At 61.9% G+C, this 230686-nt stretch carries 214 protein-coding genes, 1 tRNA gene, 1 other RNA gene and 1 pseudogene; 122 read left to right on the top strand and 95 right to left on the bottom strand.

What is annotated here, in order from left to right; genetic code table 11:
* Window positions 1-36: 36 nt before the first annotated feature.
* The 3 genes from EDD52_RS07305 to EDD52_RS07295 all read left to right on the top strand — a co-directional run bounded on the left by EDD52_RS07305 (window position 37) and on the right by EDD52_RS07295 (window position 5733).
* Complete coding sequence (locus EDD52_RS07305) at window positions 37-2568, top strand: ATP-binding protein (RefSeq protein WP_132243373.1); 2532 nt, start codon at window positions 37-39, stop codon at window positions 2566-2568.
* Window positions 2569-2704: 136 nt separating this feature from the next.
* Window positions 2705-4642 (top strand): coiled-coil domain-containing protein, encoded by a 1938-nt coding sequence (locus EDD52_RS07300; protein WP_132243371.1) that lies wholly within the window; start codon window positions 2705-2707, stop codon window positions 4640-4642.
* Between the two features lie 41 nt (window positions 4643-4683).
* Window positions 4684-5733: a TAXI family TRAP transporter solute-binding subunit gene (locus EDD52_RS07295; protein ID WP_132243369.1), complete on the top strand. Its 1050-nt coding sequence runs from the start codon at window positions 4684-4686 to the stop codon at window positions 5731-5733.
* A gap of 52 nt (window positions 5734-5785) precedes the next feature.
* Here EDD52_RS07295 and EDD52_RS07290 read toward each other — a convergent pair whose 3' ends face one another.
* The 4 genes from EDD52_RS07290 to EDD52_RS07275 all read right to left on the bottom strand — a co-directional run bounded on the left by EDD52_RS07290 (window position 5786) and on the right by EDD52_RS07275 (window position 11391).
* Complete coding sequence (locus EDD52_RS07290; protein WP_132243367.1) at window positions 5786-7948, bottom strand: AAA family ATPase; 2163 nt, start codon at window positions 7946-7948, stop codon at window positions 5786-5788.
* Between the two features lie 288 nt (window positions 7949-8236).
* Window positions 8237-9310: a tricarballylate utilization 4Fe-4S protein TcuB gene (gene tcuB, locus EDD52_RS07285; RefSeq protein ID WP_132243365.1), complete on the bottom strand. Its 1074-nt coding sequence runs from the start codon at window positions 9308-9310 to the stop codon at window positions 8237-8239.
* On the bottom strand, window positions 9300-10694 hold the full coding sequence (tcuA, locus tag EDD52_RS07280; RefSeq protein WP_132243363.1) for an FAD-dependent tricarballylate dehydrogenase TcuA: 1395 nt from the start codon (window positions 10692-10694) through the stop codon (window positions 9300-9302). The genes tcuB and tcuA overlap by 11 nt, the downstream gene beginning before the upstream one ends.
* 16 nt (window positions 10695-10710) lie before the next feature.
* On the bottom strand, window positions 10711-11391 hold the full coding sequence (locus EDD52_RS07275) for a GntR family transcriptional regulator (RefSeq protein WP_132243361.1): 681 nt from the start codon (window positions 11389-11391) through the stop codon (window positions 10711-10713).
* A 76-nt stretch (window positions 11392-11467) separates the two neighbouring features.
* On the opposite strand from EDD52_RS07275, the gene EDD52_RS07270 reads away from it, so the two are divergent.
* Entirely contained in the window at window positions 11468-12532 is a 1065-nt protein-coding gene (locus EDD52_RS07270) for an AbrB family transcriptional regulator (protein WP_243651868.1), read from the top strand.
* Here the strand turns inward: EDD52_RS07270 and EDD52_RS07265 are convergent.
* From EDD52_RS07265 to EDD52_RS07245, 6 genes are all read right to left on the bottom strand, one after another.
* The gene (locus tag EDD52_RS07265) at window positions 12501-13481 is read right to left on the bottom strand and encodes a D-2-hydroxyacid dehydrogenase family protein (RefSeq protein WP_132243357.1); all 981 of its coding nucleotides are present in this window, start codon (window positions 13479-13481) and stop codon (window positions 12501-12503) included. The genes EDD52_RS07270 and EDD52_RS07265 overlap by 32 nt on opposite strands.
* A 3-nt stretch (window positions 13482-13484) precedes the next feature.
* Window positions 13485-13646, bottom strand: coding sequence for a hypothetical protein (locus tag EDD52_RS23615; RefSeq protein ID WP_165907475.1), 162 nt, complete (start codon window positions 13644-13646; stop codon window positions 13485-13487).
* Between the two features lie 12 nt (window positions 13647-13658).
* The gene (locus tag EDD52_RS07260; protein ID WP_132243355.1) at window positions 13659-14474 is read right to left on the bottom strand and encodes a universal stress protein; all 816 of its coding nucleotides are present in this window, start codon (window positions 14472-14474) and stop codon (window positions 13659-13661) included.
* Between the two features lies 1 nt (window position 14475).
* The gene (locus tag EDD52_RS07255) at window positions 14476-15564 is read right to left on the bottom strand and encodes a 4-oxalomesaconate tautomerase (protein WP_132243353.1); all 1089 of its coding nucleotides are present in this window, start codon (window positions 15562-15564) and stop codon (window positions 14476-14478) included.
* An 11-nt stretch (window positions 15565-15575) separates the two neighbouring features.
* Complete coding sequence (locus EDD52_RS07250; RefSeq protein WP_132243351.1) at window positions 15576-17606, bottom strand: tripartite tricarboxylate transporter permease; 2031 nt, start codon at window positions 17604-17606, stop codon at window positions 15576-15578.
* 69 nt (window positions 17607-17675) lie between these two features.
* Complete coding sequence (locus EDD52_RS07245) at window positions 17676-18758, bottom strand: type 2 periplasmic-binding domain-containing protein (protein WP_132243349.1); 1083 nt, start codon at window positions 18756-18758, stop codon at window positions 17676-17678.
* Window positions 18759-18913: 155 nt separating this feature from the next.
* On the opposite strand from EDD52_RS07245, the gene EDD52_RS07240 reads away from it, so the two are divergent.
* Window positions 18914-19585 (top strand): response regulator transcription factor, encoded by a 672-nt coding sequence (locus EDD52_RS07240; RefSeq protein WP_132243347.1) that lies wholly within the window; start codon window positions 18914-18916, stop codon window positions 19583-19585.
* A complete protein-coding gene (locus tag EDD52_RS07235) occupies window positions 19582-20970 on the top strand; it encodes a sensor histidine kinase (RefSeq protein WP_132243345.1) in 1389 nt (462 codons plus the stop codon). The genes EDD52_RS07240 and EDD52_RS07235 overlap by 4 nt, the downstream gene beginning before the upstream one ends.
* A gap of 238 nt (window positions 20971-21208) precedes the next feature.
* On the opposite strand, the gene EDD52_RS23940 is transcribed toward EDD52_RS07235, so the two are convergent.
* The 5 genes and pseudogenes from EDD52_RS23940 to EDD52_RS07215 form a co-directional block, all read right to left on the bottom strand.
* The gene (locus EDD52_RS23940) at window positions 21209-21397 is read right to left on the bottom strand and encodes a hypothetical protein (RefSeq protein ID WP_243651867.1); all 189 of its coding nucleotides are present in this window, start codon (window positions 21395-21397) and stop codon (window positions 21209-21211) included.
* A 29-nt stretch (window positions 21398-21426) separates the two neighbouring features.
* A pseudogene (locus EDD52_RS24355) lies at window positions 21427-21591 on the bottom strand (hypothetical protein); the annotation flags it as partial.
* Between the two features lie 51 nt (window positions 21592-21642).
* On the bottom strand, window positions 21643-21867 hold the full coding sequence (locus tag EDD52_RS07225; protein ID WP_132243341.1) for a hypothetical protein: 225 nt from the start codon (window positions 21865-21867) through the stop codon (window positions 21643-21645).
* A gap of 142 nt (window positions 21868-22009) precedes the next feature.
* A complete protein-coding gene (locus tag EDD52_RS07220; protein ID WP_132243339.1) occupies window positions 22010-22903 on the bottom strand; it encodes a phosphotransferase in 894 nt (297 codons plus the stop codon).
* Between the two features lie 114 nt (window positions 22904-23017).
* Window positions 23018-24211, bottom strand: a complete 1194-nt coding sequence (locus EDD52_RS07215) for a BaiN/RdsA family NAD(P)/FAD-dependent oxidoreductase (RefSeq protein ID WP_132243337.1) — start codon at window positions 24209-24211, stop codon at window positions 23018-23020.
* Between the two features lie 237 nt (window positions 24212-24448).
* On the opposite strand from EDD52_RS07215, the gene ftsW reads away from it, so the two are divergent.
* From ftsW to recN, 12 genes are all read left to right on the top strand, one after another.
* Window positions 24449-25615: a putative lipid II flippase FtsW gene (gene ftsW, locus EDD52_RS07210; protein ID WP_132243335.1), complete on the top strand. Its 1167-nt coding sequence runs from the start codon at window positions 24449-24451 to the stop codon at window positions 25613-25615.
* 112 nt (window positions 25616-25727) lie between these two features.
* Complete coding sequence (murG, locus tag EDD52_RS07205; RefSeq protein WP_132243333.1) at window positions 25728-26825, top strand: undecaprenyldiphospho-muramoylpentapeptide beta-N-acetylglucosaminyltransferase; 1098 nt, start codon at window positions 25728-25730, stop codon at window positions 26823-26825.
* The gene (gene murC / locus EDD52_RS07200) at window positions 26822-28222 is read left to right on the top strand and encodes a UDP-N-acetylmuramate--L-alanine ligase (protein WP_132243331.1); all 1401 of its coding nucleotides are present in this window, start codon (window positions 26822-26824) and stop codon (window positions 28220-28222) included. Before murG ends, murC begins: the two co-directional genes overlap by 4 nt.
* Window positions 28223-28489: 267 nt before the next feature.
* Window positions 28490-28747 (top strand): DUF2484 family protein, encoded by a 258-nt coding sequence (locus EDD52_RS07195; protein WP_132243329.1) that lies wholly within the window; start codon window positions 28490-28492, stop codon window positions 28745-28747.
* Between the two features lie 88 nt (window positions 28748-28835).
* On the top strand, window positions 28836-29765 hold the full coding sequence (gene murB, locus EDD52_RS07190; RefSeq protein WP_132243327.1) for a UDP-N-acetylmuramate dehydrogenase: 930 nt from the start codon (window positions 28836-28838) through the stop codon (window positions 29763-29765).
* A gap of 93 nt (window positions 29766-29858) precedes the next feature.
* Window positions 29859-30773 carry a D-alanine--D-alanine ligase gene (locus EDD52_RS07185; RefSeq protein ID WP_207905982.1) on the top strand — a complete coding sequence of 305 codons (915 nt, stop codon included), beginning with the start codon at window positions 29859-29861 and terminating at the stop codon, window positions 30771-30773.
* Entirely contained in the window at window positions 30761-31624 is an 864-nt protein-coding gene (locus tag EDD52_RS07180) for a cell division protein FtsQ/DivIB (protein ID WP_132243325.1), read from the top strand. Before EDD52_RS07185 ends, EDD52_RS07180 begins: the two co-directional genes overlap by 13 nt.
* A 7-nt stretch (window positions 31625-31631) precedes the next feature.
* A complete protein-coding gene (gene ftsA / locus EDD52_RS07175) occupies window positions 31632-32966 on the top strand; it encodes a cell division protein FtsA (protein ID WP_132243323.1) in 1335 nt (444 codons plus the stop codon).
* Window positions 32967-33386: 420 nt separating this feature from the next.
* Complete coding sequence (ftsZ, locus tag EDD52_RS07170) at window positions 33387-35075, top strand: cell division protein FtsZ (RefSeq protein ID WP_132243321.1); 1689 nt, start codon at window positions 33387-33389, stop codon at window positions 35073-35075.
* 231 nt (window positions 35076-35306) lie between these two features.
* Window positions 35307-36227, top strand: a complete 921-nt coding sequence (gene lpxC / locus EDD52_RS07165; protein ID WP_132243319.1) for a UDP-3-O-acyl-N-acetylglucosamine deacetylase — start codon at window positions 35307-35309, stop codon at window positions 36225-36227.
* Window positions 36228-36344: 117 nt separating this feature from the next.
* A complete protein-coding gene (locus tag EDD52_RS07160; RefSeq protein ID WP_132243317.1) occupies window positions 36345-37199 on the top strand; it encodes an outer membrane protein assembly factor BamD in 855 nt (284 codons plus the stop codon).
* Window positions 37200-37343: 144 nt separating this feature from the next.
* On the top strand, window positions 37344-38993 hold the full coding sequence (recN, locus tag EDD52_RS07155) for a DNA repair protein RecN (protein WP_132243315.1): 1650 nt from the start codon (window positions 37344-37346) through the stop codon (window positions 38991-38993).
* A gap of 132 nt (window positions 38994-39125) precedes the next feature.
* Here recN and EDD52_RS07150 read toward each other — a convergent pair whose 3' ends face one another.
* The gene (locus EDD52_RS07150) at window positions 39126-40493 is read right to left on the bottom strand and encodes an FAD-binding oxidoreductase (protein WP_132243313.1); all 1368 of its coding nucleotides are present in this window, start codon (window positions 40491-40493) and stop codon (window positions 39126-39128) included.
* Window positions 40494-40616: 123 nt separating this feature from the next.
* Between EDD52_RS07150 and EDD52_RS07145 the strand changes: the two genes are divergently transcribed.
* Both EDD52_RS07145 and EDD52_RS07140 read left to right on the top strand, forming a co-directional pair.
* Complete coding sequence (locus tag EDD52_RS07145) at window positions 40617-42254, top strand: chloride channel protein (protein ID WP_132243709.1); 1638 nt, start codon at window positions 40617-40619, stop codon at window positions 42252-42254.
* A 64-nt stretch (window positions 42255-42318) separates the two neighbouring features.
* A complete protein-coding gene (locus EDD52_RS07140; protein ID WP_132243311.1) occupies window positions 42319-42588 on the top strand; it encodes a DksA/TraR family C4-type zinc finger protein in 270 nt (89 codons plus the stop codon).
* Here the strand turns inward: EDD52_RS07140 and EDD52_RS07135 are convergent.
* From EDD52_RS07135 to EDD52_RS07110, 6 genes are all read right to left on the bottom strand, one after another.
* Window positions 42581-42937: a YigZ family protein gene (locus tag EDD52_RS07135; RefSeq protein WP_132243309.1), complete on the bottom strand. Its 357-nt coding sequence runs from the start codon at window positions 42935-42937 to the stop codon at window positions 42581-42583. The genes EDD52_RS07140 and EDD52_RS07135 overlap by 8 nt on opposite strands.
* A gap of 94 nt (window positions 42938-43031) precedes the next feature.
* The gene (locus EDD52_RS07130) at window positions 43032-44846 is read right to left on the bottom strand and encodes a M3 family oligoendopeptidase (RefSeq protein ID WP_132243307.1); all 1815 of its coding nucleotides are present in this window, start codon (window positions 44844-44846) and stop codon (window positions 43032-43034) included.
* Between the two features lie 241 nt (window positions 44847-45087).
* Complete coding sequence (locus tag EDD52_RS07125; RefSeq protein WP_132243305.1) at window positions 45088-46677, bottom strand: ATP-dependent DNA ligase; 1590 nt, start codon at window positions 46675-46677, stop codon at window positions 45088-45090.
* Window positions 46674-47681: a ligase-associated DNA damage response exonuclease gene (locus tag EDD52_RS07120; RefSeq protein WP_132243303.1), complete on the bottom strand. Its 1008-nt coding sequence runs from the start codon at window positions 47679-47681 to the stop codon at window positions 46674-46676. The genes EDD52_RS07125 and EDD52_RS07120 overlap by 4 nt, the downstream gene beginning before the upstream one ends.
* Window positions 47682-47739: 58 nt before the next feature.
* Window positions 47740-48711 carry an alpha/beta fold hydrolase gene (locus EDD52_RS07115; RefSeq protein ID WP_132243301.1) on the bottom strand — a complete coding sequence of 324 codons (972 nt, stop codon included), beginning with the start codon at window positions 48709-48711 and terminating at the stop codon, window positions 47740-47742.
* A complete protein-coding gene (locus EDD52_RS07110; protein ID WP_132243299.1) occupies window positions 48711-49001 on the bottom strand; it encodes an SCP2 sterol-binding domain-containing protein in 291 nt (96 codons plus the stop codon). The genes EDD52_RS07115 and EDD52_RS07110 overlap by 1 nt, the downstream gene beginning before the upstream one ends.
* A 102-nt stretch (window positions 49002-49103) precedes the next feature.
* Here EDD52_RS07110 and EDD52_RS07105 point away from each other — a divergent pair, with 102 nt between their 5' ends.
* From EDD52_RS07105 to EDD52_RS07085, 5 genes are all read left to right on the top strand, one after another.
* Entirely contained in the window at window positions 49104-49631 is a 528-nt protein-coding gene (locus tag EDD52_RS07105; RefSeq protein ID WP_243651866.1) for a tetratricopeptide repeat protein, read from the top strand.
* A 20-nt stretch (window positions 49632-49651) separates the two neighbouring features.
* Window positions 49652-52618, top strand: a complete 2967-nt coding sequence (locus EDD52_RS07100) for a helicase-related protein (RefSeq protein WP_132243297.1) — start codon at window positions 49652-49654, stop codon at window positions 52616-52618.
* Window position 52619: 1 nt separating this feature from the next.
* Window positions 52620-53003 (top strand): RNA-binding S4 domain-containing protein, encoded by a 384-nt coding sequence (locus EDD52_RS07095; RefSeq protein ID WP_132243295.1) that lies wholly within the window; start codon window positions 52620-52622, stop codon window positions 53001-53003.
* Window positions 53004-53054: 51 nt separating this feature from the next.
* Window positions 53055-53393 carry a ferredoxin FdxA gene (gene fdxA / locus EDD52_RS07090; RefSeq protein ID WP_132243293.1) on the top strand — a complete coding sequence of 113 codons (339 nt, stop codon included), beginning with the start codon at window positions 53055-53057 and terminating at the stop codon, window positions 53391-53393.
* A 283-nt stretch (window positions 53394-53676) separates the two neighbouring features.
* On the top strand, window positions 53677-54189 hold the full coding sequence (locus EDD52_RS07085; RefSeq protein ID WP_132243291.1) for a CarD family transcriptional regulator: 513 nt from the start codon (window positions 53677-53679) through the stop codon (window positions 54187-54189).
* Between the two features lie 72 nt (window positions 54190-54261).
* On the opposite strand, the gene EDD52_RS07080 is transcribed toward EDD52_RS07085, so the two are convergent.
* On the bottom strand, window positions 54262-56142 hold the full coding sequence (locus EDD52_RS07080) for a monovalent cation:proton antiporter-2 (CPA2) family protein (RefSeq protein WP_132243289.1): 1881 nt from the start codon (window positions 56140-56142) through the stop codon (window positions 54262-54264).
* 88 nt (window positions 56143-56230) lie between these two features.
* Window positions 56231-56686, bottom strand: coding sequence for an Lrp/AsnC family transcriptional regulator (locus tag EDD52_RS07075; RefSeq protein WP_132243287.1), 456 nt, complete (start codon window positions 56684-56686; stop codon window positions 56231-56233).
* A 140-nt stretch (window positions 56687-56826) separates the two neighbouring features.
* Between EDD52_RS07075 and hppD the strand changes: the two genes are divergently transcribed.
* On the top strand, window positions 56827-57924 hold the full coding sequence (gene hppD, locus EDD52_RS07070) for a 4-hydroxyphenylpyruvate dioxygenase (protein ID WP_132243285.1): 1098 nt from the start codon (window positions 56827-56829) through the stop codon (window positions 57922-57924).
* 142 nt (window positions 57925-58066) lie between these two features.
* On the opposite strand, the gene EDD52_RS07065 is transcribed toward hppD, so the two are convergent.
* The gene (locus EDD52_RS07065; protein ID WP_132243283.1) at window positions 58067-60805 is read right to left on the bottom strand and encodes a hypothetical protein; all 2739 of its coding nucleotides are present in this window, start codon (window positions 60803-60805) and stop codon (window positions 58067-58069) included.
* Between the two features lie 164 nt (window positions 60806-60969).
* Between EDD52_RS07065 and EDD52_RS07060 the strand changes: the two genes are divergently transcribed.
* The gene (locus EDD52_RS07060; RefSeq protein ID WP_132243281.1) at window positions 60970-61665 is read left to right on the top strand and encodes an SIMPL domain-containing protein; all 696 of its coding nucleotides are present in this window, start codon (window positions 60970-60972) and stop codon (window positions 61663-61665) included.
* Window positions 61666-61804: 139 nt separating this feature from the next.
* Here the strand turns inward: EDD52_RS07060 and EDD52_RS07055 are convergent, their stop codons facing one another.
* Complete coding sequence (locus EDD52_RS07055; protein WP_132243279.1) at window positions 61805-63097, bottom strand: O-acetylhomoserine aminocarboxypropyltransferase/cysteine synthase family protein; 1293 nt, start codon at window positions 63095-63097, stop codon at window positions 61805-61807.
* 217 nt (window positions 63098-63314) lie between these two features.
* Here EDD52_RS07055 and EDD52_RS07050 point away from each other — a divergent pair, with 217 nt between their 5' ends.
* On the top strand, window positions 63315-63890 hold the full coding sequence (locus EDD52_RS07050; protein ID WP_132243277.1) for a hypothetical protein: 576 nt from the start codon (window positions 63315-63317) through the stop codon (window positions 63888-63890).
* 155 nt (window positions 63891-64045) lie between these two features.
* Here EDD52_RS07050 and EDD52_RS07045 read toward each other — a convergent pair whose 3' ends face one another.
* Together EDD52_RS07045 and EDD52_RS07040 are read right to left on the bottom strand one after the other, a co-directional pair.
* The gene (locus EDD52_RS07045; protein WP_132243275.1) at window positions 64046-65050 is read right to left on the bottom strand and encodes a hypothetical protein; all 1005 of its coding nucleotides are present in this window, start codon (window positions 65048-65050) and stop codon (window positions 64046-64048) included.
* A 111-nt stretch (window positions 65051-65161) separates the two neighbouring features.
* Window positions 65162-65854 (bottom strand): metal-dependent hydrolase, encoded by a 693-nt coding sequence (locus tag EDD52_RS07040; protein ID WP_132243273.1) that lies wholly within the window; start codon window positions 65852-65854, stop codon window positions 65162-65164.
* Between the two features lie 200 nt (window positions 65855-66054).
* On the opposite strand from EDD52_RS07040, the gene gatC reads away from it, so the two are divergent.
* From gatC to rnpB, 5 genes are all read left to right on the top strand, one after another.
* Window positions 66055-66342, top strand: coding sequence for an Asp-tRNA(Asn)/Glu-tRNA(Gln) amidotransferase subunit GatC (gene gatC, locus EDD52_RS07035; protein ID WP_132243271.1), 288 nt, complete (start codon window positions 66055-66057; stop codon window positions 66340-66342).
* On the top strand, window positions 66342-67829 hold the full coding sequence (gene gatA / locus EDD52_RS07030; RefSeq protein ID WP_132243269.1) for an Asp-tRNA(Asn)/Glu-tRNA(Gln) amidotransferase subunit GatA: 1488 nt from the start codon (window positions 66342-66344) through the stop codon (window positions 67827-67829). Before gatC ends, gatA begins: the two co-directional genes overlap by 1 nt.
* 21 nt (window positions 67830-67850) lie before the next feature.
* A complete protein-coding gene (locus EDD52_RS07025; protein ID WP_243651865.1) occupies window positions 67851-68573 on the top strand; it encodes a hypothetical protein in 723 nt (240 codons plus the stop codon).
* Window positions 68531-69274, top strand: a complete 744-nt coding sequence (locus EDD52_RS07020) for an N-acetylmuramoyl-L-alanine amidase (RefSeq protein WP_132243265.1) — start codon at window positions 68531-68533, stop codon at window positions 69272-69274. The genes EDD52_RS07025 and EDD52_RS07020 overlap by 43 nt, the downstream gene beginning before the upstream one ends.
* A gap of 11 nt (window positions 69275-69285) precedes the next feature.
* Window positions 69286-69731: RNase P RNA component class A (rnpB, locus tag EDD52_RS07015), an RNA gene on the top strand.
* A gap of 314 nt (window positions 69732-70045) precedes the next feature.
* On the opposite strand, the gene EDD52_RS07010 is transcribed toward rnpB, so the two are convergent.
* Genes EDD52_RS07010 through EDD52_RS07000 form a run of 3 tightly spaced genes read right to left on the bottom strand, consistent with a single transcriptional unit; the run spans window position 70046 to window position 71173 of the window.
* The gene (locus EDD52_RS07010; protein ID WP_132243263.1) at window positions 70046-70357 is read right to left on the bottom strand and encodes a YciI family protein; all 312 of its coding nucleotides are present in this window, start codon (window positions 70355-70357) and stop codon (window positions 70046-70048) included.
* Window positions 70358-70400: 43 nt separating this feature from the next.
* A complete protein-coding gene (locus EDD52_RS07005) occupies window positions 70401-70850 on the bottom strand; it encodes an SRPBCC family protein (protein WP_132243261.1) in 450 nt (149 codons plus the stop codon).
* Window positions 70847-71173, bottom strand: coding sequence for an ArsR/SmtB family transcription factor (locus EDD52_RS07000; protein ID WP_132243259.1), 327 nt, complete (start codon window positions 71171-71173; stop codon window positions 70847-70849). Before EDD52_RS07000 ends, EDD52_RS07005 begins: the two co-directional genes overlap by 4 nt.
* Before the next feature lie 215 nt (window positions 71174-71388).
* Here EDD52_RS07000 and rpmG point away from each other — a divergent pair, with 215 nt between their 5' ends.
* On the top strand, window positions 71389-71556 hold the full coding sequence (rpmG, locus tag EDD52_RS06995) for a 50S ribosomal protein L33 (RefSeq protein ID WP_007799108.1): 168 nt from the start codon (window positions 71389-71391) through the stop codon (window positions 71554-71556).
* Between the two features lie 217 nt (window positions 71557-71773).
* Here the strand turns inward: rpmG and EDD52_RS06990 are convergent, their stop codons facing one another.
* Window positions 71774-72556: a Bax inhibitor-1/YccA family protein gene (locus tag EDD52_RS06990; RefSeq protein ID WP_132243257.1), complete on the bottom strand. Its 783-nt coding sequence runs from the start codon at window positions 72554-72556 to the stop codon at window positions 71774-71776.
* A gap of 136 nt (window positions 72557-72692) precedes the next feature.
* Window positions 72693-72908, bottom strand: a complete 216-nt coding sequence (locus EDD52_RS06985; protein WP_132243255.1) for a DUF1127 domain-containing protein — start codon at window positions 72906-72908, stop codon at window positions 72693-72695.
* A 126-nt stretch (window positions 72909-73034) separates the two neighbouring features.
* Here EDD52_RS06985 and EDD52_RS06980 point away from each other — a divergent pair, with 126 nt between their 5' ends.
* A complete protein-coding gene (locus EDD52_RS06980; protein WP_132243253.1) occupies window positions 73035-73886 on the top strand; it encodes a LysR family transcriptional regulator in 852 nt (283 codons plus the stop codon).
* A gap of 11 nt (window positions 73887-73897) precedes the next feature.
* Here EDD52_RS06980 and hisN read toward each other — a convergent pair whose 3' ends face one another.
* Both hisN and EDD52_RS06970 read right to left on the bottom strand, forming a co-directional pair.
* Window positions 73898-74698, bottom strand: coding sequence for a histidinol-phosphatase (gene hisN, locus EDD52_RS06975; protein WP_132243251.1), 801 nt, complete (start codon window positions 74696-74698; stop codon window positions 73898-73900).
* 53 nt (window positions 74699-74751) lie between these two features.
* Window positions 74752-75117 carry a helix-turn-helix domain-containing protein gene (locus tag EDD52_RS06970; protein ID WP_132243705.1) on the bottom strand — a complete coding sequence of 122 codons (366 nt, stop codon included), beginning with the start codon at window positions 75115-75117 and terminating at the stop codon, window positions 74752-74754.
* Between the two features lie 284 nt (window positions 75118-75401).
* On the opposite strand from EDD52_RS06970, the gene EDD52_RS06965 reads away from it, so the two are divergent.
* Both EDD52_RS06965 and EDD52_RS06960 read left to right on the top strand, forming a co-directional pair.
* Window positions 75402-76364: an NADPH:quinone oxidoreductase family protein gene (locus tag EDD52_RS06965; RefSeq protein WP_132243249.1), complete on the top strand. Its 963-nt coding sequence runs from the start codon at window positions 75402-75404 to the stop codon at window positions 76362-76364.
* A 127-nt stretch (window positions 76365-76491) separates the two neighbouring features.
* Window positions 76492-77832, top strand: coding sequence for an 8-oxoguanine deaminase (locus EDD52_RS06960; RefSeq protein ID WP_132243247.1), 1341 nt, complete (start codon window positions 76492-76494; stop codon window positions 77830-77832).
* A 4-nt stretch (window positions 77833-77836) separates the two neighbouring features.
* Here EDD52_RS06960 and guaD read toward each other — a convergent pair whose 3' ends face one another.
* A complete protein-coding gene (gene guaD / locus EDD52_RS06955) occupies window positions 77837-79165 on the bottom strand; it encodes a guanine deaminase (protein ID WP_132243245.1) in 1329 nt (442 codons plus the stop codon).
* Window positions 79166-79288: 123 nt separating this feature from the next.
* Here guaD and mgtE point away from each other — a divergent pair, with 123 nt between their 5' ends.
* The 5 genes from mgtE (at window position 79289) to EDD52_RS06930 (ending at window position 84991) form a co-directional block, all read left to right on the top strand.
* Window positions 79289-80683 carry a magnesium transporter gene (gene mgtE / locus EDD52_RS06950; RefSeq protein ID WP_132243243.1) on the top strand — a complete coding sequence of 465 codons (1395 nt, stop codon included), beginning with the start codon at window positions 79289-79291 and terminating at the stop codon, window positions 80681-80683.
* A 2-nt stretch (window positions 80684-80685) separates the two neighbouring features.
* Entirely contained in the window at window positions 80686-81234 is a 549-nt protein-coding gene (locus EDD52_RS06945; protein ID WP_132243703.1) for a 5-formyltetrahydrofolate cyclo-ligase, read from the top strand.
* 218 nt (window positions 81235-81452) lie between these two features.
* Window positions 81453-82265, top strand: a complete 813-nt coding sequence (locus tag EDD52_RS06940) for a TIGR00282 family metallophosphoesterase (protein WP_132243241.1) — start codon at window positions 81453-81455, stop codon at window positions 82263-82265.
* A complete protein-coding gene (locus EDD52_RS06935) occupies window positions 82262-83185 on the top strand; it encodes a DMT family transporter (RefSeq protein ID WP_132243239.1) in 924 nt (307 codons plus the stop codon). Before EDD52_RS06940 ends, EDD52_RS06935 begins: the two co-directional genes overlap by 4 nt.
* 27 nt (window positions 83186-83212) lie before the next feature.
* A complete protein-coding gene (locus EDD52_RS06930; RefSeq protein WP_132243237.1) occupies window positions 83213-84991 on the top strand; it encodes an SLC13 family permease in 1779 nt (592 codons plus the stop codon).
* A 78-nt stretch (window positions 84992-85069) separates the two neighbouring features.
* Here EDD52_RS06930 and EDD52_RS06925 read toward each other — a convergent pair whose 3' ends face one another.
* Window positions 85070-86848, bottom strand: coding sequence for an SLC13 family permease (locus EDD52_RS06925; protein ID WP_132243235.1), 1779 nt, complete (start codon window positions 86846-86848; stop codon window positions 85070-85072).
* Between the two features lie 131 nt (window positions 86849-86979).
* On the opposite strand from EDD52_RS06925, the gene EDD52_RS06920 reads away from it, so the two are divergent.
* From EDD52_RS06920 to EDD52_RS06905, 4 genes are all read left to right on the top strand, one after another.
* Complete coding sequence (locus tag EDD52_RS06920) at window positions 86980-87720, top strand: YebC/PmpR family DNA-binding transcriptional regulator (RefSeq protein ID WP_132243233.1); 741 nt, start codon at window positions 86980-86982, stop codon at window positions 87718-87720.
* A 182-nt stretch (window positions 87721-87902) separates the two neighbouring features.
* The gene (locus EDD52_RS06915) at window positions 87903-88448 is read left to right on the top strand and encodes a LysE/ArgO family amino acid transporter (RefSeq protein WP_424449909.1); all 546 of its coding nucleotides are present in this window, start codon (window positions 87903-87905) and stop codon (window positions 88446-88448) included.
* Between the two features lie 54 nt (window positions 88449-88502).
* Window positions 88503-89435 (top strand): DMT family transporter, encoded by a 933-nt coding sequence (locus EDD52_RS06910; RefSeq protein WP_279389256.1) that lies wholly within the window; start codon window positions 88503-88505, stop codon window positions 89433-89435.
* Window positions 89436-89591: 156 nt separating this feature from the next.
* Window positions 89592-89828 carry an HP1242/YdcH family protein gene (locus tag EDD52_RS06905; RefSeq protein ID WP_132243231.1) on the top strand — a complete coding sequence of 79 codons (237 nt, stop codon included), beginning with the start codon at window positions 89592-89594 and terminating at the stop codon, window positions 89826-89828.
* Window positions 89829-89906: 78 nt separating this feature from the next.
* On the opposite strand, the gene EDD52_RS06900 is transcribed toward EDD52_RS06905, so the two are convergent.
* Both EDD52_RS06900 and EDD52_RS06895 read right to left on the bottom strand, forming a co-directional pair.
* Window positions 89907-91307, bottom strand: a complete 1401-nt coding sequence (locus EDD52_RS06900) for a helix-turn-helix domain-containing protein (RefSeq protein ID WP_132243229.1) — start codon at window positions 91305-91307, stop codon at window positions 89907-89909.
* A gap of 66 nt (window positions 91308-91373) precedes the next feature.
* The gene (locus EDD52_RS06895; RefSeq protein WP_132243227.1) at window positions 91374-92600 is read right to left on the bottom strand and encodes a multidrug effflux MFS transporter; all 1227 of its coding nucleotides are present in this window, start codon (window positions 92598-92600) and stop codon (window positions 91374-91376) included.
* A gap of 181 nt (window positions 92601-92781) precedes the next feature.
* On the opposite strand from EDD52_RS06895, the gene EDD52_RS06890 reads away from it, so the two are divergent.
* From EDD52_RS06890 to EDD52_RS06865, 8 genes are all read left to right on the top strand, one after another.
* Complete coding sequence (locus tag EDD52_RS06890) at window positions 92782-94314, top strand: acyl-CoA carboxylase subunit beta (protein WP_132243225.1); 1533 nt, start codon at window positions 92782-92784, stop codon at window positions 94312-94314.
* A gap of 84 nt (window positions 94315-94398) precedes the next feature.
* Window positions 94399-94566, top strand: a complete 168-nt coding sequence (locus tag EDD52_RS23610) for a hypothetical protein (protein WP_165907474.1) — start codon at window positions 94399-94401, stop codon at window positions 94564-94566.
* A complete protein-coding gene (locus EDD52_RS06885; RefSeq protein ID WP_132243223.1) occupies window positions 94563-94919 on the top strand; it encodes a hypothetical protein in 357 nt (118 codons plus the stop codon). The genes EDD52_RS23610 and EDD52_RS06885 overlap by 4 nt, the downstream gene beginning before the upstream one ends.
* A complete protein-coding gene (locus EDD52_RS06880) occupies window positions 94916-95482 on the top strand; it encodes a DUF6497 family protein (RefSeq protein WP_243651863.1) in 567 nt (188 codons plus the stop codon). The genes EDD52_RS06885 and EDD52_RS06880 overlap by 4 nt, the downstream gene beginning before the upstream one ends.
* A 226-nt stretch (window positions 95483-95708) precedes the next feature.
* Window positions 95709-95849, top strand: coding sequence for a hypothetical protein (locus tag EDD52_RS23605; RefSeq protein ID WP_165907473.1), 141 nt, complete (start codon window positions 95709-95711; stop codon window positions 95847-95849).
* 78 nt (window positions 95850-95927) lie between these two features.
* Window positions 95928-96287: a hypothetical protein gene (locus EDD52_RS06875; RefSeq protein ID WP_132243221.1), complete on the top strand. Its 360-nt coding sequence runs from the start codon at window positions 95928-95930 to the stop codon at window positions 96285-96287.
* A gap of 328 nt (window positions 96288-96615) precedes the next feature.
* Window positions 96616-96825, top strand: a complete 210-nt coding sequence (locus EDD52_RS06870; RefSeq protein WP_132243219.1) for a hypothetical protein — start codon at window positions 96616-96618, stop codon at window positions 96823-96825.
* 207 nt (window positions 96826-97032) lie between these two features.
* Window positions 97033-99033, top strand: coding sequence for an acetyl-CoA carboxylase biotin carboxylase subunit (locus tag EDD52_RS06865; protein WP_132243217.1), 2001 nt, complete (start codon window positions 97033-97035; stop codon window positions 99031-99033).
* A 179-nt stretch (window positions 99034-99212) separates the two neighbouring features.
* Here EDD52_RS06865 and EDD52_RS06860 read toward each other — a convergent pair whose 3' ends face one another.
* A complete protein-coding gene (locus EDD52_RS06860; protein WP_132243216.1) occupies window positions 99213-99707 on the bottom strand; it encodes a DUF4174 domain-containing protein in 495 nt (164 codons plus the stop codon).
* Between the two features lie 364 nt (window positions 99708-100071).
* Between EDD52_RS06860 and scpA the strand changes: the two genes are divergently transcribed.
* The 6 genes from scpA to EDD52_RS06830 all read left to right on the top strand — a co-directional run bounded on the left by scpA (window position 100072) and on the right by EDD52_RS06830 (window position 105571).
* A complete protein-coding gene (gene scpA / locus EDD52_RS06855) occupies window positions 100072-102210 on the top strand; it encodes a methylmalonyl-CoA mutase (protein WP_132243214.1) in 2139 nt (712 codons plus the stop codon).
* A gap of 112 nt (window positions 102211-102322) precedes the next feature.
* A complete protein-coding gene (locus EDD52_RS06850) occupies window positions 102323-102925 on the top strand; it encodes a VOC family protein (RefSeq protein WP_132243695.1) in 603 nt (200 codons plus the stop codon).
* Window positions 102922-103401: a GNAT family N-acetyltransferase gene (locus EDD52_RS06845; protein ID WP_132243212.1), complete on the top strand. Its 480-nt coding sequence runs from the start codon at window positions 102922-102924 to the stop codon at window positions 103399-103401. Before EDD52_RS06850 ends, EDD52_RS06845 begins: the two co-directional genes overlap by 4 nt.
* 44 nt (window positions 103402-103445) lie before the next feature.
* Window positions 103446-104132, top strand: a complete 687-nt coding sequence (locus EDD52_RS06840) for a molecular chaperone DjiA (protein ID WP_132243210.1) — start codon at window positions 103446-103448, stop codon at window positions 104130-104132.
* Entirely contained in the window at window positions 104132-105154 is a 1023-nt protein-coding gene (locus EDD52_RS06835) for an endonuclease/exonuclease/phosphatase family protein (protein ID WP_132243208.1), read from the top strand. Before EDD52_RS06840 ends, EDD52_RS06835 begins: the two co-directional genes overlap by 1 nt.
* Window positions 105155-105193: 39 nt before the next feature.
* Window positions 105194-105571 carry a hypothetical protein gene (locus tag EDD52_RS06830; protein WP_132243206.1) on the top strand — a complete coding sequence of 126 codons (378 nt, stop codon included), beginning with the start codon at window positions 105194-105196 and terminating at the stop codon, window positions 105569-105571.
* A 47-nt stretch (window positions 105572-105618) separates the two neighbouring features.
* On the opposite strand, the gene EDD52_RS06825 is transcribed toward EDD52_RS06830, so the two are convergent.
* The 4 genes from EDD52_RS06825 to EDD52_RS06810 are packed head-to-tail and all read right to left on the bottom strand — an operon-like array spanning window position 105619 to window position 111192.
* Window positions 105619-107169 carry a Ppx/GppA family phosphatase gene (locus tag EDD52_RS06825; RefSeq protein ID WP_132243204.1) on the bottom strand — a complete coding sequence of 517 codons (1551 nt, stop codon included), beginning with the start codon at window positions 107167-107169 and terminating at the stop codon, window positions 105619-105621.
* Window positions 107170-107220: 51 nt separating this feature from the next.
* A complete protein-coding gene (locus EDD52_RS06820; RefSeq protein WP_132243693.1) occupies window positions 107221-109395 on the bottom strand; it encodes an RNA degradosome polyphosphate kinase in 2175 nt (724 codons plus the stop codon).
* Window positions 109396-109437: 42 nt separating this feature from the next.
* Window positions 109438-110121, bottom strand: coding sequence for a P-loop NTPase family protein (locus EDD52_RS06815; RefSeq protein ID WP_132243202.1), 684 nt, complete (start codon window positions 110119-110121; stop codon window positions 109438-109440).
* Between the two features lie 3 nt (window positions 110122-110124).
* Window positions 110125-111192 carry an AI-2E family transporter gene (locus tag EDD52_RS06810; RefSeq protein WP_132243200.1) on the bottom strand — a complete coding sequence of 356 codons (1068 nt, stop codon included), beginning with the start codon at window positions 111190-111192 and terminating at the stop codon, window positions 110125-110127.
* A 149-nt stretch (window positions 111193-111341) separates the two neighbouring features.
* Here EDD52_RS06810 and proS point away from each other — a divergent pair, with 149 nt between their 5' ends.
* Both proS and EDD52_RS06800 read left to right on the top strand, forming a co-directional pair.
* The gene (proS, locus tag EDD52_RS06805; RefSeq protein WP_132243198.1) at window positions 111342-112685 is read left to right on the top strand and encodes a proline--tRNA ligase; all 1344 of its coding nucleotides are present in this window, start codon (window positions 111342-111344) and stop codon (window positions 112683-112685) included.
* 81 nt (window positions 112686-112766) lie between these two features.
* A complete protein-coding gene (locus EDD52_RS06800; RefSeq protein ID WP_132243196.1) occupies window positions 112767-113279 on the top strand; it encodes a DUF2937 family protein in 513 nt (170 codons plus the stop codon).
* Window positions 113280-113353: 74 nt separating this feature from the next.
* On the opposite strand, the gene EDD52_RS06795 is transcribed toward EDD52_RS06800, so the two are convergent.
* The 8 genes from EDD52_RS06795 to alr form a co-directional block, all read right to left on the bottom strand.
* The gene (locus tag EDD52_RS06795; RefSeq protein WP_132243194.1) at window positions 113354-113914 is read right to left on the bottom strand and encodes a CvpA family protein; all 561 of its coding nucleotides are present in this window, start codon (window positions 113912-113914) and stop codon (window positions 113354-113356) included.
* Between the two features lie 24 nt (window positions 113915-113938).
* Window positions 113939-115306 (bottom strand): DNA repair protein RadA, encoded by a 1368-nt coding sequence (radA, locus tag EDD52_RS06790; protein ID WP_132243192.1) that lies wholly within the window; start codon window positions 115304-115306, stop codon window positions 113939-113941.
* Window positions 115307-115370: 64 nt separating this feature from the next.
* Complete coding sequence (locus EDD52_RS06785; protein WP_132243190.1) at window positions 115371-116222, bottom strand: DNA repair protein; 852 nt, start codon at window positions 116220-116222, stop codon at window positions 115371-115373.
* 158 nt (window positions 116223-116380) lie between these two features.
* Entirely contained in the window at window positions 116381-116821 is a 441-nt protein-coding gene (locus tag EDD52_RS06780) for a paraquat-inducible protein A (RefSeq protein ID WP_132243188.1), read from the bottom strand.
* 67 nt (window positions 116822-116888) lie between these two features.
* Complete coding sequence (locus tag EDD52_RS06775; protein ID WP_132243186.1) at window positions 116889-117266, bottom strand: hypothetical protein; 378 nt, start codon at window positions 117264-117266, stop codon at window positions 116889-116891.
* Window positions 117267-117271: 5 nt separating this feature from the next.
* On the bottom strand, window positions 117272-118018 hold the full coding sequence (locus EDD52_RS06770) for an ABC transporter ATP-binding protein (protein ID WP_132243184.1): 747 nt from the start codon (window positions 118016-118018) through the stop codon (window positions 117272-117274).
* Window positions 118015-118797, bottom strand: coding sequence for an MlaE family ABC transporter permease (locus EDD52_RS06765; RefSeq protein ID WP_132243182.1), 783 nt, complete (start codon window positions 118795-118797; stop codon window positions 118015-118017). The genes EDD52_RS06770 and EDD52_RS06765 overlap by 4 nt, the downstream gene beginning before the upstream one ends.
* A complete protein-coding gene (gene alr, locus EDD52_RS06760; protein ID WP_132243180.1) occupies window positions 118794-119831 on the bottom strand; it encodes an alanine racemase in 1038 nt (345 codons plus the stop codon). Before alr ends, EDD52_RS06765 begins: the two co-directional genes overlap by 4 nt.
* A 118-nt stretch (window positions 119832-119949) precedes the next feature.
* Here alr and EDD52_RS06755 point away from each other — a divergent pair, with 118 nt between their 5' ends.
* Window positions 119950-120753, top strand: coding sequence for an adenosylcobinamide-GDP ribazoletransferase (locus EDD52_RS06755; protein ID WP_132243178.1), 804 nt, complete (start codon window positions 119950-119952; stop codon window positions 120751-120753).
* 14 nt (window positions 120754-120767) lie between these two features.
* On the opposite strand, the gene EDD52_RS06750 is transcribed toward EDD52_RS06755, so the two are convergent.
* Window positions 120768-123014 carry a molybdopterin-dependent oxidoreductase gene (locus EDD52_RS06750; protein ID WP_132243176.1) on the bottom strand — a complete coding sequence of 749 codons (2247 nt, stop codon included), beginning with the start codon at window positions 123012-123014 and terminating at the stop codon, window positions 120768-120770.
* A 146-nt stretch (window positions 123015-123160) separates the two neighbouring features.
* Complete coding sequence (locus EDD52_RS06745; RefSeq protein WP_243651862.1) at window positions 123161-124096, bottom strand: GlxA family transcriptional regulator; 936 nt, start codon at window positions 124094-124096, stop codon at window positions 123161-123163.
* Between the two features lie 90 nt (window positions 124097-124186).
* Here EDD52_RS06745 and EDD52_RS06740 point away from each other — a divergent pair, with 90 nt between their 5' ends.
* The 8 genes from EDD52_RS06740 (at window position 124187) to nadC (ending at window position 134249) form a co-directional block, all read left to right on the top strand.
* A complete protein-coding gene (locus tag EDD52_RS06740; protein WP_132243172.1) occupies window positions 124187-125347 on the top strand; it encodes an acyl-CoA dehydrogenase family protein in 1161 nt (386 codons plus the stop codon).
* Window positions 125347-127374, top strand: coding sequence for an acetate--CoA ligase family protein (locus tag EDD52_RS06735; protein WP_207905981.1), 2028 nt, complete (start codon window positions 125347-125349; stop codon window positions 127372-127374). Before EDD52_RS06740 ends, EDD52_RS06735 begins: the two co-directional genes overlap by 1 nt.
* Before the next feature lies 1 nt (window position 127375).
* Window positions 127376-128161, top strand: coding sequence for a carnitinyl-CoA dehydratase (locus EDD52_RS06730; RefSeq protein WP_132243168.1), 786 nt, complete (start codon window positions 127376-127378; stop codon window positions 128159-128161).
* Between the two features lie 55 nt (window positions 128162-128216).
* Window positions 128217-129134, top strand: coding sequence for a 3-dehydrocarnitine:acetyl-CoA trimethylamine transferase BcoG (bcoG, locus tag EDD52_RS06725; RefSeq protein WP_132243166.1), 918 nt, complete (start codon window positions 128217-128219; stop codon window positions 129132-129134).
* Window positions 129131-130519, top strand: coding sequence for a carnitine 3-dehydrogenase (locus EDD52_RS06720; protein WP_132243164.1), 1389 nt, complete (start codon window positions 129131-129133; stop codon window positions 130517-130519). Before bcoG ends, EDD52_RS06720 begins: the two co-directional genes overlap by 4 nt.
* Before the next feature lie 256 nt (window positions 130520-130775).
* Window positions 130776-131828: a quinolinate synthase NadA gene (gene nadA / locus EDD52_RS06715; RefSeq protein ID WP_132243162.1), complete on the top strand. Its 1053-nt coding sequence runs from the start codon at window positions 130776-130778 to the stop codon at window positions 131826-131828.
* Window positions 131829-131832: 4 nt separating this feature from the next.
* Window positions 131833-133404, top strand: a complete 1572-nt coding sequence (locus tag EDD52_RS06710) for an L-aspartate oxidase (protein WP_132243160.1) — start codon at window positions 131833-131835, stop codon at window positions 133402-133404.
* Complete coding sequence (gene nadC / locus EDD52_RS06705; protein WP_132243158.1) at window positions 133401-134249, top strand: carboxylating nicotinate-nucleotide diphosphorylase; 849 nt, start codon at window positions 133401-133403, stop codon at window positions 134247-134249. Before EDD52_RS06710 ends, nadC begins: the two co-directional genes overlap by 4 nt.
* 75 nt (window positions 134250-134324) lie before the next feature.
* Here nadC and EDD52_RS06700 read toward each other — a convergent pair whose 3' ends face one another.
* From EDD52_RS06700 to EDD52_RS06690, 3 genes are all read right to left on the bottom strand, one after another.
* The gene (locus EDD52_RS06700) at window positions 134325-135944 is read right to left on the bottom strand and encodes an MFS transporter (RefSeq protein WP_132243156.1); all 1620 of its coding nucleotides are present in this window, start codon (window positions 135942-135944) and stop codon (window positions 134325-134327) included.
* Window positions 135945-136100: 156 nt separating this feature from the next.
* Window positions 136101-136817, bottom strand: a complete 717-nt coding sequence (locus EDD52_RS06695; protein WP_132243154.1) for an FCD domain-containing protein — start codon at window positions 136815-136817, stop codon at window positions 136101-136103.
* Between the two features lie 27 nt (window positions 136818-136844).
* Complete coding sequence (locus EDD52_RS06690) at window positions 136845-138464, bottom strand: GMC family oxidoreductase (RefSeq protein ID WP_132243152.1); 1620 nt, start codon at window positions 138462-138464, stop codon at window positions 136845-136847.
* 143 nt (window positions 138465-138607) lie between these two features.
* Here EDD52_RS06690 and EDD52_RS06685 point away from each other — a divergent pair, with 143 nt between their 5' ends.
* The 15 genes from EDD52_RS06685 (at window position 138608) to EDD52_RS06615 (ending at window position 156294) form a co-directional block, all read left to right on the top strand.
* Window positions 138608-140074, top strand: a complete 1467-nt coding sequence (locus EDD52_RS06685; RefSeq protein ID WP_243651861.1) for an aldehyde dehydrogenase family protein — start codon at window positions 138608-138610, stop codon at window positions 140072-140074.
* 58 nt (window positions 140075-140132) lie between these two features.
* Window positions 140133-141107, top strand: coding sequence for an ABC transporter substrate-binding protein (locus EDD52_RS06680; RefSeq protein WP_132243150.1), 975 nt, complete (start codon window positions 140133-140135; stop codon window positions 141105-141107).
* A gap of 58 nt (window positions 141108-141165) precedes the next feature.
* Window positions 141166-142686 (top strand): sugar ABC transporter ATP-binding protein, encoded by a 1521-nt coding sequence (locus EDD52_RS06675; protein ID WP_243651860.1) that lies wholly within the window; start codon window positions 141166-141168, stop codon window positions 142684-142686.
* Window positions 142683-143657 carry an ABC transporter permease gene (locus EDD52_RS06670; RefSeq protein WP_132243148.1) on the top strand — a complete coding sequence of 325 codons (975 nt, stop codon included), beginning with the start codon at window positions 142683-142685 and terminating at the stop codon, window positions 143655-143657. Before EDD52_RS06675 ends, EDD52_RS06670 begins: the two co-directional genes overlap by 4 nt.
* Window positions 143658-143660: 3 nt before the next feature.
* A complete protein-coding gene (locus tag EDD52_RS06665) occupies window positions 143661-144656 on the top strand; it encodes an ABC transporter permease (RefSeq protein ID WP_132243146.1) in 996 nt (331 codons plus the stop codon).
* Between the two features lies 1 nt (window position 144657).
* The gene (locus tag EDD52_RS06660) at window positions 144658-145755 is read left to right on the top strand and encodes a mandelate racemase/muconate lactonizing enzyme family protein (RefSeq protein ID WP_132243144.1); all 1098 of its coding nucleotides are present in this window, start codon (window positions 144658-144660) and stop codon (window positions 145753-145755) included.
* Entirely contained in the window at window positions 145752-146786 is a 1035-nt protein-coding gene (locus EDD52_RS06655; protein ID WP_132243142.1) for a zinc-dependent alcohol dehydrogenase, read from the top strand. Before EDD52_RS06660 ends, EDD52_RS06655 begins: the two co-directional genes overlap by 4 nt.
* Before the next feature lie 2 nt (window positions 146787-146788).
* Entirely contained in the window at window positions 146789-147550 is a 762-nt protein-coding gene (locus EDD52_RS06650; RefSeq protein ID WP_132243687.1) for an SDR family oxidoreductase, read from the top strand.
* Between the two features lie 705 nt (window positions 147551-148255).
* Window positions 148256-149410: a mandelate racemase/muconate lactonizing enzyme family protein gene (locus EDD52_RS06645; RefSeq protein WP_132243140.1), complete on the top strand. Its 1155-nt coding sequence runs from the start codon at window positions 148256-148258 to the stop codon at window positions 149408-149410.
* Window positions 149411-149438: 28 nt separating this feature from the next.
* Window positions 149439-151358 (top strand): ABC transporter substrate-binding protein, encoded by a 1920-nt coding sequence (locus EDD52_RS06640; protein WP_165907472.1) that lies wholly within the window; start codon window positions 149439-149441, stop codon window positions 151356-151358.
* A gap of 78 nt (window positions 151359-151436) precedes the next feature.
* On the top strand, window positions 151437-152420 hold the full coding sequence (locus tag EDD52_RS06635; protein WP_132243136.1) for an ABC transporter permease: 984 nt from the start codon (window positions 151437-151439) through the stop codon (window positions 152418-152420).
* A complete protein-coding gene (locus tag EDD52_RS06630; protein ID WP_132243134.1) occupies window positions 152417-153562 on the top strand; it encodes an ABC transporter permease in 1146 nt (381 codons plus the stop codon). Before EDD52_RS06635 ends, EDD52_RS06630 begins: the two co-directional genes overlap by 4 nt.
* Entirely contained in the window at window positions 153552-154565 is a 1014-nt protein-coding gene (locus EDD52_RS23935) for an ABC transporter ATP-binding protein (RefSeq protein WP_132243132.1), read from the top strand. Before EDD52_RS06630 ends, EDD52_RS23935 begins: the two co-directional genes overlap by 11 nt.
* Window positions 154558-155544: an ABC transporter ATP-binding protein gene (locus EDD52_RS23930; protein WP_132243130.1), complete on the top strand. Its 987-nt coding sequence runs from the start codon at window positions 154558-154560 to the stop codon at window positions 155542-155544. The genes EDD52_RS23935 and EDD52_RS23930 overlap by 8 nt, the downstream gene beginning before the upstream one ends.
* A 78-nt stretch (window positions 155545-155622) precedes the next feature.
* The gene (locus tag EDD52_RS06615; protein ID WP_132243128.1) at window positions 155623-156294 is read left to right on the top strand and encodes a GntR family transcriptional regulator; all 672 of its coding nucleotides are present in this window, start codon (window positions 155623-155625) and stop codon (window positions 156292-156294) included.
* On the opposite strand, the gene EDD52_RS06610 is transcribed toward EDD52_RS06615, so the two are convergent.
* The 5 genes from EDD52_RS06610 to EDD52_RS06590 form a co-directional block, all read right to left on the bottom strand.
* Complete coding sequence (locus tag EDD52_RS06610) at window positions 156247-157227, bottom strand: DMT family transporter (RefSeq protein WP_132243126.1); 981 nt, start codon at window positions 157225-157227, stop codon at window positions 156247-156249. The two genes, EDD52_RS06615 and EDD52_RS06610, sit on opposite strands and share 48 nt — an antisense overlap.
* Window positions 157227-157850 (bottom strand): NAD(P)H:quinone oxidoreductase, encoded by a 624-nt coding sequence (wrbA, locus tag EDD52_RS06605; RefSeq protein WP_132243124.1) that lies wholly within the window; start codon window positions 157848-157850, stop codon window positions 157227-157229. Before wrbA ends, EDD52_RS06610 begins: the two co-directional genes overlap by 1 nt.
* Before the next feature lie 95 nt (window positions 157851-157945).
* Complete coding sequence (locus tag EDD52_RS06600) at window positions 157946-158842, bottom strand: LysR family transcriptional regulator (protein WP_132243122.1); 897 nt, start codon at window positions 158840-158842, stop codon at window positions 157946-157948.
* 226 nt (window positions 158843-159068) lie between these two features.
* Window positions 159069-159320, bottom strand: a complete 252-nt coding sequence (locus tag EDD52_RS06595; protein WP_207905980.1) for a DUF6552 family protein — start codon at window positions 159318-159320, stop codon at window positions 159069-159071.
* Complete coding sequence (locus EDD52_RS06590; protein WP_132243120.1) at window positions 159310-160014, bottom strand: SDR family oxidoreductase; 705 nt, start codon at window positions 160012-160014, stop codon at window positions 159310-159312. The genes EDD52_RS06595 and EDD52_RS06590 overlap by 11 nt, the downstream gene beginning before the upstream one ends.
* Before the next feature lie 98 nt (window positions 160015-160112).
* On the opposite strand from EDD52_RS06590, the gene EDD52_RS06585 reads away from it, so the two are divergent.
* Window positions 160113-160991, top strand: coding sequence for a LysR substrate-binding domain-containing protein (locus tag EDD52_RS06585; protein ID WP_132243118.1), 879 nt, complete (start codon window positions 160113-160115; stop codon window positions 160989-160991).
* Between the two features lie 165 nt (window positions 160992-161156).
* On the opposite strand, the gene EDD52_RS06580 is transcribed toward EDD52_RS06585, so the two are convergent.
* The gene (locus EDD52_RS06580) at window positions 161157-161585 is read right to left on the bottom strand and encodes a MerR family transcriptional regulator (protein ID WP_132243116.1); all 429 of its coding nucleotides are present in this window, start codon (window positions 161583-161585) and stop codon (window positions 161157-161159) included.
* A gap of 141 nt (window positions 161586-161726) precedes the next feature.
* Here EDD52_RS06580 and EDD52_RS06575 point away from each other — a divergent pair, with 141 nt between their 5' ends.
* Complete coding sequence (locus tag EDD52_RS06575; protein WP_132243114.1) at window positions 161727-163991, top strand: heavy metal translocating P-type ATPase; 2265 nt, start codon at window positions 161727-161729, stop codon at window positions 163989-163991.
* Window positions 163992-164143: 152 nt separating this feature from the next.
* Here the strand turns inward: EDD52_RS06575 and ftrA are convergent, their stop codons facing one another.
* Window positions 164144-165130, bottom strand: a complete 987-nt coding sequence (gene ftrA, locus EDD52_RS06570; RefSeq protein ID WP_132243112.1) for a transcriptional regulator FtrA — start codon at window positions 165128-165130, stop codon at window positions 164144-164146.
* Between the two features lie 98 nt (window positions 165131-165228).
* Between ftrA and EDD52_RS06565 the strand changes: the two genes are divergently transcribed.
* Together EDD52_RS06565 and EDD52_RS06560 are read left to right on the top strand one after the other, a co-directional pair.
* Window positions 165229-165639: a nuclear transport factor 2 family protein gene (locus EDD52_RS06565; protein ID WP_132243110.1), complete on the top strand. Its 411-nt coding sequence runs from the start codon at window positions 165229-165231 to the stop codon at window positions 165637-165639.
* Between the two features lie 45 nt (window positions 165640-165684).
* Window positions 165685-166065: a VOC family protein gene (locus tag EDD52_RS06560; RefSeq protein ID WP_132243108.1), complete on the top strand. Its 381-nt coding sequence runs from the start codon at window positions 165685-165687 to the stop codon at window positions 166063-166065.
* Window positions 166066-166415: 350 nt separating this feature from the next.
* On the opposite strand, the gene EDD52_RS06555 is transcribed toward EDD52_RS06560, so the two are convergent.
* Together EDD52_RS06555 and EDD52_RS06550 are read right to left on the bottom strand one after the other, a co-directional pair.
* Window positions 166416-167228, bottom strand: a complete 813-nt coding sequence (locus EDD52_RS06555) for a GNAT family N-acetyltransferase (protein ID WP_132243106.1) — start codon at window positions 167226-167228, stop codon at window positions 166416-166418.
* Window positions 167229-167573: 345 nt separating this feature from the next.
* Window positions 167574-167846 carry a hypothetical protein gene (locus EDD52_RS06550; RefSeq protein ID WP_132243104.1) on the bottom strand — a complete coding sequence of 91 codons (273 nt, stop codon included), beginning with the start codon at window positions 167844-167846 and terminating at the stop codon, window positions 167574-167576.
* A gap of 53 nt (window positions 167847-167899) precedes the next feature.
* Here EDD52_RS06550 and EDD52_RS06545 point away from each other — a divergent pair, with 53 nt between their 5' ends.
* The 3 genes from EDD52_RS06545 to EDD52_RS06535 are packed head-to-tail and all read left to right on the top strand — an operon-like array spanning window position 167900 to window position 169526.
* Window positions 167900-168187, top strand: coding sequence for a hypothetical protein (locus EDD52_RS06545; RefSeq protein WP_132243102.1), 288 nt, complete (start codon window positions 167900-167902; stop codon window positions 168185-168187).
* Window positions 168188-169324 carry a WD40 repeat domain-containing protein gene (locus EDD52_RS06540; RefSeq protein WP_132243100.1) on the top strand — a complete coding sequence of 379 codons (1137 nt, stop codon included), beginning with the start codon at window positions 168188-168190 and terminating at the stop codon, window positions 169322-169324.
* Window positions 169325-169346: 22 nt separating this feature from the next.
* Window positions 169347-169526, top strand: a complete 180-nt coding sequence (locus EDD52_RS06535) for a hypothetical protein (RefSeq protein WP_132243098.1) — start codon at window positions 169347-169349, stop codon at window positions 169524-169526.
* Here EDD52_RS06535 and EDD52_RS06530 read toward each other — a convergent pair.
* Entirely contained in the window at window positions 169523-170476 is a 954-nt protein-coding gene (locus tag EDD52_RS06530) for a hypothetical protein (RefSeq protein ID WP_132243096.1), read from the bottom strand. The genes EDD52_RS06535 and EDD52_RS06530 overlap by 4 nt on opposite strands.
* A 95-nt stretch (window positions 170477-170571) precedes the next feature.
* Here EDD52_RS06530 and EDD52_RS06525 point away from each other — a divergent pair, with 95 nt between their 5' ends.
* The 14 genes from EDD52_RS06525 (at window position 170572) to EDD52_RS06460 (ending at window position 187032) form a co-directional block, all read left to right on the top strand.
* Complete coding sequence (locus tag EDD52_RS06525; RefSeq protein WP_165907471.1) at window positions 170572-171816, top strand: RNA polymerase factor sigma-54; 1245 nt, start codon at window positions 170572-170574, stop codon at window positions 171814-171816.
* Between the two features lie 557 nt (window positions 171817-172373).
* Window positions 172374-174038, top strand: a complete 1665-nt coding sequence (locus EDD52_RS06520; protein ID WP_132243094.1) for an aromatic/alkene/methane monooxygenase hydroxylase/oxygenase subunit alpha — start codon at window positions 172374-172376, stop codon at window positions 174036-174038.
* A 76-nt stretch (window positions 174039-174114) separates the two neighbouring features.
* Window positions 174115-175173: an NADH:ubiquinone reductase (Na(+)-transporting) subunit F gene (locus EDD52_RS06515; protein ID WP_132243092.1), complete on the top strand. Its 1059-nt coding sequence runs from the start codon at window positions 174115-174117 to the stop codon at window positions 175171-175173.
* A 48-nt stretch (window positions 175174-175221) separates the two neighbouring features.
* Window positions 175222-176283, top strand: coding sequence for an aromatic/alkene monooxygenase hydroxylase subunit beta (locus EDD52_RS06510; RefSeq protein WP_132243090.1), 1062 nt, complete (start codon window positions 175222-175224; stop codon window positions 176281-176283).
* A 21-nt stretch (window positions 176284-176304) separates the two neighbouring features.
* Window positions 176305-176679 carry an MmoB/DmpM family protein gene (locus EDD52_RS06505; protein WP_132243088.1) on the top strand — a complete coding sequence of 125 codons (375 nt, stop codon included), beginning with the start codon at window positions 176305-176307 and terminating at the stop codon, window positions 176677-176679.
* Between the two features lie 82 nt (window positions 176680-176761).
* On the top strand, window positions 176762-177787 hold the full coding sequence (locus EDD52_RS06500) for an amidohydrolase family protein (RefSeq protein ID WP_132243086.1): 1026 nt from the start codon (window positions 176762-176764) through the stop codon (window positions 177785-177787).
* Window positions 177788-177791: 4 nt separating this feature from the next.
* Window positions 177792-178595 (top strand): iron-sulfur cluster assembly protein, encoded by an 804-nt coding sequence (locus tag EDD52_RS06495; protein ID WP_132243084.1) that lies wholly within the window; start codon window positions 177792-177794, stop codon window positions 178593-178595.
* Between the two features lie 66 nt (window positions 178596-178661).
* Window positions 178662-180293: a molecular chaperone GroEL gene (groEL, locus tag EDD52_RS06490; RefSeq protein ID WP_132243082.1), complete on the top strand. Its 1632-nt coding sequence runs from the start codon at window positions 178662-178664 to the stop codon at window positions 180291-180293.
* A gap of 71 nt (window positions 180294-180364) precedes the next feature.
* Entirely contained in the window at window positions 180365-181408 is a 1044-nt protein-coding gene (locus EDD52_RS06485; RefSeq protein WP_132243080.1) for an NAD(P)-dependent alcohol dehydrogenase, read from the top strand.
* Window positions 181409-181515: 107 nt separating this feature from the next.
* Window positions 181516-181911, top strand: coding sequence for a VOC family protein (locus EDD52_RS06480; protein ID WP_132243078.1), 396 nt, complete (start codon window positions 181516-181518; stop codon window positions 181909-181911).
* Window positions 181912-181936: 25 nt separating this feature from the next.
* On the top strand, window positions 181937-182461 hold the full coding sequence (locus EDD52_RS06475; protein ID WP_132243076.1) for a twin-arginine translocation signal domain-containing protein: 525 nt from the start codon (window positions 181937-181939) through the stop codon (window positions 182459-182461).
* 15 nt (window positions 182462-182476) lie between these two features.
* A complete protein-coding gene (locus EDD52_RS06470) occupies window positions 182477-184048 on the top strand; it encodes a GMC family oxidoreductase (RefSeq protein ID WP_132243074.1) in 1572 nt (523 codons plus the stop codon).
* A 418-nt stretch (window positions 184049-184466) separates the two neighbouring features.
* Window positions 184467-184958: a hypothetical protein gene (locus EDD52_RS06465; RefSeq protein WP_132243072.1), complete on the top strand. Its 492-nt coding sequence runs from the start codon at window positions 184467-184469 to the stop codon at window positions 184956-184958.
* A gap of 106 nt (window positions 184959-185064) precedes the next feature.
* Complete coding sequence (locus tag EDD52_RS06460) at window positions 185065-187032, top strand: sigma-54-dependent Fis family transcriptional regulator (RefSeq protein WP_243651859.1); 1968 nt, start codon at window positions 185065-185067, stop codon at window positions 187030-187032.
* A gap of 320 nt (window positions 187033-187352) precedes the next feature.
* Here EDD52_RS06460 and EDD52_RS06455 read toward each other — a convergent pair whose 3' ends face one another.
* From EDD52_RS06455 to coxB, 14 genes are all read right to left on the bottom strand, one after another.
* Complete coding sequence (locus EDD52_RS06455; protein WP_132243068.1) at window positions 187353-188531, bottom strand: IS5 family transposase; 1179 nt, start codon at window positions 188529-188531, stop codon at window positions 187353-187355.
* Between the two features lie 241 nt (window positions 188532-188772).
* Window positions 188773-188849, bottom strand: a tRNA-Met gene (locus EDD52_RS06450).
* A 296-nt stretch (window positions 188850-189145) separates the two neighbouring features.
* Window positions 189146-190006, bottom strand: coding sequence for a sulfotransferase family 2 domain-containing protein (locus EDD52_RS06445; RefSeq protein ID WP_132243066.1), 861 nt, complete (start codon window positions 190004-190006; stop codon window positions 189146-189148).
* 282 nt (window positions 190007-190288) lie between these two features.
* Complete coding sequence (locus EDD52_RS06440; protein WP_132243064.1) at window positions 190289-191704, bottom strand: FAD-binding oxidoreductase; 1416 nt, start codon at window positions 191702-191704, stop codon at window positions 190289-190291.
* A 64-nt stretch (window positions 191705-191768) separates the two neighbouring features.
* Complete coding sequence (locus tag EDD52_RS06435) at window positions 191769-192605, bottom strand: MBL fold metallo-hydrolase (RefSeq protein WP_132243062.1); 837 nt, start codon at window positions 192603-192605, stop codon at window positions 191769-191771.
* 89 nt (window positions 192606-192694) lie between these two features.
* Entirely contained in the window at window positions 192695-193279 is a 585-nt protein-coding gene (locus tag EDD52_RS06430; protein WP_132243060.1) for a GNAT family N-acetyltransferase, read from the bottom strand.
* A complete protein-coding gene (locus EDD52_RS06425; RefSeq protein WP_132243058.1) occupies window positions 193279-194541 on the bottom strand; it encodes a M16 family metallopeptidase in 1263 nt (420 codons plus the stop codon). The genes EDD52_RS06430 and EDD52_RS06425 overlap by 1 nt, the downstream gene beginning before the upstream one ends.
* Window positions 194538-195926: a threonine synthase gene (gene thrC / locus EDD52_RS06420; protein WP_132243057.1), complete on the bottom strand. Its 1389-nt coding sequence runs from the start codon at window positions 195924-195926 to the stop codon at window positions 194538-194540. Before thrC ends, EDD52_RS06425 begins: the two co-directional genes overlap by 4 nt.
* 4 nt (window positions 195927-195930) lie before the next feature.
* Window positions 195931-196608, bottom strand: a complete 678-nt coding sequence (locus EDD52_RS06415) for an SURF1 family protein (protein ID WP_132243056.1) — start codon at window positions 196606-196608, stop codon at window positions 195931-195933.
* Between the two features lie 98 nt (window positions 196609-196706).
* The gene (locus EDD52_RS06410; RefSeq protein ID WP_132243055.1) at window positions 196707-197507 is read right to left on the bottom strand and encodes a cytochrome c oxidase subunit 3; all 801 of its coding nucleotides are present in this window, start codon (window positions 197505-197507) and stop codon (window positions 196707-196709) included.
* 22 nt (window positions 197508-197529) lie between these two features.
* A complete protein-coding gene (locus EDD52_RS06405) occupies window positions 197530-198114 on the bottom strand; it encodes a cytochrome c oxidase assembly protein (RefSeq protein ID WP_132243053.1) in 585 nt (194 codons plus the stop codon).
* Window positions 198114-198275, bottom strand: a complete 162-nt coding sequence (locus EDD52_RS23600) for a hypothetical protein (protein WP_165907470.1) — start codon at window positions 198273-198275, stop codon at window positions 198114-198116. The genes EDD52_RS06405 and EDD52_RS23600 overlap by 1 nt, the downstream gene beginning before the upstream one ends.
* Window positions 198272-199213 (bottom strand): heme o synthase, encoded by a 942-nt coding sequence (cyoE, locus tag EDD52_RS06400; RefSeq protein ID WP_132243051.1) that lies wholly within the window; start codon window positions 199211-199213, stop codon window positions 198272-198274. The genes EDD52_RS23600 and cyoE overlap by 4 nt, the downstream gene beginning before the upstream one ends.
* 81 nt (window positions 199214-199294) lie before the next feature.
* Window positions 199295-200179 carry a cytochrome c oxidase subunit II gene (gene coxB, locus EDD52_RS06395; protein WP_132243049.1) on the bottom strand — a complete coding sequence of 295 codons (885 nt, stop codon included), beginning with the start codon at window positions 200177-200179 and terminating at the stop codon, window positions 199295-199297.
* A gap of 180 nt (window positions 200180-200359) precedes the next feature.
* On the opposite strand from coxB, the gene tldD reads away from it, so the two are divergent.
* The 6 genes from tldD to EDD52_RS06365 all read left to right on the top strand — a co-directional run bounded on the left by tldD (window position 200360) and on the right by EDD52_RS06365 (window position 208193).
* Window positions 200360-201781, top strand: a complete 1422-nt coding sequence (gene tldD, locus EDD52_RS06390) for a metalloprotease TldD (protein WP_132243047.1) — start codon at window positions 200360-200362, stop codon at window positions 201779-201781.
* Between the two features lie 218 nt (window positions 201782-201999).
* Entirely contained in the window at window positions 202000-203190 is a 1191-nt protein-coding gene (dprA, locus tag EDD52_RS06385; RefSeq protein ID WP_132243045.1) for a DNA-processing protein DprA, read from the top strand.
* 158 nt (window positions 203191-203348) lie between these two features.
* On the top strand, window positions 203349-206045 hold the full coding sequence (gene topA / locus EDD52_RS06380) for a type I DNA topoisomerase (RefSeq protein ID WP_132243043.1): 2697 nt from the start codon (window positions 203349-203351) through the stop codon (window positions 206043-206045).
* Between the two features lie 161 nt (window positions 206046-206206).
* Entirely contained in the window at window positions 206207-206764 is a 558-nt protein-coding gene (locus EDD52_RS06375; protein ID WP_132243041.1) for a L,D-transpeptidase, read from the top strand.
* A gap of 98 nt (window positions 206765-206862) precedes the next feature.
* Complete coding sequence (locus tag EDD52_RS06370; RefSeq protein WP_132243039.1) at window positions 206863-207567, top strand: CoA transferase subunit A; 705 nt, start codon at window positions 206863-206865, stop codon at window positions 207565-207567.
* Window positions 207567-208193 carry a 3-oxoacid CoA-transferase subunit B gene (locus tag EDD52_RS06365; RefSeq protein ID WP_132243037.1) on the top strand — a complete coding sequence of 209 codons (627 nt, stop codon included), beginning with the start codon at window positions 207567-207569 and terminating at the stop codon, window positions 208191-208193. The genes EDD52_RS06370 and EDD52_RS06365 overlap by 1 nt, the downstream gene beginning before the upstream one ends.
* 129 nt (window positions 208194-208322) lie before the next feature.
* Here EDD52_RS06365 and EDD52_RS06360 read toward each other — a convergent pair whose 3' ends face one another.
* Together EDD52_RS06360 and EDD52_RS06355 are read right to left on the bottom strand one after the other, a co-directional pair.
* Entirely contained in the window at window positions 208323-208853 is a 531-nt protein-coding gene (locus tag EDD52_RS06360) for an adenine phosphoribosyltransferase (RefSeq protein WP_132243035.1), read from the bottom strand.
* A 93-nt stretch (window positions 208854-208946) separates the two neighbouring features.
* On the bottom strand, window positions 208947-209822 hold the full coding sequence (locus tag EDD52_RS06355; protein WP_132243033.1) for an S-methyl-5'-thioadenosine phosphorylase: 876 nt from the start codon (window positions 209820-209822) through the stop codon (window positions 208947-208949).
* Window positions 209823-210005: 183 nt separating this feature from the next.
* Between EDD52_RS06355 and EDD52_RS06350 the strand changes: the two genes are divergently transcribed.
* Window positions 210006-211640, top strand: a complete 1635-nt coding sequence (locus tag EDD52_RS06350; protein WP_132243031.1) for a SulP family inorganic anion transporter — start codon at window positions 210006-210008, stop codon at window positions 211638-211640.
* Window positions 211641-211775: 135 nt separating this feature from the next.
* On the opposite strand, the gene EDD52_RS06345 is transcribed toward EDD52_RS06350, so the two are convergent.
* On the bottom strand, window positions 211776-212381 hold the full coding sequence (locus EDD52_RS06345) for a flavin reductase family protein (protein WP_132243029.1): 606 nt from the start codon (window positions 212379-212381) through the stop codon (window positions 211776-211778).
* Window positions 212382-212456: 75 nt separating this feature from the next.
* Between EDD52_RS06345 and EDD52_RS06340 the strand changes: the two genes are divergently transcribed.
* Window positions 212457-212942 (top strand): GNAT family N-acetyltransferase, encoded by a 486-nt coding sequence (locus tag EDD52_RS06340; RefSeq protein ID WP_132243027.1) that lies wholly within the window; start codon window positions 212457-212459, stop codon window positions 212940-212942.
* A 49-nt stretch (window positions 212943-212991) separates the two neighbouring features.
* Complete coding sequence (locus EDD52_RS06335; protein WP_132243025.1) at window positions 212992-213732, top strand: EcsC family protein; 741 nt, start codon at window positions 212992-212994, stop codon at window positions 213730-213732.
* 16 nt (window positions 213733-213748) lie between these two features.
* On the opposite strand, the gene ptsP is transcribed toward EDD52_RS06335, so the two are convergent.
* The 6 genes from ptsP to EDD52_RS06305 form a co-directional block, all read right to left on the bottom strand.
* Window positions 213749-215989 carry a phosphoenolpyruvate--protein phosphotransferase gene (ptsP, locus tag EDD52_RS06330; protein ID WP_132243023.1) on the bottom strand — a complete coding sequence of 747 codons (2241 nt, stop codon included), beginning with the start codon at window positions 215987-215989 and terminating at the stop codon, window positions 213749-213751.
* Between the two features lie 122 nt (window positions 215990-216111).
* Window positions 216112-217347, bottom strand: a complete 1236-nt coding sequence (locus EDD52_RS06325) for an aspartate kinase (RefSeq protein ID WP_132243021.1) — start codon at window positions 217345-217347, stop codon at window positions 216112-216114.
* Between the two features lie 211 nt (window positions 217348-217558).
* Window positions 217559-217993 carry a DUF1178 family protein gene (locus EDD52_RS06320; RefSeq protein ID WP_132243019.1) on the bottom strand — a complete coding sequence of 145 codons (435 nt, stop codon included), beginning with the start codon at window positions 217991-217993 and terminating at the stop codon, window positions 217559-217561.
* A gap of 61 nt (window positions 217994-218054) precedes the next feature.
* Window positions 218055-218525: an NUDIX hydrolase gene (locus EDD52_RS06315; RefSeq protein ID WP_132243017.1), complete on the bottom strand. Its 471-nt coding sequence runs from the start codon at window positions 218523-218525 to the stop codon at window positions 218055-218057.
* A gap of 111 nt (window positions 218526-218636) precedes the next feature.
* Window positions 218637-219842, bottom strand: coding sequence for a 3-deoxy-D-manno-octulosonic acid transferase (locus tag EDD52_RS06310; protein WP_243651857.1), 1206 nt, complete (start codon window positions 219840-219842; stop codon window positions 218637-218639).
* Window positions 219843-219951: 109 nt separating this feature from the next.
* The gene (locus EDD52_RS06305; RefSeq protein WP_132243015.1) at window positions 219952-220743 is read right to left on the bottom strand and encodes a phytanoyl-CoA dioxygenase family protein; all 792 of its coding nucleotides are present in this window, start codon (window positions 220741-220743) and stop codon (window positions 219952-219954) included.
* A 317-nt stretch (window positions 220744-221060) separates the two neighbouring features.
* On the opposite strand from EDD52_RS06305, the gene EDD52_RS06300 reads away from it, so the two are divergent.
* Window positions 221061-221477: a DUF1810 domain-containing protein gene (locus EDD52_RS06300; RefSeq protein WP_132243013.1), complete on the top strand. Its 417-nt coding sequence runs from the start codon at window positions 221061-221063 to the stop codon at window positions 221475-221477.
* Window positions 221478-221486: 9 nt separating this feature from the next.
* Here EDD52_RS06300 and EDD52_RS06295 read toward each other — a convergent pair whose 3' ends face one another.
* The 5 genes from EDD52_RS06295 to EDD52_RS06275 all read right to left on the bottom strand — a co-directional run bounded on the left by EDD52_RS06295 (window position 221487) and on the right by EDD52_RS06275 (window position 225818).
* Window positions 221487-222620: a glycosyltransferase gene (locus tag EDD52_RS06295; RefSeq protein ID WP_132243011.1), complete on the bottom strand. Its 1134-nt coding sequence runs from the start codon at window positions 222618-222620 to the stop codon at window positions 221487-221489.
* A 129-nt stretch (window positions 222621-222749) separates the two neighbouring features.
* A complete protein-coding gene (locus EDD52_RS06290) occupies window positions 222750-223166 on the bottom strand; it encodes a response regulator (protein WP_132243009.1) in 417 nt (138 codons plus the stop codon).
* Between the two features lie 321 nt (window positions 223167-223487).
* A complete protein-coding gene (locus EDD52_RS06285; protein ID WP_132243007.1) occupies window positions 223488-224561 on the bottom strand; it encodes a dihydropteroate synthase in 1074 nt (357 codons plus the stop codon).
* Between the two features lie 10 nt (window positions 224562-224571).
* The gene (locus EDD52_RS06280) at window positions 224572-225495 is read right to left on the bottom strand and encodes a methylenetetrahydrofolate reductase (protein WP_132243005.1); all 924 of its coding nucleotides are present in this window, start codon (window positions 225493-225495) and stop codon (window positions 224572-224574) included.
* Between the two features lie 26 nt (window positions 225496-225521).
* Complete coding sequence (locus EDD52_RS06275; RefSeq protein ID WP_132243003.1) at window positions 225522-225818, bottom strand: virulence factor; 297 nt, start codon at window positions 225816-225818, stop codon at window positions 225522-225524.
* A 278-nt stretch (window positions 225819-226096) separates the two neighbouring features.
* On the opposite strand from EDD52_RS06275, the gene EDD52_RS06270 reads away from it, so the two are divergent.
* The 5 genes from EDD52_RS06270 (at window position 226097) to EDD52_RS06250 (ending at window position 230329) form a co-directional block, all read left to right on the top strand.
* Window positions 226097-226759, top strand: a complete 663-nt coding sequence (locus EDD52_RS06270) for a sulfotransferase family 2 domain-containing protein (protein ID WP_341539835.1) — start codon at window positions 226097-226099, stop codon at window positions 226757-226759.
* Between the two features lie 77 nt (window positions 226760-226836).
* Window positions 226837-227949 (top strand): Ppx/GppA phosphatase family protein, encoded by a 1113-nt coding sequence (locus EDD52_RS06265; RefSeq protein ID WP_132242999.1) that lies wholly within the window; start codon window positions 226837-226839, stop codon window positions 227947-227949.
* A gap of 148 nt (window positions 227950-228097) precedes the next feature.
* On the top strand, window positions 228098-228811 hold the full coding sequence (locus EDD52_RS06260; RefSeq protein WP_132242997.1) for an RlmE family RNA methyltransferase: 714 nt from the start codon (window positions 228098-228100) through the stop codon (window positions 228809-228811).
* Window positions 228812-229187: 376 nt separating this feature from the next.
* Window positions 229188-229823: an SGNH/GDSL hydrolase family protein gene (locus tag EDD52_RS06255; RefSeq protein WP_132242995.1), complete on the top strand. Its 636-nt coding sequence runs from the start codon at window positions 229188-229190 to the stop codon at window positions 229821-229823.
* Window positions 229824-229888: 65 nt separating this feature from the next.
* A complete protein-coding gene (locus EDD52_RS06250) occupies window positions 229889-230329 on the top strand; it encodes a lipocalin family protein (RefSeq protein WP_165907469.1) in 441 nt (146 codons plus the stop codon).
* The last annotated feature ends 357 nt before the right edge of the window (window positions 230330-230686 follow it).

The raw sequence follows: 230686 nt of genomic DNA, 5'->3' as shown, positions 1-230686 counted from the left end.
GCGATTGTGGCGTCTTCCTGAGCGGAGCGTTCTGCAATGACGAAGTTGGATTTACCGTCCTTGCGGCCCCGCCTGCTTCTTTGGGTGTTGGCGGGCGCAATCATTGCGGTCATTGCCTTCATGGCGCTGAACGTGGCGCGGGATCTGCAACTGCTGAAATCCGCAAGCTCTGACAACGTGCAATGGACGCTGTCCCAGGCGGAGGTCGAGTTTCTGGAATACGAGCTTGATCTGGTCGCGGCCGAAGTCGATCCGGATCCGGATCTCGACACGCTCCGCCAGGAATTCGACATCTTCTACAGCCGCGTCAATACGCTCAGCCAGGCGGGCATCTATGCGGAGCTGCGCGAATTGCCGGAATTCTCCCGCAATCTGCGCATCGTCCGGACCTATCTGGACCGGACGGTGGATGCGATTGATGCGAGCGATGCAGAGATGCTGGCATTGCTGCCCGAAATGCGGATCCGTGCCGATGATGTGCGGCGCAACGTGCGCCAATTGTCGAATTCCGGCCTGAATTACTTTGCCGAGGAAGCGGACCGTCGGCGCAACAGCATTCGGGTCATGCTGATCCAGATGGCCGCGCTGGTGACGGTTCTGCTGCTCGCGCTGGTATTGCTTGCTGTCTACCAGGCCCATCTGAACGCCCAGAATATCCGCCGCCGCCGCGAGGCGATCGAGGCCAGCGAGCGTATGAACGTGGTGACGGGCACCGCGCTGGATGCTGTGATCGTCAGCGACTATTACGGCCGCATTCTTGACTACAACGCTGCAGCCGAAGAGATCTTTGGCTACCCGGCCGAAACCGCCATTGGGCAAAAGCTGGGCGACCTGATCGTACCGGACCATTTCCTCGAAGAACATGAAATCGGCATGGAACGGATGCACCGGACAGGTGAAAAGCGTTTCGTCGGCAAGGGACGGGTGAAGCTGGAGGCAAAACGCGCCAACGGGGATGTCTTCCCGGTCGAATTCGCTGTGCAATCGGCCGAGACCGACAAGGGCGAGATCTTCATCGCTTTCCTGCGCGACATCTCTCACCGGATGCAGGCCGAGCGGGAGCTTATGGCCGCACGTGACCGCGCGCTGGCAGGTGAGAAGGCCAAGACCGATTTCCTTGCCACGATGAGCCACGAGATCCGCACGCCGCTTAACGGGCTTCTGGGCAACCTGTCGCTGCTTAGCGATACCGAGGTTACCGATAAGCAGCTGCGCTACATCAAGAACATGGACACGTCCGGCAAGCTCTTGATGAACCATATCTCGGATGTGCTGGACATCACCAAATATGACGCGGGCAAGCTGCGCCTGCGGCCCGTACCGATGAGCATCAGCACGCTGTTGCAGGACATCGTGGACAATCAAAGCGGCGCGGCCTCGGCCAATCAAACCACGCTCAACTGGGGATGGGTCGGGACATCGACCGATTGGATCTCTGCCGATCGCGACCGCATTCAACACATCCTGATGAACGTCATCGGAAATGCCGTGAAGTTCACCCAAGGCGGCCACGTGACGGTGGAGGCAGAGTTGCGGGGCGCTCTCGACGATGCGCCGGAATTGCGCATCGCTGTCAAGGACACCGGGATCGGCATGTCGCCAGAGCTGCAGGAGCAGATCTTCGACGATTTCATGACCGGCGACAGCTCTTATGACCGGGATGTCGAGGGCACGGGGCTGGGGCTGGGCATCGCGCAGCGCTTCGTCAAGGCGCTGGGCGGCCAGATCGAGGTAGAGAGCGAGCCGGGCAAGGGCAGCACGTTCACGATCAGCTTCCCCATCCATCCCATCGACCCGCCCGAAGAGACCGAGAAACGCCAGCTCACCCCCCAGACCATACCAAGCTGCGACATACTTTTGGTGGAGGACAACGAGATCAACCTGGTCCTGGCCCGCGAGATGCTGACCAAGGCCGGTCATAACGTGCGGGTGGCGCGCAACGGTCAGATTGCCGTCGACATGGCCCGCGACTGCCGTTTTGACCTGATCCTGATGGATATCAGCATGCCGGTGATGGACGGGCGGGGCGCCACCCGTGCCATCCGCAGCGGCGACGGCGCCTGTGCGGACGTGCCCATCGTGGCGCTGACCGCAAATGCCGTGGCCGAGGAGCAGGAGGCGTTCCTTTCCGACGGCATGAATGATGTTCTGACCAAGCCTCTGACCCGCGACGGTCTGATCCGCATCGTCGCCGACCACGTCGTCCCGTCGGTGGATGCCGGTCAGGAAACGACCGAACCCTCTACCGCCGTGGCCGCGACCTATCTGAAAGAACTGCGTGAGGCGCTGGGGGCGGAAGCATTGCAGCCATTGCTTGACCGGTTTCAGGTCGAGGTCGAGGAAGCGCTCGTCTTCCTGAGCGACCACCGCCAGCACACGGCGGCCGAAATTGGCGCGCGGGCCCACAAGATCGCCGGAAGTGCGGCCACTTTGGGTGCGGTTGATCTGCGCGCCACCCTGGTCGATGTGGAACGGGCGGCAAAGGCCGAAGACCTGCCCGCGATGGAAAAGGCCATCCGAGCCCTGCCAAAGGTTTGGGAAGTGACGCGGCCGCTCTTGCGGGCATAGCGAGCATCCAAAGGGGTCAGCGGCGCCCGCGCAATAATCGTAAAAATTTCCGCCCCTTTACGCACGACTTGATTTTTGAACAGGACTGCGCCAACAATCGGTTAATTATTTTTTAACTTTGTTGGGGGGAACGAATTTGTTTCGTTCGATCGTCTTGGCGTCGCAATTATTCGTCCTTCTGAATGTCGCTGTACCGGCGGTCGGGCAGGAGGCCCAAACCGCTACGGCGGAAGAGGTCGACCAACTTTCGCAGAAAGCCGCCGCTTTCCGAAAAATCATCGCTACCCTCGAAACTGAATCTGCCGGGCTGGAAACGCAGCTGGAAGAGCGTCAGGCCACTTTGTCCGACCTTGAAGAGCAGGTTGGCACGGCGTCTTCGGCTGCAAAAGAGTTGGCAGAGGCGTTGACAGCCAGACAGGCAGAGCTGGAAAGCGTGACCACTGCGCTTGCAGAAAAGCAGCAGGAGCTGGAAGGTCTGGATGCCGAGGCCGAGGCCCGTGAAAGTACCGCTGCGGAACGGTTGCAGGGCTTGCAGGCCGAGATTGCGGCGCTGGAAGAGCAACAGGCAGCCCTTCAGGCCGAAGCATCCCAGATCACGGCACAGACGGAGACCGCGGCCGCGGAACTGGCCACGGCCCAGGCCGATTTGGAAGCAAAGACAGCCGAGGCGCTTGAGGCCGAGGCGGCGCTTTCCGCCGCAGAGGAGCAGCGGCAGGGCGTTGAAGCAGAGGTCGCCGCTTTGCGTGCCGAGGCGGACGAAATCGCAAGCGACAAGGCAAGCGCAGAAGAAGAGCTGACAGCCCTTCGCGCCGAGATCGAGGAGGCCACGCGCGCCAGAACGGAAGTTGCGCAGGAGCTTGAAGAGGCGCAGGCTGCGCGGGAGGCGGCGCTTGGCGAGTTGGAGCAGCTTCGCGCAGAGGCCGAAGCCGCCACAGCAGAGCGCGACGCGCGTGCCACGGAATTGACCGATCTGACCGCGCAGCTGGAGGCCGCTCAGGCCGATGTAGCTGCGGCAGAGGAGCGTGCGGCACAGCTTTCCCAACAGATGGAGGCCGTGGCCGGTAACGCGCAGGAAGAAGCCGGGGCGCAGATCGAAGCCGCCGTTCAGGAGGCGCGCGCCCAGATGGAGGCCGAGGCCGCAGAGCGGCTGGCAGAGCAGGAAGCCGACGCGCAGGAACGTATCGCGCAGATCGAGGAGGAGGCACAGGCCCAGATCGCACAGGCCGAAACCGATGCGCAGGCCCGGATCGCAGAGCTGGAAGCCGCGCTTGCCGACAAGGAAGCGATGGAAAGCGAAGCAGAGGATCTCAGGGCGCAACTGACGGCGGCAGAGGACCGTGCGGCGCAGGCAGAGCAGCAGGCCGAGGAACAGGCGGCAGAGCTTGATACGGCTGCTCAGGATCGCATCGCCGAACTTGAGGCCCAGACCGAGGCCCGCATAGCACAGCTTGAGGAAGACGCACAGGCGGACCGTGCGGCGCTGGAGGCCCGAACCGAAGAACTTGCGGCCCAGCTGGCGGCAGCTGAAGAACGCGCCACGCAGCTTCAAGGCGCAGCAGAGCAACGCAGCGCCGAGCTTGATGCGGCATCGCAGGAACGTGTCGCGGAATTGGAAGCCGAAGCAGAGGCCCAACTTGCCAAGGTGGCCGAAGAGGCCAAGGCCCGGGAGGCCGCACTGGCCGCAGAGGTCCAGCAGGCGCAAGAGGCACTAGCGGCCCGGCAGGCGGAACTGACGTCACGCGACGAGACGCTGGCAGCGCTGCAAGCCGATCTGGAAGAGGCCCGCGCAGCCCTTGCCGCGCGTGACGCCACGCCCGCAATGGCTGTTCAGGACAGTCCTGCGGCGGCTACACCGGCGGCACCTCAACCTCGCGGTACGGCCCGGCCAGCGCAGGTCGTGGCGAATGTCATCGCCACGGCGCCCGGTCTGGCAGGCGCGTCCCCGCAGGACATGCAGAAGCTGACAACCCTGCTGAGCGATGGCGTCTGCGCCCACGAAGCCCTTGCAAATGTCTTTGGATCCGTGAACCGCCAGACATTGTTGTTCTTCATCCGTGAATTGGGCCGTTGTTGATTGAAAAGATTGAATAGTTGGAAACAAAAAAGGGGATGGCGATGGCTGTCATGATGAAATGGCTGCAGCGCGTGTTGGGGACAGGAATTCTGCTCGTACTCGGCGTTGCTTCGGCACAGGCCCAGGAATTCGAAAAGAACATCCTCACCGGCTCGTCCACGGGAACCTATATCCAGTTCGGTAATGACATTGCCGGGCTGATGGCGGAATGCGGCCAGACGCTGAATGTTGTGGAAAGTGCCGGGTCGTTAGAAAATTTCCTGGGCGTGCGCAAGCGGCGGGCCACCCAATTCGGCATCGTGCAAAGCGACGTTCTGGAATATCTCAAGACCTATTCCGCAAATGACCCGGCGATTGCCCGCGCCGTGGCGGGTGTGCGGATCTCCTTCCCGCTATACAACGAGGAAGTGCATCTTCTGGCCTTCAGGGATGTCGCGTCGCCTGCGGACCTTGCGGGTAAGCGGGTCGCGATCGGGGTGCAGGACAGCGGAACCTTCCTGACGGCTTCGCTGATACTGGATCTGCTTGGCGTCGCTCCGGCAGAGGTGCTGCCCATCGGGCCGAACGAGTCGATGGAGCAGTTGCTGGCGGGCCAGATCGACGGGTTTTTCTATGTTGCCGGTGCGCCCACCAAGCTGTTTCTTGACCCCCAGATTGACGCAGAGCGTTTCCACCTCGTGCCATTCGACGATCCGCTTCTGCAATCGGTCTATGTTCCGACAGAAATCCCGTCGGGAACCTACCCATTTCAGGCGGACGCGACCCCTGTCGTGGCTGTGAAAGCCGTTCTGATGACCTATGAATACGAGCCGCGCCGCAATGCCTATCATCAGGCAAGCTGCAAGGCGGTGTCGGATGTCTCGCATCTTATCTTCACGCGGTTTTCCGAGCTTCAGCAAAGCGGCCACCCGAAATGGAAGCAGGTTGATCTGTCAGACATTCCGCCGGGCTGGGACATCGCCCAATGCGCAAATGCCGGGATTACCGCAAACTATTCCATGAGCTGCCCGGCGCGCGCAGCAGAGACGGTGCCTGACAGCGAAGCCAACTCCGCGTATCGGCAGCGTATCTGTTCCGTCATCGGCTGCTGAATGATGAATATGGGGTGCCCGGTCGCTCGGGCGCCCCGAAGCTGCGCGGATCCTATTGCAGGACGATGGATTGCCAGGCGAATGAGGCACCTGCATCCGTTGTCACACGCCAATAGGCGGCGTCTTCGGGCAGCTTCACGCATAGCGCTGTCAGCGGCGAGACCGCATAGGCGATGATCTGTTCGTTCTGATCCGCGATCTCCACCGAGAAAGTTCCCGCCGCACCGTCCCAGATGAACTCTGCCACGTCTTCACGGGCAATCGCCGCGAGGGGTTGCACGCTCTGTTGCCCCGCAGCGATCGGGGAGTGGTCGAATTCCGGAGCGCTCAACTGACCGCTATCCTTTGCCACAGCGTACCAACGCTGCGCCATCTCTGCCGCCAGCACGAGGCCATCACCTGTGTCGAAAAGCTGCCCCAGATATTCGGCGGCGCGAGGATGCCCTCTCAACGCGGCGCGTGCATAATTCACGGCCATTTCTGCAGGTTCCGTACTGCCGAGCGCGGCGAGGTAATAGGGGGCCGGGTCGTCGTTGATATGTAGCGGGGCAAGCTGCACGGCGGTGGAAGTCATCGCCGCGTTCTCTGTCACCACGTCCATGACCTTTTCCGGGGCGACAAGTTGCACTGCCGCGCGCGATACCAATTCCTGAGGCGCTGCCGCGGAATCAGTGTCCGTCGCAACAACAGGGATTTCGGCGCTTTGACCCGGGGCCTCGGCGGCGGCGATCAATTCCGGCTGAGCGGTGGATGGCATTTCGGCAGCCGTGGCGGCGCTTGCAGTTTCGACGGCCGAGGATGTCTGGGCCAGCTCCTGCAATTGCAGCGCCAGTTGCGCTTCGACCCGTTCACGCTCTGCGCGGGCGGCTTCGATGGCGCTGTTGAGCTCTGCAAGTTCTCTTTCGGCCATGCGCGCAAGCTCTTCGGCGGTACTGCCCGCTTTGTCGGCTGTACCGCCGGGGGTGATCGCCAGAACCGATGCTTCTTTCGGAACTGTATCTGAATCTGCGGCCGCGACAGGTTCGCCGACGGCGTTGCTTGGCGCGCTGTCCGGCAGGGGCGCGGGGTCGTCTACGGCGTTCAGCAAGAGCAACGCAGGCACCGCGCAGGCCGCGGCCGTCAGGCCACCCAAAAGCCGCAAGGGCAAACGGCGGCGCCGGGGCGAAGTCTCTTGTGGCGCTTCGGCCAACTCGGGGAGGGCTGGTGCTTCCTCCGTCGGTAGATCCACCACAATTGCTTGTGTGTCATCGGCGGCCGCAGGTGCGATGGGCGCTTCGGTCGGCGGCGATTTTTTCTGAACGGGGAAGGGCGTGACCGTTGACGCCGCGCTTTTCTCCGGCGGCTCTACGGGCGTTGTTTGGGCCCGCTCCTGCGCCGGAAGGGCCGTCGTTATCTTCGCGCCGCCAAGTGGCTCCCACTGCTGAACGACCTCGCGGATGAATTGCTGATCGATGGTCTTGAGGTTTTGCTTTGCAGCAGTGAACATCGCAAGATCACAGACCTTGTTGATCAATCGCGGTGTGCCCCGCGAATAAGCGTAAATCTCCGAGATAGCGCCGTCGGTAAACAGCTCTCCGCCAACATAGCCTGCGCATTTCAGACGGCCCTCAATGTAGCCGCCGATTTCTGCCTCGCCCAGACGCCCGACATGGACGCGGTGGCTGATCAGGTCCCGTAAAGGGGTCATTGAATGCCGTTCGATCAACTCGTCCAGCTCCGGCTGGCCAGAGAGGATCAGCGAGCAGGGCAAGTGTTTATCCCGACCTGCCTTGACGAGCTTTGCGACCATCAGCGCGGCCTCATCTGCCATCGATTGCGCTTCGTCGATGATGATAAGCGGCATCATTCCGGACGCGGCAGAACGGGCAAGCTCATTTGTCACAAGGTCGGGCAGCGCGTCCGGCGGCTGTCCGGACCACTCCTGTTCAAGGCCCATCAGAAATTGCTGTGAGACCTCCGCCGCAGAGTTCAGACGGTTGGAAATCAGCACGACCCGTCGATGTTCCTCGACCTCGGGCGACTTGATCAGCGCCTGAATGAGGGTGCTCTTTCCGCATCCGACCTCACCCGTAAGAAGCGTGGCCTTCTGCGCAGGGGCGGAGGCGCGCAAAAGCTCCTTGAAAGCAGCCCGGTGCTGCGCGGTCCAGACAAGAAAATCCGGGTCGGGCACGATTGCAAACGGGCGGGCCTGCAGATTGAAATTATCAATATACATAATATTTCTTCGGTAATTTCCTTTCAATTATGACGCATTGTACTGAATTTTGCTACCCGCATTGCATTGTCGGGGGAAAATCCCCCGTGGAATGCAACCAATTGGTGATTTTTTCCGCAATCGGTGGGGGCGATTCCTTGGCGTTTGCCGAAAGACAGGATGTGCCACGGAATCCGGGCGATACGGTCGGCGCCGGCGAGCGTTGCGAACCGCGGCGCAGCGATCTGGTTTTGGCGATTAGGCGCCTGATCTGCGGGGCTCGTTAGCAGGATCGCCGTAAACCTTGCGCTATGCAGCGTCCCCACGTTTGCGGGTCGCGTCGGCCACAAGGGCTGTCAGCCTGTAGAAACCATGCGCCATCTTGGTGAATGGGGTCAGCAGGAAGAACGCCAGTACGGCGCCCAGATGCAGAACCAGAATTGCGGGCATCATCGCTGTCTGACCAAGGGCGTAAAGCAGCAGCCCGCTCAAGCCCACAAATCCCAGAAGACCGATAGACCCGACCTCTCCGCCCCAGGCGTGAACCGCACCCAGCGCAGGGTCAGAGCGCAACTTCAGCCGGATCATCTCGACGCACCCGATAACAAGCAGAAGCCCCCCGGAAATCCCAAGGATCTTGGGCAGCGAGAACAGGCTGTAAGGCGCGGGCATGGCAAAGAAATAATGCATCAGCGTCGCAACACTGGTCGAGGCAAAGCACAGCAGGAACCCGTACATCACGGCCTGATGAACCATCCGCCGCGCGTTCGAGAACCGGTCCTCATCTTCGAAATTGCACCCGTCCCCGTGGCCACCGTCAAGGTTTCGCATCGTGGCAGCGGCGCGAAAACCGGCGACCACATCTGCCAGGGTGGGGCGCCCGGCATCAATGGCCCGCCAATAACGACGCAAGCTGACGGCGATGCTGGCAAGAGGGAACAGGAATGCCGGCAGGAAGATCGCGACCATCGCGTTATGCGACAGCACCGCATAAAACCCTTCGCCCCCCGCAGAGGCAAGCGCACGCGCGGCCCAGAAGAGCAGCGCAAAGCCCACCACGGTTGCCAGTGCGATCATGACGCCGTTTTTCTGGAACGCCCGCGCTGCGGACTGCGGGAATGCGAACTCCTCCCAGCTGTCCTGCCGGACATTTGCCAAAGCCTGCGGCAGGTTGAGGTCAAATTCATGCGGCGCGGTGTATTGGCAGGCGTAATAGCAGCCCCGGCAGTTGTGACACAGGTTGGCAAGCTGCGTGAGATCGCCGTCGCTGAAGGCGCGTTCAGCATGCAGCGCGGGAAAAACCGAACAATATCCTTCGCAATAGCGGCAGGCATTGCAGATTTCGGCCTGACGCCGCGCTTCGTTGAGGAAATCAGTTTGCATGGGCGGCGGCCTCCTTGCCTGCGATGCGGCCAAAGACCGTGCCGATTGTCATGCCGAACCCGGCCAGATATCCCTGACCAAGGATCGATCCCGCCATGGTCTCGCCCGCGGCCCAAAGGTTGGTGATGGGTTGGTTGCCGACGGAACATTGCGCGTTTTCGTCCACTTTCAGCCCCAGATAGGTGAAGGTAACGCCGGTGCGCAGCGAATAGCCGTAAAAGGGCGGTTCGGTGATGGGGCGCGCCCAGTTGGTCTTGGGCGGTGTGATGCCAGTGGTGCTGACGCCGTCCAGTTCGGTGGGGTGAAAGCCCGACGTGTCACCGCAGGCGGCGTTGAAGTCGTCAACGGTTGCGCGCAGACGATCCGGGGGCAGCCCCATCTGCCCGGCCAGCCCTTCCAGCGTGTCGGCCTTGATGGGCAGAAAGACCGAAGGCATGAACAATTCCAGCGACTTGGCATCGATGATGACATAGCCGACCTGATCGGGCTGCGCGGCCACGAGCCGCCCCCAGATGGCGTAGCGCTTGGGCCAGACATCCTCGCCCTCGTCATAGAATCGCTCGGCATTCTTGTTCACAACGATGGAGAAGGGCACGCAGTCCAGCCGGGTGACGATGCCGCCATCGTATTTCGGCGCCCGCCCGTCAATCGCGACGGCGTGGCATTGCTTGGGGTCGCCCACCTGCTCGACACCCTGATCCAGCAGATCCGCCAGGACGATGCCGCGATTATAGGGCGTGCCACGGATCAGAAAGTTCTTTGCCGCAGGCCCCCATGCACGCGCGAGCCAATCCGTGTCGGCCTGAAAACCACCCGACGCAACGACCACGGATTTCGGGATGATCCGCCGTGTCTGGCCGTCTTGCGTGTAGTCGATATGTCCAATCCGGTCGCCATCCATTTCCAGATGCGTGACCGCCGCTTCGTATTCGACATGCACGCCAAGCCTGTCAGCGGTGCGGTAATAGGCGTTCACCAACCCCTTGCCGCCGCCCAGAAAAAAGGCGTTGGTTCGGGCCAGCGAGAGCGTTCCCGACAATGATGGCTGGAACCGCACACCATGGTCCTGCATCCAGGGCAGGCATTCCTCGGACGACCGGATCGCCAGCCGCGCCAAGGCCACATCCGTCTTGCCATCCGTCACCTTCATCAGATCGGCGAGGTATTCTTCCTCGGTGTAGCTGTCGACAAGCGGCCCGAGCGGGCCGTGATGCATGCAGCGGAAGTTGCGGGTGTGGCGGGAATTGCCACCCCGGTAAGGTTTGGGCGCGGTCTCGAGGATGATGACGCGGGCGCCTGCCTCAGCTGCGGTCATGGCTGCGCAAAGGGCGGCATTGCCGCCGCCAATCACCGCCACATCCCATGTTTCGGGTGTCTTGCTCATGTCTGGGATGTCCTTCTTAACTGTCGTCCATGGCGCGGTCGCGGTCCCTGAACGCGCGGATGCGCAGGCGTTGCGAGGCTTCGATATGCGCCCGCATGGCCAGTTCGGCGGCATTGCCATCCCGGCTTTGCAGCGCGTCCAGAATACGTCGATGCTCGGCCACGGCCGCATCGGCGCGATCAGTGTCCGACAGCATCGTCGGGCCAAGGATCATGAGGGTTTTCTGAAGCGACAGCATGGACTTGCTAAGAAAACGGTTCTTCGCTGCATCCAGCAGAGTGGCATGAAATATCCGGTTGAGATGCGCGGCTTCGGCGCCGGTGCCGATCTCTGCCAGCGTGTCGTTGAGGGTGACGAGCTCCCCCAGTTCCACCTCTGACGCGGCCCTTGCGGCAAGACGGGCGGCGGTGCCTTCCAGCACAGCGCGCATCTCGTACAGCTCCATCACCTCGGCATAGTCCAGCTTGCGCAGGCTTGCGCCGTGGCGCGGCACATGGGTCACCAGCCCGTCCGATTCAAGCTGGCGGATGGCCTCGCGGATGGGCGTACGGCTGACACCAAGGCGCGCAGCGAGCTCTGTCTCGCGCAAGCGGTCGCCGGGCATCAGGTGGCCCGCGCGGATTTCGTCAAGCAGGCGCAGATAGGCCGTGTTTCCCTGCGGCCCGTCGTGAAGCTGTGGTTCTTCAGGGATGGTCATACGTCGCCTCTTGCATCTTGTATCCAGATGTATACAGTCGCGCACATGCCCCGTCAACGCCACGCGAGGTGACAACTTGCCGCTAAGCCGTATCCAGATTTCACCGACCCTCAGCCGCCTTCTGACCTTCGGGCTCGCCAGTGCGGGCGTGGGTGTTTTCGTACTGCTCGACCTGCCATTGCCGTTCCTGTTCGGCCCAATGGCCGCATGTCTGATCGCGGCACTGATGCATGCGCCGCTAAGAGGGTTCGGGCAGGTATCGGTGGGCGCGCGCACCATCCTTGGCGTGGCTGTCGGGGCGTCGATCACACCTGCGCTGTTTGCGCAGCTGCCCACGATGCTGGCGTCAATCGCGCTGATGCCGCTTTTCATCCTGATCATCGCGCTGTTCGGCGTGCCGTTCTTCCGCAGGATCTGGGGCTTTGATGCGCCCACGGCCTATTACGCGGCGATGCCCGGCGGGTTGCAGGACATGGTCATCTTCGGGACAGAGGCGGGTGGCGATACAAGAGCCTTGTCGCTGGTTCACGCCACGCGGGTGCTGATCATCATCACGCTGGCACCGATCTTCCTGACCCATCTCTATGGCGCAAGCCTGACCAACCCGATGGGGCCGCCCGCCACCGATATCCCGGTCGAGGAGTTGCTTCTGATGGTTGCTGCGGCGTCGATCGGCTGGAAGGTGGCAGAGCGCGTTGGCCTGTTCGGCGCGTCGATCCTTGGCCCGATGATCGTGGCCGCCGCCCTGTCGCTGAGCGACCTGATCCACATCCGCCCCCCGCGAGAGGCGATCATGGCAGCGCAGTTCCTGATCGGCTGCGGCATCGGCATTCACTTTGTCGGCGTCACCTTTGCAGAATTGCGGCGGGTGGTGGCGGCTGGCGTCACCTATGTCGTGCTGCTGGCGCTGCTGTCGGCCGCGTTCACGCTGACCGCCTCGCAACTGGGATTGGGAAACCCGGTCGAAATCTTTCTGGCCTTCGCCCCCGGTGGGCAGGCAGAGATGACGGTTCTGGCGATCGTGACCGGCGCGGATCTGGGTTTTGTCGTGACCCATCACCTGACACGGATCGTGCTGGTGATCCTGGGGGCACCCATCGCGGCGGGCCTTATCCGCCGCTGGTCAGGACCTCGGGATTGATCATGTGGATGGGTGCGCCCTCGGCATAGGCCTTCACCTGTTCGAAGATATCGGTGAATTGCAGGTCAAACTCGTCCTCGGTGACGAACCCGATATGCGGGGTGGCTATCAGGTTGGGATGCGCCAGCAAAGGATCGGACGGATCGGACATGGGTTCGGTGTCAAAGACATCAATCGCCGCCATTCCGGGCCGTCCGGTATTCAGAGCTGCCAGTAGCGCACCGGGTTCGATCAGCCCCGCCCGTGACGTGTTCACAAAGACGGCCCCCGGCTGCATGGCCGCGAAATCCGCCGCCGTGACGATGCCACGGGTGGCGGGCTTCAGCCGGACATGGATCGAGACGACATCGCTTTGCGCAAAGAATGCCTCCCGGCTTGCGGCGACGGTCTGCCCGTCGGCGGTTGCACGCGCGCGGCCTTCGTCGGAACTCCACCAGATCACATTCATCCCGAAGGCGCGGGCGTAGTCGGCCACCGCCCCGGCAATCCGGCCATAGCCATAAAGCCCGAGCGTTCGCCCCCGCAGCGTCTTGCCCACGCCCATCTGCCAGGTCCCCGCCTTGGCAGAGGCCATCTGTTGCGGGATCTGCCGCATGGCCGACAGGATCAGGCCAAAGGTCAGCTCTGCCGCCGCATAGGACGGTGTCCCGCCATGCATGTTGGAACACAGCAGCACGCCATTATCCGTGCAGGCGGGGACATCGACATGCGGATAGACGCTGCGTTGCGAGATCAGGCGCAGGTTCGGCAACCGCTCCAGCAGGCTGCGTGTCACCTTGGTGCGTTCGCGAAACAGCACCAGGGCTTCGGCATCTTGCAGCCGGTCGGCCAGTTTTGCCTCATCCGCGACATGATCTGTCCAGACCGTCACATCATGCCCGTCCAGCAGGCCGAAACACGGCAATCCGCGCAGCGTGTCAAACCAATCGTCAAGGATATGGACCTTCATCGCTCAGCTCAGCCCGGATAGTGCGCGAAGCGCCTTGCAGACCCGTTGATGCAGGTCGTTCAGCACCGGATCCTGCCCTTTGTCGCGGGCAATCTGGTCACCCAGATCGGTGCGCAGGGTTTGCAGGTCGCGGATGGTTGCGCGCAACTGGTCATATTGGGTCATTGATCGTTAACCTCAGTGAGAAAGAAGCACAGGGATGCGGATGTCCTGAAGAACCTTGGCGGTGACCCCGCCCAGGAAATCCTCGCGGAATTTCGAATGCTCATAGGCCCCCATCACCAGCAGGGAAGGGTCGTTGCGCTCGCAGAAGGCCAGAATCGTTTCGGCCACGGGGTGAGAGTCCGGAAAGTTGTCATGCAGGGCCTCGACATCGTGACGGGCAAGATGGGTCATCAGATCCTCGATGGGGAAACCCGACTTTTTGCCAACGGTCAGCACGCTGACCCTGCCCTGCACTTCCAGAAGCCGCAGGCTGTCGGAAAGCGCACGGGCGGCGGAGCGTCCGCCATCCCATGCCAGCGCCGCGTGGCTGTGGCGCGCCTCGATATCGTACCCGTCGGGCACGACGATCACCGGGCGCCCGGACAAAAGCGCGATCCGGTCGGGATGCAGCGCGACATGTTCGTCATCCTCGTCCAGCTGTCGCCCGACAATGATCATGTCGTAGTAGCGCGCCGCTTCTGACAGGGTGGCGTCCACCTTGCCGGGATGGGATTGGAACGACAGGGCATCGCCAAGATCCAGCTCGTCCCGCAATGCCTCATAGCGCGCTTCGATCTCGTGCAGGATGCCGGCCTTGGCCTCGCTCAGCAGTTTGCGCGCTTCGCTGGGGATCCAGCGCGATCTGGTGTCGAACACGTCATGGGTGGAATGCGCCATCATCGCCGTCACATGCGCATCGCGCGCCCGCGCCATTGAGGCCGCATAGCGCAACGCCGCAATAGAGGCCTCGGACCCGTTGAAGGCGACCAGCAGGTTCATGATGGGCATGTCAGTTGCCTTTCCAGATGCGGGAGGGAACATAGATATGGCCGTCTGCCAGCTTGCGGGCCGTGCGCAGGAGGCCCGCGGAGTTCAGCGCGAAACCGTCGTCTGTGTTGAAATCGACCAGCACTTCGATCGTGCCGGAGGCATGTTCCAGCACCACGTTGGCCGGGCTTTGCGTCGGTCTTTCCAGCATCCCCTCTGCCACCGTGCCGGGGGTCAGCGCGCAGGAGGCAAGGCATTGCGATCCGGTGACCGCCATGCTGGGATGGGTGTTCCACGGCATGAAATAGCGCGTGGCGATGGTGCCGCCGTTGCGGGCAGGGGCCAGCAGGCCAAATTTGGGTGTGACCGATTTGGTCACATCCCCCATACCCATCAACGCGCCGGCTTGCAGCCGTATGGCCTCCATCCGGGCGAAGAAGCCCTTGTTGGCATCCAGCTCAGCGGCGCTTTCATGTCCCGTCAGGCCAAAATCAGAGGCGCGGGCGATGGCGATGGGCATGGCGACATCCATGCAGGTCACCTCTATCCCGTCGATCGTGTCGCGCAGGTTTCCGGTGGGCAGAAAGGCCCCGGTGGACGACCCGACCACGCCCATGAAGTTCAGCGCGATAGGAGCTGCCATGCCCGGAACCCCTGCGATTTCGGCGTCGCCTTCATAGGTCAGCTGACCGCCCGGGGTTTGCACCCGTGCCACGACGCTGGCGCCGGTATTGACGGCCCGGATTCGGATTTCGGTCTCGTCCCCTTGCGGTGTGACAAGACCCATCTCGATGGCGGCGGGGCCGACACCGGACAGGATATTGCCGCAGGTGGGTTTGAAATCGACCAGGCGGTCCTCGACCGAGACCTGAGCGAAGAAATAGTCGACATCGGCCCAGTCATCATCGGATTTCGACAGCATCGCGACCTTGGTCGTCACTGCCGCGCCGCCGCCGATCCCGTCGATATTCAGCGGATGGCCGGAACCGACCGCCGCGATCAGAACCTCGGCCAGCGTCTCAAGGTCCTCCGGCAGATCCTCCCGCCGGAAATAAGGCCCGCGGGACGTGCCACCACGCATGAAGAGGAAAGGGATACCGGTTTGTGACATGGTTCTCTCCGTCACTTCAGGGGCCAGGGAAGGTCAACGGCGTCCTGCAACAGTCCCGGTGGGAAGTCGCGGTTCAGGGCCCCCGCCATCAGACACATGAAGCCGATGCCAGCCACGGTCAGGATCATCGTCTTGCCCCAGCTTGCGCCCGCACGTACCCGCAGGAAAGAGATCAGGAAACCGACCAGCGCGATGATGAAACCCACCACGAAGGTCGCCGCGATCAGCCCGCCGAACCACGCCAGCGTGGACCACAGACCATAGGGCGCGTCGGCATCCTCCCCGGCGACTTCCTTGTCGGCGAAGATGCTGTCACCTTCGGTGCGCAGCATCATCTGGATCATCAGGATCACGCAGCAGAAAAGGGCGATGCCACCAACGACCAGCGGGATGATCTTGTCGGTCATGTTGTAGTTGGGGATCATGCCGGCATTTGTCAGGGCAAAGGCAAGGTAGCCCATGAGCACCAGCAAAAACACCACCGGCGCGCGTTTCGAGCCGGACTGAACATCGCCCTCGGCCATGATCGATTTGGCCTGACGGATACCCAGCACCACAGAGACCACAGTGATGATCAGCAGCACGATGACGATGGGGCTGAAGATGTAGTCGATCCCCTCGGCAAAGCTCTTGCGGAAGCGGAAGGACGCGATCTGGAAGGCCTGGTTGGTGAATTTCTCGACCGGGTTGGACAGAACGAAACCGATCAGGAAGGCCGGGCGCGACCAGTCGAACCGGCGCAGGAAGATGCCGATCAGGCCGATGGCAAACAGCGCCAGAAGATCCTCGAAGTTCTGTCCCGACTGGAAGGCTGCAAAGCTGATCAGCATGAACAGGAACGGCGCGAGATAGGTAAAGCGAATCGTGGTCAGCTTTGCGATCCCGCCGGATGCCGCGATGCACAGGATCGTGCCGACAACATTCGCCAGCGCCAGAAGCCAGACGATCGCATAGGTGATGTCGAGGTTGTCTTTCAACATGTTCGGGCCGACTTCGATCTCGCCAGAGCCCAGCAGGGCGACAGCCCCGATGAAGATCGCCATGGAGCCGGAACCGGGAATGCCGAACAGCAAAGTGGGGACCAGCCCGCCGCCTTCTTTCGCGTTGTTGGAGCTTTCCGGCCCGATCACGCCACGCACTTCGCCCTTGCCGAAGTTGGATTTGTCCTTGGTGGTCTGGACCGAATGGCCATAGGCGATCCAGTCGACGACCGATCCGCCGAGGCCCGGAATGACACCGACGATCACCCCGATGATCGAGCAGCGGATCGACAGCCAGATATTGGCGAACCAGTCCTTGACGCCTTCCATCCATCCGCCGCCCAGCTTTGCGCCCTGCGCGATGGACCGGTCCTGCCGCAGCAGCGATACGATTTCCGGGATGGCAAAGATGCCAAGGCCGACAATCACCAGTTTCAGGCCGTCGGTCAGGTAGGGGATATCATAGGTGGCCATGCGCAGGCTGCCGCCCGCATCCGCCTCGCCAATGGTGCCGATCATCAGGCCCAGACCTGCGGCGGCAACGCCCTTGAGAGGGATGCGCCCGGCCAGAACGGCCACCATGGAGAGGCCCAGAATGGTCATCATCAGCATTTCGGGCAGCCCGAAGGCCAGCACGATGGGCCGTGCGATCAGGATGAACACCGTCAGGAATGCAGCACCCACCAACCCACCGAAGAGCGATGAAGCAAAGGCCGCAGACAGCGCCCGCGCAGCTTGACCCTTTTTCGCCATGGGGAACCCGTCAAGCACCGTCGCCTGAGAGGCCGAAGAGCCGGGAATGCCCATCAGAACAGAGGCAAACGTGTCCGAGGTTGGCACCACCGCGACCATGCCGATCATCAGCGCAAGCCCCAGGACCGGGTCCATTCCGAACATGAACGGCAAAAGCAGTGAAAGGCCAGCGATCCCGCCAAGGCCGGGGAAGACACCCACGGCCAGCCCCATGACGACACCCAGCACCAGATAACCCAAAACCACAGGTTGCAATATCAGTGCCCATGCCTCGCCTAGCGACGGCAGGGCGGTCGCGATCATCTCCATCGCACCAGCCTCTCGTAAATGAATGAGGAAAATGCGGCCCCGGGTCTGCCGGGGCCGCGGTTATCAGGCTTATTTCAGCGAAACGCCGTAAGCTTCCTGCAACCAGTTCTGAACAAAGGTCTTGGCATCTTCCGAAACGGTGGTGCCTGTCGTGGTGGCCTTTGCAGCACCTTCGCCGACGAACATCGGGTATTTGCCGACCTGTTTGGCCGCAAGCTCTGCAAAGTCGGGGCGGCTGCGCACGGCCTCGAACGCCTTCACGTAGGTTTCGGTCACGTCATCCGGTGTGCCCGCCGGTAGGAAAGAGATCTTCTGGACCGGGAAGCCTGCCACGAAGAAGGCTTTCCACGCATCCCACTGTTCGCCCTCGGTCGCGCAGCCTTCGGTCGCTTCGCAGACTTCCTTGAAGGTCGGGATATCGGGGAAGGTCGGGTCGCGAACGATGTTGCCGTCCTCGTCCAGCGCGCCCCAGGTCATCATCGGAACGGCTTTGCCGTCATCCACCATCGCCTGCGAACCACCTAGATAGCCAGAGGATGTCTGGTAGTCGATCGTGGCTTCGCCGCGTTCGAACATCAGGCGGCCATCGCCGCGCCCCTTGATGCCAAAGACCGGCTCCACGCTCATACCCAGCATTTCCCATGCCAGCAGCGGCACGAGGTCAAGACGCGTGGCGCCCTGAGAGCCATAGATGAAGTCGGTATCTTTCAGCGCGTTGGCAGAGCCGTCGAACTTGGCGCCATCCTCGGTATTGAGGTAGGCAACGCCGCCGGTGCCCGATGCCATGACCGGGATCCAGTCGGCATATTCATACCGCACACGCGGATCGCCCAGCAGGTAGGGGAACTGCGTGGAACCGGACGTGCCGAACATCAGCGTGCCGTCCTCGTGTTCCTGTTCCTGGAACCAGTTGGCGCCCTTGGTCGAACCCGCGCCGGGCATGAATTTCACCACGACGGTGGGGTTGCCGGGCAGCTCTTCGGACAGAAGAGGGGCAAAGAAGTTGGCCCATTTGGCAGAGCCGCCGGTTTCGGAGAACGGGATCACCCATTCGATTGTCTTGCCGGAAAAGTCGACTTCGGCGGCAGCGGGCATGGTCATGCCTGCAGCGATCAGAGCAGAAGCGGCAACAGTGGTTGCGAGTTTACGCATGGTCCTGGTTTCCTCCCATGGACGTTGGTTTCAGGCCGGACAAAGGTCCAGCCCATTAAAGCAAGTTTTTTTGGGGAACGAATCCCTCCTCCAACGTCGGTAACCTGACGGTACAACCTTGCGTCAAACTTGCGCAACGTTACAAAGATTTTGCCATGCGTATCGCCATCATCGAAGACAACACCGCCCTGGCCAAGGGTATTGCCTACCGGCTGCGGGACCGGGGGCATTCGGTTGACCTGTTGCATGACGGGCTGGAGGCTAATGCATTTCTTGCCCAGGACAGCCCTGATCTGGTCGTGCTGGATATCAATCTGCCCGGGATGGGCGGGCTGGACGTCTTGCGGGCGATGCGGCGGCGCGGGGATGGCACGCCCGTCATCCTGCTGACCGCCCGCAGCGAAACCCAGCAAAGGGTCGAGGGGCTGGATGCGGGGGCGGACGACTATCTTACCAAGCCGTTTGAACTTGACGAGCTGGAGGCCCGCCTGCGGGCATTGTCGCGCCGCAAGAACCTCGTTTACGCCTCGCGCGAAATGCTGGGGAGGCTGGTTTTCGACCGCACCAGCAGGCAGGTGCTGGATGGCGATGCCGCGCTGAACATCCCACGCCGGGAAATCGCAACGCTGGAATGTCTGGTGGAAAGCCGTGGGCGCATCGTTTCCAAATCGCAGCTGACCGCGCATGTCTACGGCACCGGGGCCGATGTCGATGACACCGCGATAGAGCCGCATGTCTCGCGCCTGCGCCGCAGGGTTGAAGGCTATGGGGTACGGATCAGGACGGCGCGCGGGTTGGGCTACATGCTGGAAGTCGAGGGACAATGACCGCGCGCACGATGTCGTTGCGGTTGCAGCTTTTCGTGTTGATCGTCACGCCCTTGCTGGTGGCGTCCGTCCTGCTTGGGTTCTGGCGGTTCAATGTCGCGCAGACAACGGCAGAAGCGTTGTTCGACCGTGGTCTGCTGGCCGCCGCGCTTGCCATTTCGCGCGATGTCGAGATTTCGGAAGGCGATGCGCTGTCACCGCGCACCCGCGATCTGATCTCGGACGCCGGGGGCGGCGAGGTGTTCTACCACGTCACCGGGCCGGGTGGGATCTATGTCACCGGCTATGCCTATCCGCCTGCGCAATCCAATCCCGTTCAGGACGCGCCCCCGCAATACACTTTTGCCAGCTACCGGGGCGAAGAAGTGCGCGTCTTGCGCATGTCCGAAACCACCACGATCGGCAATCTGACCGGGGCGACCGTGGTGACGGTCTGGCAAAGGATGAGCGACCGCAGTGCCTTTGCCGCCGCCTTGGCGCGACGTGCGGCGGCCCTGATCGCCGCGCTGATGGCAACATTGGTGGTCGTGGTCTGGTTCGGGGTAGAGCTGGGCCTGCGTCCGCTGAAAGGGTTGCAGGACGCGATCCAGAAACGCTCGCCCAACGATCTTAGCCGCATACAACGCCCCGTTCCGGCCGAGGTTTCAGGCATCGTGGAGACGCTGAACCGGCTTTTTGGTCAGGTCGAACGCAATATTCAGGCGCATCAGGCCTTCATCTCTGACGCCGCGCACCAGCTTCGCAACCCGGCCTCGGCCCTGCTGTCGCTGGCAGAGACTCTGCCGGATGTGCAAGACCCTCAGGAACGCGGTAAACGCCAGCAAGAGTTGATCCGCGCTGCCCGGAAATCGGCGCGACTGGCCGAACAACTGCTGTCGATGGAACGATTGCGCTATGGCGAACAGGGTCTCGACACACCGTTCGAGCTTAACGACCTTGCCCAGACGGTCTGTGCCGATCTCGGCCCCGAGGTTTTGCGGCGTGATCTGGCATTCATCTTTGAGCCCTGCGCGCAAGATTTGCCTGTCCGTGGCGATCCGGTGCTGATGGGCGAGGCGGTCGGCAACCTGATCGACAACGCCTTGCGTCATGGCGGTGCGTCGCTCGGCAGGATTTCCGTCAGCACCGGGCTGCGGGATGGCAAGGCGCTGCTCAGCGTGTCTGACGATGGGTGCGGATTGCGGCCCGAGGCCTCTGAGCGCGCGTTCCAACGCTTTGGCCAGCTTTCGCCCAGTGATGGCAGCGGGCTGGGGCTTGCCATCGTGAAAGAGGTGGTGACCGCGCATGGCGGCAGCGTTTCGGTGGATCAGGTGGCGCAGGGAACACGCCTGACGCTGACGCTCCCGCTTGCCCAAAACGCCGAAGAACCAGCGACAGGCGCTTAGGCTGCCGCGGAGAATTTGCCAGACTTGCGACACTTGGAGGGAGCCCGTACCGCCAGTTCGAGCACTCGCTGCTGCTTCGCTAAACAAGGAGAAGCGGATGAGTTGGCAGGCCCGAAGCCAGTCGTCAGGCGGGGCTCCAGAGAAAGGCAGCTGCGGCGACCTCTCTGCCGGGGCGACCAAGGATGATGACCCGACCTGCATCGGCAGGGCACTGCCGTGCCGACAGCACGGCTGCAGCCTATGGCCCGGCGGCAGCCTTTGCGACGTCGATCAGCCTGCCGCGCAGATCGCCCTCAATGACGATGCTCAGCGCCGCCGGTGGCCTCGCCTGCGTTTGCACGGCATAAGCCGCCCCCGCGCAGGCCACCGCATCGAGGTTGAGCGGATAGTCCGGCTGCGCAAGAAACCGGAGCCGATAACGAGGCAAAGCGGATCCGGCGGCACGCATCCGCCCTGAAAGGTGTGATAGAGGCCTAGCCAATGCCCCACCTCATGAACCGCAGTTATGCCCAGATTGTAACTCGCGGTCGACCCGCCTGGCATGGTCCCGTCCAGCATGACCACACCGTCCATCTTTGGGGCGCCGTCCATGTGATGGGGGAAGGTGGCCCAGCCCGGAATGCTTCCCGCCGGTCGGGCTGTGTAGAAATTCAGACCCCTCGTTGGATCGCTTTACTGATGCTGCTGCTTGCACTGTCGCTCTGCCGCAGACATGTGTCCCATTGCAAAGAATGTGGCATTGTCGACCTCGGTCACGTTGTCTTCGTCATAGGTGAACCGCACCCCTGCGGCCGAGAACGCATCGTTCATCACCCGCATCTGCTCTACGCGCTGGCCCTGGCTGACCACGCCTTCATTGCCAGACAGGATGTGGATGAAACGCACCAGGATGGTCACGCTCTGCGCGGCCCTCTGGAGCCGGGGCCGCATCATGTCCGCGGGGCGTGGCGGCTGCGATGAAGGACATCGCGGTCGGCTTCGCAAATCTTATAGTGTCAAGGCGTGGCGGAAATGGCCCGAAGGCTTTGCCTTCAGGCCGTCACAGGGCGCGGGCTGCGCAGATCAGGGCCTGTTCCTCGCGGGCCTTGTCGCGGCGAAGTCGTGCGAACCGGGCGTGGCGGGCTGCTGCGGCCAGATAGGCCGCGCGTCGTACCTCTTCCACGGATTGCCCGAGCAGTCTGGCCGCGATCGCGGTGGTCTCTTCGAACATCTCAAGCTTGCTGTCATCGGTCAGCTGTTTTGGAAGAAGGCGGTAATATTCCGCCCCTTGCAAAGACCAGCCGACCCCGCCGAAATCGATTGCGACAGGTGTGTCGTCGTTGCGTTGGCGGATGTTCGAACTGTGCAGATCATTGTGAACCACGGCGCGGGGCTGGGACATGGCGTCGGACAATCCCCTGCGCAGTTGATCTGCGTGCAGACCCGTGCGCTGCGCCAGTTTCGCGACAAAAGCCGGTGTGGAGAGGCTCTCCATCCAGGTCAGCCTGTCCTTCGGGGCGACCTGGCCCAGCACACGCGTTGCGACGGCAGAGAAATCGCTGGCCAGAGTGGCGTAAACCTCCGGGCTGACCGGGCGGCATTCCTCGCCCACGAATTCCTGGAAAATGTGCAGGATCGGCCCACGTGTGGCGCAAAGCAGCACACGAGGATGGCTCGCACTTTCGCCCGCGCTAGCCAGAACCTTTGCCATGCGGAATTCGCGGGTGTTGGTGGTGATCTTCTGAAAAACCGAGATGCCGGCATAGTCGATACGGTAAAGACCAAGGTTCCCACGCCCTTCGGATGGCAGGCGATGCGCCTCGAACGCCCCGACTTCACGCACCCCTGCAAGGCCAAGCGCGCGGCGGCGCAGAATTGGCATCCTTTCGAACCGAAAGCCGCGTTGGGCGGAATAGAGCAGGGCGCCAAAGGCGTCGGTCGCGGTAGTTGGCATGGCTTGGCCTTTGAGGACAGTGGGTGACGACGACCTGCACAGAACAATGCCCCGCCGCCATGTAACGGGAGTGTAACAGTGACATGTCGGAAATGTAACTGCGCGACGCCGGTTTCAACCCTGGCGTAGCGTCTTTGCAATAGCCTGCCCGGCCGCCCAGCCCGAGGACCAGGCCCATTGGAAATTGTATCCGCCCAGCCAGCCTGTCACGTCGACGGCCTCGCCGATCACGTAAAGGCCGGGGACGTGCTTTGCTTCCATCGTGCGCGAGGACAGGGCCTGCGTGTCGATGCCGCCCAGCGTGACCTCTGCGGTTCTGTAACCTTCTGTGCCCGAAGGAGACAGGTGCCAGCCATGCAGGGTGGTGCAGATGTCCTGCAAACGCGCGTCGCCTTGATCGGCAAGATTGCCAGTCAGGCCAAGCGGCGCCGCAAGGTATTGCACGAGCTTGGCCGGAAGCACCCCGGCAAGCTCCGTCGTCAGGTTGCGCCCGCCATGACTTTGGCGCCGTTCCCGGAGGTGGTCGTAAAGGCGCAGCCCGGGGGAAAGATCAACCTCTATCTGCTGGCCTTCGCGCCAGAATGACGAGATCTGGAGCATCGCGGGCCCGGACAGACCACGATGGGTAAAGAGCATCGCCTCGTCAAAAGAGGCGCCATTGGCGGTGGCGCGCACGGGCAGGGCGGTGCCGGACAGCGCAGCAAAACGTTTTTCGGGGAAGGTGAAAGGCACCAGAGCCGGTCGGATGTCGGTCACCGGCAAGCCGAACTGGCGCGCCACATCATAGGCGAAGCCGGTCGCACCCATGCCCGGGATGGACTTGCCGCCCGTGGCAAGCACGACATTGCGCGCAAAGACGCGTCGGCGGTGGCCCTTGGCGGGAACAAGCGTCGCGGTAAAGCCATCTGGACCGCGCTCGATCCCCTCGACCGCTGTTTCCAGCCGCAGCTCTGCCCCTGCGTCAGAGGCTTCGCGCAGGAGCATGCTCACGATCTGGGTCGCACTGTCGTCGCAGAACAGCTGGCCAAGGGTCTTTTCGTGCCAGGCGATGCCATGGGCCTCGACCAGCGCGATAAAATCCCACTGCGTATACCGGCTAAGCGCGGATTTGCAGAAATGCGGGTTGGCGGACAGGAAATTTTCCGGACCGGCATGCAGATTGGTAAAGTTGCAGCGCCCACCCCCGGAAATGCGGATCTTTTCGCCCGGTTTCTTCGCATGATCGACGAGCAGCACGCGCCCATCCGCATGTGCGGCACACATCAGCCCGGCGGCACCCGCCCCTATGATCAGCGTATCAACATCCATCCGCTGGCCATATCCAGAGCGCCTGCAACAGGCAAGTGCGCGGTCGTCGCCTGAGACCGCCCTTGCCCTGTGCCCGACGGAAATGTTGAGTTTCTGGCCAGACCTTCCCGCGCTCGCCCAATCTGAATAGTTGACCAAGGGTGAACGTCTTTACACTGGCCCGGTTCGGAAAAATTCGCTACACTTGCGCTCAGACCCCGAAAAGGGGCGCTTATGAGGCAGTAGTGGCGGTGTTCCATGACGGAAATGGTGTATGGCGCGGTCCCCGTTCGCGACGGGGAGCCGGTTTTGCCAAAATGGTGGCGGACGGTCGACAGATGGTCGATGTCCTGCATTCTGATGCTCTTTGGCATGGGCATCCTTCTTGGGCTGGCGGCATCCCCGCCGCTTGCGGCCAAGAACGGGTTTGATCCGTTCCACTATGTGCAGCGGCAGGCGCTTTTTGGCGGGCTGGCACTGACGGCGATGTTCCTGACCTCCATGATGGCGCCACAACTGGTGCGCCGTCTGGCGGTTCTGGGCTTTCTGGGAGCCTTCGTAGCACTGGCGCTTCTTCCCGTGCTGGGGACCGATTTCGGCAAGGGGGCCGTGCGCTGGTATTCGCTTGGCTTCGCCAGTGTGCAGCCTTCGGAATTTCTCAAACCCGGTTTCGTAGTGGTGGCGGCGTGGATGATGGCCGCCTCGCAAGAGATCAACGGCCCGCCGGGGCGGCTGTGGTCCTTCGTCCTGACGGTGACAATCGTGCTGATGCTCGCGATGCAGCCCGATTTCGGGCAGGCATGCCTTGTGCTCTTTGGCTGGGGCGTGATGTATTTCGTGGCAGGCGCGCCCATGGTGCTGCTGGTGGGGATGGCCGGTCTGGTGGTTCTGGCAGGCACCTTCGCCTATAACAATTCCGAACATTTCGCCCGCCGCATCGACGGCTTTCTGAACCCCGATATCGATCCGACCACCCAGATGGGTTACGCGACCAACGCGATCCGCGAGGGCGGTTTCTTTGGCGTCGGCGTAGGCGAGGGTCAGGTAAAATGGTCTTTGCCCGACGCGCATACCGATTTCATCATCGCCGTGGCGGCAGAGGAATACGGGCTGGTTCTGGTGCTGTGCATCATCGCGCTTTACGCAACTGTCGTTGTACGGTCGATGGTGCGACTGATGCGCGAGCGTGACCCGTTCATCCGCCTTGCAGGCACGGGGCTGGCCTGCATGTTCGGCGTGCAGGCGATGATCAATATGGGCGTGGCCGTGCGGCTGCTGCCCGCCAAGGGCATGACATTGCCATTCGTCAGCTACGGTGGGTCTTCGCTGATTGCCGGCGGCATCGCGGTCGGCATGCTTCTGGCGTTCACCCGGACACGACCACAGGGCGAGATCGGTGATATCCTGCGGGGGCGATTGAGATGACCCCCGTGCTTTTCGGCCTGAGGGCCATGACCGCCGCATACCGGGACATTCCGGTCTGCGGCGCCCGAATTCTGCGCAGCTCGCGCAACTTCCAGATTGCAGAGGCCGCGACATGAGCCAGCCACTTCTCGTCATGGCCGCCGGAGGCACCGGCGGGCATATGTTCCCCGCACAGGCGCTGGCCGAAGCGATGCTGCGCCGCGGCTGGAGGGTGAAACTGTCCACCGATGCGCGCGGCGCGCGCTATACCGGTGGCTTCCCGCATACGGTCGAGATCGACCAGATATCCAGCGCCACATTCGCGCGGGGCGGTGTGCTGGCCAAGGGCGTGGTGCCATTCCGGATCGCCGGAGGGGTCGCCTCTGCCGTGGCGGGGATGGTCCGCGACAAGCCCGATGTCGTGGTGGGCTTTGGCGGCTACCCGTCCATTCCGGCCCTGTCTGCCGCGACTTTGCTGAAACGTCCGCGCATGATCCACGAACAGAACGGCGTGCTGGGTCGGGTCAACCAGATCTTTTCCAAACGCGTCGACGTGGTTGCCTGCGGAACATGGCCGACCCAACTGCCCGAGGGCGTGGAGGGCACCCATGTCGGCAATCCCGTCCGTGCCGCTGTCGCAGACAGGGCAGCCGCCGCCTATATCATGCCCGGTGACTACCCGATGTCGATCCTTGTGATCGGTGGCAGCCAGGGCGCGCGCATCCTTTCGGACGTCGTGCCGCCCGCCATCTCTCATTTGCCGATGGATGTGCTGCGCAGCCTGCGCGTCAGCCATCAGGCGCGTGAAGAGGATATCGAGCGGGTCGCCACCTATTACGCAGAGCATGGCATCGATGCCGATGTGCAGACCTTTTTCAACGACATCCCGCGCCGGATGTCCGAAGCGCAGCTGGTTATCAGCCGGGCGGGGGCGTCCTCGCTGGCGGATCTGACGGTGATTGGCCGCCCGTCGATCCTGATCCCCTATGCCGCTGCGGCCGCAGATCATCAGGCCGCCAATGCGCGCGGGCTGGTGGATGCCGGGGGCGCGATCATGCTGCCGGAATCGCGCATGACGGTCGAAGATCTGGCCGATCAGATCAAGCTCGTTCTGTCAGAACCGCAGGGCGCGTCGCAGATGGCGCGTGCGGCGTTGCAATTCGGGCGTCCCGACGCGACAGAGCGTCTTGTTTCAATGGTTGAAGAGTTAGCAGAAAAGGGCAGGTCATGAACGCTGCAGCCACCAAGCTTCCCGGCGATGTCGGGGCCATTCATTTCGTCGGCATCGGCGGGATCGGCATGTCCGGCATTGCCGAGGTTCTGCTGAACCTTGGCTACACCGTGCAAGGGTCCGACCTGAAGGCATCAAAGATCACCGACCGGCTGAAAGGTCTGGGGGCCGTGATCTTCGAAGGCCAGCGTGCCGAGAACCTTGAAGGTGCCGAGGTCGTCGTGATCTCCTCTGCGATCAAGCCCGGCAATCCGGAACTGGACGAGGCGCGCCGCAAGGGACTGCCCGTCGTGCGCCGTGCCGAGATGCTGGCAGAACTGATGCGCCTGAAATCCAACATTGCCGTCGCTGGCACGCACGGCAAGACGACGACCACCACGCTGGTCGCGGAACTGCTGGTGGCGGGTGGGATCGACCCCACGGTGGTAAATGGCGGGATCATCCACGCCTATGGCTCGAACGCCCGGATGGGGCAGGGCGAGTGGATGGTGGTCGAGGCCGACGAGAGCGACGGCACCTTCAACCGCCTGCCTGCGACCATCGCCATCGTCACCAATATCGACCCTGAGCATATGGAGCATTGGGGCGATTTCGATGCGCTGCGGCAGGGCTTTCTGGATTTCGTCTCGAACATTCCGTTCTACGGTCTGGCCGTCTGCAATACCGACCATGCCGAGGTTCAGGCGCTGGTTGGCAAGATCACCGATCGCCGTGTACTGACCTACGGGTTCAATGCCCAGGCCGACATCCGGGCGGTCAACCTGACCTACAAGGCAGGGGTGGCGCATTTCGATATCGCGCTTCAGGCCGAGGGGCAGGTGATCGACGGTTGCACGCTGCCAATGCCGGGGGATCACAACGTGTCAAATGCGCTGGCGGCCGTCGCCGTCTCGCGCCACCTTGGCATGAAGCGTGACGAAATCCGCACGGCGCTGGCCAGCTTCGGTGGCGTAAACCGCCGCTTTACCCGCGTGGGCGAGGTGAATGGCGTGGCGATCATCGACGACTACGGCCACCACCCGGTAGAGATCGCGGCGGTCCTAAAGGCCGCGCGGCAGGCCTGTGACGGTCGTGTGATCGCGGTCCATCAGCCACATCGCTACTCGCGCCTGCATTCGCTGTTCGATGATTTCTGCGCCTGCTTCAACGAGGCGGACGTGGTGGCCATCGCCGACGTCTACGCGGCTGGCGAAGACCCGATCGCAGGTGCGGGCCGCGACGATCTGGTGGCCGGTCTGATCCGCCACGGCCATCGCCACGCGCGCGCGCTGCAAAGCGAGGATGATCTGGAACGCCTCGTGCGGGAACAGACACAACCGGGCGACATGGTCGTCTGCCTTGGGGCAGGCACGATCAGCGCATGGGCCAACAACCTGCCCGCGCGGCTGGGAAAATGATCCTTGCCCCCCGGCAGGGCTTCTTCCGGGGGCGTAACGATACTTCAGGCCGAATGAACCCGTCCGGGGTCAGGCCGACAAAGAAGGCGCCGCGGCTGCCACTGCTGCGCTGGACCATGACAGGACCACCCGTGCTTTCCGGCATGAATGGTTCTGTCCAAGCTGATCGGTCGGCGCTGCCCGCGCTGGCTGGTTTCAACTCGATGCTTCGCGAAGACAATGGTCCGACAGGCCATCCGCTCGCAGGCAAACCGTGGAGTTCATGCGATGACGACATCGCTTATGCTTGTTGGTATCTGGGCTGTGGCAGCAAACCTGGCTGTCGTGGTGTCGGGTCGCGACGATCAATGGGGGCGCGTCTATGCGCTCATAGCCTCGGGCGTTCCGCTTCTGGGGCTTGTCACCTGGCAGAACGGCCCGTTGGTCGGGCTTATCGTGCTGGCCGCTGGAATGAGCGTCCTGCTCTGGCCTGTCGCCCCGCGCGGTCGCTGGATTGACCGCCTCTTTGGCCGGGTGGCGAAGTGACGGGCCTGACTGGCGCGTTTTGGGCGGCCACAGGGCTCTGCCCGTCCCGCCCCTTGCCCTTGCCGCACCGAATTTGTAGCAGGGCGGCATGACACACATGCTTCCTTCTCCGCGCGGCAGGTTGACCGCTGATCGTCCGCTTGCCGATCTGACCTGGCTGCGAGTCGGCGGCCCGGCCGACTGGCTGTTTCAGCCCGCCGATACCGAGGATCTGCGCGATTTCCTGCGTGACCTCGCGCCGGATGTGGCGGTTTTTCCGATGGGTGTGGGCAGCAACCTGATCGTGCGGGACGGCGGTTTGCGGGCCGTCGTGATCCGCATGGGGCGCGGTTTCAACTCCATCACGGTCGAGGGCAATCGCGTGACGGCAGGGGCGGCGGCGCTGGATGCGCATGTCGCCAGACGCGCGGCAGAGGCGGGCGTGGATCTGACCTTTCTGCGCACCATCCCGGGTGCCGTCGGTGGGGCGGTGCGGATGAATGCCGGGTGCTACGGGTCCTACGTGGCCGATCATTTCATCGAGGTGCAGGCCGTGACGCGCGCCGGAGAGGTGATCACGCTGCACCGGGATGATCTCAACTTTCGCTACCGCCAGTCCGACCTGCCTGAAGGCTGCGTCCTGACACAGGCCGTTTTCGAGGGCGCGCCGGGGGATCCCGAACAGCTGGCCGCAAAGATGGATGCCCAGCTGAAAAAGCGCGACGAGACACAGCCCACCAAGGATCGCACCGCAGGCAGCACCTTTCGCAACCCAGCTGGCTTTTCCAGCACCGGGCGGGCCGATGACAGCCATGAGCTCAAGGCATGGAAGGTGATTGATGATGCGGGCATGCGCGGGGCCACGCTTGGCGGCGCACAAATGAGCCCCATGCACTCCAACTTTCTGGTCAATACAGGAGGTGCGACAGCCGCAGATCTGGAAGGTCTGGGAGAGCAAGTGCGAAAAAAGGTTTTCCAACACAGTGGAATAGAGCTACAGTGGGAAATCATGCGAGTGGGTGAACCCGCCGCAGAATAAACGCCGGAAAAACGGCGAGAGATGACATGGCCACAGGCAGGCCGTGACAATAACAAGGGCCAAAGGCCCGGTAAAATCGAGGCGGTTTTGGGGATGTCGAGCAGGGCAAACCCGAAAGTGGTGGTATTGATGGGCGGTCCCTCTGCCGAGCGCGAGGTGTCGCTTAGCACAGGACGTGAATGTGCCGCTGCTTTGAGGGATCAAGGATATCAAGTGGTCGAGGTCGATGCAGGCCCCGATCTGGCGCAGCAGCTGGCTGACGCCGCGCCCGACGTGGTGTTCAACGCACTTCACGGCCGGTGGGGCGAGGATGGCTGCGTGCAGGGCATTCTTGAATGGATGCACATTCCCTACACGCATTCCGGGGTTCTGGCCTCGGCCCTTGCGATGGACAAGGAACGCACAAAGCAGGTCTACCGCGCTGCGGGCTTGCCAGTCGTGGAAAGCGTTCTTGCCTCCAAGGCCGATGTCATGGCCCGCCACGTTCTGCCGCCACCCTATGTGGTGAAGCCCTATAACGAGGGGTCCTCGGTCGGCGTTTATCTTGTAGACGACGCGGCCAGCAGTCCGCCGCAGTTGTCGGATGAGATGCCGGACATCGTAATGGTCGAAACCTTCGCGCCGGGGCGCGAGATGACGACGACGGTAATGGGCGACAAGGCGCTGACAGTCACCGACATCATCACCGATGGCTGGTATGACTACGACGCCAAATACAAGGAAGGCGGCTCGCGCCACGTGGTCCCCGCCGAGATCCCGCAAGAGATTTTCGACGCCTGCATGTCCTACGCGGTGCGGGCGCATGACGCGTTGGGCTGTCGTGGTGTCAGCCGGACGGATTTTCGCTGGGACGAAGCGCGCGGCTTCGACGGGCTGATCCTGCTGGAAACCAACACGCAGCCCGGAATGACGCCGACATCGCTGTCACCCGAACAGGCCGATGTGACGGGCATGAGCTTTGGCGAGCTGTGCCGCTGGATGGTGGAGGACGCGTCATGCAACAGATGAACCGCCCCGATCCCGCACCCTCCAGACTGCATTACCGGATGCAGCGCCTGATGCTGACGCCGCTCTTCCGGGTTCTGTTGCGGGTGGGCTTGCCGGTGGCTGCGATTGCCGGGGCGGGGGCGATCTATTTCGCCGATCTTGACCGGCGCGAGGCCTTCTTTGCCACGTTCTACGAGCTGCGCCGCTCTTTCGAGGAGCGCCCGGAATTCATGGTCAAGCTGATGGCCATCGACGGGGCGTCCGACACCGTCGCCGAAGATATCCGCGAGATCGTTCCAATCGACTTTCCCGTCAGCTCTTTCGATCTGGACCTGGATGCCATGCGCGACACGGTCACCGGGCTGGACGCCGTGCAAAGTGCCAGCCTTCGCGTCCGTCAGGGCGGGGTGCTGCAAATCGACGTGATTGAACGCGTCCCGGCCCTTGTCTGGCGTACCGCCAACGGGCTGGAGCTGCTTGACAAAACGGGCGTTCAGGTCGGGCCGCTGACCAGTCGCAGCGCCCGGCCGGATCTTCCGCTGATCGCGGGGGCAGGGGCCAACGAACACGTGGCCGAGGCGCTTGATCTGATCGCCGCCGCCGGGCCGCTGGCCGCAAGGATGCGCGGGCTTGTCCGCGTGGGCGAACGTCGCTGGGACGTCGTGCTGAACCGCGACCAGCGCATACTGCTTCCCGAGGCAGGGGCCGTGCAGGCGCTGGAGCGGGTGATTGCAATGCATCAGGCCGTCGACATGCTGTCGCGCGATCTGGTGACGGTAGACCTGCGGCTGCCGGGCCGTCCGACAGTGCGGATGACGGATCTGGCAGTGCAGGAAATGTGGCGGATCAAATCGATAGAGTTTGGAGAATAGGTGAGCCATGATCGAGCTCTATGAAACCCAGCGCGCAATGCGCAACATGCGAAAAGTGGCCATGCAGCGGGGCGTTATCGCCATTCTGGACGTGGGTTCGTCCAAGATCGCCTGCCTTGTCCTGCGCTTTGATGGCAATGAGCGCATCTCTGACACTGACGGTGTCGGATCATTGGCCGGGCAATCCGGGTTTCGGGTGATCGGTGCGGCGACGACACGGTCGCGCGGGGTAAGGTTTGGTGAAATCAGCTCCATGGGCGAGACGGAGCGCGCCATCCGCACGGCCATTCAGGCCGCCCAGAAGATGGCAAATATTCGCGTGGACCACGTTATCGCCTGTTTCTCGGGCGCCGGACCACGCAGCTACGGGCTGGCCGGCAAGGTCGAGCTGGAAGGCCAGACCGTCAGCGAGCAGGATGTCGGGCGCGTGCTGTCGGCCTGCGAAGTCCCTGATTTCGGCGAAGGCCGTGAGGTGCTGCACGCGCAGCCTGTCAATTTCGCGCTGGATCATCGCTCGGGTCTTCTGGACCCGCGTGGGCAGATGGGTCAGGTGCTGACCACGGACATGCACATGCTGACGGTCGATGCGCTCGCCGTCCAGAACCTCGCATATTGCGTGAAGCGCTGCGATCTTGAGCTGGCCGGTGTGGCAAGCTCTGCATATGTGTCGGGAATTTCCGCGCTGGTCGAGGACGAGCAGGAACTGGGCGCGGCCTGTATCGACTTTGGCGGCGGGTCGACCGGCATCTCCATTTTCATGAAGAAGCACATGATTGCTGCGGATGCTGTCCGTCTTGGCGGGGATCACGTCACCGGCGACATTTCCATGGGGCTGCAAATTCCGATGGCGAATGCCGAACGGATCAAGACCTTTTATGGCGGCGTCGTTGCCACCGGGATGGATGACCGCGAAGTGATCGATATCGGCGGGGATACCGGCGATTGGGAACATGATCGCCGCACCGTCAGCCGCGCCGAACTGATCGGTATCATGCGGCCGCGCGTCGAGGAAATTCTGGAAGAGGTGCGAGCAAGGCTGGATGCCGCAGGCTTTGACCATCTGCCAAGTCAGCAGATCGTTCTGACCGGCGGGGCCAGCCAGATTCCGGGTCTGGATGGATTGGCCAGCAAGATCCTTGGCCAGCAGGTCCGCCTTGGCCGTCCGATGCGGGTGCACGGCCTGCCGCAGGCGGCGACCGGTCCGGGATTTGCCAGCGCGGTGGGGCTGTGCCTGTTCGCCGCCCATCCGCAGGACGAATGGTGGGATTTCGCGATCCCGGTCGAAAGATACCCCGCGCGGTCGCTGAAGCGGGCCGTGAAATGGTTCCGCGACAACTGGTAAGACGGCGAACAGACGTTGCGGCAGACCGCGGAAGACCAACAACAAGGCCCGCGCCCGAAAAAAGGGGCGGGCCATCGCTTTTCCGGCGAATTGCGGGTGACGCGCCTGATCTTATTTGCTAATTTCAGCTTGAGCCGCGCGTCAGATGCGGCCTCGGGATGTCGGGCAGGCTCCCACCAGTAAAACGAATTGATTCGCTGCGTTCAGACTCGCGGGCAGCGTTCCTTTAGTGGTGCGCTGTTGCCTTTCCACTGTATATGGGTGTATCGGCGAAATGCCGCGTATCGTGTCAATAGCGCCGCTATATTTTGCGGTATTTTCGTGTTTTTTGCGTGACGCGAAGCGCTTGGACCGATAAACTTGGCGGGAATAGGCGGAAAAAGGCCCGCAAACGGGCCAAAACAGCAGGCGGATGTATCAATGACATTGAACCTCACGGTGCCAGGGCACGACGAACTGAAACCCCGGATCACGGTATTCGGCGTAGGCGGCGCAGGCGGCAACGCAGTCAACAACATGATCCAGAAACAACTGGACGGCGTTGATTTCGTTGTGGCCAACACGGACGCGCAGGCGCTGCAGCAATCCATGTCCGAAGCCAAGGTGCAGCTGGGCGTCAAGGTGACCGAAGGGCTGGGCGCGGGTGCGCGGGCATCTGTCGGTGCCGCAGCGGCCGAGGAAAGCATCGAGCAGATCGTCGATTACCTGGCGGGCGCGCATATGTGCTTCATCACCGCAGGTATGGGCGGCGGCACCGGGACCGGCGCGGCTCCGATCATCGCTCAGGCGGCGCGCGAACTTGGCGTTCTGACCGTGGGTGTTGTCACCAAGCCGTTCCAGTTCGAGGGCGGCAAGCGGATGAAGCAGGCCGAGGACGGTGTCGAGGCGCTGCAAAAGGTCGTTGATACGCTGATCATCATTCCCAACCAGAACCTGTTTCGGCTGGCGAACGAGAAGACAACCTTCACCGAAGCGTTCAGCATGGCAGACGATGTTCTGTATCAGGGCGTCAAAGGTGTAACGGATCTGATGGTCCGTCCGGGCCTGATCAACCTCGACTTTGCCGACGTTCGCGCCGTGATGGACGAGATGGGCAAGGCGATGATGGGCACCGGCGAGGCCGAGGGCGAAGATCGCGCCATCCAGGCCGCCGAAAAGGCCATCGCGAACCCGCTGCTGGACGAAATCAGCCTGCGTGGCGCCAAAGGTGTTCTGATCAACATCACCGGCGGCCACGATCTGACCCTGTTCGAACTGGACGAAGCGGCCAACCGCATCCGCGAAGAAGTGGATCAGGAGGCCAACATCATCGTCGGCAGCACGCTGGACGATGGCATGGAAGGCAAGATGCGCGTCAGCGTTGTTGCAACCGGCATCGACGCGACCGACGTCAACACCGAGATGCCCGTACCGCGCCGTTCGCTGGCGCAGCCGCTGCGCTCGCCCATCGCGGTTGAGGAAGACTTTGCCCATCACGAGCCCGAGCATCAGCCGGTTGCTGCAATGGCCGAAGAGCATGTCGAGCCGCAGATGGAAGTGGCTGCCGAAGAGCCTTCCCTCTTTGAACAGATGGAAGCAGAGCGCGCCGAATATACCGAGACCTATGAAGAAGTGGTCGAGGAAGAGAAGCCCCGTTACGAGCCGCTTCGCGATACACGTGCGGGCGATGAACTGCCCGCTCCGGCCTACCAGCCGCCGCCCGAGCCGGTTGCGCAGCTGCACCGCAAGCAGGACACACGCACGCCGGATGTCGAGAGCTTTGTGGCACCCCGCGCACCCGCACCGGGCACGCCTTCGCCCGAAGCGCTTGCCCGCCTGCAACAGGCCGCGGCCCGCGCCCGTCCGCAAGTGCCGCCGCACGCTGCTGATGTGGAGCCGGAACCCGCAGACTCCGAACGCCCGCGTTTCGGCATCAATTCCCTGATCAACCGCATGACCGGCCATGCCCATGGCCAGCCCCAGGGTCAGCATCATGCGGGCGAGGCCCCGGCGCCGCGTCGTCAGCCCACGGTTCAGGCACGTCAGCCCGAGCGCATGGCAGAGCCGGAGCATGATCCGGACCAGGAGCGCATCGAAATCCCCGCGTTCCTGCGCCGCCAGGCGAACTGAACTACACAAGAATATGTCAGGAAAGGCCCTCCTAATCGGAGGGCTTTTTCTTTTTAATAACAAGGTTCTAGACAGCGATTTTTCAGTTGCGGCGAGTTCCCGCCCAAATGATTACGGCCATGTTTCAGAGCGTTGCAAAGTTTGATTTGAGCGTGCTCTCCCCAAGCTCTATCTCAGGGTTCAAGGCGGACCGGGCGACCCGTGTCTTGCATCCTAATCCGGGGGTTTGTCGTGCAGACGACTTTGAGATCAGCAGTTAGTTTCGAAGGTGTGGGCCTGCATTCCGGCAAGCCCGCGCGCCTGACGCTGCGCCCGGCAAGCGCAGAGCATGGCATCTGGTTCAAGCGGACCGACATCAGTCTGGGTGACACTCTGATCCCGGCGCGTTGGGATGTTGTGGAACAGTCGCCGCTGTGTACCCGCATCGTCAACGGCGCCGGTGTGTCCGTTTCCACGATCGAGCATGTGATGGCGGCGCTGGCAGGGTGCGGCATCCATAACGCATTAGTAGAGATTGACGGGCCCGAAGTCCCGATCCTTGATGGTAGCGCGCAGCCCTTCGTGAAGGGTATCCTGTCGCGCGGTACGCGTGAACAATATGCGCCGGTGCGTGCGTTGGAAATTCTGAAAACGGTCGAAGTGCGCACGCAAAGCGGCTGGGCCCGGCTGGAACCCGCAGACAGGCTTGTCATCGATTTTCACATCGATTTTGCCGATGAGGCGATTGGCGAGCAGGAAATGACGCTGGACATGGCGAATGGCGCCTTTGTCCGGGAGCTGTGTGACAGCCGGACGTTTTGCCGCAAGGCGGATGTGGACATGATGCATGCCAACGGACTGGCCCTTGGCGGCACGCTGGAAAACGCCGTCGTCGTCGATGGTGCTGACGTTCTGAGCCCCGGTGGCTTCCGTCATGCGGATGAGGCGGTGCGGCACAAGATGCTTGATGCACTTGGCGATCTGGCTCTTGCCGGGGCACCGATCCTTGGGCGCTATACCGGCTTTCGGGCGGGTCATGCGATGACCAACAGCCTGCTGCACGCGCTGTTCTCGACACCCGGTGCGGTGCGCATGACGTCGTGTAACCCGGCGACCTATGCACGCCTGCCGGGATCCGGTGTTGAGCGGCACGAAATTCCCGCTGTCGCCTGACGTCCATCACATCCTCGAAAGGAATTGATGCAAAGGCGTTTTGCACCGGAATTTTCTATGCTAGGACCGGGGCATGTAGGTGGGCATGCCCACGAGGTCGAACGAGGAAGAGCAAGCATGGCAGGCGTCGGATCGCGTACTGGGGTGGTCGCAGCATTGCTTGTTACGGCAGTAATTTCCGGTTGCGGCATCTTGCAGCAATCGCCGGGGCGTCAAGGAGGGGAACCCCTTGAGAGCTATACTGCCGAACAAATTTTCGAACGCGGCGAGTTTGAACTGAGCCGGGAAAGGCCGGACGATGCCGCGTTCTATTTTTCAGAGATCGAGCGTCTTTACCCGTATTCCGACTGGGCGAAGCGGTCACTGATCATGCAGGCCTTTTCCTATCACAAGGACAAGGATTACGAGAACAGCAGATCTGCGGCGCAGCGCTATATCGATTTCTATCCTACGGATGAAGATGCGGCCTATGCGCAATATCTTCTGGCGCTGAGCTATTATGACCAGATCGAGGAGGTGGGCCGCGATCAGGGCCTTACGTTCCAGGCCTTGCAAAGCCTGCGGACCGTGATCGAGCGGTATCCCGACAGCGAATATGCCCGGTCGTCGATCCTGAAATTTGACCTGGCCTTTGATCATCTGGCGGGTAAGGAAATGGAGATCGGTCGCTATTATCTGCGTCGCGATCATTTTCCCGCTGCGATCAACCGGTTCCGGGTGGTCGTCGAGGATTTCCAGACCACGACTCATACGGCCGAGGCGTTACACCGGTTGGTTGAGGCGTATCTTTCGCTTGGTCTTGTCGAGGAAGCGCAGACGGCTGGCGCGATCCTGGGGTATAACTATCAGTCCACCGACTGGTACGAGGACAGCTATAAATTGTTGACCGGGCGTGGGTTGGAGCTGAAGGCGGCGGGTGACAGCTGGCTGGCGCAAATTTATCGCCAGATGGTCAAGGGCCAGTGGTTGTAATCCATGGATGCCGGGACGACGCGCGCCAAAGGCGACGCCCCGCCCGCCATCCCGCGGGCGGCACCGCCCCGGTTCGGCGCGCGTTTGGCGAGTGGTGTCGACAAGGGAGCCGGACTGACACCGGCCTTGGAGCGCAGCTAGCCGATGCTTCGCGCGCTTGAAATCCGCGACATGCTGATCATTGACCGGCTGGAGCTTGCCTTTCAGCCGGGTCTCAACGTTTTGACGGGTGAGACCGGCGCGGGCAAATCCATCCTGCTGGACTCCCTGGGCTTCGTTCTTGGGTGGCGTGGCCGTGCAGAACTGGTGCGGGCGGGGGCAGCGCAGGGTGAGGTTGTCGCGGTGTTCGATCTGTCCCCGGACCACGCCGCGCGCCTGGTCCTGCGCGAGGCAGGTTTGCCAGAAGGCGATGAGCTGATCCTGCGCCGGGTCAACACGCCGGATGGGCGCAAGACGGCTTGGGTCAATGATCGCAGAGCCTCGGGCGAGGTTTTGCGGGCGCTGTCGGACACGCTTGTCGAGCTACACGGGCAGCAGGATGACAAGGGGCTGCTTGACCCGCGCGTGCACCGGGCGCTGCTGGATGAATTCGGTGGGCTTGCTCCGATGCTGGAGGAGGTGCGCGTGGCATGGCGTGCGGCCTCGCAGGCGGGCAAGGCGGTCAGTCAGGCCGAGCAGAGGCTTGCTGATATGCGCGCCGAAGAGGATTTCCTGCGCCATTCGGTTGCGGAACTGGACAAATTGGATCCGCAGCCGGGCGAAGAAGCGGAACTGGATGCGCGCCGCCGACTGATGCAGGGGGCAGAGCGTACCCGTGAGGACGTGGCCCGTGCCCTGACGGCCCTTGGCTTGGAGGGGGCGGAAGGCGCGATGGGGGACGCGATGCGCTGGATCGACGGCGTTGTCGATCGGATGGATGGCAAGCTGGACGGGGCCGTCTCCGCGCTGGAGCGCGCGATGGTCGAGCTGGGAGAAGCGGTGCAAGGCGTCGAGGACACGCTGGCTGCCCTGAGCTTTGACCCGCGCGAGCTGGAAGAAACCGAAGAGCGGCTCTTTGCGATCCGCGCTGCCGCCCGCAAGCACCAGATGGCGCCGGATGGTCTTTCGGATCTGGCGCGCACGCTGTCGGATCGTTTGGCCGCACTTGATGCGGGCGATGCCGGGCTCGCGGCGCTCCGCAAGGAGGCCTCTGCGGCGCAGGCCGCCTATGATGCCGCCGCGACGAAGCTGACCGAGGCGCGCCACCACCATGCGACATCCCTCGATACGGCCGTGTCCGCTGAACTTGCGCCCCTGAAAATGGAGCGCGCCGTCTTTTCCACAATGATCACGCCGGGCCCAGCGGGGCCAGAGGGGCGCGATACGGTTGCCTTCACCGTGGCCACCAATCCGGGCGCGCCATCAGGGCCGCTCAACAAGATCGCGTCGGGAGGCGAGCTCAGCCGCTTTCTTCTGGCGCTCAAGGTCTGCCTTAGCCAGCACCAGACCGGGATCACGATGATCTTCGACGAAATCGACCGTGGTGTCGGGGGGGCAACGGCCGATGCTGTCGGGCGCAGACTTGCTGCTCTCGCGGATGACGGTCAGGTGCTCGTCGTGACGCATTCGCCACAGGTGGCAGCTCTCGGGGCACATCACTGGCGGGTGGAAAAACAGGTTCAGGACGGTATGACAACCTCGACCGTGACACCGCTCGCGCCGACGGACCGGGTTGATGAACTCGCGCGGATGCTTGCCGGTGACACGATCACCCAAGAGGCGCGTGCAGCGGCGCGGGCCCTTCTCAAGGCCTGAACTCATCCCGCCGCTCTCGGCCGGGCGTGCGAGGGGTGAATTGGCCGCAAGGCCAAGAGGGGGCTGCAGGCCCCTTGCCAACAAACAAGCCTGCGCGCCGTCAGGCGCACAAATGGGGTCAGGCCCGTGATCTCAGGGAACGAGTTTCCCCGGGTTCAGAATGCCCGCCGGGTCCAGAGCATTCTTGAGCTGCCCCATCACCTCCCAGCCATCGCCATGTTCGCTGGCCATGTAGGCGCGTTTGCCCAGACCGACGCCGTGCTCACCAGTGGCGGTGCCACCAAGAGCCAGCGACCTTTCGACCATGCGATGGGAAAGCGCCTTGGCCGTTTCCATCTCTGACGGGTTCGCGGGGTCGATCAGAAGGGCTGCGTGGAAATTGCCGTCACCCACATGTCCCAGGATCGGCCCGGGCAGGCCGGAGGCGAGGATGTCCTCACGGGTTTCCTCCACCGCCTGTGCGAGCCGCGAGATCGGAACGCAAATATCCGTCACCAATGTCAGCGCGCCGGGACGAAGCGCCTTGATCGCATAAAACGCGTTGTGACGCATTGCCCACAGCGCCTTGCGATCCTCTGCCCTGTCGGACCATTCAAACCCGCTGCCGCCGTGATCGGTCACGATTTCACCAAAACGCGCGGCATCCTCGGCCACGCTTTCGGGGCTGCCATGCAATTCAAAAAGCAGATGCGGTTTTTCCGGAAAGACCATCCCGGCATAGTCGTTCACCGCGATGGCGCTTGCCTCGTCCAGAAATTCGATCCGTGCCATGGGAAGACCCATCTGGATCGTCTCGATCACCGCCTCCACCGCTCCTTGAAAGCTCTCAAAGGCACAGACCCCGGCAGAGATCGCCTCTGGCTGGCCATGCAGCCGCAGCGTGATCTCGGTTATGATGCCAAGCGTGCCCTCGGATCCGATGAACAGGGCGGTCAGGTCATAGCCCGCGCTGGATTTGCGCGCACGCGTGCCGGTGCGGATCACCCGCCCATCTGCCAGCACAACTTCCAGTCCCAGAATATTGTCGCGCATGGTGCCATACCGCACGGCGGTCGTGCCGCTGGCCCGGGTCGCGGCCATCCCGCCAAGCGTGGCGTTCGCGCCCGGATCGATCGGGAAGAACAGGCCGGTGGCGCGCAGCTCTTCGTTCAACGCCTCCCGGGTCACGCCGGGCTGAACCCGCACATCCATATCAGCGGCCTGAATTTCCAGCACCCGGTTCATCCGGCTCATGTCCAGACAAATCCCACCCTCAACCGCCGCGGTGTGCCCTTCCAAAGACGTGCCGACCCCCCAGGCAATTACCGGGCAACCATGCTCCGCACAGAGCTTCATGATCCGGCTGACCTCTTCGGTGGACTCGGGATAAGCCACGGCATCGGGCGGCATTTCGGGAAAATGCGTCTCTGACCGGGCATGCAGCGCCAGATCGGACTTGGACCGGCTGAGCCGTTGGCCTAGGAAGGTTTCAAGCGCGTCCAGCGCAGCGGGGATAGTCATCAAAGGCACTCCGTAGGGCAGAGCACGCATCCTATCCCGTAGCGGGACATGGGGAAAGCGGGAAGCGGCGCGGGGGAAGTGAAGGAAGGGGGCCTGACGGTGCTGCGCAGACACCTGGTGGATATGGCCCGGCTCTTCGACCGTGGCTGGCAATTGCTGCGCCATCGTGGCCCCAGCCAGATCCAGTTCTGGTTCATCGCGCTTGCCATTGGAACAGCGGCAGGGTTCGCGGCGCTTGTCTTTCGCCGCGCGATCGAGGTGCTGCAAGCGTTCTTCTACGGTAGCCCTGATGTGAACCGGCTGCACAGCTTTGCCGAGACGCTGCCCTGGTATGTCGTCCTGCTGGTGCCTGTTGCGGGCGGGCTGGCCGTTGGGGCGTTGCTGCACTGGTTTACCCCGGACAACCGGGTTCGCGCCGTGGCCGACGTGATCGAAGGCGCCGCCATCAATGACGGGCGTGTCGAAAAGAAGGCGGGCCTTGTCTCGGCTCTGGCGTCGCTGATCACCTTGTCGATGGGGGGCTCTTCGGGCCGCGAGGGGCCTGTCGTTCACATCGCCGCGATGATTTCCAGCTGGGTCAGCAACCTGATCCGTGCGGATGGCATTACCGGGCGCGACCTGTTGGGATGCGCAGTGGCGGCGGCCGTGTCGGCCAGTTTCAACGCGCCAATCGCCGGTGCGCTCTTCGCCCTCGAAGTGGTGTTGCGCCATTTCGCCTTGCACGCTTTTGCGCCGATCGTCGTGGCCAGCGCCGCAGGGACGGTGATCAACCGGCTGGCATTCGGTGATGTGACAGAGTTTCGCCTGCCCGGCACCACGACGCTGGAATTCTATCTCGAACTGCCCGCCTTCCTTGTGCTTGGCCTCGTCTGCGGATTGGTGGCCGTGGTGATGATGCGGGCTGTCTTCTTTGCCGATGATGTCGAGAACCGTCTTCAACGGCGCACCGGTCTTCCGCAATGGGCGCGTCCGGCACTGGCCGGGCTGCTGCTTGGCATGATTGCGATCCCGTTCCCCCATATCATCGGCGTCGGGTACGAAACGACCAGCATGGCGCTGACTGGGCAACTCGTGCTTCACGAGGCCATCGTCTTTGCCATGCTCAAGGTTGCGGCAGTTGCGATCACGCTTGCCGGGCGCATGGGCGGGGGCATCTTTTCGCCATCTTTGATGGTGGGCGCGCTGACCGGGCTGGCATTTGGAACCATCGCCACGGGCATGTTCCCCGACAGCTCGGGTGCTGGAACGCTTTATGCGCTGGCGGGCATGGGGGCGGTCGCGGCGGCTGTTCTGGGCGCGCCAATCTCGACCACGCTGATCGTGTTCGAACTGACCGGGGACTGGCAAACGGGGCTGGCGGTGATGGTGTCGGTATCGCTGTCCACCGCGCTGGCCTCGCGGCTGGTCAACCGGTCGTTTTTCCTGACGCAGCTGGAACGGCGAAATGTGCGGCTGGCCGCAGGTCCGCAGACCTACCTGCTGGCGATGTTCCGCGTGACCGGTGTGATGCGGCCTGTCATGGACGAAGACGCCGCCGAGGAAGATGCCTGCCACGAGATGATCGCGCAGGGGCTTTTCGTTCCAACCAACGCAACGCTGGAAACCGCCTTGCCGGTTTTCGACAAATCGGGCGTGGCTTTCCTGCCGGTGGTAAAGATGGTGGACGAGGTTCCGATCCTGCAAGGCGCGCTTTACCATGTCGATGCGCTGAAAGCCTATAACCGGGCGCTGGCCGCGACGGCGGCTGAGGAACACAGCTGAGGCCAGCCCTGTTCACAGGCCAATCTGAACCTATCTATCTACCAGATAACTGACGGAGGATGGCATGGCCGGAGGATGGGCGCGCGACGGCGCGGTAGGCGAACAGATCGAAGCCTCGATCAATGACGAGCTGGCACGGCTGAAGGCGCGGCGTGCCCCTACGGGCGAGAGCCTGAAATACTGTGCCGAATGCGAGGAAGAAATTCCCCCGGCGCGTCGCCAGGCAATTCCGGGCGTCAAGCTGTGTATCGACTGTCAGCAGGAACGCGATGGCGCTTTCAAAGCACGCGGCGGCATGAACCGGCGCGGGTCAAAGGACAGCCAGCTCAAGTAAGCCTGGCCTCGTCCAGATAGGCACGGACGGCTGTTTGCACATGTCGAAACCGGTCACCGCCCAGATGCTTGCCCCCGTACCAACGGGTCACGACGATGATGTGATCCTGAATGCCGTCCCGTTCCAGCATCCGCAGGATCACATTACCTGCGCCGCTTTCGCCATCGTCGCCTTTGACCGGGCCAGAGCCGGTCAGCAATCCCCAGCTGTTATGGGTCGCCTTGGCGAACTTCTTTTGGCGGCACAGGTCTTTGATAAAGGCTTTTGCCTCAGTCTCTGACGTGCATGCACCACCGGAGACCGCGTATTTCGATCCGCGGTCGTTGAGGATGTTTTCAAGTATCAGCATCAGATTGTTTTAGCAGCGGTAAGCCGCTTGGGTGAGAGAAGATGACCGGCCGACAGAGCGGGCGTCGCAGATAGCAATGCCCGCCCCGATACGCTCAACTTTCCATCGCTTCCAGTTCATCGATGAAGCTTTCGATCATGCTTAGACCCTTGTCCCAGAAAGCGGGGTCGGAGGCGTCGAGGCCGAAGGGGGCCAGAAGCTCTTTGTGGTGCTTTGACCCGCCCGCTTTGAGCATGTCGAAATACTTTTCCTGAAAGCCTTCAGGGTTTTCCTCGTAGACGGCATAGAGCGCGTTTACCAGCCCGTCGCCGAAGGCATAGGCGTAAACGTAAAAGGGCGAATGCACGAAATGCGGGATATAGGCCCAGAAGGTTTCGTAGCCTTCCATGAAGTCAAAGGCTTCGCCGAGTGACTGCGCCTGTACGGACATCCACAGCGCGTTGATGTCGTCGGGCGTCAGTTCACCGCCGCGCCGCGCCTCGTGCAGTTTGCATTCGAAGTCGTAGAACGCGATCTGGCGCACGACCGTGTTGATCATGTCCTCGACCTTGCCGGCCAGCAGGATCTTGCGTTCGGCGGGCGTTTCGGCCTTGTCGAGCATCCGGCGGAAAGTCAGCATCTCGCCGAAGACGCTTGCGGTTTCGGCCAGCGTCAGCGGGGTGGAGGACAGCATTTCGCCCTGACCCGCCGCCAGCACCTGATGCACGCCGTGGCCAAGCTCATGCGCCAGCGTCATCACGTCGCGCGGTTTGCCAAGGTAGTTGAGCATCACATAAGGGTGCACATCCGTCACGGTGGGATGCGCGAACGCGCCCGGCGCCTTGCCCGGCTTCACGCCCGCGTCGATCCAGCCCTTGTCAAAGAAGGGTTCTGCGATGTCGGCCATGCGCGGATCGAACCCGGCATAGGCGCTCATCACCATTTCGCGGGCGTCGTCCCAGCCAACGGTGCGGGTTTCTTCCATCGGCAGGGGCGCGTTGCGGTCCCAGACCTGCATGACGTCCAGCCCAAGCCACTTGCGCTTGAGCTCGTAATACCGGTGCGACAGGCGCGGATAGGCCGCGACCACGGCATTGCGCAGGGCCTCGACCACCTCTGGCTCGACATGGTTGGACAGGTGCCGACCAGTCTGCGCCGTGGGCATCCCGCGCCAGCGATCAAGGATTTCCTTCTCTTTGGCCTGGGTGTTGTGGACGCGCGCGAAGGTCTTGATGTTGTCGGCAAACACGCGGGCCAGTTCGCGCGCCGCTGCTTCGCGTTTGGACCGATCCTGCTCGGTCAGCAGGTTCAGCGTGCTTTCGATATTCAGCGCATCGCCGTCGATTTCGAATTCCAGCCCGGCAATGGTTTCATCGAACAGCCGTTCCCACGCATCGCCCACGACGCCCAGATCATGCAGGAATTTTTCCAGCTCGTCGGACAGCTGGTAGGGTTTCATCGCGCGGATGCGGTCGAAGACAGGCTTGTAGCGGGCCAGATCGTCGTTGGCCTCGAAAAGCTTGTCGAGATGGCCATCGTCCAGCCGGTTCAGCTCCAGCGTGAAGAATACCAGCGGGGTAGAATAGTTGACGACTTTTTCCTGCAGGTCGGACAGGAACTTGGCCCGCTCGGCATCGGTGGTCAGCTGGTAGTAGCGCAGGCCCGCATAGCTCATCAGCCGCCCGGCGGTGGTGTCGATCTTTTCATTGCGCAGCACGCAATTGAGGAATTCCTCTGCATCGAGCGTGGCCAGTTTGCCTTCGTAATCGGCAGCGAAGCTGGCGCAGGCCTGTTCCAGCCAATCGAGGTCGCGCTTGATCTCGGGCGCGTCGGGCGCGGTGTAAAGATCCGTCAGGTCCCAATCCGGCAGGTTGCCAAGGTCCTTGCCGCCAGCGGTTGCATTGGCGTCGAATACGGGGCGGACGGTCATGTATCTCTCCTAGGTCTATGCTGACTGGCAGGTAAGGTCAGATCCCACATAGGTGCAAGGGGGCGCGGACAAAAGGGGGGCGTTACGCAAGACGCGTGAGAAAGCTGTTGTGGCCCATTGAGTGACGTCGTTTGGGCGTGTGTTGGCGGCGTCGAGTGCGAAACCTTTGCGATTTCCGCAGAGCGCGACGGGACGGACAGTCACGTCCATGAAAACCGGGTTCTCCGGATGAACGCCGATCTCAGCCATATGTGGCCAGAAGCGCCTTCAGATCGTCCAGCGAGTTTGCCTCTGACAGGGGTTTGTCGTGGCGCCAGCGCGACATGCGGGGGAACCGCAAGGCGATGCCGGATTTATGGCGCGGGCTGGCATGGATACCCTCAAAGGCAATCTCGAACACATGATGGGATTTGACCTGCCGGACAGGGCCGAATTTCTGCTGGGTGTTCTTGCGGACCCAGGCGGTGATCTTGCGAAACTCTTCGTCCGTGAGCCCGGAATAGGCCTTGGTGAAGGGCACAAGCTCGTTGCCGTTCCAGACCGCAAATGTGAAATCTGTGAACAGGTTGGCGCGGCGGCCGCTGCCCTGCTGCGCATAGATCATCACCGCGTCGATCGTGAGCGGGTCAAGCTTCCATTTCCACCAATCGCCCTTCTTGCGCCCCGACAGGTAGGGGCTGTCCAGCCGTTTCAACATCACCCCTTCGGCGCGCGCCTCGCGGGCGGTGGCGCGCGTGTCGGCCAGTGCCTGCCAGTTGGCAAAGTTGATGGGCGGGGACAGGCGCAGGGGCGCCTCGGGCGGGGTTTGGCCCAGAAGAGCCTCCAGCTGCGCGCGGCGTGTCGCCAGCGGTTCTGCCCTGAAATCCTGCCCGTCATGTTCCAGCAGATCATAGGCCACGAGCACGACGGGCGCTTCGGCCAGCAGCTTTTTCGGTACGGTCTTGCGGCCGATCCTCTTTTGCAGCGTGGAAAAGGGCAGGGGGCCGTCATCCCAGGCCAGAACCTCGCCATCCAGCACGGTGCCACCCGGCAGGAAATCCAGCGCGCGGGCGAATTCCGGAAAACGGTCGGTCATCAGCTCTTCGCCGCGCGACCAGAGGTGATGCGTGCCACCGCGCAGCACCAGCTGCCCCCGAATGCCGTCCCATTTCCATTCGGCCTGCCAATCGCCCGGATCGCCCAGATCCTCGGGCGCGTCATCCAACTGGTAAGCAAGGTAGAACGGGTAGGGGCGCGAGGCATCGGCCTGCGGATCGTCGGCCTCGATCAGCGCGTGCCATGTTGTGGTGTCGGCGCGCCACTTGCCCATCAGGCGCAGGGCGATCTCTGCCTCGTCGCGCTCTGTTGCCGCGGCAATGGCGCGGGTCATCAGCTTTTGGCTGACACCAATACGAAACCCGCCGGTGATCAGCTTGTTGAAGAGCAGCCTTTCGGTTGCGTCCAACTGGTCCCATGCGTCAAGGATCTGATCCTTGCGCGCCTCTGGCGGCAGGTCATGCAGGCGCTGCAACCGGGTGATCCAATGCGACAAAGGCAGATCGGCAGGGCGTTTGGGCGGGGGCAGAACCAGCGCAATCGTCTCTGCCAGATCACCCACGATGGGATAGCTTTCCTCCAGCAGCCAGAGCGGCAGGCCCGCACGTTCGGCGGCCCATTCGCGCAGCTGCGTCGTGGTCACGGCGCGGCGCGGGCGGCGGCCGGTGAAAAGCGCCACGGTCCACAGCTTTTCGACATCCGGCACGTCGCGCAGATAGCTGGTCAGCGCTGCCGTCTTTTCCTTGGTGCGGGTGGTGCGATCGATGGCGTTGAAAAGGGCGGCGAAGGATTTCATGCGGCGCTGTCCTCTTCGTCATCACTGCCGAATTCGGTGGGCACCACCTGCGCGTTATATCCGTCTTCGCGCAGCCAGCGGGCGAAGATCTCTGTATACCCGTGCGTGGCATAGATATTCTCTGCGCCCGTCTCGGCAATCGCGCGGTTCAGCGCGGGCCAGTCGGCATGATCGGAGATGACAAAGCCCCGGTCCGAGGCGCGCCGCCTGCGCACCCCGCGCATCCGCATCCAGCCAGACGCAAAGCCGGTCGAAACCAGGCCGAAGCGCCGCATCCAGTCGGACCCCAGCGCAGCAGGTGGCGCCAGGACCAGCGCGCCCGGATGCTCCTTGATATCAAGGTCGGGGGTCACGTGATGCGTTTGCGGCAGGTCATAGCCTTGTCCGCGCAAGACCTGCGTCGTGGTTTCGATCGCGCCATGTGTCAGAATCGGGCCGATTTCGGGGTCAAGCATGGACAGCAGGCGCTGCGCCTTGCCCAGCGAATAGGCCCCCAGAACGGGGGTGCGGCCGTTGGCAATGCTGTCTGTCCACCACGCGTTCAGCTCTGCCGCGACCTGCGCCTGGGGGTCCCAGGCAAAGACCGGAAGGCCAAATGTGCATTCGGTGATGAAGCTGTGACAGCGCACCGGTTCGAACGGTTCGGACAGGCCGTCCTGTTCCAGCTTGTAATCGCCCGAGGCGACCCAGACCTCGCCGCCGACCTCCACCCGGATCTGGGCGGAGCCGGGCACATGGCCTGCCGGGTGAAAGGATACCGTGGCGCCACCAATCACGCGCGGCTCGCCATACCTTATGGTGTCCAGCGTGATCTCGCCCAGACGGTGGCGCAGAACCGGCGCGGCGGCTTTGGTCGCGAGATAGCGGGCATGGCCGGGGCGGGCATGATCGGCATGGCCATGCGTGATCAGCGCGCGGTCCACCGGGCGCCACGGGTCTATGTAGAAATCCCCGGCGGGGCAGTAGATGCCGCGATCGGTGAAACGGAGGACAGGTTCAGCCATGAACGGATGATAGGTCGCGCGAGCCAAAGCACCAGTGATCCCGTCGGGCAAATGTGGCTCAGGCCGAAAGCAGCGCGTCCTTGCTGTCAGAGGCGGACAGGTAATGCGCGGCCATCTCATCGGCAATGGCGGTGCGCATTTCGGGATTGTCCATCAGCATCTCGTGCCTGCCGCCATCGATCACGCGCAATGTGCCGCCCGGCCATCGGGCCATGCGTTGGTGGATACGCGGCACGTCCACGATTCTTTCGTCGCTGCCCACATAGGTCAGGCAGGGATAACGTGGCGAGGCCATGCGGGCCAATGCACGGGTTTCGAACAATGCCGCATGCAACCAGTTCAGACTGGGGCCGCCCAGTTGAAGGTCCGGATGCGTGACGATCTGCCTGCGCATGTATTCGAACATCTCGATATCGCCGGTCAGCAGGTTGCCCTCGAACGGTTCGGTGGCGACATAGCTTCCAGCGCCGGTGCCGGGCGCATAGGCGTGCCCCAGACCGACCTTGCCGCTGCTCCAGCTTAGCGCCCATGCGGCGGGGCGGGTATAGACGCGCATGCGAATGCCCCACATCGGCCCCGAGAAGGCCACGCCGGTGAAGGGCAGGTCCCGCATAAGACCACGAAGCCCGATGCAGCCGCCCATGGAATGGGCCAGCATATGCAGCGGCTTGGGCAGGTTCAGATCTGTCGCTGCCTGCATCATGGCGTCCAGATCGGCCTGGTATTCATCAAAATGGATCACATGGCCGCGCCGGGGATCTTCAAGCGAGCGATCCGCAAGCCCCTGGCCGCGCCAGTCGATGCACAGCACGTCAAGGCCGCGCTCTGTCAGATCACGGGCGGTCCGGCCGTATTTCTCGATATATTCGGTGCGGCCCGGCATCAGCAGGACAGTGCCCTGCGAAATGCCTTTGGCGGGCCAATGGCCCAGCCGTATCCTGACGCCATCGGCTGCGTGAACCCAGAAGACGCGCGCGTCCTCCGGGCCATCTGCAACATCTGCGTAATAGGGGGCCGCGGTCAGGGTCATCAGGACAGAACCGCGCCCAGTTTCATTGCCTGACCCATATCGCCATCAACGGCGAGCTTGCCGGACATGAACGCCGCTGTGGGGTTCAGGTCGCCTTCGAGGATCTGCTGAAACGTGTCTGCATCCGCGGTCAGCGTGACGTCCGCCTCTTCCTCGCCTGCGCGCGCGCCATTGCCGTCGATGATGATGGAGCCTTCGCCCTCGATATCGAAACGGGCAGACCCGTCGAACCCTTCGCCCGCAAGACGCTTGTTCAGCGCAGCGACTGCCGCTTCGGTGATTTCGCTCATATGACTCTCCTCAAGTTGATAATCGCGCGGGTGGCTTTTTCCCGGGCGTCCGCTACACTCAAGGTCGTTATGAGCGGCATTCTTTCAAGACTCAAATGTACCGTGGCGACACTTCTCGTCACAGTCATGATTTCCCTACCTGCAGCGGCCGATACCGCGCGGGCGGATGAACTGTTGTCGCAACTGGCGACTGCGTCGGCCGAAGAATCAGACGGGCTTGTCCGCGAGATCCGGCTGGAATGGTCGAAATCCGGGTCTGCCGCGATGGACCTTCTGCTGCGCCGGGGGCGCGACGCATTGGAGGTTGGCAATCCCGAACTTGCCATCGACCATCTGACGGCGCTGACGGATCATGCGCCGGATTTCGCCGAAGGGTGGAGCAATCTGGCCCTCGCCTACTACCAGCAAGAGCTTTTCGGCCCCTGTGTTTATGCGCTGGAGCAGACGCTCGCGCTCAACCCCAGGCATTTCGGGGCGATCAAGGGGCTTGGCGCGGTGCTGGAACAGCTGGGTGAGCCGGCAAAGGCGCTGGCAGCCTATAGAAAGGTGCTGGACATTTACCCGCATGATCCCGAAGTTCTCGAAGCGATCGGGCGGCTGGAACTGCAGGTCACCGGGCAGCGTATCTGAAGTAGACTGAAGGAAGACCCATGGCCGAGCCTTCCCGCACCGTGGCCGTGCTGGGTCCGACCAATACCGGCAAGACACATTACGCCATTGAAAGAATGCTGGCGCACCGGACGGGCGTGATTGGCCTGCCGCTGCGCCTGTTGGCGCGCGAGGTCTATGACAAGATCGTCGGCCTGCGCGGCCCCTCTGTCGTGGCGCTGGTCACGGGCGAAGAGCGTATCGTGCCGCCGCGCGCGAAATACTGGGTCTGCACGGTCGAGGCGATGCCGGATGGAATGGGCTGCGATTTTGCGGCCATTGACGAAATCCAGCTTTGCGCCGATCCCGAGCGTGGCCATGTCTTTACCGACCGGCTGCTGCGGATGCGGGGGCTGCACGAGACGCTTTTCCTGGGTTCTGACACGATGCGCGGCGCGATTGCAGAGCTGGTGCCGGGCGTGCAGTTCATGCGCCGCGAGCGGATGAGCCAGCTTGCCTATTCGGGGTCCAAGAAGATCAGCCGCCTGAAGCCGCGCAGCGCCATCGTCGGGTTCTCTGTCGAAAATGTCTATGCGATTGCCGAACTGATCCGTCGCCAGAAAGGCGGGGCAGCCGTGGTGATGGGCGCGCTCAGCCCGCGCACGCGCAACGCGCAGGTAGAACTCTACCAGAATGGTGATGTGGATTACCTTGTGGCCACCGATGCCATCGGGATGGGGCTGAACCTCGATATCGATCATGTCGCGTTTTCTGCTCTGACCAAGTTTGACGGGCGGCGGATGCGCCCGCTTGCCCCCAACGAACTTGCCCAGATCGCGGGCCGCGCCGGGCGCGGTATGAGCAATGGCAGCTTTGGCGTCACCGGAGAGGCCAGCCCGCTGCCCGAAGAGGTGGTCGAGGCGATCTGCAATCACCGCTTCACGCCCCTGCGCAAGCTGAACTGGCGCAACCCGGATCTGCGTTTTGCCAGCATCGCCACGCTTGTCGGCTCTCTCGAGGCGTCACCGGATGTTGAAAACCTGGTCAAGGCGCGCGAGGCCGATGATCTGGGCGCGCTGAAATCGCTTGCGCAAAGCGCGGAGGTCGCGGCGCGTGCCTCTGATCCCGCCTCCGTCCGGCTTTTGTGGGATGTCTGCCGGATCCCCGATTTCCGCGGGATAAGTCATGCGGAACATGCCGGGCTTTTGGAAGTTATCTTCGGACACTTGCATCAACGCGGGAGTGTGCCGGATGACTGGATGGCACGGCAGGTCAAACGGATCGACCGGACCGATGGCGATATCGACACGCTGTCCAAACGATTGGCATATATCCGCACATGGACATATGTTGCGCAGCGCAACGGCTGGCTGGATGACAATAGCCATTGGCGGGAGCGCACGCGGGCTGTAGAAGACGGGCTGTCGGATGCGCTACATCAGCGCCTGACTCAAAGATTTGTTGACCGGCGGACGTCAATCCTGTTGCGCCGGTTGAAGCAGAAGGAGGCCCTTTTGGCCGAAGTGAACGACAAGGGCGAAGTGACCGTAGAGGGTGAATTCGTAGGACGGCTGGAAGGTTTCCGCTTCCGCCAGGACAAGGATGCCAGCGGGCAGGAGGCGAAAACGCTGAAGACGGCGAGCCTTCAGGCTCTGGCGCCGCATTTCCACCTGCGTGCGGACCGGTTCTACAACGCGCCGGATACCGAGATCGATTTCACCGAGCAAGGTGGCCTGATGTGGGGCGAGCAGGCCGTGGGCAAGCTGGCCGCGTCTGACGATCCACTCAAGCCCCGCGTGGTGGTCTTCGTCGATGACGAGGCCGGTCCGGATGTCGCGCAAAAGGTCGAACGTCGCCTTCAGCACTTCATTGACCGCAAGGTTGCGGCACTGTTCGAGCCGCTTCTGAACCTCAAGAATGACGAGGCGCTGACTGGTCTTGCACGGGGCTTCGCCTTCCGCATGGTGGAATCGCTGGGTATCCTGCCCCGCGCCGAGGTCGCTGACGAGGTCAAGGCGCTGGATCAGGATGCGCGCGGCGCACTGCGCAAGCATGGGCTGCGGTTCGGCCAGTTTACCATTTTCATGCCGCTGCTGCTGAAGCCCGCGCCGACACGTCTGCGCCTTGTTTTGTGGAGCCTTGCCAACGGCGTGGACGAATTCCCCGAAGCTCCGCCACCCGGTCTGGTGACAGTCCCCAACGTGGTCGGCACACCTGCGGTACACCATACGATCGCGGGCTACAGGGCGGCGGGCGCGCGTGCGATTCGCATCGACATGCTGGAACGGCTGGCAGATATGCTGCGCGCCGAAGACAGCCGCGGCGGGTTCGAGGCCAAGGCCGATATGCTGTCGATCACCGGCATGACGCTGGAGCAATTTGCCGACCTTATGCAGGGTCTGGGCTACAACGCGGCCAAGGGCGAGCGCCAGAAGGTCAAGCCGGTCGATGCTGTTGTACCCGGTGCAGAAGGCGCAGAGACGCCCGAGGCCGATACGCCGGTGATGGACGTGGCCGAAGAGGCAGCGCCAGGGACCACGGTGGAGCCTGCTGAAGAGTCCCCCCCCGCCGATATCGCCCCTCAGGTCGAGGCCATCGCAGATGACGGCGTGGCCCCGATCGCCGAAGCGCCCGTCAGCCCGGCCGACTCGCCCGAAGAAACTCCGGCTGTGCCCGAAGTTGCGGCAGAGGAAGTGCCCACCGGCACGGCGGCCGATGCGGCCATCGAAGGCCCGGAGACAGAGGTTTTCTATACGTTCACGTGGGGTCGCAAACGCGACAACACGCGCGGCCAGCAACAGCGTCGTGACGGTGGCGGCGGGCGGAATGCCAAGGGTAAATCCGCAGATGGCGGTGAAGGCGGACGCGGCAGGCAGCAAGGCAAACCGCGCGGCAAGGGCGGCCCCAAGGGCAAACCGCGCCGTGACGAGGGCGCCAAGACCTACCAGTCCCGCCCTGAAAAGAAAGATCGCATCGACCCTGACAATCCGTTTGCTGCTGCCCTGATGGGGCTGAAGGACAAAAGCTGAGGTGAGCGATCCTGCGCAAAAGCTGCGCGTCGACAAGTGGTTGTGGCATGCGCGATTCTTCAAGACGCGCAGCCTCGCCGCCAAGACGGTGGCCTCTGGTGCGGTGCGACTGAATGGCACACATATCGCCAAACCTGCCGTAAATGTTGGGTTTGGCGATGTTCTGACCTTTGCCAAGGGGGAGCGCATCTGGGTGGTGCGCATTCTCGAAACCGGCGAGCGTCGGGGACCGGCGCCCGAAGCTCAGGCACTATACGAGGATCTCAGTCCACCGCCGCCCCCGCGCGAAGAAAAACCGTCCGTTCCGCGCTATGACGGCGGGGGCCGGCCAAGCAAACGGGATCGTCGCAAGTTGGATCAAACCCGCCGTGATGCGCTTGATTGATCGGCCCGGCTGTTCTAGCTAGACAGAAATTCTCTGAGACAGGGGCTTCCCATGACCTATGTGGTGACCGACAACTGCATCGCCTGCAAATACACGGACTGCGTCGAGGTCTGCCCGGTGGATTGTTTCTACGAGGGCGAGAACATGCTCGTCATCCATCCCGACGAGTGTATCGACTGCGGCGTCTGCGAGCCGGAATGCCCGGCGGATGCGATCCGGCCGGACACAGAGCCGGAGATGGAAAAATGGGTGGAGTTCAACCGCAAGTATTCCGAAATGTGGCCGGTCATCATCACCAAGAAGGACCAGCTGCCGGAAGCCGAGGAACGCGATGGCGAGACCGGCAAACTGGATAAGTATTTCTCGGAAGCGGCGGGCGAGGGCGGCTGAGCTGATTCGCTTCGTCCGGGTGATTCGTGATGGAATATGATCAGATTGTTGCCGCTTAAGGTGCTGATCTGATTGACTCCTTCGCGTTCCCCGCGAGTGCCCGCTTTGAAATGCGGGCCGTTCGTGCTATGTTAAGTGCAATGAAACAAACACTCTGCATCTGTCGGGCGGGTCTGCATCCGGCGAAATAGTACAACAATATCGAAACGGGTCCCGGGAATAGCTGCTGTTCCCCGCCCGTTTTCTTGCGCCCAAGACAGGGCGACCTTGTGAGGAAATCTGAATGACAAAAAGCAAGAAATCCGAGTTTCGTCCCAACGAGTATGTGGTGTATCCCGCGCATGGCGTCGGCCAGATCGTCTCGATCGAAGAGCAGGAGATCGCCGGTATCTCCTTGGAACTCTTTGTGATCTCCTTTGAAAAGGACAAGATGACACTGCGGGTGCCAACGCATAAGGCGACGGAAATCGGTATGCGCTCGCTCAGCTCGCCCGATGTCATCAGCCAGGCGATGAAGACGCTCAAGGGCAAGGCCAAGGTGAAGCGCGCCATGTGGTCGCGCCGTGCGCAGGAATACGAACAGAAGATCAACTCTGGCGATCTGATTGCCATCGCGGAGGTCGTGCGCGACCTGCACCGCGGCGATGATCAGCGCGAGCAGAGCTATTCCGAGCGTCAGCTTTACGAAGCCGCGCTGGAGCGTCTGACCCGTGAAGTCGCTGCCGTTTCCGGCGGTGACGAGATGGCCGCCGCCAAGCAGGTGGATGACGTTCTGGTCTCGCGCGCAGCCGCCTGATCCGTCACGTCGACGAGAAAGTATAAAAGCCGCGTCCCGTCATTGGGGCGCGGCTTTTTCGTGTGTGCCAGTTCAGGCAGCGTTGCTGCTGCGTTTTTCGATGATCTGCAAAAGCTCTGCCTCAAGCTCTTTTTCCAGCTCCCGAGCCCGTTCGACATAGGCCTTGTTCTCGGCAGAGGCGACATCCGGATCCCAGACCTTGGCCAGTTCTCTGACGGAATACCGGTCATGCGCGTAAAAGGTCTTTTCCGCTTCTGAGGCCTCATATTCGCTGAGCCCCACGTTTTCGAGGACGTAGCGCCCCGCGCGCAGAGAGCTGTCAAAGGTCTCGCGCACGATGTCATTCGCACCGGCCTGATAAAGCCTGTAGACATGGGTCCGGTCCCGCGCGCGCGCAACGATGTGCAAGTCAGGTCGGGCAGTGCGCGCATAGGTGACCAGCTTTGTCGTGGCTTCAGGGTCATCCAGCGCCACGACCAGAACGCTGGCTTTTTCCAGCCCCGCCGCGTGCAGGATATCCGGGCGAGTGGGGTCGCCAAAGAACCCTTTGAAACCAAAGCGCCGCATCAGCTGAATGGTCTGCATGTCATGGTCCAGCACGACGGTCTTGAACCCTGTGGATTGCACCAGCCGGTTCACGATCTGCCCAAACCGTCCGATGCCCGCAATGATCACCGGGCCTTGCTCGTCGATCTCGTCGTCGTCGGGCTGCTCGCCGCCTTCCGCCTGCAACCTGCGAGAGATGTAGTCGTAGAGGATGAACAGAAGGGGGGTGATCAGCATCGAGAGCGCGATGACCAGCAGGATACGCGCGCCCAGAATATCCGGCAGGACATTCTGTTGCAGAGAGAAGGACACCAGCACAAAACCGAATTCCCCCGCCTGTGCCAGTCCAAGCGTGAACAGCCATTGATTGCGCCCCCGCAGACCGAACAGCCGCCCAAGCACATAAAGGATCGCCCCTTTTCCAAGGATCAGCGTCAGTGTCAGCCCGAGAATCAGCAGCGGTTCGCGGAACAGGGTGCCAAAGTCGATCCCTGCGCCCACGGTGATGAAAAAGAGGCCGAGCAGCAGGCCCTTGAACGGTTCGATATCCGATTCCAGTTCGTGCCGGAATTCGCTGTTTGCCAGAACCACACCGGCCAGAAACGTACCAAGCGCGGGCGACAGGCCCACCAGCGACATCAGGAATGCGATCCCCACCACGATCATCAGCGCCAAGGCAGTATACATCTCGCGCAGCCGGGCCGTGTGGATGAAGGCAAAAAGCGGCCGGATCAGGTAAATCCCTCCCACGATGATCGACGCGACCGCGGCCAGTGTCACAAGGGCTACGCCCCAACCGGGCAGGCCTTCGACCAGCGACAGCGACGCATGGGCGGCGTGGTCAGCATCCGAAGCGCGCGCGATCGACCCATCCTCGGCCAGCCGCACCACCGACCCGCTCGCCAGAAGCGGAAGCACGATCAGCATCGGGATCACTGCGATATCCTGCGTCAAAAGCACGGAAAAAGCGGATCGCCCGCCGCCGGTCTGCATCAGCCCCTTTTCGGACAGCGATTGCAGCACGATCGCGGTCGAAGACAGCGCGAAGATCATGCCAATGGCCAAGGCCGGCTGCCAATCCTGCCCCAATGCCAATGCGACGCCCATCGCGGCCGCGGTTGTCAGTACCACTTGCAAGCCGCCCAAGCCGATCAACCTGTGCCGCATGTCCCACAGCGTGCGGGGCTCCAGCTCCAGCCCGATGATGAACAGCATCAGCACGACGCCGAATTCCGCAAAATGTTGCAGATCTTCGGTTTCGGACCCGACCACGCCCAGCAACGGGCCGATCACGATGCCGGCCAGCAGGTAGCCAAGCACCGACCCAAGGCCCAGCCGCGCGGCGATTGGCACGGCGATTACGGCCGCAGCAAGGTAGATTGAGGCCTGATAGAGGAAAGATTCCATGAATGGGTCCGATGTTGTGCGGTGCTACTTTGCAGGTACGACACCTGGGGGACAAGGCACCTTGGCTGCTTCGGCGCGATCAGTTGGTTCAGGTAGGCAGCGGCGCGTCCGGTTTGACCTGATCCATGACGATCTGGCTTTGCACCCGCGCGACCACGGCATGGGGCAGCAGGACCTCGTGGATCAGGCGGTTCAGGTCGCGCAGATCGGCGCAATAGACCCGCAGCAGATAGTCTGCCTCGCCGGTCAGTGTCCAGGCAGAGATGACCTCGGGGCGGGTCGCAACGAGGCGCGCAAAATTGCGGGCTTGCTCTGGCCCATGCGTGGCCAGCTGGACCTGCACGAAGGCCTGCACTGTCAGGCCGACCTTCATCGGATCAAGCCGCGCCGTGTAGCCAGTGACATAGCCTTCGGCCTCAAGCCTTTGTCGTCTTCGCCCGGCCTGACTGGGCGACAGGTTGAGGTGATCCCCCAAGTCCTGAGCGGTCATATGGGCGTTGCGTTGCAGCGCGGCCAGCAGGCGTTTGTCGGTCGAATCGAGCATATGCGCGGTTTCCGCAAAAATTGAGGAATTTCTGTAGATACTACGCGAAAATTGCCTTTTAGATAGGCGTGATTGCGCAAATTTCCGGGGCGGCGCGCGATAGATACTCATGGCACAGGACATTTGGCAGGAGACGCACCATGGGACCTTTCCCGCATGACGCCCCGAAATCCACGATCACCGAGGAAAACCCCGCAGGGACTGACGGGTTTGAATTCGTCGAATTCGCGCATCCAGAACCGCAGGAATTGCGCACGCTCTTTACCCGCATGGGCTATGCGCTGGTTGCGCGGCACAAAAGCAAGAATGTCGAGCTTTGGCAGCAGGGCGATATCACCTATGTGCTCAACGCCGAACCGGGCAGTTTCGCGGCGCGCTTCGTGGAAGAACACGGCCCCTGTGCCCCATCCATGGCGTGGCGCGTCGTGGATGCGCAGCACGCGTTCGACCACGCTGTTGCCAAGGGGGCGGAACCCTATGAAGGCGATGACAAGACGATGGATGTGCCCGCGATCAAGGGCATTGGTGGCAGTCTGATCTATTTCATCGACCAGTATTACGAAACCTCGCCCTATAACGCGGAATTCGAATGGCTGGAGCCGTCAAAGCCGCGCGGCGTGGGGTTCTACTACCTCGATCACCTGACGCATAACGTCTTCAAGGGAAATATGGACAAGTGGTTCAGGTTTTACGGCGACCTGTTCAATTTCCGTGAGATCCGGTTCTTTGACATCTCGGGCAAGTATACCGGGCTGACCAGCCGCGCGTTGACCTCGCCATGTGGGCGTATCCGCATTCCCATCAACGAAGACCGGGACGAGAAGGGCCAGATTGTCGCCTATCTGAAGAAGTACAAAGGCGAGGGCATCCAGCACATCGCGGTTGGCGCCTACGACATTTACGACTCTACCGACCAGATTGCCGAGAACGGCCTGAAATTCATGCCCGGCCCACCCGATGCCTATTACGACATGAGCTTTGACCGGGTGGTTGGCCATGACGAGCCTGTAGAGCGGATGAAGAAACACGGCATCCTGATTGATGGGGAAGGCGTCGTGAATGGGGGCGAGACGCGCATCCTGTTACAGATCTTCTCCAAAACGGTGATCGGGCCGATCTTCTTTGAATTTATCCAGCGCAAGGGCGATGACGGTTTCGGCGAAGGCAACTTCAAAGCACTCTTCGAGTCGATCGAGAGAGAGCAGATCGAAGCCGGGGAACTCGACACCGCAAGCTAGGTTGCCTGTCTTGGAAAACGCACCCTGCAAGGCCGCGCGTCTTGCGGGGGATGCGGCGCGACCGACAGGATCGGACCAGTATCCTGGGTGCAGAACCTCGGGACGCTTTGGCCGACGGTAAGTCCCGTCGGAAAGGCGGGCCTTAGCCGCGCGGCATCTTCAGGACGACGTTGCGCCCGCTTTTCACATAGCGCAGTTCGGAATCGCCGATCGCTGCGACGCGGCCACCGTCAATCCGGTCGCCGACTTTTACCTTCTGGTATCGCCCGTTGGACAACCGTATTAGCGCACGGCGGCTGGAGGGTGTTCCATAGACACCGATCAGGTTCACGCGGCCGAGGTTCAACTGATTCTTCACCGTCGCCGAACGTGCTACAGTGGTCGAGGACGGCACCTTGGGTGCGACGGTGCGCGGCGCGACTGTGGCCACGGCCGTGCTGCTTCTGGACGGTGCGGGGGGCGGGGTCGCGCGGGCCTTCTTCACGATGGACGCAATATCGCGCGGGCGGACGACGGGCGTCACCGAGGTTTTGACAGCCTGCTTCGTGGCACTCGGGACGGTGATCGCAGTTGCATCATCCTCAGGTGCCGTTTCCGGTTTGGCGGCCGGTATTTCAACGGGGCGCAGGCCCGCAGGCCGCAGTTTCGGACGCAAGACCGACAGTTCGGCCAGCGAACGCCCGGCCAATGTTGCACGCTCTGTTTGCTCGACCAGATCCGCAGGACGGGTGCGGGGCCGCTTGGCGGAAAGGGCCTTGGCTTGCGCGTCCTCTTCCGGTGACGGCTGTGCCTCGGTTTCAGCTGCGGGGGCCCTTGCGGGAGGAACGACCGGTGGTCGGCCCGCGTAAACAGTGATCCCGTCCGGGTTCAGCGCGCCTTGCGGCGTGGCCACGACCAGCCCGCGTTCATCAAGGGTGAACTCCGTCCCCGGCGCGGCAGGAGAAGCGGGGCTCAGCATCGCATAGTCGGTGCCGTAATCCTTGACGGCGGGCAGGGCCACAGCATCGAATTGCTGGACTGAAGTGTCGATCGAGGCGACGTAGATATCCTCCAGCGACACTTCTGTTGGCAGGCCGGGTTCTGACGGGGTGCGTTGCCAGATGCCCGTTGCCGCATAGGTGGCCTGCGCCTCTTCCGGGCTCAGCGTTTCGGACTGGACGGCGGGGGTTACATCCGGGTCTGCGTCACTGCGTATCGCGGCCTCTTCCATCTCGCCCGTAAGGTCGGGGGCCAGCGACGCAACTTCGACACCCGGCGCGTCCTCGACTGCGGCAGGGGCCGCGAGTTCCACCGGGGGCTGTTCAGGCAACTGTGCCACGGCCGTGGGGGCGGGCGATGGGCGGAAGAACCGTGCGAGCCCGTCATCCACGAAGACAGCGGCCCATGCGGCAACCGCAGCAAGGAGCAGGATCAGCGCCACGGTCAGCATCAGCCCAAGGAACCGGGGCTTGCCTCCGATCTTCTCATTGCCCTTGCGCGCGCCAAAGATCGTCATCCGTTCGGCCTCGTCGTCAGATGGGACGAAGACCGCCTCGGACGCCAGAGCCTTTGCGCGTTGTACGGGGGGCTCTGCCTTGACGGCCCGTTGTGCGGACTGCGCTCTTGCCGCGCCCGCTTTGGTCGCCGCGGCATCTCCGGCGCCTTTGCCGCGTTTGGCGGCAGCGGGACCAGCCTGTTGTTTTTTGCGGCGACTGAAGAACCCGGCCTTGCTGGTACCCGGTTCCGCTGTCGGGGCGGGTGCGGGATCGGGCGCGCGTTGCAGGCTGGCAATCGGCGCGGCAGTGGCATTGTCAGGCACCGGTTCGACGGGCTTGGCTTGCGGTGCGCCGGGAACCCCGTGGGGTTTGATCGAGGGTGCAGCCCGGCCCGATCCGGGCGAGTCGCTATGCGTCCCGGCGAGCTTTGGGAGCGGTGCGTCGGGTGCCGGTCGACTGGCGCGGATGCTGCCACCCTTTGTTTGGGCGGCAGGACGCGCCGAGGGCGGCTCGACACGCAATGAGGCGCCGTTCTGGGCGGCACCATTCTGTGCGCTTTTGGTCGCTGCACCATTACCTGCGCCGTTCGGAACCGGCGTCGCAGGCTTTACCGGGGTATCCAACTTGGGAAGCTCCGGCGCACTCGCCTGTGTTTCGGCGACCGAGGCCATCAGCCCGGGGGGCTGCATGTCATGCGCATGATGGCTGGCTGTTTCGGCCATCGGCGCGACGGCTTGGGCCATGTCATCGACGGTGAGGTCCGCAGGGTCAGTCACAGCCTCGACAGATTCGGGAGTTTCATCGGGCGTAGAAATGGCCGGTTCGGCAACGCTTGCCGCATCGCCGTTTTCTGCGCGCGCCGCAGGGGCGGGCTGCACCAGGCTGACAGGCTGGGCGTCGCGTGACGGGGCGGAGCCGTTCTTGCCACCGCTTGCCGGACCAAAGAACACCTCTCCATGAAATGCGCCGAGCGGCGCCGCCGCCACGAAGCAGACCGGAACGAAATCATGCGCCAGCGCAAAGCTTTCGGCCTCGTCCAGCGTTTCGCGCGCCGCCGCCGCGACCTGCACCGACCCGTCAGACAGCTCTGCCCAGTCAAAGACCAGTTCGTCCACCGCATACGGGGTTTCCCCGTCCAGCGCCGCGCGGATATCATCGTTCAGCTCTTCGGGATTGCGCGATTTCGGGGGCAATTCCAGATAGCGGATCTGTTCGTTGGGGATCACCAGTTTGACGCGGTTCGCATCCGACGAGAGCGCCTCTGCCTTGCGGCGCAGCGCCTTCAGCGCGGTGTCGAGGTCGTCTGCGTCGGGTGCCACGTCACCCACGCGCAGCCAGCCAGCCATGGTGCGGCGGGCCAGGGTGATACTTTCAAACGACAGAAGCAAAGCGTAGTTCGTTTTCATGGCGCCATTTTTAACACTGCTGAGGTGGGTTTGGGAGTCTTTGCAGAGCCCATTTCACATTTGGGGGCGAGTCTTTGCCGAGACACGGAAGACAGCGGTTGCAGCGGCGCCTTGGCAGAGGGAATATTGCCCTCGAAATGCCCATTCTGGAAGGAGAAACGCGAATGCGTTTGAATGCATGGATTATGGCACTGGCGCTTCTGGCGGGCAGTGCCGCAGCGGCTCAGGAAGAGGTTCTGCGCCGGATCACCGTTTCAGGTGAGGGCAGCGTCGCGGCAGCGCCGGACATGGCGACACTCAGCCTGGGGGCCGCGGCAGAGGCAAAAGAGGCGGCAGAGGCACTTCGGATGACGTCGGAAATCACCCAGCGTATCCTGGAGCGGTTGGCCGAGGCCGGGATCGAACCCCGCGACATCCAGACATCGGGGTTGTCCCTGCATCCGCTGCGCAGGAATTACCGCGAAGGGACCGATGAACAGCCCGGCATCATAGGCTATGCAGCCTCAAACGGGGTGACTGTGCGGGTGCGCGACCTCGACCAGCTGGGCAGTGTTCTGGATACGGTTGTGTCGGACGGGGCCAACAGCCTGAACGGGCTGAGCTTTGGCCTTCAGGAGCCTCGCCCGCTGATGGATGAGGCCCGCAAGCTGGCCGTGGCCGATGCGCGTGCAAAGGCGGAGCTATACGCGGCTGCCGCAGGTGTGAGCGTCGGTCGGCTGATCTCGCTGGATGAGAGCGGAGGCGGCGGGCCATCGCCTTACATGGCCGAGATGTCCATGGCCCGCAGCGCGGTCCCGGTGGCCGCCGGTGAAATGGACGTGTCGGCGCAGGTACGCATCGTTTACGAAGTCGTCGAGTAAGACCTGGCAGGGGCCGGCCGCCTATTTGCGGTCGGCCCGTTCGCCTTTTGACTGCGGTCCTTTGCAGGTGTTGCGCTTGCAGGCGCAGCGACATGCGCAGTCCGGGCGCCGCACAAACCGTGCCGCGCCCGGAAACCTATCAGGCAGAGGCCGTTGACAGCGCCTGGTCAAGATCGGCGATCAGGTCGTCCGCATCCTCGATCCCGATGGAGATCCGCACCACATCCGGGCCGGCCCCGGCCGCGACCTGCTGTTCTTCGGTCAGCTGGCGATGGGTGGTCGAGGCGGAATGGATCACGAGGCTGCGCGTATCGCCAAGGTTTGCGACATGGCTGAAGATCTCAAGGTTGTCGACAAACTTGACGCAGCCTTCGTAGCCCGCTTTCAGCTTGATCGTGAAGAGCCCGCCAGCACCCTTGGGACAGATGCGCGCGACCCGGTCATGATAAGGCGAAGAGGCCAGCCCGGCATAGGTGACGCCCGCGACGGCATCATGCGTTTCCAGCCAGCTTGCCACCTTTTCAGCGTTCTGGACATGACGCTCCATCCGCAGCGAGAGGGTTTCGATGCCCATCAGCGTGTAATGCGCGGCCTGCGGGTTCAGCGTCATGCCAAGGTCGCGCAGGCCGATGGCGATGCCGTGGAAGGTAAAGGCCAGCGGGCCAAAGGTTTCGTGGAATTTCAGCCCGTGATAGGCGGGCTCGGAATCCGAGAGCGAGGGGAACTTGCCCGAAGCGGACCAGTCGAAATTCCCTGAATCGACGACGCAGCCGCCAGTGACAGTGCCGTTGCCGGTGAGGTATTTCGTCATCGAATGTACGACGAGCGTCGCGCCATGTTCAATCGGTCGGCACAGGTAGGGCGTGGCCGACGTGTTGTCGACAATCAGCGGCAGGCCCGCAGCATCGGCCACTTTGGCAATGGCGTCCAGATCGGTGATATAGCCGCCGGGATTGGCGATCGATTCACAAAAGACAGCGCGCGTGTCGTCATCAATTGCGGCGGCAACCGCGTCTACATCATCGAAATCAACGAACTTGGCCGACCAGCCAAAGCGTTTGATTGTCTGGGAAAACTGGGTGATCGACCCGCCGTAAAGGCGTGTGGACACAACGACGTTCAGACCCGGCCCCATCAGCGGGAATAGCGCCATGATCTGCGCCGCATGTCCGGAAGAGCAGCAGACCGCGCCTGCGCCGCCTTCCAGCGTGGCGACGCGTTCCTGCAGCGCCGACACGGTCGGGTTGGTCAGGCGCGAATAGATGTAGCCCACTTCCTGAAGGTTGAAGAGCGCGGCCGCGTGATCGGCGTCCCGGAAAACATAGGCTGTTGTCTGATAGATCGGCACCTGCCGCGCGCCGGTGGCCGGATCAGGCCGGGCGCCTGCGTGGATCTGAAGCGTGTCGAAGCCATAATTGGGGGCGTCGGTCATTGGGCTGTCCTCCCTCGTTTAATTCCCTTCAAATGCCTAGTTTATCCGCGGCGCGCTTACAATATGCGCCTTGCGGACAGCCGTTCCGGGCCGGGTTTCGTGACACAATTTTGGTAAAATACGTCTGAAAGACCTGTCAACATTCTGCGACAGTATGTTGACAGTCGGCGTCATTCCAACATACTGGCATTATATGTTGATGCGAAGGATTCCGCAGATGAAGCCTACCAAGAAAACGATCACCGCAAAGATGCCTGGCGCAGATGTTCCGACCAAGCGCAAGCGCAGGCTCAAGCGGATTGCGCAGGCGACCAAGGTGTCGTTCAGCCTGGAACCCGAAGTCCGGGAGCTTTTTGCCGCCGAGGCAAAGAAACAGGGCATGGAACTGGGGCACCTGATGCAGAAGGTGCTGGAAAACCACGTGCTGGAAAATGCGGCACCTGGCGATCCTCTGGCCGAGCGGCTGCAAGCCAAGCGCGCGATTATCGATCACACCATCCTTCTTGCGAAGGAAATCGACGCCGATGGCAAATTCGACGAACATTTCATTCTGACGGTCATGAGCACCGCGAACAAGAACGCGGCGTTCGTTGAGCTTTATAACAAGGCGATCGGGTCTGGCGCCGAGGGCCGCAGCGCGCGGGCGCAGGCCCCGCTTAACCAACAGCTTGGCCGCCTGATCAAGAAGGCCGTTGGCGCACGCGGTAAAAAGACCGAGGCCGGCAAGGTGGCCCGCGCGCAGGTGACCGGAGAGTTGATCTCGACCTACACGCTGCTTGAAAAGGCCGCCTGAACGGTTCAGGCCGCAAGAAAATGAAGAAATGGGCGTGCCGGTGCGCGCCCATTTTCTGTACTGGGTCCAACGGTTTAGGCACGGGTCCAGTGCGTTCAAATTCTCAGATGAAAGCGGCGCGCGTCCGATCCGGGCAAGGCCGCAGAAGAACGCGCCTATCGCATCCAGAAACCTTCACGCTTGATGCGGTTGCGGATCATCTGTTCGCGAAGGGGCAGATGGTTGCGGTCGAAAAGAGCGCGCACTTTCTGACCGCGCCCCTGATAGACCATGCGCTTGAAGGGCTCGTATTGCTTGAGCAACTTTTTCAGCCGGTTAGGGGCACAGATCCGTTCCAGCGCTTCGACCACCGCGTCATCCTCGCGGGCGTATAGAAGCGGCAGAACGCGGTAGTGGCAGGACACATCGCCATCAAGATAGCCCTCCGGCAGGCTGTCGCGGCCCCCCCCGAATGAATGGATCACCAGCGGCAGGGCGATCTGGTCGAGCCATGGGTCGAATGTCTGACAGACCAGCTCTGCGGGCGGGTTGTCGCGTATCTCCAGCGCGTATTCAAGAAAGCGATGCCCAAAGGCGCGGGGGCATCGGTAGTAGAAGAAACCTGCGTTGAAATAGAGATATCGCTGCCAGTACTCGTCTGGCTGGTCGAGGTTCAGCGAACTTTCGAAATCCAGCCCGAACCGGTCGTAGAGCGCGCGCCAGATGTCCGCGTAGCCGGGGCCATAAAGCTCGATCTTTGGCCAGGTCCCTTCACAGCGCAGGGACGCGCCGGGGCGGTCGAAATCGAACGGGACGGTGCCCAGATCGCCGTGGATCAGCGTATCGGTGTCAAAGAAGATGAAGGGCTCGCCCTCGGGCAGGACCGAAAGCGCCTCTATCTTGTTGCCGTAGCTATAGGCGTGACCGAAATGGCGGCTTTCAAAGGGTTGAATTTCGGCGCCCAACTCTTCCAGATGGTCGCGGATGTCCGATTGCTTGATACGCGGATCCCCAGGCCAGAGCGGCCCCGGCTCTGGCTCTGCCACAAACAGCTTGTAAGCAAGGGTGGAGGGCCCATCCAGCAGCGACGCGGCAAAGAGCAATGCCTCGTATTGCAGCCGTCCCGATTGACCGACGATCAGGATATTGACGGTCTGTTCTGGCGCGTTGCGCTTTGGCATGTCGGGGGTGTCCGTAAACTCTGCATCACTCGTCTTGCCCGCGCACTATAGGTTGTCACACCGGCGGCGCAATGCGCCCCGATCCCGCAGATCGGGCGGGGCGCCGGATGATCAGATCTCAATGGGCTGCAAAACCTCTGGTTCGATTACATCCACGCCGGGAAGGGCCTGTGCCAACGCTTCGGCGGATTGCTCCAATATGGGAAAGGTGCGGTAGTGGCAGGGGATCAGGGTCTTGAAGTCAAAAAACGTCCTTGCGGCGTAGGCCGCGCGTTTCATATCCATGGTGAAGTAGCCGCCCGCAGAAAGAATGCCGATATCGGGTTTGTGAAGGTCATTGAAGATCTTCATGTCCGACATCACGTCTGTGTCGCCCGAGGCATAGATCGTGTGGCCTTCGCCCTCGATCATGAAACCGCATTCCGTTCCGGCCACGCGCGGCCCATGCGGCGTGCCGAAAGTCGAGGAGTGAATGGCGTTCACCATCGTGACCTTTACGCCGCCCAGATCGACAGTGCCGCCCTTGTTGAAGCCGATCGTCTCGATTCCCTCGTTCTCGGCCCAGTGGTTCATCAGGTCATACTGTCCGACCACCGGCACACCCAGTTTGCGCGACAGTGGCAGAACGTCCGCGACATGATCGAAATGTCCGTGGGTCAACAGGATGTGGGTGGCGCCTTTCGTGGCGGCCTCGTGCTGGTCTTCGTTCAGCAGCGGATTGCCCGTCAGCCAGGGGTCCATAAGCAGCGTCAGCGCGCCAATTTCAAAGCGGAACGAGCCGTGTCCGAGCCAGATGATCTTCATGCGTTCTCTCCGTTGTTTTCCGGATCGTAACACGGTTTGCGCGGTCTTCCAGTCGGCTGCGAGGGGCCGCCCGGATGGTCTGGACGGGGCGTGCCATCCTGCCTGCAACAAGGGCGATGCCCACTATTGGCGCGCAACTGCTTGCAGGGCGCCCGCGCGGGCGGTAAACGCAAGCCTGACCTGTAACCAGGAGGCTTTCCATGTCGATCGACCTTGAGACCGCCGCACGCGTCGCCAAACTGGCGCGCATCAAGGTGGAAGAGGACGCGCTGCCCGCGCTGGCGGGCGAATTCAACACCATTCTCGGCTTCATCGAGCAGCTCAACGAGGTGGATGTCGAGGGTGTGGAACCGATGGTTTCGGTAACGCCGATGCGTCTGAAGCGGCGCGAGGATGGCGTGACGGACGGGAACATGCAGGACAAGGTTCTGGCGAACGCGCCCGATGCGCGCGAAGGGTTCTTTGCGGTTCCCAAGGTGGTGGAATAATGAGCGATCTGACCAAACTTACAGTTGCCGATGCACGCGACGCATTGCGAACCGGCGATGTGACCAGCGTGGAGCTGACCGAGGCCTGTCTCACCGCCATTGATGGGGCGGACGCGCTTGGTGCCTTCGTTCACAAGACGCCGGAAATCGCGTTGGAGCAAGCAGGTGCCGCGGATGCGCGGATCAAGGCTGGCGACGCGCCCGACATGTGCGGCATCCCGATGGGGATCAAGGATCTTTTCTGCACCAATGGTGTGGCCAGCCAGGCCGCGAGCCGCATTCTGGAAGGGTTCAAGCCCGAATACGAATCGACGGTCACGAGCCAGCTGTTCGATGCGGGCGCCGTGATGCTGGGCAAGCTCAACATGGACGAATTCGCCATGGGCTCGTCGAACGAGACATCCTGCTATGGCAATGCCGTGAACCCCTGGCGGCGCGGAAATGACGACACGCTCCTGACGCCGGGCGGCTCTTCGGGCGGCTCTGCCAGTGCCGTGGCGGCGGACCTTTGCCTCGCGGCGACGGGCACGGATACGGGCGGGTCAATCCGCCAGCCAGCGGCCTTTACCGGCATCGTCGGGATCAAACCGACCTATGGGCGCTGCTCTCGCTGGGGCGTTGTGGCCTTTGCCTCCTCGCTGGATCAGGCGGGTCCGATGGCGAAAACGGTCCGCGACGCGGCGATTGTCCTGCGCACCATGGCGGGGCACGACCCCAAGGATTCGACCTCTGCCGATCTGGCCGTGCCGGATTTCGAGGCGATGCTGACCGGCGACATCAGGGGCAAGAAAATCGGCATTCCGGCGGAATACCGGATGGAAGGCACGCCCGCCGAGATCGAAAAGCTCTGGGCCGATGGCGCCAATATGCTGAGGGATGCCGGTGCCGAGATCGTCGATATCTCGCTGCCGCATGCCAAATACGCGTTGCCTGCCTATTACGTCATCGCCCCGGCCGAGGCATCGTCGAACCTCGCGCGCTATGACGGGGTGCGTTACGGCCACCGGGCCAAGCTGGCGCAGGGCGACGGCATCACCGAGATGTACGAGAAAACCCGCGCCGAAGGCTTTGGCCACGAGGTGCAGCGCCGCGTCATGGTCGGCACCTACGTGTTATCGGCAGGCTTCTACGACGCCTATTACAACCGCGCCCGCAAGGTCCGCACCCTGATCAAGAAGGACTTCGAGGATGCCTTCGCCGCCGGGATCGACGCGATCCTGACGCCCGCGACGCCGTCCGCGGCCTTTGGGTTGGGCGAGATGACAGAGGCCGACCCGGTGCAGATGTACCTGAACGACGTGTTCACCGTGACCGTCAACCTTGCGGGTCTGCCCGGTATCTCGGTGCCTGCGGGTATCGACAAGCAGGGCCTGCCGCTGGGTCTTCAGCTGATTGGCCGTCCGTGGGAGGAGGGCGATTTGCTGAATACCGCCTATGCGCTCGAAAATGCTGCGGGATTTGTGGAAAAACCCTCCAAATGGTGGTAGGCGCAGGACTTCTGTGAACCCATGACAGGATATATGATGCGGTTTTTGCTTGGTGGAGCGGCGCTTGCCGCGCTTGTTGCCTGTACGCCTCCCATCCCCGATAGCGGTGCGGGCGTCGGGCTCGACAACTATACCACCTACGAGGAACGGCTTCAGCGCGATGCCGCGCTTGAGAACTCGACAGTCTCTGACGTCAGCGTTCAGACCTCGACGCCGAACAGCCAGCCAGACGCGATCGACGCGGCCCGCGCGGCCCTGTCAGATGACGACGGCGCGGCGGCCAATTCCGGTCAGGTTCCTGTCAATGCCTCGCCCGCCAACGCCCCGCCGCAGGTCGTGACCAACTCTGTCGGGATTTCCGACGAGAATGACTTCAACGCGGTGTCGGACGAGCGCAGTATCGAAAGCGATGCCGCGCTGATTGCCCGCAACCGCGCACAGTACGAGGTGATTCAGCCCACCGCCCTGCCGACGCGGTCGGGGGCGAGCGGGCCAAATATCGTGGCCTATGCGCTGCAGACAACCAATCCAAAGGGCGCGCAGCTATATAAGCGTTTCGGGTTGAATTCGCAGGCTAAATTCCAGCGCAACTGTGCCAGCTACGCTTCGGCCGACCTTGCGCAAGAGGATTTCCTGGCGCTTGGCGGCCCGGAGAAGGACCGCAAGGGGCTTGACCCGGATGGCGACGGTTTCGCCTGTGCATGGGATCCGGCACCCTTCCGCAAAGTGCGTTCGGGAAGCTGACGCCGGTCTGGCATCCCTCGCCCAATTTCGGGCCGCGGCGCGATGGTGCCCGGCCTGACATGGTGGTGATTCACTATACAGCGATGGTCAGTGCCCGTGAGGCGCGCGATTGGTTGTGTAATCCGCAGGCCGAGGTCTCTGCGCATTACGTGATTTCGCGGCAGGGAACCGTCTGGCAGCTTGTGGACGAGGGCATGCGCGCCTGGCACGCCGGGGCAGGGGCTTGGGGGGAGGTCGCGGATGTGAACTCGCGCTCCATCGGGATCGAGATTGCCAATACCGGGGCAGAGCCTTTTCCGGAGCCCCAGATGGCCGCGCTGGAGGAGTTGCTTCGCGGTATCGTTGCGCGCTGGCAGGTGCGGCCCGAACGGGTGATCGGCCATTCCGATCTGGCGCCGGGTCGCAAGATTGATCCGGGCCCGCGATTCGACTGGCAGCGGCTGGCGCTGCAAGGGCTCGCCGCGCGTCCGCAATTGGCTGTGCAAGAGGGGATCGGGCAGGGGAAGGTCAGCCTTGACGAGCTTGCCGGATCGCTCGCCGCCATCGGATATACGGCAGATACCGATATGGAAACAAAGCTCGCCGCGTTCCGGCTGCGCTATCGCCCCTGGGCGACGGGGCGTGCGACAGAAGCGGATCAGGTCCTGGCGCAGCGCATCGCACGCGACTATCCCGTTGACCCGGGGCCGCGCAGCGCCTAACTGCAACCTGCGCGGAGGGCCGGATGGCCGCGGGGCAGCAATGTTCCGAGGAAAGTCCGGACTCCCTGAGGCAACGGTGCCGGGTAACGCCCGGGCAGGGCAACCTGACGGAAAGCGCCACAGAAAACAGACCGCCCGTCGCACCCGAGGTGCGCCAAAGGACATACCGGAGGTGCGCCAAAGGAGCTTGCGACGGGTCAGGGTGAAACGGTGCGGTAAGAGCGCACCGGGGGCGTGGCAACGCGCGCCGCATGGCAAGCCCCACCGGGAGCAATGCCGAATAGGGACCTCGGGCGGGGTTGATCGGGCAACCGATATCACCGCAGGGCCGCTTCAGCCCAGAGGTCCGGGTTGGCAGCTAAAGGCGTCTGGCAACAGGCGCCGTAGAGGAATGGTCATCGAACCTCGGGTTTCGGCCCGGGGGGAACAGAATCCGGCTTACAGGCCCTCCGCGCAAAATTGCCTTGCAGACCAAAAAAAGTGATAAGGTCTTTCCAAGGATCGGGCATTCATGAACTCTCGATGAATTGGCAAATGTTTTGACTAGCCTATTTGTGGCGGCGTTTTCGCCGAATATCGACAAAGAGACGCCCGCCCGGTCATGTTGATCGAGCCGAATGGACCCATCGCACACACTGACTGAAATTATTGAGGCTGCGGTCAGAGTGCGACCTTCCGACAGCGGCTTGCTGCTAGCCACCGGGAGAATTCGGGCCAGCCATTTCTTGATGGCATTGGATGCCCCGACCTGAAGGCCGGGGCGGTTCCGCGTCACATCTCGATGACAGGGGCCACTTCGACCGTGCCGCCGCTTTCAAGCATCGGGCATCCCTTTGCCATGTCGCAGGCGACCTCTATGCTATCTGCGCTGATGATCGTGTATCCCGACAGCGGGTTGGCACCGCCATTGTCCTCAACCCCGCCTGACGAAACGGTCTTGGACATGCCGACAGGGTTGCCACCGTCGACCAGCGACTCTCCCATATCCTTATACCAGGCCTCCCAGGCGGCCATCATTTTGGCGCCCTCTTCAGGCGTCTCGGGCATCTTGCCACCGTGATATGCAAACATGAATTTGGACATGTAATTTCCTTTCTGTGGACGTGGCCCGTTGGGGCGTGGAAAATCAGTTGCTCAGGCTGGTAGCCAGCGCCTTTTCAAGACGGGCAAGCGTTGCTACCCAGCCCTTGGAGTGGTTGTCGCGTTGTGGGCCGGGTTGCAGATGCCCGTGGCGCAGAACAAGCCGCGTGCGGTCTCCGTCCAATGCGTCGAGCATAATCATGACGTGGCTCTCTGCGCCTCTGGCGTCGTTCTCGTCATGCCAACCCCAGGTGAACGCCACGAGCGAAGGGGGCACGACCTTTGTCACCTGTCCCGACATCTTATAGCGGCCACCCTCGGCACCGACGACTTGCGCGAACCATGGACCGAGCCTGCTGAAATCGAGGTTTTCTTCGGGCAGGGACATGCCATCATGCCCCCACCATTGTGTCGCAAGCGCACGCGTTGTGATGAAGGTGAACACCACCTCGCGCGGGGCGTCGAAGACGCGTTCAATTACCACTGGCTCGGTCATTTCCGTGACATTTCCTTGTGTAGCTCCGCTTCCAGCCGGTCGAGGCTCGCCTCCCAAAAGGTGCGGTGATCAAGCGTCCAACTGCTGACGGCGCGAATGGTCTCGGGTACCACTGAGTAGAGGCGCTGCTGGGCCCTGGCGCGTTTGCGGACCAGCCCTGTCCGAATCAAGACATTCAGGTGCCGCGAAATGGCCGGGGCCGAGATCTCGCTTTCCTCGCGCAGCGTCGCCACGGGCAGTTCCCCGTCCCGCATCAGGCGTTCGACGATGGCCAGCCGGGTGGGGTCACTCAAAGCTGCAAAGATGCGTGGCAAATCGGACATTTCAGCCGCTCCTTCCGAATCTATAATTAACATATTGGCTAATTAACGGAAGTAGAAAATGGCGTCCGAACCTTCGCTTTCGAGTTTTCCTGCGGCAATCGCGACTTTTTCGATGATTACATCTGCTATCTGGTTGACTCGGGCGCGTGCGGCAGTACAAGGCGGCTTCTAGGATATTTACGGGACGCATCTGCGCCCGGTGCAGGAGACGACCCATGGCGAAGCCTACCACAATCAAGATCCGCCTGAACTCGACCGCAGGCACGGGCCACTTCTATGTGACCAAGAAAAATGCCCGCACGATGACCGAGAAGATGACCGTGCGTAAGTACGACCCGGTTGTGCGCAAGCATGTTGAGTACAAGGAAGGCAAGATCAAGTAAGATCCTGCTTTCGCCGCCCTTGACGGGGGGCAGCTACAGTCAAGACCGCGCGGCCCGTTGAGGCTGGCGCGGTTTTTTCGTTTGCGGTGCCCATACGGAGATTTCGACATTGGCGGGGCTGCCATCCCGGTCGAAGGGTAGGGGGCATATGCCACGAAAAACCCCGCCGGACGGGGTGCGTCCGGCGGGGTCATGTCTGTCAGTGCGCGGCGTCGGGTTATTCGCGATTGCCCATCAGCTGCAGCAGGAACATGAACATGTTGATGAAGTCGAGGTAGAGGTTCAGCGCGCCCATGATGGCAGCCTTGCCAAGCCACTCGGCATCACCACCCTGCGCATGGGCAAGGTAGGTGTTCTTGATGTTCTGCGTGTCATAAGCTGTCAGCCCCGCGAAGATCAGCACACCCAGCACCTGCACGGCGAATTCGACGGCCGAGGACGCCAGGAAGATGTTGACGATCGAGGCCACGATCAGGCCGATCACGCCCATGATCAGGAACGATCCCCAGCCAGAGATGTCCTTCTTCGTGGTGTAGCCCCAGATGCTGAGGCCGGCGAAGGAGATCGATGTCACCAGAAAGACCTGGATGATCGAGAAGCCGGTGAACACCAGGAAGATGGAGCTGAGCGACAGGCCCATCAGCGCGGCGAAAGCGTAGAACGCAGTCTGCACGCCAGCGGCCGACAGGCGGTTCATCGCGGCGCCCATCCCGAAGAAGATGAAGGCCAGCGGAGCGAACATGATCACCCATTTCAGCGGCGACATGTAAATGGCCTGGCCGAGGCCGGTCAGGTATTTGTCGGCGCCGATCTGGATGCCGGTGACGCTGGGATCCGTTGTCACGGCCAGCCCGGCAATCGCCCAAGCGGCAAGAAATGTAATGAACATGCCGACGGACATGGTGCCGTAGACCTTGTTCATATGGGTGCGCAGACCCTCGTCAATCTGGGCTGTGCGAACGCCTGCCGCACCCGTCCGGATTGTGTTGTACTCAGCCATTTAAGCCTCCGAATAAAGAACCGGGCGGTCGAAGACGGTTCTCCGACCATTGGCTTTAATATCGGAGCTGAACCAACATTTTACAAGGCCGTTGACGCTTGTTCCCGTGCTGATTCCGATCACTTGGCGCCGATTTTTACGAACACCACGTTTCCGGCGCGTCCCAGACGGGGCGTCGCGCCTCGGCCTGCGCTTGGGTGCGTGTCACGCCGATGTCGTCCAGAGCGTGCTGGTCAAGCGCGGCGAGGGCGCGCCGTTGCCGATGGATTTCCGCCATCCGGATGAGGCGGGCAAAGCCGTGGCCAAAGCGGTATGCGGCAACCCCAGGCCGGGAGATCAGAGCATTGTTCATTGGTCAGATCCTTTCCATTTTGTGATGTAGCTGCTGCGCTGCATTCTGTTCGTTGATGTATATGGCGGATCGTGTCATATTTGAGAAACGAATATTCGTGAGCCAATCCATCAAGGAGTGTGATGAATGCGAAACTTGGACATCACGACGCTGCGATCCTTTGTTGCCGTCGCGCAGAGCGGCGGGGTGACGCGCGCCTCCGGGTTCCTCAACCTCACCCAATCCGCTGTCTCGATGCAGATCAAGCGGCTGGAAGAGCTGTTGGGCCTGACGCTGCTGGACCGGTCCGGTCGCAAGATCGCATTGACGGCGGCGGGCGAGCAGCTCTTGGCCTATGCCCGGCGCATGGTGACGATGAATGACGAGATCTTCGCGAGGTTGACCGATCAGGATTATGAGGGCGAGCTTATGCTCGGCGTGCCGCATGACATCGTCTATCCGGTGATCCCTCAGGTGCTTCAGCGGTTCAGTGTGGAATATCCCCGGGTGAAAGTGCAGCTGTTGTCGTCCTACACGAGCAACCTGAAAGAGCAGTTCAGGCGCGGCGAGATTGACGTGATTCTGACCACCGAGAGCGGGCTGGAGGAGGGGGGAGAGACGCTGATCGATGTGCCACTGCGCTGGATCGGCGCCCCCGGGGGCAGCGCCTGGCGGCAACGCCCGCTGCGGTTGGCCTTTTGCCGGTTCTGCCTGTTTCGGCCGGGTGCGCTTGGTGCGTTGGACGCTGCCGGGCTGGAATGGGAAATGGCCGTTGAATCGGATAATGACCGGACGATCGAAGCGACGGTAAGCGCAGATCTGGCGATCACCGCGATGCTGGAGGGGCATGCTCCGCCCTATCTGGAGCATATCTCGACCGCCGGGACCGATCTGCCCGACCTTGGGACCCAACGAATCAACCTTTATGGCAACAGCGCCAAGCCCGAGATGGTCGCTCAGCTGCAATCGATGATCCGGCAGGGGTTTGGGGCGTTCTAGCGGCGGGGGCCTTAGGCTTGAAGAAGCGCAAGCGCCTGTGCGTGGATCTCAAGATTGGCGGCGGCAAGAGCGCAGCCCCCCTGATGCGCGGGCCCGCCCGCCCAGTCGGTGACGATGCCTCCCGCGGCTTCGACCACGGCGATCGGAGCCTGAATGTCATAGGCGTTCAGCCCGGCCTCGATCACCAGATCCACCTGCCCGGCAGCAACAAGCGCGTATGCATAGCAATCCATGCCGTAGCGCGTAAGCTGCGCCTTTCCCGCGACGCGATGAAAGGCGTCTCGCTCTGCCACAGTGCCGACTTTGGGAAAGGTGGTGAAAAGCGTGGCCTCGGACAGATCGCGCGCTGGCCGGGTTTCAAGGCGCTTCGTGCCGTGCGGCCCGATACACTCTGCCACGCCAAAGCCGCCATGAAACCGCTCGCCGATATAGGGTTGGTCAATGACGCCCAGCATAGGGCCGTCTTCGTCTGACAGGGCAATCAGAACGCCCCAAGTGGGGGTGCCGGACATGAACCCGCGCGTGCCGTCAATGGGATCGAGAACCCAGGTCAAGCCACTGGTCCCGGCCAGGGCGCCGAATTCTTCGCCAAGCACCGCGTCATCCGGCCTCTCTTTGGCCAGAATTTCGCGCATTGCGTCCTCTGCCGCCTGATCGGCGACGGTGACCGGGTCGAACCCGTCATGCAGTTTGTTGTCGGTTGTCAGGGTGCTGCTGCGGAAATGCGGCAGAATCGCGGAACGGGCGGCATCCGCCAAGGCGAACGCCACCCGTCTGAATTCTTGTTTGGACTCGTCGGAATATCCCGTCATGGTGCCTCCGGCAGCTCTGGTCTGCCATTAGCTACCGCGTCGGGACGACAGCCTCAAGCGACGTCGGAAAGTACTCTGGCCAGCTCGAACAGACGGCGGCGCTGGTTTTCCGGGATCGCGTAGTAGCTACGCACGAGATCAAGGGCTTCCTTGTCACCAAGGATATCCGCAGGCACAGCCTCACCAGGTTCTGCATCGGCGGTTTCCAAGCCTTCAAAGAAGAAGCTTACCGGCACTTCCAAAGCATCCGCGATATCCCAAAGGCGGGATGCGCTGACCCGGTTCGCACCGGTTTCGTATTTCTGGATTTGCTGGAACTTGATGCCGACTCGCTCAGCAAGCTGCTGCTGCGTCATGCCGACAAGCCACCGGCGATGTCGAATGCGTTTGCCAACATGTACGTCTACAGGGTGCGTCATACGTTTTTCCTTCGTCACTTTTACAATTGTTACAACACTTACACAAGAAGCCGCCTTGCGGTTCCTCGTTATGTAACAGCCGCGCACCCCTACAGCTTGTATGTACTTATATTCGAAAATCTTCGGTAGCAAGGAATTTGATCCATCGCAGGTATAATAGGTTAATTTTACGCAATCTAGGCGGGCGCTCGTTACCATAGGTAAGTCAGGTGAGCCGTCTGGCGCAACGGTTTGACAATTCGGGCTGTTCTTGTCTCGTATGCCAAAGCGCAAACGGAGGTCGCATGTTTGGTTTTCAGGTCACATCGCACGAAAAATCCCCTCAACTGGTTGAAATTCCCTTGCCAGAACCCAAGCCGGGAGAGATTCGCGTAAAAATCGCCGCCTGTGGCCTCAATTTTGCAGACCTGCTGATGCAGAAGGGGACATATCAGGACACGCCCGCCTTGCCCTTCGTGCCGGGGATGGAGGTTGCGGGCGTGGTCGATGCCCTTGGCGACGGGGTGTCGGGTCTTCCGCGTGGGGCCCGCGTCGCCGTCTTTGGCGGACATGGCGGGCTGGCAGAATATGGCTGTTTTCCCGCAGATCGCGCGGTGCTCTTGCCTGATGCGATGTCCTATGCAGAGGCTGCGGCCTTTCAAATCGCCTATGGCACCAGCCATGTCGCGCTGGCGCATCGGGCGGGGCTTCGACCCGGCGAGACATTGCTGGTGTTGGGGGCCGCGGGCGGGGTTGGCCTGACCGCGGTCGAGATTGGCAAGCTGATGGGCGCGCGCGTCATCGCCTGCGCGCGGGGCGCCGACAAACTGGAGATCGCCCGGAAAATGGGCGCCGATCACCTGATAGACACCGATACCTCTGATCTGCGCGAAGAGGTAAAGGCGCTTGGCGGCGCGGATGTCGTCTACGATCCTGTCGGGGGTGATCTTTTCAAGGCGGCCTTCCGGGCCTGCAATCCCGAAGCGCGCATTCTGCCCATCGGATTTGCGAGCGGGGACGTGCCGAAAATTCCGGCGAACCATCTGCTGGTGAAGAATATTTCGGTCCTTGGGGTCTACTGGGGCGGGTATCTTGCTTTCCGCCCGGCCGTGGTGACAGACAGTCTTGCAGAGCTTCTGCGCTGGTACGAGGAGGGCAAGCTGCATCCCCATGTCAGCCATTGCCTCCCCCTGTCGCAGGTTACCGAAGGGATGGAACTGCTGCGCAGCCGTCGGTCCACCGGCAAGGTCGTGATCGAAATCGGCTGACCCCCATACCCTTCACCGCGCGCGCTCATTCGTGTAGGATGGGCCGCGCCGGATGAGTCCTTGCCCCTTCTGTCACCGGCGGCCCGCATTCCACCGAATGGGACTGTTGATTCAGGAGGGCTTTGCCATGCAAGACACACTTATCCGCAACTGTGCCCATCTTCTGACCATGGATGATGCCGGGCGCGAGCTGGTGGGCTGTGACATTCGCCTGACGGGCGGGGTGATTGCAGAGATCGGGCAGGGGCTGGAGCCTCGCGGCGACATCGTGGATGCACGCGGCGCGCTGGTCACGCCCGGGTTGGTGAACACCCATCACCACCTCTTCCAATCGCTGACAAAGGCCGTGCCCGGTGCGCAGGATGCGCTTCTGTTCGGCTGGCTGCAAAGGCTTTACCCGATCTGGGCGCGGTTCACGCCAGAGCATATGCGCGTCTCGGCCCTAACCGGGCTGGCAGAACTGGCCTTGTCGGGCTGCACGATGACGTCGGATCATCTCTACCTCTTTCCGAACGGGTCGCGGCTTGATGATACGGTCGATGCCGCGCGGGAAATCGGTCTGCGATTCCATACCACGCGTGGGGCCATGAGCATCGGCGAAAGCGCGGGCGGCCTGCCGCCGGATGCGCTTGTCGAGCGTGAAGAGGAGATTCTGAACGACTGCATTCGCGTGATCGATGCCTTTCACGACCCGTCAGACGGCGCGATGATCCGCGTGGGCATTGCCCCCTGTTCACCCTTTTCCGTCAGCCGCGAACTGATGCGCAACGCCGCCCTACTGGCGCGTGACAAGGGCGTGATGCTGCACACCCATCTGGCCGAAAATGACGAGGATGTCGCCTATTCCTTGGCGCAATTCGGCTGTCGTCCGGGGCAATATGCCGAAGATCTGGGCTGGACGGGGGACGATGTCTGGCACGCCCATTGTGTAAAGCTGGAGGCCCCGGAAATCGCGCTTTTTGCCCGTACCGGAACGGGGGTGGCGCATTGCCCCTGTTCAAACTGTCGCCTTGGATCGGGCATCGCGCCTGTGCGGGCAATGCGGGATGCCGGGCTGCGCGTGGGGCTTGGCGTGGACGGATCAGCCTCCAACGATACCGGCAACCTCGTGGCGGAGGCACGGCAGGCAATGCTGCTGCAACGCGTGGCGCGGGGCGCAGATGCGATGAGCGCGCGCGAGGCGCTGTTCATCGCGACCCGTGGCGGCGCCGAGGTGTTGGGCCGCCATGACTGTGGGCAGATCGCGGTGGGCAAGCGCGCCGATCTGGCGCTTTGGGATATCACGGGGATCGAAGCGGCAGGCAGCTGGGATCCGGCGGCGCTGCTGCTTGCTGGCCCGACACGGGTGCGCGATCTCTTCGTCGAGGGGCGGCAGGTTGTGCGCGACGGTCTGATAACGACGGTGGATCTTCGGCGGGTACTGACCGAACAGGCCAGACTTGCAAATGCACTGGCCTCAGCACTGTAGAGCATCACCCGAAAAGCTGCCCAGACGATTGCGCCGCTGAAGGCTCGACCCGCGTGCCGCCCACCCAGACATCGCGAATGGCGCGGTCGTCGCCCATCATGATGGTCGGGAAGACCGCTTCCCAGATGTCATTTGCCCGGCGCGACCGTTGCGCGATCGCTGGGGTGGAGGCAAGGTCCAGCACGCAGATGTCTGCCTCCATCCCCGGGGCCAGACGACCGATACGGTTGCCCTGTCGCAACGCCTCAGCCGAGCCTGCCGTCGCCAACCAGAGAAGGTAGGATGGATGCAGGGCCTGCCCGCGCAATTGCGCCACCTCATAGGCCGCACACATCGTCCGCAGCATCGAAAAGTCCGATCCGCCGCCCGTATCCGTTGCCAGACCGATGCGTTGCCCTTCCGCCGCCAGGCCGGCCATGTCGAACAGGCCCGACCCGATGAACGTGTTGGAGGTCGGGCAATGGACCAGCGCCGCGCCGACCTCTGCCAGCCGGGCGCGTTCGCGCGGCTCAAGATGAATGGCGTGGCCATAAAGCCCGTTTGTCCCCAGCAATCCGTGCGCCTCATAGGTATCCAGATAGTCGCGCGCCTGCGGAAAGAGCTCTTTGACCCAGTCAATCTCGTCCGTTTGTTCGCTAAGATGCGTTTGCATCAGGCAATCAGGGTTCTCGGCCCAAAGAGCCCCAAGCGCCGACAGTTGCTCTGGCGTCGAGGTTGGCGAGAACCGCGGCGTGATCACGTAGCTGAGCCGATGCACCCCGTGCCAACGGTTCAGCAACGCGCGGCTGTCGTCATAGGCGCGTTTCGGGTCGTCCAGCAGGCCGTCAGGTGCATTGCGATCCATGCAGGTCTTGCCGCCGAGTACGCGCATGCCGCGCGCCTTTGCGGCCTCAAAATAGGCATCGACACTTTGTGGATGCACGGTGCAGAAGCTGCAGACGGTCGTCGTGCCATGCGCCAGCAGCAGGTCAAGGTAGCGCCCGGCAATGTCTGCCGCATAGGCCGGATCGGCAAAGCGCATTTCTTCGGGAAAAGTGTAGCTGTTGAGCCAGTCGATCAACCGCTTGCCCCAGCTGGCGATCATCGCGGTCTGCGGGTAATGCGCGTGGGCATCAACGAATCCCGGCAGGATCAGCCCCTCGCCATAGGCGATTTCGGACGCTTCTGGATGGGCTTTGCGAAGCTCTGATGCAGGGCCGGTCGCGGCAACCAGACCGTCCCTGATCAGCACGCCGCCCGCACTGTCAAATCGCGCAGCACCTTGCGGCGCGCTTAGCCCGGGCTGGGCGTCAAAGCTTAACGTTTGCCCGGTTAGCAGGGTCAATTTTGTCATTCTCTGGCTCCCTTCGCCGGGCCGACGGTAGAACGTGCAAGCGCGAACGTAAATCGGTGCCGGGACTGTTGTTCCCGACGTCAATCCAATATTGATGACGGGACACGAATCCGAGGACGCTGCATGGCCGATGAAACAACAAGCCCGGAAGTCGAGGCAGAGACCGACGAGCAGGCCTATCAGCTGGACCGGCGGGCCATCAGTGCGATTCTCTATGCGCTTGATGTCGAGGATCGCGAGCAGCTTGTCGAGCTTCTGGAGCCGCTCCACGCGGCGGACATCGCTGACCTTCTGGAACAGATCAACCCGTTTGACCGGCGCCGCCTGATTCTGCTCTATGACCGGGAGTTCGATGGCGAGATCCTGTCCGAACTGGACGAGGTGATCCGCGAGGAAGTCATCTCCATCCTCAACCCGGATGTGCTGGCCGATGCTGTTCGCGAAATGGACAGCGACGATGTGGTCGATCTGCTGGAAGATCTTGAAGAGACGCAGCATGATGCGATCCTGGGCGCGCTGGAGGATTCAGACCGCGTCGCCGTGCAGCGCTCGCTGACCTATCCTGAATACTCGGCCGGCCGTCTGATGCAGACCGAAGTCGTGATGGCGCCCGAGCATTGGTCCGTGGGCGAAGCGATCGACTATTTGCGCAGCCAGGAGAACCTGCCCGAGCAGTTCTATCACGTGATCCTCGTCGATCCGCGCATGCATCCGGTTGGAAACGTGACGCTGGGCAAGATCATGGCGTCGCGGCGCGAGACGCCGCTGCGCGAGCTGACAGAATCGATGTTTCAGGTCATCCCGGTCACGCAATATGAAGGCGAGGTCGCTTATGCGTTCAACCAGTATCACCTGATCTCGGCGCCGGTGGTCGATGAGGAAGGTCGCCTGATCGGCATGATCACTATCGACGATGCGATGGCCGTTCTGGATGAAGAGCATGAAGAGGACATCCTGCGCCTTGCCGGTGTGGGCGAGGAATCGAGCCTGTCAGACCGGGTGCTGGAAACGACGCGGCAACGCCTTCCGTGGCTTGCGGTCAACCTGGTGACGGCGGTGCTGGCTTCGCTGGTCATTGCCCAGTTCGAGGCGGCGATTGCCAGCCTTGTGGCGCTGGCGGTGTTGATGCCGATCGTGGCGTCCATGGGGGGCAATGCGGGGACCCAATCGCTGACGGTTGCGGTGCGCGCGCTTGCCACCAAGGACCTGACAGGTGCCAATGTCTGGCGGGTTCTGCGACGCGAAGTGCTGGTCGGGCTGATCAACGGGTTGATCTTCGCGCTGGTCATGGGGCTGGTGGGGCTCTTGTGGTTCGGGTCGCTGCACCTGGGCTATGTCATTGCCGCCGCGATGGTCATTAATCTTGTGGTGGCTGGCCTGGCGGGCACCGGCATTCCGGTGGTTCTTCAGCGGATCGGGGTTGATCCGGCGCTGGCCTCGGGGGCTTTCGTGACCACGGTCACGGATATCGTCGGATTTCTGGCCTTTCTGGGCCTCGCCGCGATGGTTCTGCTGTGACGCTGGCGGACCGCAAAGCCGACGCGCGCCGCGCGGCGTTGCTTCGCCGCAAACTGGCATATGAGACGCGCCCGCCGGGGCAGGCGGGATACCTGTCAGAGGTGCTGGCAGGCTATCGCGGTGTACCAATGGCGGGCTACATGCCGATGCGCACAGAGATTGACCCGCTGGCGGCGATGGCCGAGGCCAGCGCCCATGGGCCGGTCGGGGTGCCCGTGATCCGGGGCGCCGGGCAACCGCTTGTCTTCAGCCTGTGGGAGCCGGATTGCGCGTTGATCGAGGGGCCGTTCGGGGCCCGTATCCCGGCCGAGGAACGGCTGATGGAGCCGGAGATCGTGATCCTTCCGCTCGTGGCGTTCACGCGGGCGGGCGACCGTTTGGGATATGGCGGAGGTTTCTATGACCGGACGCTGGAAGGGCTGCGCAGCCGTCGCGCGATCATGGCGATCGGATTTGCCTTTGCGGGGCAGGAAGCAGAAGATTTGCCGACAGAGCCCACCGATCAGCGACTTGACCTTATCGTGACGGAAACCGGGATCATCACGCCCTGATGCTGCGGCCCCTAGGCAGGCTGTTCCCAAGCGGAGCGCGCCAAGGCGCGCACAGGTTTTGCGCCGCCCTTCGGGCGTCGCCCGGTGCCGGACGCAGATGCGTCCGGCAGGCGCGGGGTTGTGACGGGTGCGCATCATTGTCTGGCCCCGCGCGCGCCCATCTGCGGGAAAAGCCGCGGCCTCTTGCTCTTCCGGTCCACCCGGCCTAGGGAAACGCCATGAGAACGCTTTTTCTTGGAGACGTGATGGGGCGCGCCGGGCGCGTTGCAATTCGCGATGGCCTGCGCCCGTTGCAGGAAGAGCTACGTGCCGATTTCACCGTGGTGAACGGCGAGAACGCCTCGCATGGGATGGGGCTGACCGCAGAGCATGCCAAGCTGCTGCTGGATGCGGGGGCGGATTGTGTCACGCTGGGGGACCATGCGTTCGACCAGAAGGACATGCTGCGTTTCATCGACACCGAATCGCGCATTCTGCGGCCGCTGAACTTCGCCAAGGTGGCGCCGGGGCGGGGGCACAGGCTGTTCACCGACAGGCGGGGGCGCAAGGTGCTGGTGCTTCAGGTGCTGGGGCAGGTGTTCATGAAGCGGGCCTTTGATGACCCGTTCAGCGCGGTTGATGAGATTCTGCGCAAGCATCCTCTTGGCGGGCAGGCGCAGATGATCCTTGTCGACATGCATTGCGAAGCGACCTCCGAGAAGATGGGAATGGGGCATTATTGTGACGGTCGCGCCAGCCTTGTGGTTGGCACGCATACCCATGTGCCCACTGCCGATGCGCAGATCCTGCCCAGTGGCACGGGCTACCTGACGGATGCAGGAATGTGCGGTGATTACAACTCCGTCATAGGCATGGAAAAGGCAGAGCCGATGCGGCGTTTCGTGACCGGCATGGCGAAGGAACGGTTCCAGCCCGCAGGTGGCGAGGCGACCCTGTCGGGCGTGCTGGTGGAGACAGACGACCGCACCGGGCGCGCCACCTCGATCCGCATGGTGCGCAAGGGCGGACGTCTGGAACCCACCCTGCCATGACCCGGTCGCGGGCACTGCCCTTCGTGGTGCTTGCATTGGTGGGGGCGGCCTGGGGCATGACCCAACCCATGTCCAAAATCGCCGTCAGCACAGGGCACATGCCTTTGGGACTGATCTTCTGGCAGCAGGTGATCGGGGCAGGGCTGCTGCTGGCGATCACCCGGTGGCGCGGGCAGGGCGTGCCGATGACTGCGCCTTACCTGAGGCTTTACCTGCTGATCGCCCTTCTGGGCACTGTACTGCCGAATGCAGCCTCCTACGCGGCGGCAAGACATCTGCCATCCGGTGTTCTGTCAATCCTGCTGTCATTGGTCCCGGTGATGGCCTTCCCGATTGCACTGGCGCTTGGCCTTGACCGATTTCGCTGGCTGCGGCTTCTGGGGCTCGTCCTTGGACTGGCGGGTGTTTTCCTGATCGCGGCACCAGAGGCGAACCTGCCGGACACGGCGCAGGTGATCTGGATCCCCATCGCGCTGATCGCCTCGGCCTTCTATGCGATCGAGGGGAACGTGGTTGCCCGTTGGGGGATGCTGGACCTGACGCCGGTGCAATTGCTGACCGGGGCAAGCGTGGTGGGGGCCGTGATTGCGGCACCGCTGGCGCTGGCGTCGGGTCAGTGGATCACCCCGGTCCCGTTGGGAGCGCCGGAAGGGGCGCTGGTGGCCGCTTCGGTCCTTCATGCCTTTGCCTATACCGGATATGTCTGGCTTGTGAGCGTTTACGGCCCGGTCTTCGCGGTGCAGGTCAGCTATCTTGTCACGCTGTTCGGTGTGGGCTGGGCAATGCTGATCCTTGGCGAAACCTATGCCACACCCGTCTGGGGCGCGATGGTCGTAATGTTGGCAGGTGTCGCACTTGTGCAGCCGCGACCTCGCGCCATGCTTGCCCCCGACGCGGGCAGAGGTCAGAATGCACACTGATATTCAGAGCGAGGGCCGGGCGGGCTGATGCAACTCATCGAATTGACTCAAACCGGGCAAGCCCTGTTTGCCTTGGCCGTTGTTGCGGCCATGTTCGTGCTGTTCCTGCGCGAGACCTACCCGACAGAGGTGGTGGCCATCGGCGGCGTTTCGGTGCTGCTGGCGACCGGGGTGCTGCCCTATGAGGATGCACTGAGGGTTCTGTCCAACCCTGCGCCCTGGACGATTGCGGCCATGTTCATCGTGATGGGCGCCCTTGTGCGGACCGGTGCGCTGGAGGCGTTCACCTCTACCGCCGATAAGCAGGCGCAACGAAACCCGCGGCTGGCCATCGCGATGATGCTTGCCTTCGTGCTGGCCTCCTCTGCCGTGGTGTCCAATACGCCCGTCGTGGTCGTGATGATCCCGGTTTTCGTGCAGCTTTCGCGCACCTTGGGGGTTCAGCCCTCGAAACTGCTGATCCCGCTCAGCTATGCCGCGATCCTTGGCGGCACGCTCACCCTGATCGGCACCTCGACCAACCTCCTGGTCGACGGGGTATCGCGTTCCGCCGGGCTGGAGCCGTTCACGATATTCGAGGTCACGCCGCTGGGGCTGGCGCTGGTGGCCTGGGGAATGATCTACCTTCGGTTCATCGGGCCGCACCTGTTGCCGGATCGTGACAGCATGGCGATGATGTTGTCCGACAAGAGCCGCATGAAATTCTTCACCGAAGCGGTGATTCCCCCCGACAGCAACCTGATCGGTCGCGAGGTCACCGGCGTGCAGCTGTTCAAGCGCGAAGGCGTTCGTCTGGTCGACGTGGTCCGCGGCGATACCTCGCTGCGGCGCAACCTGAAGGGCGTCACGCTTCAGGTAGGCGACAGGGTCGTCCTGCGCACCCAGATGACGGAACTTCTGAGCCTGCAAACCAACCGCGAGCTCAAGCGCGTGGATCAGGTCTCGGCGGTCGAAACCTCCACGGTCGAGGTGCTGATCACGCCGGGCTGCAAAATGGTGGGGCGCTCTCTTGGGGCGCTGCGCCTGCGCCGTCGCTACGGGGTCTATCCGCTGGCCGTGCACCGCCGAAACCAGAATATCGGCCGACAGCTGGATGAGCTGGTGGTCCGGGTTGGCGACACATTGCTTCTGGAGGGCGCGCCCGCCGATATCCAGCGTCTTGCGTCCGAGATGGAGCTGGTGGACGTCACCAAACCTTCTGCCCGCGCGTTCCGTCGCAGCCACGCGCCGATTGCGATCATCGCGCTGTTCGGCATCGTGATCCTTGCCGCATTTGGCGTGGCGCCCATCCTGATGCTGTCGGTCTTTGCCGTCGCGCTGGTCTTTTTCACACGCTGCATCGACGCGGACGAGGCGTTTTCCTTTGTCGACGGGCGTCTGTTATCGCTGATCTTCGCGATGCTGGCTATTGGCACGGCCTTGCAGGCGTCCGGTGCGGTCGAGCTGATCGTGCGCGGTGTCGCGCCCTATCTTGGAATGCTGCCAGGGCCGTTGCTGATCTGGGCCATCTATATCCTGACCTCTGTCCTGACAGAGCTGGTGTCGAATAACGCGGTCGCCGTGGTCGTGACCCCCATCGCCATTGGTGTCGCGCAGGCCTTGGGCATAGATCCCCGGCCGCTTGTTGTGGCGGTGATGATCGCGGCGTCCTGCAGCTTTGCCACGCCCATCGGTTACCAGACAAACACGCTGGTCTACGGGCCCGGCGGCTACCGCTTTACCGACTTCATGAAAGTGGGCATCCCGCTGAACCTTTCTGTGGGTCTGCTGGCCTCGCTGCTGATCCCACTGTTCTGGCCGCTCTGATCCCCGACGTTTTCGGGACGGGCAGGGCCCCCGGATGCATCGCGCGCGACATTGGTGCTGCGTCCGGCTGTGCCGTTGTTACGGGGTGAAGGGCCAGACGATCATCAGAACCGGCAGGGTGACGGCAACGATCAAGATTTCCAGCGGCAGGCCCAGCCGCCAGTAGTCGCCGAATTCATACCCGCCCGGACCAAGGATCAGCGTGTTGTTCTTGTGCCCGATGGGCGTGAGGAACGCGGCCGAGGCTGCAACGGCGACCGCCATCAGGAACGGATCGGCAGAGACCTCCAGCGCGCGCGCCATCTCGATCCCCACCGGTGCGGCAACAATCGTGGTCGCAGTGTTGTTGAGCACATCCGACAGGGTCATCGTCACCACCATCAGCACGCCCAGAATCATCCACGGGGCCATGCCCTGCGTAAGGCCGACCAGCGCATTGGCGATCAATTGCGTGCCGCCGGCATCCTCCAGCGCGGCGCCCAGCGGAATCATGCTGCCCAACAGCACGACCACCGGCCATTCGACGTGGTCGTAAATCTCTGCCAGTGGAATGATCTTGCCCAGCACGAAGCCGATGACGACCAGCCCCAGCGCAACCGGCAAATAGATCAACCCGAATGACGCCGCCGCGACGGCAGCCGCGAAAAGGCCAATCGCGATCCAGGTCTTGCGATCCTGGGTCACGGCAAGCCCCCGTTCGGCCAAGGGCAGACAGCCGAGGAAATCAACCACATCCTCGGCAGTCTCTCGGGGGGCCAGCAGAAGCAGGATGTCACCGGGGAAGATTTCGGTCTTGCGGACCTGACGTGTTATGCGGCGACCCTGTCGGGAAATACCCATGAGCACGGTGCGCTGGCGCCACGCCAGCCCCATCCCTTGCGTCGTGCGCCCGACAGCCGGGGAGTTCTGCGGCACCACGGCCTCGATCAGGCGCAATCCGTCGCCCTCGACCTGCAACAGCTCCTCTCGGCGGGTGTCCGAAAAGTCGAGCTTCAGTGCAGAGCGGAACTCGTCCAGCGCTTCTGGCGTGGCTTCCAGCACCAGCGCGTCCTGCGCGCGCAGCGGCGTGTTGCCCTGTCGGCCGTAGCGCCGCTTACCGTCCCGGATCAGGCCGAGAATTGCAACATCCGCCGCGTCCGCCTCGGTGCGCAGCTCGTTCAGACGTTTGCCGATCAGCGGGCTGTCTTCCGGGACGGTCAGCTCTGCGATATACTGTTGCAGGTCGAGCGCGCGCGCCCCGGTGGCGCCCCGGTCCGGGATCAGCCGCCAGCCCACAATTGCCACGAAGATCAGACCCGCCACGGCTGCCGCCCCGCCCACGGGGGCGAAATCGAACATTCCGAAAGGCGCGCCCAGCGTTTCCTCGCGGATCGAGGCGATGATGATGTTGGGCGGCGTGCCGATCAGCGTGACCATGCCGCCCAGGATCGTGGCAAAGCTGAGCGGCATCAGCGTCAGCCCCGGTGCCCGCCCCGCCTTGTAGGCGGTCTGGATGTCTACGGGCATGAGCAGCGCCAGCGCCGCCACATTGTTCATGAACGCCGACAGCACAGCGCCGACCGCCCCCATGATCGCGATATGGCTGCCGATCTTTCGCGCACTGTCGATCATCGTCCGGGTGATGAGATAGACCGCGCCCGAGCGCACCAACCCGGCCGACACGATCAGAACCAACGCCACGATCAGGGTTGCGGGGTGGCCAAAGCCGGAAAAAGCCTTGGACGAAGGCACAAGCCCCAGTGTTACAGCCAGCATAAGCGCGCCGAACGCCACAAGATCATAGCGGAATTTTCCCCACAGCAGCAGCGCGAACACCGCACCGAAGAGGCCAAAGAGAAGGGCAAGATCCGTCGTCATCCGCAAAGCATAGGCCGCGGCACGACAACTGACCAGACAGCGCAGGGCCGGTGCCCTTGCCCAAGCCCCCGCTGCTGGCATATAGACAGCGCGATACACTCCAAATTCTCTAAGATTCAGGTAGGAACGACATGGCCGGCCATTCCAAATGGGCAAATATCCAGCATCGCAAGGGACGTCAGGACGCAGCTCGGTCCAAACTGTTTTCCAAGCTGTCGAAAGAGATCACCGTTGCCGCCAAGATGGGCGATCCGGATCCGGAAAAGAATCCGCGTCTGCGTCTGGCCGTCAAAGAGGCCAAGTCGCAATCTGTCCCCAAGGACGTTATCGAACGCGCGATCAAGAAATCGCAGGCCGGTGACAGCGAGGATTACGAAGAAATCCGCTATGAAGGCTACGGCCCCAATGGCGTTGCGGTGATCGTCGAGGCGATGACTGACAATCGCAACCGGACCGCCTCCAACGTTCGGTCCACCTTTACAAAGAACGGCGGCAATCTGGGCGAAACCGGGTCTGTCGGGTTCATGTTCGAGCGCAAGGGCGAGGTCACCTATCCGCTCGAGGCCGGGGATGCGGACACCGTGATGATGGCCGCGATCGAGGCCGGGGCGGAGGACGCGGAATCCTCTGAAGACGGTCACGTGATCTGGTGCGCCGATACCGATCTGAACGAGGTTTCCAACGCCTTGGAGGCGCAGTTGGGCGAGTCGGACTCGACCAAGCTGGTCTGGAGGCCGACAACCACGACCGAGCTCGACCTTGAAGCGATGCAGAAGCTGATGAAGCTGGTCGACGCTCTGGAAGACGATGATGACGTGCAGCGCGTGACCACCAATTTCGAGGCGTCGGACGAGGTCATGGCGCAGCTCTGACTGGATACCCTGCCAACCTTGCAGGAACAGCTCGCGCGCCCCATCGGGTGCGCGGGATGCGGGCGGAGATCACGATCCGTGTCTGCCTGTCGCGCAGATCTGGCACATAGCGGAAGACAGGACGGGAACCGGGCGTGATAGAGTCGGCCATCGCGGGATTTTCACTCGGCCTGTCGCTGATCATGGCGATCGGTGCCCAGAATGCTTTTGTGCTGCGGCAGGGGCTTCGGCGGGAACATGTTCTGCCGATCGTCCTGACCTGCGCCTTTTCCGATGCGCTGCTGATTGTTGCAGGCGTGGCGGGGTTCGGCGCGCTGATTGAAAGCATCCCGGCACTTGGTCAGGCGATGCGCTGGGGCGGGGCGGCTTTTCTGATCGTCTACGGCGCCCGCGCTTTCCTGTCCGCGTGGCGCGGAGGAGAGACGCTGGAGGCGGGAAAGGCGGCAGGTTCCCTGCGCGCTGCCCTGCTGACCTGCCTCGCGCTGACCTGGCTCAACCCGCATGTCTACCTCGATACGGTCGTGCTGCTGGGATCGGTCTCTGCGCAATATGTGGCACTGCCCTTCGGGGTTGGGGCGGTGATCGCATCCTTCACCTTCTTCACGGCGCTTGGCTATGGCGCGCGGCTGCTTGCGCCGGTTTTCGTGCGCCCCATGTCGTGGCGGGTTCTGGACGTTCTGGTCGGGCTGATCATGTGGGTCATCGCCGCGACGCTGTTGCTGGGCTGAGCAGGCCCGCCCGCGCCAGCTATTGTTGCCGGAACTGACGAATTCGCCTTGAACATGCCCCTGCGGCAGGGTCTGTTGCGGCGCATGTCCCAAGCCGATCACAATATCTATAAAGGTGCCTTCCTGATGCTGCTGGCCGGGCTGTGCTTTGTCGCGGTCACCGCGCTGGTCAAGCTGCTGGACGGGCGCGTTCCGGCATCGGAGGCGGCATTTCTGCGCTATATCATGGGCGTGGTTTTGTTCCTGCCCATGCTGCGCGGCGTGATGCGGGCCCCCTTGACCGGGCGTCAGTGGCGGCTGATCGGCATGCGCGGCGCCGTTCACGCCATCGGGGTCAGCCTTTGGTTCTACGCGATGACGCGGATCCCTTTGGCGGAAGTCACCTCGCTGGGTTACCTGACACCGGCCTTCGTGACCGTCGGTGCGGTGGTCGCCCTGAAAGAGCGGCTCGCGATGCGGCGGGTTCTGGCCGTGGCCTGTGCCCTGCTGGGCGCGCTGGTGATCGTGCGGCCCGGCTTCCGGGCGCTGGATCCGGGACATGTCGCGATGCTTGGCACCTCGGTCTTCTTTGCGGTCAGCTACCTGACGGCCAAGATCCTTGCCGACGAGGTTCCCGCCTCGCTGATCGTGGCAACGCTGTCAGTCTCGGTGACGATTGGCCTTGTTCCGCTGACAGTGCCCGTCTGGGTCACGCCGGATGCCTATGCTCTGGCCGTTCTGTTCGGGGTGGCCTGTGCTGCAACGCTTGGGCATTTCCTGATGACGCTCGCCTTTCGCGAAGCGCCGATCACGGTGACCCAACCCGTCACCTATTTGCAACTGGTCTGGGCCGTGGCGCTTGGCGCGCTTTTCTTCGCAGAGCCTGTGGATCTGTGGGTGATCTTCGGCGGGTCCATCATCCTTGCCGCGGTCAGCTTTATCACGTGGCGCGAAGCCATGCTGAAACGCCGCCCGCTGACCCCGGTCTCACCGGCAACCAAGCTTTGATGCCGGGCGCGAACCTGCACGCGCGACCTTTCTTGCCCTGACCCTTCCGAGGCGACGCAAGGGAAAGGCGAAACCGCTGGTTTTGTTGACACGGATCAAGGTCCGGGCCTCCCCGGTCGGGTTAGTTGAGGCACTGGAACAGGAAAGGACAACCCGATGTCACACACGCCCCATGAGCTCGCGCAGGAATTCCCGGAACTCTCCGACAAGATGCAGGAGCTGAAACAGTCCGACGCGCATTTCGCGCGGCTTTGTGACGAATACCACGCCATCAACCGCAAGGTGCATCGGGCAGAGACGAATGTCGAACCGCTTGAGGAATTGGCAGAAGTGCAGGTCCGCAAGGAACGTGCCGCGCTGAAAGACGAAATCTACAAGCTGCTCACGGCCTGAGGATCAGGCTCGGCCTGCGGATCGGCCCAAACACATCAGCACGCGCCCCATGGGGCGCGTTGCGCATTTCAGGCCTGCTCAGTTGACCTCGTAGGGAAGCGTGCCGCGGTGATGCGGTGCGATGGTCAGGCGCCGTTCCAAAGGCGGAACAGACCGTTGGTGGCAATTTGTCCGTTCACAGATGCGACAGGAAATGCCGATCGGTTCGAAAGCGCTGTCCTGGCCCAGATCCTGCCCGTCGGCATAGACCAGCTGGGCCGCATGGGCGACCTCGCACCCGAGGGCGATGGCATATCGCCGGACCGGCGCGCCGTAGTGACCACCCGGTTTCGAGACGTCGCGGGCAAGCGAGATATAGCGCACCCCGTCGGGTGTTTCGGCCAGTTGCCGCAGGAACCGGCCGGGCGTCTCGAAGGCGCGATGCACGTTCCACAAAGGGCATGCGCCGCCAAAACGCGCGAATTGCAACCGGGTTGCGGAGTGTCGCTTGGTAATCGTGCCTGCCTGATCGACCCTGACGAAGAAGAACGGAATCCCGCGGGCCTGCGGGCGCTGCAATGTCGACAGCCGGTGCGCCACCTGCTCCAGTGAAGCGCCGAAACGGGTGGCCAGAAGCTCCAGGTCGTGCCTGACCTCCTGCGCTTCGGTCAGAAAGGCGGTGTAGGGCATCAGGGCGGCGCCCGCGAAATAATTGGCCAGCCCGATCTTGGCGATGGCGCGGGCTTCTTCGGACTGGAACCGCGCCAGATCCAGCGTCGCCTCCAGAAGTTGGTCCTGACGCAGCAGGGCAACCTGCAGCAGCATCTGGAAGGTCTGGGTAGAGGGTGCAGCCAGCGCCGAGAGCGTCAGGGTTTTGGTTTCGGCGTCGAAATGGCGCAACGGCCCGGTTCGGGACAGGCGCACTGTCACGCCGTGTCGTTCCAGCCCGGCCATAGTCCCGATGCGGATGTCGCCATGTTCCAGCGCACCGGTCGCGAAATTCTCGGCCGCACGGTCTACCGCATCAATGTAGTTGTCACAATAATGAAAGAAGTCCCGGACCTCTTCCCACGGGGATGGCCGCAGCTGCGCCCCTTCACGCCCCAGTGCCTCGTCAAGGCTGGCCAGCCGTTCATGCGTTTGCCGGTAGGCGCGGTGAAGCTCCAGGAACGCGCGGGCAAGGGCAGGGGCGTTGGAGGCGGTCAGCCGCAGATCGGCCAGCGGCGGAGCATCGTCTGCGAATACGGGGTCGGCCAGCGCCTCGCGCATGTCAGAGACCAGACGCTCTGAATCGCCCTGTGCCAGCTCTGTCACGTCAAAACCGAATTGTTGCACAAGCGCCAGCACGACCGTGGTCGAAACCGGGCGGTTGTTGTTCTCCATCTGGTTCAGATAGGGCAGCGATACGCCGAGCTTTGCGGCGAAATCCTTTTGCGTCAGCCCCATACGGGTGCGCAGGTCGCGCAGCTTTGCGCCGGCATATAGTTTCTGCGTGGCCATCAATGCGCCCTTTGCGGATTAGCAACGGACGGATGCTAGCTTTGCAAAGTCAGCGCCGCAAGGGTGCTACTCCAGCGGCTGGACCCCGAGGCTCCTTTCGCGTCTGATCACCATCAGGATCGCGACAATTGCCATCAGCGCGGTCGAGAACTGGATGAGCAAGAGCGGCCAGACACCCCAGGCGGGGTTAAGCAGCGATCCGGCAAGCGCGGAAAGCGCGGCACCCAATCCGATCTGGAACGCGCCGCCCAAGCCGGAGGCGGTGCCCGCCAGATGCGGACGCACTGACAGCATGCCTGCCGTCGCATTGGGCAGGCTCAGCCCGTTGCCCAGACCGACAAAGGTCATCGACCCGAAGAAGACCAGTTCGTTGCCCAGACCCGCAGCAAACAGCAGGATCGCCAGACCGATGCCCAAGGCGACACACAGGCTGCCCCACAGGACCAGCCTGTTGATGCCGAGCCGCGTGGCGAAGCGGGCGGTCATGTAATTGCCGAAGAAATATCCCAGGGCAGGGGCGCCGAAAAACAGGCCCAGCGTCGATGGCGACATGCCAAAGACCACCGACCCGACAAAGGGCGCACCCCCGACATAGGCAAAGAATGCACCAGAGGAGAAACCCGCAGCCATGGCATAGCCCCAGAACCGCGGGGAGCGCAGAAGCTCCGGGTATTCGGCGAATTGTGCGCGCAATGTCAGGCCGCTGCGCTGAGCCGTTTCGCCCAGATCACGCCATGCCAGTGCGAACAGTGCCACGCCAAGCGCCAGCAGGAGCCAGAAGTTGGCTTTCCACCCCAATAGCTCGTCCAGATAGCCGCCGATCATCGGGCCGATCATGGGCACAACCGACATACCCATCGTGACATAGCCGATCATCGAGGCGGAACGGTCCTGCGGGTACATGTCGCGCACAACCGCGCGGCTAAGCACCATCGAGGTGGCGATCACCGCCTGCATCATGCGAAACCCGAGGAAGACCCAGATATTGCTGGCAACAAGGCAGCCGAGCGTGGCGACGCAGAAAAGCCCGATACCCGCCAGGATCACCGTCCTGCGGCCCAGCTTGTCCGAAATCGGCCCGATCACCAGCTGAAGCCCGGCATTGACGGCCAGATAGATCGCCACCGACAGTTGCATCAGAGAATAGTCGGTCTGGAAATGCTCTGTCATCTTCGGCAGCGACGGCAGGAAGATGTTCATCGCCAGCGCGGCCATGCCCGAAAGCAGGATCAGCGTGGATATATGGGGCGGGGTTGCGCGGTCCAGATATCGGACCTGTGTCAGAGAATTCATTTTCCATTGCGTACGCCCAGTCAGCGGCCATGTCCATTCCAAATCTGCACGGATCTGTTCAGTTTGCGAATTTGCAATTAGCATGTCTTTTATTTTCCAGCATTTGCAAATTTGCCGAATAATTCTTGCTGCAGGCGCAGCATTCTGTATTTTCGCGCGAAATGACACATGGGAGAGCCCGATGAAAGATATCCTGCAAGTGCTGGAAGACCGCCGTGCCGAAGCTCGGCTGGGAGGCGGGCAAAAACGCATCGAGGCTCAGCATGGCAAGGGCAAGCTGACTGCCCGCGAGCGGATCGAACTGCTGCTGGACGAAGACTCGTTTGAAGAGTTCGACATGTTCGTCGCGCATCGCTGCACCGATTTCGGGATGGAAAAGCAGCGCCCCTATGGGGACGGTGTCATCACGGGCTGGGGCACAGTGAATGGCCGTCAGGTCTATGTGTTCAGCCAGGACTTTACCGTCTTCGGCGGCTCGCTGTCGGAAACCCATGCGCAGAAGATCTGCAAGATCATGGATATGGCGATGCAGAACGGTGCGCCCGTGATCGGCATCAACGATTCCGGCGGCGCACGCATTCAGGAAGGTGTGGCCTCGCTTGCCGGCTATGCCGAGGTGTTCCAGCGCAACATCATGGCCAGCGGTGTGGTGCCGCAGATTTCTGTCATCATGGGGCCCTGCGCGGGTGGTGCGGTCTACAGCCCCGCCATGACGGATTTCATCTTCATGGTGAAAGACAGCTCATACATGTTCGTGACGGGCCCCGACGTGGTCAAGACCGTGACAAACGAGGTGGTCACGGCCGAAGAGCTTGGTGGCGCGTCCACCCATACCAAGAAATCCTCGGTTGCAGATGGCGCATTCGAGAATGACGTCGAGGCGATGGCCGAAGTGCGCCGCCTGATCGATCTTCTGCCGCTCAACAACCGCGAAAAGCCGCCCGTGCGCCCGTTCTTTGACGAACCCGGCCGGGTGGAACCTTCGCTCGATACGCTGATCCCTGAAAACGCCAACAGCCCGTATGACATGAAGGAACTGATCCTGAAGGTCGCGGATGAGGCGGATTTTTACGAAATTCAGGAAGATTTTGCCAAGAACATTATCACCGGGTTCATCCGGCTTGAAGGTCAGACCGTGGGTGTAGTGGCGAACCAGCCGATGGTCCTGGCGGGGTGTCTCGACATCGATTCCAGCCGTAAGGCCGCGCGTTTCGTCCGGTTCTGCGATGCGTTCGAAATTCCGATCCTGACCTTTGTCGACGTGCCGGGCTTCTTGCCGGGGACGGGGCAGGAATATGGCGGTGTCATTAAGCACGGTGCCAAGCTGCTGTTTGCCTATGGTGAAGCGACGGTGCCCAAGGTCACGGTCATCACGCGCAAAGCCTATGGCGGTGCGTATGACGTGATGGCATCCAAGCATCTGCGCGGTGATTTCAACTATGCCTGGCCCACTGCCGAGATCGCGGTCATGGGCGCCAAGGGCGCGACAGAGATCATCCACCGTGCCGATCTGGGCGATGCCGAAAAGATTGCTGGTCACACGAAAGACTACGAAGACCGTTTCGCAAATCCGTTTGTCGCGGCAGAGCGTGGTTTCATCGACGAGGTGATCCAGCCCCGGTCCACCCGTAAGCGCGTCAGCCGGGCCTTTGCGTCGCTGCGTGGCAAGAAGCTGACCAATCCGTGGAAGAAGCACGATAACATCCCGCTGTGATCCGTCTCGCTGTGGCGGATCCCGCCGCGGCAACGCATCACCATCACTGGCGCATGCGCCACGAACACCCCCGGGGGAGCCCGCATGATCGAGCTATTGCAGACAACGCCACGCACGGACCGGGGGATTTGCCCGGCCGATGCGGTGTTGCTTTGCAATGACGCCGGTCGTGACGGTGGCGCCCGTGGTCTGGCCGCAGCGGATCGGCGGGCGCCCCGCGCGGGCAACAGAATATCGCGGGCCGTGGCATGACAGCACGTTGGCATATCCAGCGAGAGGAAGGGCGTTATCTGCTGAGCCGCCGCTTGCCTGCCCGTTTTGACGTGGAGGCGACAAGCGTGTTTCCGCCGATGGACCCGGCTAGGCTTGCCCGGCAGGCCCGACAGGACGTCTGGCGCATGCTAAAGGGCTTGCGTGGCTTTACGCCTGTGATAGAAGTTACCCTCGGTCACGAACGCGTGATCCTGCGGGCCGGGGGGCAGGTGCCCAAAGGTGCGGCCCTGCCGAAAGGGATAAACGCAGATCTCGCGGACCTGTTGTCCGACCCGGCGCGACGCGCACGTTGGTCGACATGGGCCGCAACGAACAGCCGGGGGCGCGCATGAGCATCATGTCCGCCTTATGCATCCGGCAAGCAGCCGCAGGTGAGCCTGGCGGCAAGATGGTCCCGGCGAGAGGAGCTTCGAAAGAAGGCCGGGACCGTCTGCAAACATCCGAAAATTCTGACGCAGATAGCCCCGCAGTTTTTGCTGGCGGGTCCGGTGCCGTCATGGCGCTTGCGGTGCTGCTGGGCGTCGGTCACGCGGCTCATGGCGAGCCTGTCACGCTCGCCCTGCCATCCGGTCAGGTTCTGGAATTTCAGGAAGCACTTCGTGAAGTGTCAGGCCAGCAGGCCGGGGCGGGAGAGGTCTACCGCTTTCGGTTTGTTGCGCATCAGATCGCGCCCGATGCGGGCGGGTTGAGCTTTGACGATGTCCTCGAGGACATGCAGATCTTGTGCCAAAGCTACGCGCTGCCACGGCTGCAGGGGTTGGAGGGCACGCCCGAACGTGTCGTCATCAGCCTGTCCGAACGTGCGGTGGAATTCGGCACGTCTGCCCCAGATCTCACCCAATATTTCGAGGCCTATGCCATCGAGGATGGCCGCTGTATCTGGGAGATGTATTGATGAAACCACATCATCTGGAGGCACTTGGCCCGATGCGGGCGAGCTTTGCGTCTTTCGCATCACAACCGGACGATGCAGCAGTGCCCGCATCATCACCCACGTTTCTTTTTGCCAAGAATTTCGATAGTCTAGGGAACGGATGCACGAGTGCAGCCGTTATTCAAACACGAGATGGCGCAGGGCCGACCGGTTCTGTCACATCAACAGAAATTGGCAGGAGACTAAAATGTCCAAGAGCATCAAGCTCATCGCACTGTTCAGCTTTGTCGCAGCAATTTCGGCCTGCGCGCCCAAGCAAGAAGAAGTTGTCATGGTCGATCCCGAGCCCATCTCCTCGGAGCCGACCTACACCGGCAAGTACAAGTAACACCACCCCGGGGCGGGCCCACCGGCCCGCTTCGACACCGGTCCACGGCCGCGCCCCCCTGACAATGGAGGGCTGGACATGCTGAAGCATCGCGGCTTTCCCGGGCGTTTGCCCGGATCTGATTTCCAATTTACAGTTCGACGTGCCAACCCCAAGGGTGCCACGCCACTCGTGCGGCGCGAACGTTACGCCGACCGCCGACCGCCTGACCGGCGTGCGGACGAGGCATTCATGGCCGCCCTCTGGCAGCAATTCGGCACTGAACCGTTCGAGCGCGGCAATCTGGACGCTGGCCGCCTGAGCTGGCTCTTTGGCCGCGAAGTCAAACCCGTCGAGGAAGATTTTGATTCTACCTCCTACGAGGCGCTTCTGGTGATCGACGAGGATATCGCTCGCGCGTCCTTCCCGGCCGTGTTCGAAGGGGATGAGTGGGCATGAATTCGCTCATCCTAAAGTGGAATAGGCGAGTTTACGCTGGGTCAGGCGCGAAGGCGACTTCGTGCTTGGCGGCGCTGTCTGAATTGGGCAGGGTAATTTTATTGCGAGAGGGTGGCGTTCCCACGCTGCCCGATCACCGTTACCCTTCCCCTAACGGGCGGCGTGGTCTACCCCTTGACCCGCCGCCCTTTTTTTCGTGGCAAGAAATGGCTCGCAACCCCCTGTATTGGCAAGGTTTTGCCGATTTTTCTCGAATTTACGAATGGGGCTGGAACAGAGCGACGACGTCGAGTGTTTGTGTTCTACATTCGCATGACGGAGGCAGGACATGCTCGGACAAACAATCAAATGGGTGGCGCTTGGCGCAGGCATTGCCGCGCTTGCAGGCTGTGGCGACACGCTGGGTGAACAGGCCATCATCGGGGGCGGCGCAGGTGCGGCCGGCGCGGTGGTCACGGACGGCGATCCGATCGTCGGCGCGGCCGTGGGCGCTGCGGCCAACGTCGCGTATTGCCAGCGATACCCGTCGCGCTGCTGAACCCGGCGGGTCGATTGCTTCGGCAAGTGTTGTTGCACCGGCCACTCAGCGCATCACAATGCAATCTGCGGGGTTTGGCCTGACGGCTGACCGCGCAGTTCAGATACATGCTTTCGAGGCCGTTCGCGCATCCCTATGCGCGGGCGGCTTTTTTCATGCTCTTGCCGCGGGTGCCAACCGCGGGCCAATTCACTGAAGGGACTGGAGATGTTCAAGAAGATCCTGATCGCCAACCGCGGCGAAATCGCCTGCCGGGTCATGAAGACCGCGCGCAAGATGGGCATCAAGACGGTGGCCATCTATTCGGATGCTGACCGTCATGCGCTGCATGTCAAAATGGCGGACGAGGCGGTGCATATCGGGCCCGCGCCTGCGAACCAGTCCTACATCGTCATCGACAAGGTGATGGATGCGATCCGTCAGACCGGGGCCGAAGCCGTGCATCCGGGCTATGGCTTTTTGTCGGAGAACCCGAAATTCGCCCAGGCGCTTGAGGCCGAGGGCGTGGCCTTCATCGGGCCGCCCGTCGGCGCGATCGAGGCGATGGGTGACAAGATTACCTCCAAGAAGCTGGCGCAAGAGGCCGGGGTTTCGACGGTTCCGGGCTATATGGGGCTGATCGAGGATGCCGAGGAGGCGGTGAAAATCTCCAACGAAGTCGGCTATCCCGTGATGATCAAGGCAAGTGCCGGCGGTGGCGGCAAGGGCATGCGGATCGCCTGGAACGACGCCGAGGCACGCGAAGGGTTTCAATCCTCCAAGAACGAGGCGGCCAACAGCTTTGGCGACGACCGGATCTTCATCGAGAAATTCGTAACGCAACCGCGCCACATCGAAATTCAGGTTCTGGCGGACACGCATGGCAATGCGGTCTACCTGCACGAGCGCGAATGTTCGATCCAGCGCCGCAACCAGAAGGTTGTCGAAGAGGCGCCCAGCCCGTTTCTCGACGAGGCCACCCGCAAGGCGATGGGCGAACAGGCCGTGGCGCTGGCGCAGGCGGTGGATTACGCAAGCGCGGGCACGGTGGAGTTCATCGTCGATGGCGAGCGGAACTTCTATTTTCTGGAAATGAACACCCGCCTTCAGGTCGAACATCCGGTGACCGAACTGATCACCGGTGTCGATCTGGTAGAACAGATGATCCGGGTTGCCGCAGGTGAAAAACTGCCGATGGCGCAAAGCGATCTGAAGATCCATGGCTGGGCCATCGAGAACCGGCTTTACGCAGAAGACCCATATCGCGGATTTCTGCCCTCAATCGGGCGGCTGACGCGCTACCGGCCGCCGGAAGAGCATGCGGATGCGGGCTCTGCCGTGCGCAATGATACCGGCGTGTTCGAGGGCGGCGAAATCTCAATGTATTATGACCCGATGATCGCCAAGCTTTGCACCTGGGCGCCGACACGGACTCAGGCGATTGAAGAGATGCGCGTGGCTCTGGACAGTTTCGAGGTCGAAGGCATTGGCCATAACCTGCCCTTCCTGTCGGCGGTGATGGATCATCCGAAATTCACGGCGGGCGAGATGACGACCGCCTTCATCGAAGAAGAATACCCCGACGGCTTTGACGGGGTGACGCTGCACACGGTCGATTTGCGGCGCATCGCTGCGGCCTGTGCGGCGATGAACCGGGTGGCAGAGATCCGGCGTGCGCGCGTGTCCGGCAGGCTGGACAATCACGAACGCCATGTCGGTGAAAAGTGGAACGTCGCCTTGCAGGACGTTGATTTCGACGCGGTCGTTTCCGCAGATCACGACGGCGCGACGGTCATGTTCGACGATGGCGAGGCTTTGCGCGTTTCGGGCGACTGGACGCCCGGGGATACCCTGGCGAAGATGGTGGTCGACGGCCAGCCGCTGGTGCTGAAAGTGGGCAAGATCTCTGGCGGGTTCCGCATTCGCAGCCGGGGCGCTGACCTGAAGGTCCATGTGCGCACCCCGCGCCAGGCCGAACTTGCCAAGCTGATGCCGGTCAAACTTGCGCCGGACACATCGAAGCTGCTGCTATGTCCGATGCCCGGCCTGATCGTGAAAGTGGATGTCGAAGTTGGTCAGGAAGTGCAGGAAGGCCAGCCGCTTTGCACCGTCGAGGCGATGAAGATGGAAAATATCCTGCGGGCCGAAAAGAAATCCGTTGTGGCAAAGATCAATGCCTCGGCTGGTGACAGCCTCGCCGTGGATGATGTCATCATGGAGTTCGAATAAGCCGCCATGCCGGTGCCGGGTCGGATAACCAAGAACCTGCCTGTCTTCGCGGGGCTGATTAATTTCGGTAACGCGGGGCGGCGGCGTGTTCGACCCGGCGATCGGCTCGGGGCCGACAGATCTGCTCAGCGCCACCGAATTGACGCCAGCGATTTGCAGCGGGAACAGATCTGTCAGGTTCAGGGGAGCGCGGGGTGGCGGTCGCGGATTTCCTGCTGGCGCATCGGGAACTTGTCGATGGAGCGTGAGATTTCGCGCACGCTCCACGGCAGCGGTTTGCGCAGCTTGACGCCGCCATCCTTGCCAAGGATCGCCAGCATGAACCCGCGTGGGCGCAGTGCCAGACGCGCGGGGCTGGGATTGGCCGGATCGGTATCGGTCAGCACAACGACGTCGCGCAATTCCAGTTCGCCGATCCGGTCGGATATGAACTGCATCTGCTGGACGTATCTGGGATCGTTGGCGCTGTCGGCAAAGACGATGACGGGCCGTTTGATCCACAGGAATTCCGACAGGTCCACACCCTCTGCGCTGCGGATCGTGGGTGCTTCTTCAACCTCGGTCACCTCTGCTAGTGGCTCTTCTACAGCCTCTTCCGCAGCGGCGGAAATGGCAGGGCTGATCGCCAGAGCGATCGCGCAAGCCGTAGATAAAAGCAATCTGCTAAGGGTCATGTATACTCCTGTAACACGGAATATAGGTCCTCAGGTCGCCATTGCGAAGGCCGTAACCCACGGGAAGCGCGAAAAATCTCGTGACTGCCGCTTGGTCAAGGGGTGCGGCCTGTGATGCTCGACGCTCTGATACCCTGCGCGGTGCCGGAACCGCCCTACCGCGCAGGGACCAGCATTTCATGGTCCGTGGCCGCTGCCGCCGGGCTCTGCCCCCATCCGGGCAGAGGAAAAGCGCAAGAAAACAGCCGAAACCGCGTTTCACCGACCCTTCGGGGCGGTGACGCGGACCGTCCGATAGACGAACCCGACGCGACGCTGGCGATCACGCATCCGCCAGCCGGTCAAACTGCAAGAGGATAAGACGATGACATCCAAGAAAGAGCAGTGGCGCGCTGTCGCCGAGAAAGAGCTGCGCGGCCGCCCTCTGGAGGATCTGACGTGGAAAACGCTGGAAGGCATTGAGGTCGCCCCGGTTTATTCCGCCGAGGACATCGAAGCCTTGCCGCATATGGGCACGATGCCGGGTGAAGAGCCGTTCACCCGCGGCGTGAAGGCCACGATGTATGCAGGCCGCCCCTGGACGATCCGGCAATATGCAGGGTTTTCGACGGCCGAGGAATCCAACCGGTTCTACCGCAAGGCGCTGGCGGCGGGGCAGCAGGGTGTCTCTGTCGCTTTTGATCTGGCGACACATCGCGGCTATGACAGCGACCATCCGCGCGTGGTGGGGGATGTCGGCAAGGCCGGTGTGGCAATCGATTCCGTCGAGGACATGAAGATCCTGTTCGACGGGATCCCGCTCGACAAGGTTTCTGTCTCGATGACGATGAACGGGGCCGTGATCCCGATCCTGGCGAATTTCATCGTGACGGGCGAAGAGCAGGGCCACGATCGCGCGCTTCTTTCGGGCACGATCCAGAACGACATCCTAAAGGAATTCATGGTGCGGAACACCTATGTGTACCCGCCGGAACCCTCGATGCGGATCATTGCCGATATCATCGAATATACCAGTGCCGAGATGCCGAAATTCAACTCTATCTCGATTTCCGGCTACCACATGCAAGAGGCCGGCGCGAACCTTGTGCAGGAACTGGCCTATACGCTGGCGGACGGGCGCGAATACGTGAAAGCGGCGATTGAACGCGGCATGGACGTGGACAAATTCGCTGGGCGGCTGTCGTTCTTCTTTGCCATCGGCATGAATTTCTTCATGGAAGCGGCGAAGCTGCGGGCAGCACGTCTGCTGTGGCACCGGATCATGACCGATTTGGGCGCGCAGAACCCCCGGTCCAAGATGTTGCGGACCCATTGCCAGACCAGCGGTGTCAGCCTGCAAGAGCAAGACCCCTATAACAACGTCATCCGCACGGCCTATGAGGCGATGTCGGCGGTTCTGGGCGGCACGCAATCGCTGCACACCAACGCGCTGGACGAAGCGATTGCCCTGCCTACCGAATTCTCGGCCCGGATCGCGCGCAACACCCAGTTGATCCTGCAGGAAGAGACCGGCGTGACCAATGTCGTCGATCCGCTGGCAGGCTCCTACTATGTCGAAAAGCTGACCCATGATCTGGCCGAAAAGGCGTGGGAGCTGATCGAAGAAGTCGAAGAGATGGGCGGCATGACCAAGGCCGTCGCCTCTGGCATGCCCAAGCTGCGGATCGAGGAAAGTGCGGCCATTCGGCAGGCGATGATCGACCGGGGCGAAGAGGTGATCGTCGGCGTCAACAAGTACCGCAAGGACAAGGAAGACCCGATCGACATTCTCGACGTGGACAACGTCAAGGTGCGCGAAAATCAGGTGGCCGCGTTGAAAAAGATGCGCGCCACCCGTGACGAAGCTGCCTGCACGGCCGCGCTCGACGAACTTGAACGCCGCGCCAAAGAGGGCGGCAACCTGTTGGAAGGGGCGGTCGAGGCTGCCCGTGCCCGCGCAACTGTTGGAGAGATCAGCATGGCCATGGAAAAGGTGTTCGGGCGCCACCGCGCCGAGGTGAAAACGCTGGCCGGGGTCTATGGCGCGGCCTACGAGGGCGACGAAGGTTTTGCCGCGATCCAGAAGTCGGTAGAGGCTTTTGCCGAAGACGAGGGCCGCCGCCCGCGCATGCTGGTGGTGAAGATGGGTCAGGACGGGCATGACCGGGGCGCCAAGGTCATTGCCACCGCCTTTGCCGATATCGGTTTTGATGTCGATGTGGGGCCTCTGTTCCAGACACCTGCCGAAGCGGCCCAGGATGCGGTGGACAATGATGTCCATGTCGTCGGCATTTCCAGTCAGGCGGCAGGGCACAAGACGCTGGCACCGCAGCTTGTTCAGGCGCTGAAGGATGCAGGTGCGGGCGATATCATCGTGATTTGCGGCGGGGTCATCCCTCAGCAGGATTACCAGTTCCTGAAAGATGCCGGGGTGAAGGCCATCTTTGGTCCGGGCACCAATATTCCGGCAGCAGCGCAGGATATTTTGCGGCTGATCCGGTCGGCACGCGATACGGCGGCCTGACCGGCCCGCCCCAATTGCCGACAGACCAGCGCGCGCCGCAACCGGCGCGCGCTTGCGTTTCAGCCAGATGCCGGGCAAGAAAACTGTGACTGGTTGGAGGCTGATACCCATGTTGAGCTTGGATCATCTTGCCGTAAGCGGCTCCACTTTGGCATTGGCCGTCTCGCATCTTGAATCCTCGTTGGGCGTCGCCAGCATACCGGGTGGGCACCATCAGGTGTTCGGCACCCATAACAGGCTGATCGGGATGGCAGACGGGCTTTATCTGGAGGCGATCGCCATCGACCCGGTGGCACCGCCGCCCCTGCGGCCGCGCTGGTTCGGGCTGGATATATTCAAGGGGCAGGCGCGTTTGACCAACTGGATCTGCCGGGTGCCGGATCTGGATGCCGCGCTGGAACGTTGGCCCGAGGCGGGCGAAGCCGTGGATCTTGAACGCGGGGATTTGCGCTGGCGCATGGCGGTGCCGCGCAGCGGGCAACTGCCCTTTGACGAGATGTTCCCGGCGCTTATCGAATGGCAGGTGCCGGTGACACCGGGCGAGAGCCTGCCCGGAAGCGGTTGCACGCTGGAGCAGTTGGTGGTGACACATCCCGAGGCAGAGACGCTGCGCGACCTGTTGGAAATTTCGGATGAGCGGATCGTCTTTGACACTGGCGCGTCCTGTCTGAGCGCACAGATTGCGACTGCCGGGGGCATTCGGACCCTGACATGATGATCCGGCCTGCGACGCCTGAAGATGCGGCTGCGATCATGCGCATCTGGAACCCGATAATCAGGGACACGGCGTTCACCTTCACCACCGAGCTCAAGACCGAGGCAGGTATCGCCGCAGATATCGCCGCGCGCGGTGCGGCGTTTCAGGTCTGCAAACGGGCGGGGCAGGTCGTGGGTTTTGCCACCTATTCTCCGTTTCGGGGCGGGCCGGGCTATGCCCATACCAAGGAACACTCGATCATGCTGGATGCACAGGCCCATGGGCAGGGGACGGGCCGCGCGTTGATGGCCGCGCTTGAGGGCCAGGCGCGAGCGGAAGGCGTGCATTCGCTTTGGGCGGGCATCAGCGGTGAAAACGCCGCAGCCGTGGGATTTCACGCCGCGCTGGGATTTGCGCATGTCGCCCGCCTGCCCGAGGTCGGCTTCAAATTCGGACGGTGGATGGATCTTGTGCTGATGCAGAAAATTCTCTGATTGTCACACTGACAAGCCCCCATCCGCCGTATAGAATCGCCCCCATGTCGATCTGGACCCGCATATCTCAGGCGATTCAGGCGCTTGCCAAGGGCGAGGGCCTTTCCGCCGTGTTCGAACGTCTGCGAACGCCGCCCGAACGCTCTGTTGCCTTCACCATCGCGGTGATTGCGCTATCGGCCAAGATGGCCAAGGCCGACGGGCTGGTGACGCGTGACGAGGTCCGCGCGTTTCGCGAGGTGTTCCACATTGCGGCGGGCGACGAGGAAGGCGCCGCAAGGGTGTTCAACCTGGCCCGGCAGGACGTGGCCGGCTACGAGGAATACGCGGCCCGCATCGCGCGCATGTTCAGCGAAGACCGCACCATTCTGTGCACCCTGATGGAGGGGCTGTTTTACATCGCGGTGGCGGATGGGCGGTATCATCCCAAAGAGGATGATTTTCTGGAGCGGGTCGCGCAGATTTTCAAAATGCCGCAACCTGAATTTCGCGGGCTACGCGCAAGGTTCGTCCCCGACGCCCAACCCGACCCTTACAGCGTTCTGGGCGTGTCGCCCGAAATGGAGCTGGCCGAAATCCGCAAGGTCTGGCGGGCGCAGGTGCGCGAAAGCCACCCGGACAAGATGATCGCACGCGGCCTGCCGGAAGAAGCCGTGCGCCTGTCCGAACGGCGGCTGGTCGATATCAACCGTGCCTGGGAAGAGATTTCTGCCCAGCGGCAAGACGCCTGATGCGGATCGCCACCTATAATGTCGAATGGTTTGACGCGCTGTTCGACGACGCTGGCCAGTTGCTGGCGGATGACCGTTGGTCGGCGCGCCGGGACGTGACGCGCGCACAGCAGATCGAGGCGCTGGGGATCGTGTTCACGGCGCTGGATGCCGATGCCGTCATGGTGATCGAGGCCCCTGACAGCCATACACGTCGTAACGGGACAGCGGCGTTGGAAACTTTCGCCCAGACCTTTGGCTTGCGGGCCCGCCGGGCGATCATCGGGTTCGTCAATGACACCCAGCAGGAAATTGCGCTGCTCTACGATCCCGACAAGATGGAGGCGCGGCACGATCCGATCGGGCAAATCACGCCCGATACGGCATGGGACGAAGTTCCGCGATTCGACGGAACCTTTCGCATCGACCTTGATATCGACGCCACGCAGGACAAGATCCGGTTTTCGAAACCCCCGCTGGAAATCGCCGCCCGGACGGCCTCTTGCAAGGAGTTGCGGCTGATCGGGGCACATCTGAAATCCAAGGCACCGTATGGCGCGCGGGGGCGTGACGCGATCATGCGGCTGTCAATCGCCAACCGTCGCAAGCAACTGGCGCAGGCGATCTGGCTGCGACGGCGGATTGAAACGCATCTGAACGCCGGGGAAAGCCTGATCCTGATGGGGGATCTGAATGACGGTCCGGGGCTGGATGAATACGAAAACCTGTTTGGCCGCTCCTCGGTCGAGATCGTTCTGGGGGACGGGGGCCCGCGGCTTTACGATCCGCACGCGGAACAGGCCCTTTCGCGGCGGATCGGGTCGCAGCCTGCAACCGCGCGCTTCTTTCTGGCGCATAAGAACAGCTACCTTCAGGCGCTGCTTGATTACATCATGGTGTCTGCCGATCTGCGCGAGACAGGGCCGACATGGCGCATCTGGCATCCGTTCGACGACCTTGGGTGCTGGAAGACGCCAGAGCTGCACGAGGCGCTGCTGACAGCGTCGGATCATTTTCCGGTGACTTTGGACATCGATATCTGACCTCTTACGTTTTTGGCCAGAGCACCTATATTCCTGTCCATGAAGCCGATCACACTCGCCCTTGTCCTGTCACTTGGCCTCGCGCCCAATCTTGTCTCCGCGCAGGAGGAAGAGCTGGATGGGGCCGAGGGGTTGAGCCTGATGGAGCAAGGCGCGCGGCTGTTCATGCGCGGCATCATGCAAGAGATGGAGCCCGCGCTGAAAGAGCTGGAGGGCCTGGCCGAGGACATGAAACCCGCGATGCGGGATTTTGCCGACAATATGGGGCCAGCGCTGCGCAAACTGCTGGAAGAGGTGGATGACTGGTCCGTCTACGACGCGCCAGAGATGCAGCCCAACGGGGATATCATCATCCGCCGTAAACCCGAGGCCGCGCCGCCCGACCGTCCGCTGGAGGACGGTGAAATCGAGCTTTGAACGCCTCGCAACTAAGGCCCGGGCGGAACATTGCGGTAGAACGCCGGTCAGGCCGCGTTATCCACGACCTTGGTTTCCACGCCGAGCGATGATGCGAGCGACGCGAACCGTGCCTCTGCCACTTCACCAAAAAGCTGCCGCGCAGCGCCGGAAAGTCGCAGCGTAAGCACTGCTTTGTCCGTGTCGAGCTCTAGCTCTGCCCCGGTTGCAGAGAAATCCGACATCCAGAGCATCGCGCCGAACCGCATCGCCTTGCCCAGCACCTCTGCTTCTTGCTGCTGGTCCGGCGGCAGAAGGTCGTAAAGCTCTTCGAACCGTGTGCCTTCGCGCTTGTTGCGGTAGCGGTGCAGCAGGGCGAGACCCAGATACACCCTCTCGGAATGTTTCAGACCGCCAAGGTTGGCCCGGGTCGCATTGTCGAAACAGGTTTCCGCCCGATAGTCGGGATGGGCGCGCCAGCTGACATCGTTCAGCAGGCAGGCGGCCTTGACGATGCGCATCTGTGCGGGGCCTGCATTGGCAAAAAGGGGCGACACGAACGCAAACAGGCGCCGCCCAAAGCCGGGCAGGCGGGCGTCCTTGGCCTCGGCGAAGTAGCAAGCCTCAATCAGCGGGTCACGGTCGCGCAAACGCTGGGGCATTTGTTCGTACAGCAACCCTTCGCGGATGCCATAGCTGGAAATGGCGATATCCTTGGGGTCGATGATGCCGACCACCTCGCGCAGCACCTCTGCGGCATAGGGCACCAGCGACATGCGCGCGCTGGAGATCGAGCAGCGGTTGCGCAGTTCGTTCAGGTCCGACTCCTCAATATAGGCGATTGTGTCGTTCACTGACTGGGCGCTCATGCGGTATTCATGCAGCACGTGCAACGGGTAGGCGCGGCGATCCATATCGATGCGCGCAATGGCCCGCCAGGAGCCCCCCACGAGGAACAGCCGATCATGTTGCGGGCCCATCGTTTTGGCCAATGTCTTGAGCGTCTTGCGGATATGGCTTTTGCGTTCCTTCGGTCCGCCCGGCAGATCACGCAGCTTCAGCGGGCCAAGGGGCGAGGTGACCCGGCGACCGACCTGACCGCTCGCGATTTCGGCCAGTTCCATGGAGGAACCGCCGATATCGCAGACCAGCCCGTAAGATCCCGGCCATCCCAGCAGAACGCCTTGGGCCGAAAGCCGAGCTTCTTCCTCGCCGTCGATCACGCAGATCTTCAGACCGGTCTTTTCTTCGACCTCGGCGCAGAATTCCGGCCCGTCCTCGGCCTCCCGGACCGCTGCGGTGGCCACGGCGCTGATCGGCGCCATGCCAAGACCATCCGCCAGGGCCTGAAACCGCGTGATCGCAGAGAGCGCGCGTTTGCGCCCTTCGGGGTTCAGCCGACCGGTTTCGGACATGCCCGCCCCAAGCGCGCACATCAGCTTTTCATTATAGAAATAGGCAGGGCTGCGGGCCGCACCATCGAACACCACAAGCCGGACAGAGTTGGACCCGATGTCGAGCACCCCCACTCGGGACAGATCGCGCGCCTCCGGATCGTTGAACAGGGCGCGCGTGAACGGCCCCCCGACTTGGTGTGCAGCAGCTGCCAGTTTGGTCATGCGAACCTCTTCGGTGGTGCCGCTTAGTCTGCGACAGGCTGGGGCGCCGGGTCAATCATCCGAGTGAGTGAGCTGCGGAACATCCGACGCTCCGGCAGAGCCCCGGCCAGACAGCGACGGATTCTCCATGAAAAACCGGTGGCAGTTGAAGGCGAATTTTCCCGGCTCTACCGGTTCGCGGTCGAATTTGCCATCCGGACCCATCACCCAGCTTTGGGCGACATCGGCAAGGTTGGCCGCCATGATCTGGCTTACGATCTGGGCCTTGACGGTCGGGTTGCTGATCTCGACCAGCGTTTCGATCCGGCGGTTGAGGTTGCGCCCCATCCAGTCGGCCGAAGATATGAACACCCGCGCCTTTTTCGATGGCAGGCCGCGCCCGTTGCCGAAACAAATGATACGGGAATGTTCCAGAAAACGCCCGACGATGGATTTCACGCGGATATTTTCCGACAGCCCTTTTACTCCGGCGCGCAATCCGCAGATGCCACGCACGACGAGCGTGATCTTCACCCCGCGTTGGCTGGCATTGTAAAGCGCGTCGATGACTTGTGGTTCAACCAGAGAGTTGACCTTGACCCAGATATCCGCTGGCCGCCCGGCCTCTGCATGGGCGGCTTCGGCCTCGATCTGCTCCAGCAGGAAGCTTTTCAGCTGGTGGGGAGAGATATGCAGGTTCTCCAGCCCCTCGGGATAGGCATAGCCTGACAGGTAGTTGAACACCTTGGTCGCATCGCGCCCCAAGGCGGCATCGCAGGTAAAGAAGCTGAGATCGGTGTAGATCTTCGCGGTGATCGGGTGGTAGTTGCCGGTGCCGTAATGGGTGTAGGTGACCAGCTTGCCATTCTCGCGCCGCACCACGGTAGAGATCTTGGCATGGGTTTTCCAATCCAGAAAACCATAGACGACATGCGCGCCCGACCGTTCCAGCCGCCGGGACTGGCGGATGTTGGCGGCCTCGTCGAAACGGGCCTTCAGCTCGACCAGCGCCGTGACGGATTTGCCGTCTTCCGCCGCCTCGCAGAGCGCGTCCACGATGGGAGAGTTGCGCGAGGTCCGGTAGAGCGTCTGCTTGATCGCCAGAACGTCCGGATCGCGCGCAGCCTGGGCAAGAAAGCGAACGACCATGTCGAAGGTCTCATACGGGTGATGCAGCAGCATGTCCTTTTGGCGGATCGCCGCGAACATATCGCCGTCATGGTCCTGTACGCGCTCCGGCACGCGTGGGGTGAAGGCGGGCCATTGCAGATCCTGACGGGCGTCCAGCACCAGTTCCTTGACATCGGCAAGCCCCACCATGCCCTCCAGCTCGAAAAGCTCGCCATCGGTCACGTGCAATTCGCGCATCACCACGGATTTCAGGGCGGGCGCGGCACCGGAAGATATGGTCAGGCGCACGACCTGCCCGCGGCGCCGTCGCTTTAGCGCCACTTCGAACTCGCGGACCAGATCCTCTGCCTCTTCCTCGACTTCAAGGTCGCTGTCACGCAGGACGCGGAACCCGAAATGTGCCTTTGTGCGATAACCGGGAAACAGCTGATGCACATAAAGCAGCACAAGGTCTTCGAGCAGCAGGAAGCGGAACCGGCCCTGATCGGCGGGCAGGGCGATAAAGCGATCCACCTGATGCGGGATCGGCAGCAGCGCCTGAAGCGTCCGCTTGTCGCGCGTCCGTTCCAGATGCAGTGCAAGGCAATAGCCAGTATTGGCAATGAAAGGGAAGGGATGCGCCGGATCGATTGCCAGCGGCGACAGGATCGGGAAAACCTGTGTCAGGAAGACCTCTTCGAGATGTCTCATATCCTGATCATCGAGATCGTCAGGCCCCAGCACGACGATGCCTTCTGCCTCCATCTCGGCTTGGAGGGTCTTGAGCACTTCCTGCTGGCGGGCCATCAGCTTGCGGGCGTCTTCGTCGATCAGCACAAGCTGTTCGGCAGGTGTCAGCCCGTCTGCGGCGGGGGTGGAGTTGCCACTTTGTGCAAGCTCGCGCAGGCCCGCGACACGGACCGTATAGAATTCGTCAAGGTTCGTGGCCGAGATTGACAGAAAGCGCAGACGTTCCAGCAGGGGCGTGCGCAGGTTCTCTGCCTCCTCCAGCACGCGCCAGTTGAAGCCAAGCCAGCTAAGCTCCCTGTTGAAAAAGCGGCCCGGCCCGGTCAGGTCGATATCGGGCAGCTCCTGCGGCGCGGGGAAGGGGGATTTGAGAAAATCGGCCTGTGTCATCGGTTGGGGTTCGCCTTCAAATTCTTTGTTCATGATTTTGCTTTAATCGTCAAACGTATCAAGTTGTTGAAGGACCTTGATGGCAAGGGGTCGGTTAATACCTTTGGGTTGGGCCAGTGCTGCTTCGTCCAGCGCGTCGACGATCCTGCGGGCCATGGCAAAAGACCGGTGCATGTGCCGCACGAGATAGGTCACAGCGTCCGGCGCGGGCACGATCTGGCGATCCGCGAACAGTTTCAGCAGCACCGCACCCAGCAAAAGATCGTCGGGATCGGTCAGGCTGGCCATCGGGGTGCCGTTCATCCGGCTGGCAAGATCGGGCAGGGACAGACCCCAGGCAGAGGGCGGGCGATCCGCCGTCAGAAGCAGCGTCTGCCCCTCTGCCAGCGCGAGGTTGTGCAGATGCAAAAGCACCCGTTCCGCCTGATCGTTCCCGGCGATTTTGGGCACGTCCTCGACACAGACGGGGCGCAGCACCAGTCGGGGGACATCTTCTTCGCGCAGGCTGGTGGCATCGACGATCAGCGCGCCGCTATCGGCAGCCCAGACATGCGCCAGATGTGACTTGCCAGAGCCTTCGGGCCCCGACAGGACAAGCTTGCGACCGGGCCAGTCGCGCCATGTCTCGATCTGCGAAACCGCGACGGAATTGGCCTCTGCGACGTAGAAATCTTCGCGTCCCAGGGCCTGACGCACGGGCAAGGTTATGCGGAGCTGTTCGGTCATGGATCAGCTCTCATCCTGATCGCTGACACCGCGATAAAGAAGGCTGTGTTTATATTGCGCCACGCCAAAGCGGGCCAGAACGCCAAGGGCTGCGGCCACCGGCACGGCCACCAACATGCCGACAAAGCCGAAGAGCATGCCAAAGACCGACAGGGCCATCAGCAGCCAGACCGGATGCAGACCAACAGAGCTGCCCACCAGTTTCGGCGTCAGGATATTGCCTTCGATCAGCTGCCCGATCTGAAAGATCACCGCGACGGCGACGATCCACCACCATTCGCCCCAGAACTGGAACAGGGCAAGCCCGATGGCCAATGCGCCGCCCACGATGGCGCCGACGTAAGGGATGAAGGTCAGCAGCCCCGCGATGACACCGACGACCAGCCCGAATTGCAGCCCCACCAGCATCAGCGCGATGGCGTAATAGGCGCCCAGCACAAGGCAGACGGTACCCATGCCGCGTATGAAAGAGGCCAGCGTCTTGTCGATATCCGCGGCCAGCTTGCGAATGACGGGCGCATGGTCGCGTGGCAAAAGCTCGTCAATCCGCGCGATCATGTTGTCCCAGTCCAATAGCAGGTACACGGCGACCACGGGCACGATGACGAACAGAAGAACGACGTTGATGATCCCGGCGGCTGAACTGAGCACGGTGTTCAGAAGCTCTCCGCCACGGTCGCGGATGGTTTCACCCAGCCCCGAGAGCGACTGGCGCACGACGCTGTCCTCGACCATCAGGGACGGGAAACGCTCTGTCAGAAAGGCTTGAAGGTCCTGGAAAAGATTGGGCGCGATTTCGAAAAGCTGCAGGGTCTGCTGAACCAGCGTCGGGATCACCAGAAGCGCCATCAGCACGAAGATCACAAGCGCAATGACCGTGATGATGCCAGTGGCCAGCGCCCGCGAACACCCGGCCCGTTCCAGCCTGTCGGCAACCGGGTCAAGGAAATAGGCAATCGCCCCGCCCAGAATGAAGGGCAACAGGACATCGCCAAGAAACCACAGGACCAGCACGAGTATTATCGTGGCAATGCCCCAGTACTTCATCTGTTGCTGAACCGGTAAACCCATGCGATGCGCCCCTTTCGGGTCACTCTTTGCCCAACTGGGCGTGTCATGCAAGCAGAGGGTTGTCAAAAAATGGCATCACAGCGCTTGCGCAGGCAGGGGGCAAGGCCCTACACCCTGTCGGACCGCAATTTCTTCGCCAAGGACATATCATGCGTCTTAGCCGCTACTTCATGCCCGTTCTCAAGGAGACGCCCGCCGAGGCGCAGATCGTCTCGCACCGCTACATGCTGCGTGCAGGCATGATCAAGCAGGCATCCGCGGGGATCTACTCCTGGCTGCCACTGGGCTTCAAGGTGCTGCGCAAGATCGAGGATATCGTTCACGAGGAACAGGCCCGCGCGGGTCATATCGCGATCCAGATGCCCACGCTGCAAAGCGCGGATCTGTGGCGCGAATCCGGCCGCTACGATGATTACGGTCAGGAAATGCTGCGCATGAAGGACCGGCACGGCCGCGACATGCTGTTTACCCCCACGGCCGAAGAACTGGTGACGGATATCTTCCGCAGCCATGTGGGCAGCTACAAGGACCTGCCGCTGACGCTCTACCAGATTCAGTGGAAATTCCGCGACGAGATCCGCCCGCGCTTTGGCGTGATGCGGGGGCGCGAATTCTACATGAAGGACGGGTATAACTTTGACCTGACCAAAGAAGACGCGCTGCACGCCTATAACCGTCACCTTGTCAGCTATCTGCGCACGTATGAACGCATGGGGCTACAGGCGATCCCGATGCGCGCGGATTCCGGCCCGATCGGTGGCGACGACACGCATGAATTCCTCGTACTGGCGGATACCGGCGAATCCGAGGTCTTCTATGACAGCGAGATCACCGATCTGAAATTCGGTGACCGCGAGATCGATTATGACAGCCATGAACAGTGTCAGGCGGTGCTGGAAGAGTTCACCTCGCGCTATGCCCGCACGGATGAAACCCATGACGAGGCGTTGTTCAACGAGGTCCCCGAAGAGCGTCGCCGCACGGCGCGCGGCATCGAGGTTGGCCAGATCTTCTATTTCGGCACGAAATATTCCGAACCCATGGGCGCCACGGTCGCGGATGCGGACGGCAACCGTGTACCGGTTCATATGGGCAGCCACGGGATTGGCGTGTCGCGCCTGCTGGGTGCGATCATCGAGGCCAGCCATGACGACAAGGGCATCATCTGGCCCGAGGGCGTGACCCCGTTCCATTGCGGGATCGTGAACCTCAAGCAGGGGGATGACGAGGCCGACGCGGCCTGCGAGGCACTTTATGCGTCGCTTACCGCGCTGGGGCTGGAGCCGCTGTATGATGATCGCAGCGAACGGGCAGGGGCCAAATTCGCCGGCATGGACCTGATCGGCCTGCCCTGGCGGATCACCGTCGGGCCGCGAGGGTTGAAAAACGGCGTTGTGGAACTCACCTCGCGCCGGACGGGCGAGTCCGAAGAACTGCCCCCCGAACAGGCGATCGAACGCATCGCACAGATCTACGGGCGCGCCAGCGTCTGAGCAGGGTCTGGCTACGGTCTGACCGCGATCTGTTCGCGGTCGGCCAAAACTGCTATGCTTGCCCCAAAAAAGGGCAGGCAGATGATCGTTAGGGCACTTACTCTGGCAGGCGGGCTGGCAGGCGCAGCAGGCCTGTCGCAATTTCCGGAGTTTTCGCAGCAATATACCCAGCGGCTTGGGGGTGCGGTGGATGAATTGACCCGCGTTGTGGATCAGTTCGACGAGGATGCGCGCACAGCCGGGTTAAGCCGTCAGGCGGCGCTGGAGCAACTGGCGCAGGGCGGCGCCCTGGGCGAGCTGCGCAGCCAATCGATGCGTCAGACCATCTCTCGTCACCGCAGGCTCAATGCCGATCTTGTGGCCTTGCGCGAGGCAGGGCCATTCACCCGCGCCAGCCGTGTGACGCATTTGACCGACCCGGACATCGCCCGCGCGGCATGGCAGGACTTTCGCCCCGCAGCCCCCCTGACATTCGAAGGCGCAGTCTTTGGCGGTACAGGCTTTCTGGCGGGCAGCATGGCGCTGTCAGCGCTGCTGGGGGTTCTAAGTTGGCCGTTTCGGCGCAGGGCACGCCGTCGCCCGGCGCGGGCGTGACGCCACAAAAGCGAACGGCCCGCGCGTTGCAGCGCAGGCCGTAGAAACTGTGTTATCGCCCTGTTGGCAGGGGCTCAGTTGCCCGTGTCGCAAACGCCGACGAGTTGCTCATATTGCGTGGTGACCCAGCCAAGCGCCTGTTCGGGGTTGCGTTCTTCGATGCGGCTGGTGAATTGCGAAAACACCCGTGCGGACCGGCTGTCATCGACCATCGGAATATTCTGGGCGGTCAGCACTGTCTGGTAGACGAAGAAGGCGATTGCCACCAAGAGGATGCCGCGCGCGACCCCGAACAGAAAGCCAAGGCCCTGATCGACGCCGCCCAGGGCGGACCGCTGCACCAGCGATGAAAAGAGCGGCGTGAACAGAGACACCACAACCAGCGCCACTGCGAAGACCGCCGCGAAGCCACCGATGATGGACAATTCGCAGCTGTCCGAGATGAATTCGCCCACGACCGGCAATTCTTTGATCAGCGGTTGCACCTGCGGCGCGAAAATGAATGCGAGGATCGCCGCGGCGACCCATCCAGCGATGGCCATGGCCTCGCGGACCAGCCCACGGGAATAGGCCAGCAGCGCCGAGAGTACGATGATGACGGCCACCACGCCGTCAATGATGGTGAAACCTTCCAAGAACCCTGTCCCTCTTTTCCGCTACTAGCCCGCGCCGAATATCTCGCCCACGAAGGATGCCAGATCGCCCATGCGCGTCAGACTTAACCCACCGGTGCCGCCGGACTTACCGCCTTCTGGCACAATGGCGGAGGTGAAACCAAGTTTTTGCGCCTCTTTCAACCGGTTTTCCGTCTGGCCGACCGGGCGCAGGGCCCCTGATAGGCTGATTTCGCCGAAAACGACACATTCAGGGGGCAAAGGCGTGTCTTCGCGCGCAGACAGTAGCGCCGCCGCCACAGCCAAATCAGCGGCCGGTTCGGAAATGCGCATCCCGCCGGCCACGTTCAGATAGACATCGAGCCCCGCGAAGGGGATGCCGCAGCGTGCCTCCAGCACGGCGAGAATCATTGCCAACCGTCCGCCATCCCAGCCCACCACGGTACGGCGGGGCTGCGAATGCGGCGAAGGTGCGACCAGCGCCTGCAATTCGCACAGCACCGGGCGCGTGCCCTCGATCCCGGCAAAGACGGCAGAGCCGGGCGTTGGCTGGCCGCGTTCGGACAGGAACAGCGCCGACGGGTTGGATACCTCTGACAGCCCGGCACCGGTCATTTCGAACACACCGATTTCATCGGCGGGGCCAAAGCGGTTCTTGACCGCGCGCAGGATGCGGAACTGGTGCCCGCGTTCGCCCTCGAAATACAGCACGGTATCGACCATGTGCTCGACCACGCGGGGGCCTGCGATCTGGCCGTCCTTGGTGACGTGGCCCACCATGATGACAGAGGTATTCCGGCGCTTGGCAAAGGTTGTCAGCTCATGGGCTGCGGCGCGCACCTGGCTGACGCTGCCCGGGGCGCTGTCGACATTGTCGGCCCACATGGTCTGGATCGAATCGATGATCACCAGTTGGGGCGCTTCGGCCTCCAGCGTGGTCAGGATGTCGCGCAGGTTGGTTTCTGCCGCGAGCTTTACCGGGGCATCGTCCAGTCCCAGCCGCTGCGCCCGCATCCGCACCTGCGCGCTGGCTTCCTCGCCGCTGGCATAGATCACCTTCAGCCCTGCACGGGCGAATTGGGCCGCAGCCTGCAAGAGCAGGGTGGATTTGCCGATGCCGGGATCGCCGCCCACAAGAATGGCGCTGGCAGGCACGAGGCCGCCGCCAAGCACGCGGTCAAGCTCGTTGAGACCGCAGGATGTCCGGGGGGGTGGGGCCTCCTCTGACGAAAGATCTGTCAGGGCGACAGTGCGGCCGCGGGAATTGCCCAGGGATTTCTTCGGGGGGCCTGCGCTGATGCCCGCATCCTCGGAGATCGTGTTCCAGGCGCCGCAGGCTTCGCAGCGCCCCGACCACTTGGTGCTAGAGGCCCCGCAGGCCGAACAGACGTAAGAGGTGGTTGCTTTGGCCATGCCGCATCTTGTGGCTCAAACCGTGCGCCCCCGCAAGCCCTGCCATGGCGGCAGGGACGGGCCGTTATTCGGCAGCGCGCTTTGATTGCAGCGCCACGATCCGTTCGTCGTCATCTGCAAAGCCAAGATCGTCTGGTAGGGGCGTGATTTCAGGCGCTGTTTCCGCGTGATCCGGTTCTACAAAGCGACCGCGCTCAGCCATTTCCTTGATGGACAGGCCAAGCTCTGGCAGGACTTCGTCCAGTTCCGCCGACAGTCGGGCAAGCTGCGCCTCTGCCACGGCCTCGTCCATGCGCATGCGTTCCGCCCATTGGTGGATCTCGGTCGCCGCGGCCTTGGCCTTATGCAGACGCTTGTTGAATTCCTCGACCTCGATCTGGCGCTGGACGAGGAAGTCCTTGGCGCGATGCACGGCGGCATCGGAATAGACCTGTGCCAGTTCCGAGGAGACATGGCTCATCTGTGCGGCCACTTCCAGCGCAGAGGGCTCCAGCTCCGACAGGTCGGGATGGTCGCGCAGGAACGCCATACGGGCACGGATTGAATCGAATTCCGAGGACAGATCGAACAATTCTTCCCGGTCACGGGCATGGGCGACCGAATAGGCTCGCGCTACATCCCGCATGCCGATTGTGAAACTGCGGTGGGAATTCTCCAGCGCCATCACCCGCGCATTCGTGGGCAGGAAGAAGGCCAGCGAGACTGCCAAAGCCGTGAAACCCGCCTGCACGACCGGACCGGCTCCTGTATAGACCGTTTCCCCGAAGGTAAGACTGAGTTGCAGCCAGGGCGCGAAACCGACGACACAGGCTGCGGTATAGCCCACAAGGCCAAGAGCCGACAGGACAACCAAGCCAAAGGCCAGACGCTGAAAGACGAAGCGCAGCGACGCGTTAAACACCAACAATTGTGTCATCATTTCCCCCAAGGAGGTCAGAAGCAAGAACCGTACATCGGCAAGTTTATGCCGAAACCGCGCCGTTCAACTATGTTTTTTTTGACCCATCGCTCCCCGTAGCGCGTGAATTCGTGAAAAATGTCACAATACGCGCTTGCGGCGTGTCGGGTTCGTGATCAGATTCGCGCGCGTTTTTCGGTCAGGATACCGATGACAAGCGAGGTCAGGATGCAGGCCGAGAACAGGTACAGCCCCCATGCGGTTTCGACCCTTCCCACCCCGACGCCCTTTGCGACCACAACATATAGTGCGATCAGAAACACGTCCGCCATTGCTAGCTTTCCCAGCAGGTTGAGCACCGGCAGAATGCGGCGACGCAGCATTCCGAAATGGATGAGCGCGAGGCCGATGGTCTTGAGGTAGGGGGCAAAGAGCGCGAGCACCGTCACCAGCAGGGCGAGCATGACGTCCGTTTCCCACAAAGACTGAAGTCCGGACAGTACAGATATTTCGCTGAGCCCGAATAGCGGCAGCAATCCGGCGCGAATCAGCGGTGCGAACCATGCGACCGGGTAGAGGATAAGAAGCGACAGGTTCAGCCAGCGCAGCACTGGAATGCTCCATCTTGCGTTGCACTGGGCGCATCGGTCGGCGCCGTGGCAGCGTTGCTGGCGTGCTGGCTCATCAGAACTGGGCCACGATCCACAGCGCGCAGAACGCCAGTGTCACCCCGACAAGGACGATTTCCACCCATGGCCAGGGGCGACGGCGAGAGAGGGCGCCGACCAGCAAAAACCCCACCGGCACAAGAAGGAGGACGGGGCCACCGGTCTGCATCCAGCGCGCGGCCGTAATATAAGCGGCGCCATGTGCCAGCCCCATTGCGGGCGCAAAGACCGTGGCGACCATGGCACCGGCGATCAGAAACGCCGCGGCGGCAGGCAGCCGGACCCAGCCCTTGCCAAGGATCAACCGCAAGAGCGCGAGGATCATCACGGCTTCGGGAAAGACAAAACGGCGCACGATCAGCAGCGCCAGCAGGGTGTAGCTTGGCTCGAACATCAGGCTCACCTCACCGATTCGATGGGGCCGTCGGCCCGCCCGTGAATGAACTGGTCAAGATAGGGGTCGCCGCTGTCATCCATCTCGCTCACCGGGCCGGACCATTGGATGACGCCATCGTGCAGCATCGCGACCTTGTCGGCAATTGCCCGCACAGAGGACATGTCATGCGTGATGGTCATGGCAGTCGCGCCCATCTCGACGACGATCTCCCGGATCAATTCGTTGATGACGCCCGCCATGATGGGATCAAGCCCGGTGGTGGGTTCGTCGAAAAAGATGATGTCGGGATCGGCGCAGATGGCACGGGCAAGGCCGACGCGTTTTTGCATCCCGCCCGACAGCTCGGCGGGGAATTTCCCGGCCACTTCTGGTTTCAAGCCGACGCGGCGCAGCTTTTCCACGGCGATTTCATGGGCCTCGTTCCGGGGGCGCTTCAGCGAGCCGCGCAGCAGCCGGAAAGCGACGTTTTGCCAGACGGGCAGGCTGTCGAACAGGGCGCCACCCTGAAACAGCATGCCGAACCTTGCCAGAAAGGCATCGCGGTCTGTCTTGCGCACGTCCTTGCCCCCGACAGTGATGGTGCCGCTATCGGGCGGGACCAGCCCGAGGATGCATTTCAGCGTCACGGATTTGCCAGTGCCAGAGCCGCCGATGATGACCATCGATTCGCCCTTGGGGACAGTCAGGTTGACCCCGCGCAGCACCTGATTGTCGCCAAAGGCCTTGTGAAGGTCGCGCAGCTCGATCATGCCGAAAAGAACACCTCGGTCAGGATGTAGTTCGCCGCTAGGATCAGGACGGATGCCGATACCACGGCGGCCTTGGTTGCGCGTCCGACACCCTGCGCCCCACGGCCCGAATTCATGCCGTAATAGCAGCCCATCAGCGCGACGATGAACCCGAAGGCAGCCCCCTTCACAAGGCCAGAGGCGACATCCCAGAATTCCAGAAAGTCGACCGTGTTCTTGAGATAGGCGGCGGCGTTGAAATCCAGCCGTGTGACGCCCACGACATAGCCACCAAGGATGCCGATGGAATCGCCAACGGCGACCAGCAGGGGCACCGCCAGCGTCGCGGCCAGCATGCGCGGCACGGTGAGGTATTTCATCGGGTTGGTCGACAATGTGACCAACGCGTCGATCTGCTCTGTCACCTTCATGGTGCCAAGCTCTGCCGCGATGGACGAGGCGACCCGTGCCGCCACCATCAGCCCGCCCAGAACGGGGCCAAGCTCTCGTGCCATGCCGATCGCAACGATGGAGGGTACGACCGCCTCTGCCGAAAAGCGCGCGCCGCCTGCATAGATCTGCAATGCCAGCGCGCCGCCGGTGAAAAGGGCGGTCAGCCCAACGACCGGCAGAGACAACCAGCCGATCTGGACCAAAGCGTGCAGGAATTCGCGGCCATAGAAGGGCGGGCGAAACAGGTGGCTGACAGCACGCGCCGCAAAGATAGACACGCGCCCGATAGAGGCCAGCAGGCTCAGGACATTGTGGCCGATCGCAGCGATAGGGCGCGTCAGCGTCATCCGCCCACGTACCGGCGGGCATAGCGGTTGCCCAGCGATGTCAGAATTTCATAGCCGATCGTTCCAGCCGCGTCGGCCAGCGTATCAACCGATTGGTGAACCCCCAGCAGCTCGACAGTGTCCGGGTCTTCGGGCAGGTGGCTGATATCCACGCCGATCAGATCCATCGAGATGCGCCCGACGATCTTGCACTTGTGTTCCCCGGCCCAGACATAGGCGTCGGGCGCCATCGCGCGGATGATGCCGTCGGCATAGCCCGCGGCAATGGTGGCAATGCGCGCCGGGGCCTCGGCCATCCAGGTGTTGCCATAGCCCACGGTTTCGCCGGGTGTCAGCTCTCGTGTCTGGATGACGGGGATGGTCAGTCGCGCCACCGGCTGTGCCTCGATAAAAGGCAGACCGCCATAGACGCCGATGCCGGGGCGGGTCAGGTCAAAATGGTAGTCACGCCCCAGAAGCGTGCCGCCTGTCGCTGACAGCGATCGCGGCGCGTCGATCCCATCGGTCATCTCCAGGAAGCTTTGCAGCTGCTGGGCGTTCATTGGATGGTCCGGCTCATCCGAGCAGGCAAGATGGCTCATCACCAGAACCGGGGGCTGGTTCAGCACGACCTCGCGCAGGGCGGTCCACTCCGCCGGTTCCATACCCAGCCGGTTCATGCCGGTATCAAGCTGGACGCCGAACCGCGCGTCGGGCAGCGCCTCGACATGGCGGGACATCTGGTCGATGGAGTTGATCATCGGCACAAGGTCCGCATCCCGGATCAGGGCGGCGTCGCCTGCCATATGCCCGGAAAAGACGCAAATATCGGGACCGTCGCCCAGAATACGGCGCAGGGCCGCGCCTTCCTCGGCAAGGGCCACGAAAAAGCAGCGCGCGCCGGCCGCGGCCAGGGCGGGTGCGACGCGGTCTGCACCAAGCCCGTAAGCGTCAGCCTTCACGACCGCACCGGTCTCGCAGTCGGTTAGCGCATTCAAAGCCCGCCAGTTGGACACCAGCGCGGCAAGATCAATGGAGAGTTCAGACTGTGACATGCAGGCTGTTTCGCACGATTGCCGACAAGGTCAAGGTGAATATTGCCGCGCTTGCGTCCGGCGGCGTTTCGATTGCAATCTGGCGCAAGGGCAAACCGGCAGGTGAAGGGCAGGGCGAATGGTCGACAGACGGGACAGTTTCCACCCCCATCCAGAGCAGCCCGCCCTGCCGCTGGAGCTGCACCTCTTCCTTCTGGCGCTGCGCTACCTCACGCATCTGCCGGTGCCGCGCGATCTGCCCAGCAGTGACGACCTGATGATCCGGGCCACGAAATACTACCCGGCTGTGGGGCTGGTAATCGGGGGGGTGTCTGCGACGCTTCTGTGGCTTTTGGCACAGCTTCTTCCGATGCCGGTGGCTGTTCTGGTGTCGATGGGGCTGACCATGCTGCTGACCGGGGCGTTCCACGAAGATGGTCTGGCCGACGCCGCCGATGCGCTTGGCGGGGGGGCGACCCGGCGCGATGTGCTCAAGATTTTGCGCGACAGTCGGCTGGGCACCTACGGGGCGCTGTCGCTGGCAATGGTTCTGGCGATCAAGGCCGCCTGTCTCATGGCGCTGCCGCTTTGGGCGGCATGTTCGGCGCTGGTGGCGGGGCATGCGCTCAGCCGGATGGGCATCGTTCAGGTCATTGCCGCCACGCAATACGCCCCGCATGAAGGCTCGAAATATCGCCCACCCGGTGTCACACCCGATGGCTACCGCTTTGCACTTGTCTCTGCCGTGGTGCTGGCGTTGGCGATGGTGCCGATCTTTGGCCTTTGGGCGCAGGCCACCGCGATTGTGATGTCATTCCTGGCGATGTCGGGATTCGCGCAGTCCTTTCTGCGCAAGCTTTCCGGCTACACGCTTGAATGTCTGGGTGGCTGTCAGCAATTTGCCGAGCTGGGGTTCTATATCGGTCTTGTCATGTGGCTTTGACGCAAAAGGCGCCTTTACAGCTTTGCGACATCGACCAAGGCGGTATGGGCGCTGCACCCCTGACCCAGCCGTGAAGTGCCGACATCCTGCGTCAGAACGTTGGGGTTGCCATGCGGATCGATATTGGATCGCGATCCGGCATACCACGCGCCTGTCGGCAGGGCGACCACGCCGGGCGTGATGTCATCGGAGACAAGCGCCCGCGCGTGGCAGGCGCCGCGCCCGTTGAAAACGCGCAACAGGTCACCGGTGGCGATACCCCGTGCAGAGGCATCAGCCGGGTTGATCACCAGTGTTTCCGGCCGTGCGCCTGCGACGTCGGCGAGTGCTGCCTCCAGCTGACTGTGCAGCTTGTCCCCGGGCTGGGGCGAGACAAGATGCAGCGGGGCATCTTGCGTAGCAGCGCCCAGCCATTCCTGGGGCGGAAGCCAGACCGGATGACCGGGGCAATCGTCATAGCCAAACCCCGCGACCGTGTCCGAGAATATTTCGATCCGGCCTGATGGCGTTGCCAGCGCGCGCCCCTCTGGATCTGCACGAAATCGGGCCAGAAAGGATGGCGGCGCCTCTGATTCCTTGATCGGCAGCCGCACCCAGTTGCGGTCTCGCAATGTGTCGAGGTCCGGGACGTCGATCCCTTCGGCGGCGGCCTCCGTCGCATAGCCTTCGTAAAGGTGTCGGATCCAGTCCGCAGAGCTGCGCCCTTCGGTAAAGCCTTCTTCTGCGTCAAGCCGCGTCGCAAGCCCGGCAAAGATATCATAGTCGTCGCGCGCCTCGCCCACGGGCGGGATGAGCGCGGGCATGTGGAACAGGTAGTCATCCATCGTGCTGCGCCCGATATCTTCGCGCTCATAGGGCGTTGTCGCCGGAAAGACGATGTCGGCGCGCTGCGCGGTCGCAGTCCACCAAGGCTCGTTCACGATCACCGTTTCCGGGCATTTCCATGCCTCGTGAAAGCGGTTGAGATCCTGATGATGGTGGAACGGGTTGCCCCCCGCCCAGTACACCAGCCGGATATCGGGATAAGGATCGCGCTTGCCGTTGAAGTCATAGGGCGCACCGGGGTTGAGCAGCATATCCGCCACGCGCGCCACCGGGATCACTTCGCTGATCGGGTTCTGGCCCTGATCCAGCGTCATGCCGCTCAGCCGTTTCATGGACCGGCCGATGCCGCCGATTGCGCCGTAGCCATAACCGACACCGCCACCGGGCAATCCGATCTGACCCAGCATCGCGGCAAGGACGGCGGACATCCAGTAGGGTTGCTCTCCATGATGGCCGCGCTGAAGCGACCAGGCGACGGTGATCAATGTCCGGGTCGAGGCCATGCGGCGGGCAAGCGCGCGGATCTCTTCCGGGGACACGCCGCAAAGCGGTGCGGCCCAGTCCGGCGATTTCGGCTGGCCGTCCGCCTGTCCCATCAGGTAGGGGCGGAACCGGTCAAACCCGGTGGTATAGCGGTCAAGGAAAGCGTGATCGGTCAGGCCTTCCTCTTCCAGCACATGGGCAAGGGCAAGCATCAGCGCAGTGTCAGAGCCCGGCCTCAGCGCAAGCCAGTCGCAGCCACCCGGCGCATCGGTGCGTTGCGGGCCGATATTGATGCACCGCATCCCCCCGGCACGGAACCGTTCAAACCATGACCCCGTTTCATGTTCGGTGATCCCGCCCATGCTGACCTGAGAATTCTTCGGGTTGATCCCCCCGAACATGACGAGCGTCCGGGTGTTGTCGGCGATGGTCTGCCAGCTGTCCTGAGACCCGTAATTGTATTGAAGGAAAGGGATGCCAAAGACATGCGGCATGATCGCCTGCGCACATCCCGTAGAATAGCTGCCAAAGGAGGCGACATAGCCGCCAATGCTGTTCAGAAACCGATGCACCTGGCTTTGCGCATGATGAAATCGCCCGGCAGAGGACCATCCGTAGGATCCGCCGAAGATCGCATTGTTGCCATGTGTCTTGCGCACCCTTTCGATCTCGGCCGCGGCGATATCCAGCGCTTCGTCCCAGGGAAGCTCGATAAAGTCATCTTCGCCGCGCGTGTGCCGGTCACCGCGTTCCAGCCAGCCCCGCCGGATCGACGGGCGCAGCACGCGGGATCTGTGATGGACTGCCTGTGGCAGCATATCCGGGATCGCCGTAGGTTCAGGATCGGCAGCAAATGGAGCGGTCGCAATGATGCGATCCCCCCTGGTTTGCACCTCGAACGCGCCCCAATGGCTGGTGGTTACCCTTGTCCGGATCGGAGAGTCGTTGCTCATGATGCTGGGTCCGTGAAAGCTGTTCCCGTTTGAGCAGATTTGCGTGGCTCAGTCCAGTGAAAGGGCATGGAGTGATGCGCAGGGATTTGCAATCACTTGCGCGTGGCTGCAGGGCATTTGCCGGGTGCCAATGGCGCGACGGCCCATCACGCTCTTTTTCGGAATGCGCTGGGCGGTTTGCCGAATTCCTCGACAAAGGCCCGCGTCATCGCGGCGGGGTTGGTATAGCCGCAGCGCAGGGCGATCTCGGTCACAGAGTAGCTGGACTGCTGTGCGTATCGCCGCGCAGCAGACAGTCTCAGGCGCTTGTAGACCGTCTTTGGCGAGGCGCCCAATTCTGCATGGAAAGTCCGCGAAAGCGTGCGCTGCGTTGTCCGGAGCTGCCGGGCAATCACGCCGATGGGCAGGGGGCTTTCCAGCGATGACGACATCAGCGCGATACATTGTTCAACAACCGCAGAGGCGCGGTGCCGGAACAGACGGTCGCGCGGCGGCTCTGCCGACTGGTGCATGAAGAAGGCCGAGACCTCCAGCCCAAGCGCCTCGCCATGGGTGCTGCAGATCAGGTCCAGCACCAGATCAAACGCCGCCATGGCACCGCCGCAGGTGATCCGGTCGCCATCAATGATGAACCGGTCTGGCCGCGCATCGACCTGATCGAATGTTTCGGAAAAAGCGGTCAGCTCGTCCCAATGGATCGTCGCCGCACGGCCGTTCAACAGCTGCGCCTGCGCCATCAGCCACGCGCCCGTGTCCATGCCCGCGACAGTCCCGAACCGGCGCGCCGCCGCCGTCAAAGCCCGCGTCGTGGCTGGCGTGGCGAAGCTGCGGACATCATAGCTTGAAAGCACGAAAAGCGACGCGCCGCCCTCGTGATCCCGCAGGCGGCAGTTGGGCAGAACCGGCAAGCCGCTGGACGATTCGACCGCCTCGCCATCCAGCGTGACAAAGCTCCACCGGTAAAAGTCGCGCATCAGGAATTCATTGGCCGCGCGCAGGGGCTCAACCGCGTTCGCAAGGCAGTGGTTTGAGAAACGCGGAAAGAGCAGGACAGCAATCTCCTGGGTGTCGCCGGCACTCACTGTCCAATTCCGCATGATCCATGTCTATTTTTGCATCACGCCGCCTGTCAAGCCAGCTACGATCCTGACAACGGTTCAGGGAGTGGCGCCATGCAGTTCGGGTTGTCGGAAGAGCAGGAGATGATCGTCTCTACCGTGCGCAGTTTCGTCCAGAACGAGATTTATCCGCATGAGGCAGAGGTCGAACGCACGGGTCAGGTTCCGCCCGAGCTGGGCGAAGAAATAAAGCGCAAATGCATTGATCTTGGGTTTTATGCCTGCAACTTTCCCCAAGAGGTTGGTGGCGCCGGTCTGAGCCACCTTGATTTCACGCTGGTCGAGCGCGAATTGGGGCGCGGGTCCATGGCGCTGACGCATTTTTTTGGCCGTCCGCAAAACATCCTGATGGCCTGTGAGGGGGCGCAACGCGAACGCTACCTGCTGCCTGCCGTGCGGGGGGAACGCATGGACGCGCTGGCAATGACCGAACCGGATGCCGGGTCGGATGTGCGGGGGATGAAGTGCAGTGCCGTCCGCGATGGCGGCGACTGGGTGGTGAACGGGTCCAAACATTTCATATCCGGCGCGGAACATGCTGATTTCTTCATCGTTTTCATCGCCACGGGCGAGGATGACACGTCCAAGGGCCCGAAAAAGCGCATCACCACCTTTCTGGTGGATCGCGGCACGCCCGGTTTCGAGGTCCGCGAAGGCTACAAGTCGGTCAGCCACAAGGGCTACCGGAACTACATCCTTTATTTCGACAATTGCCGTTTGCCCGATGCGCAGGTCCTGGGCGAGGTTGATGGCGGGTTCGAGGTCATGAACACCTGGCTTTATGCGACGCGGCTGACGGTGGCTGCGTTCTGTGTGGGTCGCGCGCGGCGCTGTTTCGACTATGCGCTGGAATACGCGGCGGAACGCAAGCAGTTCGGCCAACCGATTGGCAAGTTTCAGGGCGTCAGTTTTCAGATTGCCGACATGATTACCGAGATTGACGCGGCCGACTGGCTGACCCTTGCCGCCGCGTGGCGGCTGGATCAGGCGCTGCCTTCGAACCGGGAGATTGCGAGTGCCAAGCTTTATGCGTCCGAAATGCTGGCGCGGGTGACGGACACGACGCTTCAGGTCTTTGGCGGCATGGGGCTGATGAATGACTTCCCCATCGAGCGGTTCTGGCGCGATGCCCGCGTCGAGAGGATCTGGGATGGCACCTCCGAGATCCAGCGCCACATCATCAGCCGCGACCTGCTGCGCCCGTTGGGGGCCTGATGCGTCGGCTCGGCCGTCTTCTGCGCCCGCAAAGCATCGCCGTGATAGGCGGCGGGACATGGTGCGAAAACGTGATCGCGCAATGCCGCAGGATCGGTTTTGCGGGCAAGGTCTGGCCCGTCCACCCAAGCCGCGCAAGCGTCAGTGGCCTGCCCGCCTTTTGTGACATCCGGCATTTGCCGGACACCCCGGATGCCAGTTTCATCGGTATCAACCGCGAAGCAACGATTGACGCAGTAGCAGAGCTTTCGGCGCGTGAGGCCGGGGGCGCGGTGTGTTTCGCCTCCGGCTTTCGCGAGGCTGATGCAGAGACCGGCAATGGCGCGACGCTTCAACAAGCCTTGCTGGAGGCCGCCGGGGAGATGCCGATCCTCGGGCCGAATTGCTACGGCTTTCTGAACTATCTCGACGGTGCGGCACTGTGGCCTGACCAGCATGGCGGCGTTCGGGTGGACCGCGGCGTGGCGCTTGTCACGCAATCGTCGAATATCGCGATCAACCTCACCATGCAGGATCGCGGAACGCCGATTGCCTATGTTGTCACGGTCGGGAACCAAGCCCAGACCGGTCTTTCCGAAGCTTCCCGCGCCTTGCTGCGGGATGACCGGGTGACAGCATTGGGGCTGCATATCGAAGGGGTCGACGACCTTCGCGGGTTCGAGGCATTGGCGGCCGAGGCGAGGGCGCTTGGCAAGCATATTGTCGCGCTGAAGGTCGGCAAATCCGATCAGGCCCGCGCGGCCACGATCTCGCACACGGCCTCGGTTGCTGGCAGCAATGCAGGCGGGCAGGCGCTGCTGCGGCGGCTTGGGATCGGGCAGGTGTCCTCGCTGTCGGCACTTCTGGAAGCGCTGAAGCTGCTGCATGTCGCGGGGCCGCTCGGGTCGAACCGGATCGCGTCCATGTCCTGTTCCGGGGGCGAGGCGAGCCTTGTCGCTGACACGGCGCTTGAGGCCGGGCTGGTCTTTCCGCCGCTGAATGCAGGTCAGGTAAAGGGGCTGCGGGGCGTACTGGGGCCGCGCATCGCCTTGGCGAACCCTCTGGATTACAACACGTTTATCTGGGGCGATATTGACGCGATGACGGCAAGCTTCACGGCGATGATGGAGGGCGATGTGGCGATGGGCTGTGTCGTGCTGGATTTTCCGCGCGCTGATCGCTGCGATGCCTCCGCATGGCAGCCTGTGATCGAGGCGGTGGTCCGCACCGGGCAGCAGGCGGGGCGCAGCATGGCCATCGTAAGTTCGTTGAAAGAGACGATGCCAGAGGCGGTGGCGCAAGATCTGATGGCGCGCGGCATTGTTCCGCTCGCCGGATTGGCAGAGGCTGCTGAGGCGATCTTTGTCGCGGCGCAGCTTGGACGGCCACTGGAGGACGCAGCGCCGATCCTGCTTTCACCCAAGGCTTGCGACGCGCGGATCTTGACGGAAATGGAGGCCAAGGGCGCGCTGTCGGCCGCAGGTCTGCGTGTTCCCGCGTCGGTCCGGGCCGAGAGTGCAAAGGCGGCGGTCGAGGCCGCCCAACGCATCGGATACCCGGTCGTGCTGAAAGGCGAAGGGATTGCGCACAAGACCGAAGCCGGGGCTGTCGTTCTGAACCTCTCGGGCGCGGCAGAGCTGCAAGAGGCCGCCCGCGCCATGCCTGCTGAGAGCTTTCTGGTGGAAGAGATGGTCACCGGCACGATTGCCGAGCTTTTGATTGGTGTCGTTGCCGATCCGGCGCATGGCTATGTGCTGACCCTCGCCGCCGGGGGCACGCTGACGGAAGTGATCGAAGACAGCGCCTCGCTTCTGGTCCCGGCCAGTCGGGACGCCACGCTTGCCGCGCTCAATAGCTTGCGGATTGCCCGCCTGCTGTCTGGATACCGTGGCAAGCCCGCGGCCGATATCGACGCGATCCTTGACGCGGTGATGGCGGTGCAGGCCTATGTGACAGGCGCCTTGCCGCAGGAAGTTGAAATAAACCCGCTGCTATGTGGCCCGGACGGGGCCGTGGCGGCGGATGCACTTATCCGGATCGGAGAATGACATGACCGACACCCCCATCAGCACCGAACGCCGGGGCCATGTCCTTGAAGTGACGCTGGACAGACCCAAGGCCAACGCCATAGACCTCGCCACCAGCCGGATCATGGGCGAGGTCTTTACGGATTTCCGTGACAACCCCGACCTGCGCGTGGCCATTGTCACCGGCGCGGGCGAGAAGTTCTTTTGCCCCGGCTGGGATCTGAAAGCAGCCGCCGACGGTGACGCGGTGGATGGCGATTATGGCGTCGGTGGGTTTGGTGGGCTGCAAGAGCTGCGCGGGCTCAACAAGCCGGTGATTGCCGCTGTGAACGGGATCTGCTGCGGGGGCGGGCTGGAGCTGGCCCTGTCTGCCGATATCATCCTTGCCGCGGATCATGCCAGCTTTGCCCTGCCGGAAATCCGGTCCGGCACGGTGGCGGATGCGGCGTCGATCAAGCTGCCCAAGCGCATCCCATATCACATCGCGATGGAGATGCTGTTCACCGGGCGCTGGCTGGATGCCGAAGAGGCCGCGCGCTGGGGGATGATCAATCATATCTACCCGGCCGCCGACCTGATGGCCGAGGCGCGCAAGCTGGCCGATCTTCTCGCCTCTGGCCCGCCGCTTGTCTACGCGGCGATCAAGGAAATCGTGCGCGAGGCCGAGGACATGAAATTTCAGGACGCGCTGAACCGCATCACCAAAAGCCAGTTCGCGAGTGTCGAGGCGCTTTACCGGTCCGAGGACCAGCTGGAAGGCGCCCGCGCCTTTGCCGAGAAACGCGATCCCGTCTGGAAGGGAAAATGAACGCTGCCCGAAAACGGGATTTCGTGTCCGCAGGTCGCGCAGAAGGAGGAACGACATGCCACTGACCATGAACCGAGAGGTCTTTATCACCTGCGCCGTCACCGGATCGGGGGGCACGCAGGATCGTTCGCCGCATGTGCCGCGCTCGCCTGAACAGATCGCTTCCAGTGCGATTGATGCGGCCAAGGCCGGGGCGGCGGTGGTGCATTGCCATGTGCGCGATCCGCAGTCGGGCGCGCCCTCCCGCGATCTGGCGCTCTACCGCGAGGTGACAGATCGCATCCGCGCGGCAGAGGTGGATGTGGTGCTGAACCTGACCGCCGGCATGGGCGGGGATATGACATTCGGGCCCATTGAGGCGCCATTGCCGCTCAACCCCGCAGGGACGGATATGGCAGGCGCGACGGAGCGTCTGGCCCATGTCGCCGAATGCCTGCCAGAGATCTGCACGCTGGATTGCGGCACGATGAATTTCGCCGAGGCCGATTACGTGATGACCAACACGCCCGGCATGTTGCGCGCGATGGGCAAGATGATGACCGACCTGGGTGTGAAGCCCGAGATCGAGGCCTTCGACACCGGTCATCTGTGGTTCGCCAAGGAATTGGTCCGCGAGGGCACGCTGGCGCCGCAGGCGCTGGTGCAGCTTTGCATGGGCGTGCCATGGGGCGCACCGAATGACCTCAACACGCTGATGGCGATGGTCAACAACGTGCCGGACGATTGGCACTGGTCGGCCTTTTCGCTGGGACGGGACCAGATGCCCTATGTCGCCGCCTCCGTTCTGGCCGGGGGCAATGTGCGCGTAGGGTTGGAGGATAATCTCTTTCTCGACAAAGGGGTGCTGGCCACCAACGCACAACTGGTCGAACGTGCAGCAAGCATCATCGAAAACATGGGCGCAAAGGTCATCGGCCCTCAGGCTGTACGGGAGCGGCTGGGTCTGACCAGACGCGCACCGGTGGCGAAATGAGGGCCGCGATTGTCGGCGGCGGGGTGATCGGCGGCGGCTGGGCCGCGCGGTTCCTGTTGAACGGGTGGGATGTGGCGGTCTTCGATCCTGATCCGGATGCAAAGCGCAAGATTGGCGAGGTCATCGACAACGCCCGCCACGCTCTGCCCGCGCTCTACGACCGGGCGCTGCCAGAAGAAGGGGCGCTGAGCTTTCACGACGATCTGAGTGCTGCTGTTTCCGGTGCTGTCTGGGTTCAGGAAAGCGTGCCCGAACGGCTGGAGCTCAAGCACAAGGTTTTTGCCCGGATCGCGGAACATGCGGGCACCGACACGGTGGTCGGCTCTTCGACGTCCGGGTTCAAACCGTCGGAACTGAATGCCCAAGGGGCCGGTGTGATCGTCGCGCATCCGTTCAACCCGGTCTATCTGCTTCCACTGGTCGAGCTGGTCGGAGATCCCGCGCAATGCGCCCGCGCGGCCGACATCCTGCGCGGCATCGGCATGTACCCGTTGACCGTCCGCAAGGAAATCGACGCCCATATCGCTGACAGGTTTCTTGAAGCGGTCTGGCGCGAGGCGCTGTGGCTGGTCAAGGATGGCATCGCCACGACGGCAGAGATTGACGAGGCGATCCGCATGGGCTTTGGCCTGAGATGGGCGCAGATGGGTCTGTTCGAGACATACCGCGTGGCCGGCGGCGAGGCGGGGATGAAACATTTCATGGCCCAGTTCGGCCCCGCGCTGGAATGGCCGTGGACAAAGCTGATGGACGTGCCGGACTTTACCGACGAGTTGGTGGACCTCATTGCAGGCCAGTCCGATGCGCAATCGGGCCACATGTCGATCCGCGAGCTGGAACGGCTGCGAGATGACAACCTTGTTGGCATGATGCGGGCGCTGAAACGCAACGACGCGGCGGTGGGTGCGGTGCTGCGCGCCCATGAAACAACGCTTCCTCAGGGGGGCGAACGCGACGGTCTGCCGGTCACCGCGCGACGGCAGGTGCCCGCCAGCTGGGTCGATTACAACGGCCATATGAACGAGACCCATTACCTCGAAACGGGCTCTGTCGCGACGGACCGGTTCATGGAGATGATCGGCGCGGATGCCGAATATATCGCCAACGGACTAAGCTACTTCACTGTCGAGAACACCGTGCGCTATCTGGACGAAGTGCTGGTCGGCGACACGCTGACAGTGACGACGCAGGTTCTGCTGGGGGAGGGCAAGAAAATGCGGCTTTTCCAACGGCTTTACCGGGGGGATGGCACCTTGGCGGCGACGGTGAACTCGATGCTCTTGCATGTCGACCTCGGGACACGGAAATCCTGCCCCCCCGGCCAAGCGGTCGCACGGAAACTGGCCGAATATACCACGGCACATGCGGCCCTGCCGAAGCCATAGCCCTGGGGGGCGGCGTCGCAGCGCAGAGACCCGCCATATTCTGGGCGTCGCCGCCACGTGACCGCTAAGCGGCCATGCCCAAAGCGCCCCGCGACACGGCGCGCCCCTTGGATCGGCGCCAATTCGCCACATTCGGCGATGTGCTTGCCCAAACGTCAACCGCCGCCTATAGATCGGCCCCGCCGACAGTCACTGGGTCTTTCGGTGAACCCGCTCCGTGTGAAACGGACTGCATCAATCTGAGGAATGACAGCTCTTGCTCGACCAGACTGCGCTGCGCGCCGAACTCGCCAATCACTATGATCTCTTGCCTTCGCCGGAAGTTGCGGAAGCCCATGCGGATATCTATGCGGGCATGAAAAGGGTCGTGTCACCGCCCGACTGGGCGATCTTTGCGCCCTATGTCGCTGCCATCAACCGTCTGAAAAAGGAACGCAACGCGGTCATCCTGGCGCATAATTACATGACGCCAGAGATCTATCACGGCATCGCTGATGTTGTTGGTGACAGCCTGCAACTGGCGATCGAGGCCACGCGGGTCGAGGCCGATGTGATCGTGCAATGCGGCGTGCATTTCATGGCCGAGACATCGAAGATCCTGAACCCGGCGAAAACCGTGCTGATCCCGGATGCCGAGGCAGGCTGTTCGCTGGCTGAAAGCATCACCGCCGAGGGCATTGCCGAGATGCGCGCGCGCTATCCCGGTGCGCCGGTCGTCTCTTATGTCAACACGACCGCAGAGGTGAAGGCCGCCTCTGACATTTGCTGCACGTCGTCCAATGCGGCCCAGATCGTCGCCGCGCAGGACAGCGATACGGTCATCATGACACCCGACAAATACCTTGCGCAGAATGTCGCGCGGCAGGTGCCAAACAAGAATGTCGTCTGGTGGGATGGCTCTTGCATCGTGCACGAAAGGTTCACCGCGCAGGACTTGCGCGATTTCCGCGACCTGAACCCCGACACCCGCATCATCGCCCATCCGGAATGCCCGCCGGACGTGGTGGACGAGGCGGATTTCTCAGGCTCCACCAGCGGCATCATCTCCTATGTCGAACGCGAGCGGCCTTCCAAGGCGATGCTGGTGACGGAATGTTCGATGGCGTCGAATATCTCTGACAATCTGCCGGATGTGGAATTCGTGGGCCCCTGCAACATGTGCCCTTACATGAAGAAGATCACGCTGGAAAAGGTGCTGTGGTCGCTACACAGCATGCAAGGCGCGGTAGAGGTTGACCCGGTAGTCGCAGAAAAGGCCCACATCTCTGTTCAGCGAATGATCGATCTGTCGCAGCGTCTGGCCGGCTGACCCGATGCAGCGCATCCATACGTCCCGCGTCATCATCGTGGGGGCGGGGCTGGCGGCGCAATATGCCGCGCTGAAGCTTGCCCCGCATCCCGTCCTTATCATCTCTCCCGAAGCATTGGGCGAGGGGGCCTCCTCGGTCTGGGCGCAGGGCGGTGTTGCGGCTGCGATGGATCCGCTCGACAGCCCGGCGGCGCATGCGCGCGATACGGTCCGCGCCGGGGCGGGCACGGTCGATGCGCAGGTCGCCAGACAGGTCACGGCAGAGGCCCGTTCGCATATCCTTGACCTTACCGGCATGGGCGCGCCCTTCGACCGTGGCGGTGATGGCGGATACGTCCTGTCGCGCGAGGCCGCGCATTCCTTCGCCCGTGTCGTTCGCGTGCGGGGGGATCAGGCGGGGGCAGAGATCATGCGCGCGCTGACGGCGCAGGTCCGCGAGGCAGAGCATGTGCAGGTTCTCGAAGGCGTCATGGCCACGGGGCTGCGGGTGGATACCGGCACTGTGACCGGTGTCGAGGTTGCGCAGTGTCAGGCGGGACTGACGCAGGCCATTCTGATCCGGGGGGCAGCGGTGCTGCTTGCCGGGGGTGGCTCCGGTGGGCTCTACGCGCTCACAACCAACCCGCCCCGGATACGGGGGCAGGTGATCGGGATGGCGGCGCGGGCAGGGGCGCGCATTGCCGATGCCGAATTCGTCCAGTTCCACCCGACGGCGATTGCCTGCGGTCTGGACCCGGCACCGCTCGCGACCGAGGCGTTGCGCGGGGAAGGGGCCGTTCTGATCAACCGGCTGAATGAACGGTTCCTGAAAGATATCCACCCCGATGCCGAGCTTGCACCCAGAGACATTGTCGCCCGCGCGGTCTATGCCCAGACCCAAGCCGGGCTGGCGCCTGCGCTGGATACGCGCCAGGCGCTTGGCGCCCGGCTGCTGACAGATTTCCCAGCCGTGGCCGAGGCCTGCCGACAGTCGGGCCTTGATCCGCTGGCGGACCCGATCCCTGTCGCTGCGGCCGCGCATTACCACATGGGCGGGATCGCGGTGGACAGCGCCGGACAAAGCTCTTTGCCCGGGCTGTGGGTCTGTGGAGAGGCCGCGTCGACGGGGCTGCACGGGGCGAACCGGCTGGCCTCGAACGGGCTGCTGGAGGCGCTGGTCTATGGTCGGCGCTGCGCGGTGGAGATCGAACAGGCAATCGGCCGGGCGCCACGCGGCGCGGCAAAGCTGGCTCTGCCCGATCTGCCGCGCGCCGAAGAGCCAAGGCCCGACCTCGTAGCGCGTTTGCGACAAAGCATGACCGACGGCGCGGGCGTGATACGGCATTCGCTTGGCTTGCAGCGCACGCTTGACGACATAACCGTGATCGAGGCCGAACAGCCCGGTTGCGAGGCCCTTCACAACATGACCGCCACGGCGACGCTTATCGCCTTTGCGGCCTTGCGCCGCCGCGAAAGCCGGGGCGCGCATTTCCGCTCTGATTTTCCGCAGCCCGATGGTGCAGAGGGCGTCCGCTCATCCCTGACGCTCTCCGACGCGATGGCCCGCCGCCCTGATACCCGAATGGAACCGACATGACCTCTGCCCCTCTTCCCGACCTGATCCTGGAACCGCTGGTGCGTGCCGCCCTGATGGAGGATCTGGGCACCTATGGCGACATCACGACCCGAACAGTGATCCCCGAGGGCCGCCGTTACAGCGCGCTGCTGAACGCACGCGAGGCAGGCGTTGTGTCAGGCTTGCAGATCGCAGCGCTCGCCTTTCGTCTGGTCGATCCGACCCTTGTGATCACCGCACGGTTCAAGGACGGCGACCGCATCGCGCCCGGCGACCTGCTGATGAAGATCGAAGGCAGCGCGGCCGCCATCCTTTCGGCTGAACGGGTTGCTCTGAATTTCGCTGGGCGGCTGTCCGGGATTGCGACCCTCACCGCCGCTTTCGTCGCCGAAGCAGAGGGGACAAGGACCCGGATCACCTGCACGCGCAAGACGACCCCGGGATTGCGGCTTGTCGAGAAGCAGGCGGTTCTGCACGGGGGCGGCTTCAATCACCGTTTCTCACTGTCCGACGCAATCCTGATCAAGGACAATCACATCGCGGCGGCCGGGGGCATTCGCCCGGTTCTGCAGGCGGTCAAGGCGCGCGCCTCTCACATGATCCGGACCGAGATCGAGGTTGATCGGCTTGACCAATTGGCCGAAGTTCTGGACGAGGGGGGCGCGGATGTCGTGCTGCTGGACAACTTCGACACCCCCGACCTGTACGAGGCGGTTGGCATGAATGCAGGGCGGCTCGTGCTGGAAGCTTCTGGCAACATGCGGCAGGAGCGGATTGCAGAGGTGGCGGCGACCGGGGTGGATTATATCTCGTCCGGCGCGCTTACGCATTCGGCGCGGACGCTCGATCTGGGTCTGGATTTCTGATCCGGCACTGTGAGCCCATCGCGGCGCGGACCTTACGACGACGCGCTCACGATGGCATCCCGCCCCCGTACGACTTCAGCCATTCGGTTGGAGACGCATGTCGTCATGCAGCGCAACTGTCTGACGTTCGATCATGCGATGCACCGTCGGCAGGCCCGGCGCACGATGAAGCGCGCGAATGCGGTCCGACAGGGCGGCATCCGCATGGGTGCGGCGCTGGTTGTGGCGCACATATTCGCCCCAGGTGGGCACGTGGTAGCTTTCGCTCCAATGCTCTGGCTTTTCCAGATCCCGCAGCAAGGTCCATTGCTGGGCCCCGTCGCGGATCCGCACGCGGCGCCTTTCGCTCATGGCTTCGAGGAATTCCGAAACATCGCTTTGGTCGATGACATAATCCACCATGACCATCACCGGCCCGCTGCGATAGTTCAGGTCCAGCCGCAATGCCGGTTCGCGAAACCGGTTCAGCGGATCAAGATTGAGCGTGCCGAATTCCGGCAAGGGCAGGCGCATGCCGATAAACGCCCCGCCGACAAGCAGCACCAGCGCCCATGTCAGGGAGGTGCCGGGGTTGGAATGCTGCGCGATGGCCCCCCACAACCAGCTTCCTATCGCCATGCCGCCAAACGTGCCGGTCTGGAACAGGGCAAGGGCGCGGCCGACGACCCAGCGGGGGGTCGACAGCTGCACCGTCACGTTGAACATCGACATCGCCAGAACCCAGCAGGCGCCCCCCAGAAGCAGCGCCACCCCGCTGACCGGCGCGTATGGGCTGTGGCCGACGATCCCGCAACACAGCGCGAGGCCGAGAAAGGCACCGCGGGCGATCTGTTCGTTGATGAAGCGCGCCCGCAGATGTGCGTTCAGCAATGCGCCACCCACGGCGCCCGCGCCGAAACACCCCAGCATCGCGCCGTAAAGCAGCGCGCTTCCGTCCAGCGTGACACGCACGACCACGGGCAGAAGGGCCAGCAAGGCAACTCCTGACAGCCCGAAGAGAAAGCCGCGCAGGATCACCCTGATCAGGTTTGGCGACATCGCGACATAGCGCAGGCCCGCGGCAAAGGCGGAGCCCATCGGCTCGGGGGGCAGGCGGGTGTCGCGCACCGGGGCGCGCCAGCGGAACAGCGCCATGATGATCGCGATATAGCTGAGCGCATTGACCAGAAAGGCCGCCGCCGCCCCGGCAAGCGCCACGATAGCGCCGCCCGCCGCCGGCCCCACGCTGCGCATCAGGTTGAAGCCCATGCTGTTGAGCGACACGGCAGAGGGCAGTTCCTCGCGGCTGACGATATCGCCCATCGTCGCCTGCCAGGACGGGTTGTGCAGCGCCGTGCCGCACCCGATCAGAAAGGTGAAGGCCAGAAGCGACCAGGGGGTCAGCAGGCCGAAATAGGCAAGAACGGTCAGGACGATCGAGACCGCGAACATGAACCCCTGCGCGATCAGCATGACGAGGCGGCGATCGAAATTGTCTGCGAAGACGCCCGCCAACAGTGAAAACACCATGATCGGCAGTGTCACCGACCCCTGCACCAACGCCACCATCCGTTCAGAGCTGGAAAGCGAGGTCATCAGCCAGCCAGCACCGACAGCCTGCACCAGCCCGCCGAAGTTGGAGGCAAGTGCCGCCACCCACAGCATTCTGAAGGTTTGATTGCGGAACAGTACAAGCGGGGAGATTGTCTCGGGCACTTTGGTGATCCTGTATTCGTCAATCTTGACCAACCGATACGCCCGCACAGATGCGTGCACAAGGTTGGGGGGATTAGCGCGTGGCCCAACCAATCAACCCCGGTCTGCGGCGGGCGCAACTGCGGGCGTGGTGGGCGCATTGCCACGCGGGGGGCGTCAGGGCTGTTCGTCGAAGGTTCGGCAGACCTGCTTCCACGCATTGTTCAGATGTTCGCGCAGGGCGTCTTCGGCCGCGTCGGGGTCGCGTAGCAGAATGGCGTCGAAAATGCGGCGGTGCGCTTCGTAATTCGCCTCGTTCCTCTCTGGCAGGCGCGGCATCTGCGACCATTGCGGCTCGAGCCATGTGGAGTAGGCCTTGTGGATCGACGGAAGGACCGGGTTGCGCGAGATATCATACAGAACCCCATGGAACGCATTGTCGGTGCGGTAGAATTCGTCGCTGTCGGCAATGGCGGCCCTGTTCGCCTCCAGTGCGGATTTCAGCGCGGCGATATCTTCGCGATTGGCCTCTTTGGCGGCCTGCCGTACCAGCGCCGCCTCGATCATGATGCGTGTGTCAAACAGGTTTCTGACACCGGTCATGTTGTCCAGAAGATGGGTGGCCACCGATTCCAGCGCCGAGATTGCCGCCTCGTAACCGGGCTTGCGCACGATGGGGCGGTGGCGCGGGCGGGCAACCACAAGACCCTGCTTTGACAGGGACTGAACCGCCTCGCGCACGACGGTCCTGCTGATCCCCAACTCCTCCATCAGGCTGCGTTCGGCGGGCAGGGGAGAGCCGTCGCTGTACTCACCGGACTGGATTTTCGCCGAAAGCAGCCGGACCACCTCGTCAGATGCGCGGCTGTCCTTGCGGTCGGTGTCATGCTCCATATCCGGTCTCCGTGGTTGGTTGCGGCGTCATGTTATACCCATCACCATGTCAGCGCACCGGTCCCCCAGCATCATTGCGGGCGCCTGCGTGTTTCCTGCATTGATGTCGGGCATGGCGGACAGGTCACAGACGCGCAAGCCCTCAATCCCCCTGACGCGCAGACGCGGATCAAGCACCGCCATCGGATCGGTGTCGCGCCCCATGCGCGCGGTGCCAGCCGGGTGGTAATTCGTCTTCACAAAGCGTTTGCAATGCCTGCGCAGGGCGGCGTCGCTGTCATCATCCGGGGCGGGCAGCATCACGCGATCGATCCTCTCCGCCAGCGGTGACTGGGCAAAGGCGCGCAGGAAATACCTTTGGCCCCTGATCATTTCGGCCATATCCTCGGGCGCCTTCAGCAGATTGGGCGAAACCAGCGGCATGGCGGAGGGATCGGCAGAGGCAAGACGGACCTCGCCGCGCGACTTCGGTTTGACCACCACGGTCGTGACGGTCAGCCCGTGGCCATCCTCGACCAGATCGCGGGTGTCGCGGTCGACATAGACGATGGGCACGCAGAATGCCTGAATGGTCGGTTCGCCGTCCGGGTCGCAGGGATTGACGAACGCCCCGGCTTCCACCCCGGCAGAAGTGACCGGCCCGGTCCCGAACAGCTTGAACTGCAGCCCGTTGCGCAGCATGCGCCAGCCTTCGCCCTGCCGGTAATAGCCATATGGCCCGTTGACCCGCGCGGTGATCGGCACTTCCGGGTGATCGACAAGGTTCTGGCCGACGCCGGGCAGATCAACGCGGCAGTCGATCCCCATTTCGGCCAGGTGATCCGCCGGGCCGATCCCGGACAGCATCAGTAGCTTTGGCGTCACGAGAGATCCGGCCGCAAGGATAACCTCGCCCGCGCAGCGCACGCTATGAACGCGGCCCTTGTGGCGATAGCTGACACCCACCGCACGGCTGCCTTCGATGATGATCCGTTCCACCTCGGCCTCCAGCCGGACTGTCAGATTGGGGTTGTCTTCCTGCGGCGTGACATAGGCGTAGGCCGCAGAGGACCGTCGGCCGTTGCGGTTCATGAACTGGTAAAACCCCACCCCCCGTTGGGTGGGGCCGTTGAAATCATGGGTAAAGGGCAGGCCCAGCCCCTGCACCGCCTGCACGAACAGCCGAGAGAGCCCGTCGATGTGGCCGGGATCAGAGACCAGAAGCGGGCCTTCTGTTCCATGCCGCTCATCCTGAAGCCGATTATTGCCTTCCATCCGCCGGAAATGCGGCAACACGGCCTGCCAGCTCCAATCGACGGGATCGTTGCTGCCATGCAGAGCGGTGTTCCAGCCGTCATAATCGGATGGGCGCCCACGCATGTAGACCTGCGCATTGACGGAAGACCCCCCGCCCAGAACATGGCCCTGCGGTATGTCATGCACACGTCCGTCAAGATGCGCCTGCGGCACCGTCTTGTGGTAGCGCATGAACTTCGTGCCATTGATCATCTTGAAGATGCCCGGCGGCATATCCAGCAAAGGGTGCCGGTTGGAATAGCCCGCCTCCAACAAGAGCACGCGGGCATTGCCTTCTGACGCCAGACGCCCGGCGGCCACACAGCCGGCCGCGCCGCCCCCGATGACGATATGGTCGAATTCTTCTGACATTGTGATCCTTTTGGCTCTACCAAAAACAGCGTCTATCGGTTCGTTTAGCTTAAATATTGGCGGAAGTCGAAAAAATTCGTTGACGTTTCGCGGTTTTGATCTGATGTTGAGATTTCATTTGGTCATACCAAAAGGAATCGATTTTGCTTGATCTGGATTTTTCCGCCGACCGTCTGGATGCGGCAAATATTATCGGTGGTGGCTGGTGCGCCGCGACGCAAGGGGCGGTGATCGAGGTCGAAAACCCCGCCGACGAAACGGTGATCGGGACGGTTCCGGACAGCTCTGCCGAAGATGCCGCGCGCGCGGTCGAGGCGGCCCGGCGCGCGCAACCCGGATGGGCCGCTGTTCCGGCGGTCGAAAGAGGCCGCGCCGTGCGCAAGCTCGCCGGGTTGATCGCGGAACGCAGCGAGGATCTTGCCCGCCTGATCACGCGCGAGCAGGGCAAGCCCATCGGTCAGGCGCGGGGCGAGGTCGGCGCGACGGTCGGTTTCCTTGAATACGCGTCCGAGAACGCGCGCCGGATCGAAGGCGATATCATCGCATCGGACAATCGCGATGAAGAGATTCACATCCGCCGCCACCCCTACGGCGTCGTGGTCGGGCTGACCGCCTGGAATTATCCCGCAGCACTTGCAGCCCGCAAGCTTGGCCCGGCTCTGGTGGCAGGCAATGCCTTCGTGCTGCTGGCGCATGAGATCACGCCATTCTCGGGCCTTTTCATCGCGGCCCTGGCCGAGCAGGCGGGCATTCCGCCGGGGGTGGTGAACGTGGTGTCCGGGCGCGGGCCCATTGTGGGGCAGGCGCTGGTCGAACATCCGGGCACGGGCATGATAACCATGACCGGCAGCAATCGTGCGGGGCGAGAGATCTTTCGCACGGCGGCTGACGGGATGAAGGTCCTGCGGCTGGAACTGGGCGGCAAGGCCCCGTTCATCGTGCTGGAGGATGCCGATATCGACCGTGCGGTCGCGGCGGCTGTCACCGCGCGCTACACCAATTGCGGCCAGATCTGCACTTGCAACGAACGCATGTACCTGCACCGCGACATCGCCGACGAATTTCTTGAGAAATTCGTGGCCGCCTCGCGCGCGCTGACCATCGGGGATCCGATGACGGATCCGGGGATCGGCCCGAAGGTCAGCGGGACGGAAGTGGCCAAGGTGAAGTCGATCGTCGACGCGGCAGTCGCGGCCGGTGCCGAGGTTCTGCTGGAAGGTGGCCCCCTGACCGAGGGGCCATATGCCAAGGGTCATTGGTACGCGCCCACCGTTCTGTCGCTGGCAAACAACGACTCCCCCGTGATCGCGCAAGAGGTTTTTGGCCCTGTCGTGCCCGCGGTGCGCGTGGATGATTTCGACCATGCGCTACAGCTTGCCAATGACACCGAATACGGCCTGTCCGCCTATATCTTCACCCAGGATCACAGGCGCCTGATGCAGACGCCCTACCGGCTGAATTTCGGCGAAATCTACGTCAACCGCGCGAATGGCGAGCAATTCCAGGCGTTCCACAATGGCTGGGGCCATTCCGGGCTGGGCGGTGAGGACGGCAAATACGGTTTCGACGGGTATCTGCGAAAGCAGGCCCTTTACATGAACTGGGCCTGACCCGGTTCACCGCTGCCCGAGAGGAGCCGGGCAGATATCAACAGTGGAGGAAATCAGAATGAAACGACGTTTTATCGTGACGACGGCCCTTGCCGGGGCACTTGCACTTGGTGCCGGGATCGCAGGGGCAGAGACGCCGCCCCTGGCGCAGAAAGAGCGCTACAAGGTGGGTTTTTCGCAGATGGAGTCGAACAACCCGTGGCGTATTGCAGAGACTAAATCCTTTCATGACACCGCCGAAAGCTGCAACTGGGACCTGATCGCGACCGATGCCGCAGGCTCTGCCGCAAAGCAGGTCGCGGATGTGGATTCCATGATCGCGCAAGGCATTGACGTGTTGTTCCTTCCACCGCGCGAGGAAAAGCCGCTTTTGCCTGCAGTGATGAAGGCCAAGGCGGCGGGCATTCCGGTCTTCCTTGTGGACCGGTCGGTTGATCCGAACGTCGCCAAGGCGGGCGAGCATTTTGTTGCCTTCCTGGGGTCCGATTTCATTGATCAGGGCAAACGCGCGGCCGAGTGGTTGATCGAGAATTTTGACGGCGACAAGGGTGTGATTGTCGAGTTGGAAGGCACCACCGGGTCGTCGCCCGCGAATGACCGCAAGAAGGGCTTTGACGATCGCATCGCCGAGGATGACCGGTTCGAGATCGTGGCGAGCCAGACCGGCGACTTTGCCCGTGATCTGGGACGGCAGGTGATGGAGACGCTTCTGCAGGCCCATCCCGATGTGAACGTGGTTTACGCCCATAATGACGAGATGGCGATTGGGGCGATTCAGGCGCTTGAACTGGCCGGGCGCAAACCGGGCGAGGATGTGACCATCGTGTCCATCGACGGCACGCGGGACGCGCTGCAGGCCATTATCGACGGCAAGATGGGCGTGACGGTCGAAAGCTCTCCCTTCTTTGGGCCGCTGGCCTGCGAGGTGATGAACAAATACGCCGCGGGCGAGGAAATTCCGGGCTGGGTGCAGGTCGAAGACCGCATTTTCACGCAGGAAAACGCCGCCGATCACATCGACGAAGCCTATTGATCTTGCGAATGCCGGAGGGGGCAATCCCCTCCGGCTGCCCTAACTTGACGGAAACAGGATGACCGATCTCATCGAAATGTCCGGCATTGGCAAAGCCTTCGCCGGGGTGGTGGCGCTACGCGATGCCAGCCTCGCGATCCGGCCCGGCGAGGTGCACGCCATCATCGGCCAGAACGGTGCCGGAAAATCCACGCTGATCAAGATCCTCACAGGTGTTTACCGCCGGGATGAGGGCAGCGTGCAGATGGCGGGCGAGGATCTGACGATCTCGACCCCGCGCGAGGCACAGGACGCCGGAATTTCCACCATCTATCAAGAGCTCAGCCTGGTGCCGCTTCGCAGCGTCACCGAGAACGTGATGATGGGCTACGAGCCGCGCACGCGTCTGGGGCTGATCGACTGGAAAGCCGCACATGCCCGCACGCGCGAGATCCTCGCAAGGTTCGGCGTCGAGATTGATGTGACGCGCCAGCTTGGCCGGTATTCAACGGCGATCCAGCAGCTTGTCGCCATTGCGCGGGCAGTGTCGCTGGATGCACGGCTTGTCATCATGGACGAGGCGACCTCCTCGCTGGATGATCAGGAGATCGAGACGCTGTTTTCGGTCGTGCGGGAGTTGAAGAAATCCGGGGTAGCGGTTCTTTATATCTCGCATTTTCTCAGCGAGCTCTACGAGATCTGCGATCGCGTCACCATCATGCGCGATGGGCGGACGGTCGCAACGCATGAAGTGGCCCAGACGACGCGGCTTGGCCTTGTGTCGGAAATGCTGGGGCGCGATGCGAGCGAGATTGCGGCGGCCGGCCAGACGGCGCTGTCGGGGGAACGGTCAAAACCCGGGGCCACCTTGCTGGAGGTTGACGGGCTGGGCACGCGGACCGGGCTGCGCGACGTGTCCTTCGAGATCCGCAAGGGCGAGATCGTGGGCCTTGGCGGATTGCTGGGTTCGGGCCGGACGGAATCGGCCCGCGCGATCTTTGGCCTCGACAAGCTGCTGCGCGGAGAGGTTCGGCACCATGCCGCGCCGGTTATCGACACGCCCGCCCGGGCGATTGCGCTTGGGATGGGGTTCCTGACAGAGGATCGCAAGGCCGATGGCATCATCCCGCACATGTCCGTGCGCGAGAACATCACGCTTGCCCTGCTGCCAAGGCTGCGCCGTTTCGGTGCGGTCGACAGGGCGCGGGAGCGCGAGTTGGTGCAGGGGTATATCGACGCGCTGCAGATCAAGACCTCGGGGATGGAACAACCGATCCGCGAGCTTTCAGGCGGCAACCAGCAAAAGGTTTTGCTTGCGCGCTGGCTTGCGCTGGAGCCGGAGATCCTGATCCTTGATGAACCCACACGCGGCGTCGATGTGGGCGCGAAGTTCGAGATCCAATCGATCATTCGCAATCAGGTGGCCAAGGGGCTGGCCGTTTTGCTCATCAGCTCTGAATTCGAAGAGCTGGTGGAAGGGGCCGACCGCATCGTTGTGTTGCAGGACGGGTATTCGGTCACCGAATTGCAGAACCCCGGCATCACCGAAAGCGCCTTGATCGGCGCCATGGTCCACCATCACGAAAGGTTGGCGTCATGAGCATGGCATCGACTGTATGCAGCCAGTTCCGGTTTGATCCGGCCCGCCACGGTGCCCTTGCGGCGCTGGTGGTGATCCTTTGTTTCAACCTGATCGTCACGCCGAACTTTCTGCATACGCAGACATTGTTCGTGAATATCAGTCAGGTCGCGACAATCGCAATCGTGGCGATGGGGATGACGATTGTCATCGCGACAGGCGGGATCGATCTGAGCGTGGGCGCCATCATGGCCCTGTCCGGCGCGCTGGCGCCTCTCATCTTCCTGTCGCCCTTCGGGCTGGCCAACCCCGGCCTGGGACTGGCGGCGGCCATCATCATCCCGATCCTCGCCGCGCTGTGTTGCGGCATCTTCAACGGGGTCATGGTCAGCTATTTCAACGTCCAGCCCATCGTGGCAACGCTGATCTTCTTCATCTCGGGGCGCGGGTTGGCGCAGGTGTTGACCAATGGCAACCTGCAGACCATTTCCAACCCGTCCTTCAGCTATCTTGGCACCGGCAAGATTTTGGGCCTGCCCTTTCAGGGCTGGCTGGTTCTGGCAATCGCGCTGGTCCTGTGGTGGCTGGTCACGCGGTCCATGTTCGGGCGGCAATTGCTGGCCGTGGGGGGCAATGAACGCGCCGCGCGCCTGTCCGGCATTCCGGTCGAAAGGGTCAAGATCGGCGCCTATGTCATCTGCGCGGGCCTGTCGGGCCTTGCCGGGCTGATCGTGGTGGCCATCAACTCTGCCTCGGACGCGGCGCGGATCGGGTCCCTGATGGAGCTGGACGCGATTGCAGCGGCCGTCGTCGGCGGAACCCTTCTGCAAGGCGGGCGCGCCCCGATTTTTGGCGCCATTCTGGGCGCTGTGATCATCCAGTTGGTGAAATACACATTGCTGGCGAACGGCGTCGCCGATGAGGTGGCGCTGATCGCCAAGGCTGCGATCATCATCGGTGCCGTTTACCTGCAACAAGGCCGGAGGGACTGAACGATGCTCGACAATACCGCATTTGACCTGCGCCGCTATCTTCAGGGCGGCGGGCATTCCTATGGCGTCTGGCTTGCCCTGATTGCGCTGATCGTCTTTGGCGTGCTGCGTTACGAGAATTTCGGCGGTGCCTATAACATCTCGTCCTTTCTGAACTACAACGCGATGTTCATCGTGATCTCTGTCGGCATGTGCTTTGTCATCCTGACGGGCGGCATCGACCTGTCGGTCGGGTCCGTCGCGGCATTCACATCGGTGGTGGCGGCATACCTGTCGCCAATGGGTCTGCAGGTGGCGCTGCCGGGGGCGGTGCTGGCCGGGCTGGCTTTCGGGGCGCTCAACGCCTTCTTCGTGGTGGCGATGAACATACCGCCCTTCATTGCCACCCTGGCAACCATGCTGGGCGCAAAAGGCGGCGCCCTGGTGATTTCCGGCGCGCAGACGATTTCCATCGACTGGACATCGAACTTCACGAAACTTGGCATGGAACAGGTCTGGGGTATCCTGCCTTGGACGATTGTCATCACCGTGCTGGTCGTCGCCGCGTTGTGGATTGTGCTGGAACGCAGCTCTCTGGGGCGGGTCGTTCTGGCGATTGGCGGGGGGGAGGACGCATCCGCGATGATGGGTCTGAATGTCACCCGGGCCAAAGCCTTCGTCTATATCCTCAGCGGCGGATGCGCCGGGCTCGCCGGGGTGTTCTTGGCCTCGGGTTTTGGCGCGGGGCAGCCGCTGGAAGGCGTCGGCTGGGAGCTTTCGGCCATCGCCTCTGTCGTGGTTGGTGGCACGCTGCTGACCGGTGGGATGGGGTCGGTCACGGCAACCGTCGCGGGCGCATTGCTGCTGGGACTGGTATTCAACATACTGAACTTTGAAAACGGGCGCGGGACGATCAGCCTCAGCGCCTATTGGCAGATGGTGATCCGGGGAGGGTTCCTGTTCGCCGTCATCATCCTGCAAAGTCGCCTCGCACGTGCGGCACAAAAGGAGCTTCACTGATATGCCAAAGATCAGCCGGGTCGATGTCCGCCTGTTTGACGTCCCGTTGGCAGAGGTTCTGACCGATGCCAAACACGGGGATCACACCCATTTCGAACTGGTCACCGCGACCGTAACGCTGGAAGACGGTCGCGAAGGCACGGGCTACACCTATACCGGCGGCAAGGGCGGGCGCGCGATTGCGGCGATGATCGACCATGATCTTGCACCGTTTCTGACAGGCAAACCGGCGGATGATGTCGAAGCGCTGTATGACGCGATGCAATGGCACGTGCATTACGTGGCGCGGGGCGGGATCGCCTCTTTCGCGATCTCGGCGGTGGATATCGCGCTGTGGGATCTGCGGGGCAAGCAGACGGGCCGACCGCTTTGGAAAATGGCGGGCGCTGCCGGGGATCGCTGCCGGGCCTATGCGGGCGGGATTGACCTGAACTTTCCGCTGCCCAAGCTGCTGGACAGTATCAAAGGCTATCTCGACCGTGGCTTTGACGGGGTGAAGATCAAGATCGGACAACCCACGCTGGCCGAGGACGTGGCCCGCATCAAGGCCGTGCGCGAGCTGATCGGGCCGGATGTGACCTTCATGGTTGACGCAAACTATTCCATGGAAGAGGATCAGGCGATCGAGGCGGCCCATGCCTTCGCCCCCTATGACATCACCTGGTTTGAGGAGCCGATCATTCCCGACAACTACAAGGGTTATGGCCGGATCGCCGAGGCCACCGGAATGCCGCTGGCGATGGGCGAGAACCTGCACACGATCCATGAATTCGAACATGCGGTGGCAGAGGCCGGGCTAAGCTACCTTCAGCCTGACGCGTCGAATTGTGGCGGCATCACCGGGTGGTTGCAGGTCGCGGAATTGGGTCGTGCGCATGGCATCCCGGTCTGCAGCCACGGCATGCAGGAACTGCATGTCAGCCTCGTATCGGGGCAGGGGGGCGGCTGGATCGAGGTCCATTCCTTCCCCATCGACACATACACCACCCGCCCGTTGGTGGTCGAGGATCACAGGGCCGTCGCACCGGATACGCCTGGAACGGGCGTGGTGTTCGACTGGGACAAATTGCACGCAGCACATGAGGACATGCACAGATGACGACGATCAACGCCGCGTTCTACCGCGGAGACCGCACCTTCAAGGTTGAACAGACCGATGTCCCGCCCCCCGCTGCGGGCGAGGCGCAGCTGCGCATTGCCTATTGCGGCATTTGCGGCACGGACATGCACGTGTTCCATGGCAATATGGATGCGCGCGTGGGGCTGAACCGGATCGTCGGACACGAAATGTCCGGCGTGGTCGAGGCTGTGGGCGAGGGTGTAACCAACGTGACGCCCGGCCAGCATGTCGTCGTGCGCCCGCTGGACCCTTGCGGGGAATGCCCCGCCTGTCAGCGCGGGCACAGCCACATCTGTCACAAGCAGAAATTTCTTGGCCTTGATACGGATGGCGCGATGCAGGAGCTGTGGAACGCGCCTGCGCACACGCTCCACGTGCTGCCCGAGGGGATGCGGCTGGACCACGCCGCGCTGATCGAGCCGGTGGCCGTCGCCTGCCACGATGTGCGCATGGCCAACGTTCAGCCGGGCGAGGATGTGGTGGTGATCGGCGGTGGCCCCATCGGCGTTCTGGTCGCGATGGTTGCGCGTGACGCGGGCGGCAATGTCATCCTGTCAGAGGTGAACGAGACCCGTCTGGGCATTGCGCGCAAACTTGGCTTTGACACGGTCAATCCGGCGAAAGAGGACCTTAAGGCGGTGATCGAAGAGCGCACCGGCACCAAGGGCGCGGATGTGGTCTTTGAGGTGTCCGGCAGCCAGCCCGGTGTTGATGCGATGACGGCAGTGGCCGCCACGCGCGCGCGTATCGTCATGGTGGCCATCCACGCCACGAAGCCGCAGGTCGACATGTTCCAGTTCTTCTGGCGCGAGCTGAAGCTGATCGGTGCGCGGGTCTACGAGCCGCAGGATTACGACAAGGCGATAGAGCTTGTGGCAAGCGGCGCGATTGACGCCGAGACGGTGATCACCGATGTCAGCCCGCTGGGTGACATCCAGCAGGCGTTCGAAAGCCTCGATTCCAGCCCGACCGCATTGAAGAGCCTTATCAAGGTGGGAGAGGTCGCATGAGCGTGTTGTCCAGTTTCGATCTGTCCGGAAAGACCGCCGTTGTCACCGGCGCCAAGCGTGGGATTGGCCGCGGCATGGCCGAAGCACTGGCCGAGGCCGGGGCCGATATCGTGGGCGTCAGCGCCTCCCTGCAGCCGGGATCGGATGTGGAGCAGGCCGTCACATCGTTGGGGCGCAAGTTCACACCCTATCAATGCGACTTCTCTGACCGTGCAGCCGTGCAGGCACTGGCCGCGCAGCTTGACGCGGATGGGGTGAAGCCGGACATCCTGATCAACAATGCCGGCACGATCAAACGCAAGCCTGCGGCCGAACATCCCGACGACTGGTGGGACGAGGTGATCGAGGTCAACCTTTCGGCACAATTCGTGCTGAGCCGCGAGATCGGGCGCGGCATGATCGAACGGGGGAGCGGCAAAATCATCTTCACGGCCTCGCTGCTGACCTTTCAGGGGGGGATCACGGTGCCGGGCTATGCGGCCTCCAAGGGCGGGATTGGTCAATTGACCAAGGCGCTGGCCAATGAATGGGCGGGCAAGGGCGTGAACATCAACGCAATCGCGCCGGGCTATATCGCGACCGACAACACCCAGGCCTTGCAGGACGATCCCGACCGGTCGAAATCCATACTCGAACGTATCCCGCAGGGGCGTTGGGGGACCCCGAAAGACTTTGCCGGTCCGGTCGTTTTTCTTGCCTCTCCGGCCTCTGATTACGTCAACGGCGAAATCCTGACGGTCGACGGTGGCTGGATGGGCCGCTAAGCGCGGCATTTTTTACGCTGACTATTGAGCCGACGCGGTCGGGTTTTCCACGGCGCCGGCCGATGGGCTTGCGCGCTGGTCAGGCGCACAGAAGCGGCCTTTACTTTCGCGGTAAAGGACGATGGCGCGTGCCCGACGCATTGGGCACGGACGCGGCAGCCCATCATGCTTTGCGCAGTCCTGCACCCTCCCTGACATACGTCCTTAGCGTGGATCGCGAGTGCCTTCTGTCCTAGGCGGCGCAAGGCGGGAGGTGAGTTTGTGACCCAGAGCGTACGGCTCGGTTCAAGAAAACCCTGTTTGGCATCCTGACCATCAATCAACTTTATATGCATTAAAGTCAGTCTCTTATCCGAAATTTCACAGCGGACACAAAAAAATAGTCGACACGAATTAAAAAATAGTCGACGATTTATTCAAGATCAACGCACGATAAATTTGTATTCCGAAGGCGGGTAGCCGGGCGACCATGATGTCAGCATATCTGAACACACATTGCGGCTTTGCCGACAGCACGGCCGGGCCGGGACGGTTTCGTCCCCTGCAGACCGCGCGCCCAAGCCCGCGTCAGGGAGGCATGTCACAGATCGCGATGCGCGCCCCGAATGAATTCACGTAACCGCGGAAAGCCTTGGCTTGCGCGACCATGTTCCCGGCGTGACCCGTTTCGCGCCACAGCTCGGCTGACACTGAAAGGCCAATCGAATGTCCAAGATCGCTTCCATCGAACCTCTTTTGGCCCGCGTCGGCATCCGCAATCAGTTGCTGGTCAAGGTCACAACAGAGGATGGGCTGTTCGGTTGGGGGGAATCTGGCCTGTCCGCCCGCGAGGATGCCGTGGCCGCCGCTATCACCCATTTCGCGGAATTCCTTGTGGGCAAGGATTCACGCCAGATTGGCCGTATCTGGCAGGAAGCCTATCGCAGCCAGTATTTCGAAGGCGGGCGCGTGCTGACCGCTGCCATGTCGGCCATTGATATCGCCCTTTATGATATCCTTGGAAAGCGGCTGGAAGTGCCAGTCTACCAGCTGCTGGGCGGCAAGCAGCGCGACGAAATCCCGACCTTTCCAAGCTGCCAGGGCGCCACGATCGAGGAGTTGCTGGGCAAGGCGCGGGTGCTGGTGGATGCGGGCTGGGATTGCCTGCGGATCTATACTGGCGAGTTTGACGGCGATGCCACGTTTGATCCGCGCCAGAACCTGAACCGCGCGGTGAGGGAACTCGTCGCTATACGTGATGAATTTGGCCCCGATCTATGTCTTGGCATCGATCTGCATCACCGGCTGTCCATCGCGGAGACCGCGGATTTCCTGAACCGGTTGCCTGCAGGCACGCTCGATTTTCTGGAAGAGCCGATCCGGTGTCAGACGCCACAAGCCTACCGGACGCTGCGCGCGATGACCAATGTCCCCTTCGCGATCGGCGAGGAGTTCTCCTCCAAATGGGAGGCGGCGCCTTATATCGAAGAAGGGCTGACCCAGTATATGCGGCTCGATATCTGCAACATTGGCGGCTTCACCGAGGCGATGAAAGTCGCGGGCTGGTGCGAGCAGCATTACATCGACCTGATGCCGCATAACCCGCTGGGTCCGGTCTGCACGGCCGCGACGATCCATATGGCGGCTGCCGTGCCGAATTTCAGCTGGGTCGAGACGCGCCAGGGCCCCACAGAGAGCCTTGGCTTTCACGACCCCGAACTCTTTCCCGTCCAGATCCCGCTTGACGGGATCACCTACAAGGTACCCGACCGCCCCGGTCTGGGCGTCGAGGTGGACGAGGCGAAGATACGGGCCACCCGGCCCGAACATGTCGAACCGCCGCATCTGTCGCGGCCGGACGGCTCGGTCACCAACTGGTGAACCCAATCAACAAGGAGGAGGAAACCTGATGTTGACGAAGAGGAAGTGGACGACGCTGGCCAGCGTCATCGCGATTGCGGTGGCCGGACAGGCCGCCGCCTGGGAGGAAGCCCCGCAACTGGCCGAACAGGTCGCCGCGGGCAGTTTGCCGCCGGTTGATGAACGGCTGCCTGCCGAGCCACTCTTGATGGATGTGATCGAAGGGCCGGGCGAGTATGGCGGCACATTGCGCCGCGCCATTCTGGGCGGTGGCGACCAGCACAACATGGTGCGCACCATCGGCAGCGACAACATGGTGCGCTGGTCCCCGGACTGGAGCGAGGTTCGTCCCAATATCGCGAAATCCTGGGATGTGTCCGATGACGCCTCAAAATTCACCTTTCATCTGCGCGAGGGGATGAAATGGTCGGACGGCGCGCCGTTTACCGCCGATGACATCATGTTCTGGTACGAAGACGTTTTCAGCGATGCCGCATTGACGCCGAACAAGGATTCCACTTTTGTCGGGCCCGTCGGCCCGGTGAAGATTTCCAAGATCGATGATGTCACTGTCGAATTTGATTTCGGCGCGCCCAACGGATTGTTCCTTCAGGCGCTGGCTTATGGCTTTGGCTATCACGCCACCGCCTATCCCAAGCATTACCTCAGCCAGTTCATGCCAAAGTACAATGATGATGTGCAGGCGCTGGTAGAGGCGGAGCCGACCGTGGGGGACTGGGTGCAGCTCTTCAACCTCAAGGCAGGGCCGATGGACACGCCGCTGTTCTGGCAGAACCCGGACCGGCCGACGCTGCATGCCTGGCACCTGACCAATGCCTATGGCGCGACCGACCGCGTGATCGCAGAGCGCAACCCCTACTACTACAAGGTCGACAGCCAGGGGCAGCAGCTGCCTTACATCGACCGCATCACCTATGATCAGGTCGAGGATGTGGAGACGATCCTGCTGAAGGCCTTCAATGGCGAGATCGACTACATGCTGCGCCATCTGGGGCGCCCGTCGAACAAGGCCTCGCTGACTGACAACATGGAACGCGGCAAATACGGGTTCTTCGACGTGGGCGATCTGCCTGCGAATATCATGATCCTGATGATGAACCTCAACCATACCGACCCGCTGAAGCGCGAAGTTATCAACAACAAGGATTTCCGCATCGGGGTCAGCCACGCGATGAACCGGCAGGAAGTGATCGACCTGCTGTATTTCGGGGCAGGGACACCGGCGCAGACCGCGCCGCGCGAAGGTTCGGACCTTTATAAAGAAGAATACGCCAAGCAATATACCGAGTATGACACAGACCTTGCGAACGCGTATCTCGACAAGGTGCTGCCCGAAAAGGACGCGGATGGGTACCGTCTTGGCCCGGATGGCGAACGCTTCACCATGGTCTTTCTGGTGGCGGATGTCTTCGGCCTGCAATACCCCGACGCGATGGAGCTGATCGCAGGCTATGCCGCCGATGTCGGGCTTGATTTCCAGATCCGCACCACGGACCGGTCGCGCCTGATCGAGCTGCACACCTCGAATGATTTCGACGCCTATCTGTGGAATTGCTCGGGTGGTCAGGCGGATGCTTACCTGACGCCGATCTGCTACGTGCCGACGATTTCCAACTCTGTCAGCTGGGCGCGCGAATGGGCGGCCTGGGGGGTTGATCCTTCGACCGGCGAAGAGCCGCCGCAAGAGGTGAAGGACATCTTCGACACCTATAACCAGGTCCGCTCTGCCGCGACGCCGGAAGCTCAGAAAGAGCTGATGCAAAAGGTGCTGGACATGGCGGCCGAGCAGTTCTTCACCATCGGTATGGTACAGAATGACCCGGTCTTCGGCATCGCGCGGAACAATGTGCGCAATGTGCCCAACCCGCTGCCCATCGCCGGACAGCTGTGGTTCCCTGCGCCCTACACGGCGCAGATGTACTTCGAAGGTGGCACTAACCTGCCCTGACGCGAAGTACCTCCCGGGGGCGTCCGCTTCCCTCCCCAGCGGACGCCCCTATCCTGATCTGAACGGAGTGGCGATGATATGATCGGCTTCATCCTGCGGCGGGTTCTTTACATGGTCCCGACCGTGTTTCTGGTCTCTATCGTGACCTTCATCATCATCCAGTTGCCTCCGGGGGATTATCTGGACACGCTGGCGGCCGAGATGGGCGAGGCGGGTGCTGACAACACCGCCGTGGTCGAGCAATTGCGCGAACAGTACGGGCTGGGCCAGCCCATCTACCTGCAATACTGGAAATGGATGAGCGGCATCCTGCTGGAAGGCGATTTCGGCATCTCGTTCGAGAAAAACCTGCCTGTGACGGATGTGATCTGGGACCGGCTTGGCTGGACCTTCGCGATCTCTTTGCTGACGCTGGGCTTCATCTGGATCGTGGCGCTGCCCATCGGCATCTATTCTGCGGTGCGCAAATATTCGGTGGGGGATTACGTGGCCACGCTGCTTGGCTTCATCGGACTGGCCGTGCCAAATTTCCTGCTGGCGCTGGTGATGATGTACGTGGCCTTCAAGTATTTCGGCCAGTCGGTCGGCGGGTTGGTCAGCCCGGAATATCTTGATCAGCCGTGGAGCTGGGCAAAGTTCGCCAACCTGCTGCAACATATCTGGATGCCGGTTTTCGTCGTGGGCACCTCTGGCGCTGCGGCGCTGATCCGGATCATGCGCGCGAACCTGCTGGACGAGCTTTACCGGCCTTATGTTGTCACCGCCCGTGCCAAGGGCATGTCGGAATTTCAACTGCTGATGCGCTACCCGGTGCGCGTTGCGCTCAACCCGTTCATCTCGACCATCGGATGGATCCTGCCGACGCTGGTGTCGGGCGAAATCATCGTCGCCGTGGTGATGAACCTGCCCACCACCGGGCCGCTTCTTCTGCGGGCGCTGCTGGTGCAGGACATGTACCTGGCCGGTTCGCTGATCCTGATCGTGAGCATGCTGACCGTGATCGGCACGCTTTTGTCTGATGTCCTGCTTGCCTGGGTCGACCCGAGGATACGTTACCAATGACAGCCATCGATTCCGCATCCGAGGTGCAGGCGGCCGAGTCCGTCAAGACACCTGACCTGCTGGGCCCCTGGGCGCTGATGTGGCGGCAGTTCCGTCGCCACAAGATCGCCTATTTCAGCCTGTTTATCGTGGGGTTTGTCTATTTCGTCGCCCTGTTCGGAGAATTCCTCAGCCCTGCCGATTACCTCAAGACCAACACCCGCGCGCCCTTTGCGCCGCCGCAGGGCATCCATTTTCTTGCACCGGACGAGGATGGCGACAGCCGGTTCCTGTTGCATGCGCGCGGCTTGAAGATGGAGATTGACCGCGAAGCGATGCGCCGCCATTTCGTGGAGGATCCGGAAAAGGTGATCCCTCTGGGTTTCTTCGTGAAAGGCCACGAGTACAAGCTGCTTTGGCTGATGCCCACGAACCGGCATTTCTTTGGCCCGATCGACCCCAAACAGAAGGTCTATTTCCTGGGCGCTGACCGGCTGGGCCGCGATATCCTCAGCCGGATCATCATGGGCACGCGCATTTCCATGTCCATCGGGCTGGTGGGCGTCGCGGTGTCCCTGATCGTAGGGGTCAGCCTTGGCGGCATCTCGGGTTATTACGGTGGCTGGATCGACAACCTGATCCAGCGCGTGATCGAATTCCTGCGTTCCATCCCGACCATTCCGCTCTGGATGGGGCTGGCCGCGGCCATCCCGCTCGACTGGCCGCCGCTACGGACCTATTTCGTGGTCACGCTGATCGTGTCGATGATCGGGTGGACGACGCTGGCGCGCGAGGTGCGGGGCAAATTCCTGTCGCTCCGGCACGAGGATTTTGTCGTTGCCGCCCGGCTGGACGGGCTGTCGGACTGGGAGATCATCCGCAAGCATCTGGTTCCCAGTTTTGCCAGCCACATCATCGCGTCTCTCACGCTTGCCGTGCCGCTGATGATCCTGGCCGAAACCTCGCTGTCGTTCCTTGGCATCGGATTGCAGCCGCCCATCGTTTCCTGGGGTACGTTGCTGAAAGAGGCCCAGAACATCCGCACGATCATCGAGGCCCCCTGGCTGCTAATCGCCCCCGGCACGACGATCGTGGTCGCCGTGCTTGCCCTCAACTTCCTGGGAGACGGCCTTCGCGATGCCGCAGATCCATATGCAAACTGACACACCGATGATCGAGATCCGCGGGCTGAAAACCCATTTCTTCACCGATGACGGGCTGGTCAAGGCGGTGGAGGGTGTGGATCTGGATATTCACCCCGACCGGACGCTGTGCCTGTTGGGAGAGTCCGGTTGCGGCAAGTCGATCCTGGCGCGGTCCATCCTGCGGATCGTCGATGCGCCGGGGCGGATCACCGGCGGCAGCATCCTGTACCATGCCGCTGACGGGCGCACGGTGGACCTTGCCCGCGCGCGGGCGGGATCGCGGGAGTTGCGATCCATCCGGGGCAGCGACATCTCGATGATCTTTCAGGAACCGATGAGCTCTCTGGGGCCGATCCAGAAGATCGGCAAGCAGATCACCGAAACGATCCTGCTGCACCGGCAGGTGACCAAGGCCGAGGCCCGCGAAGAGGCGATCGACATGCTGGCCCGCGTCGGCATTCCGCGCCCGGCGGAACGGTTCGAATCCTACCCGTTCGAGCTGTCCGGCGGCATGCGCCAACGGGCGATGATCGCCATGGCACTGTCCTGCCAGCCGCGCCTTCTGATCGCGGATGAACCGACCACGGCGCTGGATGTGACCACGCAGGCGCAGATCCTCGATCTGATCGCGGAGCTGAAGGTAGAGCTCAACATGGCGGTGATGCTGATCACCCATGATCTGGGCGTGGTGGCCGAGGTCGCGGATGACGTTGCGGTCATGTATATGGGCAAGATCGTCGAGAAATCGGATGTTTACGGCCTCTTCGAGAACCCGTTGCATCCCTATACACGGGCGCTCCTGGACTCTGTGCCCCGCATCGGCATGACATCAAAGGCACGGCTTCCCGCGATCCGGGGCATGGTCCCGCATCCGCTGGCGCGCCCCTCTGGCTGCACGTTCCGCACCCGGTGCGATCATTTCATGCAAGGCACCTGTGACCTGCGCGAACCCCGGCTGCGGCCGGTGGGGCGGTGCGAAGTGGCCTGTTTCCTGCACAGCGAGGCGCCCGCCGATGTCTGAGACCATCCTTGAAGTTCGCGAGCTGACCAAGACATTCGGCGCTGCCAGCGGTGGGCTTTTGTCGAAAAAGACCGATGGGTTTGTCGCGGTGGATTCAGTCTCCTTTGACGTGCTGCGCGGCGAGACCTTTGGCATTGTGGGCGAAAGCGGCTCTGGCAAGACAACGCTGGGGCGCTGCATCCTTCGCGTGCATGACCCCAGTTCCGGCAGCGTGACCTTCACCCCGAAGGAAGGGGAAGCGCTGGACCTGGCCGACGCGCCGCTGGATCAGTTGCGCAAGGCATGGCGCAAGCTGCGGATGATCTTTCAGGACCCGCAGGCCTCGCTCAACCCGCGGCTGCGGGTGATCGACGTGGTCGGGCAGGCCTTGCAGAAATCCGAAGGGCTGAAAGGCAAGGCGCTGGCTGAGCGGGTGGGCGGGCTTCTTGAAAGCGTGGGGCTGCGGCGCGAATTCATGCACCGTTATCCCAACGCCTTTTCCGGCGGTCAGCGGCAGCGTCTGGGAATTGCGCGGGCGCTGTCGACAAACCCGGAACTGGTGGTCGCGGACGAGGCCGTCTCGGCGCTGGATGTCTCGATTCAGGCGCAGACGCTGAACCTCTTGCAGGACCTGCAGGAGGAATACGCGCTGACTTTCCTTTTCATCGCGCATGATCTGGCGGTGGTGGAACATATCTGCGACCGCGTGGCGGTGATGTATCGCGGACAGTTTGTCGAGGTGGCAGAGACCGCCGCGCTGTTCGGAACGCCCCGGCATCCCTATACCCGTGCCCTGCTGGACGCCGTCCCGGTCGCGGACCCCCGCAAGCGCCGTCGCGGCGCAGGCGCTGCCGAGCCTGTCGATGTGGGGGCGCCCACCAAGGGCTGCCGCTTTGCGCCACGTTGCCCCCATGCCACCGAGATTTGCCAGACGACCCGTCCGCCATTGCGCAACATCTCGGGCGCGGACGTGCTGTGCCATTTCGCGGGGGAAATCTGAAAATGCCGCAGCGCAGACTGGTGTGTAAAAGGGGGCGTCTCTATAGTGGCTGCTGATCGACAAAAACGGGCGAAACGAATGGCAAATGACGGCGGCGCGGAAGAAACCTCGTTATACGATGCGATCCTTGACGACATCTACGAAGGACGTCTGGCCGGGGGCCAGCGGCTGAAAGTGTCCGAGCTTGCCGCGCGGTTCGGGATAAGCACCAGCCCCGTGCGCGAGGTATTGCGCCGGATGCAGGGCGAGGGGTTTGTCCAGATCCACCCCAATCGTGGTGCCACGATCCGCCCGACGGATGCCGGGTTTCTTCAGAACGTGTTCGAGGTGCTCCAGATGCTGGAGCCCTATTTCGTGACGTGGTTCGCCGATTATGCCTCCAAGGAGATGGTCGACGAACTGGAGGCGATACAGAAGCAGATCCACGAAACACCCCATGGAGAACAGCGCGCTTTCCGGCGGCTGGATTTTCAGTTCCACGAGGTGTTCAGCCGCAACCATTACAACCAGACAGCCGCCGAGATGTGGCACAATCTGCGCACGTCCCTGAACGTTCAGGCCGCACGGTTGCGCATATCGCCCACCCGCTACGAGACGATCATGCAAGAGCATGACGAGCTGGTCGCCGCCTGCCGTGATCACGATTCTGCGCGGGCACATTCGGTCATCTGCAAGCATGTAGGCGGGTCGTTTGTGCAGATGTCACAGCAGATACGGGCGTTGGGCCTTTCGCAGAATACGTCTTTCTGAGCGCCAGCCCTTTTCTGGTGGCATGGCCACGTCGCCATGGGTCAGGGGCGGCCTGTCCAAGGCTTTCCGGGGCTGGCCCGCGCCTGTTCGCCGTGGTCGATTGGCACGCTGACCGGCCCAGACAGATCCAAGAACGATAACGGCGCCAAGCGCTTGTACCGGGCTCAGCGCCTCGCCGAGCCAGATCCAACCCAAGGCAACCGCTGTCACGGGGCTCATCATGCCCAGCATGGAAACTGCGCCGGGTTCAAGCCGCGCCACACCGCGAAACCAAAGCCAATAGGTCAGCGCGGCCCCGACCAGTCCCAGCCAGGCAAGGGCGGCCAGGTTGGTGCCTGTCAGCGCGGGCAGGGGTGGTTCCAACACGAAGGCAAGTGGCAGTAACAGAACGCCGCCAAGGGTAAGCTGCCACGCCGTGAAGCTGAGCGCAGAGACCGGAGGCTGCCATTTCCGGCTGAGCACGGTGCCTGCGGCCATGGAGGCGGCCCCGCCGATCCCGGCGGCGATCCCGATCGGGTCCAGTGATGCGTCGGGGCCCAGCAACAGCAGGGCAACACCCAACACTCCGAACAGCGCGGCGAGCACGGCAAGCGCGCGGACAGGCGTACCAAGGAAGCCGCGCGCCAGCCCGATCACGATCAGCACCTGAAGCGATCCAAGCGTCGCGGCAACCCCCCCGGGAAGCCTGTAGGCTGCAACGAAGAGAAGCGTCCAGAATATGGCGAAGTTCAGCGCCCCAAGGGCGAAGGCCCGCCCCAGCCACGCCTTTGGCGGCAGGCACCGGGTCAGGGCGAGCAGCAGCAGACCCGCAGGCAGCGCCCGCAGGACAGCGAGGGTGACAGGATACCCGTCCGGCAGGCCTTGGGTCGTGACAAGGTAAGTGCTGCCCCAGATCGCAGGCGCGATGGCGGTCAGAAGAATGTCGCGGGTCATCAGGCAACCTCCCGTAGGGACGGCGCTTTGGCGAGACGCGCGGCAAGGTCTGCGACATGGGCGCCTTGAAATTGCGCCCCGGCCAGATCGGTTGCAGTGGGCGAAAGCGTGCCATCGGCCCCGGCAATCGTCCCCGCACCGTAGGGGGCACCCCCGATGATGCCATCGCGAGAGGTCTGCCCGGAAAAGGAATAGGGAAGCCCCGCGATCAACATGCCGAAATGCTGCAAGGGGATCTGCGTCGACAGCAGCGTCGCTTCGTGGCCCCCATGCTGCGAGCCGGTGGAGGCGAAGACCCCGGCCACCTTGCCAACAAGCGCGTTCTGCGCCCAGAGCCCCCCGGCCTGATCGAGGAACTGTTTCATTTGCGAAGCCATCATGCCGAACCGTGTGGGTGTGCCAAACAGGAAGCCGTTATATCGGGCCAGATCGCCAGGGGCGGCCTCTGGCGTTTCATCATCGACATATCCGGCCGAGCGGCGGATTTCTTCAGGCACGGTTTCGGGAACGCGCCGCAGATCCACCGTCGTTCCGGGAACGCTCAGCGCGCCTTGCGCCTCGGCCTTTGCAAGCGCGCGGACATGGCCGTAGCTGGAGTAATAAAGTACAAGAATTCGGGTCATGAGATCCTCTCGGGCATGGGTTGCGATGCCGGGAAGATCGGTGATCAGGCGCGCGGGAATAACCGGCTCAAGCGCAAATCACTCTTAATCTCTGGTTATGAATGCCTGCTGCGCAGGGCATTTCGAAGGTGGTCGAGAAAGGCAGAGACCTTGGCATCCATCCCTAGGCGCGAGCCGGTCACGGCGTAGATTGCCGGCGCGGGGAGTTCATAATCGGGCAGGACGCGCACCAGCTCTCCGCGTGTCTCGGGCGTGTCGGACACGAAATCGGGAAGCGTTCCGATCCCCTGTCCGGCGACAAGAAGGTCACACAGCACCATGCTGTTGCCAACCCTGACGGCGGGATCGAGCCTGACGGTTGCATCCTCGCCCGGTCCGCTGAGCCGCCACTCTGTCAGGTGATCGGCCAGCAGAAACCCTATGATGCGGTGCTGGGGCAGGTCTTGCGGCCGTTTCGGGTGGCCTGCCGTCTTCAGATATCCCGGCGCGGCAAAAATCCTTTGCCGGATGATGCCGATCCGGCGCGCCACGAGCGAGGAATCCGGCATGCCCGGCCGGATCCGGATTGAAACGTCGAACCCGCCTTCGATCATATCCACGACCCGGTCGTCCATGGACAGGGTCAGGCGCAGATCGGGATAGGCGGCCAGAAAGCCCGGCAGCAGGGGCGCAATCACCATCTGCCCGAAAGAGCTGGACACGTTGACCCGCAGGTGCCCCCGAACCGCGCCTGCGCCTTCCCTGATATCGCCCTCAACCCGGCGGACCGCATCAAGAATGGCAAGCGCCTCCTCGTAATAGCGCTGCCCCGCATCTGTCAGCGACATGCTGCGCGTGGTGCGCGTCAGCAAGGTGCAGCCAAGGCTTTCTTCCAGCAGCTTGACCTCTCTGCTGAGCAAGGCCGACGAGACGCCAAGATCCTCTGCCGCGCGGGCAAAGCTGCCTCGTTCGACGATGCGGCAATAGGCGGTCATGACAGAGAGCTTGTCCATGTCGTTCAGTGTCGCCGTTGGGCGCGACCTTGTCGACGCCATTTGCAACCTTGCGCCGCCCTGGCGCCGCGCCGGGTTTCAAGTATCGATCCCGCAGAACCTGCTTTCGGGGCGGAGGCCGAAGCAGATCCCATGCAGCACATTGCTCAGGCAGTGATTTTGCGTCGATGAACTGCCGCTGGCGGTTGCATCAGACGAAGGCGCGACCCTGTCTGACGCTTCGCCATCACCCGCTGTTCATACCCACAAGCATGGCGCCAAGGGCCACGAAATGTATCAGCATGATCGCCCTGTCATTCCACAGCACGCCGACCGCCAACCAACCAAGAACGCCGACGAGGAACAGGTAGAGGTTCCAGGGTGTCCAGCCGAAGGCCGTCGCCGAGTAGCCCATGATCTGGATGAGTGACGCGACCCATTTGACGGTGAAGGCAAGGCGATCCCTGGACACCAACCCCCCGGAGACATCAGACAGCACGGGTCAGCCCTCCGTCGATCCGCAGGTTTTGGCCTGTCATGTAGGCGCCTCCTTCGGACGCAAGCCATGAAATCAGCGACGACACCTCGCAGGCCTTTCCATAACGCCCCAACGGGATGCGGCTGCGGCGGTCTTCGCTTTCAGGCAGGCTGTCGATGAACCCCGGCAGGACATTGTTCACGCGAATATTGTCAGCCGCGTATTTGTCCGCGTAAAGCTTCGTAAAGGCTGCGAGGCCCGCGCGAAACACGCCGGAGGTCGGGAAGAGGGGATCAGGCTCGAACGCGGCAAAGGTCGAGATGTTGATGATCGCGCCGCCACCCTGTGCCTGCATCAGAGGCGTCACCAGCCGCGTGGGTCGGATGACGTTCAGAAGGTAGGCTTCCATGCCCAGATGCCAGTCATCATCCGAGATCTCCAGCACCGGGCCTTTTGGGCCGTGACCCGCCGAATTGACCAGAACATCGACACGGCCCCACCGTTCTTTCGCGCCGTCCACCAGCGCTGCTATGTCATCTACCGAACGGTTTGACCCGGTGACGCCAAAGCCTCCCAGTTCTTGCCCGAGCGTTTCGCCCTTGCCGGAGGAGGACAAGATCCCAACCCGAAAGCCGTCTGCCGCCAATCTGCGCGCAGCATCAGCACCCATGCCGCTGCCGCCCGCAGTAACAAGTGCCACTTTCTCTACTGACATTGCAGTCTCCTTCATTGCTCTGCCTTTCAGATATTGCAGATTGCGCGATAATTCGCGCCAGAATTGATCTTGCGTGACAGTAGGATTACTATTGTCATATGACCCAAACCCCGCCTCTCAACAGCTTGCGCGCTTTCGAAGCGGCTGGCCGCCATTTGAATTTCCGCGCCGCCGCAGACGAAATGGCCGTGACGCAGGGTGCCGTTGCGCAGCAGGTCCGGCATCTTGAGGCCCACCTGGGGATACCCCTGTTTGAACGGTTGCCCAAAGGGCTGGCATTCACGTCATCTGGCCGCAGCTATCACGGGCGCATCACCTCGGCGTTTGAGGAGTTGCGAAATGCCACGGCGAGCCTGCGGCCGGAACCTGACAGGGTTCTGGTAAGCGTCACACCGACCTTTGCGGCAAAGTGGCTTATCCCGAACTTGCCGGCTTTTTCGGCCGCACATCCGCAGATTGACCTGCAAATCCTCGCCACAGAAAAAGTGTCTAGCTTTCATGGTGATGGCATCGACGTGGCGATACGTCAGGGGCAGCCGCCCTTTGGTGCGTCACTGGAAGTGGTCCGTCTTTTCAGGCAAGAGGTCATCGCTGTCGCTGCACCCTCTCTGCTCGCAGGCCACGACGTGCCGCTGTCCCCGGAAACCCTTTCGATGCTGCCAAAACTCCATGATGCGCACGATCTGTGGCCAGGTTTCCTTAAAATGCTGAAGCTAGAAGATCGCGGTGGCCACGGCCTGCGTCTGAGCCAAACAGCCCTCACCATGGATGCGGCCCTGTCGGGTCAGGGCGTCGCACTTGTCAGCAGTTTTCTTGCCAGGCGTGACATAGAAGCAGATCATCTGGTGCAAGTCGTGCCCGAGACACTTCTGGGTGAGCAGCATTTCTACATGCTGGCGCTGCGCAAACCGAAACGGAACTCATCCGCACAAGCTGTCATCGACTGGTTCACGTCGATGGCGGATGCGAGTGGCTGAACGGGCCGGGGGCTTGCGGGTGTAACCGCGTTAATGCAGCCTTGGCGAGGCCCGCCAAGTGGGTCGTTTAGCAACCTGACCGACCAAATGGCCGCGGCTCGCCATCTGGCCCGGACTGCAAGATAGTCAGTATTGCGCTCGGCGTACGCAAAGGAACAGCGGGCATCAGGTGTCAGGCCCGTCATGATCGGCGAGACATTCTTCGTGGTCGCGCAGGACCTTGAGGATGCGGCAATCGGCGATCCGGTCGGCGCTACACTCCCTGATCATCCGTTGCAGCTCGGCCCGCAAGGCCTCCAGTCGGGCGATGCGCGCCTCTACCTCACGGAGCCGTCTCTGCGCGACCGCGTCGACCTCTGCGCAGGACCGTTCCGGGCTGTCGGCAAGGTCCAACAATTCCCGGATTGCGTCCAGCGAGAAGCCAAGCTGTCGCGCATGCCGGATAAACGCAAGGCGATCAAGCTCGGCATCCGTATAGCGGCGCTGGCCGCCCTCCGTCCGGTCAGGTTCAGGCATCAGGCCGATCTGCTCGTAATACCGGATCGTTTGCACCTTTGTCCCGGTCCGCTTTGCCAGAGTGCCAATCGAAAGCATGGGTTGTCTCCTTACCCTGCAAGAGCCCGGCAGCCCCTGCCGATGACCGCGACGCAGAAATATTTTCCAGCAAGGCTTGAACCTACAGTCGCTGTAGATCGTATATCGAAGATAATTCGGGAATCACAATGGAGAACCCTCATGGCCGACGCGAGCGCAGGACAACGGGAATGGCGCGTGACGGGCATGGATTGCGGCGCTTGCGCGGCGAAGGTTCGGGGCGCGGTCGAACGGTTGCCGGGGGTCGAGGATGTCGATGTCGCCCTCATGGCAGAGCGGTTGCGGTTGACGCTGGACGAGCGCCAGACCTCTGCTGAGCGGGTCGAGAAGGCCGTGCGAGGTGTCGGTTTCGGAATCTCACCCAAAGGGGCGCCGCCAGAGAAGCCGAAGGGCGGTTTCATTCTGCCGGATGGGGCATTTCCGGCCGCTGCGGATGACGAAACCGAGCGCGAAGACACGGCCGGTCAAACCGAGGACGGAGGTACGGCTTGGGTGAAAACCGCCAAGGGGCGGCTGGTCCTTGTCACGGGCGCCTTGCTTGCGGCGGCTTGGGCTTCCAGACTCATCCTGCCGTCAGAGATTGCCCATTGGGGCTTTGTTCTGGCGACGTTGGTGGGGCTCTGGTCCATCGCACTGCGCGCGATTGCCATGGCGCGGGCTGGCATGCCCTTCACCATCGAGATGCTGATGACAATCGCCGTTGGTGGCGCGCTCTTGATTGGCGAGCCGGAAGAGGCCGCGCTGGTCGTTTTTCTTTTTGCCGTGGGTGAACTTCTTGAAGGCGTCTCGGCCGACAAGGCCCGCAACAGCATCCGCGCGCTCTCAAAGCTGGTGCCGAAGACCGCGCGACTGGAGGTGGGCGAGACAACGCGGGAGGTGGCGGCTGAAAAACTCCGGGTGGGGCAGGTCGTGCAGGTCCGGCCCGGCGACCGTGTGCCCTGCGACGGCGAGGTCATCGAAGGTGTGTCGGGCGTAGACGAAAGCCCGGTGACCGGCGAGAGCGTTCCAACCCTCAAGGAAAAGGGCGCCGCGGTTTTTGCCGGGTCGGTCAACACCGAAGCCCTTCTTCGCGTGCAGGTTACGAAGGCGGCCGAGGACAATACCATCGCCCGCATCGTGCGCCTGGTCGAAGAGGCAGAAAGCGCCCGTGCGCCGACCGAACGGTTCATTGATCGGTTCAGCCGGGTTTACATGCCCGCTGTCGTGGGAACCGCGCTTTTGGTTGCGGTCGTCCCGCCACTGGCACTCGGGCAGGCATGGGGCGAATGGGTCTACCGGGCGCTGGCCCTGCTGTTGATCGGCTGCCCCTGCGCGCTGGTGATTTCGGTGCCTGCTTCAATCACCTCTGCACTTTCGACCGGGGCCCGCAATGGACTGTTGATGAAGGGCGGCGCAGTGATCGAAGCGGCCGCCCGCACCACCCATGCGGCCTTTGACAAGACCGGCACGCTCACGCATGGCAAGCCGCGCGTGACCGACATCACGGTGTTTGTCGGGGGCGAGGACGACTTGCTTGCGCTCGCGGCCGGTGTTGAGAGCGGTGCGAGCCATCCGCTGGGCCGGGCAATCTGTGCGGAAGCGGAGCGTCGCGGCGTCGGTGTGTCTGCCTCCACAGGCGCGCGCGCATTGCCCGGTAGAGGCGCGGAAGCGGTGATTGGTGGCGCGCGTGTTTGCGTGGGCTCTCCGCGACTGGCGGAGGAACGCGGGGTTCTTACGGATGATCTGTGGCCCCGGGTCGAGGCCTTGGAAGCCGAGGGCAAGACGGTGGTTATCGTGTTGCGCGAGGACGTACCCCACGGCCTTATCGCGTTGCGCGACGAGCCTCGCGCCGATGCGGCGCAGTCGGTCGCACAGCTTCGCAAGCTGGGTGTTTCCACCGTCATGCTGACCGGTGACAACCCGCGGACCGCACAGGCCATCGCCGAGGGGCTCGGGATCGAGCAACGCTCCGGCCTTATGCCGGCAGACAAGGTCACGGCAATTCGCGATCTCGCATCCGGGGGTCATGTCATGATGGTCGGGGACGGCATCAACGACGCGCCCGCGCTGGCCGCAGCACATGTCGGCGTCGCCATGGGGTCGGGGACGGATGTTGCGCTGGAGATCGCTGACGCTGCAATCCTGCGCAACCGCGTAACCGATGTGGCGGCGTTGATCCGGCTGGCGCGCGCGACCATGTCGAACATCCGCCAGAATATTGCCATCGCGCTCGGGCTCAAGGCGGTCTTTCTGGTGACAACGGTGCTTGGCATTACCGGGCTTTGGATCGCAATCCTGGCCGACACGGGCGCCACCGTTCTGGTCACCATGAACGCCCTTCGGCTGCTGTTCTTTCGGCCGACCGCCCTGACAGAAGCGGCGGAGCCAGATGCGCGGGAGGCGCAAGAATTCGTCCGCGCCAGTTGACGTGAGAGGATCAAAGGAGCCGTCTATGACCCTGCACCGCGCAGCCATGGCCCCAGAGCCCTCTTTTCCGGTAAGACCCAATCAACGATGCCGCAGGTCAACTATTTCCCGCTTGTCGCGCAGTCCGACTCTGATCAGATGATACACGTTGTTCAACGAAGTGGCGGGGCGCCCAAGCGCTCCCGGTAGCGCGCCGGAGGCACACCCATCGTCTTGCGAAACTCGCGTCGAAAGGTCTCCGCCGATCCAAACCCGCAGGTCTCCCAGATATCCGAAAGCGGGATGGCGCTGTTTTCTAGCAACTCGGCAGCACGCGACACCCGTTCAACCTTGAGCCAGTTCGACGGGGTCGTTCCTGTCTCTTCGTGAAAGCGTCTTGCCAATGTCCGCCCGCTTGTCGCGGCAGCACTTGCCATGCGCTCGATCGGCCATTGTTCGTTGATCGACGCGCGAATACGGTCCTGTAGTGCTGCCAGACCTGACCCCATGCGCGCCCTTGGTTCCGGGCGTGGCACAAACTGCCGCTGGCCGCCGTCCCTTTGCGCGGGCAGAACCAGCCGGCGCGCGACAGAGGCCGCAACCTGCGCACCGTAGTCCTGCCGAATGATGTGCAGGCCAAGGTCCAGCCCGGCCGCCGACCCGGCAGAGGTAAACACGCGGTCGTCCTCCACAAACAGCACATCCGGGTCGACGGCAGTCTCTGGATATCGCTCTGCAAGCTTATCCGTGTATCGCCAATGGGTTGTGGCACTCTTGCCCTTCAATAGCCCGGCCGCAGCAAGAACAAAAACGCCTGAGCAGATCGACGCGACGCGCGCGCCACGATCGTATGCGGCGCGCAGTGCGGCGCAAAGGTCCTCGGGTACGGGCGTGTCTGCGCCGCGCCATCCGGGAACAATGATCAGGCTGGCATCCTGCAACAGGCCAAGGTCCTCCTGCGCATCCACGGTAATCCCACCGACAGCGCGGATCGGTCCCGGCTCTGCCTTGACGGTCGCAAACCTGTACCAGTTTTCGAATTCCGGCCGTGGCAAGGCGAACAGTTCAACGGCGATGCCGAATTCGAATGTGCACAAACCGTCATAGGCAATGGCGCACACCAATGGGTGTTTTGCCGGGAAAAAGTTGGATTTTGTCATCTTGGCAGAATTCGACCGTATGTTGTCATGTTTGCCAGTATCGGGATTATTCGAACCATGGCAAGTCTTCGTCCGAACACTGAAACGGAGACATGCCAATGACCATCCAAGCTGACCTTCTGGCCACTATCGAGACCTATTTCGACGCGATCCATGAATGTGACACCGAAAGGCTGAACGCGGTCTTTCACCCGGCGTCAAGCTTGTTTGACGCGGACAATGGCACCGTATTTGTCGAGCCGATTGAAAGCTTCAGCCGCGATGTCGCGGGCCGCGTCTCCCCCGCCAGCACAGGTCAGGTGCGCGAGGCCGAAGTGCTGATGATCGACTTTCTGTCACCCGTAAGTGCCACCGTGAAAATCCGGATCCGCGCGCATCGAAACGTTTTTGTCGATCACCTCGGCCTCGTTTTGGGGGCAGAGGGTTGGCAGATTGTATCGAAGATCTGGCATCTCGAGCGCAGGATTGACGCAGCTGAAGTGACTGAAAGAACGGTTGACGCCGCATAACGCTCGCCGCGCAACGCATTGAACAAACCTACAAAGGAATACCACATGACCAAGATGAACGCTGTCGGATGGTTCGACATTTACGTGGATGATCTGGACCGGGCCGTGGGCTTTTACGAAACAATGCTCGGCTCTGCGCTTGAGCCAATGGGTGACCCAACCGGCGAGTCCCGGATGATGAGCTTTCCGGCAGAAATGAGCGCCTACGGAGCAGGGGGTGCCCTGACGAAAGCCCCGCATGCCGGTCCGGGCATCGGCGGCACCATCGTGTATTTCATGGTCGAGGATTGCGCGGTGCAGCAAGAGCGTGCTGCAAAGGCCGGTGGCGCTGTGGTCCGGCCCAAATTCTCGATCGGCGACTTCGGCTGGGTTCTTCTTTGTCAGGATACTGAAGGCAACATGATTGGCTTCAATTCCATGAAGTAGAATGCGCAACTGCGGCGCATCAACGGGCAATCTACGGGTTGCCCGAGCTGCATTCCGGCACGCCCTAATTTCATAGACGGGCCACTGACAGCCGACCCGCGCGAGCCCGTGCCCCGGGCACAACTTTCAGCTTGCGCACGAACTCAGTTCAATCGCGTCAAATCACAGATTGCCATCGCGCCAAGGGTCAGCGTGGCGAGACTCCCCAGTTGGAATTATGCGGTCAAGCCGTTTGGAGGCCGACTTGGCAAAACGCCCCTCCAGCTTAGGCATCCTCGCGAGATCGTCGCCATTGTTGAAGTCAGCTTCGTTGATCTGTTCACACTGCAGACAAATTTGATCCACGTGACCTATTCCAGAGCAGACAGCGCCTTGGCGACGGAATCGCGATGCCGTTCGCTATCACCGTCGTCAAGAAAGCAAAGATGCGTGCCGCCGTCGTCGACCAAGGCAGCGCCGATGGTTCGGCGGATGTCGTCGATAATTACGAACAGGCCTTGGCCGCCGCCGCGAAACCGATTTGTTTCGATGAATATGGATAAACAGCTGGCTATGGGCCAAATGTCTTCTCTCTGGCGTTGAAAGATCAGTTCGAGCGTCGGTGCGTCTTTCTGCACAGCCGGACGAAGCGTTGCCGAACCTGCAGGGATGATCGGTGGGTGCAGAAGGTGCCACTGTTCCGGGGCCAGCACGAAATCGTGGCAAGGTTCGGATCTTTGCGTGCCATGAAAGAACAGGCGTCGGGGCGCTGGATGTTGCGCGAAACCCAAGCGGAGCAGCAGGGCATGAGACGCGTCGTTTGTTTCCCGGCAAGTGGCGGTTAGTGGTGGGGCCGCATGACGGAACCGAGCGGAGAGGGCCAGCATCAGCGCGCGCCGCATGTGGCCCTGTCCCCAGTGATCAGGTGCCAGCCAGTACCAGAGCGTGGACCCGATGCAGAGCCCGCCCAGGACTTCGCCACTCTGCACGATGGCCCGGATGTGTTCCCCGGGATGTTGGTCGTGTTCAAGCAAAACGCTTGGGTCGAAAGGCCGAGAGACCGCCGCGAGCCATGGGGCCACCCGTTCGTCGTTCAGCTGCGATGTGATCGCGGTCAGATCTGCGGGTGCCAGAGGCCGAAGGGTCAGTTCCTTGTCTGTCAGAACTTCGGGAAATTGGTCCATTGGCCTGCGTCTCCGGCTTCGATGTTCTGACAGATCAGTACGAAACGGGGGCGGGAATCAATATGGCGATTCGGTTTGCCAAGGCGATCGCACAAGCCTTCTGCGCTGCAGCAAAAATGCTTGTGGAATAGCCTGTTACACGCCCTCACCAAAAACGTAACACAAATTTACACTTTTTATCCGAAGCGGCGGAATGCGCTCGAAACTACGGCTCTTTGCGGTGAAAACGTTGCGTCAACCTGTCGCTGCTGTAGCCTTCCCGGCAGTCTGAACATCGGCATCCGGGGAGGGGAGACAATGCGCGTCAGAGATCAGCTTCGGTCTGCTTATGAACACCATGCAGGCCTAATTCGGGCGTCGACCAGACGGCGCACCCGGCATCGCATCCCAAATCGCCGACAGGTCGCGCGCCATATGGTGGTGGACCTGCCGCAGCAAGGCGTCCTTGAGAGAATTGTCCATCTTGTCCAGCGCTTTGCGCGCAGTTTCGAAGTCTCTGGGATCTCCGGACTTCAGTGCTTTCTGGATGGCATTGCAAAGATGGTCGTCAACATCTTCGGGCCGGCCACACGCCTTTCTGAGGGCCTCGAAGAAACGCAGATCAACAGGGTCAGTCATGGTTTCGGCCTTTCGCTGCGGAACCCGGGTGTTGAGTATGAGAGGACGCGATGATGGGTCAATCCCGTAGCATCGACGACATACTGAAAGACCGCCTGACAGCAACGCAGGCCATCGCACAGGCCAACACCGAACAGTTGCGGCTGAACCAGAAGGCCAGCGGCATCATGGTGCTGGACCTCAAAGATGAACGGGACGGTGTCGCCAATAGCGACCACGAGGCCGCAAGGACACGCAACGCCGCCGCCCTGCAAGACAATCTGGACAAGATCAACCGGTTGGAAAAAGAGCTTTCGTTACTTGACGAAGAGCTGGCAGCCGCCGTCAAAAAGGACAGCTGAATGACACAGCACAAGCCGCCGCAGGCGATGACGCTATTCGATCTGATCGCCCGCACATGGGAGGTGAAAACCGAAATCAGCGGCCTTTTGTTCAACGCGAAAGGAACGGCGCTTACGGCCGTGCTCGCAGATGGTCGCCTTGCCTTTGTCTCGGTCAACGATGCTGAAAGCCCGGATAGCCGCGTGCGGATAGAGGCCGATACAGGCCGTCCAAGCATCCGCCCCAGATCGAAACCTTTGCCGCCCCCGGTGATCACAGAGGCACCAATTGCGCGAACAGATGTGGCGCCTTGCCGTCTTGGGGATCAGGGGATCGCCTTTGCCCATACGGAGGCAGACGTGCTTTGGCGGGCAACCGCGCGAGGACAGGTTCTGGCGATGAACGCGTCACCACGCGCCGAGGCTACGGCACTTGCCGCCCTTCCGAAGGCGGGGTTGATCGCTGCGGCGTTTGACAGCCAGCTTTCCTTGCTGACCGAAGCAGGCGGGGCGGAGATGAGCTTTCTGGACCTGCCTCATTCGGTCACGCGGATTGCCGTCGCCGCCGACGAGTCGCTGCTGGCTTGCTGGGGCGAGGGGCGTGTCAGTGTCGTATCGTCGGCTGATCTGGAACTGCGTCAGACGTTTGATTGCGAGGGCACGGTGCTGGATCTGGAATGGTCCCCCTGCAAGCGTTGGCTGGTGGCGGGTTGCGCCGACAAGGCGGTAACGCTTGTCGATATGGCAGCTGGTGCCTGCGACCGGATCGTCGATTTTCCTGCAGCGATACATAGTCTGGGCTTCAGTCGCGCTGGCAATGCTTTGATTGCGTCAGGTGCGTTTCGCGTTGTCGGCTGGGCCTTGCCTGACCTGCCATTCGGTGACCACGAAGGCACGCCGATATCCACGGGCAAGCCGGGGCTGACCATCGTTGATCGCGTCGCCGCCCACCCCACCCGTAACCTTTGCGCTGTCGGCTACAGTTCGGGTCTGGTGATGCTTTGCCGGATCGGCCACCCTGACGAGATGCTGGTGCGCGAAGGTACGGGGAAAGCGATCACGGCGCTGGCCTGGTCCGACGATGGGGCCCATCTGGCCATAGGCGGGACCGATGGCCATCTTTCGATCGCGACGTTCCCCAAGAACATGTTCAAGTAAAACCTAACCGGGAGGGAGCCCAATGACACAAGCATTGTCCACGGAAGAACAAAGCAAGGATCGGTATTTTCAGCAGCTGGCCAAGGTTGCCGAAGATATGGTCGAGGAGCATGGCAAGGATTTCGCCGCAGGGGCGCTGGTTCTGGCCGCGCGTTGGGTGGCGGAAAACCGGCTTGGCGCGCCCGAAGACCTCAAGCACTAGTGGCGTCTGGTTGTCTGCCGTGACGCGGCGGACGGCGTCGAAAGGCTCTGGATCTGATTGACGATAATGTCGTTCAGCGGAGCGGCCAGCGCGGCAAGCGGGCTGGCCGACGCCTTTGACGTGGCCGCCGCGCGCAGGGCGTCGGTCAGCGTTGGGGCCACGAGTTGTGAAAAGGCACAAAGCTCATGCATGCGGAAAGTTGCGAAGTGCAGACTGTCAGCATTCAAAAGCACATGACCCTGCTGCCGGGATGGCGCGTTGGTTTTCAGCGCGTTGCTGTGGACGGCCGCCCCCAGCGTGGTCAGTACCGACCGGCGCCATTTGGCATAATCGGTATCGGCGGAATGATCGATGCCCACGGAGTAAAGCTTTTCGGAAATGCTGCGAAACGCCCGCCCGCCTGCGATATGGCGCCGCCAGAACTCGCTTGCCTCTTCGGCGGATTGGCAGGCCGCGAAACGGTCGGCCAGTTTCGGCCGGATCAGGATGACCAGCGCCATGTCCACGTCTTCGGAGATCGAACGGGCGATCTGCATCGCGGGCATCGGCAGATCGGTCAGGGCCAGCAGGCGCAGCGCCGCAAGCTGTTCGGTCAGACGTGCCGACAGGGCCGCAAGCCCATGCCATTGCGCAGCGCCAAGTCCCTCGGTGCCATTCTGACGTCCGGCACTTGCGGCGGCGTGCAGCGCCTGCACCCAGATCACACATTGATCGAACAGGAACACGAGGTCGACATCCGTGCTCGTCGCAGATGCCTCGACCCGCGGAAGGGCGCGAAAGCCGTGAAGACCGCGGATCGCTGTCCGCCAATGACTGTCAAAGTCCAGCCCGGCGGCAGACCACAGCTGTTTGATCCGCGCCAAGAGTTGCGGCGACAGGCCGGGATAGGACAGTTCGGGCGCCGCACCATCAAGGGGGACGATACTGCCAAGCGGACTCTTGCGTGTCATCTCGCGGTCTTTCCTGGGCTGCGTTGTTCAAGGATAGTCAGAGCAGTTGCCGTCCGGCCAGAACTTTATCGTCTTTCTGCAGTTGGTTGGGTGAAATGAAGCCGGGCCTTCATCTGCGTGCCACGCAAAGCCAGGTTTTCAGGCTGGGGCAGGTCGTCAGCTTGCTGCAGATGTCGGCGGCGGAGCTGGACGCGCATCTGGCCGAGGCCGCGCAAGAGAACCCGATGCTGGTCTTGCGAACGCGGCCCGGTGCGGGGACGAGCGCCACGGATATTCTGGAAATGACCGCTGTCGCGCAGGCCAACAGCCTTTATGACCATGTTTTCCGCGAACTCGCCGGGTTGATCGCCCAAGGCGGCCTGATGGAACGGGTGATCACAGCCCTGATTGCAGAGCTGGAGCCCTCGGGCTGGCTTGCCCGCCTACCACGCGAGATTGGCGAAACTCTGGGTGTCAGTACCGATCTGATCGAAGCCGCCTTGAAGGTCGTGCAGCATCGAATTGAGCCGGCTGGGCTCTTTGCACGCGATTTGGCCGAATGTCTGCGGCTACAGCTCGAAGATCGGGATGCGCTTTGCGACGCGACGCGGCAAGTTCTGGACCATCTTTCGGTGCTGGAAACCGATGGCGTTGTAGGGCTGGTATCAGCGACCGGGCTTGAGCCGGAGATCGTTCAGGACTGCCTGACGGTGATCCGGCGGCTTGATCCGAAACCGGGCAGCGCCTTTGCCACCGATCCGACGCTGATGCGGGCCCCTGATGTGCGCGTCACCCCCCGCGGGGAGGGTTGGCAGATAGAATTCCTGTCGTCGCAACAAGAACATATCAGGATTTCCAGCCTGCCGCGAGGCAGCGATGCCCCACGGGCGCGAGAGGCTTTGGCCAGGGCCAGGGCGTTGAAACAAGCGCTTGAAATCCGCTACTCTGCATTGCGTCAGGTGGTGGGGGTCGTGGTCGATCGGCAAGGCGGGTTCTTTCTGCACGGTGCTTCGGCGCTGGAACCGATGTCCATGTCCGAGATTGCCGCTGAAACGGGGTTTCACCTCAGCAGTGTCAGCCGGGTGTTGAACGGTTTGCTGATCGAAGGGCCGAATGGGATTACGGCGGCACGTATGCTGTTTTCGGGCACGGCTTCGGTCAAGGCGTCCCAGTCAAAGCCGCAGGTGCTGGCGCGGATCCGCGCCCTGCTTGCCGGGGAAGATCCCGCAAAGCCGCTATCCGACCGGCGGTTGACGGCAATTTTGCAAGACGAGGGCATCATGGTGTCGCGCCGTGTAGTGTCGAATTATCGCCAGCAAATTGGTATTCTGCCAGCTGCGAAACGTCGGTTCCGCGCCTGAATTTGCACCGCCGCGCGGGTCGTCTGCCGGTCTTGCGTTCCCCCAAATCCGAACCGTTTAGCCAAGCCTTTTCGGCCCGTTACATCGCAAGTGTAACGCGCTAGTGGCAGGCGTCAGTGGACAGGTGTAACGCGGTGTAATGTCGCACCTGAGACAAGTGTAACACTATTTAACGGTTCGCCCCGCCGCCCGGCGTTACAGTTTTCGGCCCACAGGGCGGCGCAAGTTTTTTACGCACAAAAAATTACACAAAAACAGAATATTACGGGTCAATGGGGCGAGAAACCTTCGACTTTGCCAAAACTGGAACCGGTCTTGCCAGAAGATAGGCACAAGATGCGGGCGCCCCGGACGACAGGGGGCTCAAAGAACGAAGGACAGGGAGAGAGGCCAACACCCCGCCGACAGATGCAGCTTCGCATTGGCAGGGCAGGGCGGGCCTGAACTTCACAACCTTTGCCGAGAACCGGCGCCACCAGACGTGGCGCCAAACCGAAACGGCAAAAGCCGCCAACAGGCCGGGCAACCGGCCGCAGAGCTGTAAGGAGGCTCATGGCATGACTTTGACGCTTAACAAGATCACGTCGCAACGTGGTATCTCGGTTGGGGAGGCCACCAAGAAAATCTCCGATCTCGGCTGGAACCCGTCCTACGTTCAGGAAGCCAGCACGTTTCCGACCGATTACAAGATCACCAAGGCGCCGCGCGACCCGATGAAACAGGTTCTGCGCTCTTATTTCCCGATGGAGGAGGAAAAGGACAACCGCGTCTACGGCGCGCTGGACGCGGCACTTCGCGGCGATATGTTCCGCAATGTCGAACCGCGCTGGATCGAGTGGATGAAGCTGTTCCTGGCGATCATTCCTTTCCCCGAAATCTCTGCCGCGCGGTCCATGGCAATGGTTGCACGCCTGTCGCCGGGTGAAGACCTGCGCACCGGGTTCACCATGCAGATGGTCGATGAATTCCGCCACTCCACGATTCAGATGAACCTGAAGAAGTGGTACATGGAAAACTACATCGACCCGGCGGGCTTTGACATCACCGAAGAGGCCTTTGGTAAGTGCTATGCCACCACGATTGGCCGCCAGTTCGGTGAAGGGTTCATCACCGGCGATACCATGACCGCCGCCTGCATGTACCTGACCGTGGTTGCCGAAACCGCCTTCACCAATACGCTGTTCGTGGCCATGCCGTCAGAGGCTGCGCGCAACGGCGACTATGCGCTGCCCACGGTGTTCCTGTCGGTGCAGTCGGATGAAAGCCGCCACATCGGCAACGGTCACTCGCTGCTGATGGCCGCGCTGAAGGAGCCGGAAAACCATCTGCTACTGGAGCGCGACCTGCGCTATGCCTTCTGGCAGAACCACGCCATCGTCGATGCTGCAATCGGGACGTTCATCGAATACGGCACCACCAACCGCGACAAGGACAAGGAATCCTATGCGGAAATGTGGCACCGCTGGATCTTCGAGGATTACTATCGCACCTACATGCTGCCGCTCGAAAAATACGGCGTGAAGATTCATCACGACGATGTTCAGGAAGCGTGGAAGCGGATCACCGAAAAGAACTACGTCCACAAGGTTGCGCAATTCTTCGCCGTGGGCTGGCCGGTGAATTTCTGGCGGATCGAGGCCCAGACCGACAAGGACTTCGAGTGGTTCGAGCACAAGTATCCGGGTTGGTACGCCGAGTTCGGTGATTTCTGGAAGTGGTACGCAAAGCTGTCCAAGCCCGGCGAAACCGTCATCACGTTCAATCAGGACACCGGCTATGTCTATCCGCATCGCTGCTGGTCGTGCCTCGTGCCGTGCCTCATCCGCGAGGACATGGTTGTCGACGAGATCGACGGAGAGCTGCACACATTTGCGCATGAGCTGGATCGCTGGACTGCGGTCGAGGCCTTCTCGGACGAATACCAGGGTCGGCCAACGCCGGCGATGGGCAAGTTCTCGGGCAAGCGCGAATGGGAAAGTGTCTATGACGGCTGGGATCTGGCCGATGCGATCAAGGATCTCAACTTCGTCCGCGAAGACGGCGAGACCCTGACAGCCCAGCCGCATCTGCGCTTTGACAACAAGGACATGTGGAAGCTGGAGCATGTCCGCGGGCACACTTTGCGGTCGCCGCTGAACATGCTGCGCGGCATGGCCCCGGCAGAGCGTGAAGCGCATATCGCTGAATATCAGGCGGGCTTCACCATCAATCCCTGCAACTAAGCAGCATCGCGGGGGCCGCGCAGGCCCTCGCAACCCCGGCGTCAGATTTGGGCGCGCGGATCATAGGGAGGAAACAATGACGGACACTTACAACGTCCGATTGGAACCGGTCGGCGTGGAATTCGAGGTTGAAGAGGACGAAACCATCCTCGACGCCGCATTCCGCCAGGGCATCGCCCTGCCGCATGGATGCAAGGAAGGACAGTGTTCTGCCTGCAAATGTGTCAAGCTCGACGGCGAAACCGAGATGCTGAAGTATTCCACTTTCGCTCTCAACGATATGGAAAAGGACAGCGGCCACGTCCTGATGTGCCGGACCCTCGCCTATAGCGACGTGGAAATCGAGCTTCTGAACTATGATGAAGAGGTGCTCTCGAAGTCCATCCCGGTGAAGCAGTATTCCGGCAAGATCGTTGATTTCCAGAAACTTACCCATGATATCCGCGGGGTTCAGATCGAACTGGATGCGCCTTTGAAATTCTGGGCGGGTCAATATGTCGACATCACGGTCAAAACGGAAGAAGGGGAGGAGATTACACGCTCGTTCTCCATGGCAAATCCGCCGAGCGAAGCCCAGAAACTCGGGTTCATCATCAAGAAATACCCCGACGGACGGTTCTCCAACGAGCTCGACGACGGCGGCATCAAAGCCGGTGCCGAAGTCAGTGTCGAAGGACCCTACGGGATGTGCTTCCGACGCGAAGACCGACAAGGACCGGTGATCCTTGTTGGGGCCGGGTCCGGCATGTCGCCGGTCTGGTCGATCCTCAACGATCACATTGCAAGCGGCGAAGATCGTCCGGTCTATTTCTACTACGGGGCCCGCTCGCAAAGCGATCTTTTCAAACTGGACGAGATCGGCGCGTTGACGGAAGCGCACCCCAATGTCGAGTTCATCCCCGTGCTGAGCCATGAGGAAGACGGCAATGGCTGGACCGGCGCCCGCGGCTTCGTTCACGAATATGTCGACACGCATCTGAAAGAGCTGGGCATCGATGGTGAGGGCGATGTCTATGCCTGCGGACCGCCCCCGATGATCGACGCGCTGACCCCCGTCCTGTTCATGCATGACTTCGATACAGACCGCATTTTCTACGACAAGTTCACGCCCACTTCCGGTTCTTCGGGCCACTAAGGCTGGCCCGAACGCTAGTGACGTGAACAAAACCCAAGGGAGGCTACCATGGTAGCAACATCAAGTTCTGTCGGATCCGGCGCTGCCGGCGCGGCGCAATTCGTCGGCTCGAACAGCCGCAAATACAACTATTTCGAACCGCGTGGCAAACGGGCGACGCATTACGAGGACGTCACAGTTGACGTGCAACCCGATCCCGAAAGGTACCTGATCCAGAACTGGATCATCGAGTTCGAGGGCGGCAAGGGTGGCGGCGCCTATGTCAAGGACAGCACTGCCGCGCTTTCCAGCAACTGGCACGCCTTCCGGGCCCCGGATCAGGAATGGGAACGGACGCATTATCAGCGCCAGTCCAAGATCGAGGCCATGGTGCAGGCGGTCATTTCCAACGCCCGCAAGGCAGGCGCGCACAAGGCGTTCGACAAGAACTGGCAGACCATCCTGCAGAAGCATCTGGGCGCCTGGAAACACGCGGAATTCGGTCTTGGCACGTCGCTGATGCAAGCTCAGCGCTATGGCTATACCCAGATGATCAACAACGCCACTCTGACCAATTCATCCTACAAGATGCGTCTGGCGCAGGACATCACGCTTTATCTGGCCGAGATCGGCATGGATATCGACGGCTGGGACGACACGCTGGGCAAGAAAACCTGGCTGGAAGACCCGATCTGGCAGCCCTGCCGCGAGGCGATCGAGACGATCATGGGCGCCGAGGACTATCTGGAGCAATATTTCGCCATCAACATCGTGTTTGAACCGCTGGTGGGCGAATTGGTCCGCTCGGGTTTCTTCATGCAGGCGGCAGCGGCCAATAATGACTTCATCACCCCGCCGGTGATCTCTGCTGCCGAGGCGGATTATGAGCGCAACCTCGCCAACACGGTCGACCTGATCTACCTGCTGGCGCATGAGGAAGAGAACGGGGCGCATAACCGCAAGCTCTTCAAATCCTGGCTCGCGAAACACGGTGATCTGGCTGAAAAGGCCGCGGTCGCGTTGCAGCCGATCTGGTCGCAGCCGCATTCCAAGCCGGTGTCTTTCGAAGACGTCAAGGCCGTCTCGAAAGAACGCCTCGACCGGATCGTTGGCGAGCTGGATCTCGGATAAGTCCCTGAAAGGAGTACAAACATGTCTAGCATAGCGCGCAATGCGACCAAGCAGAACATCTTCAAGTCGATGAAGGATATCGACCTGACCTCGCGGGAAGTCTCGCACCAATGCGGGGTCACCATGAATGACAGCGTCGAGGCTCGAGCCATCGCTGAATTCATGGAGGAAAACGATCCCAAGGTGACGGTCACCTACAACCCGGCGACCATCCGCATCGACGGTGAAGGCAAGCTGATCTTCAAGATGAGCGAAATCACTGAATATCTTGGCCGCGACATGACCGCCGAGACCTTCGAGGTGAACACCTCCACCCATTACGGACGGATGGTGCGGGTCGACGACGACACCGTGATCCTGTTCGGCGACATGAACGAGGTCATGGAATTCATCTGATCGCCAATTGAAAGGCTTCGGGGCCACGCATTCCGGCCCTGAAGACACCAAGGAATTCAGCGCAGATCCAAGGGAGGACAACATGTACACCACAAAGGACGGGAAAGAGATTTTCGTGCTCGACGGGCACACCCATTTCTGGGACGGCAGCCCCGAGAACCAGGCCAATGTGCATGGCAAGCAATTCATCGATTGTTTCTACGCCTATCACACCAATCTCAGCCCCCCGGAGGAGCTCTGGGAGAAGTCCCGCTTCGAGAAATATTCCGAGGATGACATCTATCGCGATCTGTTCGTGGACGGGCCGGATGACATGGCAATCATCCAGACAACGGTGCTGAGCGATTTCTACAAGAACGGTTTTGGCTGCATCGAACGCACCCATGAAATGGCCAAACGGCATCCTGAACGCTTCATCGTCAATGGCGCGTTTGATCCGCGCGATGGGGAGAAGGCGCTCGAATACATCCATTATATGAAGGAAACCTTCGATATCACCGGCGTGAAGATGTACACCGCCGAGTGGAATGGCGACAGCAAGGGCTGGGCGCTGAATGATCCTGCCGCCTACAAGTGTTTCGAGCTGTGCGACAAGCTGGGTATCAAGAACATCCACGTCCATAAGGGGCCAACCATCATCCCGCTGTCCAAGGACGCGTTCAGCGTTGACGATGTGGATTATGCCGCCACCGATTTCCAGAACCTCAACTGGATTGTCGAGCACTGCGGCCTGCCGCGCCTGGATGATTTCTGCTGGATAGCGACGCAGGAAACGAATGTTTATGCCGGTCTGGCTGTTGCGATGCCCTTCATCCATTCGCGTCCGCGCTATTTTGGCGAAGTGATGGCCGAATTGCTGTGGTGGATTGGCGAAGACAAGATCCTGTTCGGGTCCGACTATGCGATATGGACGCCAAAATGGCTGGTCGAGAAATTCTGGGATTACCAGATCCCCGAGGACATCTCGGCCGAGCGCGGCGGCGTACAGCTGACCGACGAGATCAAGGAGAAGATCCTCGGTTTGAATGCGGCGCGGCTGTATAACGTCGATGTGGCGCAGAAGAAGGCGCAACTGGCCGGTGCCCCCGTCCAGATTGCAGCGGAGTAGGCGCATGCTGGTTGCAAATCTCTCCGCAGAGCTGGAGCTGGAGGTTCGGGAACGGCTTGATGCCGTGACCGACCCAGAGCTGGACGAGCCCATCACCGATCTTGGTTTCGTCGAAAGGGTCGAGGTCACGGATGCCCGCAAGGTCAGAGTCGAGTTTCGGCTTCCCACCTACTGGTGCTCGCCCAATTTCGCCTTTCTCATGGGGTTTGGCATCCGCAAGGAGGTGACGGCACTTCCCTGGGTGGTCGAGGTCGAAGTGCTGTTGCACGATCATTGCTTTGGCGACGAGGTCAACGAGGGGATCAACAGCGGTCGCGACTACCACGAGGTCTTTGCCAAATACTGCGATGGCGCACGGCTGGACGAGGTGGTGGAAACGTTTCAGGCAAAGGCCTACGACCGGCGGCAGGAAACGGTCCTGCTTGGCGTGCAGGCGCTTGGCCACGGACCCGCTGACATCGTGTCGATGACGCTTGGCCAGTTGCGGGATGTGACGTTTCAGGGCGAAGAGGAGCTTCGTCAAAAGCCGCGCTACCTTCACTTGCTGGAAGCGCGTGGTCTGGCCTGCGATCCGGAGGATCTGGCCTTTCCCACATGGGCAGGGGACGAGATCGAACCGGGCGCCCTGTCGGACCACCTGGCCCGCCTGCGCAGCACCCGCATCAACATGGAGTTCAACGGCGCGCTGTGCCGGGGGCTTGCCAAGACGCGCTACAAAGAAGTCGAGATCGGACCGGATGGCCCGACGCTGATTGATTTCATCTCGGGCCGCGTCCCGCTACGCGAACAGGCCGCCCTGCGCGGCTAAGTGGCTGCACAGAAAGAAACTAATGGGAGGAGGCGCGGGATATGCCCGGCGCCAAAGGAGGAAGATATGGCTAAACTCATGGTACATGGCAAGACGGCCCGCAACTGCTTGGCACGGGGGGTCGCGCGGCTTGCGGCGGCTGTCGAACCCACGCTTGGCCCCAAAGGGCTGAACGCGATGGTGGATCGCCCGGTGGGCACACCGCTGGTCACCCGCGACGGGGTCAGCATCGCGTCAGAGATCGCGCTGAACGACAGGTTCGAAAACATGGGCGCACAAGTCGTGCGCGAAGTGTCCATGCAGACCAATGATGTGGCCGGGGATGGCACCACCACGGCGATTGTGCTGGCCAACGCGTTGATCCAACGCGGCGTGGATCTGACAGACAGTGGCGTCAAGCCGGTGGATCTTTGCAAAGGGATCGACCTGGCCGTGGCCCGGGTGGTCGACGCAATCGACGCCTCCTCTTTGGATTGCGACGATCACCCGGAATACCTCGAAGCCGTGGCGCGCGTCTCTTCGACCGATGTAAAGCTTGGCGAACTGGTGGCCGAGGCCCATCGCCGCGTCGGGCGGGACGGTGTGATCTCTGCCGATTTCGGGGTGACGATCGAAACCACTCTGGACGTGGTCGAGGGCATGTCCTTCGAGCGGGGCTACATCTCGCATCACATGGTCACTGACCGCGAGAACATGGAGGCGGTACTGCGCAACCCGCTGATCCTGATGACCGATCAGAAGATCCTCAAGCCGGAGATCCTGAACAATGCGGTCACGATTGCCGAGGGCGAGAACCGCCCGCTTCTGATCATCGCGGAAGAGATCGCGCCAGAGGTCGTGATCAAGCTGCTCGAAACGGGTGGGGCCGGAAAATACCTGATCGTGCACCCGCCGGAATACGGCCATTGGCGCACGGCGATGATGGATGATCTGGCCATTCTGACGGGCGGCGAAGTGCTGGCCCGTGATCTTGGCAAAAAGGTTGAGAATGTCACCCGCGAACAGCTTGGCGGGGCAGAGATGGTGCGATCGCATGCATCGGGCACATCCATCCTGCGCGGCGAGGGGACGCCAGAGGCAATCACCGCACGCCGCAATCAGGTGCAGCGCCAGCATGACACCGCGCCGCCCAATATCGACAAGGACAAGCTGCGCGAACGCCTGTCCAAACTGACTGGCGGCAGCGCGATCATCTATGCGGGCGGGTTCACTCCGGTTGAACAAAAGCGCACCATTCAGCTGATCGAGGACGCGCTTTGTGCGGTGCAGGCGGCAGCCGAGGATGGCGTCGTCGCAGGTGGCGGCACGGCGCTGGCCCAGATTGGGCACTGCCTCGACAAGCTTGACGCGCTTGGCGACGTGGCCAAGGGAATTCAGCTTGTCCGCTCCATCCTGACCGAACCGCTGCGCCGGATTTCGCGCAATGCCGGCGCGGATGCGGCCTCTGTTGTGCAGGCCGTGACCGAAGGGCCGGAGGGGCACGGGTACAACGCCGCCACCGGAGTTTTCGGCAACATGTTCGAGGCGGGAATCGTCGACCCGGCCCGCGTTCCTGCCAGCGCGCTGGTCAACGCGGCCTCGGTCGCCACGCTGATCCTGACCACCGAAACGCTGATTGGTGATCTGGATGAGGGCGAGGCCGATCCGACCGAAGGCCCCGCGCGTGGCGGCGGCGCCGAGCTGCTTGGCCGGGCCTGAACGCTGATTGCAACGTGGGACTGGCCCCGAACGGGGTTTGGCCGGTCCCATCCCATTGAAGGAACGACACCATGAAAGCAGCAAGACTTTACGAATACGATCCTGCGATGAACGTGGAGCTCAAGATCGAAGACGTGCGTCCTCCCACGATTGCGGCTCCCGACGAAGTGATCGTAAAGGTCGGTGCGGCGGGCCTGTGCCGCACCGACCTGCATATCATCGAAGGTGTCTGGAAGGACATCATGGATATCGAGGGCGGCCTTCTGCCCTACACGATGGGCCATGAAAACGCAGGCTGGGTCGAGGATGTGGGCAGCGCCGTCACATCCGTCAAACCCGGTGACGCGGTGATCTGCCACCCGTTCAACAGCTGCGGGATCTGCATGAGCTGCCGCTACGGCCACGATATGTATTGCGACCATGGCAAGTTCCCGGGCCTGGGGCTGGATGGCGGCTTTGCCGAGTATTTCAAGACAAACGAGCGGTCCCTTATCAAGCTGAACACCGGCATCACGCCGCTGGAGGTGGCACCCATGGCGGATGCGGGTATCACCGCCTACCGCGCTGCGAAAAAGGCTGCAAAACTCCTCAACCCCGGTGGTTACGTGCTGCTGCTTGGCATTGGCGGCCTGGGCCATATTGCGCTGCAAGTGCTCAAACACACCAGCGGCGCACGGGTGATCGCAGTGGACCGGGAACCGGCGGCGCAGGCGCTGGCGAGGGATCTGGGCGCGGATATCGTGCTGGATGGGGGCCCGGACCTGATCGACGAGGTCAAGGACCTGACCGGTGGCGGCGCGCATGTGGCGATTGATTTTGTTGGCGAACACGGGACCGAGAATACCTGCTGGAAACTCTTGCGCCAGGGCGGAGAGCTGATCATGGTGGGTTATGGCGGCACGGTTGAGGTGCCGACATTGGAACTTGTCGCGAACGAGATCAAGATCGGCGGCAGTCTGGTGGGCGACTTCGTTGAACTCGTGGAGTTGATGGAGATGAACGCCGACGGCAAGGTGCATATGCACCAGACCGAGTACAAGCTCGCCAATATCAATCAGGCGATCACCGATTTCAAGGATCGCAAGTTCACCGGGCGGGGCGTCATCGTTCCGTGATCGTCGTGCCCGGGTTGCCCGAGGTGCCGAAAGGCACCTCGCCCTGCGGCTGATCCCTTGCCGGGTCGGTCGCAGAGCCCCCAACGTTAAAACTGCAAAGGTAAAATATGGCCAAGGCAATCCATTCCATGATCCGCGTGCTCGACGAGGATCGCTCTGTTGCGTTTTACCGCGAGGCCTTTGGCCTCGAGGTGGCAGACCGGCTCGATTTCGACGGTTTCACGCTTGTCTACCTCTCCAATCCAGAGAGCGCGTTCGAGCTTGAACTGACTGTCAACAAGGGCACGACCGAGCCCTACGATCTTGGCAATGGCTACGGGCATCTCGCCGTCAGCGTGGATGACATCGACGCGGAACATGCCCGTTTCGAGGCCGCAGGCCTTGCCCCACGCAAGCTGGTCGATTTCCAGCACGATGGCGAAACTCTTGCCCGCTTTTTCTTCGTCAAGGATCCCGATGGATACGAGATCGAGGTTCTGCAGAGAGGCGGGCGTTTCAAGTAAGACCAATCATGTCAGGGAGGACAAGATGACATCACGCAAGCAAGGCATGACGCGCCGCCAGCTGTTGTCGCAAGGAGCGATGGCCGGGGCGAGCTTCGTCGTGGGAAGCGGGTTCGTGGCCGGGCAGGCCCACGCCGCAAACTGGGCGCTGGAGGTGACCCATCTTCAGCCAGAGACGATGGCGACGCTGATCCAGATGGCCCGCGATATTTATCCGCACGATCAGGTCTCCGATGAATTCTATGCCATCGCCGTCAAGGGCTATGACAGTGAAGACGCCGCGCCGGGCATCGAGGCTGGGATCGCCGCGCTGAACGAGGCCGCACGCGGCATCGGCTATGCCCGTTATGTCGATGTGGGTTGGGAACGCGACCGCGCCGACCTGCTGCGCGGTATGGAAAACAGCGCCTTCTTCCAGCAGATCCGCGGAGGGCTTGTGACTGGTCTTTATAACCAGAAAGCCGTCTGGCCGATCTTTGGCTACGAAGGCGAGAGCTTTTCCAAGGGCGGCTATATCGACCGCGGGTTTGACGACATCAATTGGCTTTGAGGGAGGGCTTGATCAATGACAGCACCATTTGACTTGTCCGACGACACCGTCGTCGTGGTGATCGGGACCGGCGCCGGCGGCGGCGTTCTGGCCAACGAGCTTGCGCAAAAGGGCGTCTCTGTCGTCGCGCTGGAAGCGGGCGGGCGGTACCTGCCCGAGGATTATATCAACGATGAGTGGGAGAGCTTCGGCCAACTGGCCTGGACCGATCCGCGCACGACGTCCGGCGACTGGCGTGTGGCCAGAGATTTCTCCGGCCTGCCCGCATGGATCGTGAAAGCTGTTGGCGGGACCACGACCCATTGGGCCGGTGCCTCGCTGCGGTTTCAGGATCACGAATGGAAAGCCAGGACGACCTATGGCGACGTTCAGGGGGCAAACCTGCTCGACTGGCCGATCGACCCGCGCGAGATGGATGATTATTACACCCGCGCCGAGGAAAAGCTGGGCGTCACCCGCACCAATGACCGCGCGGGCCTGCCGGGCAACACCAACTTCAAGGTGTTCGAGAAGGGCGCCAAGGCGCTTGGTTATGAAGAGGTCCATACCGGGCGCATGGCGATCAACTCCGCCGATTATGACGAGCGCCCGGCGTGCCAGCAGACGGGGTTCTGCTTTCAGGGCTGCAAATGGGGCGCCAAATGGTCAGCGGCCTATACCGACATTCCACGCGGCGAGGCGACGGGCAATCTGGAAGTGCGCGAGCGGTGCCATGTCTTGCGGATCGAGCATGACGAAGAGGGAAAGGCGTCCAGCGTCGTCTATGTCGATGCCGGTGGCACGCAGCAGGAACAAAAGGCGCGCGTGGTTTGTGTCGCGGGAAACTCGATCGAAAGCCCGCGTTTGCTGCTCAACTCTGCGTCGCAGATGTTCCCAGACGGGCTGGCCAACAGCTCTGGCCAGGTGGGGCGTAACTACATGCGCCACGTGACCGGATCGGTCTACGCGACCTTTGACAAACCGGTCCGGATGTGGCGCGGCACCACCATGGCCGGGATCATTCAGGACGAGGCCCGGCACGATCCTGAACGGGGCTTTGTCGGCGGCTACGAGTTGGAGACCCTGGCGCTTGGCTTGCCGTTCATGGCGGCCTTCCTTGATCCGGGTGGTTGGGGACGCGAGTTCACCTCTGCGCTGGACCACTATGAAAACATGGCCGGCATGTGGATCGTGGGCGAGGATATGCCGCAGGAAACCAACCGCATCACCCTCAACCATGCGGTGACTGACCAGCACGGGTTGCCGGTGGCGGATGTGCATTTTGATGACCATCCCAATGACATCGCGATGCGCAACCACGCCTACAAGCAGGGCATGGCAGTCTATGATGCGGTCGGCGCCACGCGGACTTTCCCGACGCCGCCTTATCCGTCGACGCATAACCTTGGCACCAACCGTATGTCCGCCAATCCCCGCGACGGGGTAGTGAACAGCCACGGGCAAAGCCACGACATCGCCAATCTGTTCGTGTCAGATGGCAGCCAGTTCACCACGGGCGCGTCGGAAAATCCAACGCTGACCATCGTGGCGCTGGCCATCCGTCAGGCGGAATTCATTGCCGCGGAACTGGGTCGCCAGAACCTCTGACCCGTCTGCCCGCAAAAGTTCAGGTGGTCCGCTTCGCGGGCCGCCCCCAGACTGACTGTTCCCTTTGCAGGGCAATTCAAAGGCTTTTCCGAAAGTGGGAACATGATAATCGGAAACGACACGCGGCGAACGCGCATTTCTGGCAGGCGAAGAACCTGGAAGACAGCGATTACGCGCCGCGGGAAGAACTGATCGCGCTAGGTGGCGGTGCCGCGACGGGCGAGCAGGCTTACAGGCCGAAAACACCGGCCCGCAGTACTTTGCGCGAAAGCTGCGGGCGCAGACACAAAGCGCCTTTCTGACCGCAAAACGCGCGTCTTGATCCACGGCAGAGCCCTGCCTGCCGGTTTAACTACGACCTTTATAAATTGGCATCATAGGGCTTGTTCTGCTAATATTTGCAACGGGAGGAAATTCAGTGGTTGATATATTCTCGAAACGCGAAGGACCGCGTCTCGAAGACGTGAAGGCTAAGCGGCTCTTGTCCGAAAACGCCGGCACGATCCGAAAGCTTGCGGACCAGATCAGCAATGGCGGCTTTTCCAAGATGCGCGCCGATCAGGCGCGTCGCAAGCAAGAGCCCAAGCCCGAGGGGTTGATCATCCACGACATGAATGCCCGCGTGTCCAGTGAGACGCCGGAACCTTACGTGAAAGTCAGCCTGAACAACCGCGTCGTTCTGGTGGATAAATCCACCGGACGGCAGATGCAGCTTTTGGGTGAAATTCGCGGCAACTTCATGTCGAAATATTTTGTCCTGGCGACCAAGGATAACGGATTCCTGTCCCCGCTGGAGGACGATATGCTTGCTGCCCTTGCGCATTTGGAGGGGGCCGACCTCACGGGTGATTTCACCGATAGTGACCTGGCCCAAGCTCTTGAAGACCTGATTGTTCCGCGCGGAGAATAGCCTTTCGCCCGCGTGTTCTGTTTGCCGTAATTCACCGAAGGGACTTGAACCGGGGCCTGGCAAAGGGGCCGTAATGACGAACTCGAAAAGCAAGAGGGCCGATCGATTGCCTGATGACTCCAGCTATTCGGAACATGACACGCGCGAAGCCTGGGAAAAATTTGTTTCCGCCGGGCGCGAAATGGAACAAAGACCACCCAAGGTACGCGAGGAAATCCTGAATTCCTGGCGGCGCAGCCGGGATTCAGGGGTCGATGCCAGCAGCATCGCGTCGCGAAAGGTTTATGACGAAACGCAAATCCATCTGCGGCGCGAACGTAACGCGGTGCTGCGCAGGGCCGCATCTGCTGCCTTCAAACGGCTAGAGCCGCATCTCAAGGAAGCGCGGACCATTCTGATCCTCGCGGATGAACATGGCGTCATCATCGATGCGATCGGTGACGCACATGTGCTGGATGAGGGGCAGGAGATCCATCTGGAACTTGGCGGCGATTGGAGTGAAAAGACAATCGGCACCAACGGCATAGGCACGGCCCTGAAGACCGGTAAACCGGCATATGTACACGCGTCGGAACATTTCGCCGAAGGTGTGCAGGACTGGACCTGCGCGGGCGCGCCCATTTTTGACCCGTTCACGCAGACCATCATCGGCGTGGTGGATCTGTCCGGCCCGCCCCATATTTTCCGCCAGCACAATGTTGCGCTTGTTCTGGCCGCCGCGCGCGAGATCGAAATCGCATTGGCCGAACAGAAACAGATCGAACGCACGCAGTTGCTCGAAGCGTTCCTGATGTCGGATTACAGCCGGGCGCATGACAGCGTGGTTCTGGTTGACCAGACCGGTCGCGTGCTGTTCCGGCGCGGTTTTGGCGAAGACATGCTGCGCCGTGCCAAAGAGCTGTCGGTCGGTCACAAGCTCTTGCCCAAGTTGGAAGGGCTGACCGATCAGGATATTCCCAAGCTTCTTCCCCTCAATGTCGAGGCTGAAGGAATCGAACGGCTGAAACTGGAAGGTGTGTATCGCGGTCTTGCTCTCTTTTTGAAGAACAAGGAAAACCTGCAACGCAAAGCGGGGGAGACCTGCACCATCAAGCCGCGCGTGAATGTTGCCGAGGGTGAAATCCGCATTGTCGGCTCGTCACCCAAGATGGTGGACGCGATGGGGCTTGCGGAACGGGCGGCGCTGGCGAATGTCTCGGTTCTGATCCATGGCGAAACCGGGGTCGGCAAAGAGCTGTTCGCAAGGCTGATCCACAGCAGGCTGCCCGATGACAGGGCGCCCTATGTTCCCGTCAATTGCGCCGCCATCTCCAGCGAACTGATCGGGGCAGAGCTGTTCGGTTACGCCGAAGGTGCCTTTACCGGCGCCGCGCAGGGCGGGCGCAGCGGAAAGTTCGAACTGGCCAACAAGGGCGTGCTTTGTCTGGATGAGATCGGCGACATGCCGATAGAGCTGCAACCCTACCTGTTGCGGGCGCTTGAACAGCGGGCGATCTACCGGATCGGGGACAGCCAACGCCGCCCCGTCGATGTGCGGCTTGTCGCGATGACAAACCGCGACCTGCGGCAGGAAATCGAGAAGGGAAATTTTCGCCGGGACCTGTTCTATCGGCTGGGCGTGATGACAATCGAAGTGCCGCCGTTGCGCGAGCGCGGCAATGACGTGCTAGAGCTTCTCGAGTATTTCTCACAGCATTACGCAGAAGAAACCGGGCATCAGCCGATGATCTTCACCGACAAAGTGCGGGAATTTCTGCTGCGATATCAATGGCCGGGCAATGTGCGCGAATTGCGTAACGTGATCCAGCGGTTCTATCTGGTCAAGTCTGACAGCCTCGTGACCGAACGGGATCTGCCGCCGGAGATCCTTGACGATTTCGAAGGTGGCGACGAGGATTCGCTGGAACATATCCTGGGCGGGCATTCTGGCGATCTGGAAAGCATCGAGGCCAGTGCCATTCGACGGACCATCGTGGCAGAGAATGGCAACCTGACGAAAGTTGCGCAGGTTCTGGGGATTTCCCGCCCGACCCTTTATCGGAAGATCAAAAGATATCGCATCCGCAATGACTGAACGTATCCAACGGGTTTGACCCGATGTCTCAGTCTCCGCATCCAGTGAGTTTTGTGCGCCCTGAGGATGGTGTAACTTCAAAGTTGATGTGTTCTCGTAAGAATGGGAATCCGGACCTGACAGCCGCGCCTGAAATACGAAATCATGCATCAAGAAACCGGAACGGCGAGCTCTTACAGCTGGTTTCGTCGCGACCTATTCTTTAGCAGGCCGCTGAAATAGTCGTCAGGCCGGAACGTTGTTCTTCCAGCGGGTGACCTGACCCGTCATTTTGCGCGCCTGTCAGGCTTGTTCTATGCCTCCGGTCTTCGTTTTGATCCTCATGCGCCCAGCAACCGGGGCAATCGGGCGAGATTATTGGCCGCCATCATCAGGATGAAGCGGGATCGTACCCGCTCGACGCCGCGATAGACGGTTTGTGCCATGCCGCCGACGGTTTTGGCATAGCCGAAAGCCTCTTCTATCTTCTTGCGGTGTTTCAGGGACAGTGCGTAACCGCCATGTCTGGTGGTGCGCCCGTTGATCGCGGAATATCGCGCCTTCCGGGCGACATGCGGGGTCACGCAGGCTTGCCGGAGGTCAGAAACAAACTCGGCAGCGTCATATCCCTTGTCAGCCCCCAGCGTCAGGCGCCGGGTCGATCCGGGGGAATGGCGATGCACCATATCCAGCGCGGCCTTGCGTTCGGCGTGGCCGTCAGCCTGGGTCAGGTCGCCCTGAACGATCAGCCCGTGGCGGTTTTCCATCAGCGCATGCCCCATGAAACACAGCACCGCACCCGTGCCGGGAGATTTCTTGTAGAGCCGAGCCTCCGCGCCGGTGGTTGAGGCGTGGGTGGCATTCGAGCGCTTCTCGCCCTTGAAATCGACCTCGGCGTTGCGGTTGCGGTTGCGGTGATTGGAGCGGGGCATCGGTTCGGTCTCGGGTTGGGTTTGTTCGGGATGGTCGTCGGGCGTGAAATCATGCGCGAGTGGATCACCTGGCCTTTCATCGTCAGGCGGCATGCCCTCCGCCTTCGGCTCGAAACTCTTCATCGAGGCCCAAGCTTTGATCAGCGTGCCGTCGACCGAGAAGTGCTCGTCCGAAAGCAGAGGCGCCACCTCGCGGTGCGCCAGGATCGCGGCCAACACCTTGCGCGACATGTCCGTCGTCAACAGCCGGTCGCGGTTCTTCGTGAACATTGTGGGCACCCAGACCTGGTCATCGATTCCCAGCCCCACGAACCAGCGGAACAGCAGGTTATACTGCATCTGCTCCATCAGTTGACGTTCGGACCGGATCAAGAAAAGTATCTGGATCAGGCTGGCTCGGATCAGGCGCTCCGGCGCAATCGAGGGGCGGCCAAAATCCGCGTAGAGCTGGTCAAAATCATCATCGAGACTGGCAAGCGCGTCGTTGACCACCTGCCGGATCTTGCGCAACGGGTGCTGCGGGGGAATGCGCTCCTCAAGATCAACATAACTGAACAGCGATCCACTGGTCTCGTCCGTCCCGCGCATCTTCACCCCCACACAAGCCGCCCAAATGGTGAATCATGTTCTCAAATTGTTGTCGAGGGCGAGGTTTTTCAGCAGCCTGCTAGGCGCGATACGTTGCCTCAGTTAAGATTTCTTTTTCACCTGAGTCGACCGGGTTTCGTTCGCGGACAAATCGTCGCCACTCCGGCGCAATACCGAAACGACCGAACAGTTTCGCCACCAGCCGTAGCCGAAGCGGTTTCCGAAGATCATGGGAAAATTTTGGTAGCGGAGGAGGGACTTGAACCCCCGACACGCGGATTATGATTCCGCTGCTCTAACCAGCTGAGCTACTCCGCCACGGTGGAGGCTGAGTAGTGCAGCCTCGGACGCGGGTCAAGCGCAATTTTGGCAGTTTTGGGCAGGATTTTCAGACTGTCGGTTCAAGCGAATGTCGGCAAAGGAAAACGGGCAAAGGGTCGGCGCCGGAACAGCGCGCCGCATCCGGGTCGGCGCGACAGTCCTTGCGCGCCTGGCCATGTGTTTGTCAGATTCTTGCGAGCAAAACGGCACCGTGTGAACCGGCATCTGACATCGGTCCTAACGTATCACTGAACCGCCCGTTCGGGTCAAGGGCCGTCTATATCCTCGGACTGTCAGCCCTGGAACAACTCGCCCTTCGTGTCGCTCGTGCGCACAGGGGCGAAGTCGTCCGGGTAAAGCTTCTTGGCCAGTTCGCTCGTGAAGGGCAGGTTTTGCAACGCAGTCTTGGGGAAACGCTTCACGACCTCATCGCGGTAGAAACGGACATCTTCCAAACTGTCGACCGATCCCAGGTCTTGATCGTTATTCACGTAGTGGTTGTCTCGAATTTGGCTGAACTTTGCGTGCGCAGAGAAATCCGTGACGTTCAGTCCAAGGCTCCGCTCGATGTCGTTCATACTGTCATTGAGCGGAACTTCGTCCATGTTCAGTGTGATGATCCGGCCGAAGTTCAGATTCCAGATCGGCTGGATCTGTGAACAGACATGTATGTCGGCCTTCTTTGCCGTACGGCGCAGATCGACATCCTTGTAAAGCTCACCGAACTCCCGAAGTGTCAGACCATCTTTCAGGATGTTGATGCCTTTTCCCATAGCGAATTCATCAGCGAACCGTGTGCGTACCGCGTGGCGGAAGGTCGCAACGAGCCGTTTCATAGGGTCACGCGTGACCTTGATCAGGGTCCAGTTTTTGGGGCCTTGTTCCATCAGGGTATCACGGCGGCGCTGATACATCGCTGACTGGTAATAAACCTTGGTCCGGTACCTGTGCGGCCAGGAATGAAAGTAGTTGGCCGCTGGCAACAGGCGTTCATGCAGGAAATACCACGTTACAACGTGTGTACATGCCGATTTAGGAGAGAATGAGACGACAATTGGGTGTCTGGTGAAGATCAGCGGGCGCTCCCCCAATTGCGAGGCGGTGAGTTGCCTTTTTTTCCGGCCAAGGGGCGCCGCACCCAAACGCGTCAACATGAGCAATCCTCTGCAATAATACCGCTGCTAATCAGGTCATAAATCCACATCGGCGTATATACAAGCCAAACAAAAGAGATAAGCGTTACGTCGCTTGCTGATTGAAAGGGCCGATATGGCACTGATTTCGCCTATTTTGCGCGCATCAAGCGCCTCGAACATGCCGTGTCGAATCGGCAGGGGGGCCTGCATGTGCAAGCCGGGCGATATAGATATCGGCCTGTAGTCGGCAGGGGGATTGAGTGTTTGAGCGCCAACTCGGGCACGTAGCGGTTGTGGTTCTCAATCCCTATGAAGCACGGCGCCGGGGTTCATGATGCCGTGGGGGTCCAGCGCGTCCTTGATTGCCCGAATCGCGGACAGTTTCGCCGGATCGCCGTATCGCGACAGATCCTCCACCTTCAACCGTCCGATGCCATGTTCGGCACTGACGGAGCCACCGAGTTCATGGGCCAGGTCGTGGACGATCCGGGTGAGCCCGTCTTTCACATTGGAAAACTCTTTCTTGGAGCGTCCCACGGGCGGGAAGATATTGAAATGCAGATTGCCGTCCCCGACATGGCCGAAACAATTGATGCGGAATTGTCCCTCGGCGCAAATCGCGTCTTTGCCACGCCGGATGAATTCAGCAAGCGCCCCGAGCGGGACAGAGATGTCATGGCTCGCAATCGACCCGATATGGCGGTTTGCGAGCGGGATGGATTCGCGCATTGTCCAGAATTCGGCTCTTTGCGCTTCTGACTGCGCGATCAGCCCGTCAGTCACCAACTCGGCTTCGGCGGCGGCCGCGAAAAGGTCTTCCAGCGCCTCTGATGGCTCCAGACCACGGGGCAGGCCGATCTCTGTCAGAACGATCCATTCTGGCATTGGATCGAAGGGCAGGCGCACTTGTGGCATGGTTTCAGCGAGGAAATCCGTGCCGGTGCGGTCGATAAGTTCAAAAGCACTGACGGTTTCGCCCATCTGGTTGCGGGCAAGCGACAAGAGCGAAAGGGCAGCCGCAGGGTCGCGCACGGCCATGATTGCAGTGCCACGCCCGGCCGGGATCGGGGAAAGCTTCAGCACGGCAGCGGTGATAATCCCCAGCGTGCCCTCTGCGCCGATCAGAAGATTGCGCAGATCGTAACCGGTGTTGTCCTTGCGCAATCTGCGCAGCCCATGCCAGATCTGACCATCGGGCAGCACCGCCTCCAATCCCAGGCAAAGCTCGCGGGCATTGCCGTAGCGCAGCACGTTTACACCGCCCGCATTCGTCGCCAGATTGCCGCCAATCCGTGCCGTGCCTTCAGAGGCAAGTGACAGCGGGAAGAGACGCGCGGCCTCTTGTGCGGCCGATTGAACCTCTGCCAGGGTTGCACCGGCCTCGGCAATCAGCACATTTTCCAGTGGATGCACGGCGCGGATCGCCGACATGCGTTCCAGTGACACGATCAACGGCGCGGGGCCGGAGCCAGTAACCTGCCCGCCGACCAGCCCGGTGCCTCCGCCATATGGGATGATGCCGACCTGCGCGGCGTTGCAGGCGCGCACAATTCTGGAAACCTCTTCGACATTGCGGGGCAGCGCCACCCAGTCGGAATTGCCCTGCCACGTGCCGCGCGGCTCTTCAAGATAGCGCGGCTCTGCCGGACGAAGGGTGTCTTGGGGCAGATCCTTCTGAAGGCTTTCGGCGAAATTGGCATCGGCAGCGTTCAGCATCTTGGGCCTCCGGGGTGTTGCGCGCATATCCATATCACGCAGCCGGAGGGCCACAAGTCCGGCGCTATTCCGGGTCGTGCAGCCATGCAGGTTGCAGAACGACCACGGTGGGCCGTGGCGGCAGGCTGCGCAGCGACAATTCGATGCTGCTATCCGCACGGCGATCCACGAGGAATTCGTGCTCGATCCCCGTCAGGAACCGTTCAAGGGCTGCACCGGAAAACCAGTGCATCGGGATCACGACAGAGGATTTCAGCCGGTTCAGCATGTCAATCATCACCGATTGCGGGAGCGTGTAGCCACCATCAACCGGCGCCATGACCACATCCAGCCGCCCGATGGCGGCGTATTGGGCATCGTTTGGTTCGTGGTGCAGGTGGCCCAGATGACCGACACAAAGGCCTTCGACCTCGAAGATGAAGATGGAATTGCCGCGATCCTCGCGCCCGCCGAATTGTGACCGGATATCGGTAGAGACATTGCGGACCAGCATTTCACCCAGATCAACATGGTGGTCGATCCCCTCGCCAAAGGGCCCCCAGCCGGGCAGGACAGTGGGAATGGCCGGGTCCGGATTGGCTGTCCAATGAGTGTCATGCGCGTGGTTCATGGTCACGACATCCGGAATCATCCGAGTCGGACCGATGAAGCCGGTGAAATCGGTCACGGCGTTCAGCCCGCCCGGCGTCTGGATCAGAAAGGAGGCGTGAGAGATGTAGGATATCCGCACCGTGTAATCCGGCAGCGGTTCGCTCCACGAGGCCTTATGCAGATATTGCAACCCCGGCGCGGCATCCGCAATGGCGATGCAATGGCTTGGCCTGCGGGGTTCCGGCGCGGCATCTGTCTGTGCCTGGGCGGCCGTGAAAAACAACAAGAATAGTAGCGTAAGACGGATCATCGGGCGACCTCCTGCGGGTGAAGATAGCACGGCTTTAGAAAATGACAGAGCGCTTCATGCCCGTCCGTGCGGAGGCTGGGTTGCGAAGCTCAGCCAGCCTCGGTCCGGCCGCGGCGATCCATTCGAAGTGCGGAATAAAGGACATGGGTGCGCCAGCGTCCGTTGATCTGAAGATAGCTTTGAGCAACGCCCTCATATTTGAAACCGCAGCCTTCCAGCACCCCGCGTGAGGCCATGTTCTCGGGCAGGCAGGCCGCCTCCAGACGGCTGATATCCATTCGGGTGAAGGCGTGGTGCACAAGCGCCAGGATCGCCTCGCGCATGTAGCCCCGCCGCGCAAAGGGTTCGCCAATCCAATAGCCCAGCGTGCCCGATTGCGATGGGCCGCGCCGGATATTATCCAGCGTGATCGCCCCTAGCAGCATGCTGTCCTCGCGCCGTATCAGGAAGAGTGGCAGCGCCGTGCCCCCCGATACCGCGCGGCTGGCCCAGTAGACACGGTTGGTAAAGGCCTTGCGGCTGAGATGGTCGTCCGACCAGGTCGGCTCCCACGGGACCAGAAAACCGGCGCTGTCGTGGCGCAGGGATGTCCAGGCGTTGAAATCCGAATGCTGCGGCGGGCGCAGCGTCAGCCGCTCCGTCTCGATCCTGACTTTGCGCCTCGACAGCAGCATCAGGCCACCCGGCGGGCCTGCAAGTCATCAATGCTGGGCGCGGAGCCGATTGGCCCGTAAAGCGCCAGCGCGGCGGGGGCACGGCCTGCCAGATCACCCGCAAACTCGCGAACGCCGGGCAATGTCACGGCCTCGATCCGGGCGACGGTTTCCTCCAGCGAGGGCACGCGGCCCCAGATCTGGATCATCCGCGCATGGCGTTCGGCGCGCGAGGACGGGCTTTCAAGCCCCATCAACATGCCGGCCTTCATCTGGGCGCGGGCGCGGTCAACCTCGGCTTGCGTCATGTCATCGGCAGCCCGTTTCAGCTCGTCCACGGTCAGCCCTATCAACTCGCCCAACTGCTCGCCGCTGGTGCCTGCGTAGATCGTGGTCATCCCGGTATCGGCATAGGCACCGGTCTGGGCGAAGATCGTGTAGCAGAGCCCGCGCTTTTCGCGGATCTCCTGAAACAGGCGCGAAGACATGCCGCCGCCAAGCGCCACGGACCAGATCTGCGCGGTATAGATGCTGTCGTCGCGGTAACCGGGGCTTTCAAAGGCAAGCGCGAAATGGGCCTGTTCAAGGTCCTTGTTCCGGCGGTAGTCGCCACCGGCAAAGCGTGCGGGCATCGCTGCTGCGGCGTTGCGTGGTTTCAGGTCGCCGAACAGGTCCTCGGCCATGGCGACGATGGCATCGTGATCCACGGCACCTGCCGCCGACAGGATCATCTGATCCGGGCCATAATGTTCGTCAACGAAACCCGCCAGATCGTCACGGCTAAACCCGCTGACACGGTCCACCTCGCCCAGAATGGTGCGCCCCATGGGCTGATCGGGATAGGCGCGTTCCTGCAGCCAGTCAAAGATCACGTCATCAGGCGTGTCATGCGATTGGCCGATCTCCTGCAAGATCACGCCGCGCTCGATCTCGATCTCATTCGCGTCGAAGACGGGGTTAAGCAGGATGTCAGAGATCACATCCATCGCCAGCGGCACATCGGCCTCCAGCACGCGGGCATAATAGGCCGTCACCTCTCGGCTGGTATAGGCGTTGATATATCCGCCCACATCCTCGATCTCTTCGGCGATCTTCAGCGCGCTGCGCGTCTTGGTCCCCTTGAAGGCCATATGTTCCAAGAAATGCGCGATGCCGTTCTGCTCGGGGCGTTCATGCCGACCGCCCGCCGTCACCCATATGCCGATAGAGGCAGATTGCAGGCCGGGCATCTTTTCGGTGACAATTCGAAACCCGTTGGGCAGCGTGGCGGTTCTGACGGTCAATTGGCAAGTCTTTCGCGGATCAGTGTTTCAAGGGCGCCAAGGTCATTTCCGACCCGGGTCACGCGTTCCGGCCGGTCATACAGGTCCGCCATCCGTTCGGGAAGCCCCGGACGAAGGCCGCTGGCCTTTTCCACCGCATCGGGGAATTTTGCCGGATGTGCTGTGGCAAGCGTGATCATCGGGGTCGATGCGTCGCGATGCGCCTCGGCCACCTTCACGCCAACGGCGGAATGGGGGCAAAGCAGCTCTCCCATCGTGTCGTGCGCGGTTTTGATCATGGCTAGGGTTTCGTCTTCGGACACACGATCTGAATCGAAATGCTCGTTCAGCGCCTCGCGCGCGCCTTGCGATACGCTGAACCCGCCGGCTTTGAGCTCGTCCATCAGCTGTGCCACGGCCTTGCCATCGCGCCCGTAGGCATCAAACAGCGCGCGTTCGAAGTTGGACGAGACCTGAATATCCATCGACGGGCTGATCGAGGGGTGAACCTCGGAGGTGCGATAATCGCCCGATGTCAGGCACCGGTGCAGAATGTCGTTCTGGTTGGTTGCGACCACCAGCCGGTCAATCGGCAGACCCATGCGCTTGGCGATGTAGCCTGCGAAAATGTCGCCGAAATTGCCGGTTGGCACGGTAAAGCTGATCTTGCGATCCGGGGCGCCAAGGCTGACGGCGGAGGAGAAGTAGTAGACGACCTGCGCCAGCACTCGTGCCCAGTTGATCGAGTTGACCCCGGCCAGCCGCACTTCGTCGCGGAAGGCGAAGTCATTGAACATGTCCTTCAGCCGGGCCTGGCAATCGTCAAAATGCCCATCGACGGCGAGCGCGTGAACGTTCGCCTCGGACGGGGTGGTCATCTGGCGGCGCTGCACCTCTGACACACGGCCATGCGGGTAAAGGATGAAGACATCAACCGCGTCCAGACCGCGAAACGCCTCGATCGCGGCCGATCCGGTGTCGCCCGACGTGGCGCCAACGATGGTCACGCGCTCGCCGCGCCGGGTCAGCGCGTCCTCGAACAGCTGGCCGATCAGTTGCATGGCGAAATCCTTGAAGGCCAGCGTCGGCCCGTGGAACAGCTCCAGCAGGAAGTGATTCGGCGCAAGCTGCACCAGCGGCGCACGCGCGTTATGCCCGAACCCGGCATAGGCCTTGGCGATCAGATCGGCGAAGACCTCATCGCTGAACGTATCGCCGACAAAGGGGCGCATGACGCGAAAGGCGACCTCTTCATAGGGCAGGCCGTTCAGGGCGCGGATATCGGCAGCGCTCATCTGCGGAATCGTCTCGGGCACGTAAAGCCCGCCGTCACGGGCCAGCCCGCTCAGCATTGCCTCTTCGAAACTCAGCGCTGGGGCGCTGCCCCGGGTCGAGATGTATTTCACGTTCTCAGCCTTCCTTGCCTTTGCGCATTCGCAGCACATAGACAGCAGTCATGATGAGCCATATCGCAGCCAGCGATAACCACGTTATGGCATATTGCAAGTGATCGTTGGGTATCCCGGATGTGTCGACGGGCAATGGCGTCACGCCGGGCGGTGTGGGGTCTTCGGCACGGACGATGACAAGCACGGGCTCCGTGCCCAGCACGCGGGCCATCTGCTCTATGTCGCGCGCGAACCAGATGTTGCCCTCGACATCATTGTCCGGGGTGGAGCCGTTGCGGTCATCCGGCCAATGCAGGTTGCCGGTGACATGCGCCGCGCCAGTCTGGCGGTTCGCCGCCATGTCTTCTGTCGCGACGAAGCCGCGGTCAAGGAGGATGGTGCGCCCGTCCTCAGTCGTGAACGGGGCAATGATGCGATAGCCCGCGCCCACGCGTTTGACCGACACGAGCACGTGAAGCTCGCCCTCGCCGATGGTGCCCTGCAGGTCCACCGGTTGATATTTTTGCGTCTCCGGATCCGGCGTGGCGGGCAGGGGGGCTGCGGGGCCGGCGATCGTGGTTTCGATCCGCTCCAGAATATCGCGCTTCCACTCCAGCCGCTGCAACTGCCAGAGCCCCAGCGACACCAGCAGCGCGGCACCTGCCGCGGCGAAGATCAGGGTCAGGAAGAGGCGTTTCACGAAAGGGGATCCGTCCGAAAGCAAAAGGCGCGCCCGAAGAGGCGCGCCTTGGTTTATTCCCGTGCGGCAGGTGATTTCAACCGCAATCGGCGAGGCAATCAGCCACCCCAGATATAGACGGCGGCAAACAGGAACAGCCACACGACGTCAACGAAGTGCCAATACCAGGCGGCCATCTCGAAACCGAGGTGGTTTTCAGGGGTGAAATGCCCCTTGAGCATACGGATCAGGCAGATGAACAGGAAGATCGTTCCGATGATCACATGCGCGCCGTGAAAGCCCGTCGCCATGAAGAAGTTCGCACCATAGATGTTGCCCGAGAAGCCGAACGCAGCGTGGCTGTATTCGTAGGCCTGGAACACGGTGAAGAGGACGCCCAGAACAATCGCGATGATCAGGCCCCATTTCATGTCCTGGCGGTTGTTTTCATGGACCAAAGCGTGGTGTGCCCATGTCGCAGCCGCACCAGAGCAGAGCAGGATCAGCGTGTTGATCAGAGGCAGGTGCCATGGGTCGAATGTCTCGATCCCTGCGGGTGGCCAGACACCGTCGACGGCAGGGCTGAGCGGGCCCATCGGGTACATGGCGTGTTTGAAGAAGGACCAGAACCACGCGAAGAAGAACATCACCTCGGAGGTGATGAAGAAGATAAAGCCGTAGCGCAGGCCGATTGCCACGACCGGCGTGTGGTCGCCAACCTCGTTCTCGGTGATGGTATCAGACCACCACCCGAACATGACATACAGGACGCCGACCAACCCGATCAGAAAGATCCAGGGTCCGCTGTCGTGGAACAACAGCACTGCCCCAAACAGCATGATAAACCCTGCGACTGCCCCAAGAAGGGGCCAGATCGAGGGGCTCAGGATGTGGTAGTCGTGGTTTTTGACATGGGCCATTGCGTTTCCCTCGTGGCTTGGCTCAGTTTACGTTTTTATCGTTGGCGGGACCGTTTTCCAGAGCGGCCTGGGCCTGTTCGGGCAGGTCGATCTGGTGGAACGTGTAGGAAAGAGTGATGTGGTTGGTATGTTTCGCGTCGCGGTCATCGACAATCTCGGGATCGACGAAGAAGGTGACAGGCATCTCGACGCGCTCCCCCGGTTGCAACACCTGCTCGGTAAAGCAGAAACACTCGATTTTGTAGAAGAAGCCACCGGCGGAGTAGGGGGCGACGTTGTAGCTGGCCTGCCCGGCGACGGGTTTGTCGGTGGGGTTATAGGCTTCGTAGAAGGCAAGACCCTCTTCACCGATGCGGAGCGTCATTTCGCGCTGCATCGGTTTGAATTCCCAAGGCATGTCACGGTCGGTGCTGGCGTCAAACCGGATCTTGATCGTGCGGTCGAGGATTTCTGCATCCGCGCCAGTGGCCACGTTGGTTGCGCCGCCAAAGCCCGTCACGCGGCAGAACCAGTCGTAAAACGGCACCGAAGCCCAGGCCAGCGCGCCCATTGTCACGACAACGCCGACCAGCTGCAGGGCGGTTTTGTTCTTGCCGTTCATAGCCATCAGTTCTGCACCTCGGCCCGTGCGGGCTCATAATCGCCGCGTGTCACCTTGACGACCGTCAAGCCGAAGACAATGGCGATCAGTGCAGCCAGAACCAGACCAACGCCCAGATTCCGGCCAAAGCGGCGCTTGTGGATCTCGTGCTGTTGCCCAAAGCTCATGCCCATCCTCCAAGGCCAAAGCGGGTCAGCCCGGCCTCTACCAGAATGGCGACGAAATGCGCGAAAAGATACAGCAGCGACAGTTTGAAGAACTTGCGTTCTGCGGCGAAGTTGTCGGCTTCGCTCAGTTCTTCGTCCCGGCGCCAGATGTCGACCGCCCCTTTGAGGAAGAGCGCGTTCAGCACCAGTGCAACGGCCAGATAAACAGGGCCACCGACTGACGTGAAAGACGTGCCGATTGCGAGCGCTGCCAGAAGGACGGTGTACGCCAGAATGTGGTTGCGGGTGGCGCGACGGCCGTGGGTGACGGTCAGCATCGGCACGCCCGCATCATCGTAATCCGACCGCATGAACAGGGCCAGCGCCCAGAAATGCGGCGGAGTCCACATGAAGATCAGGGCGAACATCAGGACCGATTCGATGCTGACTCCACCGGTTGCGACAGCCCAGCCGATCATCGGAGGGAACGCACCGGCCGCGCCGCCGATCACGATGTTCTGCGGGGTCCAGCGTTTGAGCCACATGGAATAGATGACGACGTAAAAGAAGATGGTGAAGGCCAGCAGTCCGGCCGCAACCCAGTTGGCTGCGAGGCCCAGAAAGACGACGGCAAAGACAGACAGCGCAAGCCCGATGGCCAGCGCGTCATCCGGCGCAACCCGGCCCGAAGGGATCGGGCGGTTGCGCGTGCGCTTCATCACCGCGTCGATATCTGCATCCCACCACATGTTCAGGGCGCCGGACGCGCCGCCACCAATGGCGATGAACAGGATTGAGGCAAAGGCAATGAACGGATGCACGGCGACCGGGGCCGCCAGGACGCCCACGAAGGCCGTGAAGACGACCAGCGACATCACCCGGGGCTTCAGAAGGGCGAAGTAATCGCCGAACTGCGCCTCGTCTTCATATGCGTTGGTGTTGATGCTGGTGTCGGTCATCTTTGTCTCCGGTGCGGCGGGGAGGCCCCTCCGCTGGGCAGGGTCGGCTTGGGGCGGCGGTAGACCCGCCGCCCGTCAGGATCAGTTGGCGGCTGCCACGTCGAAGGAAAGCGGCTTGCCCGCATATTCCTCGATCGCGCCTTGCAGCCACTGTTCATAGGCTTCTTCGCTGACGACCTTCACGGTGATCGGCATATAGGCGTGGTCCTTGCCGCACAGCTCGGAACACTGGCCAAAGTAGACGCCTTCCTTTTCAGCCTTGAACCAAAGCTCTGCCAGACGGCCGGGAACTGCGTCCTGCTTCACGCCGAAGGCCGGGATGGTCCAGGAGTGGATCACGTCGCCGCCAGTGACCTGCATGACAACGGTTTTGCCAACAGGGACCACAACCGCAGTGTCGGTGGCCAGCAGGAATTCGTCTTCGGAATAGCCTGCCTCTTCCAGTGCCGCGATGACTTCGGGCGACTTGACATAGTTGCCGCCCGTGGCCGGCTGGCCGATCATGTAGCTGTCAAAGGCGAATTCGTGGTCGACATATTCGTAGCCCCAGTACCACTGGTAGCCGGTCACCTTGATGGTGATGTCGCCTTCGGGGATTTCCTGCTGCTTGAACAGCACCGGCAGCGAGAACGCGCCGATGAATACCAGAATAACGATGGGCACGATCGTCCACGCAATCTCCAGCGGAGAGTTGTGGGTGAACTTTGCCGGTGTCGGGTTCGATTTGCTGTTGTAGCGGATCATCACCCAGATCAGCAGGCCGGTCACGAACAGCACGATTGCGGTGATGATCACCAGAATCATTCCATCCAGCCATTGCAGGTCGCGGGCCAGTTCGGTCGCCGCAGGCTGAAAGCCTGTCTTGCCGGCGGTCGGGCGCCCTATGATTTCCAGACCGTCTTGAGCGGCGGCAGGAAGTGCGGAAAAGGCCGCCAAGAGGCCAGTCAGCGTGGATTTCAGTCGCATGTGTCACCCTGATCGGTTGCGTGTCTTTGTCGGGCGAGGCGGCGCCGAGGACATCTCTGTCTGGCGGACCCCATTGTGTTGTCGCTGCTTAAAACCATATTCTTCGGGACAGATAAAGAAAGTTGCTTGCGGCAAACAGACGCTTTCTTTGATTTAGATCAAGTTTTGCCGGAGGTTTCCATGCCCGACACCCCGTTTCGCCCCTTTGAAACCCTTCTGGATCAAGGGCGCACCCTTACGCAGCTACGTGCGGCGCTGGATGGCGCCGAGGATGGCGAACTTTTTCTTGAACGCCACAGGTCCGAGATGTTGATGTTCGATGACGGCCGCGTCAAGACAGCAAGCTACGATGCCTCTGAAGGGTTCGGCCTGCGCGCCGTGAAGGGGGAAGTGGCCGGATATGCCCATTCAACAGAGATTTCCGAATCTGCCATTGCGCGTGCGTCTGAAACTGCGCGGCTGGCCGTTGGGGAGGGTGGCGGCACGCTGGCCGATCCGCCAATGCCGACCAATCGCAGGCTCTACACCGATGCCGACCCGATCACCGGCGCCACCTTTCCGGTGAAGCTGGACACATTGCGCGAGATCGATGCCTTTGCCCGAGAGCTTGATCCTCGGGTCGTGCAGGTCACCGCGTCTGTCGCGGCCTCGCTTCAGGAGGTCACGATTCTGCGCGCGGATGGCGTGATGGTGTCCGATACCCGGCCAATGACGCGGCTGAACGTTTCGGTCATCGTCGAGGAATCGGGCCGTCGCGAGGCAGGCACGGCAGGAGGGGGCGGCCGCTACGGGCTCGACGGGCTGCTCGACCCCGAGGATTGGAAGCAGAAGGCGCGCGAGGCCCTCCGCATCGCCACCGTCAACCTTTCGGCAGAACCCGCGCCCGCAGGCATCATGGACATCGTGCTGGGACCGGGATGGCCCGGCATCCTGTTGCACGAGGCGATCGGCCACGGGCTGGAGGGTGATTTCAACCGCAAGGGAAGCTCTGCCTTTGCCGGGCTGATGGGGCAACGGATCGCCTCTGAAGGTGTGACGGTGCTGGATGACGGCACGATCCCTGATCGGCGCGGATCGATCAGCGTCGATGACGAGGGCACGCCGTCGGGCAAGAATGTCCTGATCGAGGACGGCATCCTCGTCGGCTATATGCAGGACCGCCAGAACGCCCGGTTGATGGGTGTGGCGCCAACGGGCAACGGGCGCCGTGAAAGCTATGCCCATGCGCCGATGCCAAGGATGACGAATACCTACATGCTGGGCGGCAAGGCCGATCCGGCGAGCATTGTCGGAGATCTGAAGGATGGCATCTGGGCCGTCGGTTTTGGCGGCGGGCAGGTGGACATCACTAACGGCAAGTTCGTCTTCTCCTGCACTGAGGCTTACCGTGTGAAAAACGGCAAGGTCGGGGCGCCGGTAAAGGGGGCGACGCTGATCGGCGATGGCGCCACAGCGCTGAAGAACATCCGGGCGCTAGGCAACGACATGGCGCTTGATCCGGGCATGGGCAACTGCGGCAAACAGGGCCAATGGGTGCCGGTGGGCGTTGGCCAGCCAACCGTGATGATCGGCGGGTTGACCGTGGGTGGGGCTGCGACCTGATCCAGGCGCAACCCCGGCCAGGTTGATTCGGACAATTTGATCGAGCTGATCGATTCTGCCGATGGGGCGCACTGAAACCCACGTGCGCCCCATCATTTTAAGTGTTTTGTTACAGTATCTTACGTGTCGCACCTGCGGTTTTGCGCAAGCTTTCGCGATCATTCATCAAGCATTAACCAGCCAAGGCTTACCGTCCAATTCAGCAAGCGGACGGGGACATGATGACCAAGGCAGCACCTTCCACTCACCCCCAACTCCCAACCACCACGGAAGATGACCGGTTGGCATGTCTCCGTCTCTTGCGGTCGCGCCGGGTTGGTGCGACCACGTTTCACCGGCTCTTGCAGGAACACGGCTCTGTCCGCGCGGCGCTGGACGCGCTGCCGCAGATTGCCGCTGCTGCAGGTGTTGAGAATTACACGATCTGCCCCGAAGCCGTTGTTCACGCCGAATACAGGGCAGGCAAGGCTGCCGGTGCGCGGCTGGTTTGCTGGGGAGAGCAGGAGTATCCTGCGGCAATCGCCGATCTGGCCGATGCGCCCCCTGTGCTTTGGGCGATTGGCGACACCTCTATCCTGTCGCGGCCGATGCTGGCGCTCGTTGGCGCGCGCAATGCTTCCTCGCTGGGGGCGCGTATGGCGCGCAAGCTGGCGGGTGACCTGTCGGATCTGGGCTATGTCGTGGTATCCGGACTTGCGCGGGGCGTGGATACCGTGGCGCATCTTGCAAGCCTTCAGGGCGGAACCGTCGCGGTGCTGGGTGGGGGCGTCGATGTGATGTATCCTGCCGAAAACAGCCGTCTGGCCGAGGATATCGTCGCCAATGGCGGCTTGCGCCTGTCGGAGATGCCGATGGGCCTGCAACCGCAGGCACGGCATTTCCCGGCCCGCAACCGCATCATCTCTGGCCTTGCGCAGGCAGTTGTCGTTGTCGAGGCGGCGGCGCGGTCCGGGTCGCTCATCACGGCGCGCTGTGCTTTGGATCAGGGGCGCGAGGTTCTGGCAGTGCCCGGACATCCCTTTGATGCGCGGGCCGGCGGATGCAACATGCTGATCCGCGATGGCGCGACACTGGTCCGGTCCGCCGAGGATATCGTGGAGCAGCTTCCTCAGATCACGGCAGAGCCAGAACAGGTCGAGCTTGATCTGGAGGCGCCGCCCACAGCCCCGGTGGCAAGGCGGAGCGCCAGGCCGCCGAAGGAAAAACCACCCGAACCCCGCCACAACCTGCGGCAGGTCGCAGCACTCCACCGGATGATTCTGGACAGGCTGGGCCCGTCCCCCGTGGCCGAGGATCAACTGATCCGCGACCTTGGCGCACCGGCCCAAACCGTGGCACCTGTGCTCATTGACCTGGAGCTTGATGGCAAGGTCACACGCCAGCCCGGCGGGTTGCTCTCACGCGGCTGACAAGGCGAGCGACGGGTGGGCAATTCGCCTATTGGTGGATCGGCTGAACCGGGTCGGCAAGGAAGCGCGCAGAGCGCCGCATTGACTTTTCTCTCTTGCAACGCCCATGTAGCGCCGCCATACGCCACCCGAAGCCATGCAGTGAGGTCGCCCGTAACATGCCCGTCGTTGTCGTCGAATCCCCGGCCAAGGCCAAGACAATCAACAAGTATTTGGGGGACGACTACACGGTTCTCGCCTCTTACGGCCACGTCCGCGACCTGCCGGCCAAGAACGGATCGGTCGATACAGAACATGATTTCGAGATGACCTGGGAGGTCGGCGCCGACAGTCGCAAGCATGTCAAGGCAATCGCCGATGCGCTCAAAAACGATAATGCACTGATCCTCGCGACCGACCCCGACCGCGAAGGCGAAGCGATCAGCTGGCATCTTGAAGAGACGCTGCGCAAGCGGCGGGCGGTGAAAAAAGACACACCCGTCAGCCGGGTGGTGTTCAACGCCATCACCAAGGCCGCCGTCACCGAAGCGATGAAGAACCCCCGCGAAGTCGACGCGCCGCTGGTCGAGGCCTATCTGGCCCGCCGCGCGCTGGATTATCTGGTGGGCTTCAACCTGTCGCCGGTCTTGTGGCGCAAGCTGCCCGGCGCGCGCTCTGCCGGGCGGGTGCAATCGGTCTGCCTCAGACTTATCGTTGAACGTGAGATGGAGATCGAGGCGTTCCGTCCGCGCGAATACTGGTCCGTCAAGGCGTTGCTGACGACGCCGCGCGGCCAGGAATACGAGGCGCGCCTGACCACCCTCGCGGGCAAGAAGCTCGACCGTTACGATATCGAGAACGAAACGCAGGCCGAGCTGGCGGTTCAGGCGGTCACCAGCCGCGACCTGTCTGTCGCCTCGGTCGAGGCCAAGCCTGCCAGCCGCAACCCGTCGGCGCCGTTCATGACCTCGACCCTCCAGCAAGAGGCGAGCCGCAAGTTCGGGATGGGCGCCCGGCAATGCATGAACGCTGCGCAGCGCCTGTATGAGGCAGGCCACATCACCTATATGCGGACAGATGGCATCGACATGGCGCCAGAGGCCGTGACCGCCGCGCGCGACGCGATCAAGGAACGCTACGGCGCCGATTACGTGCCCGACAGCCCCCGCGTTTACAAGAACAAGGCCAAGAACGCCCAAGAAGCGCATGAATGCATCCGGCCTACCGAAATGACCAAGGACGCGGCGGCGCTGAAACTGACCGAATCCGATCAACGCAAGCTGTATGACCTGATCTGGAAACGCACGCTGGCTTGCCAGATGGCGAGCGCCCGGATGGAGCGGACGACGGTGATTGCCGCCAGCCAGGACGGTCAGGTTGAGCTGCGCGCGACTGGTCAGGTGGTGCTCTTCGACGGTTTTCTGCGCGTCTACGAAGAAGGCCGCGATGATGTGGCGGGCGACGATGATGACAAGCGCCTGCCGCAGGTTCATCAGGGCGAGCCTGCCAAATTCGGCAGCTCGACCTCGCTTCGGGCGCAGTATGACAAGGGCGATGACAGCGTCGTCGATACCTCCAAAGGCATGTTGAAAAGCGGCTCTGCCGTTCTGTCTGATAACGGGGCCGTGCTGGCCTTGCAATCCCACACCCAGCCGCCGCCGCGCTATACCGAGGCAACGCTGGTCAAGAAAATGGAAGAGCTGGGCATCGGCCGCCCCTCGACCTATGCCAGCATCGTGACGACGATCCAGGAACGCGAATATGTCCGTAAAGAGCAGAACCGCCTGATTCCAGAGGATAAAGGCCGGATCGTGACGATCTTCCTGCTGAATTTCTTCAAGCGATACGTGGAGTATGACTTCACCGCGGCACTGGAGGACGAGCTGGATGACGTGAGCGCGGGTCAGAAGGACTACAAGGAACTGCTGGCCCGGTTCTGGCGTGATTTCTCTGCAGCGATTGCCGAGACGTCCGAACTGCGGATTGCCGAAGTGCTGGACGTGTTGGACGACGCGCTTGCGCCGCAGCTCTATCCGCCGCGCGAGGACGGGTCGGATCCGCGCATCTGTCCGAAATGCGGGCAGGGCAAGCTGCATCTCAAGACATCGCGTACCGGCGGTTTTGTCGGATGTGGTAACTATCCCGAATGCACCTATACCCGCCCCATCGCGGGCGAGGGGGCAGATGGTGAAGAGCGCTTGCTGGGTGAGGACGAGGGCGACGAGATCTGGCTGAAAGCCGGCCGCTTCGGCCCCTATGTCCAGCGCGGCGAGGCGACGCCGGAAAACAAGAAGCCCAAACGCTCCTCTTTGCCGCGCGGGTGGAACAAGGACGAGATGACGCTGGAAAAGGCGGTGACCCTGCTGTCCTTGCCGCGCACGATCGGCATGCATCCCGATGGGGGTGAGATCCGGTCCAATTTCGGCCGTTTCGGCCCCTACTTGCAGCATCAGTTGCCGGACGAACCCAAGCCGGTCTATGCAAATCTCAAGGACCCGGCGGATGTGTTCGAGATCGGCATGAACCGCGCGGTGGAGTTGCTGGCCGAAAAGCGCGCCAACCCCGGGCGCAGGGGCACGGCGGCAAAGGCGCTTCGTGAGATGGGGGATCATCCCGACGGTGGCAAGATCTCGGTCATGGAAGGGCGCTATGGTCCTTATGTGAAATGGGAAAAGGTCAACGCGACCCTGCCCAAGGGCACGGAGCCCGAGCAGTTGACGATGGAAACCGCGCTGGCGCTAATTGCCGAAAAAGCGAAGGGCAAGAAGAAACCCGCCGCTAAAAAGACGGCAGCGAAAAAGCCTGCCGCCAAGAAAACGACGGCGAAAAAGACCACGACCAAGAAGACTGCAGCCAAGAAACCCGCGACGGAATAAGACCTTACCGCCCGCAGGTCGCAGCACTGGTTCGCGCTGAGCGTTCCGCCAAAGCAGGGCGGGACGCGCCGACACATCTCGTTTCAACAACATGTGACTGGCCTTTTGAGCGTTTCGGGGCCAGATACTGGTAGGAAACGAGCAGTAAACGAGTCCTGACAATGCGATCTAACCGTATCACCCGCCGGGCGCTTCTTTCTGGCGCTGCCGTGACCTTGTTCACACCCGCGATTCTGCGTGCGCAAGGCCAGGTCGTGCGGTCCAATGTCTCCAGCTTCATGGGACAGGACTGGCGCGATCACTTTGAAACCTTGGGCGTGGGCGCGATCGTCTGCGATACCGGCTCGCGCGCGCTTCATTACTGGAACGCGGATGGCAGCGACTATCGCATCTATCCGACCTCGGTGCCCAAGACCGACGAGCTGACCAAGCGCGGCTATACCGAGATCGTGCGCAAGAAAGTGGGGCCCTCCTGGACGCCCACCGCCTCGCAGATGGAACGGTTCCCCGATTGGAAACCCGTCCCGGGCGGCGCGCCGGAAAACCCGCTCGGCTCGCATGCGATGTACCTTGCATGGCCTGCCTACCTGATCCACGGCACGCATGACACGCGCAAGATCGGGCGGCGGTCGTCGGATGGCTGCATCGGCCTTTACAACTCCAAGATCGAAGAGCTTTTCGGGATCACGCCGGTTGGAACGCAGGTTCGGCTTATCTGATAGGTGCCAGCCTGAAATCTGATGCCGCACAGTCCGGCCTGCGTTGACTCTCTGCCCCTTGCACGCGACAACTCGCGCATTCAGTCAAGGAGCGTCTCATGAAGAAAGTCTACGGATCGGCGGCGGAAGCCCTCGATGGGCTGCTGTTCGACGGCATGTCGATCGCGGCGGGAGGATTCGGCCTTTGCGGCATCCCGGAACTGCTGTTGCAGGCGATCAAAGAGGCCGGCACGCAAGAGCTGACCTTTGCGTCGAACAACGCAGGCGTTGACGATTTTGGCATCGGTATTTTGCTACAGACCCGCCAGGTCAAGAAGATGATTTCATCTTACGTTGGCGAGAATGCCGAATTCATGCGCCAGTATTTGAGCGGAGAATTGGAACTGGAATTCAACCCGCAGGGTACGCTGGCCGAACGCATGCGCGCGGGCGGTTGCGGCATTCCGGGGTTCTACACCAAGACCGGTGTCGGCACGCAGATCGCCGAAGGCAAAGAGCACAAGGATTTCGACGGCGAAACCTATATCCTTGAACGCGGTATCGTCGCGGATCTGGCCATCGTGAAAGCGTGGAAAGCCGATGACACGGGCAACCTTGTCTTTCGCAAGACTGCGCGCAACTTCAACCCGCCCGCCGCGATGTGCGGCAAGGTCTGCGTGGTCGAGGTCGAAGAGATCGTCGAACGCGGCACGCTCGACCCCGATCACATTCACCTGCCGGGGATTTATGTGCACCGCATCATTCAGGGCGAGCACGAGAAACGCATCGAACAGCGGACCGTCCGCAAGCGGGAGGAAGCATAATGCCTTGGGATCGCAACCAGATGGCCGCGCGCGCGGCAGAAGAGCTTGAAGACGGCATGTATGTGAACCTTGGCATCGGTATCCCGACGCTGGTCGCGAACTATGTGGGCGACAAGGACATCACGCTGCAGTCGGAAAATGGCATGCTGGGGATGGGGCCGTTCCCGTTTGAAGGCGAGGAAGATCCTGACCTGATCAACGCGGGCAAGCAGACGATCACCGAACTGGCCCGCACCGCCTATTTCGACAGCGCGACCAGCTTTGGCATGATCCGGGGCGGCAAGATCGCGGCGGCCATTCTGGGTGCCATGGAAGTGGCAGAGAATGGCGATCTGGCGAACTGGATGATCCCCGGCAAGCTCGTCAAGGGCATGGGCGGGGCCATGGATCTGGTGGCAGGCGTCGGCCGCGTCGTGGTTGTGATGGATCACACCAACAAGCATGGCGACAGCAAGCTGCTGAAGGAATGCACCCTGCCGCTGACCGGCAAGGGCGTGGTGGACCGGATCATCACCAATCTGGGCGTGCTGGACGTGGTCGAAGGCGGTTTGAAGATCGTCGAGACCGCCGAAGGTGTCACCGAGGACGAGCTGCGCGCCGCCACCGAGGCGACGATCGTCAACTGATCTTCCAATTGTCACCCCACGGCGTGCGCGTTCTGCGCGCGCCGTTTCCAGTAAGCGAAGGCGCAGATCGGGGATCGGCCCCGCGGTCGCCTTGCAGCCAACTCTCCAAATCACCGACACGGCCGGGTCTTAGTGACCTTCAAAGGCGCAGAGGGCGTGGACATCCATGCCGAGCGCTTCTAGCCGTTTGCGCCCGCCCAGGTCGGGAAGGTCGATGATGAAGGCGCAGCCGATAATCTCGCCCCCCAATCGTTCGACAAGGCGTATGCCGGCCTCTGCGGTGCCGCCCGTGGCCAGCAGATCATCAACGACCAGAATGCGCTCGCCCGCCTTGATCGCATCGTCATGGATTTCCACCACGGCTTCGCCATATTCCAGCTGATATTCCTCGGAAATGACCGCGCCGGGCAGCTTGCCTTTCTTGCGGATGGGCACAAAGCCAACGCTCAGCTGATGGGCAATCGCGCCGCCGAGGATGAAACCGCGTGCCTCAAGTCCCACGACCTTGTCAAAGCGGATCCCGGCATAGGGATGCAAGAGCTGGTCAACCGCGATGCGAAAGCCGCGCGGGTCGGCAAAGAGCGTGGTCACATCGCGAAACAGGATGCCCTCATGCGGGAAATCCACGATCGTGCGGATGTAGTCCTTTACGGTTTTCATGGCTGTGGGCGCCTTTTCGTCTTTTGGATATCACGCGGGCTTTGGGTGCTGGAGGCGTTTTGGTCAAGATGTTTCGTGACTTGGCTGCCCGGATCAGTCCAGAACCCGGCCTGCGACCGCGTCCAGCCGCGCTACCAATGCCGGGTCGCGATGCTCCGGCGTGGTGAGGATCGCGCCTTCCAGCGCCCGGTCGCATCCCTTTGGGCAGGGCGGATGGGCCGCACCCAGAGCGGCAGGAAGACGGGCGATCAGCTTGCGGGCTTTTTCAGCGTTGCCGCTCATGGTCGCGATGATCGTGGCAATAACAACCTCGCCATGGTCCGGGTGCCAGCTGTCGAAATCGGTCACCATGGCGATGGAGGCGTAGCAAAGCTCTGCCTCGCGGGCGAGCCGGGCTTCGGGCATGTTCGTCATTCCGATCACATCAGCGCCCCAGCTTTCCCTGAAAAGGCGCGATTCCGCCAAGGTAGAAAATTGCGGCCCCTCCATGGCGAGGTAGGTGCCGTCACGGTGCACGGTCACGCCCGCATCCTCCGCCACGGTGGCGCAGGTTGCCGAAAGCTCTGGACAGGTGGGATGGGCCAGGCTGACATGGGCCACGCATCCGGTGCCGAAAAAGCTGCCTTCGCGCAGATACGTCCTGTCGATGAACTGATCGACGATAACAAAATGCCCCGGCGCCATTTCTTCGCGGAAAGAGCCACAGGCGCTTACGCTTATCAGATCCGTTACACCCAGCCGTTTGAGCGCATCGATATTCGCCCGGTATGGCACGGAGGAGGGCGCATGCACATGCCCGCGCCCATGCCGGGGAAGAAACGCGATCTCGATCCCGTCGATCTGCCCGGTCAGGATCTGGTCGGAAGGGCGGCCCCAAGGCGTTTCGACATCCTGCCAGCTGGCATCCTCCAGCCCGTCAATGCGGTAAAGGCCAGACCCTCCGATCACCGCAATCATCCTGTCGCTCATGTCACTTGCTCCTGCCGGTTTTTGGCAGCCTGCACTGCGGATGAGGCGAAGAAAAGTGTTTCGCAAAGCTTGGTCGAGCCATGCGCTGTCGGCATGCCCGTTTTTTGGCCGCGGCGGTGGTCAATCGGGTGGGTTTGCAGTAATAGCGCCCGATAGCGCGAACAATTTTCCGAAGGACTGCCCATGCCCCGAGCCATGCTGGCTTCGTTTGCCCGTCGTATCACGACATCCGATTTGACCATTCTATCCGACGAAAAGCTGACACCGACCCGGTTGCGGATCGAACTGCTGTCCGGCCTCACCGTGGCGCTGGCGCTTGTGCCAGAGGCAGTGGCCTTTGCCTTCGTGGCCGGGGTGCACCCGCTGGTGGGTCTTTACGCGGCCTTTCTGGTCGGGCTCATCACCGCGCTGATTGGCGGGCGTCCCGGCATGATTTCCGGCGCCACGGGCGCCTTGGCGGTCGTAATGGTGGCGCTGGTCGCACAGCACGGGGTTGAATACCTGTTTGCGACGGTTGTCCTGATGGGGCTGTTGCAGATTTTCGCGGGCGTCATGCAATGGGGCAAGTTCATCCGGCTGGTGCCGCATCCGGTGATGCTGGGCTTTGTCAACGGGTTGGCCATCGTCATCTTTCTTGCACAGCTCACGCAGTTCAAGGTGCCCGGATCGGTCGTCAGCAATGGTCACGGCATGACCGGCGGTGAGTGGCTGTCAGGGATGCAGCTGTTCCTGATGCTGGGACTGGTTGCGCTGACCATGGGGATCATCTGGGCCACGCCAAAGATCACCAAGGTGATCCCTGCGCCCCTGGCGGGCATCGGCATCGTTGCGGCCATCGTGATCGCGATGGGTCTGGATGTGCCGCGTGTGGGCGATCTGGCCTCGATCCAGGGCGGCCTGCCTGCGTTCCACATCCCGGTGGTGCCGCTGAACTATGAGACATTCCAGATCATCCTGCCTTACGCGGTGATTCTGGCCGCGATCGGCCTGATCGAATCCCTGCTGACGCTGAACCTTGTCGGCGAGATGACAGGCAAGCGCGGCGGGGCCAGCCAGGAATGCGTGGCGCAGGGCGTTGCCAACACCGTCACCGGTTTCTTTGGCGGCATGGGCGGCTGCGCGATGATCGGTCAGTCGATGATCAACGTGAAATCGGGCGGGCGCACCCGTGTCGCGGGCATCGCGGCCGCGCTCTTCCTGCTGGTCTTCATCCTCTTTGCGTCGCCCATCATCGAAGTCATTCCGCTGGCAGCACTTGTCGGCGTGATGTTCATGGTGGTGATCGGGACCTTCGCCTGGAACTCTCTCAAGATCCTCGCGAAAGTGCCGCTTATGGATGCGTTCGTGATCGTTCTGGTGACGGTTGTGACGGTCTATTCGGACCTTGCCGTTGCGGTTGTCGTTGGCGTGATCGTCTCGGCGCTGGCCTATGCCTGGAACAACGCACGCCGCATCCACGCCAAGACCCGCGATTCCGTGACCGATCACGGTGCCAAGGTCTATGAGATTCAGGGACCGCTGTTCTTTGGCTCGGCTGACGGGTTTGCAGAGCTCTTTGATGTCGCGGGCGACCCCGATGTGGTGATCGTCGATTTCGCGGACAGCCGCGTGGTGGATCAATCCGCGCTTCAGGCGATTGAGGCTCTGGCGGCCAAGTATGAAGCCGCGGGCAAGGTCATCAAGTTGCGTCACCTGAGCCACGATTGCCACCGCCTGTTGAAAAAAGCGGGGCATCTTGTTGTCGATAGCGACGATGATCCGGATTACGAGCTCGCCGTGGATTACAATGTGCGCACGGGTATTCTGGGCGGGCATTAACCGCAGGCCTGAACATATGTCATAGGAAAAGGGGGCCACGGCCCCCTTTTCCACGTCAGATCCTTTGGACCTGAGCGCAACTTGCTACCGGTTTGACGCAACTCGGTTGCCAGTGATTACGCGCCACGCCGTTGGTCATTCGCCCGGACGTTGCAGGCTGAATTTCTCGCGAATGACGGAGTAGTCGCGATAGCCCATGCGGGTCAGCGGATTGAAGCTGAGCACATCAAACTCGCCATCCTTCAGGCAGTCATCGCGCAGATGCACGCCAGTGACCTCGCCAAAGACTGCGAAATTCGCGGCCCCCGGCAGCTTTACGATCTGCGTCAGCTTGCATTCAAGATTGGCCGGGGCCTGGGCAACGCGGGCGCAGGCGATGGTGTCGCATTCAGCTTTCTCAATCTCTGCCAGTTCGAATTCGTCAACCTCGCGGTCCCAGGGCCCGGACGTCTTGTTCATCACGTCCTTCATCGCGAATTCAACGATGTTGACGCAGAACACCCCGGTATCGCGGATATTCGCAACGCTGTCCTTTGTGCCGTCCCGGTCAGGCTTGGCCGAGGTGGAGGCAAACATGACCTGTGGCGGCTCATACGCCACGGCATTGAAGAAAGAATAGGGGGCAAGGTTGTCACGCCCGTCGGCGCCCCGGGTCGCGATCCAGCCGATCGGGCGGGGGGTCACAATGGCATTGAACGGGTTGTGGGGCAGGCCGTGACCGTCTTGCGGGCGATAGAACATTTGCGCTTTCTCCTGTTTGATCGGGACCTTGGACCGTGCTAGGGCAAAGTCAACCGCGAAGTCCAAAGGCCACACGTGTACCACCTTGAAAAAGAGAAACCAGACGATTGGTGGGAAGTGGAAGCGCTTTACGATCTTTGTTTCGCGCCCGGCCGCACCGCATTGTCTTCCTACCGGTTGCGCGAGGATGTGGAGCCGGTCACCTCGCTTTGCAGGATCGCACGCGATGAGATGGGCACGCTTGGCGGCGCGCTGCGCTACTGGCCCGTCCGGGTGGGGGACAGACGCGTCCTTCTGCTGGGGCCGATTGCCGTGCATCCCACCACCCAGGGTGAAGGGCTGGCCGCGGCGATGATTCGCGACAGCCTTGCCGCCGCGGGCGAGGAAGGCTGGGAACGCGTGCTTCTGGTTGGCGATCTGCCCTATTACAGCCGCTTCGGTTTCGAACGTATCGCGGGGGTGGAAATGCCGCCGCCGACCAACCCCGAACGGGTGCTGGCCCTCTCGCTGGTGCCGGATGCATGGGCAGGTGTTACGGGCACGGTAGAGCGGGACGCTTGAAACCGGGACCCGGCACGCCAATCTTATCTGTATCCAGCAGGAGGATATGATGACCGGAACCGCGCTTCTTACCACGGATGTCGATGCAGAGCTTGATCAGCTTGCGCGGCGACACAAGGCGGCTGGCGGGGTGGGAATGCATGTGCTCAACCTTCTTGGCGGACAGGCGGAAAACCTGCTTGAACGGCTGCCCGACACGATCAAGGACCGGCTGGAGGACGCCACAACGCGGGCGTTGACGGTGGCAATGTCGGCCGCTGCGCGGTCGCGCAACGTGGTGCCAGACCAGCGCGGCTGGCTCAACACGGCGGTGACCACCACGATGGGGGCTGCGGGCGGTTTCGGCGGCCTGCCCACCGCGCTGACGGAATTGCCGGTCACGACGACCGTCCTTCTGCGTGTGATTCAAGGGATTGCGGCCGAATATGGACTTGATCCGGAAGATCCCGAAGTGCGCAAGCTGTGCCTGTCGGTCTTTGCCAGCGCCGGGCCGCTGGAGAGGGATGACGGTGCCGACCTGGCCTTCCTGTCGGCGCGCGTCACGCTGACGGGTGCCACGGTGCATTCGGTCATCGCGCGGGTCGCGCCCAGGCTCGCCACGGTGCTGGGCCAAAAGCTCGCAGCACAAACGGTGCCGGTGCTCGGCGCAATTGCCGGTGCCGCCACGAACTATGCCTATACCAGCTACTATCAGGAAATGGCCCATGTGCAGTTCGGGCTGGAATCGCTGTCGCGCCGCAGTGGGCGTGCGCCGGTGGAGCTGATCGAGGATCTGCGCAGACGCCTGTGACGGCGAATTGCGTGGTTCAGGCCGACCGCAGGTAATCCATCACAGCGCCCCGCACCGATTCCTCGCCCCGGTCGCGGGCCTCTTCGATCACCGTTTTGACCTCGCCCAGATCGGACCGTCGCAGAAGGTGCTTTACCGGCCCGATGGAGGCAGGCCGCATGGACAGGGTGCGAATCCCGATCGCGGCAAGGCATAATGCTTCGACCGGACGGCCGGCATCTTCGCCACAGAACGAAAGATTCGTGCCCGTCTCTTCGCAGCGCCTGATGATCTGTTCCAGAAAGGTCAGAAAGCTCACGTTCAGCGTGTCATACCGACGGCGCACCCGCTCGTTTTCCCGGTCGGCTGCGAAAAAGAACTGCTTGAGGTCGTTGCCGCCAATCGAGAGGAACTCCACCTCTTCAAAGAACTGTTTTGGCGCATAGGCAAGCGACGGCGTTTCCAGCATCGCCCCGATTTCCATCCGGCTGGGCAACGCGTGGCCCAGCTTGACCTCGCGGGCGAGCGCCTTGTCCATTTCCGCACGTGCCGCGCGGAATTCCTCATATTGGGCGACGAAGGGGAACATGACCGAAAGCGGCCGACCCTGGGCGGCCCGCAGCAGCGCCTGAAGCTGCATCCGCATGACCCCCGGCTTGTCGAGCCCTACGCGAATCGCCCGCCAGCCAAGCGCCGGATTGGGCTCGTCATTGGGTTTCATGTAGGGCAGGACCTTGTCCGACCCGATATCGAGCGTGCGGAACACGACGCGTTGACCCTGTGCCGCGTCCAGCACGCGCGCATATAGCGCGGAAAGCTCTGACCGGCGGGGCATCTTGTTGCGGATAAGGAATTGCAGCTCTGTCCGGAAAAGGCCCACCCCCTCTGCGCCGGATCCGGCGAGCGAGGGCAGATCGGCCATAAGCCCGGCATTCATCATCAGTGCAATGCGCTTGCCACACTGGGTTTCTGCCGGTTTGTCACGGATCGAGGCATAGCGTTTCTGCGCCTCGGCCTGCATGGCCATCTTGTCGCGAAAGGCCGTGACAACCGTATCATCGGGGCGCAGATGAACGATCCCCTGATCGCCATCGACCATGATATGATCGCCGTTGAGCGCCTCTGTCGTGATGCGCCCGGCATGGATGACGAGCGGAATGGCCAGCGCCCGCGCCACGATTGCGGCATGGCTGCCGACAGAGCCTTCTTCCAGCACAACGCCCTTGAGTGCGCGCCCGTAATCCAGCAATTCGGCCGGTCCGATATTGCGAGCGACGAGAATCGGATCGGCGGGAAGTTCCGCACCCGTCTCGCGGCCCTGACCGGACAAAAGGCGCAAGAGGCGGTTCGACAGGTCATCCAGATCGTGCAGGCGTTCGCGCAGGTAGCCATCTGTCACCTGCGCCATGCGCGACCGCGCGGTGGATTGCTCCTTTTCGACGGCGGCTTCTGCCGAAAGACCGCGATCGATATCCTCTTCCATCCGCCGCATCCAGCCTTTGGAATTGGCGAACATCCGATACGCCTCCAACACCTGAAGCTGTTCCGAATCGCCGCCCGAAGCGCCTTCGAGCATCCGGTCCACGCCGATGCGCAGCTCTTCAATGGCTTCATGCAGGCGTACCAGCTCTCGCTGGGGGTCGTCTGCAATCGGGTTCGTGACCACGACACGGGGTTCGTGCAGCCAGACATGCCCCTCGGCCGTGCCTTCCTGGCCGGTGGTTCCACGCAGCACGACCTGATGCTGATGACGCGCGGACAGGGCCGCGCCCTCTCCGACGAAGGCGCCCAGCTCTGTCATTTCCGCCAGAACCATGGCGACAACTTCAAGGGCGTAGGTTTCGTCGGCGGTGAACTGGCGCGCTTGCTTGGACTGAACCACCAGCACGCCGAGCGTTTCACCAAGCCGCTGGATCGGCACGCCAAGGAAGCTGGAATAGATCTCTTCCCCGGTCTCCGGCATGTAGCGGAAACCCTTTTCCGACGGGGCATCGGCGGCATTTACGATGCTGCCGGTCTTGGCGACGCGCCCGACAAGGCCCTCGCCAAGACGCATGCGGGTCTGGTGAACGGCTTCGGGTTTCAGACCCTCGGTCGAGCAAAGCTCCAGCGTGTCCTCATCGCGGAAGAGGTAGATGGAGCAGACCTCCGTCTTCATCGAATCCGCGGTCAAATGGGTGATGTTGTCGAGGCGAGCCTGCCCGGCTGCATCCTCGGCCATCGTGTCGCGCAAACGGCCAAGCAGCTTGCGGCTTTCGGATTCAGTCGTTGGCACCATGTTACTGTCGGTGTTCCTTCGATCCTCGGTCGACCAACCTTAGACCACATGCATGCCGGATGCGAAACGAGTAATGCGGCCGCATCACTGAAATTTCGCGTTAAACGGGAATCCCTTGCCGATCAGTCTTTTTCAAGCTCGAAAGCATCATGCAGCGCCTGGACGGCCAGCTCCATGTATTTGCGGTCGATAAGGACAGAGATCTTGATCTCGGACGTGGCGATGACCTTGATGTTGATGCCTTCCGCCGACAATGTCTTGAACATCTTCGCGGCGACACCGGACTGGCTGCGCATCCCGATCCCCACGGCGGAAATCTTGGCGACATCCTTGTCGGCAATCAGTTCCTTGTAATTGATCTCGCCGCGCTCTTTCGCCTCTGAAAGCGCCTTTTCGGCCCGCAAAACCTGATCGTTCGGGCAGGAAAAGGTCATATCCGTACGGCCGGCTTCGGCGATATTCTGGATGATCATGTCGACATTGACGCCGGCATCGGACAACGGCCCGAAGATCGCCGCAGCGATACCTGGGCGGTCGGCGACGGAGACAAGGGTCATCTTCGCCTCTTCCCGAGAAAAGGCGATACCAGAGACCGGGCGATTTTCCATGATTTCCTCCTCGTCGCAGACCAATGTACCTGCGTCGTCAGATTGCTCTCCGAAAGAGCTGAGAACGCGCAACTTCACGTTGTATCGCATTGCCAGCTCTACAGAGCGGGTTTGAAGCACTTTGGCCCCCAGAGAGGCCAGTTCCAGCATTTCTTCGAAGGCAATCTTGTCGAGTTTGCGTGCCTTCGCACTGACGCGCGGATCTGTTGTGTAGACGCCGTCCACGTCGGTATAGATGTCGCAGCGTTCCGCGTTAAAGGCGGCTGCAAAGGCCACGGCGGTGGTGTCTGATCCGCCCCGCCCCAGCGTGGTGATGCGACCTTCGGGGCTGATGCCCTGAAAGCCCGCTACCACGGCCACGCGCATGCCTTCGGCAAATTTCGCGTTGATGTTGTCGTTCGGGATTTCCTCGATTCGCGCGGCGGAATGGGCAGAGGTGGTGCGCACCGGCACCTGCCAGCCCTGCCAGCTGCGCGCCGGGATATCCATCTCTTGCAGGGTCAGCGCCATCAACCCGGCGGTCACGTTCTCGCCAGAACTGACAACCGCGTCATACTCGCGTGCATCAAATAATGGGGAGGTTTCGTTCACGAAGCCAACCAGCTTGTTCGTCTCGCCCGACATGGCCGAAACGATGACGATCACGTCGTAGCCCTTGGCCACTTCGACGCCCACACGTTTGGCGGCGCGCCGAATGCGATCCAGGGTGGCGACGGATGTCCCGCCGAATTTCATCACAAGAACTGGCATGCTTGGCCCTCGGGTTCTGGTTCAGGGCCATTTACGCAAGCAATTCGACAAGGGCAAGGGCTGGCGGGCAGGCCCAACCGCGCCAAACGGCCGCGAGGGCCGCGCATAAGACACTCCAGCTGCTGTAGTTTCGGATGCAGGGGGCGGCCTGACGACGTTCGTGCGGCACGTATCTTTCAGGATGATTGCGGCGGTGAAATGCCGGGTATGCTCAGTTGGTCTTGCGCGTCGGCATGAAGGGCAGGGGGGCTACCTGTATGCCATCCTCGATCAGCTTTTTGGCGTCTTCGCCCTTCGCCTCACCCCAGATCGAGCGAGTGGGTGCCTCGCCATCATGCATCGCGCGCGCCTCGGATACGAAGTCCCGACCGACATAGGTGGCATTCTTTTCGACATGCTTGCGCAGTTCCGCCAGCACCTGTTCTGCCGGGGTCGCCGGTTGCGACAGGGGTGTGGGGGTGTCGGGCACGTCGGGGCCGCGCGACTGGCTTACCCGCGGGGCCATGATCGCCTTTTCCACCTCTGTCGTGCCGCAGACCGCGCAGGCGATCATGCTGGATGCCTTCAGCTTGTCGAAAGCGGATGCGGATTGAAACCAGCTGTCGAAGCGGTGATCTTCCGCGCATCTGAGAGTGTACTGGATCATGTGAGGCCAAAAAAACGTTGCCCACCAAAGATAAGCACGGTCGCGGCAAGATCAAGCGGATCTAGCGCTGCAGGGTTTTCGGATCAAAGTGCAGCAGCAGTTGCGCAAGCTCCGGCTCCTGCACATAGGCTGCGGCTTTTTTGCGGCCGAACCATTTTCGCTTGCGCTGGCCAGCCTCCGGGTAGGTCTTGGACAACGCCTTGACTTTCAGGGGATGAACCATGGCCATGCAGGTCATGCCAGTCTGGCGACCGCCCGCCTTGAAATAGGTGAACAGCCCGATGCATTGGTCATGCAGCGCGCCGCGCACGCCGGCCTCTTCCCAGGCTTCGACTTGGGCAGATTGCCCCGGCGTCTTTCCCGGTACCGGCCAGCCCTTGGGCAGAATCCATCGATTGGATCCGCGCGTGGTGATCAGCAGGATCTGAGGTTTTCCCTTGCGAATCCGGTAACATAGCGCCGCGCATTGCGTGTGCAGGCCGCCGGGACCGACGGTGCGGAAAGTCGTTGTCTGAGGCTTTCCGTTAAGCATCATCCGATACCGATTACGGTGGCAGGGTGAGTCAAGTGTTAGAGGGCAAATCGCGACTTGGCCAGACTGAGTTTCCGGTCCTGTCGGCAATTGCGGCAGTGGATCGGAGTTTCACGCGGCGAGCAGTCGCCCGAGATCGGCTTTCACCCTCTCCAACGCGTCGGCCTGATGCAATGCATCTTGTGCCGCAACACCCAGACGGGCCTGTGCGGCCGGGTTTTCCAGCTCGACCAACGCCTGTGCCAAATCTTGCGGGGTCTTGATGCAAAGCGCGGCCCCGGCGCGTTGCAGCCGCGAAAACGCTGCCGAAAAATTGTGCACATCCGGGCCGTGGACAATAGCACCACCAAAGGCGGCGGGTTCGTAGGGCGTGTGGCCACCGCGATCGCTCAACGTGCCGCCGATAAAGACGATGCCCGCCTGCGCGTACCAAAGTGCCATTTCGCCCATTGTGTCGGCAAGAAGCACCTCTTTCGCAGGCGGCTCGCCAAGGCTGCGCCGGGAAAAGGCCAAACCTGCCGCTTCAAGCTGTGCCGCGACGCCATCTCCGCGCCTTGCGTGGCGCGGCGCAAGGATGAGCCGCAGATCCGGGCGGCTGGCACGGGCCAGAAGATGCGCCTTGATCACCACCTGCTCGTCCCCGGGATGGGTGGAGGCCGCCAACCATGTCTGTGCCCTGGGAAAGGCCGCATGCAGCGCGGTGTCGGGTGTCAGGTCGGGCGGTGGCGTGTAGCTTGCCTTGAGGTCCAGAACCGGCCCGGCAGCAGAGGCGCGCAGCCCCAGCGCCCGCATGCGGGCAAGAGACCGGCTGTCCTGCGCGGAAAGATAGCTGATCCGCCCCAGGATCCGGCGCGACAGGCGCCCGACGCGTGCCCAACCCCGCGCGGTGCGCTGTGTCAGTCGCGCGCCGAAAATCGCGACCGGAATGCCCGCTGCCGAACAGCGCATCACCCGGTCGGGCCAGAGTTCTGATTCCATGGTGACATGCGCCACCACCTGCCATTTCTTCAGCATCCGCCGATTGATGAAACCCAGATCGAACGGCGCAAGACGCGCGCTGACCCGGTCGAGTTGCCACGATTTGGCCAGCTCCACGGCAGATGCAGTGTTGCAGGTGATCAGGATACCAAGGTCGGGGCGGAGGCTGAGAACATGTTCAATCAGCGGGCGGGCCGATGTCAATTCCCCATTGGAAGCCGCGTGCAACCACAGATGCGGCCCGGGGGCTGCAGCGCCGCGTCCCAGACGACCGGCTGCGAGCGCCCAGTCGCCACGCAGACAATCACGCAGCAACAGCACGAGCGACACGAAGGTCATGAGTATTCGGTAAACGATCACAGGCGACAACGATGCTTTGCGGGAGAAGAGGAGGCTGTGCTTACGACCTATGCCGGAGCACCGCTTTTGGCAAGTCTGGAGTACCCTCTCAGCAGGTCAGAACCGGGAACCAATCCTCGCGAAGGCGTTGACCTGCCTGCATTTCATGCCCCGGAAAGGGCGGGGAGGTCGGGCCGGGACGTTCCACGTAACGCGCATCGTCGCCCACCAGCCGCAGCGAGAAAGCCCGCCTGCGCTGCTTCGTGGTATTGCCGCGCGCGCCGTGCAACACGTCGAAGCCAAAGGCCACGGCGTCGCCGGGCTGCATTTTCCATTCCAGCACGCGCATTCCCTCGGCATCCGGATCGGGCACCGGCATGAAGGCGTCCGGGTCAGGATAAAAGGTCTCTTCGGTCAGCCAGCGCGTTGGCAGCACGGGCTTGTCCCAGCAATGCGAACCCGCGACCAGACGCAAGGAAGCCTCCTCGACCGGATCGAGCGGCACCCAGAAGCTGACGGTCTGACGGCCCTGAACAAAGTAATAGGGGCCGTCCGAGTGCCAGGGCGTTGGTTTCGATGTGCCCGGTTCCTTGACCAGTACATGGTCGTGAAACAGCTGCACCGACCGGCTTTGCATCAAGCCAGCGGCTGCGGCAACGATCCTGCCATCATGCGCGGCTGCCTCGAATTCCTCGATGCGTTGCCAGTTGCAGTAATCGTCGAAGAAACGCCCGGCTTCCGTCTCCTTTAGGTTCTCGGCAGCATAGGGGCCCGGGGCCTGCATGTTACGTTCCACCCCGCGGCGCAACGCTTCGACCTGCCCGGCGAACAGGCCCGGTATCATCACCGCGCCGTCGCGTTGAAAAGCGGCGATGGTTTCGGATGCAATTGGGTCGGACATGGCACCTTTCCCTTCCTGGTCAACAGCGCCGATCCTGCGGAGGCGTGGAGAGGAAGTCCAGCCGGTACAGGGGTGATAATTCCATGCAAAATGGCTGTATGCCGAAGCGCCTTGGTGTCTAATTCAATTTGAAGTGGTGGAAACTCGCCGATCTTTAATCTGACGCAAAGGGCGAAAATTACAGTGAAATCATGATTTTATCGGGTGACATCAAACCGTGCGTGCGGTCAAGCCAACCCCGCGAAGAAATTTCCGTATTCCCCTTTAGAGATGGCGCGTTAGATTGGGCGCGAAGCGGGGCAGTCTGAAGGTATGCGATGTCGCTGGATCGGTTCCTGAAAGTTCAGGCGCAGACCTATCCGGTTGCGCTGGCCGAAGTGCGCGATGGCCACAAGGTCACGCACTGGATGTGGTTCATCTTCCCGCAGCTTGCCTCGCTCGGACGGTCGGAAACCTCCAAGATTTTCGGCATCCGCGACGGGGCAGAGGCCGCCGCATATCTTGCGCACCCGGTTCTGGGCGCGCGGCTGATTGAAATTTCGCAGGAAATGTTGCGCCACTCACAGACGCCGCCCGAGCGTATCCTTGGCAAGGTCGATGCGCTGAAGCTGCGTTCCTCCGCCACGCTGTTCGCGGCCCAGTGCAACGAAAAGGGCGTGTTTGATGACATTCTGAGTGCCTTCTACGGCGGAACGCCATGCCCGCTGACCTTGAAAGAGTTGTCGCGCGAGTAGCGCCGCGCCTCAGGCAAGGGTCGCGCGGATGTGGGTTTCCAGCTTCTTGAGCAAGACGTCGTTGTCGAATCGCTCTTCGGCGACGCGGCGGGCAAGGCTGGCCATCTCCCCGGTGTCTGTGGCCTGCATTGCGCGGCCGATGGCGGTGGTGAAACCGTCCGCGTCATGTTCTTCCACCAGCCAGCCGGTCTTGCCCTCGTCGATTGCTTCGGGGATGCCGGCATGTCGGGTCGACACGGTGATACAGCCGCAGGCCATCGCCTCTTGGATCGCGGTCGGCAGCCCTTCAGTGTTTCCGTTTGCGGCTGTGATTGAATGTTGCAGAAAGAACTGCGCGGTCGCCAGCTTTCCACGCACGAAATCATGAGGCTGGCTGCCGTGAAAGATCACGCGCTCCTTCGCGCCCAGTTCCTCGGCCAGCGCCTGTGCGGGCGCGAGCAAGGGGCCGTCGCCGATGAAATCGAGCCGCGCATGCGGTAGGTCGCGGGTGGCCTCGGCAAAGCTGCGCAAAGTGGTCAGCGGCGCTTTCTTCTCTACAAACCGGCCCACCGCCAGACAGCTGAGCGGTTGCTTTTGCCCCGGAACGAAGCGCCGCACATCGACGCCCGATGGGATCACGACAGAGTCCGGGTGACGGATGTCATGCCGGGCCAGGTTATCCAGCAGGAATTGCGAGACTGAAAAGACGCCCGCAAGGCGCGGCATCATCCGCCGGTAGGCCTCGCGCATCCGTTCGGTCTGAATCGCCTTGGAGGCATCCGTGCCCCGGAAATAGGTAAAGATCGGCAGGTCCAGCTCATTGGCCAACGGGGCCATCGCCAGCGCCTGCGTGCCGAATTCCGCAAGGATCAGCTCTACCTTCTGGTCACGCAGAAAGGTGGTCAGGTCACGCTTGGCCCGCCCGAAAGGCAGGCGCGACGTGTTGTGCAGGATGCGGTTGCGCATCATCCAATATGGCGCGGTCAGCAAATCGGTCGTGGTTGGCCTCTCCCGCCGCGCGAACCAGGCCTTGTCGTAAGGATTGCTGCCGTGAAAGCGACCGCAAACCACAACCGTATCGCCGCCGAACAAGTGCTGGATATGGCGATTGATGAAGGTCTCACCGCCGATGTGGTATTCGCCTGTGACAATCGCCGTGCGCATGCGCTTCGTTCCCTGTTGATCCTTGCAGGGTTCCGTAGCAGCGCCGCCGCCGTTCGGCAATCTATTGAGGAGACAGCCACGGACCGGGCAGGGGGCAACCCGTCGAAATTCGGGCAAGCCCCGAAGGCGCTATTTCCGGTTGGCCGTCAGGGTCCCCAGTGTCTCTTCCAGATGCTTGGAATTGACCGGTTTGCACAACACCCGTTGTCCCGTCAGACCGCACATTTCAGGAAAATCCGACGGGGCGTATCCGCTGAGAAACGTCAGTGGGACACCGGTCGCGATCAATTTTTCTGCAATCGGGGCAGAGGTCTCGTTCTTGCTCAGATTGAAGTCAAGCACAGCTGCATCGGGTAGATGTTCCTCCAGCGCGGCCATCGCCGTGGCCACGTTGTGGTAGGGCCCCAATACATCGTAGCCCATGTCTTCGACCTGCATCGCGAGATCCAGCGCAATAAGCGCGTCATCCTCGACAAGAAAGACCGACGGCCGCGAGGCGTCCGCGCGTGCAGAGGCGTCCGCGCTTGCAAGAGCGGCTTCAGTCACGGTGTGACCACTCGGCGTTGATTGGTCTATTGGTCATCCGGACCCCTTGATCGACTTAGCTTGCGGCCTTTTCATGCCGTAACGCATTCACTTTGCAACGAAAAACGGGGCGTCTTGTACCACTACACTTCGGTTCTGCTTTCAGGAAACGCGAAAGCGGCGGGTTGGTTCCCCATTTTTTGAAAAAATCCTGTCACGGGTGACAGCAGGCGACAGGCGCCTTGCACTCGTCGCGACAGGACAAAATTGGATGGGTGGTAGATACAAAGAGGGCCCGCGCGGCATTGCCTGCGGGCCCCGGATTGTCATGCGTAGTAGATGTCAGGCGCGACGGCGGCGTCCACCGCGACGACCCGACGTCGCCTCGCCCGGCTGACCGCCCACCTTGTTGAACTGAATCCACGAGCCCCCGTTGGGATCATTATTGGTCAGCAGGTTTGCGGCGCGGATCGCCTCCATCTCCTTGCCCGGGCGAGGCCGGGTGGAGCCCATGCCGAAAAGCGTCACGAAGGTTTCGTCGTCCATACCGTCGGGAAGGATGATCCCGGCTGCCAGAACTTCGGCCTTTTTCTCGGCGATCTTCTTTTGGTTCACTGGCAGCGCCACCGGGTTCATGATTGCAGATGTCATGCCCGCCCCCATGGCCATCGGCAGAAACGCATTGTTGATTCCGTGCCGGTTGGGCAGACCAAAGCTGACATTGGACGCGCCGCAGGTGGTGTTCACGCCCAGTTCCTCGCGCAGGCGACGCACAAGCGCGAAGACCTGAAGCCCGGCCGTCGCCATTGCCCCGATCGGCATGACCAGCGGATCGACCACGATGTCATGCGCGGGAATGCCGAAATCAGCCGCGCGTTCGACGATCTTTTTGGCCACGGCAAAGCGCACGTCCGGGTCTTCGGAAATACCGGTGTCATCGTTGGAGATTGCCACGACGGGCACGTTGTATTTCTTAACCAGCGGCAACACGAGCTCCAGCCGCTCTTCCTCACCCGTGACGGAATTGAGCAGGGGGCGGCCTTCGCAAGCCTCAAGCCCGGCCTGCAACGCACCGGGAACAGAGCTGTCGATGCAAAGCGGCGTGTCGGTGACGGCCTGAATGCGATTGATCAACTCGGGCATCAGCATCGGCTCGACAAAGTTGTTGTCGGCATAGCGCGGGTCTTCGGCCATCTTGTTGGAGAAGACCGCGCCGGAATTCACGTCCAGAATATTCGCCCCGGCCGCAGCCTGCGCCAATGCGTCGGCTTCGACGCGGGAAAAATCGCCGCGCTCCAGTTCTTCGGACAGGATCTTGCGACCGGTGGGATTGATCCGCTCGCCAATCACGCAGAACGGCTCGTCAAACCCTATGATTGCTGTTTTGGTTTTGGATTCAACGACAGTACGGGTCATTCTATTCCTCTCAGCTATTGGCTGGCTTGGTGGCGCCGCCACCATTTTGGGTGGCCCAGGCCGCATTCGTCTTGATCCCGCCAAGCGGGAAGAAATGCACCTGTTCGATATTGAAGTCGGGGTTGGCCGCCTTGTGGGCTGCAAGCTTTGCAAGCACGTCGGTCGGCTCGTAGGGCAGCAGCAGTTTTGTCACGTCCATCGCACGTTTCTGCAAGACCTTCAGCGAGGGGCCCACACCGCAGGCGATGGCAAACTTGATCAGCGTCTGCAGCTTGGCGGGGCCGGCGATGCCGATATGGATGGGCAGGTCGATGCCAGCCGCCTTCAGTCCGTCGGCCCATGCGATGATCGGATCGGCGTCAAAGGCGAATTGCGTGGCAAGCGCCATCTTCGCATCGGTGCGTTCGCTGAATTTCTGTTTCCAGCGCAGCGCGTCATCGACATTCGTCATGCTGCCATCCGGGTCGATGTCGCGGTTGCCCTCGGGGTGGCCCGCCACGTGCAGACGGGTGAAGCCCGCCTTGTCGAACAGACCGGTTTCCAGCAGTTGCATGGAGCTGTCAAAGGCCCCCACGGGTTGGGATACACCACCGGCCAGAAGCAGGCCCTGCGTGACGCCCGCCTCTCCCTGATAGCGCGCGATCCAATCGGCGAGCGTGGCCTTGTCCTTTATGATCCGGGCGGGAAAATGCGGCATGACGGCATAGCCGTCGCGCGCAAGCCGTGCTGCCGTCGTCACCATGTCGGTGATCTCTGTCCCGTCGATATGGGCGATATAGACACGCGTGCCCTCGGGCAGCAGGTCGCGGAAATTTTCGACCTTTTCGGCCGTGCGCGGCATGACCTCGATCGAGTAGCCTTTCAGGAAGGCTTGCATCTCGGGCGAGGGGCCCGGCGCGGTTTCAACTTTCTTGCGGAAATTCAAAAGCGCCATCGCGGCCTCCCAAAGCCTGGCTGGACTCATGCCCGGCCATTGTTGTCGATCAGTTGCTTGATACGGTCTCGGTCATATTCGGCATCCAGCCGCGCCACCTCGGCTGCCAGAACCTCTTCGGAGGAGCCGTCAACCGTATAGGGCGCCGCCTTGCGCCATTCTGCCAGGTAATCATCCGTGCCCGCCGCGCCGGATTTCATCGCCGCGCGGTCAATCGCCTGTTCGAAACGTTCGGGCAATTGAGCCTTCGCCCCGCGACGGCCCTTGCCGACGATGACCTGCGCAGGAATATCCCGCCAGTAGACAATAGTGACATCGGGCATCTTCGATTCCCCAGACCAGTTAAGCATCTGTAATTCACCGCAACAGCGTTCCGGCGTCGTTTTTCGACATCTGTGACGCTTTGAGCGACGCCGCCACCTTATGTCCAGCGGCCTTGGGGGGCCAGTGCTGCGGGCTTGAAATAACCGTGGGCAGATGATGAGTGCGGCTCATGTTATCCCAAGCTATCCCTGCCACGGCTTGACCCTGTGTGGCGCAGCGCGGATAGTGGCGCCAGTGACGGACGCGCGAAAGCGGCGCCGACGGAAATGTTTACAGGTTGCTCTTGGCCATCTTCCTTCCAGAATACAAAGTCGCCTACATGGCCGTTCCGAAAGCGGGCTGTTCCTCGGTCAAGGCAGCGCTTGCGCATCTTGACAGTCGCGTGACGATCCCGCCTGCCGAGGACATCACCGTGATGACCTGGCACAAGATTTATCCAACCACACGCTTCAGGCAGCGGCGCTGGAACCGGTTTACGGATTTCTACCGCTTTACGGTGGTGCGCGATCCCGCCCGCAGGATGATGTCGGTCTATACAAACCGGGTTGTGCATTTCCGTGATCTGCACAGCAGCTGGAAGATGCAGACCGACCCCAATTACGCCCATCTCAGCAAGGATCCCGATCCGGACTTTTTCTTTCAGAACTTGCGGGACTACATGAAGGCGGCCTCTGTCATCAAACACCATTGCCTTGGCACGCAGCTTTTCATCGGGCCGCACCCGCTGCAATATGACCGCGTCTACCGGACCGAGGACATGGGCGAGCTGGCACATGACCTGTCGAGGATCGTTGGCAAGCCCGTCGAGATGCCGCGCGAGAATTCCTCTGACATCAAACTGTCGCTGGGGGATCTGGCCCCCAAGACCATCGATGCGATCCGCCCGATGCTGGATGAGGAATACGCTCATCTGTCCGACTATTTCGAGAATCCGCTCTAGCATCTTAACGACATTCTTGCAGCCCGGCCCCTAGCTGCGTATCGTGACCACAAGTTGAAAATCAGGAAGGCGCAAAAATGGCGCCAAAGCGTCCCAAGGGTGCGGGCGCATTCCCGAAACCGGTTGAGTGGTCCGCGCCGAAGCCGCCCGATCCATCCGAGCTTTATGCCGCGTTGGATCTGGGCACGAACAGTTGTCGAATGCTGATTGCCCAGCCAAAGGGCAGCCAGTTTCACGTAGTTGACAGTTTCTCCAAGTCGGTTCAGCTCGGCTCTGGGCTGGAGAAGTCTGGCCGTTTGAGCCGCGCGTCGATGGGCCGTACCATCCAGGCCTTGCGGGTCTGTCACCAGAAATTGCAGCGCCACGAGGTGCGGCGGATGCGTCTGGTTGCGACAGAGGCCTGCCGCCGTGCGGTCAATGCGCGGGATTTCATCCGTCAGGTCCGGCGCGAGACCGGGTTGGAGCTGGAGGTTATCCAGCCGGAGGAGGAGGCGCGGCTTGCCGTGATCTCTTGCGCACCTTTGGTGTCCACCAAGACCGAACAGCTTTTGGTGGTCGATATCGGCGGTGGATCGACAGAGCTTGTCTGGATTGACCTGTCCTCGGTGCCGCACCGCGAACGGCCGCGGGCGATCATGCGCCTGCATGCGGGGTTTCACACCACTGTCAGCCCGTTTGCCGCGGCAAAAGTGGTGGATTGGATATCTGTCCCGCTGGGTGTCGCAACACTGCGCGATCAATTCTCCGACGTGGAGGATGACGCGGCTCGCTATGCTTTGATGAGCTGGTTCTTCGAGGAAAACCTGTCTGAATTTGCACCCTATAAGGACGAACAGGCCCGCGAAGGGTTTCAGATCGTCGGGACGTCAGGCACGGTCACAACGGTTGCCGCCTCTCATCTGGGGTTGAAGCGATACGACCGTACAAAGGTCGATGGGCTGCGAATGACATCCGATCAGATCGAAAAGGTCATCAACCGCTATCTTGAAATGGGCCCTGCGGGGCGCCACCGTGACCCGCGCATCGGACAGGACCGGCAAGCCCTGATCATGTCGGGGTCTGCGATCTTGCAAGCATTGCTGCGCTGCTGGCCGACGGATCGCCTTTCGGTCGCTGACCGTGGTCTGCGCGAGGGGTTGCTTTACGCTCAGATGTGCAGCGACGGTGTGCTGGAGGATGGTCCGTACTAGCGCGGGCGCTGGTCGGTCCGAAGTGTGTTAATGCGCCCTTCGGGGCGACTTTTCTGCCGGATCGCGGGGCCAACCAGGATTAGGCGGTGGAAAAACCCGCCCGCATGGCCCATTTGGGTCCTAAGTAACGCAACACCCGAGGCAGGACATGACAAAAAACACCTCCGGGCGCGGGCAGCGCGACCTGAAAGTCAAAGTCAAAAGCGCGCGCGGGCGGAAATTGTCCTCGACGCGCTGGCTGCAACGTCAGCTCAATGATCCTTATGTCAAACGCGCGCAGGCCGAAGGCTACCGGGGGCGGGCGGCCTTCAAGATCCTGGAGCTTGATGAAAAGTTCCGTTTCCTCGTGCCCGGCGCGCGGGTGGTGGACCTTGGCTGCGCACCGGGCGGTTGGTGCCAGGTTGCGGTCAAGCGCGTGAATGCGCTTGGCGAAAGGACCGGCAAGGCCGTGGGGTTTGTTCTGGGCATTGACCTGCAAGAGGTCGAGACGATCCCGGGTGCAGAGATCCATGTGCTCGATTTTCTTGACGAAGGCGCGGACGAGCAGGTGCGCGAATGGCTGGGCGGTACGGCCGATGTGGTGATGTCCGACATGGCCGCGTCATCTTCTGGCCACAAACAGACCGATCACCTGCGGATCATCAATCTTTGCGAAACCGCGGCCTATTTTGCCTTCGACGTACTGACACCGGGTGGCACCTTCGTTGCCAAGGTGCTGGCAGGCGGGGCAGAGGGGGACCTGCAGAAGCTTCTCAAGCAGCGCTTTGAGAAGGTCGCGAACGTCAAGCCGCCATCCTCGCGCGCCGACAGTTCGGAGAAATTCGTTGTGGCAACCGGTTTCCGGGGCGACATTCAGTCCTGAAGCGGCCATCTTTCCAAAGAGGCCAACGCAATGGCCTGAAACCTGCGCGCGAAATGCGGCGACACGCAAGCATATTCCTGATCATGCGCCGCAGCCCTGTCAGTAACATGTGGCTCGCGTGACTTTGGACGCGGTGGCGTTCTGAAGACGCCGATTATCACATTAGCGCTGCTATCTGCCTGGATCACTTGGTTTCCCCTTTGTTCCCGAGCTTGGAACGGAAGTCTTGGGATTTTCCTAACGCAAAGACCGGTCGCCCAAAGGGGCAGCCTGCACATTGCGTGAGGCACGGGGCCGGGGGGCAATCCATTGTTCGCTGGACAGCTCTGACGCTTGTGCCAATGCTGGGCCGTGTGGAACGCGGAAAGGCAGAGCGATGCAGACGGTACTAATATATGGTGACAGCAACACCCACGGCACGAAGCCTCTGCAACGGCCGGGCCAGTCAGAGCGTTTCTCACCCGCCCATCGCTGGCCCGCGGTGATGGCTGCGCAGCTTGGACCGGATGTGCGCGTCATCGACGAAGGATTGCCCGGGCGCACGACAGTGCATGACGACCCTATAGAAGGGGGCGCCCGGAATGGGCTGAGCGTCTTGCCCGCCATCTTGCCAAGCCACGCCCCGATCGACCTGTTGGTGATCATGTTAGGAACAAATGACCTGAAATCGCGCTTCTCGGTCACATCATGGGAGATTGCCCGCTCGGTGGAACGTCTCGTGCTGGCAGCGCGCGACGAGCTTCCCGGCCTTGCCGTTCTGATCGTCGCGCCCGTTCCGGTGCGCGAAGTTGGCGGGTTGAAAGAGGTCTATGTGGGGGCCGAGCGACGCCAAGAGGGTCTGATTGCTCACCTTGCACAGATCGCGAAGGCGCAGGGCTGCGGATTTGTTGATGCAGGCTCCTATATAGAAGTGTCCGATATTGATGGCGTGCATTGGGACGCCGAGGCCCATGTCTCCTTCGCAGCCGTAATGGCCGAGAAGGTGGCAGATCAGTTGGGGGCAGAGGGATGAGGCGCGCTCTTCTTATTGCTCTCCTGCTCGCCGGTTGCACTCGCGTCGGTCCGGAAGGACCGCCCATGCCACAGGTCAGCTATCGAGACAGCTCAGTTGCGATCTCGTCCAGCACGAGGTTCGACCCACAGCGTTTCGCTGGTACATGGACGCGATTGGCCAGCTTCAATCCTGAATATGACGGCGCAGCCTGCAAGGAGATCCGGTTCACGCCGATGCTGGATGGGCGAATGGCCGTCGCGGGATGCCAGCCGTCACCGGGCAGGGCGGCGGGAACAGTACTCTATACCGTAGCTCCCTTTGGTCGCCTGGAAGCGGAGGGTGCCGAACCGATCTGGATCCTTTGGGTTGCCGAAGATTTCGGAACAGCCGTCTTGGGCACACCTTCGGGCAGTTTTGGCTGGATTCTGAATCGCGGCGACGGCATTCGACCAGATCGTTTTCGTGCCGCTCGCGAATTGCTGGACTTCAACGGATATGACACCGCGCGGCTGCGACGCCACTGATTCACCGATTCAGTACGATTTCTCGGCACGAGACCCATCCGCAGACCATTGATTCCGGTTCGGCAACGACAATCAGGGCAGATTCTTCGGCGTGTTTGCGCTGTTCTGTGGGTGAAAGGTGGTGAAAAGGCCGGGAACGGCCAGCTTGCGCAAAATATGCGCTTTTGATAGAGCCGACGTAAATTATTTAATAACAATAGTTTAGCAGATGAATGGCCGGAATAATTTGACCGAAATGGAAAAAAATGGGGTTCAGGGCGATTTTCTTCAAAAAACTGCTTGCGGGCATCGTCAACTAACCGTAGAACCCCCTTCACCGGCGGCGCTGAGGCGCTAACGGGACGCCGGACGGGGCGG

It is taken from the genome of Primorskyibacter sedentarius, assembly GCF_004342065.1.
Taxonomy (GTDB): domain Bacteria; phylum Pseudomonadota; class Alphaproteobacteria; order Rhodobacterales; family Rhodobacteraceae; genus Primorskyibacter; species Primorskyibacter sedentarius.
This window is presented reverse-complemented; position numbering and strand designations above follow the sequence as displayed.

Coding starts and splice junctions, on each gene's coding strand:
- EDD52_RS07305 (WP_132243373.1), top strand. CDS start 37: ATGACGAAGTTGGATTTACCGTCCTTGCGGCCCCGCCTGCTTCTTTGG.
- EDD52_RS07295 (WP_132243369.1), top strand. CDS start 4,684: ATGGCTGTCATGATGAAATGGCTGCAGCGCGTGTTGGGGACAGGAATT.
- EDD52_RS07290 (WP_132243367.1), bottom strand. CDS start 7,948: ATGTATATTGATAATTTCAATCTGCAGGCCCGCCCGTTTGCAATCGTG.
- tcuB (WP_132243365.1), bottom strand. CDS start 9,310: ATGCAAACTGATTTCCTCAACGAAGCGCGGCGTCAGGCCGAAATCTGC.
- tcuA (WP_132243363.1), bottom strand. CDS start 10,694: ATGAGCAAGACACCCGAAACATGGGATGTGGCGGTGATTGGCGGCGGC.
- EDD52_RS07275 (WP_132243361.1), bottom strand. CDS start 11,391: ATGACCATCCCTGAAGAACCACAGCTTCACGACGGGCCGCAGGGAAAC.
- EDD52_RS07265 (WP_132243357.1), bottom strand. CDS start 13,481: ATGAAGGTCCATATCCTTGACGATTGGTTTGACACGCTGCGCGGATTG.
- EDD52_RS23615 (WP_165907475.1), bottom strand. CDS start 13,646: ATGACCCAATATGACCAGTTGCGCGCAACCATCCGCGACCTGCAAACC.
- EDD52_RS07260 (WP_132243355.1), bottom strand. CDS start 14,474: ATGCCCATCATGAACCTGCTGGTCGCCTTCAACGGGTCCGAGGCCTCT.
- EDD52_RS07255 (WP_132243353.1), bottom strand. CDS start 15,564: ATGTCACAAACCGGTATCCCTTTCCTCTTCATGCGTGGTGGCACGTCC.
- EDD52_RS07250 (WP_132243351.1), bottom strand. CDS start 17,606: ATGGAGATGATCGCGACCGCCCTGCCGTCGCTAGGCGAGGCATGGGCA.
- EDD52_RS07245 (WP_132243349.1), bottom strand. CDS start 18,758: ATGCGTAAACTCGCAACCACTGTTGCCGCTTCTGCTCTGATCGCTGCA.
- EDD52_RS07240 (WP_132243347.1), top strand. CDS start 18,914: ATGCGTATCGCCATCATCGAAGACAACACCGCCCTGGCCAAGGGTATT.
- EDD52_RS07235 (WP_132243345.1), top strand. CDS start 19,582: ATGACCGCGCGCACGATGTCGTTGCGGTTGCAGCTTTTCGTGTTGATC.
- EDD52_RS07220 (WP_132243339.1), bottom strand. CDS start 22,903: ATGCCAACTACCGCGACCGACGCCTTTGGCGCCCTGCTCTATTCCGCC.
- EDD52_RS07215 (WP_132243337.1), bottom strand. CDS start 24,211: ATGGATGTTGATACGCTGATCATAGGGGCGGGTGCCGCCGGGCTGATG.
- ftsW (WP_132243335.1), top strand. CDS start 24,449: ATGACGGAAATGGTGTATGGCGCGGTCCCCGTTCGCGACGGGGAGCCG.
- murG (WP_132243333.1), top strand. CDS start 25,728: ATGAGCCAGCCACTTCTCGTCATGGCCGCCGGAGGCACCGGCGGGCAT.
- murC (WP_132243331.1), top strand. CDS start 26,822: ATGAACGCTGCAGCCACCAAGCTTCCCGGCGATGTCGGGGCCATTCAT.
- EDD52_RS07195 (WP_132243329.1), top strand. CDS start 28,490: ATGACGACATCGCTTATGCTTGTTGGTATCTGGGCTGTGGCAGCAAAC.
- murB (WP_132243327.1), top strand. CDS start 28,836: ATGACACACATGCTTCCTTCTCCGCGCGGCAGGTTGACCGCTGATCGT.
- EDD52_RS07185 (WP_207905982.1), top strand. CDS start 29,859: ATGTCGAGCAGGGCAAACCCGAAAGTGGTGGTATTGATGGGCGGTCCC.
- EDD52_RS07180 (WP_132243325.1), top strand. CDS start 30,761: ATGCAACAGATGAACCGCCCCGATCCCGCACCCTCCAGACTGCATTAC.
- ftsA (WP_132243323.1), top strand. CDS start 31,632: ATGATCGAGCTCTATGAAACCCAGCGCGCAATGCGCAACATGCGAAAA.
- ftsZ (WP_132243321.1), top strand. CDS start 33,387: ATGACATTGAACCTCACGGTGCCAGGGCACGACGAACTGAAACCCCGG.
- EDD52_RS07160 (WP_132243317.1), top strand. CDS start 36,345: ATGGCAGGCGTCGGATCGCGTACTGGGGTGGTCGCAGCATTGCTTGTT.
- recN (WP_132243315.1), top strand. CDS start 37,344: ATGCTTCGCGCGCTTGAAATCCGCGACATGCTGATCATTGACCGGCTG.
- EDD52_RS07150 (WP_132243313.1), bottom strand. CDS start 40,493: ATGACTATCCCCGCTGCGCTGGACGCGCTTGAAACCTTCCTAGGCCAA.
- EDD52_RS07145 (WP_132243709.1), top strand. CDS start 40,617: ATGGCCCGGCTCTTCGACCGTGGCTGGCAATTGCTGCGCCATCGTGGC.
- EDD52_RS07140 (WP_132243311.1), top strand. CDS start 42,319: ATGGCCGGAGGATGGGCGCGCGACGGCGCGGTAGGCGAACAGATCGAA.
- EDD52_RS07135 (WP_132243309.1), bottom strand. CDS start 42,937: ATGCTGATACTTGAAAACATCCTCAACGACCGCGGATCGAAATACGCG.
- EDD52_RS07130 (WP_132243307.1), bottom strand. CDS start 44,846: ATGACCGTCCGCCCCGTATTCGACGCCAATGCAACCGCTGGCGGCAAG.
- EDD52_RS07125 (WP_132243305.1), bottom strand. CDS start 46,677: ATGAAATCCTTCGCCGCCCTTTTCAACGCCATCGATCGCACCACCCGC.
- EDD52_RS07120 (WP_132243303.1), bottom strand. CDS start 47,681: ATGGCTGAACCTGTCCTCCGTTTCACCGATCGCGGCATCTACTGCCCC.
- EDD52_RS07115 (WP_132243301.1), bottom strand. CDS start 48,711: ATGACCCTGACCGCGGCCCCCTATTACGCAGATGTTGCAGATGGCCCG.
- EDD52_RS07110 (WP_132243299.1), bottom strand. CDS start 49,001: ATGAGCGAAATCACCGAAGCGGCAGTCGCTGCGCTGAACAAGCGTCTT.
- EDD52_RS07100 (WP_132243297.1), top strand. CDS start 49,652: ATGGCCGAGCCTTCCCGCACCGTGGCCGTGCTGGGTCCGACCAATACC.
- fdxA (WP_132243293.1), top strand. CDS start 53,055: ATGACCTATGTGGTGACCGACAACTGCATCGCCTGCAAATACACGGAC.
- EDD52_RS07085 (WP_132243291.1), top strand. CDS start 53,677: ATGACAAAAAGCAAGAAATCCGAGTTTCGTCCCAACGAGTATGTGGTG.
- EDD52_RS07080 (WP_132243289.1), bottom strand. CDS start 56,142: ATGGAATCTTTCCTCTATCAGGCCTCAATCTACCTTGCTGCGGCCGTA.
- EDD52_RS07075 (WP_132243287.1), bottom strand. CDS start 56,686: ATGCTCGATTCGACCGACAAACGCCTGCTGGCCGCGCTGCAACGCAAC.
- hppD (WP_132243285.1), top strand. CDS start 56,827: ATGGGACCTTTCCCGCATGACGCCCCGAAATCCACGATCACCGAGGAA.
- EDD52_RS07065 (WP_132243283.1), bottom strand. CDS start 60,805: ATGAAAACGAACTACGCTTTGCTTCTGTCGTTTGAAAGTATCACCCTG.
- EDD52_RS07060 (WP_132243281.1), top strand. CDS start 60,970: ATGCGTTTGAATGCATGGATTATGGCACTGGCGCTTCTGGCGGGCAGT.
- EDD52_RS07055 (WP_132243279.1), bottom strand. CDS start 63,097: ATGACCGACGCCCCCAATTATGGCTTCGACACGCTTCAGATCCACGCA.
- EDD52_RS07050 (WP_132243277.1), top strand. CDS start 63,315: ATGAAGCCTACCAAGAAAACGATCACCGCAAAGATGCCTGGCGCAGAT.
- EDD52_RS07045 (WP_132243275.1), bottom strand. CDS start 65,050: ATGCCAAAGCGCAACGCGCCAGAACAGACCGTCAATATCCTGATCGTC.
- EDD52_RS07040 (WP_132243273.1), bottom strand. CDS start 65,854: ATGAAGATCATCTGGCTCGGACACGGCTCGTTCCGCTTTGAAATTGGC.
- gatC (WP_132243271.1), top strand. CDS start 66,055: ATGTCGATCGACCTTGAGACCGCCGCACGCGTCGCCAAACTGGCGCGC.
- gatA (WP_132243269.1), top strand. CDS start 66,342: ATGAGCGATCTGACCAAACTTACAGTTGCCGATGCACGCGACGCATTG.
- EDD52_RS07025 (WP_243651865.1), top strand. CDS start 67,851: ATGACAGGATATATGATGCGGTTTTTGCTTGGTGGAGCGGCGCTTGCC.
- EDD52_RS07020 (WP_132243265.1), top strand. CDS start 68,531: ATGGGATCCGGCACCCTTCCGCAAAGTGCGTTCGGGAAGCTGACGCCG.
- EDD52_RS07010 (WP_132243263.1), bottom strand. CDS start 70,357: ATGTCCAAATTCATGTTTGCATATCACGGTGGCAAGATGCCCGAGACG.
- EDD52_RS07005 (WP_132243261.1), bottom strand. CDS start 70,850: ATGACCGAGCCAGTGGTAATTGAACGCGTCTTCGACGCCCCGCGCGAG.
- EDD52_RS07000 (WP_132243259.1), bottom strand. CDS start 71,173: ATGTCCGATTTGCCACGCATCTTTGCAGCTTTGAGTGACCCCACCCGG.
- rpmG (WP_007799108.1), top strand. CDS start 71,389: ATGGCGAAGCCTACCACAATCAAGATCCGCCTGAACTCGACCGCAGGC.
- EDD52_RS06990 (WP_132243257.1), bottom strand. CDS start 72,556: ATGGCTGAGTACAACACAATCCGGACGGGTGCGGCAGGCGTTCGCACA.
- EDD52_RS06985 (WP_132243255.1), bottom strand. CDS start 72,908: ATGAACAATGCTCTGATCTCCCGGCCTGGGGTTGCCGCATACCGCTTT.
- EDD52_RS06980 (WP_132243253.1), top strand. CDS start 73,035: ATGCGAAACTTGGACATCACGACGCTGCGATCCTTTGTTGCCGTCGCG.
- hisN (WP_132243251.1), bottom strand. CDS start 74,698: ATGACGGGATATTCCGACGAGTCCAAACAAGAATTCAGACGGGTGGCG.
- EDD52_RS06970 (WP_132243705.1), bottom strand. CDS start 75,117: ATGACGCACCCTGTAGACGTACATGTTGGCAAACGCATTCGACATCGC.
- EDD52_RS06965 (WP_132243249.1), top strand. CDS start 75,402: ATGTTTGGTTTTCAGGTCACATCGCACGAAAAATCCCCTCAACTGGTT.
- EDD52_RS06960 (WP_132243247.1), top strand. CDS start 76,492: ATGCAAGACACACTTATCCGCAACTGTGCCCATCTTCTGACCATGGAT.
- guaD (WP_132243245.1), bottom strand. CDS start 79,165: ATGACAAAATTGACCCTGCTAACCGGGCAAACGTTAAGCTTTGACGCC.
- mgtE (WP_132243243.1), top strand. CDS start 79,289: ATGGCCGATGAAACAACAAGCCCGGAAGTCGAGGCAGAGACCGACGAG.
- EDD52_RS06940 (WP_132243241.1), top strand. CDS start 81,453: ATGAGAACGCTTTTTCTTGGAGACGTGATGGGGCGCGCCGGGCGCGTT.
- EDD52_RS06935 (WP_132243239.1), top strand. CDS start 82,262: ATGACCCGGTCGCGGGCACTGCCCTTCGTGGTGCTTGCATTGGTGGGG.
- EDD52_RS06930 (WP_132243237.1), top strand. CDS start 83,213: ATGCAACTCATCGAATTGACTCAAACCGGGCAAGCCCTGTTTGCCTTG.
- EDD52_RS06925 (WP_132243235.1), bottom strand. CDS start 86,848: ATGACGACGGATCTTGCCCTTCTCTTTGGCCTCTTCGGTGCGGTGTTC.
- EDD52_RS06920 (WP_132243233.1), top strand. CDS start 86,980: ATGGCCGGCCATTCCAAATGGGCAAATATCCAGCATCGCAAGGGACGT.
- EDD52_RS06915 (WP_424449909.1), top strand. CDS start 87,903: ATGGCGATCGGTGCCCAGAATGCTTTTGTGCTGCGGCAGGGGCTTCGG.
- EDD52_RS06910 (WP_279389256.1), top strand. CDS start 88,503: ATGCCCCTGCGGCAGGGTCTGTTGCGGCGCATGTCCCAAGCCGATCAC.
- EDD52_RS06905 (WP_132243231.1), top strand. CDS start 89,592: ATGTCACACACGCCCCATGAGCTCGCGCAGGAATTCCCGGAACTCTCC.
- EDD52_RS06900 (WP_132243229.1), bottom strand. CDS start 91,307: ATGGCCACGCAGAAACTATATGCCGGCGCAAAGCTGCGCGACCTGCGC.
- EDD52_RS06895 (WP_132243227.1), bottom strand. CDS start 92,600: ATGAATTCTCTGACACAGGTCCGATATCTGGACCGCGCAACCCCGCCC.
- EDD52_RS06890 (WP_132243225.1), top strand. CDS start 92,782: ATGAAAGATATCCTGCAAGTGCTGGAAGACCGCCGTGCCGAAGCTCGG.
- EDD52_RS23610 (WP_165907474.1), top strand. CDS start 94,399: ATGATCGAGCTATTGCAGACAACGCCACGCACGGACCGGGGGATTTGC.
- EDD52_RS06885 (WP_132243223.1), top strand. CDS start 94,563: ATGACAGCACGTTGGCATATCCAGCGAGAGGAAGGGCGTTATCTGCTG.
- EDD52_RS06880 (WP_243651863.1), top strand. CDS start 94,916: ATGAGCATCATGTCCGCCTTATGCATCCGGCAAGCAGCCGCAGGTGAG.
- EDD52_RS23605 (WP_165907473.1), top strand. CDS start 95,709: ATGTCCAAGAGCATCAAGCTCATCGCACTGTTCAGCTTTGTCGCAGCA.
- EDD52_RS06875 (WP_132243221.1), top strand. CDS start 95,928: ATGCTGAAGCATCGCGGCTTTCCCGGGCGTTTGCCCGGATCTGATTTC.
- EDD52_RS06870 (WP_132243219.1), top strand. CDS start 96,616: ATGCTCGGACAAACAATCAAATGGGTGGCGCTTGGCGCAGGCATTGCC.
- EDD52_RS06865 (WP_132243217.1), top strand. CDS start 97,033: ATGTTCAAGAAGATCCTGATCGCCAACCGCGGCGAAATCGCCTGCCGG.
- EDD52_RS06860 (WP_132243216.1), bottom strand. CDS start 99,707: ATGACCCTTAGCAGATTGCTTTTATCTACGGCTTGCGCGATCGCTCTG.
- scpA (WP_132243214.1), top strand. CDS start 100,072: ATGACATCCAAGAAAGAGCAGTGGCGCGCTGTCGCCGAGAAAGAGCTG.
- EDD52_RS06845 (WP_132243212.1), top strand. CDS start 102,922: ATGATGATCCGGCCTGCGACGCCTGAAGATGCGGCTGCGATCATGCGC.
- EDD52_RS06840 (WP_132243210.1), top strand. CDS start 103,446: ATGTCGATCTGGACCCGCATATCTCAGGCGATTCAGGCGCTTGCCAAG.
- EDD52_RS06835 (WP_132243208.1), top strand. CDS start 104,132: ATGCGGATCGCCACCTATAATGTCGAATGGTTTGACGCGCTGTTCGAC.
- EDD52_RS06830 (WP_132243206.1), top strand. CDS start 105,194: ATGAAGCCGATCACACTCGCCCTTGTCCTGTCACTTGGCCTCGCGCCC.
- EDD52_RS06825 (WP_132243204.1), bottom strand. CDS start 107,169: ATGACCAAACTGGCAGCTGCTGCACACCAAGTCGGGGGGCCGTTCACG.
- EDD52_RS06820 (WP_132243693.1), bottom strand. CDS start 109,395: ATGACACAGGCCGATTTTCTCAAATCCCCCTTCCCCGCGCCGCAGGAG.
- EDD52_RS06815 (WP_132243202.1), bottom strand. CDS start 110,121: ATGACCGAACAGCTCCGCATAACCTTGCCCGTGCGTCAGGCCCTGGGA.
- EDD52_RS06810 (WP_132243200.1), bottom strand. CDS start 111,192: ATGGGTTTACCGGTTCAGCAACAGATGAAGTACTGGGGCATTGCCACG.
- proS (WP_132243198.1), top strand. CDS start 111,342: ATGCGTCTTAGCCGCTACTTCATGCCCGTTCTCAAGGAGACGCCCGCC.
- EDD52_RS06800 (WP_132243196.1), top strand. CDS start 112,767: ATGATCGTTAGGGCACTTACTCTGGCAGGCGGGCTGGCAGGCGCAGCA.
- radA (WP_132243192.1), bottom strand. CDS start 115,306: ATGGCCAAAGCAACCACCTCTTACGTCTGTTCGGCCTGCGGGGCCTCT.
- EDD52_RS06785 (WP_132243190.1), bottom strand. CDS start 116,222: ATGACACAATTGTTGGTGTTTAACGCGTCGCTGCGCTTCGTCTTTCAG.
- EDD52_RS06775 (WP_132243186.1), bottom strand. CDS start 117,266: ATGTTCGAGCCAAGCTACACCCTGCTGGCGCTGCTGATCGTGCGCCGT.
- EDD52_RS06770 (WP_132243184.1), bottom strand. CDS start 118,018: ATGATCGAGCTGCGCGACCTTCACAAGGCCTTTGGCGACAATCAGGTG.
- EDD52_RS06765 (WP_132243182.1), bottom strand. CDS start 118,797: ATGACGCTGACGCGCCCTATCGCTGCGATCGGCCACAATGTCCTGAGC.
- alr (WP_132243180.1), bottom strand. CDS start 119,831: ATGTCACAGTCTGAACTCTCCATTGATCTTGCCGCGCTGGTGTCCAAC.
- EDD52_RS06755 (WP_132243178.1), top strand. CDS start 119,950: ATGGTCGACAGACGGGACAGTTTCCACCCCCATCCAGAGCAGCCCGCC.
- EDD52_RS06750 (WP_132243176.1), bottom strand. CDS start 123,014: ATGAGCAACGACTCTCCGATCCGGACAAGGGTAACCACCAGCCATTGG.
- EDD52_RS06740 (WP_132243172.1), top strand. CDS start 124,187: ATGCAGTTCGGGTTGTCGGAAGAGCAGGAGATGATCGTCTCTACCGTG.
- EDD52_RS06735 (WP_207905981.1), top strand. CDS start 125,347: ATGCGTCGGCTCGGCCGTCTTCTGCGCCCGCAAAGCATCGCCGTGATA.
- EDD52_RS06730 (WP_132243168.1), top strand. CDS start 127,376: ATGACCGACACCCCCATCAGCACCGAACGCCGGGGCCATGTCCTTGAA.
- bcoG (WP_132243166.1), top strand. CDS start 128,217: ATGCCACTGACCATGAACCGAGAGGTCTTTATCACCTGCGCCGTCACC.
- EDD52_RS06720 (WP_132243164.1), top strand. CDS start 129,131: ATGAGGGCCGCGATTGTCGGCGGCGGGGTGATCGGCGGCGGCTGGGCC.
- EDD52_RS06710 (WP_132243160.1), top strand. CDS start 131,833: ATGCAGCGCATCCATACGTCCCGCGTCATCATCGTGGGGGCGGGGCTG.
- nadC (WP_132243158.1), top strand. CDS start 133,401: ATGACCTCTGCCCCTCTTCCCGACCTGATCCTGGAACCGCTGGTGCGT.
- EDD52_RS06695 (WP_132243154.1), bottom strand. CDS start 136,817: ATGGAGCATGACACCGACCGCAAGGACAGCCGCGCATCTGACGAGGTG.
- EDD52_RS06690 (WP_132243152.1), bottom strand. CDS start 138,464: ATGTCAGAAGAATTCGACCATATCGTCATCGGGGGCGGCGCGGCCGGC.
- EDD52_RS06680 (WP_132243150.1), top strand. CDS start 140,133: ATGAAACGACGTTTTATCGTGACGACGGCCCTTGCCGGGGCACTTGCA.
- EDD52_RS06675 (WP_243651860.1), top strand. CDS start 141,166: ATGACCGATCTCATCGAAATGTCCGGCATTGGCAAAGCCTTCGCCGGG.
- EDD52_RS06670 (WP_132243148.1), top strand. CDS start 142,683: ATGAGCATGGCATCGACTGTATGCAGCCAGTTCCGGTTTGATCCGGCC.
- EDD52_RS06665 (WP_132243146.1), top strand. CDS start 143,661: ATGCTCGACAATACCGCATTTGACCTGCGCCGCTATCTTCAGGGCGGC.
- EDD52_RS06660 (WP_132243144.1), top strand. CDS start 144,658: ATGCCAAAGATCAGCCGGGTCGATGTCCGCCTGTTTGACGTCCCGTTG.
- EDD52_RS06655 (WP_132243142.1), top strand. CDS start 145,752: ATGACGACGATCAACGCCGCGTTCTACCGCGGAGACCGCACCTTCAAG.
- EDD52_RS06645 (WP_132243140.1), top strand. CDS start 148,256: ATGTCCAAGATCGCTTCCATCGAACCTCTTTTGGCCCGCGTCGGCATC.
- EDD52_RS06640 (WP_165907472.1), top strand. CDS start 149,439: ATGTTGACGAAGAGGAAGTGGACGACGCTGGCCAGCGTCATCGCGATT.
- EDD52_RS06635 (WP_132243136.1), top strand. CDS start 151,437: ATGATCGGCTTCATCCTGCGGCGGGTTCTTTACATGGTCCCGACCGTG.
- EDD52_RS06630 (WP_132243134.1), top strand. CDS start 152,417: ATGACAGCCATCGATTCCGCATCCGAGGTGCAGGCGGCCGAGTCCGTC.
- EDD52_RS23935 (WP_132243132.1), top strand. CDS start 153,552: ATGCAAACTGACACACCGATGATCGAGATCCGCGGGCTGAAAACCCAT.
- EDD52_RS23930 (WP_132243130.1), top strand. CDS start 154,558: ATGTCTGAGACCATCCTTGAAGTTCGCGAGCTGACCAAGACATTCGGC.
- EDD52_RS06615 (WP_132243128.1), top strand. CDS start 155,623: ATGGCAAATGACGGCGGCGCGGAAGAAACCTCGTTATACGATGCGATC.
- EDD52_RS06610 (WP_132243126.1), bottom strand. CDS start 157,227: ATGACCCGCGACATTCTTCTGACCGCCATCGCGCCTGCGATCTGGGGC.
- wrbA (WP_132243124.1), bottom strand. CDS start 157,850: ATGACCCGAATTCTTGTACTTTATTACTCCAGCTACGGCCATGTCCGC.
- EDD52_RS06600 (WP_132243122.1), bottom strand. CDS start 158,842: ATGGACAAGCTCTCTGTCATGACCGCCTATTGCCGCATCGTCGAACGA.
- EDD52_RS06590 (WP_132243120.1), bottom strand. CDS start 160,014: ATGTCAGTAGAGAAAGTGGCACTTGTTACTGCGGGCGGCAGCGGCATG.
- EDD52_RS06585 (WP_132243118.1), top strand. CDS start 160,113: ATGACCCAAACCCCGCCTCTCAACAGCTTGCGCGCTTTCGAAGCGGCT.
- EDD52_RS06580 (WP_132243116.1), bottom strand. CDS start 161,585: ATGCTTTCGATTGGCACTCTGGCAAAGCGGACCGGGACAAAGGTGCAA.
- EDD52_RS06575 (WP_132243114.1), top strand. CDS start 161,727: ATGGCCGACGCGAGCGCAGGACAACGGGAATGGCGCGTGACGGGCATG.
- ftrA (WP_132243112.1), bottom strand. CDS start 165,130: ATGACAAAATCCAACTTTTTCCCGGCAAAACACCCATTGGTGTGCGCC.
- EDD52_RS06565 (WP_132243110.1), top strand. CDS start 165,229: ATGACCATCCAAGCTGACCTTCTGGCCACTATCGAGACCTATTTCGAC.
- EDD52_RS06560 (WP_132243108.1), top strand. CDS start 165,685: ATGACCAAGATGAACGCTGTCGGATGGTTCGACATTTACGTGGATGAT.
- EDD52_RS06555 (WP_132243106.1), bottom strand. CDS start 167,228: ATGGACCAATTTCCCGAAGTTCTGACAGACAAGGAACTGACCCTTCGG.
- EDD52_RS06550 (WP_132243104.1), bottom strand. CDS start 167,846: ATGACTGACCCTGTTGATCTGCGTTTCTTCGAGGCCCTCAGAAAGGCG.
- EDD52_RS06545 (WP_132243102.1), top strand. CDS start 167,900: ATGGGTCAATCCCGTAGCATCGACGACATACTGAAAGACCGCCTGACA.
- EDD52_RS06540 (WP_132243100.1), top strand. CDS start 168,188: ATGACACAGCACAAGCCGCCGCAGGCGATGACGCTATTCGATCTGATC.
- EDD52_RS06535 (WP_132243098.1), top strand. CDS start 169,347: ATGACACAAGCATTGTCCACGGAAGAACAAAGCAAGGATCGGTATTTT.
- EDD52_RS06530 (WP_132243096.1), bottom strand. CDS start 170,476: ATGACACGCAAGAGTCCGCTTGGCAGTATCGTCCCCCTTGATGGTGCG.
- EDD52_RS06525 (WP_165907471.1), top strand. CDS start 170,572: ATGAAGCCGGGCCTTCATCTGCGTGCCACGCAAAGCCAGGTTTTCAGG.
- EDD52_RS06520 (WP_132243094.1), top strand. CDS start 172,374: ATGACTTTGACGCTTAACAAGATCACGTCGCAACGTGGTATCTCGGTT.
- EDD52_RS06515 (WP_132243092.1), top strand. CDS start 174,115: ATGACGGACACTTACAACGTCCGATTGGAACCGGTCGGCGTGGAATTC.
- EDD52_RS06510 (WP_132243090.1), top strand. CDS start 175,222: ATGGTAGCAACATCAAGTTCTGTCGGATCCGGCGCTGCCGGCGCGGCG.
- EDD52_RS06505 (WP_132243088.1), top strand. CDS start 176,305: ATGTCTAGCATAGCGCGCAATGCGACCAAGCAGAACATCTTCAAGTCG.
- EDD52_RS06500 (WP_132243086.1), top strand. CDS start 176,762: ATGTACACCACAAAGGACGGGAAAGAGATTTTCGTGCTCGACGGGCAC.
- EDD52_RS06495 (WP_132243084.1), top strand. CDS start 177,792: ATGCTGGTTGCAAATCTCTCCGCAGAGCTGGAGCTGGAGGTTCGGGAA.
- groEL (WP_132243082.1), top strand. CDS start 178,662: ATGGCTAAACTCATGGTACATGGCAAGACGGCCCGCAACTGCTTGGCA.
- EDD52_RS06485 (WP_132243080.1), top strand. CDS start 180,365: ATGAAAGCAGCAAGACTTTACGAATACGATCCTGCGATGAACGTGGAG.
- EDD52_RS06480 (WP_132243078.1), top strand. CDS start 181,516: ATGGCCAAGGCAATCCATTCCATGATCCGCGTGCTCGACGAGGATCGC.
- EDD52_RS06475 (WP_132243076.1), top strand. CDS start 181,937: ATGACATCACGCAAGCAAGGCATGACGCGCCGCCAGCTGTTGTCGCAA.
- EDD52_RS06470 (WP_132243074.1), top strand. CDS start 182,477: ATGACAGCACCATTTGACTTGTCCGACGACACCGTCGTCGTGGTGATC.
- EDD52_RS06455 (WP_132243068.1), bottom strand. CDS start 188,531: ATGCGCGGGACGGACGAGACCAGTGGATCGCTGTTCAGTTATGTTGAT.
- EDD52_RS06445 (WP_132243066.1), bottom strand. CDS start 190,006: ATGTTGACGCGTTTGGGTGCGGCGCCCCTTGGCCGGAAAAAAAGGCAA.
- EDD52_RS06440 (WP_132243064.1), bottom strand. CDS start 191,704: ATGCTGAACGCTGCCGATGCCAATTTCGCCGAAAGCCTTCAGAAGGAT.
- EDD52_RS06435 (WP_132243062.1), bottom strand. CDS start 192,605: ATGATCCGTCTTACGCTACTATTCTTGTTGTTTTTCACGGCCGCCCAG.
- EDD52_RS06430 (WP_132243060.1), bottom strand. CDS start 193,279: ATGCTGCTGTCGAGGCGCAAAGTCAGGATCGAGACGGAGCGGCTGACG.
- EDD52_RS06410 (WP_132243055.1), bottom strand. CDS start 197,507: ATGGCCCATGTCAAAAACCACGACTACCACATCCTGAGCCCCTCGATC.
- EDD52_RS06405 (WP_132243053.1), bottom strand. CDS start 198,114: ATGGCTATGAACGGCAAGAACAAAACCGCCCTGCAGCTGGTCGGCGTT.
- EDD52_RS23600 (WP_165907470.1), bottom strand. CDS start 198,275: ATGAGCTTTGGGCAACAGCACGAGATCCACAAGCGCCGCTTTGGCCGG.
- cyoE (WP_132243051.1), bottom strand. CDS start 199,213: ATGACCGACACCAGCATCAACACCAACGCATATGAAGACGAGGCGCAG.
- coxB (WP_132243049.1), bottom strand. CDS start 200,179: ATGCGACTGAAATCCACGCTGACTGGCCTCTTGGCGGCCTTTTCCGCA.
- tldD (WP_132243047.1), top strand. CDS start 200,360: ATGCCCGACACCCCGTTTCGCCCCTTTGAAACCCTTCTGGATCAAGGG.
- dprA (WP_132243045.1), top strand. CDS start 202,000: ATGATGACCAAGGCAGCACCTTCCACTCACCCCCAACTCCCAACCACC.
- topA (WP_132243043.1), top strand. CDS start 203,349: ATGCCCGTCGTTGTCGTCGAATCCCCGGCCAAGGCCAAGACAATCAAC.
- EDD52_RS06375 (WP_132243041.1), top strand. CDS start 206,207: ATGCGATCTAACCGTATCACCCGCCGGGCGCTTCTTTCTGGCGCTGCC.
- EDD52_RS06370 (WP_132243039.1), top strand. CDS start 206,863: ATGAAGAAAGTCTACGGATCGGCGGCGGAAGCCCTCGATGGGCTGCTG.
- EDD52_RS06365 (WP_132243037.1), top strand. CDS start 207,567: ATGCCTTGGGATCGCAACCAGATGGCCGCGCGCGCGGCAGAAGAGCTT.
- EDD52_RS06360 (WP_132243035.1), bottom strand. CDS start 208,853: ATGAAAACCGTAAAGGACTACATCCGCACGATCGTGGATTTCCCGCAT.
- EDD52_RS06355 (WP_132243033.1), bottom strand. CDS start 209,822: ATGAGCGACAGGATGATTGCGGTGATCGGAGGGTCTGGCCTTTACCGC.
- EDD52_RS06350 (WP_132243031.1), top strand. CDS start 210,006: ATGCCCCGAGCCATGCTGGCTTCGTTTGCCCGTCGTATCACGACATCC.
- EDD52_RS06345 (WP_132243029.1), bottom strand. CDS start 212,381: ATGTTCTATCGCCCGCAAGACGGTCACGGCCTGCCCCACAACCCGTTC.
- EDD52_RS06335 (WP_132243025.1), top strand. CDS start 212,992: ATGACCGGAACCGCGCTTCTTACCACGGATGTCGATGCAGAGCTTGAT.
- ptsP (WP_132243023.1), bottom strand. CDS start 215,989: ATGGTGCCAACGACTGAATCCGAAAGCCGCAAGCTGCTTGGCCGTTTG.
- EDD52_RS06325 (WP_132243021.1), bottom strand. CDS start 217,347: ATGCCAGTTCTTGTGATGAAATTCGGCGGGACATCCGTCGCCACCCTG.
- EDD52_RS06320 (WP_132243019.1), bottom strand. CDS start 217,993: ATGATCCAGTACACTCTCAGATGCGCGGAAGATCACCGCTTCGACAGC.
- EDD52_RS06315 (WP_132243017.1), bottom strand. CDS start 218,525: ATGCTTAACGGAAAGCCTCAGACAACGACTTTCCGCACCGTCGGTCCC.
- EDD52_RS06310 (WP_243651857.1), bottom strand. CDS start 219,842: ATGACCTTCGTGTCGCTCGTGCTGTTGCTGCGTGATTGTCTGCGTGGC.
- EDD52_RS06305 (WP_132243015.1), bottom strand. CDS start 220,743: ATGTCCGACCCAATTGCATCCGAAACCATCGCCGCTTTTCAACGCGAC.
- EDD52_RS06300 (WP_132243013.1), top strand. CDS start 221,061: ATGTCGCTGGATCGGTTCCTGAAAGTTCAGGCGCAGACCTATCCGGTT.
- EDD52_RS06295 (WP_132243011.1), bottom strand. CDS start 222,620: ATGCGCACGGCGATTGTCACAGGCGAATACCACATCGGCGGTGAGACC.
- EDD52_RS06285 (WP_132243007.1), bottom strand. CDS start 224,561: ATGACCCGTACTGTCGTTGAATCCAAAACCAAAACAGCAATCATAGGG.
- EDD52_RS06280 (WP_132243005.1), bottom strand. CDS start 225,495: ATGGCGCTTTTGAATTTCCGCAAGAAAGTTGAAACCGCGCCGGGCCCC.
- EDD52_RS06275 (WP_132243003.1), bottom strand. CDS start 225,818: ATGCCCGATGTCACTATTGTCTACTGGCGGGATATTCCTGCGCAGGTC.
- EDD52_RS06265 (WP_132242999.1), top strand. CDS start 226,837: ATGGCGCCAAAGCGTCCCAAGGGTGCGGGCGCATTCCCGAAACCGGTT.
- EDD52_RS06260 (WP_132242997.1), top strand. CDS start 228,098: ATGACAAAAAACACCTCCGGGCGCGGGCAGCGCGACCTGAAAGTCAAA.
- EDD52_RS06255 (WP_132242995.1), top strand. CDS start 229,188: ATGCAGACGGTACTAATATATGGTGACAGCAACACCCACGGCACGAAG.
- EDD52_RS06250 (WP_165907469.1), top strand. CDS start 229,889: ATGCCACAGGTCAGCTATCGAGACAGCTCAGTTGCGATCTCGTCCAGC.